This is a genomic window from Janthinobacterium kochi (assembly GCF_051380715.1).
In the GTDB taxonomy this organism is placed as follows: Bacteria; Pseudomonadota; Gammaproteobacteria; order Burkholderiales; family Burkholderiaceae_D; genus Janthinobacterium.
The window spans coordinates 1-175,099 of sequence record NZ_JBNYXO010000012.1; the positions used below are offsets into that span (position 1 = coordinate 1).

The window sequence follows — 175,099 nt, forward strand, 5'->3', positions numbered from 1 at the left end:
ATGACCATAGCAAGTTGGTCCCACCCCTTCCCATCCCGAACAGGACCGTGAAACAACTTTGCGCCGATGATAGTGCTGCAACCAGTGTGAAAGTAGGTTATCGTCAGGCTTGTTATTCGAAAAAACCCCTTCTGGTGATCCAGTTGGGGTTTTTTTACGTCTGGCGCTTTTAACGTTGGCGCCAGGCGAAGGCTGGGGTCAGACCCCCTCGCCCGTTATCAATGACCTTTGCGTTAGCGGCATTGAGGGTCTGACCCCGGCTGTTCAACAGGCGAAAAAAAGCAGCGCTACGCGCTGCCTTTGTCATTTGTCAAACGCATTAAAAGTGATAAGCGACTTTGACATTCAAGTAATTGACGCCACTGTTTGGCTTTTTGTAGCCGCCATTCGAGAAATGCTGGATTTTCGCAGCGACTTCCCATTTGTTATTGAAGATATAGCCGACGCCGATATGGTCGCCAAACTGGAAGTGGGTCGACAGGCGGTCATCGTCGTTGTTGTACAGTTTCGACAGCATGTGCACGCCGATGCCGGCTTCCGCATAAAAACCCAGCTTGTTCATATTTTCAAAACGGAACACGGGGGTAAAGCCCAAGTCCCACAGTTTTTGATGCTGGCCTGGGACATTCTGATAACTCTTGGCATCCCAGCCGCCGATGCTGGCATCCCAGTAACCGCTCAGCTGTGTGCCATTCGATACAAACCAGGCCTTATCCCAATTCGAGGTTACGCCAGCGCGTACCATTTGTACCTTCACGCCCTTGGCATATTCGCCGTAGACGGAGTCGATCAGTTTGTCGTCGGCGGCAAAGCCGGCGTTGGCGGCCATCAGCGCGGCAACGGCGGCGATGGATTTGAGGAGATTCTTCTTGAAGAACATAGAGGCTTTCATCGTAAAATTGGCCGATAGGCTATTGTTGTACAGGCACCTTGCTTTGCATGCCGCTCTCGCCACTTGTTGATCTCAGGGGTTCAATTGACATTCTCTACAAAAATCGCATTTCTCGGTATCGGTCTGATGGGGGATCCGATGGTCCGGTGCCTGCTACGCGCTGGATATTCTGTCACAATTTGGAATCGCACGCACAGCAAGGCTCAAGTCCTGCGTGCGGCAGGGGCACAGCCGGCTGTTTCCGTGGCTGAGGCGGTCAATGGCGCGGACGTGGTCATCTCGATGCTGGAAGCCGGTCCCATCGTGGTGCAGGTGCTGCAAGAGGCGCTGCCGGCCTTGCCAGCGGCTGCGATATGGATCGATATGAGTTCCACCAAGCAATCAGAGGCCCAACAATTTCATGCCACCTTGCAGGCGGCAGGCCATGCCTTCATCGATGCGCCCGTGTCGGGTGGCGTCGGCGGGGCGCAGGCGGGCACCTTGGCCATCATGGCCGGCGCCAGCACCAACGATTACGCACGGGTTGAGACGATTCTGGCGGCCATGGGCCGTCCGACCCTGGTGGGCCCGCCAGGCAGTGGACAGGTGGCCAAGCTGTGCAATCAACTGATCGTCGGTGCCACCTTGACCATCGTGGCTGAGGCATTGCTGCTGGCACAGGCGGCCGGCGCCGATGCGGCTGCCGTGCGGGCAGCCATCCGTGGCGGCTTTGCTGAGAGCAAGATTTTGGATGTGCATGGCCAGCGCATGCTGGAACGTAACTTTGTGGCCGGTGGGCAGGTGAAGAGCCAGATCAAGGACATGCACAACATCCTCGCGGCGGCCGAGGCCGCGCACGTCATCTTGCCAGTGACGCAACTGGTGACGCAGCGCTATGAAACCATTGCAGAAACGTACCCGACGGCAGACCATGCGGCGGCCTTGCTGGCCCTGGAAGCGTTGAATCCGGGCCAGCGCTTGGGCACTGCTCCGGACAAATTGAGCTGATTCAGGCGATGGGCAGGCTCGCTTCGGCCAGCTTGACCCAGAAACTGGCGCCGATGGGCAGCAGCTTGTCGTTGAAGTCGTAGCTGCCATTGTGCAAGACACACGGACCCAGGCCATGGCCGCCATCGCGGTGTTCTCCACCGCCATTGCCGATGAAGATGTAGCAGCCGGCTTTTTCTTGCAAGAAGAAGGCAAAGTCTTCCGCGCCCATGGTCGGTTCAACATTCGCGTTGACCTTGTCGGCGCCGACCACGCTTTGCATCACTTCGACGGCAAACGCCGTTTCTTTCGCGTGGTTGACCAGCGGCGGATAGTTGCGCTTGAAGTGGAAGTCGACTTCCGCGCCAAAGGCGGCGGCCGTGTGCACGGCGATCTCGCGCATGCGCTCTTCGATCAAGTCCAGCACGGGCGTGGTGAAGGTGCGCACGGTGCCAACCAGGCTGGCATCGTCGGGGATTACATTGGTGGCGCTGCCTGCGTGGATTTGCGTGATCGACAGCACGGCCGTATCTAGCGGACTCTTGTTGCGCGTGATGACGGTTTGCCAGCTTTGCGCGATTTGCACGGCCACCATGACGGGGTCGATGCCCTTGTGGGGCTGGGCCGCGTGGGCGCCCTTGCCTTTGACGGTGACGTGGAATTCATTGCTCGACGCCATCATCGGTCCTTCCACCACGCTCAGGGTGCCCGTTTCGGCGCCTGGCCAGTTGTGCATGCCGTAGATGGCATCCATGGGAAAGCGGGTAAACAAGCCGTCATCGATCATTTCGCGCGCGCCGGCGCCGCCTTCTTCGGCCGGCTGGAAGACCAGGTACACGGTGCCATCGAAATGGCGGTGCTGCGCCAGGTAATGAGCGGCGCCCAGCAGCATGGCCGTGTGGCCGTCATGTCCGCAGGCGTGCATCTTGCCCGGATGGCGCGAGGCATGCTCGAAGGTATTCATTTCCTGCATCGGCAAGGCATCCATGTCGGCGCGCAGGCCGATGGCGCGTGTCGAGGTGCCATTCTGGATGATCCCGACCACGCCGGTGCGGCCCAGACCGCGTACCACGGGAATGCCCCATTGCGTCAGTTTGGCGGCGATCACGTCCGAGGTGCGCTGTTCTTCGTAGCACAGCTCGGGATGCGCGTGCAGGTCGCGGCGGATACCTTGCAGCTCGGATTGAAATGCCAAAATCGGATCAACTAATTTCATCGGACTCTCCTGTGGATGCTGGCGCGCAGCCATGTAGGGCGCGCCGGGCCGCGGCTGTTTGATCAAAAACAGACGCGGCTAATAATGCATTGTAGCCCTTGTTTGCCGGGTAAATCCAGCGCACGGCCCAGCTTGCTCAACCGCCAACAGCAAGCACGCGGAATGGTTTACAGTATCGCCTTCCCCCAACGTTTTTGGATTGCCCCATGACCACCACCCAAGTGCGCGCCGCCTGCCCGCTCGATTGCCCTGATACTTGCGCCTTGCTGGTCACCGTGACCGATGGCGTGGCAACAGCCGTCAAGGGCGATCCTGACCACCCGACCACGGCTGGCGTGCTGTGCACGAAGGTGTCGCGCTTCACGGAACGTACCTACCATGCGGACCGGCTGCTGCATCCGCTGCGCCGCGTGGGCAAGAAGGGGGAGGGAAAGTTCGAGCGCATCAGCTGGGAAGAAGCGCTGCAGACCATCGCGGCCCGCTTGAAACTGATCGCCGCGCGCGATCCGCAGGCGATCTTGCCATACAGCTACTGCGGCACCATGGGTCTGGTGCAGGGTGAATCGATGTCCTCGCGTTTTTTCAACCAGCTCGGTGCTTCCTTGCTGGACCGCACCATTTGCGCCTCGGCTGGCGCCACCGGCTACCGCTACACGGTGGGCGCCAGCATCGGCACGGACCTGGAGCAATTCCAGAACGCGAAATTGATCATTATCTGGGGCGGCAATCCGATCGCCTCGAACCTGCACTTCTGGATGCGGGCGCAAGAGGCCAAGCGCAACGGCGCGACCTTGATCGCCATCGACCCGTATCGTTCGCTGACGGCCGAAAAATGCCACCAGCATGTCGCTTTACTGCCGGGTACCGATGCGGCCCTGGCGCTGGGCTTGATGCATGTGCTGATTACCGAAGACCTGGTCGACCAGGACTATATTGCGCAGTACACCATCGGCTATGCTGAACTGAAACAGCGGGTCCTGGAATGGCCGCCCGAGCGCGTGGCCGAGGTGTGCGGCATCACGACGACGGAAGTGGTGGACCTGGCGCGCCTGTACGGCCAGGCATGCCGTTCTGGCGAGGGCGCCGCCATCCGCACCAACTATGGCGTGCAGCGCGTGCATGGCGGTGGCATGGCCGTGCGCAACATCGCCTGCCTGCCAGCCCTGACGGGCGCCTGGCGCCATCCGGCCGGCGGCATGCAGCTGTCGAGCTCGGGTTCATTCCCCGTCAACCGCAAGGTCTTGCAGCGCCCTGATTTGCTGAAAGGCACGCCGCGCACCATCAACATGAGCACCATCGGCGACGATCTGCTGAAAACAACTTCACCCGAGTTCGGCCCGCAAGTCGAGGCCGTGATTGTCTACAACTCGAATCCCCTGGCGGTGGCGCCCGATTCATCGAAAGTGGCGCAGGGCTTTGCCCGCGAAGACTTGTTTACGGTCGTGCTCGAGCACTTCCAGACCGATACCGTCGATTACGCCGATATCGTGTTGCCCGCCACCACCCAGCTCGAGCATGTCGATGCACATTCCACCTACGGCCACCTGTACATGATGGCGAACAATGCGGCCGTGGCGCCGCTGGGCGAAGCGAAGGCGAACACGGAAATCTTCCGCCTGCTGGCCCAATACATGGGCTTTGATGATCCGTGCTTCCAGGAAAGCGACGATGCGCTGGCGGCCAAGGCATTTGATGCGACGGATGCGCGCGCCGTGCATTTTGACTGGGAATCGCTGAAACGCACGGGTTGGCAAAAGCTGGCCATGCCCGAGGCGCCATTTGCCGAAGGTGGTTTCCCCACGCCGTCGGGCAAGTGCGAGTTTTATTCCAGCGCCATGGCGCAGGCGGGACTCGATCCCCTGCCGACATATATTGCGCCGCACGAATCGCTGGCCAGCAATCCCGCGCTGGCTGCGCGCTATCCGCTGGCCATGATTTCTCCACCGGCGCGCAATTTCCTCAATTCCACGTTCGTCAACGTGAAAAGCCTGCGCGCGGCCGAGGGCGAGCCGCACCTCGACATCCATCCCGATGATGGCGCCGCGCGCGGCATCGCGGCCGGCGACATGGTGCGCATCTTCAATGACCGCGGTTCGTTTGTGGCCAAGGCCAGGTTGACGGACAAGGCGAGACCTGGCTTGGTGGTAGGCTTGTCCGTGTGGTGGAAGAAGCTGGCCAGCGATGGCAAGAACGCCAATGAAGTGACCAGCCAGCGCCTGACCGACATGGGCCGCGCGCCTACCTTCTACGATACGCTGGTCGAAGTGGAAAAGGTTGCCTGACATGCTGCGCTGGCCGGCCCGCTTGTTTGTCGGCACGGTGTGCATGCTGCTGGGCGGCTGCACGCAGCTGCGCTACTACACGCAAGCGGCGCAGGGACAATATGCCTTGTGGTCTGGCGCGCGCCCCATTGGTGACTGGCTCGATGACCCGGCCACCGAACCGCGCCTGAAAGTGCGCCTGGCAAAGGCGCAGCAGATCCGCCGCTTTGCCGTCAGTGAGCTGGACTTGCCAGACAATGGCAGCTACAAAAACTACACGGCCCTGCGGCGCCCGTTCGTGCTGTGGAACGTGGTGGCCACGCCGGAATTGTCGCTGCAGCCGCTGCAATGGTGTTTTCCCATCGCCGGCTGCATCAGCTATCGTGGCTATTACAGCAAGGAAGAGGCGCTCGCGTATGCCGAGGAGTTGCGCGCCCAGCATTACGACGTGCAGGTGGGCGGAGTGCCCGCGTATTCCACCCTGGGCTGGTTCGACGATCCCCTGCTGTCGACCTTTATCAACTACAACGATGCGGAACTGGCGCGCCTGATTTTTCATGAACTGGCGCACCAGGTGGTGTATGTGCCCGGCGATTCGGCCTTCAACGAGTCGTTTGCCGGTGCCGTGGAAGAGGCGGGCGTGCAGCGCTGGCTGGCACGCGAGGGCAATGACGCCATGCGCGCGGCCTACGCCCAGTATGCGGCGCGGCGCCAGGATTTTCTGACCTTGCTGCTGAAATATCGTGAGGAACTGGAGGCCGTGTATGCGAGCGACGCCAGTGATGCGGAGAAGCGCGCGCGCAAGGCGCAGGTGTTTGCGGCACTGCAAGACGCGTATCAGGTGCTGAAGCAAGAGTGGGGTGGCTTTGCCGGTTACGACCGCTGGTTCGAGCAGCCATTGAGCAATGCGCACCTGGCTTCCGTGTCTACCTACAATGAATTTTTGCCTGCCTTCAAAAAATTGCTGGAAGAAAAAAAGAACTTTCGTGCTTTTTATGCTGCAGTGCACACAATGGCCCAGATCAAGAAGCCTGAGCGCAGGCGTGCGCTGGAACAATTGTCCAGCCCCTGACCCGTAAAGATTGTCTCGCACGTCAGGTCAAACGATCCTGCAACAGCGTATTTATCATGTTGCATTGCAGCATAAAATACCCTTAGAGTTGCCGCTCGAATACTGTTGAAAGCGCTTGCATGGAAGCGCGGCGACCGATAGCATCGCATTAGTAGCATAGAGCAATTGCTCGTCAGAATGCTCAAACTGACTGCAGGACGACAGAATCCGCAGCAATGATCCGCGCTGGCATGGTGCGCCGGCTCCCCCACGATTATTCGAGACAAGAGGCACAGGATGGACAAAATTTGGCTGAAGTCGTACCCTCCCGGCGTTCCTGCCGACATCGATCCTGATCAATATCGTTCGCTGGTGCATTTGCTGGAAGAAGCGTTTCAAAAATATGCGGATCGCAATGCTTATGTCTGCATGGACAAATTTCTCACTTATGCCGAACTCGATACCTATTCGCGCCAGCTCGGTGCCTGGCTGCAAAGCCGTGGCCTGAAGAAGGGCGCCCGGGTTGCCCTGATGATGCCGAACGTGCTGCAGTATCCGGTGGCCATTGCCGCCGTCTTGCGCGCCGGCTACACGGTGGTCAACGTCAACCCGCTGTACACGCCACGCGAACTCGAGCATCAGCTCAACGATTCGGGCAGCGAAGCCATCATCGTGCTGGAAAACTTTGCCCATACACTGGAACAAGTGTTGAGCAAGACGGCCGTCAAGCACATCGTCGTCGCCAGCATGGGCGAGATGCTGGGCGGCTTGAAGGGCATGCTCGTCAATTTTGTCGTGCGCAACGTCAAGAAAATGGTGCCCGCGTATTCCTTGCCGAACGCCATGCGTTTCAAGCAGGCGCTGACGCTGGGCAGCCGCATGAAACTCACGCCCGTCGAGCTGAGCATCAACGACGCCGCCTTCCTGCAATATACGGGGGGCACCACGGGCGTGTCGAAAGGCGCGACCTTGAGCCACCGCAACGTGATCGCCAATGTGCTGCAGAGCGAAGCGTGGTCGGGCGCGGCACTCGATCCGAACAGCCGCGAGCAGTTGATCATCGTCTGCGCCTTGCCGCTGTACCATATCTTTGCTCTGACGGCGTGCGCGATGTGGGGCACGCGCGTGGGCGCCCTGAATATCCTGATCCCGAATCCGCGCGATATCCCGGGCCTGATCAAGGAGTTGGGCAAGTACAAATTCAACCTGCTGCCAGCGGTCAATACGCTGTATAACGCGCTGGTGAATCACCCCGATTTTGTCAAGCTCGACTTCTCAGGCTTGAAGATTGCCAATGGCGGAGGCATGGCGGTGCAGCAAGCCGTCAATGACAAATGGCTGCAAGCGACGGGCGTGTCCATCATCGAGGGTTATGGGCTGTCGGAAACGTCGCCTGTCGCCACGTGCAACCGCGCCGACAGCACGGTGTTTTCCGGCACCATCGGCTTGCCGATTCCGTCGACCGAGATCGCGATTCTCGACGATGACGGCAAGGAAGTGCCGCTGGGCCAGACGGGCGAGATCGCCATCCGTGGCCCGCAAGTGATGACGGGCTACTGGAACCGTCCCGATGAAACGGCCAAGGTCATGACACAAGACGGCTATTTCAAATCGGGCGACGTGGGCATCATGGATGAACGCGGCTACGTGAAGATCGTGGACCGCAAGAAAGACATGATTCTCGTCTCCGGTTTCAATGTGTATCCGAACGAAGTTGAAGCCGTCATCGCGGCCCATCCGGGCGTGCTCGAGTGCGCCTGCGTGGGCGTACCCGATGAGCATTCGGGCGAGGCCGTGAAAGTGTTTGTGGTACGCAAGGATCCGAACCTGACCCAGGCCGTGCTGGCTGCGTATTGCAAGGAACAGTTCACGGGCTACAAGAGGCCGAAATACATCGAGTTCCGCGATGAACTGCCGAAAACCAACGTCGGCAAGATTTTGCGTCGTGCCCTGCGTGACGAGAAAAAGATAGCAGCATAAACAATGTGGATGCGCCAGGAGGCGCATCCCTTTTACAGATAAAGATGAGGCGAGATGGACAAGATTTGGTTGAAGTCGTACCCGGACAGCGTTCCCGCAGAGATTGATTGCACGCAATACCGTTCCGTGACGCATTTGCTGGAAGAGTCGTTCCAGAAATATGCGGACCGTAACGCTTTCGTGTGCATGGATAAATTCATTACCTACCGCGAGCTCGACCAGCTGTCGCAGCAGATGGGTGCCTGGCTGCAAAGCAAGGGTTTGCCGCCAGGTGCGCGCGTGGCCATCATGCTGCCGAACGTGCTGCAATATCCGGTGGCCATGGCGGCGATTTTGCGCGCCGGCTACACCGTGGTGAACGTCAACCCGTTGTACACGCCGCGTGAATTGCAGCATCAGCTGATCGATTCGGGCTGTGTAGCGATCATCGTGCTGGAAAACTTTGCCACCACGGTGGAACAGGTGTTGCCGCATACCCAGGTCAAGCATGTGATCGTCGCCACCATGGGCGATTTGCTGGGCAGCTTGAAGGGCACCATCGTCAACTTCGTCGTGCGCAAGATCAAGAAAATGGTGCCTGCGTTTTCCTTGCCTGGCGCCATCAGTTTCAACAAGATGCTGGCCGAAGGCACGCACCTGACGCTCAAGCCCGTGCAGCAGGGGCATGACGATATCGTCTTCCTGCAATACACGGGGGGCACGACAGGCGTGTCGAAGGGCGCGATGTTGTTGCACCGTAATGTGATCGCCAACGTGCTGCAAAACGAGGCGTGGATGTCGCCCGTGATGACGCCTGAAATGCGCGCCACCTCGATGGGATTCATGTGCGCCTTGCCCCTGTATCACATCTATTCGCTAACGGTCAGCGCCCTGATGGGCATGCGTCTGGGCGGCATGAGCGTGCTGATTCCCAATCCGCGCGACATCCCCGGTTTCGTCAAGGAATTGTCCAAGCACAAGATCGTCGTCTTCCCGGCCGTCAATACCCTGTACAACGCGCTGCTGAACAATGCCGACTTTGCCAAGCTTGATTTTTCCAGTTACAAAGTGTGCAATGGCGGCGGCATGGCCTTGCAGCGCAATGTGGCCGAACGCTGGCTGAAACTGACGGGTTGCCCGCTGATCGAAGGCTATGGCATGTCGGAAACATCGCCCGTGGTGACGGGCAACCGCGTCGACATCACGGAATTTACGGGTACCATCGGCTTGCCATTCCCCTCGACGGAAGTGGCGATCTTGAACGACGACGGCGTGGAAGTGCCGCTGGGCGAGCCGGGCGAAATCGCCGTGCGCGGTCCGCAAGTGATGGCCGGCTACTGGCAGCGTCCGGACGAAACGGCCAAGTCGATGACGGCCGACGGCTACTTCAAGACGGGCGACGTGGGTGTCATGGATGAGCGCGGCTATGTGAAGATCGTGGACCGCAAGAAAGACATGATCATCGTTTCCGGCTTCAATGTGTATCCGAACGAGGTGGAGGACGTGGTCTCTTCGTGCCCGGGCGTGCTGGAATGCGCGTGCATCGGCGTGCCGGATGCCAATGCGGGCGAAGCCGTGAAAGTGTTTGTCGTGCGCAAGGATCCGAACCTGACGGTGGAACAGATCCGCGAGCATTGCAAGCATGAATTGACGGCCTACAAGAAACCGAAATACATCGAGTTCCGCGATGAATTGCCGAAGACCAATGTCGGCAAGATCTTGCGCCGTCAGTTACGCGACGAAAAGAAGGTTGCCTAATTCGCAGCCAGGGTTGTGTCCGCCGCCAGGTTCCTCCCTGGCCGGGCGGGCAAGCCGAAGCAGGGGCGCAGCCAGTTCACCTTGCTGATCAGCAGCGAGGTTCCCAGCCAGCAGGTCGCCACCGTGCCGGTGAGTACCAGCAGCGGCTCCAGCAAGGGGCCCAGCTTTAACGGCACCAGCCAGTAGGCCAGCAGCACGATCGCGCTCTGGTGCAATATGTACCAGGGAAAGACGGCTTGGCGGGCCCATGGCAGCCAGGCAAAGGGGCGGTTCAATAGCGTATGCGACCAGCCCAGGATGGTGCAGATGGCCAGCCACATGTACAGGTTGCGCATGGGCCAGGAGCCAGCCGAGGCCCAGGTCAGCAGGTTTTCCGAATATACCTGGTCGAACACCATGTATACGGCAAACGCGCCCAGGCCCAGCCACAGCGTGCGCCAGCGCAAGCGCGCCAGTTCCGCCCACAATCCCTTGTCATTGCCCAGCCACCAGCCATACACGAACAGCGTGAAATAGATGCTGTGCGCATACCAGTCGTGCACCACCGCATGGTTTTCCGGATAGCGCATCTTCAGGAACAGCGTGGCGGCCAAGGTGGGCAGCGCCGGCAAGACCAGCAAGCGCCAGCCGCGCAAGCGCTGAAACAGGGGGCGCAGCGCCGCCAGCAGCGGCTGCAGCGCGACCAGCACGATGATGTACAGCAGCAAGTACACCAGATACCACAAGTGATTCCACGTAAAACCATATTGCCAGCCTGCGAAGGCGCCGGCAGGCCAGGCATGGCCGCCAAAGTAATGCAGCAGGAACTGCCCATAGCCAGGCTCGACCAGGCCGTTGCTGACGCCTTCGCAATACGGCTGGAGGGGGATGATGACGGCCATGCCGAACAGCAGCGGCAACAGCAGGCGCTTGGTCCTGCGCCACAGGAAGGCGCCGCGCGAGGTCTGCGTCATCATGGCGCACGACACGCCGGAGATGAGGAAGACGATTTCCATGCGCCAGCGGTTAATGAAGACCAGCGGCATGTTCAAGGCATCCGTGGTGTAGCTGCTGCGCATATGAAAGCTCGACCCTTCCAGGTACATCAGGGCAGTGTGATAGACAATCAGCAGGCTGAAGACGAGAAAGCGCAAGGCGTCGATATCGTGGCGGCGGGTGTCATGGCGCATGATCGGTGGGCAAGTGGTGAAGGAAGGCCCAGCATAGGTAGCAACGGGGCTGGCAGCCAGCGCGAAGTGACCAGCGGACGGCTGCTTGTGACGAATGGATCGCCTGGGACGGGTGTGGGACGTTACAATCGTGCAACTAATTTACCTGCCGAAGCTATGCGCGCCTCTTCCACCGACCTGTTGCAACGTTATCAACGCTGGCGCCGCGTGGCCGAACCCGGATTCTGGATCGCGCTATATTTTCTGCAGGCCAGCGTCAACAGCTGGCTGGTCTGGCTCGACCTGCGGCGCGCCGGGGTCGCGACGCCATACTGGGAAGTGGCCGTGTGGGAATGGAGCAGCAATCTTGTGCTGCTGGCGCTGGTGCCCGTGGTCGTGCTGGCGGGACAGTACCGGCCGCTGCACCTGGTGTTCCAGCGCCAGAACCTGCGCTGGCACCTGGCTGCATCGCTTGTCTACAGCCTGGTGCATGTGGCGGCCATGGTGGCCTTGCGCAAGCTGGCGTACTGGAGCCAGGGCAGTCACTATGATTTTGGCGCCTGGTGGCGCGAGTTGCCGTATGAATACATGAAAGATGTGCGTGCTTACTTCCTCGTCTTGCTGGCCGTGGGTTTTTACCAGTTGCTGCTGATGCGCTGGCAAGGCGAGGCGACCCTGCTGGGCGAACCCGATGAAGGGCCGGCCATGGAGCCGGTGCAGCAACCGGAACGCTTCCTGGTGCGCAAGCTGGGCAAGGATTTTTTGTTGCCCGCCCTGGAGATCGAATGGTTACAGGCCTGGGGTAATTATGTCAATTTGCATGTGCGCGGCCACGATTATCCGCTGCGCTCGACCATGGCCGCCATCGAGCGCCGCCTCGACGGCAAGCGCTTCGTGCGCGTGCACCGCAGCTATATCGTCAACCTTGATTTCGTGCAGAGCATCGTGCCGCTGGAATCGGGTGATGCGCGGGCCGTGCTGTCCACGGGCGGCGAAGTACCCGTCAGCCGGCGCTACCGCGATGCCTTGAAAAGTACTTGCTAGCTTTCCTGCAAGCCAGCCTTGCCGTCGCGCACGACAAAGCTGGCCAGTGTTGCAATGGCGGAGGCGCTGTCGCGCACATTCTCCAAACCCTGGAACAGGGTCGTGGTTTTCTCCGGCGTGATCTCCATCAACATATAGCCGCGCTTGTCGCTGCGTCCGTAGCGGATGTGGGGGTTCATCGCCACGTACTGCTCGGTGCGCGCCTGCGGGCGGGAACCCGATGTGATGGAAGTGCCGCAAAACTCGGTGGCCAGCACGGGATTGTTCTTGCTGACCGGCCGCATGGCATTGCGGCTCAGTTCCGTGGCATAAAAGGTGTGCACGTCGCCCGACAGCACCAGCGGGTTGCGCGCGCCACTGCTGCGCAGGGCGTCAAGCAGGTGCTGGCGCGCCAGCGGATAGCCATCCCAGCCATCGGTCCAGATGCGTTCGTCGCCGGCCCGCAGGATGGGCACCTGGCTCGATTGCGCCATCAGCGTTTGCTGGGCCAGGATATTCCAGCGCGCGGGCGAGTTGTCGAGTCCCGCTTGCAGCCAGCGTTGCTGCTCCTCGCCCAGCATGCTGCGCTGCGGTTTCAGCAAGTCGGGGCAGTTGCGCGTGGTGACGGAATTGGAGCCGCCGCGGCCCGGCCTGGCGCACGCGTGATAGGCGCGGTATTGCCGGTCGTCCAGCACGTGGAAGCGCGCCAGCCGGCCCCAGTCATAGCGCTGGTAGATGCGCATGTCGACAAAACCTCTTCTCCCCAGCGGCAGCAGACGCAGCGGCATGTGTTCATAAAACGCCTGGTAGGCGGCTGCGCGGCGCTGCAGGAACGTAGGTGTCAGTAGTTCGTCGCGGTCATTGCCGTAATCGTTGGACACTTCATGGTCGTCCCAGGTGACGATCCACGGCGCAGCCAGGTGTGCGCCCTGCAAATCCTGGTCGCTCTTGTATTGCGCGTAGCGGGCGCGGTACTCGTCCAGGGTAAAACTTTCGTGCGTGCGCAGGGCCCGGTTCGGGTGCTGCAGCTGGTACGGTCCCCACTCATAAATGTAATCGCCGAGAAAGGCCACCAGGTCAGGCGCGGCCGCGGCGATATGCCGGTGCGCCGCATACGCGCCGAATTCCCAGTGCTGGCACGAGGCGACGGCCAGTTTCAGCGAGGCAGGCATGGAGCCGGGATCGGGCGCCGTGCGCGTGCGGCCCACGGGGCTGACGGCGTCGCCAAGCATAAAGCGGTACCAGTACCAGCGTCCGGGCGCCAGGCCCGCCACGTCCACATGCACGCTGTGCGCGAGGGCGGGCGTGGCCGTGGCCTGGCCCTTGGCGATGATGCGGCGAAAACCTTCATCGGCGGCCACTTCCCAGCGTACGTTCAGGGCGATGGCGGGCGTGGCGTTCGCGTGCAGCGGGTCGTAGCAGATGCGCGTCCACAGGACGACGGCGTCCGGCAGGGGCGAGCCGGAAGCGATGCCCAGCGCAAACGGATAGCCGGTGCTATTGCTGCGCGTGGCGGCGCGCACGCTTGAACCGGACAGCACGCTGCCAGCGGCGGCCAGTGCCGTTATACGCGCGGCGCTCTGCAAGAAGATGCGGCGCTGCTTATCCATAGTGTGGAATTATTGCGACAATCAAGACGACAATAAAGTCTCGATCGGCGGCACCTTGCGCGGCTTGCGTTCGGAGTCCGTCGCCACATAGATCAGGGTGGCTTCCGTGACTTTCACGATGCATGCCTGCAGGCGGTTGCGCTCGGCATACACCTCGACATTGACAGTGATCGAGGTATTGCCAACCTTGACGATTTCGGCGTAGAAGGATAGCAGATCGCCGACGAAGACTGGATTTTTGAAGACGAAGGAGTTGACGGCGATGGTGGCGACACGGCCGTTGGCGCGCCGCGTGGCTGGCAGGGAACCGGCAATGTCGACCTGCGCCATGATCCAGCCGCCGAAGACGTCGCCGTACACATTGGCGTCGGACGGCGCGGGCATCATGCGCAATTCCGGCATTTTTCCGGCGGGCAGGCCGGAAGCGAGGCAGTTGTCGGGGCGGTCGGGGGAGGTGCTCATCTTTTATTCTCATGAAAGGCTACAATTGCCCCGATTGAACCATAAAAAGCCGACCTTCGCCATGCGCCGTTCCCAGACTCCCCCTCCGCCCCGCTCGCCAGCCTCCGCCAGCCACAGCGATTTCGCCACCATCAAGACCTTGCTGCCCTACCTGTGGGTCTACAAATGGCGGGTGCTGCTGGCACTGCTATGCCTGGTGGGCGCCAAGCTGGCCAACGTGGGCGTGCCCCTGATCCTGAAAAAACTCGTCGACGCCATGACGATCACGGCGGCGCACCCGCAAGCGCTGCTGGTGTTGCCCGTGGGCTTGCTGGTGGCGTATGGCTTGCTGCGTCTGTCGACCACCTTGTTTACGGAATTGCGCGAATTCCTGTTCGCCAGGGTGACGCAGCGGGCCGTGCGCACCATCGCCCTGCAAGTGTTCCGCCACCTGCATGCCTTGTCGCTGCGTTTCCACCTGAACCGCCAGACGGGTGGCATGACGCGCGACATCGAACGGGGCACGCGCAGCGTCGGCTCGCTCATTTCCTATACCTTGTTCAACATCTTGCCGACCCTGGTGGAAATCACCCTCGTGCTCGGCTATCTGGTTTTGCATTACGACATCTGGTTCAGCGTGATCACGGCGGTGGCGCTGGTGTCCTACATCGCGTTTACCGTATTGGTGACGAACTGGCGCACGCATTTCCGCCGCACCATGAACGACCTCGACTCCAAGGCGAACACCAAGGCCATCGATTCGCTGATCAACTATGAAACCGTGAAATATTTCGGCAACGAGGATTACGAGGCGAAGCGCTACGACGAAGGCTTGCAGCGCTATGAATCGGCCGCCGTGAAATCGCAAACTTCCTTGTCCCTGCTCAATACGGGCCAGTCCTTGATCATCGCCACGGCCGTCACCTTGATCCTGTGGCGCGCCACGGTGGGCGTGATCAACGGCAGCATGACCCTGGGCGACCTGGTGCTGGTGAACGCCTTCATGATCCAGCTGTACATCCCCCTCAATTTCCTGGGTGTCATTTACCGCGAAATCAAGCAAAGCCTGGCCGACATGGAGCGCCTGTTTTCCTTGCTGAACGAAAACCGCGAAATCGCCGATACGCGAGAGGCAAAACCGCTCGTCACGCGGGGTGCTGCCGTGCGCTTTGCGCATGTGGATTTCAGCTATGAAGCCAAGCGGCAAATCCTGTTCGACGTGGATTTCCAGATTCCGGCCGGCACCACGACGGCCGTGGTGGGCCACAGCGGCTCGGGCAAGTCGACCCTGTCGCGTTTGCTGTTCCGCTTTTATGAAGTCGATGGCGGCAGCATCACCATCGATGGCCAGGACTTGCGGGCAATCACGCAGGATTCGCTGCGCGCCGCCATCGGCATCGTGCCGCAAGATACGGTGCTGTTCAACGACACCATCGAATACAACATCGCTTACGGCAAGCCGGGCGCCAGCAAGGCGGCCATCGTGGCGGCGGCCAAAGCGGCGTCGATCCATGATTTTATTGAAAGCTTGCCAGATGGCTACAACTCCATGGTGGGCGAACGGGGCTTGAAGCTGTCAGGCGGCGAAAAGCAGCGCGTGGCGATTGCCCGCACCTTGCTGAAAGACCCGGCCATCCTGATCTTCGACGAAGCGACGTCGGCGCTCGACTCCAAGGCCGAGCAGGCGATCCAGGCGCAACTGAAGGAAATCGCCAAAAACCGCACCACCCTGGTGATTGCGCACCGGCTGTCGACGGTGGCCGACGCCCAGCAAATCCTGGTGCTCGACCATGGCCGCATCGTCGAGCGGGGCACGCATCCGCAATTGCTGGCGTTGGATGGCATGTACGCGCAGATGTGGCAACGCCAGCAGGCGAATAGCGACGATGAGGCGGAAGAGGACGACGCGCTGGCGGGCCTGGCGCCGGCAAAATAAATCGGCGCGGGAAAATCAGTAGGAAAAATGCTACAGCCGCGCTGATTCAGGCGCGCGTATAGTCCCTATTTGAGGGCAATCGCAGAAAACGGCTAGCTCAGCGCTGAAAATGAAATAAAATTAATTCCATTGGTGGCGTCTGCACCACAGTTGCTTCGTTCGGAGTACATCCGGTTTGTCCGCCCAGGAGAATTTATGAAATTGACCAAAATCATCGCCACGCTGCTCAGCGTCGGTGTCATCAGCAGCATGTCGCCAGTCCAGGCTCAGGAATTGACCGGCACCTTGGCCAAGATCAAGAAAGCCGGTTCCGTCACCCTCGGCGTGCGCGACGGCTCCGTTCCCTTCTCCTATCTCGATGACAAGCAGCAATACCAAGGCTATTCGATCGACCTGTGCATGAAAGTCGTCACGGCCCTGCAAAAGCACCTGGGCTTGAGCGAATTGAAAGTGGTGATGAGTCCCGTCACGTCGGCCAACCGTATCCCGCTGATGGCCAACGGCACCATCGACCTCGAATGCGGCTCGACCACGAACAACCTGGAGCGCCAGCAGCAGGTGGCATTCGCGCCCACCATGTTCGTCATCGGCAACCGTATCCTGGCGAAAAAATCCTCGAACATCAAGACCCTGGAAGACTTGCGCGGCAAGACGCTGGTCGCCACGGCCGGCACGTCGACCATCAAGCAGATGACGATCCTGAACAAGGAAAAAAACCTGGGCATGAATATCGCCGTCGGCAAGGATCATCCTGAATCGTTCCTGATGCTGGAAACGGGCCGCGCAGTGGCCGAAGCCAACGACGATATCCTGCTGGCGTCGCAGGTGGCCAACTCGAAAAACCCGAACGACTACGAAATCACCAAGGAAGCGCTGTCGGTCGAGCCGTACGGCATCATGCTGCGCAAGAACGATCCAGCCTTCAAGAAAGTGGTCGACGACGCGCTGATCCGCTTGTACAAGAGCGACGACATCAACCGCATTTATGCGAAATGGTTTACCTCGCCGATCCCGCCGAAAAACATCAACCTGAAATTTCCCATGCCGCCGCAATTGAAGGCCGTGTTCATGAATCCGACCGATTCGGGCGATCCGGCTGCGTATGCGGCCGTGCCCGAAGCGCAGAAGACATCGGACAAACGGAAAAAGTAAAGATTGCGTAACAAATCGGGGGGCGCAAGCCTCCCGGTTTTATTTGCGGGGTAGGCGGCTGGCCGCTTTCCTTGAGCTGCATGGGAAGGATGATCATGAATTACAACTGGAATTGGCGCATCTTCTGGGAGATGTCCCCCGATGGCGTGGGCACGTATATGGATACCCTGTGGTCCGGCCTGGTGTGGACCCTGGCCACGGCCGGTGCGGCCTGGATCATGGCCTTGATCCTGGGCCTGGTGATCGGCACCGTCCGTACCCTGCCGAACAAATGGCTGGTGGGCGTGGCCAATGCCTACGTGGAATTGTTTCGCAATGTGCCACTGCTGGTGCAGATGTTCCTGTGGTATTTCGTCATGCCGGAACTGCTGCCGCCGGACCTGGGCGCCTGGGTCAAGTCGCTGCCGAACGCGCCATTCGTCACGGCCGTTTTATGCCTGGGATTCTTCACTTCCTCGCGCGTGGCCGTGCAGGTGACGACAGGCATCGAGGCGCTGCCGCGCGGGCAGAAACTGGCCGGCACGGCGCTGGGCCTGACCCTGCCGCAAACCTACCGTTTCATCTTGCTGCCGATGGCTGCGCGCGTCATCATGCCGCCGCTCACCAGTGAATTTTTGAACATCATCAAGAACAGTTCAGTGGCATTGACCATCGGCCTGATCGAACTGACGGCCAGCGCGCGCGCCATCCAGGAGTTTTCCTTCCAGGTATTCGAGGCGTTTTCGGCCGCCACCATCATTTACGTCGTCGTCAATCTGCTGGTGGTGGTGCTGATGCACCTGATCGAAAAAAAGGTCGCCATCCCGGGCTTCATCGTCGCCGGCGCCAAGACGGGAGGACACTGACATGTTCGGTAACTTCGACTTCGATGTCATCTCCCGCTCGTGGGTTTACCTGTTCCAGACCGGCATGGTCTTCACCCTGAAACTGACGGCGCTGGCCATGGTGGGCGGCATCGTGCTGGGCACACTGCTGGCGCTGATGCGCCTGTCCAGCAACCGCCTCATCTCGGGCGTGGCATCGAGCTACGTCAACCTGATACGCTCGATCCCGCTGGTGCTGGTGATCTTCTGGTTCTACTTCCTGGTGCCGTACATCGCCGCCTGGGTCATCGGCGCGGACGAGCCCGTGAAAGTGGGCGCGTTTTCTTCCGCGCTGATCACCTTCATCATGTTCGAGGCAGCCTACTATTGCGAGATCATGCGCAGTGGCATACAGTCGATTCCCCGCGGCCAGGTGTGGGCCGGCCAGGCGCTGGGCATGAACTACCGGCAAACCATGGGCAGCATCGTGCTGCCGCAAGCTTTTCGCAACATGATCCCCGTGCTGCTGACGCAAACCATCGTGCTGTTCCAGGACGTGTCGCTCGTGTACGTGCTGTCGATCCCCGATTTCGTCGGCGCCGCCTCGAAGATCGCCCAGCGCGACGGCCGCCTGGTGGAAATGTATGTGTTTGTCGCCGTCGTGTATTTCGTGCTGTGCTATGCCTTGTCGTTCCTGGTAAAACGCCTGCAGAAACGCGTCGCCATCATTCGCTAACCGAAAAAGAAAGAACAAGATGATCGAACTCAATAACGTCAGCAAATGGTATGGCCAGTTCCAGGTACTGACCGACTGCACCACCAAGGTCGCCAAGGGCGACGTGATGGTCATTTGCGGCCCGTCCGGCTCCGGCAAGTCGACCCTGATCAAGACCGTCAACGGCCTCGAACCGATACAGCAGGGGCAGATCATCGTCGACGGCATCACCGTCAACGACCCGAAGACGAACTTGTCGAAACTGCGTGCGCGCATCGGCATGGTGTTCCAGAATTTCGAGCTGTTTCCGCACCTGTCCATCCGCGAAAACCTGACCATCGGCCAGATCAAGGTGCTCGGTCGCAGCGCCGACGAAGCCAATGCCAAGGGCTTGAAATACCTGGACCGCGTGGGCCTGCTGTCGCAGCAAGATAAATTCCCGGGCCAGCTGTCGGGCGGCCAGCAGCAGCGCGTGGCGATCGCCCGCGCGCTATCGATGGACCCGATCGCCATGCTGTTCGACGAGCCCACTTCGGCGCTCGATCCGGAAATGATCAACGAAGTGCTCGACGTGATGGTGGGCCTGGCGCAGGAAGGCATGACGATGATGGTCGTCACCCACGAAATGGGTTTTGCAAAAAGAGTCGCCAACCGCATCGTCTTCATGGACCAGGGCAAGATCATCGAGGATTGCAGCAAGGATGACTTCTTCAACACCACGCGCTCAGACCGCGCGCGCGATTTCCTGGCGAAAATCATTCACTGATCCCAGGTTTTCTCGATTAAAGCGGCCGGTCTGCACCGGCCGTTTTTGCGTTGACGGCACGCTTGCGCCAGGTTTGCATCAGGACGCCTGGCCGCTAACGCAGCCCCGCGGCTGGTAAAATGGCGTTATTCGCAATGACCGCCTGAGAGCAGCCGCCATGTCCACACTCGATCACACCCCAGCCGCCGTCCCATCTTCCATCACCATCACCCGTCCTGACGACTGGCATCTGCATCTGCGTGACGGCGCCGTCATGGCCAGCGTGCTGCCGCACAGCGCGCGCCAGTTCGGCCGCGCCATCGTCATGCCGAACCTGAAACCGCCCGTCACCACCACGGCGGACGCCAGCGCCTACCGCGAGCGCATCCTGGCTGCCGTGCCCGAAGGCGTGAACTTCGATCCGCTGATGGTGCTGTACCTGACGAACAACACCTCGCCCGACGAAATCCGCCGCGCGCAGGACAGCGGCATCGTGCAGGCTGTGAAGCTGTATCCGGCCGGCGCGACGACGAATTCCGACCTGGGCGTGACGGATTTGAAGAATTGCTACGAGGTGCTCGAAGTGATGCAGGAAGTGGGCATGCCCTTCCTCGTGCACGGCGAAGTGACGGATCCGGAAATCGACATTTTCGACCGCGAAGCCGTCTTCATCGAACGCGTGATGCGCCCGCTGCGCAGCGCCTTCCCGGCCCTGTCCGTGGTGTTCGAACACATCACCACCAAGGATGCGGCGCAGTACGTGGCTGAAGCGGAAGGCCCGATCGCCGCCACCATCACGGCGCATCATTTGCTGTACAACCGCAACGAGATTTTCAAGGGCGGCATCCGTCCCCATTACTACTGCCTGCCCATCCTCAAGCGCGAAGAGCACCGCCTGGCGCTGATGACGGCCGCCGCCAGCGGCGACGAGCGCTTTTTCCTCGGCACCGACTCGGCGCCGCACGCGCAAGGCGCCAAGGAAATGGCTTGCGGCTGCGCCGGCTGCTACACGGCCCTGCACGCGATGGAAATGTATGCCGAAGCGTTCGAACGGGCTGGCGCTCTGGATAAACTGGAAGCGTTCGCCAGTTTCCACGGCCCGGCCTTCTACGGCGTGCCGCGCAACACGGACAGCATCACCTTGAAGCGCGAAAGCTGGACTTTGCCAGCCTCGCTGCCACTGGGCGACAGCCATGTCATTCCGCTCAACGCGGGTGAACAGATCAACTGGAAAATGGTCTGATCACTCCATGCTGCCATCGATAGACTGGAGCCGCCCCTGGTATGCCACGGTGCTGCCGGCACGACGGCAGCTGGACCTGCAGCGCGACACGGTGATTGCCGCGCTCAACGGGCAGGCGCGCGCGCTGGACTTGCGCAATCCATCCGGCTTGCCGGTGTGCTTCGTGCCGCAAGCCGACCTGCCTGAAGGCGTGGCCTACGAGGAGTTCATCGGCGCGACGGGCGGCGTGCCCACGCGCGACAATCTGCATGACTTTTTCAATGCGCTCGTGTGGCTCACCTTCCCCCGCATCAAGCGGCAGTTGAACGCGCTGCAGGCGGCGCAGATCGCCCTGTCCGGCGTCGGCAAATCGCGTGGTCCCGCACGCGATGGCGCGACGATTTTTGACGAAAATTCCGCCTTGCTGGTGCTGCGCGACAGTGACGCGGGGCGCGCGCTGGAGGCGGCCTTGCGCGGTCACGACTGGCGTAGCGCTTTTATCGCGCAGCGCGACAAGTTTGGCGCCGGTGGCGACGCCGAAGTCTGGCTGTTCGGCCACGCGCTGATGGAAAAACTGGTGGCGCCGCGCAAGGCCATCACGGCGCACACGCGCGTGATTTTTGCCGGCGACGCTTACTTTGCGCTCGATGATGCAGCACGGCGCGCCTGGCTCGACGAGCGGGTGGCGCTAGACCTGGCGCAGCACGGCCTCACCACGGCGGACTTCACGCCGCTGCCCGTGCTCGGTTTGCCCGGCTGGTGCGAAGGCCAGGACGACGATTTTTACAATGACGCGGCGGTGTTCCGCCCGAAGCGCAAGGCAGCGAAGTAGGGCGTAATAAATTATTGTGATTTCTGACTTCCATAACCGGCGCTCTGCGGTGTTGCCCGCTGCTAGCAGTGCTCGCACTGCGTCGCAGCGGGCGCCTTGCAGAGCATCCGGTTCTGTTTGTCATAACTTCACAATAATTTCCCACGACCTACTTAGTGCAGAAAGAGATCAATAGCATGGAAAACAACGTTCGCTGGGGTATCCTCGGCACCGGCAAGATCGCCCGAGCGATGGCCGATGGCTTGCGTGACGCGCCCGGTGCGCAACTGGTGGCGGTCGCTTCGCGCAGCGCCGCCGGCGCCCAGGCCTTCGGCGCCGAATTCGGCATCGAACGTTGCCACGGTTCCTACCAGGCGCTGGCCATGGACCCCGAAGTGGACGTGATCTATATCGCCACGCCGCATACCTTGCATGCGGAAAATGCCTTGCTGTGCCTGGCCGCCGGCAAGCATGTCGTGTGCGAAAAACCGTTCACCATGAATGCGCGCGAAGCACAGGCCGTGGTCGATATGGCACGCGAAAAAAAGCTGTTTTTGATGGAAGCCATGTGGAGCCGTTTCCTGCCGGCTATGCAGGAAGCGCAGCGCATCATCGCCAGCGGCGAGATCGGCGTGCTGCAGCAAGTGCAGGCCGATATCGGCTTTGTCGCCAATTTCCCGCCCGAGCACCGCATGTTCAATCCCGAACTGGGAGGCGGTGCGCTGCTCGACGTGGGCATTTATCCGCTGTCGATGGCGGCCTTCTTCCTCGGCCCCGTATCACAGGTGCAGGCGCTGGCCGAAATGGGCGCCACCGGCGTCGACGAGCAGGTCGTGTTTTCCCTGCTGCACGCGGGCGGTGGCACCTCGTCCTGCGCCTGCAGCCTGCGCGCGCAAACGCCGACGGAAATGAGCATTTCCGGCAGCCTGGGACGCATCCGCCTGCCCAACCGTTTTTATAAGCCCGATCACCTGATCGTCGAAACGATGGATGGCGAACGCCGCATCGTCGCCGCGCCGCACCTGGGCAATGGCTACGCGCACGAGGCCATCGAAGCGATGCGCTGCATCCGCGCCGGCCTGCTGGAAAGCCCCGTCATGCCGCACGCCGACAGCGTGGCACTGATGCGCAACCTTGACACCATGCGCGGCCAGATTGGTCTCGTGTACCGAGCCGACCAGGCGTGAACAGGAACCCCATGACATTGCCCTCATCCCGCCCCAGCCTGAAAACCGTCCTGATCGCCAGCGGCGTCGTCCTGACTCTGGCGATGGGCGTGCGCCACGGCCTGGGCTTCTGGATGCAGCCGATTTCGCAAGCCAATGGCTGGACGCGCGAAACCTATTCGCTGGCGCTGGCCATGCAAAACCTGATGTGGGGCGTCTTCGGCCCGTTCGCCGGCATGGCGGCCGACCGTTTCGGCACCATGCGCGTCGTCATCGTCGGCGCCATCAGCTACATGGCAGGCCTCGTGTGGATGGCGCTCGTGACGCAGCCCGTCCTGTTCATCATCGGCTCGGGCATCTTCATCGGCCTGGCGCTGGCCTGCACGGCCTTTGGTGCCATCAGCGGCATCATCGGCCGCAGCGCGCCGCCCGAGCAGCGTTCGTGGGCCTTCGGCATCTCGTCGGCAGCCGGTTCGTTCGGCCAGTTCCTGATGATGCCCGTGGAGCAGCAGCTCATCTCCGCCGTGGGCTGGCAAAACGCCTTCTATGTGCTGGCCGCGCTGGTGCTGCTGGCCATGATCCCGATGGCCTTTTATTTGCGCGAGCCACCCGTCTCGCACGCCAGCGGCCCGCAGCAAAGCGTGGGCGCGGCCTTCAGCGAAGCCATCGCCAGCCGCTCGTTCTGGCTGCTGCTGGCAGGGTATTTTGTCTGCGGCTTCCAGCTCGTCTTCATCGGCGTGCACTTGCCGGCCTACCTGAAGGATCAGGGCTTGATGAATCCGAACATCGCCGTCACGGCGCTGGCGCTGATCGGCCTGTTCAACATCGTCGGCTCCTACTACGCGGGCAAACTCGGTGGCAAGATCGCCAAGCGCTATCTGCTGTCGGCCATCTACGTGACGCGCGCCGTGGTCATCACCGTGTTCCTGCTGGCGCCCTTGTCGGCGTGGTCGGTGTACCTGTTTGCCGCCGGCATGGGCGTGCTGTGGCTGTCGACCGTGCCGCTGACGAACGGCATCATCGCCGGCATCTTCGGCGTGAAGCATCTGTCGATGCTGGCCGGTATGGTGTTCTTCTCGCACCAGGTGGGCAGTTTTCTCGGCGCGTGGCTGGGCGGCTATCTGTACGAGCACCAGGGCAGTTACCACATCGTATGGATGATCACCATCGGCTTGGGGCTCATGGCCGCGCTGATCAACCTGCCCATCGACGAGCGCGCCGTCAAGCGCGTGGCGGTGGCGGCATAATGGGCAGCTGGCGCACGTGGCTGTGGCGCCTGGCTGGCGCCGCGCTGCTGGCCATCGTCTTTATGGCGTACTTGCGGCCCGACTTCATGCTCGACCTGGCGAACCGCTTCTGGATGTGCATGTAGGCTGCGCGGGCGTAAGGTAGTTTGCGAAAAGTCGAATTACGCTGGAAGTCGGATTACGCTACGCTAATCCGACTACACCCAAAAGCAAGCAATACCAGATTTACACCTTTAAAAACTCTTCCTTGCCACCCAGCCAGCGCGCCAGGTGCGCTTCCACGGTAGCTGCGGCGGCGGCCGTGGTGGCGTGCAGCAGGTCGTGCGCCACGTCGCGCGCCTGATCTACCAGCCATTGATCCGTTTCCAGGTCGGCGAAGCGCAGCATGGCCTGGCCGGACTGGCGCGCGCCAAGAAACTCGCCGGGACCGCGGATTTCCAGGTCGCGGCGGGCAATTTCAAAACCATCCGTCGTTTCGCGCATGGTCATCAGGCGCTGGCGCGCCACGCCGCCCAAGGGGCCCTGGTACAGCAGCAGGCAGGCGCTGGCGGCCGTGCCACGGCCTACGCGTCCGCGCAACTGGTGCAGCTGCGACAAGCCGAAGCGCTCGGCATGCTCGATCACCATCAGCGACGCATTCGGCACGTCGACGCCCACCTCGATCACGGTGGTGGCCACCAGCACGTGGATATGGCCGGCGATGAAGGCATCCATCACTTCCTGCTTTTCCGCCGGCTTCAGGCGGCCGTGCACGAGGCCCACCTGCAGCGCGGGCAGGGCCTCGGCCAGCATCATGTAAGTGTCGGTGGCTGTTTGCAGCTGCAGCGCTTCCGATTCCTCGATCAGCGGACAGACCCAGTACACTTGCCGGCCTTCCAGCGCGGCCGCATACACGCGGGCGATGACTTCGTCGCGCCGGTTCTGGTCGATGGCGCGCGTGACGATGGGGCTGCGCCCGGGCGGCAGCTCGTCGATCACGGACACTTCCAGGTCGGCGTAATACGTCATGGCCAGGGTGCGCGGGATCGGCGTGGCCGACATCATCAGCTGATGCGGCACGGCCGCGCTGTCGCCCTTGTTGCGCAGGGTCAGGCGCTGGCCCACGCCGAAGCGGTGCTGCTCGTCGACGATTACCAGTCCCAGTTTGGCAAACAGCACATTGTCCTGGATCAGTGCATGCGTGCCGATCACCAACTGCGCTTCGCCCGATTCGATCAGGGCCAGCGCCGCCGTCTTTTCCTTTTTCTTCAGGCTGCCCGTCAGCCAGGCCACTTTCACGCCCAGCGGCTCCATCCAGGCGGCGATCTTGCGGAAGTGCTGCTCGGCCAGGATCTCGGTGGGCGCCATCAGCGCGGCCTGGTAGCCGCTGTCGATGGCCTGCGTGGCGGACAAGGCGGCGACGACCGTCTTGCCGCTGCCGACGTCGCCTTGCAGCAGGCGCTGCATCGGATACGGCTGGTGCAGGTCGGCGCGGATTTCCGCGAGCACGCGCGCCTGCGCGCCCGTCAGCTTGAAGGGCAGGGCGGCGGCAAAGGATGCCGAGAGTTTGCCGACGATGGGCAAGGACGCCGCGCCTTTCGAGCGGCGCGCGCGCTGGGCGCGTTTCAGCGACAGCTGCTGCGCCAGCAGCTCATCGAACTTCATGCGTACCCAGGCCGGGTGCGAGCGGTCCATCAGCGCGCTTTCATCGATGTCCTGCGGCGGATAGTGCAGCAGGTGCACGGCGGCGCGGAACGGCGACAGCTGCATCTGGCGTAACAAATCGTCAGGCAAGGTATCGTGCCAGTCGATGCGGCGCATGGCGTCGGCGATCTCGCGCCGCAGCACGTGCTGCGACAAGCCTTCGCCGGACGGATACACGGGCGTCAGCGCCGTGGGCAGGGGCGCGCCCTCGTTGACCACTTTATACGTCGGGTGCACCATCTCGGCGCCGAAAAAGCCGTGTTTGAGTTCGGCACGCGCACGTACCCGCGTGCCTTCGGCCAGCTGCTTGACCTGGCTGCCGTAGAAATTCATGAAACGCAGCAGCAAATTGCCCGTTTCGTCGGCGATCGTCACCAGCAATTGCTTGCGCGGCTTGAAATTGACTTCGCATTTGGTGACGACGCCTTCCACCTGCCACGACTCGCCGCCGCGCAGGCAGGCGTCGCGTATCGTGTAGACCTTCGTTTCGTCCTCGTAGCGCATCGGCAAGTGCAGCACCAGGTCCATATCCGTGCGCAAGCCCAGTTTGGCCAGCCGGCTTTCCGTGCTGACCACTTTTTTGGCGGCTTTCGGCTTGGCGGCAGGCTTGGCTGTGGGAGGAAGATCGGGCTTGGGTTCGGACATATGCAAGGTTTTGATGCCGCTAGCGTAAAATAGAGGGTTGTCCGGCACACCCTGTGCGTACCGCAGTCGGAAATTGTTGCGGCGGATTATTGTAATGCCTGTATAGGCGCACAGTATAGTGGCAGATGTTCCATTGCGCACTCCTAATCATTTTTGACGTACTTTTGAAGCAAAACGCATGTATTCGCTTTCCGATTTCGATTTTAATTTGCCGCAAGAAAACATTGCGCAAACTCCGTTGGCCGAGCGCAGCGCCTCGCGCCTGTTGCATCTGGACGGCGACGCCCTGGTCGACCGTCAATTCGCCGACATTGTCGGGCTGTTGCAGGCGGGCGACCTGCTGGTGATGAACGATACGCGCGTACTCAAGGCGCGCTTCTTTGGCGTGAAGGAAAGCGGCGGCAAGATCGAGGCACTGGTCGAGCGCGTGCTCGACGACCGCACCGTGCTGGCCCAGGTGCGCGCCTCGAAGTCGCCGCCGCCCGGCTGCCGCATCCGCCTGGCCGACGCCTTTGACGTGACGGTCGGCCGGCGCGCCGGCGAATTCTTTACCTTGCATTTCGAGGCCGACGTGTTCGAGCTGATCGAGGCGCATGGCCGCTTGCCGCTGCCGCCCTACATCGAGCATGATGCCGACGAGTTCGATGAAACGCGCTACCAGACCGTATTCAACAAGGTGCCGGGCGCTGTCGCCGCGCCGACGGCGGGCCTGCATTTCGACCAGGCCCTGCTCGACCAATTGAAGGCCAAGGGCGTCAACTTTGCCTATGTGACCCTGCACGTGGGCGCGGGCACCTTCCAGCCCGTGCGCACCGAGGTGCTGGCCGAACACAAGATGCATACCGAGTGGTACACCATGCCGCAGGACACCGTCGACGCCGTGCGCTCCGCCCAACTGGCCGGGCGCGACGTGGTCGCCGTCGGCACGACCAGCTTGCGCGCGCTGGAATCGGCTTCGCAAAGCGGCCAGCTGGTGGCGGGCAGCGCCGATACGGCCCTGTTCATCACGCCCGGCTATGCCTTCAAAACGGTGACGCGCCTGATCACCAACTTCCATTTGCCGAAGTCGACCCTGCTGATGCTGGTGTCGGCCTTTGCCGGCTATGAACCGATCCGCAGCGCCTACACGCATGCGATCGCGCAGAACTACCGTTTCTTCAGTTATGGCGATGCGATGCTGCTGACCACGCAATCGCGCGCTGCGCTGAACCTTGATACTCCCGTGAAAGACTGACCATGCTGGAATTTACATTACTCAAGACCGACACGAGCGGCCTGACCAAGGCACGCCGCGGCACCTTGAAACTCAACCATGGCGTCGTGCAGACGCCGATCTTCATGCCAGTGGGCACTTACGGCACCGTCAAGGCGATGTCGCCGCTGGAACTGAACGAGATCGATGCGCAGATCATCCTGGGCAACACGTTCCATTTGTGGTTGCGTCCTGGTAACACCGTCATGGAGAAATTCGGCGGTTTGCACGGTTTCATGGGCTGGAACAAGCCGATTTTGACCGATTCGGGCGGATTTCAGGTGTTTTCGCTGGGCGCCATGCGCAAGATCACGGAAGAGGGCGTGCATTTCAATTCGCCGATTAACGGCGATAAACTGTTCCTCTCGCCGGAAGTGTCGATGCAAGTGCAGCGCGTCTTGAATTCCGACATCGTCATGCAGTTCGACGAATGCACGCCGTACGAAATCGAAGGCCGCCCGGCCACCATCGAGGAAGCGGCCAAGTCCATGCGCATGTCCTTGCGCTGGGCGCAGCGCTCGAAGGACGAGTTCCACCGCGGTGAAAACCCGAACGCGCTGTTCGGCATCGTGCAGGGTGGCATGTTCGAAATGCTGCGCGACGAGTCGCTGGCCAAGCTCGAAGAGATCGATTTCCCCGGCATCGCCATCGGCGGCCTGTCCGTCGGCGAGCCGAAGGAAGACATGATGCGCATGCTGGCCCACGTAGGCCCGCGCCTGCCGGCCAACAAGCCGCATTACCTGATGGGCGTGGGCACGCCGGAAGACCTGGTGGCTGGTGTGTCGAACGGCATCGACATGTTCGATTGCGTCATGCCGACGCGCAACGCCCGCAATGGCTGGCTGTTTACCCGTTTCGGCGACATCAAGATCAAGAACGCCAAGTACAAGGAAGACCAGGCGCCACTCGACGAGACCTGCAGCTGCTACGCCTGCCGCAACTTCTCGCGTGCCTACCTGCACCATTTGCACCGTTCCAAGGAAATCCTCGGCGCGCGCCTGAACACCATCCACAACCTGCATTACTATCTGGATCTGATGCGCCAGATGCGCGAGGCGCTCGATGAGGATCGTTTCCACGCGTTTACCCTGCAATTCCACGCGGAACGCGCACGCGGAACTTAAGAAAAGCTTAGCTTGAGCCCTGGCGGCAGCATGGCTGGACGTTTTGTGTATTGGTGCTTGGACTGGGGCGATAAAGCATTGCATAATGCTTTTTTAGCCCCATTTAAAGTTGCCATGCCTGCAATTCGGGTTATGACGTATAGCCAATGCTAGAATACAGCGCTATTTTTTCAAACTGATTAGAACTGGAGTCACCGTGTTTTTCATTTCCAACGCTTATGCGCAAGCCCCAACCGACGCCCTGGGCTTCGGCGGCAACCTGACCAGCTTCTTGCCGCTGGTATTGATGTTCGTGGTCATGTATTTCCTGATGATCCGTCCACAGCAAAAACGCGCCAAAGAACAACGGGCGATGATGGACGCGCTGGCCAAGGGTGACGAAGTCGTCACCGCTGGCGGCATGCTGGGCCGTGTTGTCAAGGTAGTGGACGCTTACGTCACCATCGAAGTGGCGACCGGCACCGAAGTCACGGTGCAAAAGAGCTCCATTACCACCTTGCTGCCTAAAGGCACCCTGAAGGCGCTGTAATTCCTCGCTGTCATTGCCTCGGCAATGATGCCCCGGGGCGGCTACCCGCCGCCCCTCGCGACGCCTCCGACGCTCAACACTGAACGCTGAATCACTATGAATCGCTATCCTGCCTGGAAATACATCATCATCGTCGTCGCCTTATTGCTGGGCGCACTCTATACGGCGCCCAATTATTTCGGTGAGTCACCGGCGCTGCAAGTAACCAGCGGCAAGTCGACTGTCAAAGTGACGAGCGAGCTGATGACGCAAGTCGAGCAAATATTGACGAAAGAAAACGTCAAGTCGGAAGGTGTCACCATGGATGGCGCCGGCAACCTCGCCTCCGTGCGTGCGCGTTTCGCCGATCCCGATACCCAGTTCAAGGCAAAACTGGTGCTGGAAAAGGACTTGAACCCCGATTCCACCGATCCCGCGTACATCGTGACGGTCAATCTGCAAGCCAATACGCCGATGTGGATGCAGAAACTGCATGCCTTGCCCATGTTCCTGGGCCTGGACTTGCGCGGTGGCGTGCACTTCCTGATGCAGGTCGATGCGAAAGCAGTACTGAACAAGAAAGTCCAGGGCGTCCAGTCCGCCGCGCGTAGCGTGTTGCGCGACAAAAATATCCGTCACGCCGGCATCGAGCGCGTGGGCGACAGCGTGCAGATCAACTTCCGTGACGCCGATACGCGCCTGAAGGCAAAGAATGTGTTGTCCGACCAGATGACGGAGCTGGCGTTCGCCGATGCGGGCGAAGGCAGCGATTTGAAACTGAACATCACCCTGAAACCGGCCGCCCTGAAGGCGACCATCGACGAAGGCGTGAAACAGAATATCTCCACCCTGTCCAAGCGCGTCAACGAGCTGGGCGTAGCCGAGCCGCTGATCCAGCAGCAAGGTCCTGACCGCATCGTGGTGCAATTGCCTGGCGTGCAGGACGTGGCCCGCGCGAAAGCCATCATCGGCCGCACGGCGACCCTGGAAGTGCGCCTGGTCGATGAAAGCATCGTGCCTGGCACCGAATTGTCGAGCGCCATCCCGTTCAACTCGGAACTGTTCACCGTCGGCAAGGGCGTGCCTGTCGTGCTGGCGAAAGACGTGATCCTGACCGGCGACTATATCTCCAGCGCCACGGCCAGCTTCGACCAGAACCAGCAAGCGGCCGTGTCGATCGACCTGAACGGCGACGGCGGACGCAAGATGCGCGAAGCGACGCGCGAACGCGTAGGCAAGCGCATGGCCATCGTGCTGTTTGAAAAGGGCAAGCCGGAAGTGCTGTCGGTGGCGACCATCCAGCAGGAACTCGGCTCGCGCTTCCAGATCACCGGCATGGGCGGCGCGGAAAACGCGAATGAACTGGCCTTGCTGCTGCGCTCGGGCGCCCTGTCCGCACCGATGACCGTCATCGAAGAACGCACGATCGGACCACAGCTGGGCGCGGAAAACATCGCCAAGGGCTTCCATTCGACCTTGTATGGCTTCATCGCCATCGCCATCTTCATGATCGCCTACTACATGCTGTTCGGCGCCTTCAGCGTGCTGGCCCTGGCCACCAACCTGCTGTTGCTGGTCGGCTTGCTGTCGATGATCCAGGTGACCCTGACCTTGCCAGGTATCGCCGCGATCGCGCTGGCGCTGGGCATGGCGATTGACGCCAACGTGCTGATCAATGAACGTATCCGTGAAGAGCTGCGCGCCGGCAATACGCCGCAAGCGGCGATCGCTGCCGGCTTCGACCGTGCATGGGCCACGATTCTCGATTCGAACGTGACCACCCTGATCGTCGGCCTGGCGTTGCTGGCCTTCGGCAGCGGTCCCGTGCGCGGCTTTGCCGTCGTGCATTGCCTGGGCATCCTGACCTCGATGTTCTCCTCCGTCTTCGTCTCGCGCGGCGTGGTCAACCTCTGGTATGGCCGCAAGAAAAAGCTGACGACTTTGTCGATCGGCACGGTGTGGGTGCCGGGCACCAGCAAGTAAGCGACGGCCCCGACTCACCCCATAGCGACAACAGCGATCGCGTCCGGAGGCACAGCCGCCGGACGCACAGAATAGAACTCAGAGGATTTCATGGAATTTTTCCGGATCAAAAAAGATATTCCCTTCATGCGCCATGCGTTGATTTTCAACGTGATTTCGGCGGTGACCTTCCTTGCCGCCGTCTTCTTCCTGTTCCACAAGGGCTTGCACCTGTCCGTGGAATTCAAGGGCGGCACCCTGATGGAGGTGAAATACCCCAAGGCGGCCAATCTCGAAGGCATACGCGGCAGCCTCATCGCCATGGGCTATGAAGAGCCGGGCGTGACCAGCTTCGATACGGCGCGCGACGTGATGATCCGCCTGCCGGTGGAAAAGGGTGTCAGCGCCGCGAACACGTCGCAGCGCGTGTTTGACGCCCTGTGCAAGGCTGAGCAAGGCACGACCAAGGGCATCGACACCGTCACTGCAAAAGGCGAGCATGTGCTCAAGAGCGCTTGCCTGGACGCTGCCGGCAACGAGGCGGTCGTCTTGCAGAAAGTCGAATTCGTCGGCCCGCAAGTGGGCGAGGAACTGGCGCAGAATGGCTTGAACGCGCTGGTGGTGGTGATTATCGGCGTGATGATCTACCTGGCCATCCGCTTCGAATGGAAATACGCCGTCTCGGCCATTATCGCCAACTTGCATGACGTGGTGATCATCCTGGGCTTCTTCGCCTTCTTCCAGTGGGAATTCTCGCTGACGGTACTGGCGGCCATCCTGGCGGTGCTCGGCTACTCGGTTAACGAATCGGTGGTGATCTTTGACCGTATCCGCGAAAACTTCCGCAAGCAGCGCAAAGCTTCCGTGCATGAAGTGATCGACAGCGCGATTACCAGCACCATTTCGCGTACCATCATCACCCACGGTTCGACCCAGATGATGGTGCTGTCGATGCTGGTCTTCGGCGGCCAGACCCTGCACCACTTCGCACTGGCGCTGACCATCGGTATCTGCTTCGGTATTTACTCGTCCGTGTTCGTCGCGGCCTCGATCGCCATGTGGCTGGGCGTCAAGCGCGAAGACTTGATCAAGCCGGTCAAGGAAAAAGACGAAACCGACGGCGCCGTGGTGTAAGCGCAGTTTGATGCATGACGAATTCAAGAACGATCACCCGCGCGGTGGTCGTTTTTTTTTGTAACGGATGACGATGAAGCGTTTGATAATGATGGGCATCATGGCGGGCATCGGCACGCTGGCCAGTGCCGCAGAATTGCGCCGTGTGGCCAGCGATACCATCGCCCTGCGCGGCGCCATCGCCGAGGGCGACGTGGACCAGCTGCGCCTGCTGGCCACGCCAGGGACAACCGTGTTGCGCATCAATAGCAATGGCGGCGACCCGCAGGCGGCCATGCTGCTGGGGCGCTATCTGCGCCAGCAGCAATGGCGTCTCACCGTCGACACGGTGTGTGCCGGCAGCTGCGCCCTGTATGTCTTCCCGGCCGCGCGGCGCAAAAGCATCCCCGGCACCGCCGTTCTGGCGCTGCAGGACACTGCCGTCCTGCGCGCGCAGGCCGGCCCGGAGCACATGCGCCGCAGCCTGGTCGAGGCGGGCGTGCTGGCCGATGAGCTTGACCGTGAAACGGCGGCGCTGGCCGCACAACTGGCGCAGGTGGCGGCGCTGGAAGCGGCCTTTGCCGTGGAGCTGGGCATTGCCCCCGCCTTTTACCGTGATTTCCGGCAGGTGGCGGCGCAGGCCGATGGCGTGCGCCAGCGCTTTCCCGACCAGGAGGCGGCCATCTACTGGTGGCCGGCGGCCGCCCGCCTGCAGCGCTGCTACGGCATCGCCGGCGTGCAAGAGGGGCCGCGCGCGGCGCGCCTGGCGCCGGACGGCTATCTGTACGTGCCGGCCCTGTCGGCCCTGGTCATGGGCGACCAGGCCCTGCAGGCTTGCCCATGAGCCGCAGCGGCCGTTTGTTCCTGCTGATGGACGCCATGCGCGCCAAACGGGTGCCCGTCACGGCGGCCCAGCTGGCGCAGCAACTGGGCGTCTCCGAACGCACGATTTACCGCGACATCCAGACCCTGGCTGAACTGGGTGCGCCCCTGCAGGGCGAGGCGGGCATCGGCTATGTGCTGCGCCGTGGCGCCTTTTTGCCGCCCCTGATGTTTGGTCCCGATGAACTGGAAGCGCTGGTGCTGGGCGCGCGCTGGGTGCGCCGCCAGGGCGATGCGGGCCTGGCGCAGGCGGCCAGCAATGCCCTGGCGAAGATCGCCGCCGCCTCACCGCGCGACCTGCGCGACAGCATGGCCGAGACCAGCTTGTGGGTGCCGCTGGGGCGCCCTGCCGATGGCGCGCAGCCGGCCGACCGTTATGTGCAGCCGGTGCGCGAGGCGATCCGCTACGAACAGAAGCTCACCCTGGGCTATCAGGATGAGCATGGCAGCGCCACCTCGCGCACGGTGTGGCCGTTTGCCCTGGCCTTTTTTGAAGGCAAGCGCCTGCTGGCCGCCTGGTGCGAGCTGCGTGGCGATTACCGGCATTTCCGCATCGACCGTATCGACAGCGTGCAGCGGCACGAGGAGCGCTATCCCACGCGGCGCCATGTGCTGTTGGATACCTGGCGCAAGGCGCATGAGATTGATCCGGAATCCTGAGATGCGCTCCTGACAAAAACTGTCAGTGACTGGTTCTACGATGGTGGCTTCTTCATTCACCGGAGCCATCTACCATGCGCCTGTACCATCACCCCATGTCTTCGAATGCCCGCCGTGCCCTGATGACGGCGATCCACCTTGGCCTGCCTCTGGAACTTGCCGAAGTCGACTTGATGAATGCGGATGACCGCCGCCGCCTGGCCGAACTGAACCCGAACGGCAAGGTGCCCGTGCTGGCCGATGGCGCTTTCCTGCTGTGGGAATCGTGCGCCATCATGCAATACCTGGCCGAGCAGGTGCCGGGCCAGACGATTTATCCGCAGGCGCAGCAGGCCCGTGCCGACGTCAACCGCTGGCTGTTCTGGGCCGCGCAGCACTTCGCGCCGGCCATCAGCGTGCTGGCCTGGGAACGCGCCTGGAAGGGCATGACGGGCAATGGTCCGGCGGACCCGCTGGAAGAGGCGCGCGGCGAGCGCGACCTGCATGAGTGCGCCGTGGTGCTGGACGCGCATCTGGCGGGGCGCGACTGGCTTTGCGGCGATGCCTTGACCCTGGCCGATTTCGCCGTGGCCGCGCCGCTGATGTACAGCGACGCCGTGCGGCTACCGCTGGCGCAGTACCAGCACATCCAGGCCTGGTTTGCCCGCGTGCGGCAGCTGCGTGCCTGGCAGGAAACGGACGTGGCGCTGTTGCCGCGATAATGTGCGCGTTAAGTGTGCCAGCGCACGGAGCCGGCGCGGCGCACCACATATGATAGGGCTGTCTCTTTCAGGACATCCCTAGCTTTGGACTTTACCCGCTTTCGAGCGGGTTTTTTTTGTCTGGAGCTTGATAATTTGATCATCGCTGCACATATGGGGCGTCTCCCACTGCAAGCAGGTACGCCATGTTCATGCCACGCCATCCGAAGCCACTATTGAGTACCCGGGCGGTCGCCACGCAAGTCGCCCAGCAGAAGCTGGGAACGCAGGCCATGGACAAGCATGTGCTGATCGTCGACGTGCCGAAGCCGGCGCCAGGCGTGCCGATCATGCCGCCGGTGCCGGTAAAACAGGATTAGTGCACGAGCACCTTCAGCAGCGACTGCACTTCATCGTCCGATTCTTCCATGATGCTCGACAGGGTCGCATCGCCGATCACACAATCGATGCTGCCAGCGGCGCGGGCGGCCCGCACGGCGATGGCGGCCGGGCTTTCGTTGAGGGGCGAGGCCACCGGCGCCAGGTCATTCGCCAGCAGCAGCGTGTCGCCCAGCGATTCGGGCGGGATGGCGCGCAAGCCTTCCCACAGTGCATCGATGGCGCCCATCACGGCTTCCGGGACCTTCAATTTGGTCAATACGCCATGGCCGATGGCTTGTTCGCCATGTTCGACCCAGTCCTGCGGTTCGCCGTCGAGGATGCCGGGGAATTCGGCCGCGCGCGACAGCAGATAAAAGCCGCCCACTTCATGCATGATGCCGGCAAACAGGGCCGTATCGGGGTCCACCTTGGTGACGCGGCGGGCCAGTACCTGCGACAGGGCCGCCACGTGGGCCGTATGTTCCCACAGCTGGTTGGCCTTCGCTTGCAGCATGGGATCGGTAATGGTGCTGCCCAGCTGGCGCACGATCAGCGACGCTACCACCGACTGCAGGGTACGCACGCCGAGCCGTTGCACGGCGTTGCGCACGCTGGTGATTTCGTTGCCGGAACGGTTGAACGCCACCGAATTGGCGATGGCCACCGTGCGCGCGGCCAGCAGCGGGTCGGCTTGCACCAGCTTGGCAGCGGCCTCGATATGGCAGTCGGGATCGGCCAGCGCCTCTTGCAGCTTGAGCGAAGCGTTCACATTAGCAGGAAAGGTCAGCTCGCCACGAGCGGCTTGTGCGGCGATGCTTTTAAAGGCGTCGAGTCTGTTCATTGAAAAAATTATACTCGCAATATTTCCGTGCGGAACTTTTTAAGCGTGACCTTTTCGCAAACAAGCGAGTAAAAGGCAAGTAAACCCCCGTAAATGGAAAAAGGCATGCCCCTATATCGGTGGCATGCCTTTTTTAACGACAGCGATCGTCAAGCGTTACTACAGCGATTCGCTGAAGATCGCGACGCAGCCTTCGACCAGTTCATCGCTGTCTTCCAGCTCATCGGTCAGGCCCAGGTCGAAGAGTTCCTCGACGGCATTCATGAAGCTGTTGTGCTTGGTGGCGCCGATCAGGCGGTAGATTTCTCCATCTTCGTTGCGCACGCCGATGATCAGTTTTTCCTGGCGTACCAGTTCCGGCGTGCTGGCGTTGAGCAGCAGGTTGCCGATGATGTGTTTATCGAAATGAGCGGGCTTTTTGCCGTCGAGCAGTGAGGTTTTCAACTTGGTTTCCTTTGTCTTGTTTGAATGTCTGTGCTTGCTGAATGGTCAGCCGTGGCCGTTGGCGATGGCGTGTTTCAAGCGCGCCAGCGTGGTTTCCAACCGCATGAAATCGTCTTCGGTATAGCCGTCAAATAGTTGCTGGCCCTGCTTTGTCAGCCTGGGGAACACGTCATGGAACACCTGTTCTCCCTCGCAGCTCAAGCGCACGAAGTAGGAGCGCTTGTCTTTCGTGCAACGTTCGCGGACCACCAGCCCCTTTTGCTCCAGCCGGTCCACCACACCCGTCAAGGTACCCTTGGTAATCAGGGTTTTCTGGCCCAGTTCCTTGTAGGACATGCCGCAGGTGTTGCCGAGCGTGGCAATGATGTCGAATTGCGCATGCGTCAAGCCGTATTGGCGCACGAAGTCGCCTGAAAACCGCTCGAAGCCTTGCATGCATTCGGCCAGCAGCCGGATACTTTTTAAATATCGTTCACCCATGGGGGTGATTATATCCTTCCATCCCGCTTTTTTCCGCCGCGTCAGGCCCCGCTGTTGCATGCGGGTCTGGATGGGGCTGAACTCCGGTATCATGTGGGCAACTCAGCCCTTGTCCCTGGTCCGCCCCGCCGATGTCTTTCGCTAATCTTTCCCGTATCGGCCTCGACAAACCGCTGCGTTTGCTACTGGTCCATGCCGGCGATGCTGAGTCGATTACCTGGGCTGGCCTGGTGCAGCCGCTGCGTCTGTGTGCGCGGGCGCTGGGGCCGGAAGCCCTGCAATTGGACGTGCGCACGCCCGAGCAAGTCGCCCAGCAGGGCGGCAACTGGCATATCGCGCTGCTGGTGGCCGATGAAACGGAGGCGCCGCTGCGCGCCGAGCTGTGCCGGGCCGTGATTGAGCGCTGCCGTTCGGCGCCATTCTGGGGTGGCGTGGGCGCGGCTGTGCTGTGGCTGGCCGACGCGGGCGTCATGGATGGCGTGCGCATCGCCTTGCCGTGGGCACTGTACGCCGATGCGGAAGCGAAGGCCGAACGCGCCATCCTGACGCCGCACCTGTTCGATATTGACGGCCCGCACATTACCTGCTGCGGCGGCGCAGCCAGCATCGACTTTTCGCTGACCCTGATTGAGACCATCTTTGGCGCCGACGCGCAGGCGCTCGTCAAGGAAGCGCTGTGCGTGGACAAGGTGCGCGGCAAGGAAGAGCGCCAGCGCGTAGCCTTGCAGGCGCGTTTCGGCGTGTTGCAGCCGAAATTATCCGAAGCGGTCACCTTGATGGAGGCCAATATTGAGGAGCCGCTGTCTACCGATGACATCGCCAGCCTGGTGGGCCTGTCGCGGCGTCAGCTCGAGCGGCTCTTCAAGCAATACCTGGGCAGCTTGCCGTCGCGCTACTACCTGGAGCTGCGCCTGCAGCGCTCACGGCAACTATTGCTTGATACGCATTATTCCATCGTGCAAGTTGGCCTGATGTGCGGCTTTTCCTCCGGTTCGCACTTTTCCACGGCGTTTGGCACTCTGTTTGGCAATACGCCGCGCGAAGAGCGGCAGCGCAAGCTGATGCCGCCGGTTTAGCCAGCATCAAGGCAGCTGTGATGAATTGTGAAAATCCTTGTCGCAGATTCAAAAGAGTTTTAGCATCCCGCTTTTTATAATGCAGTACACACGTAGCTGTCGTAGCTGCGGAGTACCTAACATATTGATGGGGAAATGCTATGAATGCCAAGCTTGATTCGACCGTAACGGCTCGTCCAGTCACCCGGGAAACCTTTGACCAGGTTCTCGTTCCTACCTACGCCCCTGCCGCCATGGTGCCCGTGCGCGGTTCCGGACTGGATCTGTGGGACCAGTCAGGCAAGCATTACCTCGATTTCACCTCCGGCATCGCCGTCAACAGCCTGGGCCACTGCCATCCGGTCCTGGTCGACGTGCTGACCAAGCAAATCAATAATTTGTGGCATTTGGGCAACGGCTACACCAACGAGCCCGTCCTGCGCCTGGCACTGGCCCTGACGGAAGCGACCTTCGCCGACCGCGCCTTCTTCTGCAACTCGGGCGCGGAAGCCAATGAAGCGGCCCTGAAACTGGCGCGCAAGTACGCGCACACCAAGTTTGGCGCGCACAAGTCGCGCATCATCTCGTGCTTGAGCTCCTTCCACGGCCGCACCCTGTTTACGGTCTCCGTCGGCGGCCAGGCCAAGTACACGGAAGGTTTCGAGCCGCTGCCACCGTCGATCGACCATATCGCCTATAACGACATCGAAGCGGCGCGCGCCGCCATCGGCGATGACGTGTGCGCCGTGATCGTCGAGCCGGTACAAGGCGAAGGCGGCGTGGTGCCGGGCAATCCTGAATTCCTCAAGGAGCTGCGCGCCCTGTGCGACAAGACCGGCGCCCTGCTGATTTTCGACGAAGTCCAGTGCGGCATGGGCCGCACTGGCGCATTGTTTGCCTACATGGGCTATGGCGTCACGCCGGACATCCTGACGGCAGCCAAGGCGCTGGGTAATGGCTACCCGATCGGCGCCATGCTGACCACGAATGAACTGGCGCAAACCCTGTCCGTCGGTACCCACGGCACCACCTACGGCGGCAACCCGCTGGCCGCTACCGTGGCCTTGAGCGTGCTTGAAACCATCAACACGCCAGCGTTCCTGGCGCGTGTGAAGGAAGCGAGCGTCAGCACCATCGCCATGCTGCAAGGCTTGATCACGGACTACCCGCAAGTGTTCTCCATCGTGCGCGGCAGCGGTTTGCTGCTGGGCCTGGTAGTCAGCGATGCCTGGAAGGGCCGCGCGAAAGACATCCAGAAGGCGGCCGAAGCGCAAGGCTTGATGGTGTTGATCGCCGGCATGGACGTGGTGCGCCTGGCACCGGCCCTGATCGTCTCGGACGAGCAGATCGCCGAAGCGGGCCGTTTGCTGCGCGCCGCCATTGACGGGCTGCTGAAAGCCTGAGGCTAGTCCTACCCCCGCACTATCACCGGCCCGCCGCTTTGCTGCGGGCCGGCTTGGTTCTACCCGGGTTTCAGCCCATGTATCGTCAGCATTGAAGGAGTACCCATGTATGTTGTCCGTCCGGTAGAAATTGCGGATATTGCAGCCCTCGAAGCGCTGGCCGCAGTCACCATGCCGGGTGTCCATACCCTGCCGAAGACGCGCGAGAAAATCGCCGCCTCCGTCGAGCGCTCCATCGCCTCGTTTGCCGCCCATGTCGACATCCCCAGCGAAGAGTCGTATCTCTTCGTGCTTGAATCCCTGCTTGACAAGAGCATTGCCGGCACGGCCGCCATCTTCGCCTCGGCCGGCTCGAACGGCACCTATTTCTCCTTTCGCAACGACGTCATCCAGCAAGTCTCGCGCGACCTGAACATCAGCCACAGCGTGCATGCGCTGACCCTGTGTTCGGAGCTGACGGCGTATTCGCAGCTGTCCGGCTTCTACGTGCGCAACATGGAGCAGGCGGGCCTGGAAGCGGCCCTGCTGTCGCGCGCGCGGCTGCTGTTTGCCGTGCTGGCGCCGCACCGTTTCGGCGACCGTTTCTTCGTGCCGCTGGCCGGCATCACGGACGCCAACGGCCAGTCGCCATTCTGGGATGCGCTGGGCCGCAAGTTCTTCCAGATGGATTTCCTCGATGCCGAAAAAGTCATTGGCGGCGCGCGCAACCGCACCCTGATCGTCGAATTGATGCCGCATTACCCCGTGTACGTACCGCTGCTGCCGGGCGATGCGCAGGCGGCCATGGGCCAGATCCACCCGAGCGGCGAACTGGCGTTCAATTTGCTGACGGAAGAAGGCTTTGAAGCCGACGATTACATCGATATCTTCGATGGCGGTCCGATCCTGCAGGCGCACAAGCATGCGCTGCGCTCGTTTACGGGTTCGCTTACGCGTCGCGTCGTCGCAGGCGTCACGCCCAGCCGCACGGGCCTGAAAGTGCATTATGCGGTCGCTTCGGGCGCGGAGCGCAACTTCCGCGCCGTCACCTTTACCTGCGATGCGCTCGAAGCGCAGGACACCGTCGGCTTGCCGGCCGAGCTGCTTGAAGCGCTGGCCGTGGCCGAAGGCGACAGCGTCATTTGCGTGCGCATTTAACCGAGAGAACATTATGCTAGTAGTACGCGCCATCAACGCTTCTGACCTGGACGCCCTGTACGGCTTGGCCAGCCAGGTCGGCACCGGCATGACCACCCTCAAGCCGGACATGAAAATGCTGGGCGACCGCCTGGCCATCGCCTGCGCCTCGTTCGCCGAAACCATCGCGCCCGAGAAGCGTGATTACATGTTCGTCATGGAGGATACGGATACGGGCCGCCTGGCCGGCGTGTGCGCCATCAAGGGTGCCGTGGGCCTGGAAGAACCGTTCTATAACTACCGCATCGGCACCCTGGTCCATTCGAGCCGCGAGCTCGACGTGTTTACGCGTATGGAAACGCTGTACCTGTCGAACGACCTGACGGGCAGCACGGAACTGTGCTCGCTGTTTTTGCACCCCGACTACCGCAGCGGCAACAACGGCAAGCTGCTGTCGAAAAGCCGCTTCCTGTTCATCGCCCAGTTCCCGCACCTGTTCACGGAAAAGCTGATCGCCGAAATGCGCGGCTACCAGGCGCCGGATGGCAGCTCGCCGTTCTATGAAGGCCTGGGCCGCCACTTCTTCAAGATGGATTTCCACCACGTCGACGACCTGACGAGCCTGGGTAAAAAATCCTTTATCGCCGAACTCATGCCGCGCCAACCGATGTACGTGGCCTACCTGCCCGACGAGGCGCAGGAAGTCATCGGCAAGGTGCATCTGAGCACGGCGCCCGCGCGCCGCCTGCTGGAACAGGAAGGCTTGCACTTCGAAGGCTATGTCGACATTTTCGACGCCGGTCCCGTGCTGCAGGCGCGCGTGTCCGAGCTGCGCGCCATGCGCGACAGCATGCCGGCCGTGCTCGACGCCGAGGCTGCGCTTGAAGTGTGCGGCGACCTTGCCCAGGCCGAACCCTATCTGGTGTCGAACACCGACTTGAAAGATTTCCGCATGATCGTCACCAGCGCCAATCCGCACAGCGGCAAGATCGCGCTCGATGACGATGAACTGCATCTGCTGCGCTGCCATCACGGCGACACCGTGCGCACCTTGTCACTCAACCCGAGGAAGCATCCCCATGTCTAAATCGTCCAACCTTAATTCATCTAGCGCAGCATCGAACTTCATCAACGGCGCCTGGCTGCCAGGTACGGGCCGTGAAATGCTCACCATCGACCCATCGAACGGCAAGCAAACCTGGGCCAGCCTGGAAGCGACGGAGAACGAAGTCGAGCAAGCTTGCCAGGCCGCCCGCGCCGCCTTTGAAGCGTGGGCCGATACGCCCGTGGAAGAACGCATCGCCATCTGCGTGCGCTTTCGCGAACTGCTGAAGGAGCATGCGGAAGCGCTGGCGCTCTTGATCTCGGAAGAAGTGGGTAAACCTTTGTGGGAGTCGCGCACGGAAGTGGCCACCATGGCCAACAAGATCGATATCTCGGTGCAGTCGTACAACGCGCGCACCGGCATCACGCAAAGCAGGATCGCCGACGGCGACGCCGTGCTGCGCCACCGCCCGCATGGCGTGTTCGGCGTGTTCGGCCCGTACAATTTCCCTGGCCACCTGCCGAATGGCCACATCGTGCCAGCCCTGATCGCCGGTAACACCATCGTTTTCAAACCCAGCGAATACGCGCCCCGCACGGCCATCAAAACCGTGCAGCTATGGCAGCAGGCGGGCTTGCCGAATGGCGTCGTCAACCTCGTCAACGGCGGACGCGACACGGGCGTGGCGCTGGGCGCCAATCCACACCTCGACGGCGTACTGTTTACGGGTTCCTGCCAGACTGGCATCAGCCTGCACCGCCAGTTCGGCGGCCAGCCGGGCAAGATGCTGGCGCTGGAAATGGGCGGCAACAACGCCCTGGTCGTATGGGACGTGAAGGACGTGGACGCGGCCGTGCACCACGCGATCTTCTCCGCCTTTGTCTCGGCTGGCCAGCGCTGCACCTGCGCGCGCCGTCTGGTGGTACAAGATAATGCTGCCGGTGCTGCGTTTGTGGCGCGCCTGGTGGAAGTGGCGGCGAAACTGGGCATCGGCGCGTCCGACGCCCAGCCGCAGCCTTTCATGGGGCCTGTCGTCTCCGCCGCCGTGGCCGCGCGCCTGGTGCAGGCGCAAGCGGACATGGTCGCCAAGGGCGGCACCACCCTGCTGCAGATGCGCCAGTTGAACCCGCAGGCGGGATTCGTCACGGCCGGTATCGTCGACGTTACCGATGCCAAGGGCATCCCCGACGAAGAGTGGTTCGGTCCACTGTTGCAAGTGATCCGCGTGGCCGATTTCGACGCCGCGCTGAAGGTCGCCAATGCCACCGAATTCGGCCTCGCCGCAGCGCTGCTGTCGGACGATCCGGCGCTGTGGCAGCTGTTTCAAACGCGCGCGCGCGCCGGCATCATCAACTGGAACCGTCCCACCACGGGCGCGGCCAGCACGGCGCCGTTCGGCGGTATCGGCAAGTCGGGCAATCACCGTCCTAGCGCCTATTACGCGGCCGACTACTGCGCCTATCCGGTCGCTTCGATCGAGAACAGCGTATTGGAAATGCCGGCCAAGTTGTCGCCCGGCCTGACTTTTTAAGGAGTACCCATGCACAGCACGCGCGAATACAACTTTGACGGTCTGGTCGGCCCATCGCATAACTATGCCGGCCTGTCGTTCGGCAACGTGGCCTCGTTCAGCAATGTGAAAAGCGCCTCCAATCCGAAGCAGGCCGCCTTGCAGGGCCTGGCCAAGATGCGTGCGCTGGCCGCGCGCGGCTTTGCGCAAGCCTTGCTGCCGCCGCAGGACCGGCCCAATTTCCGCCTGCTGCGCAGTATCGGCTTCACCGGCACCGATGCCGAAGTGCTGGCGCGCGCCTACAAGGAGTCGCCCGTCATCCTGGCTTGCGCCTATTCCGCCTCGCCCATGTGGACGGCGAACGCCGCCACGGTCAGCCCGTCGGCCGACACGCAGGACGGCCGCGTGCATTTCACGGCCGCCAACCTGAATAACAAGCTGCATCGCGCCTTCGAGCACGCGCAGTCGGCGCGCAGCCTGCGCGCCATTTTCAGCGACGACCAGCACTTCGCCGTGCATGAGGCGCTGCCATCGACGCCGGCCTTTGGCGACGAGGGCGCGGCCAACCACACGCGTTTGGGTGCGAACCACGGCGCGCCATCGGTTGAATTGTTCGTGTATGGTCGGGTGGAGTTCGATCCTTCCGCGCCGTCGCCGAAGCGTTACCCGGCGCGCCAGACCCTGGAAGCGTCGCAAGCCGTGGCGCGATTGCATGGCCTGGACGCGAAGCGCACCGTGTACGTGCAGCAGAACCCCGACGTGATCGACCAGGGCGTGTTCCATAACGACGTCATCGCCGTCGGCAATGGCAATGTGCTGTTCTATCACGAGCAGGCGTTTGCCGATGAAGAGGAGAGCCTGTCGCAGCTGCACCGCACCGTCGCTGCCACGGGTGCCGACTTGCAGGCGCTGCGCGTGGACACGGGCCAGGTGCCGATCACAGATGCCGTCAGCAGCTATCTGTTCAACAGCCAGTTGCTGACGAAAGAGGGCGGCAAAATGGCGCTGGTGATTCCGCAGGAGTGCCAGGAAAACCGCGCCGTATCGCGCTACCTGGAAGGCCTGGTGGCCAGCGGTGGCCCCATCGATGAACTGATTCATTTCGATCTGCGCCAGAGCATGCGCAACGGTGGTGGGCCTGCCTGCCTGCGTTTGCGCGTGGCCCTGACGGAAATCGAGGCGCGCGCCATGCACCAGGGCGTGATCATGACGGAAGCGTTGTACCATCGGCTGGTGCAATGGGTGGAGAAGCACTACCGCGACCATCTGGAGCCGGGCGACCTGGCCGACCCGCAGCTGGCGCTGGAAGTGCATGCGGCGCTTGAAGAATTGACGATCATCCTCAGCTTACCTCGATTGTACGACTTGTAGGCGATAGAAAAAACACAGAAAAAATCCGAGACAGACTATCCGCAACACAGACAGAATTGGACGGGCGACCCCCGTCTCTTGACACCGCTGCCGCCCAGCCACAAGCCCGAACGACAGCGTTGGACATTCACATTACCGTAATGGAGATGCAAGATGAATCACACGCCACAAGATTTGCGCACACAAACGCTGGAGCTGATTAACGCGGCTGGCAGTGCGAACAAGGCGGCAACGCCTGTCGTACAACTGGTGCAGGCATGGCTGGACTCGCTCGACGCCGAAGACCTGGCCGATATCGCGCCCGACAGCCTGGCGCCCGTGCTGATCGACGGTTTCACGCAAGCGGCCAAGCGGACCGGCAGCGGCTGCCAAATCGCCACCCTGCGTTATGCGGATGGCCGTGGCGGCATGGCGAGCGCCTTGCTGATCCTGAACAAAGACATGCCTTACCTGGTCGACTCCATCGTCATGGCCATGCGCCGCCAGCACCTGGCCGTGCGCGGCGTGATGAACACCGTGCTGCCCGTGCGCCGCGCTGCTGACGGCAGCGTGGAAGCGGTGCGCCAGCCGGGCGACCCGCTCGAATCGTATGTGCTGGTGCTGCTCGACGAAGAGCTGGCGCCGGAAGCCCTGGCCGCGCTGGTCGCCGCCCTGGAGATGGTCGCGCGTGACGCCTTTGTCGTGCGCCGCGATGCCGCCGCCATGAGCGAGCGCCTGGCCGCCGTCGCCACGACCGCTTCCCGGCATGGCGAAGAAGGCGCGGAAGTCGCCGCCTTTTTGGAGTGGGCCCGCAGCGGCGGCTTTGAAGTGTTCGGCTACGCCTATTACCGCGTCAAGCCGGGCGTGCGCGAACTCGAACGCGATATTCCTAGCCGCGTCGGCGTGCTGCAGGATACGGCACACCTGGTCTACAGCACCTGCCTGGCGAATATTCCCGGCGACTTCGACACCCTGGCCAAGCGCGAATCGGCGCTGTCCATCGTCAAGGCCGACGTGGCAGGTACTTTGCACCGCGACCAGCAGCTCGACTTCATCGGCGTGCGCGACATGGATGCGCAAGGCGCGATCCTGGGCGAGCATTGCTTTGTCGGCCTGTTTACCCGTGCCGGCAACTCCACCCCACTGGCGGCGCTGCCGTTTGCGCGCGGCCGCGTGGCCAAGGTATTGAGCCTGGCCGGCGTGCGTCAGCAAGGCTTCCGCGCCGAGAAATTCCGTGAAATCCTTGAGTCCTTGCCGCGCACCGAAGCGCTGGAAGCAGACCTCGACTGGCTGGCGCAAGTATGCGGTGCCGTCGTCTCGCTGTACAAGCAGCCGCGCACCAAGGTCTTCGCGCGCCGCGACGTGTACGCGCGCCACCTGAACGTGCTGGTCTACCTGCCACGCGAGCGCTACAGCGCCAGCGTGGCGTCGAGCCTGGCAAAGGCCCTGCAAGCCAGTTCCGGCGCCACGCACGTCAGCACGCAAACCCTGGTGGCCGACGGCCCCCTGGCGCGCGTCTACCTGATCGCCCACGCCGCCCGTTACCCGCTGGACCTGGAAACGGATATCGAACAGCCGTTGCTGGGCGTGCTCGATGGCTGGCATAACGGCTTTGCCGCCGTGGCCGACGCCGTGCCCGACGTGGCCCTGCGCACCAGCCTGCGCAAACTCTGCGCTACTTTACCGCTCGATTACGTGGCTGCCACCGCGCCGGCCGTCGCCTTCCGCGACCTCGACACCATCCTGCGCAACACCGATCCATCGCACGTGGCCGTGCGCATCGAGACCGGTGCCGTCACCACCATCCGCCTGTATTCGGCCAACAAGGTGCCGCCGCTGTCGGCCATCCTGCCGGCGCTGCATAACGCGGGCGTGGCGATCGACCGCGAGCAAGCCTTCTCGATTTCGCCACCCGATGGCACGCGCTATTTCGTCACCAGCCTGACGGTCGATGCCGCCAGTGCGGCGAAACTGGCGCAGCCGGAAGTTGTCGCCGTGGCGCAGGAATTGTTTGCCGCGCTGTTCAACGATGAAGCAGAAGATGGCCGCCTGAATGGCCTGGTCATCGAAGGCGGTCTGTCGACGCGCGAAGTGCAACTGGTGCGCGCTTACACCAGCTACTGGCGCCAGACGGGCAGCCGCTTCTCGGTGCGCTACATTGCCGAAAGCCTGCGCAAGCAGCCGGCCCATGTGAAAGCCCTGGTCGACGCCTTCTTGCAGCGCTTCGATCCCGCGCTGTCCGACGCGCAGCACGCGGCCGCCCTGGAGGCGATCACCACCATCAAGGCCGGCCTGCCGTCCGTGAACCATGCCGACACCGAGGAAATCCTCGGCGCGCTGGCCGACCTGATGGCCGCCACCCTGCGTACCAGCTACTTCCAGAACAATCAAGCCGGCGACAAGATCATCTTCAAGTTCGACACCAGCAGCCTGGCGCTGGTGCCGGAACCGCGTCCTTACCGCGAGATTTTTGTCTTCTCGCGCCGCTTTGAAGGCGTGCACCTGCGCGGCGGCCCCGTCGCCCGCGGCGGCTTGCGCTGGTCCGACCGCATGGAAGACTACCGCACCGAAGTGCTGGGCCTCGTCAAAGCCCAGATGGTGAAAAATGCCGTCATCGTGCCGGCCGGCGCGAAGGGCGGTTTTGTCTGCAAGATGATGCCGAAGGACGCCGTGCGTGAAACCATCGCGGCCGAAGGCGAAGCCGTGTATCGCCTGTTCATTTCCAGCCTGCTGGAAGTGACGGACAACCGTTCGCTGGGCAATATCGTGCCGCCAGTCGACACCGTCTGCTTCGATGAAGCCGATCCTTACCTGGTGGTGGCTGCCGACAAGGGCACGGCCACTTTCTCCGACATTGCCAACGGCATCGCCGTGCAGCGCGGCTTCTGGCTCGGTGACGCGTTTGCCTCGGGCGGCTCGAACGGCTACGACCACAAGAAACTGGGCATTACCGCCAAGGGCGCATTCGAAGCCGTGAAGCGCCACTTCTATGAAATGGACCACGACCTCAATACCACGCCGATCACCATGGTCGGCGTGGGCGACATGTCGGGCGACGTGTTCGGCAACGGTGTATTGCTGTCGCGCCAGTTGAAACTGGTGGCCGCATTTGACCACCGCCACATCTTCCTCGACCCGACACCGGATGTCGCCGTCTCGTTCGACGAACGCGCGCGCCTGTTCGCCTTGCCGCGTTCCTCGTGGGACGACTATAACAAGGAGCTGATCTCGGCAGGCGGCGGCGTGTATCCGCGCTCCGCCCGTACGATCGAGCTGTCGCCGCAAATCCGCGCCGCGCTCGATATCGCAGAAACCTCGCTGGCGCCGGAAGAACTGATGCACCGCATCCTGAAATCCCCGGTGGACCTGTTCTACAACGGCGGCATCGGCACCTACATCAAGGCCTCGACCGAGACGCACGCACAGGTGAAGGATCGCGCGAATGACCATATCCGCGTCAGCGGCAATGAGCTGCGCGTGAAAGTGGTGGCCGAAGGCGGCAACCTGGGTGCGACGCAGGCTGGCCGCATCGAATTCGCGCTGGCGGGCGGGCGCATCTTCACCGATGCGATCGACAATTCGGCCGGCGTGGATTGCTCGGACCATGAAGTGAACGTGAAAATCTGGCTGGACGTGGAAGTCAATGCGGGCAAGCTGACGGAAGCCGAACGCAATCGCGAGCTGTATGCGATGACGGACGACGTCGAGCGCCTGGTCTTGCGCGACAATACGCAGCAGACGCATTTGCTGGTGCGCGAGCTGCAGGCGCAAAGCGAGAGTGCCGTGCAGGATGGCTATGCCGCCCTGATCGCCAGCCTGGAAGAAGAGGGCGCCCTGTCGCGCGAACTGGAGCAACTGCCATCGGTGGCCGAACTGGCGCGCCGCAAGCTCGATAACCGTGGCTTGACCACGCCGGAACTGGCGGTGGTGATCGCCAACGTCAAGAACCGCTTCAAGCGCATTCTGTCCGCCCTGCCTTTGATCGACGAAACGTGGGCCGAGCCGGTCCTGAAACCGTACTTCCCGTCGCTGCTGGTGGAAACCCGTTCGGCGCTCGACCACCCGCTGGCCAACGCCATCCTGGCGACCGTGCTGGCCAATGAAGTGATCAACCGCTGCGGCCCGCTGATGATCCGCAACCTGGCGGCGGAACATGGCGTGGACGAATCTGCCGTGATCCTGGCCTGGGGCCAGGCTTGGGTGGCGCTGAACCTGGCGCCCGTGTTTGACGCGCTCGATGCGGATGCCTTGACGATTCCACGCGAAGTGTCGATCAAGGTCGACGCGCAAACGCGCGTGCTGCAGCAGACCATGATCGCGGGCGTCTTGTCCGTGCCGGCCGAGCAATTGCGTGGCGCCGGCCTTGCCGAACTCACGCGTTTGTTTGGTGCGGAATCGAAGCGCGAGCTGCTGCAAGCGGTCGGCATCAAGTCCGAAGCGGCGCTGGTGCCTGGCCTGAAACCTGCCTTCGTGCAGGCGTGGGATGCGGTCGACGCGCTGGAAGTCGTCGCCGGCTTTCTGTTCCCGGCCCTGTCCGTGCCGCGTCCTGTCTCGATGGACCTGGCCGCCTTCCTGCAAGTGGGCCTTGCCCTGCGCAGCCAGGCGGGCATCGATACGCTGGAACGCGGCCTGAAGCTGGCCGCGCAAGGCAAGTCGCAAGAGCAGTTGCGCAACTACGCGCAGCAAGCGCTGCGCCGCACGCAACAGCGCTTGCTGACGCAGGTGCTGGCGCGTGCCGAGCAAGGCAATGCGGGCCAGGCGGTCGATGCGGTGACGGGCGCGCTGGGCCTGTCGGCCTATGTGGCGGCGACGGAACTGGAGCAAGCCATGCTGGACGTGTGGACGCTCTCCGAGGCTGTGAATAAAGTGACAGTGGAAGCGGCTGTGTAATGACGCAAGAAGTACGACAAGTTGGGCAGGGCGCTGGCGGCTTGCCTCCAGCCGTGCAGGCGCTGGCGCAGGCCGATTTCAGCGGCGTGGCGCAGTTGTTTGCCAACGCCGGTTTCACGGTGGCCTTGCCGGCGCCGGGCATGCTGCAAGTGGTCAAACCGCAGGCCGATGAGGGCCGCGCCAGCGTGGCCGTCTCGGTGGGCGTGCATGGCGACGAGACGGGGCCGATCGAAGTGCTGGCGCATCTGCTCGACGCGCTGTCGCGCGATGCGTCGGCGCTGGCCGTCGACTTGCTCGTCTGTGTGGGCAATGTCGATGCGATCCGGGCCGGCAAGCGTTTCATCGACGCCGACCTGAATCGCATGTTCCGCCCCGTGCGGGGGAGCCTGGCGCAAGCGGCGGAAAGCGCGCGCGCCGATGAAATGATCGCTGCGACAACAGCGTTCTTTGGCGCGGCGGGCCCCGTGCGCTGGCACCTGGATTTGCACACGGCCATCCGGCCTTCCGTGTACCCCACGTTTGCCATCGTGCCGGACCTGGTGGCCGACGACGCCAAGGCGCAGCTGATCGATTGGCTGGGCCAGGCGGCCATCGGCGCCATCATCATGAACCCGCAGTCGGCCGGCACGTATAGTTATTATTCGGCCGAGCATTTCGGCGCGGCCGCCAGCACGGTGGAACTGGGCCGCGTGGGCACCCTGGGGCAGAACGATTTGTCCCTGTTCGACGACGTGTCGCGGGCGCTCGACGGCTTGCTGCGCGGCCTGCCTGCGCAGCCCGTCAAGGCGCAACCGCACGTGTTCAAGGTGGCGCAGGAAATCATCAAGCACAGCGATGAATTCCGCATGGCGTTCGACCGCAGCACGCAAAATTTCACGTCCCTGCCGCAGCACGCCGTGATTGCCAGCGATGGCGACCATGTGTACACGGTGCAGCACGCGGAAGAACTGGTGGTGTTTCCGAACCCGGATGTGCGCGTGGGCTTGCGCGCGGGGCTGATGGTGGTGCGTACCTCCTGATCGTCCAGCCATCACGCAGTATCAGGCGCCAGCCGGGGAAACCCGCCTGGCGCTTTTTTGTGGAAAAAATGCCGCACGGAAATAATTATCCATTAAGCAATCAACTGGTTTAAAATATTTGCCCTTTTGCAATTTCTTGGACCGATCATGTTGAAACGCCTGCTGACAGCCCTGCTGTGCCTGACCCTCTCCGGCTTGACGTCTGCCGCCCCTGCCGATGAGAAGGCAGGCGCAGCGGAAATGACGTCCGAGCAATTCCTCGCCCAGTTGCACCTGCAGCGTGGCAAGATCACTTTGCCAGGCGGCATCGCCACCCTGGATTTACCCGCCAACTTCCGTTATTTGTCGCCGACGGACGCCGAGCGCGTGCTGGTCGATGCCTGGGGCAATCCACCGGGCATGGAATCGCTGGGCATGATCGTGCCCGCCAAGACCAGCGTGCTCGAGCGCGATAGCTGGGGTGTCATCGTCACGTATGAAAAGGAAGGTCATATCAAGGATGACGATGCGGACAGCATCAAGTACGACGAATTGCTCAAGGATATGCAGGCATCCGTACTGGAAAACAATGCGGAGCGCAAGAAGCACGGTTATCCCGGCATCCATCTGATGGGCTGGGCGGAAAAACCCAGCTATGCCAAGGATACGCACAAGCTGTACTGGGCCAAGGATCTGATGGTCGATGGCGGCGAGCATTCGTTGAATTACAACGTACGCGTGCTGGGCCGCGAAGGCGTGTTGAACCTGAATGCGATCGCCGGCATGCAGCAGATCGAGGCGATCAAGAAAGAAATGCAGCAAGTGACGGCGTTCACGGAATTTACCGACGGTAACCGCTACACGGATTTCGACAGCAAGACGGACAAGGTGGCCGAATACGGCCTGGCGGCGCTGGTGGCCGGTGGCGTGGCCAGCAAGCTGGGCCTGTTTGGCAAACTGCTGGCGCTGCTGCTGGCCTTCAAGAAAGTACTGCTTCTGGCGCTGGTGGGCGGCGGCGCGGCCATCGTCAAGTTCTTCGGCGGCAAGCGCAAGACCAAGCAGGCGCCGCAGGTCGAAGCGGCGGAACAGCCCAGCCATACGCCGGACGGCAAGGTGAATCTGGACAAGTAAGGGTATCTGTGCCGCTTGGTGCGCTGGCGCACAGGCGTGGCATTGCGCGCGCTGCCGGAAAACAGCGCCTCGGGTACACTGACTTATCGTTCACTATCAGGAGTTCGCCATGTCCGTGTCCATGTATCAGGCAACCATTCCCGTCTTCATCCGCGGCTTGCGGGTCGTTTCGGCCCTGCTGGAAAAAGCGCAAGCCCATGTCGAGGAAGGTGGCATCGTGCCCGAGATTTTACTGGGCGCGCAGTTGGCGCCCGACATGCTGGACTTGACGGCGCAGGTGCAGCGCGCCAGCGATACGTCGAAGATGTCGGTCGAGCGCCTGAGCGGCGTGCCGGCGCCGAAGTTCGAGGATAACGAAGCGTCGTTCGAGCAGTTGCAAGAACGCATCGCCAACACCATCGCCTACATCGACAGCGTCAACGCGGGCCAGATGGCCGGCAGCGCGCAGAAGGAAGTGGTGCTGAACTGGACTGACGAAGGCAAGACGTTCTCGGGCGACAATTACCTGCTCGGCTTTGCCTTGCCGAACTTCTATTTTCACGTTTCCATGGTCCACGCCATTTTGCGCAACAATGGCGTGGCCGTGGGCAAGCTCGACTATCTTGGCCCGTACGATTAACGCTGGGGCGGCTGCTGAACCTGATTCTGCACCGCATTGCCCAGCATGCCGCCGCCGATGACGCCGGCCACCGTCGCCAGCGCCTTGCCGCGGCCGCCACCGACCTGATTGCCGATCAAGCCGCCGATAACGGCGCCCGTGCCGATGCCCACGTAATTGGGCTGGGCCGGTGTCGGCGCAGGCACTGGCTGCGGCTGGCGCACGGGTTCGCGGTAGGCGGTGTCGCGGTAGCCATCGTTGTTATCGTTGTAGGCGGGGCGCGCCTGCGCCACTTGCGTGTGGTGCACGACGCGCTTGTGCACGACGGGCGCCGGGGCTGGTGCCGGGGCCGCCTGCGCGACGACGGGCGCTGCGACCGGTGCTGCCAGGGCCGCGGCATTCGCCGGCGTCATGGCGGCTACATCCGCCGGCACGGCCGGCACATTCGCCCGCGAATTGGGCAGGATGCCGGCGATGGACGCCGCGCCCACCAGGCACAGGACGGTCACGGAAATGGCGGCGCCGGCCATCAAGGGGTGGATGCGGCTGGCGGTGGTCGTCGTGTTCATGTGTTCTCCTGGGGTGGTATTGCCGGTGTTATTGATGTGTCCAGGTTAGCGGCCGCGCCTGTCCAAGGCTAGCCCTTGCGCTGTATCAAACGTAAGCAGGTGTAAGCCCTGCTGTCCAAAGCGCAGTAGAATCGGTGCTTCCCCCTTTCCGAAAGTCCGCCATGAGCCAGCTATTCACGCCGTATGCCCTGGGGCCGCTGCAGGTGGCCAACCGCATCGCCATCGCGCCCATGTGCCAGTACTCGGCCGACAATGGCAACGCCACTGATTGGCACATGATCCACCTGGGCCACCTGGCCCTGTCCGGCGCGGGCTTGCTGATGACGGAAGCGACGGCCGTCTCGCCCGAGGGACGCATCTCGGCCGATGACCTGGGCCTGTGGTCGGACGCGAACCAGACTGCGCTGGCCACGGTGGTGCAGGCGATCCGCCGCCACGCGCCGATTCCGCTGGTGGTGCAGCTGGGCCACGCGGGACGCAAGGCATCGAGCCGCGCGCCATGGGAAGGCGGCGCCTGTGTGCACCTGGCCGACGGCGGCTGGCAAACGGTGGCGCCGTCCGCCATCGCCCACGCACCGGGCGAAACGGTGCCGATCGCCCTCGACGAGATGGGCTTGCTGCAAATCAAGGGCGCCTTTGTGGCGGCCGCCCAGCGCGTGCATGCGCTCGGTATCGAGGGCATCGAACTGCACGCGGCGCACGGCTATCTGCTGCACCAGTTCCTGTCGCCCCTGTCGAATCAGCGCACCGACGCGTATGGCGGCAGCCTGGACAATCGCATGCGTTTTCCGCTGGAAATCTATGAAGCCGTGCGCGCCGCCGTGCCGGCCACGGTGGCCGTGGGTGTGCGCATCTCCGCCACCGACTGGGTCGAGGGCGGCTGGGAAATCGAGCAAAGCGTGCGCTTCGCGCAGGAACTCAAGCAACTGGGCGCCGATTTCATTCACGTCTCCAGCGGCGGCATTTCGCCGCAGCAGCAGATTCCCGTGGGACCGGGCTACCAGGTGGCGTTTGCCGAACGCATCAAGCGCGACAGCGGCTTGCCCACCATCAGCGTCGGCTTGATCACGGAGGCGCAGCAGGCGGAAGATATCATTGCGGGCGGCCAGTCCGACATGGTGGCGCTGGCGCGCGCCATCCTGTTCGACCCGCGCTGGCCCTGGCATGCGGCGGCCCAGCTGGGCGCGCAAGTGTCGGCGCCGCCGCAGTACTGGCGCTCGCAGCCGCGCGAGTACAAGCACCTGTTCGGCGACACGACCCTGGGCCAGCGCTGACAAGCCTGCTCTGCTACACTGACGCTACTTCCCCATTTCTCCAGGACGCTTCGACATGCGCCATTGATACTGCCGTGCTGTGCACGGCCTCGCCCTTCCCGCCAGCGCAGCATTGCGCCGCGCGGGTTCGCCAGCCTTGCTCAAGGAGTATCCATGCCCGCATTACTACAACTCGACCGTCTTTCCTTTGTGCTGCCCGATGGCCGCGCCCTGTTTTCCGATTTGCAATTTGCCTTTGCCCCGCAACGTATCGGCCTCGTCGGCGATAACGGCGTGGGCAAGAGCGTGCTGGCGCGTCTGCTGGCGGGCCAGGTGCAGCCGTCTTCTGGTGCCGTGCGTTGCGACGGCAGCGTGCATTACGTGACGCAGGAACTCGATCCGCAACACTATCCCAGCGTGGCGGCGCTCGCCGGTATGGAGGACTTGCTGGCGGCGCTGGCGCGCATTGCCGCCGGCAGCATTGACGAGGCCGACTACGCCTTGGTGGGCGAACGCTGGGATGCCCACGCCCGCCTGCGCCAGGCGCTCGATGCGCTCGATTTGCGCCATGTCGATGCCGATACCCGCTCGGCTAGCCTGAGCGGTGGCGAGCGCCAGCGCGTCGCCCTGCAGGGCGCCTGGCTGTCGCAGGCGGACTGGCTGGTGCTCGATGAACCGAGCAACCATCTCGATGTGCGGCAGCGCGCCCGCCTTGTGGCGCAGATGGCACGCTGGCCGGGCCGCTTGCTGCTGATCAGCCATGATCGCGCCCTGCTGGAGCACGTCGATGAAATCGTCGAGTTGTCGCCGCAGGGCTTGCGCAGCTATGGCGGTAATTACCCGGTGTATGCGCAGCAGCGCGCGCTGGAGCAGGCTGGCTACGCCGCTGCCCTGCAGGCGGAAAAGGCCGGTGTCAGGCGCGAACAGCGCGAGGCGCAGCAGCAAGTCGAGCGCCAGCAGCGGCGTGTCGGACGCGGTGAGCGCGAGGGACGCGAAGGCAATCAAAGCAAGCTTTTGCTCGATGCGAAAAAGGAGAAAAGCCAGGATAGCCAGGGCAAGCTGCGCCTGCGCGCACAAGAGGCGCAGCAGGCGCGCCAGCAAAGGGTGATGGATGCCAGCGCCCGCTGCGCGCCCGAGGCCGAACGGCTGCTGCTGGCGCCCGAGAGCCTGGTGCCCAACGGGAAACTGATCCTGGAACTGCGCGACGTGGTCTTGCCGCATGGCCAGGCGCAAGCGATCAACCTGGTACTGAGCGGCCCGCGCCGGCTGGCCGTGACGGGTGACAATGGCAGCGGCAAGTCGACCCTGCTGCGCGTGATCGCCGGGCAGCTGGCGCCCGCCAGCGGCGAACTGCGCTGCCATGCGCAGGTGGCCTGGCTGGACCAGCATGCAGGACTGCAAGACGGCGAGTGGAGCGCCGTGCAACGCTTGCAGGCTCGCAATAGCACTGTGGCGGAAGGGGCCTTGCGCACGCGGCTGGCGCTTTTGGGTATTGCCGGCGCGCGCGCCACCATGCCCAGCCGTTTGCTCAGCGGTGGCGAGCGCATGAAGGTGGCGCTGGCGGCCGAACTGTATGCGCAGGCGCCGCCGCAACTGCTATTGCTCGACGAGCCCGACAATCATCTGGACCTGGCCAGCCTGCAGGCGCTGGAGCAGATGCTGCTGCAATATCAGGGGGCGTTACTTGTGGTTTCGCACGACCAGGCATTTTTGCAGGCGATAAACCTTGACCCGGAGGGCTTGACATTGCAAAAGTGGTAATTTAATGAAAAAAGTCACGCTCGATGCCTGTAGAGCATGCTTCATGAACCGATGCTGAATTTTGTTTGATTGTCGGTATAATCCACTGAATAACCGGGCCTATTTGTGAACTAAAACTGCTGGTTCACCAATATGATGACGTTTAATCTGGCGCTGTTGTCGGTCACTGCCGCGCTGCCAGGGCGCCGTCATCCCGCCATCATCCTTTTTCTGCTGCTGATGAATTTCGGTTTCGTTTATATTGTTTTCTTGGAGAAATAGCATGTCGTTTTACGAAAAACTCAAGGCCCTCGACATCGAATTGCCAGTTGTTGCTGCGCCAGCTGCCGCTTACGTGATGCATGCCCGCACGGGCAACACCGTCTTCCTGTCCGGCCACCTGGCCAAGAAGGATGGCAAGGTCTGGGTCGGTCAACTGGGCAAGGACGTTACGACGGAAGAAGGCAAGATCGCTGCGCGCGGCATCGCCATCGAACTGATCGCCACCCTGCAAGACGCGTGTGGCGGCGACTTGAACAAGGTCAAACGCATCGTCAAGGTCATGAGCCTGGTCAATTCCACCTCCACATTCACGGAACAGCACCTGGTGACCAATGGCGCCTCGGAACTGTTCGTCGAAGTCTTCGGCGACAGCGGCAAGCATGCCCGCTCCGCCTTCGGCGTGGCGCAAATCCCGCTCGGCGCTTGCGTCGAGATCGAACTGATCGCCGAACTGGCCTGACGCAGTAGCCTGACCACATGAGCATGCCGGCGCTCAGCCGCCGGCCAGCCTTTTCCTCCTTTCCAGCAAGAGCGGAACCGCCATTGGGGTGGAGGGATTGGTGTATTCAAGAAAAAACGGAGACACGTAATGAAAACGAATGAACAAGGCTTGCACCGCGGCCTGGGCGAGCGGCAAATCCGCCTGATGGCGCTGGGCGCTGCGATTGGCGTGGGCCTGTTTCTGGGTTCCGGCAACGCTATCAAGATGGCCGGTCCCGGCATCATGCTGTCGTATATCATCGGTGGCGCGGTCATCTTCATGATCATGCGCGCGCTGGGCGAAATGGCCGTGCACAATCCCGTGGCCGGCTCCTTCAGCCGCTACGCCCAGGATTACCTGGGCCCCCTGCAAGGCTATCTGACGGGCTGGAACTACTGGTTCCTGTGGCTGGTCACGTGCGTAGCGGAAATCACCGCCGTCGCCATCTACATGGGCATCTGGTTCCCCGACACGCCGCGCTGGATCTGGGCCCTGGCGGCCCTCGGTTCCATGGGCGCCATCAACCTGCTGGCCGTGAAAGCCTACGGCGAGTTCGAGTTCTGGTTCGCCCTGATCAAGGTGGTCACCATCATCCTGATGATCATCGGCGGTACGGGCATGATCGTCTTCGGTCTGGGCAACGACGGCGTGGCCATCGGCATCTCGAACCTGTGGACGCATGGCGGCTTCTTCCCGAATGGCGCGCAGGGCGTGCTGATGTCGCTGCAGATGGTGATGTTTGCCTACCTGGGCGTGGAAATGATCGGCCTGACGGCCGGCGAGGCGGAAAACCCGAAGAAATCGATTCCCGACGCTATCAATTCGGTGTTCTGGCGCATCCTGATTTTCTATGTCGGCGCGCTGTTCGTCATCCTGTCGATTTACCCATGGAATGAAATCGGCACCACCGGCAGCCCCTTCGTGATGACGTTTGAACGCCTGGGCATCAAGACGGCCGCCGGCATCATCAACTTCGTCGTGCTGACAGCAGCCCTGTCGTCGTGCAATGGCGGTATCTTCAGCACGGGCCGCATGTTGTACAACCTGGCGCTGCAAGGCCAGGCGCCGAAGGCGTTTGCGGAAACCACGGCCAGCGGCGTGCCGCGCCGGGCCATCCTGGTGTCCGTGTTTGCCCTGCTGCTGGGCGTGCTGCTGAACTACCTGGTGCCGGAAAAAGTGTTTATCTGGGTCACCTCGATTTCCACCTTTGGCGCCGTCTGGACCTGGGGCGTGATCCTGGTCACGCAGATTCAGTTCCGCAAGACTTTGAGCCCGCAGGAAATCAAGAACCTGGCCTTCCGCATGCCGTTCGCGCCGTACGGTTCCTGGATTTCGCTGGCTTTCCTGGCGCTGGTGATCGGCTTGATGGCGTATTTCCCTGATACGCGCATCGCCCTGATGGTGGGACCAGCCTGGCTGATTCTGCTGACGGTGCTGTACTACGTGCTGGGCCTGGCGCCGAAAGACCGGCGCGACGACGTGCCGCAAGGCTACGAAGCAGGCTGGCCGACGGCCGATGCGCCCCACGTCAAGAAGTAATCCAGCGTAGTTGAGCTGAGCGAAAAGCGCGCCCCTGCCCCTGCAGCGGCGCGCTTTTTCTTTCATATTGGCAATTCCATGCTTCCCTGGCGCCAACACGCGTTTTGCGGCGCACGCCTGGCGTTGTTTCCTTACATCAAACTTCTGTTTAGCTGAGCCGATGAAAGCCCTATAATCGCTTAGTTTTGAAAATGGACGCGATCTTTCCGGTTTTTTCCCAGGTAAGTAATCGTCAGGAAATTATTGTGAATTTATAGCAAACAGAAGTGGATGTGATGCAAGGCGCCCGGCGCGACGCAGTGCGAGCACTGCTAGCGATGGGTAACGCAGCAGCGCGCCACTTATGGAAGCTAGAAAACACAAGAATTTATTGGGGGTTACTCAAGGCCGGAGCGCTATTTGTTTTTACCCGTCATGCGAAAATACGTGTGCCTCATAAAGGAAGTCGAGTGAGCCAAACCCTGGTCCAGAAACTTTGCCGCACCAAGCCGATCGATACCACGGTCGAATATGGTGAAGGCCTCAGCAGCAGTGGCTTGAGCCGGTCCATCGGCCTGTTTTCCCTCACCATGATCGGCGTCGGCGCCACCATCGGCACGGGTATTTTCTTTACCATGGTCGAAGCCGTCCCCAAGGCGGGCCCATCGGTCGTCCTGTCGTTCCTGATCGCCGCCATCACGGCCGGCCTGACAGCCTTGTGCTATGCGGAATTGTCGTTTCGCATACCCGCCTCTGGCTCCTCGTATTCGTTTGCCTACGCCACCGTGGGCGAGTTTCTTGCCTTCATCATGGCTGCCTGTCTGCTGCTAGAATACGGCTTGGCGGGCAGTGCCGTGGCCATCGGCTGGTCGTCCTACCTGAACAACTTCCTGGAAAATGCCTTCGGCTGGCATATTCCCGAGATGCTGCGCACGCCGATGATCGTTTCCGGTCCGCATGGCATGGAGTTTCATGCCGGCCACATCAACCTACCGCCGATCTTTCTGATCTGCATGTGCGGCTTCTTGCTGCTGCGCGGCGCCAAGGAATCGGCCCTGATGAACGCCATCATGGTCATCATCAAGCTGGCGATCCTGGTGTTTTTCATCATCATCGCGTTTTCCGGATTCAATGCCGACAATTTCTTTCCCTTCTTTAATACTGACAATAGCAAGGGTTTTGCCGGCATGACGGGCGTGACGGCCGCCGCCGGCACTGTGTTCTTCTCCTTCATCGGCCTCGATACGGTGGCCACCGCGGGCGATGAAGTGAAAAACCCGACGCGCAATGTGCCGCGCGGCATTCTCGGCGCCCTACTCATCGTCACCGTGTTTTATTTGCTGGTGGCCGTGGCGGCCCTCGGTGCGCAGCAGGCGAAATTGTTCGAAGGCCAGGAAGCGGGCCTGGCGGTGATCCTGCAAAACGTCACGGGCAAGACCTGGCCCGCGCTGGTGCTGTCGGCCGGCGCCGTCATTTCCGTCTTCAGCGTGACCCTGGTGACGATCTATGGCCAGACGCGCATCCTGTTTGCCGTCAGCCGCGACGGCCTGATCCCGAAGTCGTTCCAGAAGATCCACCCGCGCACCCTGGTACCGGTCAGCAATACCATCATCGTCTGCCTGGTGGTGGCCGTGGTGGCCGGCGCCATCGATGCAACTTATTTGTGGGATATGGTCAGCATCGGTACCCTGACTGCCTTCATGGTGGTCTCGGTTGCCGTGCCCGTGCTGCGCCACAAGCAGGGCGCCAACCGCATCGAAGGCTTCAGCGTGCCGTTCGGGCCCTACGTGATTCCAGGCCTGAGCATACTGGCTTGCCTGTACATCATGCGCGATTTGCCGCATACGACGTTTGTCGTGTTCAGCGTGTGGATGGCGGTAACGGTGGCCATTTATTTCCTGTACAGCATGCGGCATTCGCACTTGGGCAAGAAGGCCCGCTAATGCAATCTGCTCCATCCAAAACCGCCGCGCTTGCCGGCGGTTTTTTTTATTCTTAACCGGAATTTACATGATGAAAATAACTGATCTGGCCGCCTGCGGCTTGCTGGCAAGCAGCCTTCTGGGGAGCGTGGCGCAAGCCGCCCCTGCAACCGAGCTGGCATTGCACGATTACCGCGCCGTGGCCCTGTCGGCCAATGGCCAGCGCATCGCCGCCATCGAATCGAGCAAGGTGGGCGAACAGCCGCAGCGTCCGCATGCCGCCATCGTCGTGCGCGACGCCGCCAATGGCGCCATCGTGCAGCAATTCGACCCGTGTGCCGTGTGTTCTTATGACAAGCCCGGCTGGTCGCCCGATGGCAGGCAGCTGGCCTTCATCGGCTACGACGCCAAGGCTGGCATGGCGCATCTGTACCTGGCCACGATGGCACAGGCGCAAGCGCGGGTGTTGACCAGTATCAAAGGCGTGGCCAGCACGGCGCGCTGGTCGCCGGACGGCAAGCAGCTGGCCCTGCTCGCCACGGTGGGTGCGCGCAAGCTGGCCGGCGCCGTGGAGGCGGGTGCGCGCCAGGTGGGCGAAGTGGGCAGCGAAGACGATGCCCAGCGCATCGCCGTCGTGTCTGCCAGCGGCGGCGAAGCGCGTCTGCTGTCACCCAGCGACACCTATGTATATGAATACAGCTGGACGCCCGATGGCCGTGGCTTTGTTGCCACCAGCGCGCAAGGCAATGGCGACAGCAACTGGTGGGTTGCCAAGCTCAGCCATATTGAGGCGGCCACGGGCGCCCTGCGCGTGATCGCCTCACCGGCCATGCAGCTGAACCTGCCTTCCGTCTCGCCGGACGGCAAGACGGTGGTCTTCATCGGCGGCCTGATGAGCGACTTCGGCTCCATCGGCGGCGATATTTATACCGTACCGCTGGCCGGCGGCACGCCGCGCAATCTCACACCCGACTACCGCGGTACCTTCAATGGCGTCGTCTGGCGCGGCGCCGGCTTGCTGGCAACGGCCCTGATCGATTCGCAGCTGGCGCTGGTGCCTGTCGATGCGCAGACTGGTCCGGCCCAGCCGGTGCTGCTTGGTGAACTGAGCAGCAGCGGCAGCGATGGCCGTCTGTCGTTCAGCGCCGATGGCCGGCAAGCGGCTGCCACGCAGGAAGATTTTACGCACGCCAGCTATCTGGTGGCGGGACCGGTGGGCCAGCTGAAAAAGATCACGCGCGACAATGACGGCTTTGCGCCGCAGCTGACGGTGCAGAACGTGGGCTGGAACAACGAGCAATACAAGGTGCAAGGCTGGCTGCTGGGGCCGTTGTCGGTGGAGGCCGGCAAGCGCTACCCGATGATTGTCAACGTGCATGGCGGCCCAGGCGCTGCCGCCTCGCCCCGTTATGTGGCAGCGAGCACCGTGATCGAGGAATTGACGCAAAAAGGCTATTTCGTCTTCCTGCCCAATCCGCGCGGCAGCTTTGGCCAGGGCCAGGCATTTACGCGCGCCAACATGGCGGACTTTGGCGGCGGCGACTGGCGCGACATCCTGGCCGGCATCGATGCGGTGGAAAAAGTGGCCCCCGTCGACGGCCAGCGCCTGGGACTGATCGGCCATTCGTATGGCGGCTTCATGACCATGTGGGGCGTCACGCACAGCGACCGCTTCAAGGCGGCCGTGGCGGGTGCGGGCGTGTCGAACTGGATCAGTTATTACGGCCAGAACGGCATCAACCAGTGGATGATCCCGTTCTTTGGCGCTTCCGCGTATGACAATCCAGCCGTCTACCGCAAGGCTTCGCCCATCGAATCGATCAAGGCGGCCAAGACGCCCACCCTGATCTATGTAGGCGAGCGCGACGTGGAAACGCCGGCCGCCCAGTCGCTGGAATTCTGGCACGGCTTGCGCGCCATGGGCGTGCCGTCCAGCCTGTTCATTTATGACGGCGAAGGCCATTCCTTCCGCAAGCCCGAGCACCAGCGCGACTTGCAGCAGCGCACTATTGGCTGGTTTGAACGGTATCTGAAGTAGTGATCAGTGGCCTGCCACAGGCAGGCCAGCCTGGATAAAGCGGCTGACAAAATGTTCAGGGCTAGGCGCCGTGCCGAAGGCAGTACGAATGTACGACGAGGCGCGGCAACACCGCCATGGACTTTTTGTCAGGTACGCGGTGAGACGATGTGCACGATCGCCGCGCTATGTACCACGATCTTGTCGGCATCAGCCTGCAACAGACGGATACGTCGCTGCACCAGCGGCCAGCCCGACCAGGCCACTTCGCTGACGGGCGGTGCGCCAGGGGTAGCCAGCGGGGCGCTGATGGTGGCCTTGTCGTCGAGCTGCTCCAGCGCGCGCGACAGGGTCAGGCACACTTGCGTATGGCTGTGGCTGAGCAAGGCATTGACGGGCGCGACAGGCAGCTGGCTGGCGTGGCGCCCGAGGATGGAGCGCAGTGCCGCCACGTGGGCCACCAATAAGTAATTTTGCACGATGAACAGGTTGATGTCTTCCACGGCCCGCTGCTTGCTGGCCGGTTCATCGAGCATGCGTACCAGTGCCGAGCTGAGCGCGGCCAGGCTGTCCATCAGGCGCTTGCGCTCGATGCGGTAGGCGAAGTCATCGAAACATTTCCCCTGCAGCAGCTCAAAGCTGGCCTGCATATAGCTCAAGTTCACATTCAGTACCTGGCGCACCAGCCGTGGCAGGCTCTGGTATTCCCAGTTGGCCAGCACAAAGCTGAACACGGTGGCCACGGCGGCGCCGATCAGGGTATCGATCAGGCGTTCGCTGACCAGGTTCGGATTGCTGGGCGCCACCAGGTGCATTTGCAGCAAGATCATCAGGCTGACGGCGATGGCCGTGTAGCGGTAGCGCAGATAGATGAAGGTGGGCGTGGCCACGATGGAGAGGAACAGGATGGCCATCAGCACGATATTGCTGTGCACGAAGCGGATCACGATGGCCGTGACCACGCAGCCGATGATGGTGCCGATGATGCGGTCGGCACGGCGCTGGCGCGTCATGCTGAAGGTGGGACGCAGAATGATGACGATGGTGAGCACAATCCAGTAGCTGTGCGCCGCGTACGGCAGCCAGTGGCCAATCAGCAATCCCACCGAGATGGCCATCGATACGCGCAGGGCAAAGCGGAATATGGGCGAGTCCAGGCGCAAATTCGACAGCAGGGTTTTCAGCTCATATTTTTGCTGCGACAAAAACGGCGCCATGTCCGCGCCGCTCCAGAACGGCACGTCGGCATAGATTTTTTGCGTGGCCAGGTGCAGCTCGGCTATCATTTTTAAAATGGCACGGATCTTGTTGCGCTGCGCGCGCAGGGTCGCCAGCGCTTCCTGCGCACCGTCGCCTTTTGCGTGCAGGCGGGCAATTTCTGCTTCGATATCAAGCCATTCCTTGTCATAGCTGATCTGCGCATACGAGGCGCGCTTGCGCGTGACAGCATACGCCACGGCTTCGATGTCGCGCGCCGCCTTGTAGGCCAGGTCGTGCAGGGATTTGAGCACGTCAGAGTCGGCCAGGTGCTGGCGCAGCAGCGCGTAATCCGTGTGCGTCGAGAGTATCAGTTCGTATAAATCCAGCATGCACACGTGCACCTGCACGACGATGGCATCCTTGCTGTTCTTGTGGCTGCGCAAAATCAGGTCGCGCGACGCCTGCTGGCGGTCGGCCAGGATACTTTGATGGCGCACCAGCTTGTTGAATTGCTCCGTCAGATTGAAGCGCGTGTCGTAGAAATCGGCCTTGATGTCGATGTAGGCGGCCAGTTCGAACAGGGCTTCGGCCAGCACTTGCTGCTTGATGCGGTGGCGCAAGACCCAGGCGATGGCCATGGCGTAGGCCAGATAGATCAAGCCACCCAGCATGAACAGGCCCGCGTGGTGGAACGATTGCTGCCACGTCATCTGATGCTCCATCGACATGGTCATGATGAACAGGGCGGCCAGTTGCAAGGGCATGGATTTCTTGCCGTACACCACCATCATGCTGGCGAGAAAACTGACGAGGACGAGCACCGTCATCAAGAGCCACTGCACGGGGCCGCACAGGCTGATCAGCAAGGTGACGGCGCTGCACAGCAGCACCGAGGCCAGCATTTCGTTGAACTTGTGGCGCAGCGGGCTGGGCATGTCCATCAAGGTCGTGCACAGGGCGCCGATGCACACCGTCATGGCGGTGGCGCTGTCGCTGATTTCCTGGACCAGCAAGGCCAGGCCGACCAGCCCGATGGCCACGCGCAAGCCCAGGTAGAAATAATGGCTGTAAATAAAGGTGCGCAGGTTCAGTGCGTAGTGCATGGGATTACCTTGTGGGTAGGGCACAGAAAGAGGCGCCGCACCGGGGTCTCCGATGCGGCGCCAGGATGTTGCATTCGCTACAGCCCGGATTTACATCAGGGCAATGACGGGATATCTCCGCCACTCGGGCTCGGCAAAGCGCTGGCAGTGCTCAAAAATGAAATCGAGCACGGCTTCCTGATTGCTCAGCAAGGCCGGGTTGGCGGCTTTCCACTCGGCGAACTTGGTAGCCAGCGCCGGCTCATCGCGCAGCAATTCGGATGCCATGTCTTCGAACACATAATCGGAAAACGCTTCTTTCTTCTCCAGCATGCTGTTGAAGAAGCCCCAGCGGAAGAAGCTGTCGTGCGCCTGCGGTTCCAGCGTTTCCACGGCGTAGCGCGCGTTGTCCTGGTCCAGGCTGACGACATAATCGCCCGCCTGTACGGTGAATTCGCCCGTGCGCGCTTCCAGTTCCACGGTGTCGTGGAACATGTGGCCTTCGTAGGCGGTGGCGCGCGTGCCGACATTGGTGATGTGGTAATAGCGCGCCGTTAAGGTCTGTTCGGCGGTGATGCGGCTCATTTCGACACCGTTCCAGCGCAGGCGCTCGATGACTTCGCGCCAGGCTTGCGGCACCACATAGGCTTTCGGTGCGGCCACGGTGACGTCCGCATCGAAGCGGTTGTAGTAGGCGATATCGCGTTCCCACGGCTGCGAGCGGTCATACGACAGGCGCTGGTAGTCCCCCAGCACGCTCGGCGTGTACTGCGCCGCATAGCCCTTGAAGGGGAAGGTCGACGGCAGTGCTTCGTTCATGGCCCAGTGGATGGGCCATTCGGCTTGCGTGCGTCCGGCCGCCTTGGCTTGCGCGCGCAATTGCTGGATCTGTTCGCCATGCTCGATGGTAAACGCCATCGTGATGTCGAGCAGGGCGCGCATGGAAGCGTAGCGGTCGGCAAACGGCTTGAGCATGTGCGTTTCCGGCATGAAGCCGATGACGTGATGCAGGGCCGCAAAACCGGTGGAGAAACGGGGCACTTCGAGGAATTCGGCGATGCCGTGGTCGGGACTATCCTTGACGGGATTCACGTAAGGACAGGTAGGCCAGCCAGCGCTTTCCATCTGCGCAAAGATGTGCGGCAGCATGGTGTCTTGCAGGAAGGGGCCCAGGCCATTGCCCAGCTTATCCGTCTGTGTGTGGATCAGGGTCATCGTGTACGGGTAGTCGGCGCCGTTCGACGTGTGCGTGTCGACCATCACGTCCGGGTCCCAGCTGGCCAGCAAGCGGTTGAATACTTGCGCGTTCAGGCTGTCGCACTTGATGAAATCGCGGTTCAAGTCCAGGTGGCGGCTGTTGCCGCGGAAACCGAATTGCTCCGGGCCATCCTGGTTCACGCGCGAGGTGTTGGCGCGGTTCAGGCTGCCATCGACGTTGTAGATCGGAATGAACAGCAGCACGGTGCTGCCCAGCGCCGCCAGGCGTTCGGGCTGCGTGCAGAGGTCGCGCACGATAGCCATGCAGGCGTCGATGCCTTCCGGCTCGCCCGGGTGGATGCCGTTGTTGTTGAAGAACACGGTGCGCCCTGCGCGCTTGATCTGCTCGCGGTCAAACACGCCGTCGGCGCTGACGACGCCAGCGTGGATGGGCACGCCCGAATCGGACAGGCCGATCTGTTCGAAGTGCAGCACGTGCGGATAGCGTGCGGCGAGATCCTTGTAGAAGGTGATGCATTCCAGCCAGGTCGTGGTCTGGTTGTGGTTACCGAGTTCGTAGGTCGTGCGCAAGTCTGGTGGCATAGCGGTCTGAGTCTGGGAGGGGGAAGGCGCGCTGGGTAAGTACGCCCGCTAGGGGCCAATTGTAGCACCGGCGCTTCTGCCTTGAGGCGCCGCAGGGACTTGCGGCAGTACTTGTGTTATGAATACGTTTCACGCGCAAGGGGAGGCGGCATGGGCAAGGCAGTGATGGCAGCACTGGCGTGGTGGGCTTGCCTGGCGGCGCAGGCGGCGCCACTGCGCTTGCCAGCAGGCAAGGGGCCGGTGGCACAGGGCGGGTCCATCATGGCTGCTGCGCAGGGCGCGCTGATACGCTACCGGGGCTGGCTGCTGGCCATCGATGGTGCAGTGTCGGAAGAACGGTCGGACCTCTTGCTGACGTCGGCGCAGGCGGGCCAGGCGCCGCAACTGCAGATCGGCTCCACGCGGCGTACCTTGCCCCCGTGGTCAGCCTTCGAGCTTGTCAAGGGAAGCACGCGCTTGCGCATCACGGCGCTGCCGGGGCCGGATGAGCTTCCCGCGCTGCTGCTGGACTTTGGCGATAGCGACTACCGCATCGTGATTCCCGCCGCCGGTATCGCGCGGCAAGCCTATCGGCTGCTGGCGCAGCGCTTTCCCGGCGCCGACCTGGCCTTGCTGCTGCAGGATGGCCGGAGGGTCATGCTGCCGCTGGGAAGCGGTCGCGCGCAAGTGTTTGGCGCGGAGCAAGCCGTGCCTTACCGCTTTAGCAAAGTAAAACGCTAGGCGAAAAAAAGCCACTCCCGCAGGAGTGGCTCAGGCTAAAGCGCCCGTTGCCGGGTTATTGCTTCTTGTTATTCAGCGCCCATTTCTTTCAGCAGGTTGTCTGCGTGGTCGATGTGTTTCATGTTCCACAGCATGTAGCGCAGGTCAACCTGGATCGAACGGGTGTTGGCCTTGTTGTAGTCCCAATCGGAAATGATCGAGTCCAGCGTGCCGTCGAATGCCAGGCCGATGAATTCGCCTTTGGCGTTCAGGGCAGCCGAACCGGAATTGCCGCCGGTGATGTCCAGGGTGGCCAGGTAGTCGACCGGCACGGTTTTCAGCTTAGCATCGACAAATTTACCGAAGTCCTTGGCTTTGATCGCCGCCAGTTGATTGGCTGGTGCATTGAACTCGCCCTGGCCCGTGGCTTTGGCAACGACGCCATTGACGGTGGTGAAGGCGGTCCAGGTGGTGCCGTCGGCGCCATGGTCGCGGCCGGCTACTTTGCCGAACGTCACGCGCAGGGTGCTGTTGGCGTCAGGATAGACCGCTTGGCCTTTGCTCTTCATGAAGGCAATTTTTGCTTTCATGTAGTTGGCGTAGGCTTGCTGGATCTTGCCTGCCAGTTCTTCGTCTTCCGCTTCGTTTTTCAGCGAATCCGGATACATGGCGACGGCTGCCTGGATGAAGCTGTCCTTGCTGGCCTGGAATTCGGCTGGCGTGCGTTTCAGCCATGCTGCGCGTTCTTCCTTGTCGGCCAGCTTGCTGCCCGCATACAGTTTGTCCAGTGCGGCGGACAGGTCGGCTGGCGACATGCCGTCCTTGATGCCGATGGCGGCGTCAAAGCTGGCGCGGCGCTGTGCTGCCGGTTGCGCGGCGTACTTGGTCAGGCTGTTCAGTACCAGCGCCTTGTCGACTTTTTCATCGTAGGTACGCTCGACCGACGTGACGTTCGAGGTCAGGCGTGGCAAGTCCCGCGTCTGGTAGCCGGACTTGCGTTCCGTATCGGCTTTGGTGCTTTCGTTCGCAAGGCGGTACAGGCTGCGTGCCGTGTTCAGCAGGCGTGGCTGTGCATAGCTCAGGAAGAAATCGCGTTTGGTGTCGGCATCGCGCTCGGCGATCAGCTTTTCCACTTGCTCGATGTCGCCGGCAAATTCCGCCTTGCGTGCAGGATTGGCGTTGACCCAGGTTTTCAGGGCTTCGTGTTCCGTCGTCTTGCGCGCCAGGAAGTCGCTGCCGGCGTAGGAGTCCAGCATGCCTTGGCGGTTCTTGTAGTAATTGTTCACGCCAGCGACTTGACCCGCGTATTTCAGGGCAACATCCTTGTTGTCCTTGGTTTCGCGCGCGATGATGGCCAGGGTTTCGCCCGACGCTTTCACGAAGGCCGGGTAGTTCCAGTCAAACGTGTACGCCACTTCCGATGGCAAACGGTGACGGTTGGTGCGGCCAGGGTAGCCCAGGACCATCACGAAATCGCCTTCTTTCAAGCCATCCTTGGCCAGTTTCAGCACGTGTTTTGGCTGGTAAGGCACGTTGTCCTTGCTGAAGTCGGCAGCTTTACCGTCGCGGCTGACATAGGCGCGGTAGAAACCGTAGTCGCCCGTGTGGCGTGGCCACATCCAGTTGTCGGTGTCGCCGCCGAATTTACCCACGCCCGCTGGTGGCGCGTGCACCAGGCGCACGTCACGGATTTCCAGTTGCTTGATCAGGTAGAACTCCAGACCGCCGTAATAGGCCGACACGGTGCAGCGGAAACCGGCTTCTTTTTCGCATTCGGCGACCAGTTTTTTCTGGTTTTTCTCGATCGCGTCGATGCGAGCCTTGCCTTGCAGCTTGGCCACGTCGGCGGTGATGATCTTGTCGCTGACATTGGTCACGGCCGAGGTGACGAAGATGCGGCTGCCTGGGGCGGCCGGCAATTCTTCAGCGAAAGTCTTGGCCAGGAAGCCGTTGGCCAGCAAATCGCGCTCCTTGGTCGAATTGACCGCCACGCTGTTGTAGACGCAATGGTGGTTGGTGGCAACCAGGCCTTGTGGTGAGACAAACGAGGCCGAGCAACCGCCCAGGCTGACGATGGCGCCCATCGGGAACTCGGTCAGTTTGGTCAGGGTGGTCGGATCGAGTTTCAGTCCGGCCGCTTTCAGTTCCTTGGCTACTTGTGGCAGCTGTTGGGGCATCCACATGCCTTCGTCGGCGTGTGCGAAGTTGCTCAGGATGGCGAGCGCGATTAAAGATTTTTTCATTCGAGTTCTAGTCTTTTTACATGGTGGAAAGTCGGAACCAACGTGTACCCAGTGTTTTTCTCAGCGGGCGACCTAGAGTATCCGTATCGAACTCGCACTAGTCAATCACATTTTCCGGGTGGCATGTTCTTGCATGATTGCTTAAATGACATCATTCTTGATGCCGTAGGGGCAGGAACCGGCCGCCAGCGCGCATTTTTCCGTGCTGCGGTTGTGGTATTGTCCATACGTGGCATGGCGGCAATGAAAAATGGCCGGGCGCTTGCGCGGCCCGGCCACCTCGTGAGGCACGGCGTGTTGCCGCTCTAGCGTATTTTGCCGCGGCGCAAAAGATTCACGATGCCCAGCAGGATCACGGCGCCCAGGAACGAGACCAGCAGCGAAGACACGCTGAAATTGTCGCTATTGATGGTGCCCGTGCCGAACAGGGGCGCCAGCAGCCAGCCGCCCAGTAAGGCGCCCACGATGCCGACGACGATATTGAGGAAGATGCCTTGTTGCGCATCGGTTTTCATGACCATGCTGGCCAGCCAGCCGATGACGCCGCCAATAACGATCCAGATAATGAAATTCATGTAGTCCTCCGCGCGATGGGTGAGTGGTTTTCATGTTAGAAAAACATCATGCCAGGTGATACTGATGCCGCACGATAGAAAAGTCCAGCGGATTCGCGTCGCGCATGCAAAAGCCCGCCTGGCTGCGGGCAGCGAGGCGGGCTTGTCATGCGGCAAGGCCGTGTTTAATCGGCCTTGATCGCTTCGACCTGGATGGCCAGCTTGACTTCCGGCGAGAACGCCGGCATGCCGTAGTTCAGGCCAAAGTCGCTGCGCTTGAATTCCGCGCTGGCATCGGCGCCGCACACTTCGCGCTTGTAGCGCGGGTGCATGATGCACTTGAATTTGCTCACATTCAATTTGACAGGCTTGGTCACGCCCAGCAGGGTCAGTTCGCCATCGACTTCCACCAGCTGATCACCGTTGAACTTGAACGACTTGCTCTTGTAGGTGATTGCCGGGAATTTTTCCACATTGAACATGTCCGCTTTTTTCGCGTGCGTGTTCATGGCGTCGAGGCCGAAATCGATCGAATCGGCATCGATGACCAGGTCCAGGCTGCCCGTCTTGGCGGCACGGTCCAGGGTCACGGTTCCCTTGGTCTTGTTGAACTTGCCGCGCCAGACGGACATGCCCATGTGATCGGCTTCAAAGCTGGGGAAGGTGTGCGTCGGGTCGAGGTTGTAGGTGTCGGTAGCGGCCATGGCCGAACCCGCGCCGGCGGCTGCCAGTACGGCGATCATCAAGTGCTTGAATGTCATGAATATCCTAAGGTTGAACAAGGGGTATAGCGATTACTGAGCAGAAACATGGAATTTAATGGTGACTTCATCCGCGACCATGCTCGTGTCTTTCCACTCGCCTTCGCCGATGTTGTAGGTCAGGCGTTTGATCGGCAGGGCGCCGTCAAACGCATATTTGCCGCCGTCGGCTTTCACCGTCAGGGGGAAGGTCACGTCGGTGGTCTTGCCTTTGATGCTCAGCTTGCCGCTTACCGTCAGCTTGCCCGCGCCGGCGGCCTTGATGCTGCTCGAGACAAAGGTGGCTTTCGGGAACTGGGCAGAGTTGAACCATTCTTTCTTGGCCACTTCCTTGTTGTACTCGGGGTCGCCGATATCGATGCTGGCCGTCTCGATGTCCACCGACGCTTTCGAGGTGTCCGGCGTGGCCGGGTTGTAATCGATGGCGATATTGAATTTCTTGAACTTCGCTTCCACGGGCACGTTCATTTGCTTGAACACGGCCGACACGCTGGTCTTGGCGGGATCGACTTTCAGCAGGGTGGCGGCGGTGGCGGCCACGGACAGGCCCAGCAGGGAAGCGAGGACGATGCGTTGGGTGGTTTTCATCTTGTTTTTTTCCTGTGTTTCAGTGAGCAAAGCAGATTAAGACGGACTTGGAACGCCGGACAAAACCGTAGCGAGCGGAAGTGAGTTGCGGCCGAGAAGCGGAACTGTGCTTTTAGCACAGTGAGCATCGCAGGCCGCAAATCGCGACGCGCAGTAGGTTTGGTTCGACGTTCTTATGGCAGCATGCGTTTTAGCACCCCATCGCGGTCGATGAACTGGTGCTTCAGCGCCGCCAGCACATGGGCGGCCACGGCGGCGGCCATCGTCATGTTCAGAACATAATGAATCTCTTTTAAAAGTGGCTTAAGTTCCGGGTTCGGCGCCATGATGACCGGCAGCTGGAACAGTCCCAGATAGACAACCGGCACACCGGCGGCCAGGGTGTACAGGTAGCCGGAGATGGGCACGGCGAAGATCAGGATGTACAGCAGCACGTGCATGGCGTCGGCCGCCTTCTTTTGCCAGGCAACCATGCTGGCCGGGTGCGGCGGCGGCACGTTGGCCTTGCGCCACAGCAGGCGGATCGCGGCGATGGCCAGCACGGTCACGCCCAGCCACTTGTGCCAGGAGAAATATTTGAGCTTGGTGGGCGTCAGGCCGGGAATGTCCGTCATGACCAGGCCCATGACAAAGGCGCTGATGATCAGCAGGGCGGTCAGCCAGTGCAGGATGATGGCGGTGGTGGTGTAGCGTTGCATCGGCGGCTTTCTTGAAAGTAGTACGCATTAGGACTAATTCGGCCTAATATACCAAAGAAAAGCAAATTGCGCTGCGTGCTGCAGATTCTACAAGAAAGATTGCCAGAAAAAACGCGGGGCGGGCAGCATTTATGTGCTGGCCGCCCCGCGGGAGTGGATCTGCTTGATCCAGGTACAGATTGTGGCTTAGATTGCTTTGGCCAATTGCGCCGCGATACCGATGTAGTTGCCCGGCGTCATGGTCAGGAGCACGTCCTTGGCATCCTGCGGAATGGCTAGGCCATTGACGAAGGTTTGCAGCGCTTCTTTCGAGATGCCCTTGCCGCGCGTCAGCTCTTTCAGTTGCTCGTACGGATTTTCGATGCCATAGCGGCGCATCACGGTTTGCACGGGTTCGGCCAGCACTTCCCAGGTCGCGTCCAGGTCTTGCGCCAGGCGCGCGTGGTTTACTTCCAGCTTGTTCAGGCCGCGCAGGCAGCTGTCATAGGCCAGCAGGGTGTAGCCCAGGCCCACGCCGATATTGCGCAGCACGGTCGAATCGGTCAGGTCGCGCTGCATGCGCGAGACGGGCAGTTTTTCCGACAGGTGTTTCAGGATGGCGTTGGCCAGGCCCAGGTTGCCTTCCGAGTTTTCAAAGTCGATCGGATTGACCTTGTGTGGCATGGTCGACGAACCGATTTCGCCCGCTTTCAGCTTCTGCTTGAAGTAGCCCAGCGAGACATACGTCCAGATATCGCGGTTCAGGTCCAGCAAGATCGTGTTGGCGCGCGCGAAGGCATCGAACAGTTCGGCCATGTAGTCATGCGGCTCGATCTGAATCGTGTACGGGTTGAAGACCAGGCCCAGGCGCTGTTCGATGACGGCCTGCGAGAATGCCGGCCAGTCGAAGCCTGGGTAGGCCGACAGGTGGGCGTTGTAGTTGCCGACGGCGCCATTCATCTTGCCAAGGATTTCCACTTGTTCGATGCGCTTGACGGCGCGCTGCAAACGGGCCACGACGTTGGCCATTTCCTTGCCCAGGGTGGTCGGGCTGGCCGTCTGTCCGTGCGTGCGCGACAGCATCGGTACGTCGGCATTGTCGTGCGCAATCTGCGTCAGCTTGGCTACCAGGCCGTTCAATGCCGGCAGCATCACGCCATCGCGCGCGGCTTTCAGCATCATGCCGTGCGAGGTGTTGTTGATGTCTTCCGAGGTGCAGGCAAAATGGATGAATTCCGACGCCGCCACCAGTTCCGGCACATCCGCCACTTGTTCCTTCAGCCAGTACTCGACCGCCTTGACGTCATGGTTGGTGACCGCTTCGATGGCCTTGATGCGGGCCGCGTCGGCTTCCGAGAAATCGGCCGCCATCTTGTCGAGCAGGGCGCTCGCCTCTGCCGAGAACGGCTTGATTTCAGCGAAACCGGCTTGCGACAGCGCTTGCAGCCAGGAGATTTCCACTTTCACGCGGTGGTGCATGAAACCGGCTTCGGACAGGATCGGGCGCAGCAGATCGGTCTTGCTGGCGTAGCGGCCATCGAGCGGAGACAGGGCCGACAGCGTGGAATACGGAGGTGTAGAAGTCATGAGAGCGGACGCAAGTTAAAGAAACGGTTGGCGTGTGGCGCGCGGGGAGGGCAGGTCTATCGCAATACAGCAACACTGACGGCGCCACAGTAAAGGGTGATTTTACCACCGCTGGCCGCTGGCCAGCCGTCCGGCGGCAGTGGATGGCCCCCATTTTGGCCGAATCCGGCCCCGATGCGGCATGCGTGCCACACCCGAGGGAGCGCCAGGCGGGTGCTGCCAAACGCCGCTGCCGCCGATGCTATACTGATTGCTGCTCCTTCACCTTAAAGTACCTATGAAACTGATCGGCTCGCTCGCCAGCCCGTATGTCCGCAAAGCCCGTATCGTGCTGGCGGAAAAAAAGCTCGACTATGTCTTCGAGCTGGAAAACGTGTGGCTGCCGGAAACCCGCATCGCCCAAGCCAATCCGCTGGGCAAGGTGCCCTGCCTGGTGATGGAGGATGGCAGCACATTGATCGATTCGAAAGTCATCGTCGAATACCTCGACACGCTCACGCCCGTGTGCAAGCTGCTGCCGGCCGGCGGCAATGGCCGCGAGCGGGCCGATATCAAGAACTGGGAAGCGCTGGCCGACGGCATCCTCGACGCGGGCGTGCTGGTGCGCCTGGAGCGCACGCAGCGCCCGCCCGAGCAGCAAAGCGCGGCCTGGATCGCGCGCCAGCTCGACAAAATCACGCTGGGCCTGGCAGCGCTCGAGGCGCGCCTGGGCGAGAGCGCGTATTGCGCCGGCAAGAACTACACCCTGGCCGACGTGGCCGTGGGCTGCGCCCTGGGCTGGCTCAGCTTCCGTTTTCCGGAAATCGACTGGCGCGCGGACCATCCGGCGCTGGCGCGCCTGTTCGACAAACTGTCCGAGCGGCCATCGTTCAAGGACACCGTGCCGCAGTGAGCGTACGATGACCGGTACCGATTCAAAGGCGCAGCAACGCCTGCAGATGGCCGATATCGCGCGCCTGGCCGGCGTATCCACGTCCACCGTGTCGCGCGCCCTGAGCGGCAGTTCTCTGGTCAATGAAGAGACGCGCGCACGCGTCATCGCACTGGCCCGTTCGCTCAAGTATTCCATCAATATCGGCGCGCAAAACCTGCGCCTGAAACAGAACCGCACGGTCGGCGTGGTGGTGCCGTATGACGCGGCCACGCGCCAGCACCTGTCCGACCCCTTCTTCCTCAGCATGCTGGGCAGCCTGGCCGATGCGCTGACGGAGCAAGGTTTCGACATGCTCATTTCGCGCGTGGATGCCGAAACGCTCGATGCGGCCGCCCAGTCCTTCGATAGCGGCCGCGTGATCGGCATCATCCTGATCGGGCAGTGGCGCCACCATGAGCAACTGAACCAGCTGGCTGCGCGTCAGGTGCCCATCGTCGTGTGGGGCGCGCAATTGCCGCAGCAGCTGTATTGCACCGTTGGCGGCGATAACGTCGCCGGCGGCAGGCTGGCCACGGAACACTTGCTGGCGGCGGGGCGCACGCGCATCGCCTTCTTTGGCGACGCCAAGCTGCCCGAAGTGGCGCAGCGCCACCAGGGCTATGCGCAGGCGCTGGCCGCGCAGGGCCTGGCGCCCGACCCGCAACTGTACGTGGCCGGCTCCTTCCTGCCGCAGGGCGGCGCGACGGACGTGCAGGAACTGCTGGACCGCCACCTCCCGTTCGACGCCATCTTTGCCTGCAGCGACCTGCTGGCCATGAGCGCCATCAGCGCCCTGCGCGCGCGCGGCGTGGCCGTGCCGGAACAGGTGGCCGTGGTCGGCTACGACGATATCGAACTGGCCGCGTATTTCCATCCGCCTTTGACCACCGTGCGTCAGCCGATCCGCGCCGCCGGGCGCGCGCTGGTGGCCTCGCTGCTGGCGCTGGTCGATGGCGCGCCTGCGCCATCCCAGCAAATGCCAACCGAGCTGATCGTACGCGCCTCGGGCCGCTGAGGCGCGCATCCCTCATCGGTTGCAACCGATTGCAATAATTTCAAATTTCCCCGTTGTTTTTCATGCTGCATGGCAGCATGAAAAAACCTATGGTCGCGTCAAGCATCGCATTTTCCCGTCTATCTTGCCCGTAGTATTCTCTTAAAAACAACATAATTTTCATGTTGCAGTGCTCGATTGCAATCGATTGCAATAAATTCTTATTCGTTGAATAATGACGTACCGGCTCAGCCAGCGCGTCACGGCATGCAGCGGCCAGGACACATAACAAGCCGATACCTCGATGCATCGGCATACAACACTGGAGACAAGATGAAGACACGTACTGCTCAACGCGGCTGCATGGCCGCAGCCGTCACCCTGGCCCTGCTGCAATGGGGCGCCGCCCAAGCACAGTCCGCCCCCGACACCGCCAGCGCCGCCCCGGCCGATGGCCTGAATCTGGAACGCATCGTGGTCACGGGCACCACCGGCGGCACGTCCAAAATGAAATCGAGCAATTCCGTCAGCAGCATGGAACTCGACACCATCTTGCACAACGCGCCCACCAGCGCCGCCGAAGTCCTGCGCTCGGTGCCGGGCTTGCGGGCCGAATCCTCGGGCGGCGAAGGCAATGCCAACATCACCGTGCGCGGCTTGCCCATTTCCGCCGGCGGCGCACGCTATGTGCAGATCCAGGAAGACGGCTTGCCGGTGCTGCAGTTTGGCGACTTCAACTTCACCACGCCCGACAGCTTCGTCAAGATCGATTCCACCCTGGACCACCTGGAAGTGGTGCGCGGCGGTTCGGCCTCCACCCTGGCCACCAATTCGCCGGGCGGCATCATCAATTTCATCAGCAAGAACGGCAAGGAGAAGGGCGGCAGCGTGGCCATCAGCCGCGGCCTGGGCTACGACCAGACAAGGGTCGACTTCGATTATGGCGCGCCGATTTCGGAGCGCACGCGCTTCTTCATCGGCGGCTCCTGGCGCACGGGCGAAGGCATCCGCCACAGTGGCGTCAACAGCGAAAAGGGCGGCCAGATCCGCGGCAATGTCACGCATGAATTCGACAGCGGCTTCGTGCGCCTGTCGTTCAAGCACCTCGACGACCAGTCACCCACGGCCCTGCCGGTGCCGGTCAGCGTGCGCAATGGCCGCATCGGGGAAATCGCCGGCATCGACCCGCGCAAGGCCAGTTTCTATTCGCCGTACTGGGTGCCGGACATGGTGCTGAACAAGGATAACCAGCGCGTGGCCACCCGCGTCAACGACGGCTTGCACGTCAAAAGCGACACCGTGGGCCTGGAAGCGTCGTTCAAGCTGGGGCAGGGTTGGAGCGTGAGCGAAAACTTCCGCTACGCCGACAATTCGGGCCGCTTCACCGGCGTCTTCCCGTCGAATAACGGCAGCGATGGCAGCTATGTATTTGCCAGCGGCCCGAACCAGGGCAAGCCCTACACTGGCCGCGCGTTTTCCGCCGTGGTGTTCAATACCTCGATCGACGACGCCAGCAATACATTGAGCGACACCAAGCTGGCCAAGACTTTTGTGATGGGCAGCGGCAAGCTGACCACCACGGCCGGTCTGTACCTGTCGCAGCAAAAGCTGGGCCTGACCTGGAACTTCAATGAATACCTGATGCAGGCCACGGGCGAGCAGCCGGCGCTGCTGCAAACGGCCAGCAGCACGCCAGGCTACATCGGCCCCGCCTTCGGCGCCTGCTGCTCGCGCGCCGTCGACATGCAATACCGCACGACGTCTCCGTACCTGAACCTGGCCTGGGAAAGCGGCGCGCTGAACCTCGACGGCGGCTTGCGGCGCGACCGCCAGCATGCCAGCGGCACGGCCAATATCGCCACCGGCGCGCAAGTGTATCTGCCGTCGACGGTGCAGCGGGTCGACTACACCCTGGGCCACACCTCGTACTCGCTGGGCGCGAACTACAAGCTGCAAGCCAACCTGGCCGTGTTTGCCCGCGTCAGCGAAGGCGTGGCCTTCAATGCCGACCGCATCCTGTTCGGCACGCCGTTGGATGGCAGCGTGCCGGTGGCGATGAACACCGTGCGCCAGCTTGAAGGGGGCGTGAAATGGCGGCGAGGTCCCCTGAGCACCTTCGTCACCGTGTTCCAGGCCAAGACGAAGGAAAGCAATTACGAAGCGACTACCCAGCTGCGCACGGCCAACAGCTATGAAGCCAAGGGCGTGGAGCTGGAAGCGGCTTACAGCGCCGGCGACTTCCGCATCAATGGCGGATTGACGTTCACGGATGCCGAGATCACGGGCACGGCGGCGGCCGACGTGGCGCTGATCGGCAATACGCCGCGGCGCCAGGCGCGTGTCGTCTACCAGCTCGCGCCCACCTATGAATGGGGCCCCGCCACCTTGGGCGCCAGCCTGGTCGGCACGGGCAAGTCGTGGGGCGACGATGCGCACACGATCACCTTGCCCGCCTACCAGGTGCTCAATGCCTTCGTCAATTACCAGCTCACGCCGCAAATGCAGGTGGCGCTGACGGCGAACAATCTGCTCAACAAGATCGGTTATACGGAAGTCGAGGGCGATGGGCATGCGGCCCGCTCGATCACGGGGCGCGCCGTCAAGGTCAGCCTGAAATACGCATTTTAAGCAAGGATAGGATTCATGATGTCGATACGCAGCCCCCTGGCGCGCCTGCTGGCGCCGCTCCCCACGCACTTGCGCGACGATGCGGCGCGCCGCTATGCGCGCCAGGAGGCGGTCTTGCTCGACCGCCTGGGCAGCCTGTATGGCCAGCGGCCGGACTTCCTGCCCTGGCTGGGCGACCTGATGGAAAGCGTGGGCCGGCTGTACGCGGCGCGCGCGCCGGCGCTGCTGCGGCAAGATGCGCAGCGCGAAGCGCAGCCGGACTGGTTTGCCAGCCAGTCCATGCTGGGCTACAGCGCGTATGTGCAACGCTTCGGCGCCAATTTGCAAGGCGTGGCCGAACGCATTGGCCACTTGCGTGAACTGGGCGTGACGTATCTGCACCTGCTGCCGTTTTTGCGTGCGCGCGCAGGCGAAAGCGATGGCGGCTTTGCCGTCGCCAGCTTCGAGGAAGTCGATCCCGCGCTGGGCAGCAATGCCGACTTGCTGGCGTTGACGGCGCAGCTGCGCGCGGCCGGCATCAGCCTGTGCTCGGACCTGATCCTCAACCACGTGGCCGACGACCATGCATGGGCGCTGGGCGCCAAGGCAGGCGATCCGCTGCTGCGCGAATTTTTCCACACCTATCCCGACCGCATGCAGCCGGACCGCTATGAGCGCACCGTGGGTCAGGTCTTCCCGCAGGCGGCGCCGGGCAATTTCACCTTCGTGCCGGCGCTCCAGCGCTGGGTCTGGACCACGTTTTATCCGTATCAGTGGGACTTGAACTACGCCAATCCGGCCGTCTTCGCGGCCATGACCGGCGCCATGCTGGGCCTGGCCAACAAGGGCATCGAAGTATTCCGTCTCGATTCGACGGCCTTCCTGTGGAAGCGCGAAGGCACCGACTGCATGAACCAGCCCGAAGCCCACAGCCTGCTGCAAGCCTTGCGGGCGATTGCCGCCATCGTCGCGCCGGGCGTATTGCTCAAGGCCGAAGCCATCGTGCCGACGCCCAAGCTGCCCGCCTACTTTGGCAGCGATGCCGCGCCCGAATGCCATATCGCCTATCACAGCAGCCTGATGGCTGCCGGCTGGGGCGCGCTGGCGGAGGAAAGCACGGACTTGCTGCAGCAGGTGATCGCCGCCACGCCACCGCTGCCACCGGCCGCAAGCTGGCTCAGTTATGTGCGCTGCCACGACGACATCGGCTGGAACGTGCTGCTCAATGAAGCGGGCGCGGACGGGCCGGCGCGCCTGGCGCGCATCGCCCGCTTCTTTGCCGGCACGCCCGGCAGCGGCAGCTATGCGCGCGGCGCGGCCTTCCAGAGCAGCAGCGCCGACAAGGCGCATGGCAGCAACGGCATGGCCGCCTCGCTGGCCGGCCTGCAAAGCGCCACCACGGTGCAGGAGCAGGAATACGCGTTGCGCCGCCTGCTGCTGCTGCATGGCCTGGCCTTGAGCTTTGGCGCCTTGCCGGTGCTGTACATGGGCGATGAACTGGGCATGACCAACGATCACAGCTACACGCAGCGCCCCGACCGGGCGATGGACAGTCGCTGGCTGCAGCGCCCCGCATTTGACGACAGCCTGCTGGCATGGCGCCACGATGGCGTGAGCGCCAGCGGCCGGCTGTACCTGGCACTGCGCCAGCTGATCGACATGCGCAGGCGCTTGCCGGCCCTGGCCGCCGCTGCGCCGCGCAGCGTGCTGCCCGCCGACACGCCGGCCGTGCTGGCGCTGCTGCGCGGCGACGCGTTTCTCAACCTGAGCAATTTCAGCGGCGCCAGCCAGCGTTTCACTTTGCCCGCAGGCGAGTGGCGCAACAGCCTCGATGGCAGCGTGCTGGCCGGCACGGTAGGCTTGCAGCCATGGCATATGCTGTGGCTGGAGCGGGAGCAAGAGCAAAAACGGGAACCAGCATGAGCGACGCCAGCACGCACCGTCCGCATCTGTCGTTCTGGCAGATCGTCAACATGAATGTCGGTTTTTTCGGCATCCAGTTCAGCTTTGGGCTGCAGCAAAGCAGCATGAGCCCCATCTACAAATACCTGGGCGCCGATGAAGCGAGCCTGCCGTACCTGTGGCTGGCCGGTCCCATGACGGGGCTGCTCGTGCAACCGCTGATCGGCGCCATGAGCGACCGCACGGTGACGCGCTGGGGCCGCCGCACGCCCTACTTCCTGATCGGCGCCATCCTGTGCAGCCTGGGCTTGCTGGCCATGCCCTTCAGTCCCACCCTGTGGATGGCCGCCAGCCTGCTGTGGATACTCGACGCAGCCAACAACGTGACGATGGAGCCGTACCGCGCCTTCGTCAGCGATAAGCTCGACAAGAAGCAGCACTCGCTGGGTTTTCTTACGCAGAGCGCCTTTACGGGGCTGGGGCAAACGCTGGCCTATCTGACGCCATCGCTGCTGGTCATGCTGGGCATGAACAAGGATGCCGTCAATGGCAGCCATATCCCGCACATCGTCATCGCCGCCTTCCTGATCGGCGCCGTGTTCTCGCTCGCCTCGGTGCTGTGGACCCTGAAGACGACGCCGGAAAACCCGCTCACGGCCAGCGAGCTGGCGGCCATCCGCAGCCGCCCGCCGGGCTGGCGCCACACGCTGGCCGATATCGGCGCGGCCCTGCGCGACATGCCGCCGACGATGAAGCAGCTGGCCTTCGTCAACCTGTTCCAGTGGTACGCCCTTTTCTGCTACTGGCAGTACATTGCGCTATCGCTGGCGGCGACCCTGTTCCACACGACAGACCCGGCGTCGCAAGGCTTTCGCGACGCGGGCCTGCTGAACGGGCAGGTAGGCGCCTTCTACAATTTCGTCGCCTTTGTCGCCGCCTTTGCGCTGGTGCCGTTCACGCGCCGCTTCGGCCCCAAGCGCATGCACAGCCTGTGCCTGTGCGCGGCCGGCGTGGGCATGCTGAGCATCCCGCTGATCCACAGTCCGGTGCTGCTGTTGCTGCCCATGCTGGGCGTGGGCCTGGCCTGGGCCAGCATCATGGGCAATCCCTACATCATGCTGGCCGGCTGCATTCCGCCCGAGCGCACGGGCGTCTACATGGGCATCTTCAACATGTTCATCGTCATCCCGATGATCATCCAGATCTTCACCCTGCCCCTGTATTACCGCAGCTGGCTGGGCGGCAATCCGGAAAACGTCATCCGGCTGGCCGGCGCCCTGTTGCTGTGCGCGGCGGTGGCGGTTTTATTCGTGAAATTGAACGGGCGCCAGGGCGCTGGCCGCCCCTGATGACAGGCGTAAAAAAACCGGCAGGCTGCCGGTTTTTCTTGTTCCACCAATGATGTTACGACACCTGACAAAACCGTAGCGAGCGGAAGGAAGAGGTGGCCGAGAAGCGCAACCGTACTCTAGTACGGTGAGCATCGCAGGCCGCCTATGCCGACGCGCAGTAGGTTTTGGCAGGTGTCCTCATTACTCTTCGACGGCCATCTGACTTTGCAGGTAGTTCTGAATGCCGACCTTGGCGATCAGGTCGATCTGCGTTTCGAGCCAGTCGATATGCTCTTCCGTGTCTTCCAGGATCATCAGGAACAGGTCGCGCGAGACGTAGTCGCCCGCTTTTTCGCTGATGGCGATGCCTTCCTTGACGGTGGCGTGCGCGGCGCGTTCCAGCTTCAAGTCGCATTCCAGCATTTCCGGCGTGTTCTCGCCGATCAGCAGCTTGTGCAGCGCTTGCAGGTTAGGCAGGCCGTCGAGCATCAGGATGCGGTCGATCAGCTTGTCGGCGTGTTTCATTTCGCCGATCGATTCTTCGTATTCTTTCTTGCCCAGCTTTTCCAGGCCCCAGTGCTTGTACATGCGCGCATGCAGGAAGTACTGGTTGATGGCCGACAGTTCGTTGGTGAGCTGTGCGTTGAGCATGCGGATGACTTCTTTATCGCCCTTCATGGGAATTCCTTTGTTCTGTGTCGCGTTCGATGATGAAACCGCAGGCTGCTGGCGTTCACTGCCGGGTGGCGCAAGGCTGCCTGGTGGCGCGCAGGTTGCCGGTTTCGCTATGCCCGCATGATAGCGCAAAATATGGGCGTTTTTTGCTGCGTAACGGTGTTTTCCCGTCCTTTTAACGTAAATATCGTGCGAATAAAACCCATTCTCAAATGGATTGCCACATTTTTCCGTTTTTTATTTGCCAAGGAAAATGCAGGCCATTCTCATTCGCGTTCCCGGTGCTATTTTGTTGCCGCTGGCGCGCGCGCGTGGCCGCGCTGAAAAGGCGGGAAATGTTGCTCCGTTCTTGCTTTTGTGTCTTCTTGGCCGCTGCCGGCGATGCGATAATCAGGCAGCGATTTTACTGAAAAAGGATAGCAAGATGATGCTGCATATACCCGGCGTGCTGACGCCGGAACAGGTGACGCAGTTTCGCCAGCGCCTGGCGCAAACGGACTGGGTCGACGGGCGCGCCAGCGTCGGGGCGCAAGGGGCGCAGGTCAAGCGCAACCGCCAGCTGGCCGAAGGTTCGCCGCTGGCGCTGGAGCTAGGCGAGATCGTCAGCCGCGCGCTGATGGCCAATCCGTTGTTCTTCGCCGCCGTGCTGCCGCTGCGCATCCTGCCGCCGTTCTTCAACAGCTATGCGGGCGGCGAGCACTATGGCTTGCATATCGACGGCGCCATCCGCACGCCGAAAAACGGCATGCAGTCGATGCGCGCCGACGTTTCCTCGACCGTGTTCCTGAGCGAGCCGGACGAGTACGAAGGCGGCGAGCTGGTGGTGGTCGATGCCTACGGCACGCATGAGGTAAAACTGCCGGCCGGCGACGTGATCGTGTATCCGTCGAGCAGCGTGCATCAGGTGCTGCCCGTCACCAGCGGTGAGCGCATCTGCTCCTTCCTGTGGACGCAAAGCATGGTGCGCGAGGACTGGAAACGCAGCATGCTGTTCGAGCTCGATCAGAACATCCAGAGCGTGCGCGCAGAGCACGGCGATTCGCCCGCGACGGTGGGTCTGACGGGGCATTATCACAACCTGCTGCGGATGTGGGCGGAGATGTAAGGCTGGGGTCAGACCCCCGGCGACGTTGGCGCTGAACTTTGCGTTGGCGGTGTTGAGGGTCTGACCCCATAGCGCGCTGCGCATCTGGCAAAAAAAAGTCTGCCTGGCCCGGGGATGTAGGCTGGCAGACTGAAACAAGCAGTTGCTTGACTGGTGCAGAAAACAGGGCGCAAAAAAGCAAGCAGGGCATTGGTGCGCTGCTTGCGGGCTGGCAGCGGCGCCGTGGCCGCCGGAAGGCTAGCTCAGTTGGAAGGTCAGCGGTACTAAAACGTAGACGGGGACAGGCTTGCCGTTTTCGATCATGGGCTTGAACAGCGCGCGCTGCGCCGCCTGGCGGCCCGCTTCATCAAGGTTGCCGTAGCCGGTCGATTTGTGAATCAGGATTTGCTCGGGCAAGCCTTTTTCATTGATCAGGATGCGCAGCACCACCGTGCCACTTTCACCCAAGCGGCGCGACAGATTCGGGTAAATCAGTTGCGGTGCCTTGATGTATTCGACGCTGCTGACGGTGCGCGGCGCCGACGGTGCCGGTGGCGTCGGCGACGGTGTCGATGGCGCTGTCGGCGCGGCGGTGGCAACGGGTGCCGCTTCGGCGCGCGTCGGCTGCGGCGGCGTGATCGTCGGCTCGCTCGGCGCCACGGCGATCAGCGGCAGCGGCGGGATCACGGCGCGCGGCACGGGAGCGCTCAGTTCCACGGTTTTCGGTACCGACGGTGCCGGTGGCTTGGGCGGCGCCGGCGGGGCGATGATGCTGATGGTGGTGATGGTCGGCATGGCCGCCGTGACGACGCGGCTCAGCAAGCCGCTCTGGATGGCGTAAAAGCCGGCGATATGCAGGACGACGATGGCCATCAGCGGCGCGAACTTGTTGCGCTTCTTGTCGAAGTCGGCAAATTGCTGCACGGCCTGCACCGTTACGGGCGGGGGCATCATCGTCATGGCGTTCATCGCTTTCTTTAGTTTGTCAGTACAGCTCGCATCAATACGGTTTCCTGCAGCACTACGGTGGCGTTCAGGTGATCGTTCAGTACTTCCCGCGCGCAGGTATGACATTTGCCGCAGCAGGTGGCCACGCCCAGGTCGCGGCGCAGTTCGGCCATGCTGGACAGGCCAAGATCGACGGCTTGACGGATTTCACGATCAGATATGTTGTTGCAGACACATACAATCATTGATGCACCTTCTGGCTGGAGGATGAACAGACACTAGTGCTCTGAAGCATTGTTGCTAGTGTTTTAATGAGAATCATTATCATTACGTTTCATTGTCGCGCAAAGTGCAGGACAATGCAAGCGATTTTGATCAAGTGTGCAGCGCCTGGCGGCCTGGCGCTGCGGGTTGATATGTGATTCGCGCGCATGATGCAGCCCTTGATGGGGGCGGCTCTCCTGGCTAAATAAAAACTATTCGCATTCAGGTTTATAATGCTGGTATTGTCTCGGACGGTCGCCGTCTGGACAGCTTGAATGGCCGCTTGTCGGTAATGCGCAACAGTGGCGTTTTACCTCACAAACCTGGGAGCAGTGCAAGGCGCCCCGCGCCGCAGCCTGTATCAGGTGTTCTTAATTTGAACGGAATTTGCTCATGACTCTAGTTCCACCCTTGATGACGCTCGATGCGCTGGCAGTCGGCCAGAGCGGCACGGTGTTGCATATCACGCCCCACACGGCAGGACAGACGGAGGACGGCGTCGACCTGGCCCGCCGCTTGATGGAGCTGGGATTCGTTCCCGGCGAACGACTCCGCATGCTCAAGCGCGGCATGCCCGGCGGCGACCCGCTGGCCATCAAGGTCGGCAATGCCACGTTCGCACTGCGCCGCTTCGAAGCGGCGCTGATCACGATTCAACCGCTGCTTCAACCGGAATAACCATGGGTGCTGTCGAAACGATCGTCGATGCGGGCGTGCACAAGCCGCCACATCAGCCACAAATTGCCTTGCTGGGCAATCCGAATTGCGGCAAGACCGCCCTGTTCAACCGTTTGACGGGCGCGCGCCAGAAAGTGGCGAACTACGCCGGCGTGACCATCGAGCGCAAGGAAGGCCATTTCACGTCGCCCGCCGGCAAGCCCGTGCGCCTGCTCGATCTGCCGGGCGCCTACAGCCTGTCGGCCACCACGCCAGATGAAGCCATCACGCGCGACGTGGTGGGCGGCCTGCGCCAGGGTGACCCGCGTCCGGACGCCATCATCTGCGTGGTCGACGCCACCAATCTGCGCCTGAATCTGCGCCTGGTACTGGAAGTCAAGCGCCTGGGCCTGCCCATGCTGCTGGCGCTGAACATGACGGACGTGGCGCGCAAGCGCGGCATGCTGATCGACACGGCCAAACTGGCGCAGGAACTGGGCATGCCCGTGGTGGAAACCGTCGCGGTGCAGCACGATGGCGAAAAAGCTTTGTTGGGCGCCATCGACGCCATGCTGCCGCTGCCGGTAGTGGAAGCGAAACCGCTGGCGGCCATCGATGCCGTCAGCGTCGAAGAAACCCAGCGCGAAGTGCGCCGCATCCTGGCCGCCGTCAGCAATGACGCGGGCGACAGCGGCAACCTGACGGAAAGGATCGACGACGTGGTGCTGCACCCCGTGTTCGGCCCCCTCATCCTGGCCGTGCTGATGTTCCTGATTTTCCAGGCCGTGTTTGCCTGGGCCGCCACGCCGATGGAAATGATCACCGATGGCGTGGGCCACCTGGGCGCCCTGCTGACGGCGAACATGCCCGATGGCCACCTGAAGAGCTTGCTGGTGGAAGGCATCATCGGCGGCGTCGGCAGCGTGCTGGTATTCCTGCCGCAGATCCTGATTCTGTTCTTCTTTATCCTGAGCCTGGAAGACTGCGGCTACCTGCCGCGCGCGGCTTTCTTGCTGGACCGCCTGATGGGCGGCGTAGGCCTGTCAGGCCGCGCCTTCATCCCGCTGCTGTCGAGCTTTGCCTGCGCCATTCCCGGCGTGATGGCGGCGCGCACCATCCAGAACCCGCGCGACCGCCTCGTCACCATCATGATCGCGCCGCTGATGACATGCTCGGCGCGCCTGCCCGTGTATGCGCTGATCATCGCTGCCTTCATCCCGGAACGCCAGGTATGGGGCTATCTGAGCCTGCAAGGCCTGGTACTGTTTGTCCTGTACTTCGCCGGCATCATCTCGGCCATGGCCGTGGCCTGGGTCATGAAGCGCGGCATGGGCGTGCGCGGCAACCAGCCGCTGATGCTGGAACTGCCGGCCTATCACTGGCCGCACCTGCGCAACCTGGCCGTCAGCCTGTGGGAGCGCGCGAAGATCTTCCTCACGCGCGTCGGTACCATTATCCTGAGCCTGATGATCATCCTGTGGTTCCTCAGCACCTTCCCCGGCCCGCCGGACAACGCGATCCATCCGCCAATCTACTACAGCCTGGCCGGCATCCTGGGCCGCGGCCTGGAAGTGATCTTCGCGCCCATCGGTTTCAACTGGCAGATCTGCATCGCGCTGGTGCCGGGCATGGCCGCGCGTGAAGTGGCCGTCGGCGCGCTGGGCACCGTGTATGCGCTGTCGCAAACGGGCGACGCGCTGGCTTCGACCCTGGAGCCGCTGATTGCCCATTCGTGGTCGATGGCCACCGCGCTGTCCTTGCTGGCCTGGTATGTGTTCGCGCCGCAGTGCCTGTCGACCCTCTCCGTGGTGAAACGCGAAACGGGCGGCTGGCGCTATCCGCTGCTGATGGCCGGCTATATGTTCGCCCTGGCTTACGCCGCTTCGTTCATCACCTATCGCGTCGCCCTGATGCTGGGCGCTTAGGAGCACACCATGTGGCAAACCATTATCGTCGCCCTGATCGTCGCAGCCGCGCTGCTGCATTTTTCGACCAAGTACCTGCCGGCGGGCGTGCGCCGCGCCATCGTGCGTGGCCTGGTGCGCTGCGGCCTCGATGAGGCGAAGATGTCGACTTTCTTCAAGGTGGCGCCGGGCTGCGGCAGCGGCTGCGGTTCCTGCGGCTCATGCGACAGCCCGCCGCCGCCCGCCACGCCGCCGGCCGACGGCAGCAGCAAGCGCGTGATCCTGATGCAGGTGCAGCGCCAGGACTGATGTAGGTCTAGGCACGGGCGCACCCGTGGGCTACACTGGGCTTTCCGCATGGCAAGGAGTGGCAATGGCGATACTGTTGATCTTCATGTTTTTGTTTGCGGTCGCCACCTGGCTGCTGGCCAGCCGGCGCGGCCGCCACGGGGGACTCTGGTTCGGTATCGGCCTGTTCCTCGGACCGTTTGCCTTGCTGGCGGTGGCGGCTCTGCCGCCTGTGCCGCCGATTTCGCGGCCCTGAACGAAAAAACCCGCAGTTGCGGGTTTTTTTACGCCGGTACTGTGCCTAGGTCTTGCCCGCCAGTTTTTCCACGACCGGCACCAGCGCGGCCGGGCGGCAGCCGAAGGCGGCCAGGCGGCCTTGCGCCTCGGGCGCCAGATCCAGGTCGTAGGGCAAACGGCCCGCCACCAGCCACAGTTTGTCGTGCGGCAGGGCGTCCACCAGGCGGCGCTGGCCGTCGACGAACATGGCGTTGTACGTTTGCAGCACGATCTGCGGCGCGCCTTGCGCAAAGGCGATGGCGGCATTGACCTCTTCGTCCAGCGCCTCGGCCGACAAGGCGTACTCGCGCACGTCCAGGCCCGCTTCGAGCAGCGCCGGCAGCATGGAGCTGCGCGCTTCCTTGTTGCGGCCCAGCGCCACTTCATCGATTTCGCTGCGCGAACGTACTTCCACCGTCAGGAGGGTCACGGGCAGGCTCGCATCGAGCGCGCGGTATGCGCCTTGCACGCGCAAGGCGGCTTTTTGCAGCAGCTGCGACAGGGCCATGGCGGCAGGCTGCATCAGTGCCGGCGGTGTGACCGGGCGCGTGCGCCAGTCGCGCACGGCGCGGTTGCGCTTGAGTTTAGCCACGCGCGCACAAGCCGCGTCGATGCGCGCCATGGCGATGTCACCGCGTTCCACAGCGGCGATGACGGCCTCGATGGCAGCTGTCTGCTGCGCTTCGCGGTGCGAGATGAGGACGATGTCGGCGCCCGCCTGCAAGGTGGCGATGGCGCCCTGGGCGATGCCGATGCCGTCGGCGATAGCCGCCATTTCCAGGCAATCGGTAATGACCACGCCCTCGTATTTCAACTCGCCGCGCAGCAGGTCCGTCAGCACGCCTTTCGACAGGGTGGCCGGCACGCTGGTATCGGCCTCGAAGGCGGGGAAGACCACGTGCGCCGTCATGATGGCGTCCACGCCGCCGGCGATCGCCGCGCGGAACGGCGCCAGTTCCACGGCGCGCAGGCGTTCCTTGTCGTGCGGTACCAGGGCCATCGCGTAATGCGTGTCGATGGCCGTGTCGCCGTGGCCGGGGAAGTGCTTGGCGGTCACGGCCATGCCGCTGGCGCGCTGGCCGCGCATGGCGGCCATGCCGTAGGCTATGACGGTGGCGGCATCCTCGCCATACGCGCGCACGCCGATGACGGGGTTGTTGCGGTTGTTGTTCACGTCCAGTACGGGCGCGAGCAGCAGGTTGATGCCCACCTGGCGCATTTCATCGCCGCTGATCTGGTTCATGCGTTCGCAGTCGTCGATGGAGCCGGCCGCCTGGAAAGCCATCGCGGCCGGGATCGGCGTGACGCCCTGCTCGATGCGCATCACCATGCCGCCCTCCTGATCGATGGAGATCAGCAGCGGAATGTCGGACACTTCCGCATTGATTTCCTGCAGTTCGCGGCACAGGGCTGACACTTGCGCAGGCGTGTGCACGTTGCGGCGGAACAGGATCACGCCGCCCACCTTCTTTTCGCGTATCAAGGTCTTGATATGCTCGTCCGCCTGCAGGGCGTCGAAGCCCACCATGAACAATTGTCCTACTTTCTCGCGCAAACCCTGCTCCATGCTGCAACTCCTCCGGTATTGATTGTGACGACGACATACGTATTCTGGCACCGTGGTGGCGCATCGTGGCGGTCACCGGAAAGCTGCCCTGGTTTTGTACTTGTTTTGGTATTGTATTGGATTTGTGTTTTTGTGCAAGTGGCTATTAAGTGGTATTGATCCGCTTGCGCAAACGCCGTATCAATCGAGGCGCTGGAACGATACCGCCTGGGCCTTGGGCCAGTACAGGCCGAACACGGGCGGCAGTTGCGGCAGCTGGCTCGGGTCGAGCAACTGGCCCGCGTCCAGGAAGGGCAGCAGGGCCGACGCCAGTTTCACCTGGTTCGGCGAGATGCGCCGCACCAGGTGGTGCGGGCGCAGTTCCTGCGGGTGCGCCAGGCCGGCGGCGGCGATCAGTTCGGCCAGCGCCTTCATGGTGTTCTGGTGGAAGTGCGCCACGCGGGCGATTTTGTCGGATACCACCAGCGCGCGCTGGCGCTGCGGGTCTTGCGTGGCCACGCCCGTCGGGCAGCGGTCCGTGTGGCAGCTTTGCGACTGGATGCAGCCCAGCGCGAACATGAAGCCGCGCGCTGAATTGCACCAGTCGGCGCCCAGCGCCAGCAATCGGGCGATGTCGAAGGCCGTGATGATCTTGCCCGAGCAGCCGATCTTGATCTGCGCGCGCAGGTTGGCGCCCACCAAAGTGTTATGCACCAGTACCAGCGCTTCCTGCAGCGGCGTGCCTACGTGATCCGTGAATTCCAGGGGGGCGGCGCCGGTACCCCCTTCGCTGCCGTCGACGACGATGAAGTCGGGCGTGATGCCCGTGGCCAGCATGGCCTTGACGATGGCGAAAAACTCCCACGGATGGCCGATGGCCAGCTTGAAGCCCGTCGGCTTGCCGCCCGACAGGGTGCGCAGGCGGTCGATAAAGTGCAGCATTTCCAGTGGCGTGGAAAAGGCGCTGTGCGCCGCCGGCGAGACGCAATCCTCGCCCACCATCACGCCGCGCGTGGTGGCGATTTCGATCGTCACCTTCGGGCCGGGCAGCACGCCGCCGTGGCCCGGCTTGGCGCCCTGCGACATTTTCAGCTCGATCATTTTCACCTGCTCCGAGCTGGCGTTGGCGATGAAGCGTTCTTCCGAAAACGTGCCGTCCTGGTTGCGGCAGCCGAAGTAGCCGGAGCCGATTTCCCATACCAGGTCGCCGCCGTTTTCGCGGTGGTAGGGGCTGATGCTGCCTTCGCCCGTGTCGTGCATGAAGCCGCCGCTGCGCGCGCCGCCGTTCAGGGCCAGGATGGCGTTGGCCGACAGGGCGCCAAAGCTCATCGCCGAGATATTGAAGACGCTGGCCGAATACGGTTTGTCACGCGGGCAGTCAGGGTGGTTGCCGATCTCGATGCGGAAATCGTGGCCCGTGACCTTGGTGGGGGCGATGGAGTGGTTGATCCATTCATAGCCCGCTGCATACACGTCGAGCTGGGTGCCGAATGGGCGCTTGTCCGTCTGCTCCTTGGCGCGCTGGTAGACGATGCTGCGCTGGCTGCGCGAGAACGGCGTCGCTTCGCTGTCGCTTTCCAGGAAATACTGGCGGATTTCGGGACGGATGCTCTCGAAGAAAAAGCGGAAATGCGCGAGGATGGGGTAGTTGCGGCGCAGCGCGCGCTTGGTTTGCAGCAGGTCGCTGATGCCGACCAGGGTCAGCGCACCGGCCAGCAGGGGCAGCCAGTAGTGATCGTAGTAAAACAGGGACAGGACAAAAATGGCTGCCGTCGCAATGAAGGTCAGGTAGCGAAATGATACTAGGTGCATGGGCACTCCGGTGAAGTCAGACTGATAAAGCGAGTCTACCTTCGATTCACGGAACGTGCTGGCGGGAAATAACGCGGCGCCCGGTGGGCGCCGCGCATGATTACCGCTGCGCGGCGCGGATACGCTCGATGCGTTCAGTGCTGGCCGGATGGCTCGACAAATACGGCGTGCCCTGGTCCAGTTTGCCCAGGGCGACAAACACTTGCGCCAGGTGTTCCAGCGCAATGCCGTTCTGGCGCAGCATGGCAATCGCGTAGTCGTCCGCGTCGCGTTCGACATCGCGCGAATACTTCAAGTCCAGCAGCAGCGGCGGCAGGGTCGCTACTACCGTCGAGACGTCACCGAACAGCAGCGCCGCGCCGGCGCCCACGGCCGAGGTCTGGATGATGCGCCGCGTCAGGTGGCGCTGCTGCAAATGTCCCAGCTCATGCGCCAGCACGCCCATGATGGCCTGGTCGTCCGGCAGCAGTTCGATCATTTCGTCCGTCAGCACGATGTCGCCGGACGGCAGGGCAAACGCGTTCGGGCCGATTTTGCTCTTGCGGAAAACGATGCGGTGCGCGGGCGTGCTGTCACCGGGCGTGGCCAGGCGCGCGAACTGGTTGCGCAAGGCTTGCTGGCGCGCGCCAGCGAGCTGGCTAGGCGCGAATACATGGCGGTCCAGCATATCGAGCACGCCCTGGCCCAGTTGCCGTTCGACCGACTGCGGCAAGGCATACGCGATGCCCTTGGCTGCCAGCGGCAGCAGGTATTGATAGCTGAGCCACAGGGCCACGATGGTGGCCACGGTGGCCAGCAGGGCGCCGCGCCAGCTTTGCTGCAGCCGCACCACCCAACCGTCGCGGTGTCCCGTAGCGTGCAGCATGTCGTTGAAGGCCGCCTGGTCGGCGATCTCCAGGTAGGCGCCGTCGGGAAAGCTGACCTTGCGCACGGCGTGGCTGCTGCGCTCGGACACGTGCAGCTCGCCCAGCGGGCAGCTGCGCTCGATGTCGCCCGCCAGCACGGCCACGCCATCGCGCACGGACAGTGTCACGTGGTACAGGCGCGAACTCTGGCCGTCGAAATAGCGGCCAGCCAGGGGGGCGTGGCTGGCTTGCGTGTTGGCGTCCATGCTTACAGCGACAGGTCGAAGTCCAGCAGGTCGACCATGCCTTCACCCGTGGCCGACACTTGCTGGCCCGTGGCGGCGACAAACTCGTCCAGGCTGCCATGCACCAGCATCGAGGTCGCTTCCAGGCGGTACTTCAGCCAGCGCACATGGGCGAATGGCGTAAACAGGCCCAGGGTGACGACGATGCCCAGCAGATTGCTCAGCATGACGAAGGTGGTGCGGCCCCATGTCAGCTGCGACTGGAACTGGTGCTGCTGCAAGCGCGTATGGTTCCAGATCAGGTTCTGGATCATGGTCAGGAACAGCGGCAGCACGGTGAACGCCCACAGGTACAAGGCGCCGATGGCAAACAGCAGGCTGCCAACCTTGGTGCTGTCATTCGCATTCGCCGCAAACGAGGCGAACACGCTGCCGAAGACGACGAAAATCAGGACCAGCAAGCCGCCCAGCAGCAGCGCGAAGAACAGCAAATAGGTTTTGTAGAAGCTGCCGACCGTGGCGTCAAAGCTGAAATGGGTGGCGCCGAAACGGCTTTGCGTGTGCTGGAAGCGCTTCAGGCGCTGGTGCAGGAAAGGCGTCATCAGGCCCCCCGTGAAGGTATTCAGGATGGGCAGCCACAGGAAGTACTTGTAGGCTTCCTTGGCGCTGCCGCCAAAGCCGAAGCGGATGCCGCGGTAGCTGGTGTTGTACAGCTTGAATTGCAGGCTTTTCCAGACCAGCCAGGGCAGGATGGCGGCCATCAGCACCAGCATGATCAGGCCGACGACGGGCGAGACCTGGAAAGCGATGTTATAGCCGGCGATCAGCACCACGGCGGCGATGCGGCCCTTCAGGATGGCCACGGCGTTGCCATGGTATTCGAAGCTGCTGCCCGCCAGGTGGGTGCTGGAATAGAAATAGCGGTTGCGGCGCACTTTGGCCCAGGCGGAATAAATGCCCAGGGTGACGATGCTCAGCAGCAGGTTGACGATCCAGATACGGAAGTATTCGCTGCCGGTGGCGCTGAAGGTGATGGCTTCTTGCCTGGGAGTAGTGTTGTTTGCGTCGAAATCCACAGGGGTTTCCTTACTTATTGGAAACAAAACAAGATAAGTGAATATTGAGAAGTTATCAATTGAAAATACTGTTTTTCGCAATTTTTTTAACCGATCCGCTTGTGCTGACCCGATCCGGCCGTCCCGGCTATACTGGAACCCAACCATCGCCTAACGGGAAATACCATGCTCGTCGTCCACCATCTGAACAATTCGCGCTCGCAGCGCGTGCTCTGGCTGCTCGAGGAACTGGGCCTCGACTACGAGGTCAAGCGCTACCAGCGCGACCCGAAAACCATGCTGGCACCCGCTTCCTTGAAAGCCGTCCATCCCCTGGGCAAGTCGCCCGTGATCACGGATGGCGCCCACACCATCGCCGAATCGGGCGCCATCATCGATTACCTGGTCGAGCGCTACGGCAATGGCCGATTGATACCGGCGGCGGGCACGCCGGAGAAGCTGCGCTGGACCTACTGGCTGCATTTCGCGGAAGGCTCGGCCATGCCGCCGCTGCTGATGAAGCTGGTGTTCGACAAGGTCGAATCGTCGCCGATGCCGTTTTTCGTCAAACCGATCGCGCGCGGCATCGCCAGCAAGGTCAAGAGCAGCTTCATCATGCCCAATATCAACAGCCAGTTGGCCTACATGGAAGCGGAGCTGGAGAATACCAAATGGTTTGCCGGCAATGAATTCACGGCGGCCGACATCCAGATGAGCTTTCCGCTGGAAGCGGCCGCCATGCGTGGCGGACTCGACGAGCGCCTGCCGAAGCTGACGGCGTTCCTGCAGCGTATCCACGCGCGGCCTGCCTACCAGCGGGCGCTGGAACGGGGTGGCCCCTACGATTTCGCCAAATGAGAGCACCAAACCAAACCTACTGCGCGTCGGTATATATGGCCTGCGATGCTCACCGGCTCGGCGCCCCCGTACTGAGTATGGTTGCGCTTCTCGGCCACATCTCCCTTCCGCTCGCTACGGTTTTGTTCGGTGCTGTGAGGCCGCGTGAATCCTGCCAAGGGGAATATGCTGGGAATATCCCCGGCGCCATACGGTAAAATGCCCGATTCAACCAGTACCTACTCATCGCATGGCCAGACTCCTCGCTATCGACGGCTTGAATATCGTACGCCGCGTCTACGAAGCCAGTCCTGAACCCGATTCCGACCTGAAGGCGGAGATCGCGCTGCGCCACGCGCTGTCGTCGTTCCGCACCCTCATCAACGACCACGAGCCGACGCACATCCTGCCAGCCTTCGACTTTGGCGGCCCGACCTGGCGCCACGCCCTGTATGCCGGTTACCGCGAAGGGCGCCAACCCATGCCGCAGGTGCTGCGCGACGCCTTGCCCGGTTTCTATGCCACCCTGGCCAGCTTCGGCATGCATGTCGTGAGCATTCCCGAGGTCGAGGCCGACGACGTGATCGGCACGGCCGTCATGCGCTGGCTGCACGAGGGGCGCGGCGCGGCCGTCATTGCTACCACCGACAAGGATTTACATGGCCTGATCGCCCACGGCGCGCTGGTGTGGGACCATTTCAAGGGCATCTGGCACGACCGCGCCTGGGTCGAGAAAAAGTTCGGCGTGCCGCCGGAACTGCTGCCCGACCTGCTGGCGCTGATGGGCGACGTCACCGACAGCATCCCCGGCGTGTCGAAGATCGGCTTGAAAACGGGCGCGAAACTGTTGCGCGGCTACGGCAATATCGACGCCGTGATGGCCGGCGCGGGGATTTTACCCGGTGCGCTGGGCGAAAGCCTGCGAAAAGAGCGGGAAATACTGTATCTTTCAAGAAAGCTCGTCGAACTCAAAACCGACGTCAGGCTTGGGGTCACCTGGAATATGCTGGCCTGGGAAAAGTAGAAACGCTTCAGGCAGTTACTCGTAATAATCAAGCAAGGAATGTGAATCATGATGTTAAAGGCAGTCCTGATCGATAGCAGCGCCGTGGCGCGCGGCCTGCTGAACACGGTCCTGTTGGATGGCGGCTACGATGTCTGCGGGCAGACGCATACCAGCGCGCTGGGACTGGCGCTGCTGGTCAAGCACCACCCGCACTTCGTCTGCATCGCGCGCGAACAGGTGGAAGACGGGACGAATGTGGTGCAAACCATCCGCGCCCAGTATCCGAAGACGCTCATTTTCATGGTCTCGGGCGGCATCGACGCCGCTTCGCTGCAAGCGGCCCATGCGATGGGCGTGTCGGGCTTCATCGTGAAACCCTTCATGGCCGACACGGTGCTGAAAACCGTGCGCAACACGGTCATTGCCATGGTGCGCAAGCAGCAGCAGGCGCTGGCCGCCGCTGCGCAAGGCAATTCCTAGAACATCAGGCCAGGCCCGTCGCGCTGGCGATGATGCCGCCACCGAGGCACACGTCGCCGTCATACAGCACGGCCGACTGGCCCGGCGTGACGGCCCATTGCGCCTGGTCAAACGCCAGGCTGAACAGTTCATTTCCATCCGGCAGCAGTTGGCAAGCCACGTCGGCCTGGCGGTAGCGCGTCTTGGCGGACAGGGCGCCCGCTTGCGGCGCCGTGCCGGCGACCCAGCTGGTCTGGTCGGCCGTCAAGGCGGGCGAGAGCAGCCACGGGTGGTCATGGCCCTGTACCACCCACAGGGTGTTGTTGGCGATATCCTTGCGCGCCACATACCAGGCGTCGCTGCTGCCATCCGCATTCTGGTACGACTTCACGCCGCCGATGCCGATGCCTTTGCGCTGGCCCAGCGTATAAAAACTCAGTCCCACGTGTTCGCCCACCGTCTTGCCGTCGGCCGTTTTCATCGGGCCAGGCTGGTAGGACAGGTAGCGGTTCAAAAATTCGCGGAACGGGCGCTCGCCGATAAAACAGATGCCCGTCGAATCCTTCTTTTGCGCGTTCGGCAGGGCCAGCTGCTCGGCGATCTTGCGCACTTGCGTCTTCGGGATTTCACCGAGCGGAAATAAAGTTTTAGACAGTTGCGCCTGGTTCAGGCGGTGCAGGAAGTAGCTTTGATCCTTGCTGGCGTCAACGGCTTTCAGCAGTTCATAACGGCCAAGGTCGGTGGGCGCCTGGCGCACACGCGCGTAGTGGCCGGTGGCGATCAGGTCGGCGCCCAGGGTCATGGCGTGGTCAAGAAACGCCTTGAACTTGATTTCGGCGTTGCACAGCACGTCCGGGTTCGGCGTGCGGCCGGCCTGGTATTCGCGCAAAAAATCGGCGAACACGCGGTCCTTGTATTCGGAGGCGAAATTGACGGCTTCGATATCGACGCCGATGACGTCGGCCACGCTGGCCGCGTCGATCCAGTCCTGGCGCGTGGAGCAGTATTCCGAATCGTCGTCATCTTCCCAGTTTTTCATGAACAGGCCGATGACTTCATAGCCTTGTTCCTTCAGCATCCATGCCGCGACCGAGGAATCGACCCCGCCGGACATGCCGATAACGACTTTCTTCTTGCTCATCTTGCCTTCCAGTGTACTTTAGATAATGTTGCTATGCGCTGTTAAAAACGGACGCATGCGTGTGCAGCAGGGCCAGCGGCGCGCGCCGGCCAGCCAGGTATTCGTCCACGCACTGCAGCACCAGCGGGCTGCGGTGGCGTTCCTGGCATGCCGCCAGCTCGTCGCGCGTCATCCACAGGGTGCGGATGATGCCTTCGTCCAGCGGGCGGTCATGCTCGGTACCGGCCGTGCCGCAAAAGGTGAAGCGCAAATAGGTCACGTCCTCGCCCGTGCGCAGTGACTGGTAGCGCGACATGTACATGCCGACCAGTGCCGTGGGGATGAAATCGTAGGCCGCTTCTTCCAGGGTTTCGCGGATCACCGCCTGTTCCAGCGACTCGAACGGGTCGAGATGACCGGCCGGCTGATTCAGCTTGATGCCTTCACTGGTCTCTTCTTCAATCAGTAAAAACAGGCCGTCTCGCTCGACAATGGCGGCAACGGTGACAGAGGGTTTCCAGATTCTCGGCATGATTCCATCCTTGAAAGAGCCGACATTTTATCTTGTTCTGCGCGCGCGGTTTGAACCCGGCCTTCTGTTGCGCGGACATATTGATAAATGACAACGTTTTAGCAAATAGCGGTGGGAGGTACTTACGTCTTTCCCGGGGAGCGCACTAGCATGGGGGCTTAGGCGGCAAGATGGCAGGAAACGCCCGCTAATATAGGCTTTCCCTGTGGTCAAAACAAGCGCGCATGCAGACTCGACTGTGGTGAGATTGACACACCTTTCCCACAATATGGTCGCCGCGCCGCATGGTGAAACGAATCGGGGGATGCTGGTGAAATTAGTGTCGTACAACTAAAAGTTGCTGGTTCACAAATGTTTAACGCGCTGCTTTCCGTGTTAGATTCTAGTCAGTTTATCAATTAGCGGAGGCATCATGAGGATAGGCATACCGGCCGAAACACGGCCTGGTGAAACGCGGGTGGCAGCCACGCCCGAGACAGTCAAGAAGCTGGCAGCCAAGCATCAGATCGTCGTGCAGGCGGGAGCTGGCTTGCAAGCTTCGATTCCCGACGAGGCGTATGCCGCTGCCGGCGCGCAGATCGGCAGCGCCCAGGAAGCCTATGGCTGCGCCATCGTGCTCAAGGTGCGCGCCCCCGATGCCGGTGAACGGGCCATGATGGCCAGCGGCACGGTGCTGATCGGCATGCTCAACCCGTTTGACGCGGACAATATCGCCGCCATGGCCACGACCGGCCTGTCCGCCTTCGCGCTCGAAGCCGTGCCGCGCATTACGCGCGCGCAGTCGATGGACGTGCTGTCGTCGCAGGCGAATATCGCCGGCTACAAGGCGGTGCTGGTGGCGGCCAATACGTATCAGCGCTTCATGCCCATGCTGATGACGGCGGCCGGCACCGTCAAGGCCGCCCGCGTGCTGATCATGGGCGTGGGCGTGGCCGGCTTGCAGGCGATTGCCACGGCCAAGCGCCTGGGCGCCGTGATCGAGGCATCCGACGTGCGCCCGCCCGTCAAGGAGCAGGTGGAATCCTTGGGCGCCAAGTTTCTCGACGTGCCCTTCCTCACCGATGAAGAAAAGGAAATCGCCAAGGGCTCGGGCGGCTATGCGCGCGCCATGCCGGCCGACTGGATGCGCCGCCAGGCCGAATTGGTGCATGAACGGGCCAAACTGGCCGACATCATCATCACCACCGCCCTGATCCCCGGCCGTGCCGCGCCCGTGCTGATCTCCGAAGAAACGGTGAAAGCCATGAAGCCCGGCTCCGTCATCGTCGACCTGGCCGTCGAGCAGGGCGGCAACTGCCCCCTGTCCGAGCTGGGCAAGACGGTCGTCAAGCACGGCGTGTACATCGTGGGCGAGCCGAACCTGGCAACCCTGGTGGCGGCCGATGCTTCGGCCCTGTATGCGCGCAATGTGCTGGACTTCTTAAAGCTCATCATCGACAAGGACGACCAATTGCTGATCGACCGCGAGGATGAAATCATCAAGGCCAGCCTGGTGTGTGCAGGCAGTGAAATCTTACGTAAATAAGTTACGAAACAACGCGGCACAGGGAGAGAATAACATCATGGAAATCAGTCACACCATCACCAACCTGATCATCTTCGTGCTGGCCATTTATGTCGGCTACCACGTTGTCTGGACCGTCACGCCGGCGCTGCACACGCCGCTGATGGCCGTCACCAATGCCATTTCCGCCATCATCATCGTCGGTGCCATGCTGGCGGCCGGCCTGACGCAAGGCCCGCTGGCGCAGGCGGCCGGCACCCTGGCCGTGGCGCTGGCCGCCGTCAACGTGTTTGGCGGCTTCCTCGTCACGCAGCGCATGCTCGAGATGTTCCGCAAAAAAGAACCGAAGGCCAAGCAAGGAGCCAAAGAATGAGTCACGCCATGAGCTTCGTCACCATGAACCTGGTGACGATGATGTACCTGATCGCCTCGGTGTGCTTCATCCAGGCCTTGAAAGGCCTGTCGTCGCCCTCGACGGCGCGCCGCGGCAATGCTTTCGGCATGAGCGGCATGGCCATTGCCGCCGTCACCACCGTGGCGCTGATCTTGAAACTGAAGGAGCAGCAAACGGGCGGCATGGGCCTGACCCTCGTCATCATTGGCATCGTCACGGGCGGCGCCATCGGTGCCTATCTGGCAAAAACCGTGGAAATGACGAAGATGCCGGAACTGGTGGCGGCCATGCATTCGCTGATCGGCCTGGCGGCCGTGTGCATTGCCGTGGCGGCCGTGTCCGAGCCATGGGCCTTCAATATCGCCCAGCAGGGCCAGGCGCTGCCCATCGGCAACCGCTTCGAGCTGTTCATCGGCACCTTTGTCGGCGCCATCACGTTCTCCGGTTCGGTGATCGCCTTCGGCAAGCTGTCGGGCAAATACAAGTTCCGCCTGTTCCAGGGCGCACCCGTCAGCTTCAAGGGCCAGCACATGCTCAACCTGGTGCTGGCGCTGCTGATGGTTGGCCTGGGCCTGGCGTTCTGTTTCGCCGACGCGGTGGAGCCGGCCTGGACGCCGTTCATCGTCATGACCGTCATCGCCTTTGCGCTGGGCGTGCTGATCATCATTCCCATCGGTGGCGCCGATATGCCTGTGGTGGTGTCGATGCTCAACAGTTACTCTGGCTGGGCCGCGGCCGGCATCGGTTTTTCGCTGAATAACTCGATGCTGATCATCGCCGGCTCGCTCGTGGGCTCGTCGGGTGCGATCCTGTCGTACATCATGTGCAAGGCCATGAACCGCTCCTTCTTCAACGTCATCCTCGGTGGCTTCGGCGGCGCTGCGCCGGCGGCAGGCGTGGCCGGCGCGCAGGAACAGCGTCCCGTGAAATCGGGTTCGGCCGATGATGCTGCCTTCATCATGAGCAATGCGGAAACCGTCATCATCGTGCCCGGCTACGGCCTGGCCGTGGCGCGCGCGCAGCATTCGCTCAAGGAACTGGTGGAAAAGCTCACGCACAAGGGCGTCACCGTCAAGTATGCGATCCACCCGGTGGCAGGGCGCATGCCAGGCCACATGAACGTGCTGCTGGCCGAGGCGGAAGTGCCATACGACCAGGTCTTCGAGATGGAAGACATCAACGGCGAATTCGGCCAGACCGATGTGGTGCTGGTGCTGGGCGCGAACGACGTGGTCAACCCGGCGGCGAAGGACCCGACATCGCCGATCGCCGGCATGCCGATTCTGGAAGCCTACAAGGCCAAGAGCATCATCGTCAACAAGCGCTCGATGGCTTCCGGCTATGCGGGCCTGGACAATGAACTGTTCTACCAGCCGAACACGATGATGGTGTTTGGCGACGCCAAGAAGGTGATCGAGGATATGCTTAAAGCTGTCGAGTAAAGTCTCTCGCTGCTGGTGGAGCGGCCCGCCTTGCGCGGGCCGTTTTTATTGGTCGGCTGTTGCCGCGACGACCTGGTTGCGTCCCTGGTGCTTGGCGATATACAAGGCCTTGTCGGCATCCGATATGGCCGCGTCCAGGCTGGCGCCTTGCACCAGCGGCGCCACGCCGATGCTGATGGTGACGTGCAACGGGCTGCCGTCGGGCAGCACGGTGACCGCCGCTGCCACGGCTGCGCGGATGCGTTCGGCCACCTGGTATGCCTGCTGCAGGCTGGCGTCGGGGAACAGCAGGCCGAATTCCTCGCCACCGAGGCGCGCCGCCACATCGGTGATGCGTCCCGTGTCGCGCAGCGCCTGCGCCACCGTGCGCAGCACGGCATCGCCCACAGCATGGCCATAGCGGTCGTTGATCTTCTTGAAGTGGTCGAGGTCGGCCACGCCCACGCTCAGGGCGGCGCCGCTGCGCGCCGCGCGCGCCATCGCCTGCCCGGCCTGGGCTTCATAGGCGCGCCGGTTGGGCAGCGACGTCAGCGCATCGTGCAGCGCCTGCTGTTCCAGCTGCGCCAGCAGGCTGGCGTTTTTTGCCGCCAGTTCGCGCCGTTCGCGCACGTCGAGCAAGAAGGCGCCGAAATAGCGCATGCCATCGACCACGCCCAGGTCCAGCGCCTTCATTTCGATGGGGATCATTTGCGTGTCGCGGTGGCGGATGGCGAATTCGCGGATCTTGCCCAGCACGCTGGAGGTGCGCGAGCTGCGGATGTAGTTGATCACGTGGTTGTCGTGCTGTGCGCCGACGGCGTCGGGCAACAGGCCGTTCAGGGTCTGGCCCAGCAATTCCCCGCTGGCATAGCCCGACAGCGCCTGCATGGCGCCATTGATATAGCAGATGCGGCAATGTTCATCGATGATGATGACGGCGTCGAGGGCGTCTTCCAGGAGGCGGGAAAAGAGTACTTCGGGAAGAGCGGCAGGCGGTGCTGCGGGCAAAGCATCTGTCATGGAACGGTCGCCGAAAGCCAGGTGACAGACATTGTCGCATCCGCAGGCTGTTTACTCCATGCCGGATATCTTGCCTGTTTCTTTTTCGCCCGTGCCTTGATCACCGAGGCTCAGCGGCGGCCGTACATCATCAGTTCCGCCAGCCCCTTGCGCGCGGGCGCGAATGCATCCAGCAAACCCAGCGACAGGCCCAGCAAGCCTTGCGTGGGAGCACTGCCCGTGAAAATGCGCGCCATGGTGTCGGTGACGCGCACGGTCAGCCCCCGGTCTGCCTGGCGCAGGCTGGCGTAGCGTTCCAGCGCTGCGGGGCTGCTGTCCTGCGCCAGCACGCGGGCCAGCACGGCGGCGTCGCGCAAGCCCAGGTTCAGGCCTTGCCCTGCCACCGGGTGCAGGGTTTGCGCTGCATTGCCGATAGCGACCGTGCGCGCCGTGCCGTCCGCCTGTGCGTTCAGGCCCAGCGGATAGGCCAGGCGCGCCGTCGTGTGGGTAAAGCGTCCCAGGCGGCTGCCGAAGGCGGCGCCCAGGCGCACCAGGAAGGCTGCGTCGTCCAGGGCCAGCAACTGTTCGGCGCGCGTGGGCGGCACGCACCACACCAGCGCGTAGCCGTCATCCTGCGGCAGCAGGGCCAGCGGGCCTTCGTCGGTGAAGCGCTCGTAGGCGCGGTGGGCGATGGGGTCGCTGGTGCGCACATGGGCGATGATGGCGCATTGTCCATAATCGCGGCTGACTGCGCGTTCCGGCTGCTGGCCGAACAGGCCGCCCTCGGCCTGCACCAGCAGGCTGGCGCGCAAACTGGACGCGGCACCCGCCTGGTCGATCTGTACGTCTACGCCATCGCCATCCTCCACGCTGCCCGTGACCAGCGCCGGGCGCAGGCTGGCCACGCCCAGGCGCTCGCACACGTCGGCCAGCGCGCTGACGACGGCGCCGTAACGGGCCACATAGCCGAGCGCCTCGACGCCATGCTCGCTGCGGTCCATCAGGCTGCGCCCGAAGTGGCCGCGCCGCGAGACGTGGATTTCATGGATGGCGGTCGCTGCCACGGGCCAGGCACCCGCTTCTTCGAGAATCTGGCGGCTGCCGTGCGACAGGGCGATGGTGCGCGGGTCGCGCCTGGCTTGCTCGATGGCTTTGGCGTCGAGCAGGGCGATGCCGGCGGCGCGGCTGCCGCGCTGCACCAGCAGGGCGGCCAGCGCCATGCCGACGGGGCCGGCGCCACAGATGGCGAGATCGAAATTGGGCGGTGTATGCATGCGGCGGCGTTAATCCTGTGACATCAGTTGTTCGATTTCAGCGGCGCTTTTGGGCGCCGTGCTGAAGACTTCATGGCCTTGCGGCGTGACCAGCACATCGTCTTCGATGCGGATGCCGGTATGCCAGAACTGCTCCGGCACGCCCGCGCCGGGGCGCACATAGATGCCCGGTTCCACCGTCAGCACCATGCCCGGTGCCAAAGCGCGCCACGGCTTGCCGGGCGCGTCCGTGTCGCGGTAGGCGCCCACGTCGTGCACGTCCATGCCCAGCCAGTGGCTGGTGCCATGCATGTAGAAGGGCATATAGGCCTTGTCGGCGATGACGTCCTGCGCGCTGCCGCTTTTTTGCCGGTCCAGCAAGTTCAAATCCAGCATGCCCTGCGCCAGCACCTGCACGGCCGCCTCGTGGATGGCGCTGTGCGGCAAGCCGGGGCGCACCATGTCCAGCGCTGCCTGCTGCGCGGCCAGCACCAGCTCATACAGCGCCCGCTGCGGGCCGCTGAAGCGGCCGTTGACAGGATACGTGCGCGTGATGTCGGAGGCGTAGCCATCGAGTTCGCAGCCGGCGTCGATCAGCACCAGTTCGCCATCGCGCAAGGGCGCGTTGTTGGCGCTGTAATGCAGGATGCAGGCGTTGTCGCCGCCTGCCACGATGGAGCAATACGCGGGAAACTGCGCGCCGCTGCGCCGGAATTCGTACAGCAGCTCCGCTTCCAGCGCGTATTCGTGCATGCCGGGCCGCGTGGCGCGCATGGCGCGCACGTGGGCGGCGCTGGAAATGGCCGCGGCGCGGCGCATCAGGTCTTGTTCCTGCGTATCTTTCAGCAGGCGCATGGCGTCGAGCATGCCATTGATGTCATGCGCGATGGCAGGCGCCGTGACGCCGCTGCGGGCCTTTTGCCGCACGTTGTGCCGCCAGACCTTGACTTGCGCATCGAGGCTGCCGCCCAGCGCATAGTAAATGGCGGGGGCGTCGGTCAGCAGGCGCGTCATTTCCACGTCGAGTTCCTCGATGGGGAAGGCGCTGTCAAAACCGAAGCTGGCGCGCGCCGCCTCGGGGCCGTGGCGAAAACCATCCCAGATTTCGCGCTCCGTGTTCTTGGCGCGGCAAAACAGGATGGCGTGCGCGGGCGCCGTGGCGCTGGCGGCCACCAGCGCCACTGCGCTGTCGGGTTCCGTGAAACCGCTCAGGTAATAGAAATAGCTGTCGTGGCGATACGGATAATCGCTATCGCTGTTGCGCGGCACTTCGGGCGCCGTGGCGAGGATGGCCACGCTGCCCGGCAGCATTTGCGCCAGCAGCGCCGCGCGCCGGGCCGCGTAATTGGCCATCATGTTGCGCTGGCCTTGGCCGTGACGCCATTGAGCGCATTGAGTACATTGAGCTGCTGTGGCGTGCCCACATTCGTCCATTCGCCCGGATAGACTTCGCCGCCCACGCGGCCCTGATCCGCATAGCTGCGCAGCAGGTCGCCCAGTTTGGCATGGCTGCCCGGCGTGATGCCGTCGAACATTTCAGGACGGTACACGCCGATATTGGCGAAGGTCCACTTGGTGTCGTCCGTATTGTTGATCGCGAACAAGGTCAAGCCGAAGTCGCCCTTGGGATGGAAGTCAGGATTGGGCACCAGGTAGGTCCAGGCGATGTCGCGCTGGTCGGCCGGATACGGCGTGCCCAGCACATCCTTGTCGGCCAGCACGTCGAGTACCTGCTTGAAGTCAAAGTAGGGGCAATAGATGTCACCGGAGATGGCCAGGAACGGTTCCTCGCCCAGCAAGTGGCGTGCCTGGGCGATGCCGCCCGCCGTTTCCAGCGGGGTGGTCTCGGGCGAATACGCGATGCGCGCGCCATACGCACTGCCATCGCCCAGGGTTTCCTCGATCAAATGGCCCAGGTGGGAATGGTTGATGACGATGTCCGTGATACCGGCACGCACCAGGTTCAGCACATGCCAGACGATCAGCGGACGGCCGCGCACTTTCAGCAGCGGTTTGGGACAGGTATCGGTAAGCGGACGCATCCGTTCACCGCGGCCTGCGGCAAAGATCATGGCTTTCATGGGTAGTCGTTTTCAGTATCGGTAGGTCGGCTGCGCGGGCAGGCCGCGCAGCGGGAAAGTGCCTAGAATGTATAACCAACCTGCGGCGTCTTATTTTCCAATGCGTCCAGCAAACGCACCAGCGGCTTGAGTTCCGTGTAGCGGTTGGCCGTCTTGCGCACGTAGTCGAGGACGGTTGGCAAGTCGCCCATGTACAGATCCTTGCCGTCGCGGTAATTCAGGCGCGCGAACAGGCCGAGGATTTTCAGGTGGCGCTGCAGGGCCGTGAATTCGAAATCGCGGTAGAAGGCGTCGATGTCGGGATTCACTGGCAAGCCCAGCTGCTTGGCGCGTTGCCAGTAGCGGATCACCCAGTCGAGCACCAGTTCTTCATCCCATTGAATATACGCGTCGCGCAGCAGCGAGGCGATGTCATAGGTGACGGGACCGAAGACGGCGTCCTGGAAGTCGAGGATGCCGGGATTCGGAATCGAACCATCGTTGATGTGCATCAAATTGCGCGAATGGTAGTCGCGGTGCATGAATACTTGTTGTTGCGACAGGATATTCGCCGTGATGGCCTCGAATACCTTGTCCAGCTGGGTTTGTTGCACATCCGTCAAGGTGGCGCCCAGGTGCTTGCCGATAAACCATTCCGGGAACAGATGCATTTCGCGCAAGATGAAGGCGCGGTCGAATTCGGGCAAGACGTCCGGTTGGCTGGCCAGCTGAATCTTCATCAGCGACTCGAGCGCTTCGGCGTACAGCACGCTGGCGTTGTCGTGGTTCAGTGCATCCAGATACGTGGTCGTGCCCAGGTCGGAGAGCAGCAGGAAGCCATTGTCCAGGTCTTGCGCGATGATCTCGGGCACGGACACGCCAGCGCCTTTCAGCAAGCCAGCCACCTTGACAAAGGCCGGCACGTTTTCGCGCTCGGGCGGCGCATCCATGGCGATCAGTGTACTTCCTGGCAATGTTGTATTGCCAGGCAGCACATTGAGACGGTAGTAGCGGCGGAAGCTGGCATCGCTGGAAGCGGGGCGGGCGGATTCGGGCGCGACGAGGTTAAGCGAGGTCAACCAGGCTTTCAACAGGGTCAGGCGAGCGTCGGCCTGGGCCGGCGCGGTGGAGGAATTGGAAGAGAATGACATTAAGCGGCCTGTGGAATCGGGTTGATGGTGCAGATTCCCATATAATAAGGGATTCAAATCAAAAAATCGCCTGTCATGGTGCTTGCCCCTTCCAATTCATGAGCTGGTTTTCGGCCTCCCCCCCTTCGCAGCGCTGGGCTTTCGCCATCAGCGCGCTCGTCGCCGCCACGACGGTGCCTGTCCACGCCCAGAAAGCACCGCGTCCGGTTCATGTGGAAGATCCCGACGCGCCCACCGTTATGACGGCGAACAGCATGAATGGACGGCCGGAAAGGGAGATCAATCTCGATCAAAATGTCGTGATTGAGCGCGGAAAAACCACAAAAATGACGGCCGATACAGCTTGTTACAAACAAGTTGAAGATCAGTTCGACGCCGAGGGCCATATCAAGATGTGGCGTTTCGGCGATTACTACACGGGTGATGTCTTGAAGTTGAACATGGAGACCGGCAAGGGTTTCCTGCTCAACCCGACGTATCGCTTCGAAGTGGGCGGCGGCCGGGGCAAGGCCGAGCGCGTCGACTTCATCAATCCCGACGAAGCCAATGTCATCGACGGTACGTACAGTACCTGCGAAGGGCCGAATCCGGACTGGTACCTGAAATCGAGTACCTTGAACCTTGATACGGGCCGCGACGTGGGCACGGGCAGCAAGACCATCATCTATTTCAAGGACGTGCCGATTCTGGGCACGCCGGGCATCTCGTTTTCTCTGTCGGGCGCGCGCCGCTCAGGCTGGCTGGCGCCCACGCCGGGCTTTGCCTCGAAGAACGGTTTCGAGCTGCTGATGCCGTATTACGTCAACATCGCGCCGAACCGCGACCTGACGCTGTTCCCGCGCTACATTCAGCGGCGCGGCATCCAGCTCGGTGCGACGGGTCGCTACATGGGCGAGACGGATGCCGGCTTGTACAGCGGCGAAACGTCGTTTGAGTTCTTGCCTAACGACAAGCAAACCAAGACCAACCGCTACATGATCAAGTCCAAGCACGAGCAGGCGCTGGCCAAGGGCTGGACTTACAGCTGGGACTTGCGCGACGCATCGGACAATAATTACCCGAACGATTTTTCGAAAACCGTCGCCACCGCCACCGAGCGGCAGTTGCTGCGCGAATTGCGCACCGATTACCGCACCGAGGACTGGAGCCTGACGGCGCGCGTGCAGAATTACCAGGTGCTGCAGGATCCCGATCCTTCGGTGACCGTGCCGCGTCCGTATGACCGCTTGCCGGCGGTTAACTTTCACGCTGGCAAATACGACGTCTTGGGCGGTTTCGACTGGACCTTCGACGCGGAAGCGACGCGCTTCGCGCACCCGACCCAGGTGCAAGGGTCGCGCCTTGTGGCCGTGCCGCAAGTGAGTTTCCCCATCGTGCGCCCTGGTTACTTCGTCACGCCCAAGCTGATGCTCAATGCCAGCGCGTATCAGCTTGATAACGATGCCAGGACCAAGGCGCTGCTGTTCAAGACGACCTCGTTTACGCGCGCCGTGCCCACCTTCTCGGTTGACAGCGGCCTGGTGTTTGAACGCGACACGAATCTGTTTGGCGCCAAGGGTGGCACGCAAACCCTGGAGCCGCGTCTGTTCTATGTCTACACGCCGTACCGCGATCAGTCGCAGTTACCGAAATTCGATACGGCAGACGGCACCTTCAACCTGACGCAGATCTTCACGGAAAACCGTTTTGTTGGCAGCGACCGCATCGGCGATGCCAACCAGGTCACGGCGGCCGTCGTCTCGCGCTTCCTGCAGTCGGACGGAACGGAGCGCTTGCGCCTGACCTTCGGCCAGCGTTTCTACTTTGCCGACCAGCGCGTGCAGCTCAATTCGACCACGCCGGTCAACCAGTCTCGTTCGGATATCCTGCTGGCAGCAACGGGCCGGGTGTCGGAGACTTGGACCGTCGACAGCCTGGTGCAGTACAATCCCAGCGATCGCCAATTGATGAACTACAACTACACCTTGCAATACCAGCCTGGCGCCAAGAAAGTATTGAATTTCAGCAACCGTTTCCAGCGTGGAGATGCTGGTTGGCGCAATGCGGAAGTATCGACCCAATGGCCGTTGACGGACCGCCTGTATGGCGTGGGCCGCATCAGTTACTCCTTGAAGAATCGCAGCATGCTGGAAAGCCTGGTCGGCCTGGAATACAAGGGCGACTGCTGGGTGTTTCGCATGGGAGCGCAGCGTTTCGTGACGACGTCAAATACTGTTTCGACGCCGATCTTCTTCCAGCTGGAATTGACGGGCTTGTCGAATGGCCTGGGTCTGGGCGCGAATGGGCTGGAAACATTTACCAAAACCATCCCTGGCTACCAGGCACTGAGCCAGCCACTCCGTTAAGATAGGCACCGTTGCCGCCGCCGGTGTTCCCGGCGCTGGCACAAACCGGTTTTTTTATTCACCTGAACTCATGAGCGCTCTACACATTATGCGTAATGCCAGTATGCACCAACTCAAAATTGCAACGGTTTTGTTGTGCGCCATTTCCGGCGCCACGGCCAGTAGTGTCTGGGCGCAACAGGCTGCGCCAGCGCCTGCGGCCAAGCCCGCTGCCGTTGCACCCGCACCGGTCAAGGGCTTCACGCCGCCGGCCTCGAGCAGTGGCCAGACCATCGACTCCATCGCCGTCGTCGTCAATGACGACGTGATTACGCGCAATGAAGTGGCGGCCCGTATCAAGAGCGTGGAGCAGCGCATGAAGGCGCAGAACGTGCCTTTGCCCGATCCTGCCGACCTGCGTCGTCAATTGCTGGAGCGTATGATTGTTGAACGCGCACAAATGCAGCTGGCCAAGGAAATGGGCGTGCGCGTGGATGACCTGACCCTGGACCGCGCGATTGGCCGTATTGCTGAACAGCAAAAGATGACGGTGCAAGAGCTGCGTAACCAGATGGAAAAAGAAGGCACGCCGTTTGCGACCTTCCGCGAAGAAATTCGCGATGAAATCATCATGCAGCGCTTGCGCGAGCATGAAGTCGACGCCAAGATCCAGATTTCCGATTCCGAAGTGGATAACTTCCTGGAAGCGGAAAAAGCGGCGGCCAGCGAACAGGTCGAGCTGAACCTGGCGCAGATTCTCGTGCGCATTCCGGAAAACTCCAGCCCTGAACAGATCGCCGCACGCCGCGCGCGCGCTGAAGAAGTCAGCCGCCAGCTGCGCACGGGCGCCGATTTCGCCAAGATGGCCGCCACCTATTCCGACGCCAGCGATGCGCTGAGCGGCGGAGATATCGGCTGGCGCCATAGCGACCGTTTGCCGCCCCTGTTCACGGAACAGTTGGTGAAATTGAAGCCTGGCCAGATCACGCCCATCATCAAGAGCAACACCGGTTTCCATATCCTGAAGCTGGTGGACCGCCGTAGCGCGGCCGAAGCGCAAGCCGTTGCTGCCGTGCAGCAAACGCATGCCCGCCATATCTTGCTGAAAATTACGCCGACCTTGTCGGCGGCCGAAGCCAAGCGCAAATTATCGGAATTGAAAGAGCGTCTCGATAACAAGGCTGCCAAGTTCGAAGACCTGGCCCGTTTGTTCTCGAATGACGGTTCGGCGGCCAAGGGCGGCGACCTGGGCTGGCTGTATCCGGGCGATACCGTACCGGAATTTGAAACGGCGATGAATGCGCTGAAACCGGGTGAAGTGAGCGAGCCGATCGAATCGAGCTTTGGCTTCCACCTGATCGAAGTGCTGGAACGCAAGAGCGATGATGTCTCGAAAGAGAAACAGCGCAGCGCCGCCCGCAACGCCTTGCGCGAACGCAAGCTGGAAGAAGCGACGGAAAACTGGGCGCGCGAAGTACGCGACCGTGCCTACGTCGAATTCCGCGCGGACGACCAGTAATGCTGCCGACTATTTGCGCATGAGTAACTTGCCTGTATCACGCCGCCCGGCCATCGCCATTACCTGTGGCGAACCGGCCGGTGTCGGCCCTGAAATTTCGATCCGCGCCGCCTGGGCCATGCGGCATGAAGTCACAGTCATCCTGCTGGGCGACGCCGCCTTCCTGGCGCTGACGGCCAGCCTGATCGACCCGGAGATTCGCCTGGCGGCGCTGTCGCTGGAAGCGGTGCGCAACAACGGCCTGCCCCAGTTCGGCCCCGGCCGCCTTGCCGTGATCGATATTCCCACTGTCAATAATGTCATCCCTGGCGTGCTGGACAAGGAAAACGGGCGCTCCGTGCTCGCTACCCTGGACGCGGCCGTGGAAGGCATCCAGGCAGGCTGGTTTGGCGCCATGGTCACGGCGCCCTTGCAAAAGAGCACGATCAACGACGCCGGCGTGGCCTTTTCCGGCCATACGGAGTACCTGGCAGAAAAAACCGGTACGCCGCGGGTAGTGATGATGCTGGCCGGCGAACCGGGACATGGCGAACCGACCCTGCGCGTGGCGCTGGCCACCACGCACCTGCCCTTGAAGGATGTGTCCGCTGCCATCACCATCGATAGCCTGGCCGTCACCCTGGATATCCTCCAGGCAGACCTGCAACAGAAATTCGGCATCGCCGCGCCGCGCATCCTGGTGACCGGCCTGAACCCGCACGCGGGCGAGGGCGGCTACCTGGGGCGCGAGGAAATCGATGTCATCACCCCGGCGATTGCCGCAGCGCAAGCGCGCGGCATTGATGCGCGCGGACCGTTCCCGGCCGATACCTTGTTCCAGCACAAATATCTGGCCGACGCCGACTGCGTGCTGGCCATGTACCACGACCAGGGCTTGCCCGTGCTGAAGTATGCGACCTTCGGGCGCGGCATCAATATCACCCTGGGCTTGCCACTGATCCGCACCTCGGTCGACCATGGCACGGCGCTGGATCTGGCCGCGCAAGGGTTGGGGCTGGCCGATTGCCACAGCATGGAGCAGGCCCTGCAAACGGCGCTCGACATGCTGCGCGCCAGCACCCGCGCCTGATACCCACCGGTTTTACCCCGCTACACCGCCTCTAGAATAGAAAAACAGAATATGAAACACGTTGCCCGTAAACGCTTTGGCCAGAACTTCCTGCATGACCGCTTCGTCCTCGACGACATCACGGCCGCCATCGCGCCGCAGGCGGACGATGCCATGGTCGAGATTGGCCCCGGCCTGGGCGCCATGACGGAGCAATTGTTGCGTCACCTGAAGCACATGCATGTGGTGGAACTGGACCGCGACCTGATCGTGCGCCTGGAAAAAACCTTCAATCCGGCCAAGCTGACGATCCACTCGGGCGACGCGCTGAAATTCGATTTTGCGCAAATCCCCGTGCCGGCCGGCGAAAAGCTGCGCATCGTGGGCAACTTGCCGTACAACATCTCCAGCCCCCTGCTGTTCCACCTGGCGGACTTCGCGCCGCTGGTGAAAGACCAGCATTTCATGCTGCAAAAGGAGGTCGTCGAGCGCATGGTGGCCGAGCCGGGCAGCAAGGCGTATGGCCGCCTGTCCGTGATGCTGCAATGGCGCTACGACATGACCTTGATGTTCATCGTGCCGCCGACGGCCTTCGATCCGCCGCCGAAGGTGGAATCGGCCATCGTGCGCATGATCCCCGTGGCCGAGCGCCTGGCCTGCGACCAGGCGACTCTGGAAGCGGTCGTCATGAAGGCTTTCTCGCAGCGCCGCAAGGTGATCCGCAACTGCCTGGCCGGCATGTTTACGGAAGAGCAGATCAAGGCGGCCGGCATCGACCCGACCAAGCGTCCGGAGACCGTGGGGCTGGAGCAGTATGTTGCTTTGGCGAATTTGCTCAAAGCACCGCAGTAATCGCAAGGGCTGGGGTCAGACCCTCTCCACCACCAGCGCCTGAGCAGGCGTCGACGCGAACGGGGGTCTGACCCCGGCAGTGCTGGTTTAACTTAAAACCACTGGTCGACCTGTTGCAGATCCTGCCGCAACGCTGAAAAGCAGTCGTCCACATGGTGGTTGCGGCTGATTTCATTGCGCCGCATCAAGGCGATCTTGCGCTTGCACGTGGGGTGGCGCAAGGGCGCCACGTGCAGTTCCTCGTCATTGAGGAAAGTCGTGTACAGGCTGGGCATGATGCCCACGGCGATGCCGGCACGCACCACGCCATACAGCGACTCGCTGTGTATCATCTGGTACAGGCTCGATGGACTCAAGCCATGCTGGCGCAGCGCGCTCGAGGCAAACTCCCAGATGCTGCCCTTGGTAAACACGACGATTTCCTGCCCCGCCAGCTGCTCCCAGCGCACTTCCTTCAGCGGCGCCAGCGCATGGCGTCCCGCCGTCACCAGCACCAGCTCGTCTTCGAACAGGCCCACGCTTTCCAGCGAGACGGAGCCGGGCACCTCGATGCCCACGCAAAAGTCCAGCTGGCCTGAATGCAGGGCGTGCAGCAAGCCGTCATTGGGCATGTCGGACAGGACGATTTCCACTTCATCGCCATGCTGCTCGCTGTAGCGCGCCACCACCACGGCCGTCATCGCCATGGCGGACGGGATCGCGCCGATGCGGATGCGGTGCCGGCCGCTGCCGATGGCGCGCTGGATATCGGCAAAGGTGTTGCTCGCCGTATTCAATAAATGCGTGGCGTAATCGAGCGCCAGCTTGCCTTCGCGCGTCAATTCCAGCTGGTGGGTTGTGCGGTTAAACAACTTTTTTCCCAGCTGATTTTCCAGCAGCTTGATTGACGCGCTGAGCGCCGGCTGGGTCACGCACAATTCCTGTGCGGCCTTGCTGAAGCTGTTTACCCGGGCTAAGGTGGAAAACGCTTGTAAATGTCGTAAGGAAATCTTCTTGCTCAGTTCATGCATGGGCATTGCTTATTAGAAAAAATAATGGATTTATAAAAATAAACAAATTTTCTTATCCCGCAATTTACCATATTCTGGACTGGTCTTTACTTGTCTTGAAAGCAACAATATTCAGGAGAAGCGCCTGGAATGCGGCACCGGCACGTGCGGCGGCGCGTCAGGCATGGGACGCATCAATACAATAATTCCAAAAAAACTCAGGGTTTATTCTTTTTAGGGTGGCGGCGATGAACAAATGGATGACGGGAACGATGGTGGTGGGTGGCTTGCTGGCGGCGCAGGGCGCCGCGCAGGCGCAAAGCAGCGTGCAAGTGTATGGCTTGCTGTCGGCCGGTATCGGCTATGTGTCGGACGAAGGCAAGGGCAGCCGCACGCATGCGCTGAGCGGCACGAATCAGAATCCCCGCATCGGTTTCCGCGGCCAGGAAGACCTGGGCAACGGCACCAAGGCCATCTTCGTGCTGGAAAACGGTTTTAACGTGATGACAGGCACGGCTGCGCAAAGTGGCCGTTTGTTCGGCCGCCAGTCGTATGTGGGCTTGTCCAGCAATGACAAGGGCACCCTGACCCTGGGGCGCCAGTACGAAGCCGTCAAAGATTTGCTGGGCCCGGTGGTCATCGCCAGTAACGGCGTGCATATCGGCGACAATGACAATGGCTACAACAATTTGCGCGTGCAAAATGCCGTCAAGTATGTCAGCCCGAACATCAGCAACCTGTCGTTCACGGGCTTGTACGGTTTCAGCGAAAACCCGCAAGATTCCAACCGCAACCGCGTCTACAGCATGGGTGCCGGCTACAAAGTTGATGCCTTCAGCTGGGCCGTCGCCTACACCAAGATGGACCACCCGAACAGCCCGGATGCGCCGAATGGCGCCATCGGCAATGACTACGGCAGTTCCCTGTTGATTTTCAACAAGAGCGCCGTCAGCGGCGCCGGCGTGAACAGCCAGGCCATCGCCGGCACGGGAGGCTTTTATAATGTGGGCAAGACCAAGTTTGGTGCGCTGTACACCAATGTGCGCTACCACTACCTGGATCAAAGCAATCTGACCTTGCAAAACGTGGATCTGAACGTGAACCACAAGCTGACGGAAGCGCTGAACCTGGGCGCGTCGTATTTCTTTACTACCGGAAAATATGACGTGATCAATAAGACGCCGAAATGGCATCAGGTCAACTTCCAGGCCGATTACTTCCTGTCCAAGCGTACCGATGTCGCCGTCACCTGGAGTTACCAGAAAGCGGCCGGCGATGCGACGTTCGCTCGCGTGTTCGGTTTCGGTGCCTCTGGCGGCAAGACGCAAAGTGTCCTGATCGTCGGCATGCGACATTATTTCTGAGTCTGATTCATCTTTACAGGCGCTGTCCCGCAGCGCCTTCCCCTGAAAGGAAGCATCTTGAAAAAGCACCTCATGTTGGCGTTGAGCCTAGGCTTGCTGGCTAACGCCGCCCACGCGGAAAAACGCGCGCTGGTCATTTCGGCCTACCCGATTGCCCAACCCTTGTTCATGAAGTATGTGTACGAGCCGTTCAAGGCCAAATGCGGTTGCGATATCAAGGTGGAAACGGGGAATAACGCGGACCGCATCGCCAAGCTGGTGGTGCATGCCAAGAACCCGGTGATCGACCTGGTGCTGCTGTCCGATTCCGGCATGCTGGAAGCGGCGCAAAAGGGCGTCATCCAGCCCATGGATTACGCCAAGTTGAGCAATTACAAAGCTCTGTATGACGTGGCGAAAAACCCCATCGGCGGCAACTACGCCGTCGGCTACACCCTGTACTCGGTGGGCCTGGTGTACCGCAGCGACAAGATCGCCCCGCTGACGTCCTGGAAGGACCTGTGGCGCCCCGAACTGAAGGGCCGCGTGGCCTTCCCCGACGTGAGCACCACGCAGGGCCCGCTGATGCTGCGCATGGCCGATGCGGCCTGGGGCGGCAAGACGGATGACTACGCCACCGGCTTTGCCAAGATTGTCGGCATGAAGGGCAACGTCGTCACGTTCTCGAAAAACAGCGCGCAGCTGGCCGCCCTGTTCGCCCAGGATGAAATCTGGGCCGCGCCCGTGGCGCGCTTCACCTGGTCGCAGATGCTCAAGACGGGCCTGCCCCTGAAATGGAGCATCCCGGCCGAAGGCCAGGCGGCCGGCATGAACGTGATGGGCATCGTTGCCGGTTCGAAGAATGCGGACCTGGCTTACCAGCTGATGGATTTCTGGCTGTCCAAGGAAGTGCAGACGCAGCTGGCGACCAACCTGATCGATTCGCCCGTCAACAAGGACGTGCGCCTGTCGGTGGCCGCCGCGCAATTCAATACCTATGGCGCCGATCAAATCAGTTCGCTGAAATTCGTCAAGCCGGAAACCATCATCAAACAGCGCAGCAACTGGATGACGCAGTGGAACAAGGCCATGAGCAAATAGTGGTGACGAGGAGAAAACACCATGTTTGCTGATCCAAAAAAGCGCCTGGGACTGCTGCTGGTCCTGCCGGCGCTGATCTTTATCGTCGTCTGCTTCCTGCTGCCCGTGCTGGCCTTGCTGGTCGACGCCTTCCGCGTCGGCGACGGCATGCAGTGGGGTTTTGAGCGCTTCATTGAATTTTTTTCGCAGGAATTTAACCGCACCATCTTTTGGCGCACCCTGCGCATCGCCGCGCTGGTGACGCTGGCGGCCATCATCCTCGGCTATCCGGCCGCGCAAGCCGTGGCGCGCGTGTCGCCGAAGTGGCGTGGGCTGGTGGTGGGCATGATGATCTTGCCGCTGATGGTCTCGCCGATCGCGCGTACCTATGCCTGGATCGTGCTGCTGGGCCGCAATGGTGCCCTCAACGCGGCGCTGGTCAACATGGGTTTCACGGACGAGCCCTTGCGTTTGCTGTTCAGCGAGTTCGCCGTGTTTGTCGGCCTGCTGCAATTGCTGCTGCCGCTGATGCTGATGTCGCTGGCGGGCGCGCTGGAAAACCTGCCGCGCGACGTGGAACCGGCTGCCGCCACCCTGGGCGCCAATCCATGGCAAGTATTCTGCAAGGTCACCCTGCCGCTGACGCAGGAAGGCCTGGTGGTCGGCGGCACGCTCGTGTTTACGGGCTGCGTGACGGCCTACGTGACGCCGGCCCTGTTGGGCGGCACCAAGGTGCTGATGCTGGAAACCCTGCTGTACCAGAAGGTCAGCGTGGAGAGCGATTTTGGCGCCGCGAATGTCATCGCCGTCATCCTCGTCTGCATGACCCTGCTGGTGAATGCCGGCCTTAAACGTATTTCCTCGAGCCGGAGTTCCGTATGAAAGAAAGCTTGTTCTCACGCGCCGTCCTGTGGCTGGTGTTTTTGTTCCTGCTGGGGCCTTTCGCCATCGTCGTGCTGGCGGGCTTTTCCGGCGGCGAAACGCTGGCCTTCCCGCCCGAGTCGTACTCGCTGCGCTGGATTCTCGAAGTGTGGTCGGCGCCCGAGTTCCGCCGCGCCTTCCAGACCAGCCTGGAAATCGGCCTGATCGCCACCGTCATCGCGCTGTTGCTGGGCATTCCCGTCGCGTACGCGTTTTCGCGCATGCCGCCGCCCGGCATCGGCGCCATCCGCCAGGTGCTGACGTCGCCGCTGATCATCCCCGCCATCCTCGTTGGCCTGGGCTTGCTGCATCACCTGGTGCTGACCATCAACGCGCCCGTCTACGTGGGCCTGCTGATCGGCCATATCGCGCTGCTGATTCCGTACTCGGTGCGCGTGGTGTACGCCAGCCTGGTGAATTTGCGCGTGGATATCGAGGATGCCGCCATCACGCTGGGCGCGTCGCGCCTGCGCGCCTTCTTCATGATCGTGCTGCCGAATATCCGCAATGCCGTGATCGCCGCCTTCTTCCTCGCTTTCGTCACCTCGTTCAACCAGGTGCCCGTCTCGCTGTTCCTGACGGGACCGGGCATCAGCACCCTGCCGATCGAGATGCTGGGGCATATGGAAAACAGTTTCGATCCATCGATTGCTGCCCTGTCGACCTTGCTGGTCTTGTTCACCATGGCCTTCGTGATGGTGACCGAGAAGGTGCTGGGAATTTCTAAATACATGTAAGAGGCAACACACCATGAGTTATCTGGAACTGCACAAGCTGAACCTCGGCTACGCCAAGAACACGACGTCCGTGAAAGACCTGGATTTGCACGTCGAGCAGGGCGAATTGATTTCCCTGCTGGGCCCCAGCGGCTGCGGCAAGACCACCACCATGCGCGCCATCGCCGGCCTGATGCCGCTGCAGTCGGGCCGCATCGTGCTCGATGGCCGCGAAATCGGCAAGCTGGCGCCGAACAAGCGCAATATCGGCATGGTGTTCCAGTCGTATGCGCTGTTCCCGCACCTGAACGTGTACGACAACATCGCTTTCGGCCTGCGTCTGCGCAAGGTGGCGCCGGCCCTGCTGAAAACGAAAGTGGAAGCCGTGATCGCCGCCGTGGGACTGACGGGGTTCGAGACGCGCTTGCCGGCCCAGATGTCCGGTGGCCAGCAACAGCGCGTGGCGCTGGCGCGCGCCATCGTCGTCGAACCTGCCCTGCTGCTGCTGGACGAACCGCTGTCGAACCTGGATGCCAAACTGCGCGTGCAGATGCGCGCCGAGCTGCGCCGCATCCAGCGCGAGCTGGGCATCACCATGCTGTACGTGACGCATGACCAGGAAGAAGCGCTGGCGCTATCCGACCGCATCGTCGTCATGAACGGCGGGCGCATCGAGCAGCTGGCCGCGCCGGAAGCCGTCTTCAATACGCCGTCCACGCGTTTCGTCGCCAACTTCATGGGTTTTGAAAACCTGTTCGACTACCGCGACGGCGCGCTGCACCACGGGGGCGCCAGCCTGCCGTACACGTCTCCCGTCGCTGCCGGCACCACGGTGCTGGGCTGGCGTCCGGACAAGGTGCGCGTCTGCGCCGCCGATGACGCGGCAGGTAACTACCCAGGTACCGTGCTGGCACGGGGCTTTCTGGGCGACACCGTCGAATACCTGCTGCAAACCCCGCTGGGCCAGGTCAAGGGCATTTGCGCGGCCGGTGGCGCCGCCTGGCGCGAAGGCACGGCCGTGTCCTTCGTGCTGCCATCCGATAGCGCCCTGTGGCTGGCCGCCTGACTTTCTAGTGAGAGCATCATGGACAAATCCTTGAAGAAGATCTGGCTCGATACCGATCCCGGTTTCGACGACTGGCTGACGATGCTGCTCCTGGGCAGCAATCCCGACATCGAGTGGCTGGGCGTAAGCGTGGTGGCGGGCAATGCGCCTGTCGATATCACCTACGACAATGCCTTGCGCATCAAGGCCCATGATGGCTTGACGGTGCCCATTTATCGAGGCTGCGAAGAACCGCTGGCGGGCGTCATCGAGACGGCGCAGCGCATCCTCGGCGACAGCGGCATGCCCACCACTGGCGACATCCTGCCGCCCGGCGCCGCCACGGATGCGGCCGGCCACGCCGTCGACGCGCTGATCGCCGCCGTGCGCGCTCACCCTGGCCAGATCACCCTCATGGCGATTGCGCCGATGACCAATATCGCAACCGCGCTGGCCAAGGCGCCTGATATCGCCGGCAAGATCGTCGAAATCATCCTGATGGGCGGCTCCACCGACCAGGGCAACCACACGGCGGCGGCCGAGTTCAATATCTATGCGGACCCGGAAGCGGCTGCTCAGGTCTTCAAGTCCGGCATTGCGCTGCGCATGTTCGGCTTGAACCTGTGCCGCCAGCTGCTGGTGACGAATAAAGAAGTGGAACGTCTGCGCGCCATCGACACGCCGCGCGCGCGGCGGCTGGCCGGCTACCTGGAAGCGTATGTGCGCATCCGCAGCACGGACGGTTCCGTGCCCATGCCGATGTACGACCCGGTGGTGGCCCTGTACCTGGAAGCGCCGCAGCTGTTCCAGTTCCAGAGCGCCAACGTGGCCATCGAATTGACGGGCGAACTGACGCGCGGCATGACGGTGTGCGAATTGCGCGTGCCGCGCCGCGCCGCCATCAACACGCAGGTGGCGATGCTGGCCGATGGCCCGGCCGCCATCGAGCGCTTGATGCGCCGCCTGGCCGCCATTCTCGTCTGACCCACTTCACTACGAAACGAGCTTCATGTCTAATTCACCCCTGAGCATCGAACAGTTTTTTCGCGCCATGCCGAAGGTGGAGCTGCACTGCCACCTGTTTGGCACGGTGCGCCAGGCGACTTTCCGTGCCCTGGCGGCCAAAACGGGCAATGTCGTCAGCCCCGAGGAAATCGACGCGTTCTATACGCGCGGCGACAAGCCCGTCGGCGTGCTGCGCGTGCTGCGCGCGCTCGACGCGCACCTGATCGTCTCGCCCACCGACCTGTATTGCCTCGCCTACGAATACCTGGAAGACGTGCATGGCCACGGCGTGCGCTATGCGGAGTTTTTCTGGAATCCGACCGGCACCGTGCGCGTCTCGGGCATTCGCTATGACGCGGCGCAAGACGCCATCGTGGCCGCCATCCGCGACGCGCAGCGCGATTTTGGCGTGATCGGCCGTTTGATCCCCAGCATCGACCGCGAAGCCGCTCCCGCGGAAGCGGTGCAGATGGTGGAATGGATGAAGGCGCACCGCGCGCCGGAAGTGATCGGCATTGGCATCGACTACCGCGAAAACGACCGCCCGCCGGAGCTCTTCATCGAAGCCTACCGCGTCGCGCGCGAGGCAGGTTTCAAGTGCACGGCGCATGCGGGTGAATTCGGCATGCCGTGGATGAATGTGGCGACGGCGATTGAAGCCTTGCAGGTGGACCGCGTCGACCATGGCTACACGATTGTCGACAATCCGGAATTGGCGCAGCGCTGCGTGGAACGTGGCCTGGTATTTACCGTGGTGCCAACCAATTCGTATTATCTGCGCACGCTGGCGCCCGAGCGCTGGGCGCTCGATCACCCGATCCGCGCCATGGCCAAGCTGGGCTTGAAACTGCATCCGAACACGGACGACCCGACCCTGCACCACGTGACGCCGACTGGCGCCTGGATGATGATGCGCGAATTCGGTTTCGGCCTGGATGACATGCGCGGCTTCATGTTGAATGGCCTCGATGCGGCCTGGATAGCCGAGTCCACGCGGCGCGACTGGCGCGCGCAATTTACGCGCGAGTTCGACGCGCTGCGTGCGCGCGTCGCCGAAGAGTCTTAAGCCGAGACGGGCGGCGGTGCCAGCAGCGACGGAAACGCCCGCTGCGGGCACGCCTGCCGCTCGCACACCTTGCAGCCCGTGCCGATGGGCGTGGCACTGGAAGGGTCGTGCAAATCGAGTCCCTTCGAGTAAATCAGCCGGTGCGCCTGCGAGATGTCGCAGCCCAGGGCCACGGCAAAGGTTTTGCCGGGCGCGCGAAAGCCCGGCGAGGCCGTGCTGACCTGGCGCGCGATCCACAGATAGGTGCAGCCGTCGGGCATGCTGGCCACTTGCGTGAGCACCTGGCCCGGATGGCTGAAGGCGTCGTACACGATCCATAGCGGACACGTGCCGCCCACCCGCGAAAAGTGAAAGTCCGTGGCCGACTGGCGCTTAGAGACATTGCCCGCGCGGTCGACGCGCACGAAAAAGAAGGGCAATCCCGCCGCCTCGGGGCGCTGCATGGTGCTCAAACGGTGGCACACGGCTTCGAAACCCACGCCGAACTGGTGCGCCAGACGCTCGATATCGTAGGCGCGCGTTTCCGCCGCCTGCAAGAAGCGTTGATACGGCATCAAGAGGGCGCCCGCAAAATAGTTGGAAAACGCCAGACGCGCGCTCGTTTGCGCGGCGGCGCCGGAAAATCCCGCCGCCAGCACCAGGGAGTCGATCAGCTCGCTGTGCTCGAGCAGGCTGATTTGCGCCGCCATCTGGAAGGCGCGCTGGCCGCCCGTCAAGGTGTCGGGCAACCACAGGATGTGTTGTTGGGCATCAAAACGGTGCTTGCGCACCATGCCCGCATCGCCATCGGACAGTTGCACCTGGATGCCGTGGCGCTCCAGTAGCCGGCTTTGCAGCGCGTCGAGCGTGCGCAGCTGCGGATCGAGTTCGCCGGCCACCAGCTCCGCCGCCCGGTCCAGTTCATCGATGTAGTTTTGTCGCCGGTTCAGGTATTCGCGCACTTCCTCGTCCGTGGAGGGCGCCGCCGAGCTGGCGCCGCGGCTGCCGTCGTCGAGGCGCGCGGCCAGCGTGTCAGCCCGCTCCGCCATCATGCGGTAGCGCCGCTGCAGCAGCAAGATCGAGCGCGCCAGTTCCGGCATGTTTTCCACCAGCATTTTGAGCTCGGCCATCGAGGTTGGCGGCGCGTCGGGCAATTCGCCGAACACGTCGCGCACGTCGGCTACAAGGCTGGCGCTGTCGTGTTCGGAGAAAATTTGCGGATCGACTCCCAGTACTGTGCCGATGCGCAACAGAATCGGTACCGTCAGCGGGCGCTGGTTGCGTTCCATCTGGTTCAGGTAGCTGGGCGAAATGCCCAGGGACTTGGCCAGCGCCACCTGCGTCATGCGCCGTTCCTCGCGCAGCCGCTGCAGGCGCACGCCCATGAAAACCTTTGCCATCGCGCTTCCTCTTCCCCGGTTTGTGGAATCTGCAAATTTACAATATTTGCAGATTAACAGATTCAGCTTTGCATTATCTCGCATTTTCACGCCTTGTTTGCGGCGGCGATTGTGCGAATAATGCAAACAGACCCATACCCACACCAGGAGACACCGAGTGACCACGCAAAACGCTGCTGCAATGAATATTCCGACAGTTCCCCTCTTGATCAACGGCGAGTGGGTTGAATCCCAGACCACCGTCTGGCGCGACGTCGTCAACCCGGCCACGCAGGAAGTATTGGCGCGTGTACCGTTCGCCACGCCGGACGAAGTCAATGCGGCCATCGCCTCGGCCCAGCGCGCTTTTAAAACCTGGCGCAAGACGCCGATCGGCGCACGCGCGCGCATTTTCCTCAAACTCCAGCAGTTGATCCGCGAAAACATGGCCGACCTGGCCGCCACCTTGACGATGGAACAGGGCAAGACCCTGCTCGACGCGGAAGGCGACGTGTTCCGCGGCCTGGAAGTGGTCGAGCATGCCGCCAATATCGGCACCCTGCAGATGGGCGAATACGCGCAAAACGTGGCCGGTGGCGTCGATACCTACAGCGTGATGCAGCCGCTGGGCGTGTGCGCTGGCATTACCCCGTTCAACTTCCCCGCCATGATCCCGCTGTGGATGTTCCCGATGGCAATTGCCTGCGGCAATACCTTTGTGCTGAAGCCATCGGAGCAAGATCCGTTGGTGACGGAAAAACTCGTGCGCCTGGCCTTGCAGGCGGGCATTCCGGCCGGCGTGCTGAACGTGATCCATGGCGGCGAAGACGTGGTCAATGCCCTGTGCGACCATCCGGACATCAAGGCGATTTCGTTCGTGGGATCGAGCAAGGTGGGCACGCATGTGTACCAGCGCGCCAGCCTGAACGGCAAGCGCGCGCAATGCATGATGGGCGCCAAGAACCACGCCGTCGTCTTGCCGGACGCCAATAAAGAACAGACGCTGAACCAGTTACTGGGTGCCGGCTTCGGCGCCGCCGGCCAGCGCTGCATGGCCGCGTCCGTCGCCGTGCTGGTGGGCGCAGCACGCGAATGGTTGCCGGAACTGTCCGCCAAGGCGCAAACCCTGACGGTCGGTGCGGGCAAGGACAATCCGGACCTGGGCCCCGTGATTTCCTGCGCGGCAAAAGAGCGCGTATTCAGCCTGGTCGCCAAGGGCATCGAACAGGGTGCCGTGCTGACCCTGGACGGCCGCGACGTCAAGGTCGATGGCTATCCGAACGGTAACTTCGTCGGGCCGACGATCTTGTCCGGCGTGAAACCTGGCATGGTCGTGTATGACCAGGAAATCTTTGGCCCGGTATTGATCGTCGTCGAAGTCGACACCCTGGACGAAGCGATCGCCCTGGTGAATGCGAATCCGAACGGCAACGGCACGGCGCTGTTTACGCAAAGCGGCGCGGCGGCACGCTACTTCCAGGAGGAAATCGACGTGGGCCAGGTCGGCATCAACGTGCCCATCCCCGTGCCCGTTCCCCTGTTCAGCTTTACGGGTTCGCGCGGCTCGAAACTGGGCGACCTGGGTCCGTTCGGCAAGCAAGTCGTGTTGTTCTACACGCAGACGCAAACCATCACCCAGCGCTGGTTCACGGATGCGGCGTCGGTGGGCAAGGTCAACACCACCATCAGCCTCAAGTAAGGAGCCGCCATGGACTTTGAATTGAGCGACGAGCAGCGCGAATTCCAGCAGGCGGCGCGCGCGTTTGCCGAAGGCGAACTGGCGCCGCACGCGGCGCATTGGGATGCGGAATCGATCTTTCCCGTGGACACGATCGCCAAGGCGGGCGAGATGGGCTTTTGCGGCCTGTACACGCCGCAGCGCTGGGGCGGCCTGGGCCTGTCGCGCCAGGATGCGGCCATCGTTTTCGAGGAGCTGGCAGGCGGCTGCACCTCGACCACGGCCTACATCACCATCCACAACATGGCCACCTGGATGCTGTCGCGCTGGGGGCAGGAAACCCTGTGCGACGAGTGGGTGCCGGCCTTGGCAGCCGGCCAGAAGCTGGCCAGCTATTGCCTGACGGAACCGCAATCGGGTTCCGACGCGGCGTCCCTGCGCACCAAGGCCGTGAAAGAGGGCGACTTTTATGTGCTGGACGGCACGAAAGCGTTTATCTCCGGCGCAGGCCAGACGGATATGCTGATCGTCATGGCGAGAACCGGCGGCGAGGGCGCGGCGGGCATTTCCGCGTTTGCCGTGCCGGCGAATTTGCCCGGCATCGTGTATGGCAAGAAAGAAGAAAAGATGGGCTGGAACAGCCAGCCCACGCGCATCATCAGCTTCGACCAGGTGAAAGTGCCTGTTGGCAATTTGCTGGGCGCGGAAGGCGAAGGCTTTGCGATTGCCATGAAGGGCATCGATGGCGGGCGCATTAATATCGCCGTGTGCTCGGTGGGCACGGCGCAGGCGGCCCTCACGCGCGCGCAAGCGTACATGAAGGAGCGCACGCAATTCGGCCGCGAGCTGGCGCAATTCCAGGCCTTGCAATTCAAGCTGGCCGACATGCTGACGGAACTGGTGGCGGCGCGCCAGATGGTGCGCCTGGCGGCCTGGAAACTGGACCAGGAAAGCCCGGACGCCACCGCGTATTGCGCCATGGCCAAACGTTTCGCCACGGATGCGGGCTTCAATGTGGCCAACGATGCGCTGCAGCTGCACGGCGGCTACGGCTACATCCGCGAGTACCCGCTTGAGCGCCACGTGCGCGACACGCGAGTGCACCAGATCCTGGAAGGGACGAATGAAATCATGCGCCTGATCGTCGCGCGAGCGATTTTGAAAGATGGCGCCACGGAGACCTTACGATGACTAAAGTGTATACCAATCTGCTGCTGGAACGCCGCGGCCACACGGCCCTGGTGACCCTCGACAACCCGCCCGCCCACACGTGGACCCAGGCCAGCCTGAATGCGCTGACGCAGCTGGTGGCCGACCTGAATGCAGACCCGGACGTGTATGCGCTGGTGATCACGGGCGGCGGCGCCAAGTTCTTCTCGGCGGGAGCCGATCTGAAAGTGTTTGCCGATGGCAACAAGGACACGGCGTTTGCCATGGCCGCCGCCTTTGGCGAGGCGTTTGAGGCGCTCTCGGCGTTTCGCGGCGTCAGCATCGCCGCCATCAATGGCTATGCCATGGGCGGCGGGCTCGAATGCGCGCTCGCTTGCGACATCCGTATTGCCGAAGAACATGCGCAGATGGCCTTGCCGGAAGCATCGGTCGGCTTGCTGCCGTGCGCGGGCGGCACGCAGCACTTGCCGTGGCTGGTAGGCGAAGGCTGGGCCAAGCGCATGATTTTATGTGGCGAGCGGGTCGATGCGGCCAAGGCCCTGGCCATCGGCCTGGTCGAGGAAGTTGTGCCGACGGGCAAGGCTGCCGCCACGGCGCTGGCCCTGGCCGCCAAGGTGGCGCGCCAGAGCCCCAGCAGCGTGACGGCATGCAAGACCCTGATCCAGGGCGCGCGCAGCCATCCGCTGGTCAATTCCCTGCCCGATGAACGCACCCTGTTCCTGGGCCTGTTCGATACGCAAGACCAGAAAGAAGGCGTGCAAGCATTCCTGGAGAAACGTGCGGCGGAGTGGAAGAATGGTTGAGACCGTCAAGATAGAAGAACGTGACTGCCCCGGCGGCATGAAGCTGGGCGTCATCACCCTCGACGCACCGAAGTCCTTGCACGCATTGACCCTGGAAATGATCCGCGCCATCGATGGCGCCCTCGTGCGCTGGGCCAGTGATGCGGCCATCGCCTGCGTGGTGCTGCAATCGTCGACCGACAAGGCCTTTTGCGCGGGCGGCGACGTGCGCAGCTTGCGCTCGGCAGTTGCCGAGCAGCCAGGTATCGTGCCGAACCCGCAGGCGCTGGCTTTCTTTGCCGAGGAATACCGGCTCGACCACCGCATCCATACGTATGCAAAACCGCTGCTGGTGTGGGGCGGCGGCATCGTCATGGGTGGCGGCCTGGGCCTGATGGCGGGAGCCAGCCACCGCGTCGTGACGGAAAGCACGCGCATCGCCATGCCGGAAATCACGATCGGCCTGTTCCCCGACGTGGGCGGCAGCTGGTTCCTGGGCCGCATGCCGGGACGCAGCGGCCTGTTCCTGGGCTTGACGGGTGCGCCGATGAACGCGGCCGACGCCCTGTTTGCGGGCCTCGGCGACTATTTCCTGCGCCAGGAAGAGCGCGCCATGGTGCTCGACGCTCTGGCGCTGGCGCAATGGCAAGCCAGCCCGCAGGAAAACAGCGAGCAGCTGGATCGCTTGCTGCGCGGCTTTTCGGCCCCGGCATCCATGCTGCCCGTCTCCGAAGTGCGCGCCAACTTCGACGCCATCGCCGCGCTGACGCAAGCGCCCACCTTGCCCGAAGTGGTGGCGGCCATCGCCGCCTATGACGGGGACTCGGCCTGGCTGCAGAAGGCGGCGCACTCTCTGGACAAGGGCGCGCCCAGCTCGGCCGCTTTGGTCTGGGCCATGCGCGAACGCACGCGGCATCTGAGCCTGGCGCAAGTGTTCCAGCTGGAACTGATCGTTGCTGTGCAATGTTGCGCCCATGCGGACTTCAGCGAAGGCGTACGCGCCTTGCTGATCGACAAGGACAACGCGCCGCAATGGCAGCCGGCCAGCCTGGCCGACGTCAGCGCAACGTATCTCAATGAATATTTCACGGCGCCATGGGATAGCCATCCTTTGTGCGACCTGCATTAAAAGAACAACAGGAGACTCTAAAAATGCAACATATCGCTTTCATCGGCCTTGGCAACATGGGTGCCCCGATGGCCCGCAACCTGGTGGCCGCCGGCTTCCACGTCTCCGTCTTCGACTTGGCGCCGGCGGCCGTGGCGTCCCTGGTCGAGGCGGGCGCTACGGCGGCCGCATCCGCCAGCGCGGCCGTGCAGACGGCTGATGCCGTCATTACCATGCTGCCAGCCAACAAGCATGTGCAGGAACTGTACCTGGCGGCCGGCGGGGTGCTCGATTCGGCCAAGCCGGGCGCCCTGTTCATCGATTGCAGCACCATCGCCGCCGACGTGGCGCGCCAAGTGGCGCAGGCGGCCAGCGAACGGGGCTTTGCCATGATCGATGCGCCCGTCTCGGGCGGCACGGCGGGCGCGGCGGCCGGCACCCTGACGTTCATCGTCGGCGGTAGTGTAGCGGCCTTGCAGCAGGCGCGTCCATTGCTGGAAAAGATGGGCAAGAACATCTTTCATGCGGGCGAGGCGGGTGCGGGCCAGGTGGCGAAGATTTGCAACAACATGCTGCTGGGTATCTTGATGGCCGGTACGGCCGAGGCGCTGAACCTGGGCGTGGCGCATGGCCTGGACCCGAAAGTGTTGTCCGACATCATGGCCAAGAGTTCGGGCCGCAACTGGACCCTGGAAGTGTACAACCCGTGGCCCGGCGTCATGGAGGGCACGCCCGCGTCGCGCAATTACACTGGCGGCTTCGGCACGGCGCTGATGCTGAAAGACCTGGGTCTGGCGCAGCAGTCGGCCCTGTCGGCAAACGCGCCCACGCCCTTGGGCGGCCTGGTGCGCCAACTGTACCAGATGCATGCGCAAGCCGGTTATGCGCAGCTGGATTTCTCCAGCATCGTGCACATGCTGCAGCCAGGGTTGAACAAGCCCGTTTGAGAAATTTTGGGCAAAAAAAAGCCCGCTGGTAAAAGCGGGCTAAATCCAATTCTTGGAAGAGTTGGAGGAGACAGATGCATTATGTTGCATCGCCACATATAACTCCAATTTATCTTTGGAATATCAACTATATATTTCAGTGATATCTCTTCCCGGTAGCCGCGCAGCGGCTACCGTTCCCGCAACTCAGACCGGATTACAGGCGATCTTCACCGTCGTCACATTCGCTTCGCCCATGGTGCCGACGCCTGTGCCCGGCTGTACCTCGCACTTCAGACCCTTAGGCTGGGCGGTGACGGTGACGTTGTAGGTGGTGCCATCGGCAACAGGGCTAGCCATGGTAAAGGTCGTGGCATCCTTGGCCACTGTGGTGGTTGCATTGCCGTTAATCAGCTCCAAGCCTTCGACCGTCAGGCCGGAAATCGTGCCGCCCACGCTATACGCGTTTTGTGAACAAGAAACAGCGGCGCTGATGTTGATGTAATGGCCAGCCGAACCGGAGCCACCACTGATGCCGCAAGTCATATGGGCCGGTTGTTGCTTGACGGTGATGTTGTAGTCGGTGCCATAGTCGATGCGCTTTTTAAAGGTAAACCTGGTCTGGCCGGCTTCAACCGGGAGGTCCTCCCCGCCGTTGGCCAGGATCAGGCCGTTGGTGTTCAAGTTGCCGATGGAACCACTGACATCATACGAGGCCTTGCCGCCGCAAGCGGCCAGTCCGAGGGTCAGCAGCAGCGCGGCGAGTGGGCGCAAGCAAGATAACTTCATGTATTTCTCCAAAAATTAGGTGACGGATCGCAAGGATTACTGCGGCGTGCAGTCGAGTGTGGCCGCGGTCGTGTCGGCAGAGCCCATCTTGCCGGCCGTATCGCTGCCGTTGATGGAGCCCTGGAAGCGGCACGTCAGGCCCGTTGGCTGAGTCAGTACGGTAATGCCGTATTTGGCGCCGTCATCAACGTCTTTGAATTCGTAGGCGGTGGTGCCAGCCCGTGGGCTGGTGCCGGTGGGACCCATCACCAGGCGCAAGCCGCCAGCGGTCAGGCCCGTGATCGTACCGCGCAGCGCGTAGGTATTGGTCTTGCAGTTCACCACGGCCGTGGTCACGGAATAGCTCGATGCCTTGCCGCTGCCATTGGTAATGCTGCAAACGGCGCCGTTCGGCTGTTGCGCGATGGTGATATCGTAGCGGTCATCGGTCTTGACCAGCTTGGTGAAAACAACGGTGCCCTGGCCCAGGGGAACCGGCAAGCGTTCCCCGTCATTCAAGAGAATCAGGCCATCCTTGGCGAGGCCGCCGACGTTGACTTGCAGATACAGGTTGCCGCCGCTGCCGCCGCAAGCTGCCAGTGTGACGGCGCAAGCCGCCGCCAGCATCGAGCGCAGGTACAAATTTTTCATACATTCTCCAAAACGAATTAGGTTGGGTAGCGCAACGCGGACGCTGGCGCCGCATTGGAATGGCGCCTATTTTAGTCTATCTGGCAAGCTGAATGATCTTGCCTTGTATCACCCTGTAACAATTTTTCGCCGGGAAGCGCTGGCCCGGCCCCATTTCACGGGGCACCGCCATGCCGGCGGCGGCGATCAGTGCGACAATAGATGCAGGCTGCGCACTGTGGCGCGGCATCCATCGTGAATCCCATGTCTCTTGCCCCTGTCAAACCCGCCGTGCCGCCCAAGGCCATCCTGTTCGATCTCGACGATACCTTGTGGCCCATCGCGCCCGTGATTGCCGCCGCCGAAACCCTGCTGCACGACTGGCTGGCTACGCATGCGCCCAGGGTGGCGCAGCAGTTTTCCATCGAGGTGCTGCGCCAGCACCGTCTGGCCATGCTCGAGGAACAACCGCATTTCCATGGCAACCTGATCGAGTTGCGCCGCGCCGGCCTGCTGGCGGCCTTTGAGACCGCTGGCGAGGATGCCTCCCTGGTCGAGCAGGCCATCGTGCACTTCCTGGCCGCGCGCAACCGCGTCCAGCCGTATGACGACGTCTTGCCTGGCCTGGCCTGGATGGGACAGCGCATGCTGGTCGGCTCCATCTCGAATGGCAATGCGGACCTTGAAATTATCGGCCTGGCGCAGCATTTCAAGGTATCGATTGCCGCCAGCGAGTTTGGCGTGGCCAAGCCCGATGCCAGCATCTTCCTGGCCGCTTGCGCCGCGCTGGAGGTGGCCCCGCATGAAGCCGTGTATGTGGGGGACGACCTGCATTTCGACGTGACGGGAGCGCAAGGGGCGGGCATGCGTGCCGTCTGGATGAACCGCAAGGGCAGCGACGCCCACCTGGCCGCCGGCGTGCAGCCCGACGCCATCTGCGCCAACTTTGACGAGTTGCTGCTGTGGCTGCAGGGGCAACTGGAAGATTGATCACCGCCGGACGGGCGAACGTGCATAATAGGTGCTGTTGATGCACGTTCGGCCGCTTTCGTTGCCGCTTGCCTAAAGAATACTTGCTTAAAGAATATTTGCTTACCTAAGACACCATGCAACTCGATACACGTGCCCAAACACTGCTGAAAGCCCTGGTCGAGCGATATATCGCCGACGGCCTGCCGGTCGGTTCGCGCGCCTTGTCGAAAATCTCCGGCCTTGACCTGTCTCCGGCCACGATCCGCAACATCATGGCCGATCTGGAAGAACTCGGCTATGTGTCCAGTCCGCATACCTCGGCCGGTCGCATACCCACGCCGCGCGGCTACCGTATCTTTGTCGACACCTTGCTGACCGTCCGGCATCTGGATGAGCATCTGGTGGAGTCGCGCATGCGCCTGCAGACGCCGCAGCCGCAGAAAACCATCGCCAACGCGGCGCAGATGCTCTCGTCGCTGTCGCAGTTTGCCGGCGTCGTGCTCAGTCCGCGCCGCGAATCCGTGTTCCAGCAAATTGAATTCCTGCGCCTGTCCGAAAAGCGCATCTTGCTCGTCATCGTTGCCCCGGGCGGCGACGTGCAGAACCGCCTGCTGCTGACGGAGGCTGACTACACGCCGGCGCAACTGGTGCAATCGGCCAATTACATCAACCAGAATTATGGCGGCTTGTCGTTCGATGCCGTGCGCGTGCGCCTGCAGGGTGAATTGCGCCAGTTGCGCGACGACATGGGCAGCCTGATGCAGGCGGCGGTGGAAGCGGGCAGCGAAGCGATGGCCGACCATAGCGATGACATGGTGATTTCCGGCGAGCGCAACTTGCTCAGCGTGAGCGATCTGTCATCGAACATGCATTCGCTGCGCCAGATGTTCGACATGTTCGAGCAAAAAACGGGCTTGATGCAGCTGCTCGACGTGTCGAGCAAGGCAACGGGCGTGCAGATCTTCATCGGCGGCGAATCGAACCTGGTGCCGATGGATGAGATGAGCGTGGTGACGGCGCCGTATGAAGTCAACGGCAAGATCGTGGGAACGTTGGGGGTGATCGGACCGACGCGCATGGCGTACGAGCGCGTCATTCCGATCGTCGATATCACGGCTAAATTACTGTCGAGCGCACTCAGCCATCATTGATGCTGCTCACTGCTGCGCCAGCCGCCCCGTGGGAGCGGCCGGCAAGCGTCAGGCGGTTTTGTGCGGGCAGGCTGTCTTGATGCAGTTGCCGTAGATGGCCAAGGCGTGTTCGGCAATTTTGAAGCCGCGCTCTTCAGCCACTTTTTGCTGGCGGATTTCGATCTCTTCGTCGAAGAATTCTTCGACCCGGCCACAGTCGAGGCACACCAGGTGATCGTGGTGGGAACCTTCGTTGAGCTCGAAAATTGCCTTGCCGGTTTCAAAATGGTTGCGGTTGAGCAAGCCTGCTTGTTCAAATTGCGTCAGGACACGGTAGACGGTTGCCAAACCGACATCCATATTGTCGGCCAACAGAATTTTATAGACGTCTTCTGCTGTCAGGTGACGTACCGGGCTACTCTGGAAGATATCGAGTATCTTCAGGCGTGGCAGGGTCGCTTTCAGGCCGCTTGCCTTGAGATCACTAGGATTGTTACTCATGTTTGTTGCTCGTATGTGGGTCAGGTGCTTTATCATATAGCGTTTTGTCGGGGAGTGCCAAAATATGCATTTTTTGGCAGGCCGGTCACTCCTGGCGTTTTGTTCATCCAATTGAGGTCATTTATGCGCGTAACACCGGCTGTATTGCCATCTCTCTGGCACCGTATTTCATTTCGAGCACCAGTCGTGGCAGGCATGGTCTGTGTCGCGCTGGCCATGTCCGGCTGCGCCAGCCGCGGCATCCTTGGCGAAAAGCCGGCAGCCAGCCAAAAAGAAGGCAAGGAAGTGGTCCCCGAACAGGGCGCACAAACGAACACCATTACGCCGCTGCAAAAATTCATGTGGTTTTTCTCGCCGTATCGTCCTGACATTCAACAAGGCAACTTTGTCTCCGAAGAGATGCTGGCCCAGTTGAAAGTAGGCATGACGCGCGACCAGGTGCGTTTCGTCCTTGGCACCTCCCTGCTGACCGATATCTTCCATGCCGACCGCTGGGATTATCCATTCCGCCTGGCACGGGGCAGTGGCGAAACCACCAGCAGCCGTGTGGTTGTGTACTTTGGCAAGGATGGCAAAGTTGAACGTTTCGAAGGCGGCAACTTGCCGACGGAGAAAGAATACATCAACCGTATCGCCGGTCCGTCGCCGTTCGCCAAGGTCGCCAAGGCCGATGTGCCTGCCGCTGCCGTACCATCGCCCGTGGCGCCAAGCGCCGTGCCCGTGCCAGCCGATGCCGCGCCAGCCATTCCTGTGAGCAAGCCTGGCGTTGCCCCCGCACCTGCCCCTGCCGCCGAACCTGCACCGACTGCCGAGCCCACGAAATAAGTTGCCGTAAGAGAATAAAATGACTGAACTGAAAATTGCCATCGCTGGCGCCAGTGGCCGCATGGGCCATATCCTGATCGAAGCGGTCAGCAACGCGCCCGACGCCGTGCTCGCTGGCGCGCTCGACCGCGCTGGCTCGCCGTCCGTCGGCCAGGACGCCGCCGCCTTTCTCGGTAAACCTGCCGGCGTGTTGATCGAGTCAAGCCTGGCTACCGGCCTGGCCGGCGCCGATTACCTGATCGACTTTACGCGTCCCGAAGGCACCTTGCAGCACCTGGCGTACTGCGCCGAGCATGGTATCAAGATGATCATCGGCACCACCGGTTTTGATGACGCGGGCAAGGCCGCCATTGCCGCCGCCGCCGAAAAGACGGCCATCATGTTCGCGCCGAACATGAGCGTGGGCGTGAACGTCACCATGAAGCTGCTGGAACTGGCCGCGAAAAGCCTGTCCGAAGGCTACGACATCGAGATCATCGAAGCGCATCACCGCCACAAGGTCGACGCGCCATCGGGCACCGCCCTGCAAATGGGTGAAGTGGTGGCCAGCGCTCTGGGCCGCGACCTGAAGGAATGCGCCGTGTACGGCCGCGAAGGCGTGACCGGCGAACGCGATCCGTCGACCATCGGCTTTGCCACCATCCGCGGCGGCGATATCGTCGGCGACCATACGGTGCTGTTTGCCGGCATCGGCGAGCGTATCGAGATCAGCCACAAGTCGAGCAGCCGCGTCACCTATGCGCACGGCGCCCTGCGTGCTGCGCGTTTCCTGGCGGACAAGCCGACCGGCCTGTTCGACATGCAGGACGTGTTGTCGCTGAAGAACTGAGGAAGACCATGGCCACTGCCATCCTGAATGGAAAAGACATCACCGACGAAGCGAGCTTCCACGCGCAATGCGTGCCAGCCTTCGGTTTCCCCGCGTTTTACGGCAACAGCATGGATGCCTGGGTCGATTGCCTCAGCTATCTGCGTGACGACGAAAACATGACGCAGTTCCGCCTGAAGCCGAACGAAGTGCTGGAAATTGTCGTGCAGGACGCGGAAAGCATGAAGGCGCAGGCGCCGGACTTGCTGGAAGAAATCACGTTCTGTATCGCGGGCATCAATGAACGCTATGAGGATTATGGCGAAAAGCCGGCGTTGAAGCTGGTACTCAAGTGAATAGAATCGTAGGTCGGATTAGGCCCTGCGGGCCGTAATCCGACAACATTGTTGGCTGTGCAAGTCGGATTACGCGCAAGCGCTAATCCGACCTACGTCCAGACGACCAACATTTACACCACCTTGCGCTCGCGCAAGCCGTCAATCTCCGCACTGTCCAATCCCAGCCACTGCTGCAGCACCTCCTGCGTATGCTGCCCCAGCAAGGGCGGCGGCAAGCGGTATTGCACCGGCGAGGCGGACAGGCGCACGGGATTGGCCACCAGCGCCACCGTGCCCGCCGTCGGATGCGGCATCTCCACTTTCAAGCCACGCGCCACCACTTGCGGGTCGGCAAAGACCTGGTCGATGCGGTTGACGGGGCCGCATGGCACGGCTTGCGCCTCGAAGGCGCTGATCCACTCGGCCGTCGTGCGCATGACCGTGGTCTGGCGCATCAAGGGGATCAGGATCGCCCGGTGCGCCACGCGCTGCGGATTGGTCGCGAAGCGTTCATCCTGCGCCCATTCCGGATGGCCGGCGACGGCGCAAAAGCGCGAAAACTGTCCATCGTTGCCGATCGCCAGAATCATGTCGCCATCGGCCGTGGGAAAGTCTTGATATGGAACAATGTTTGGATGCGCATTGCCCATGCGCTGCGGCACTTTTCCGCCACACAAGTAATTGGCGGCCTGGTTGCCCAGCGCCGCCACTTGCACGTCGAGCAAGGCCAGGTCGATATGCTGGCCCAGGCCCGAACGTTCCCGTTCGGCCAGCGCTGCCTGCACGGCGATGGTGGCGTACAGGCCCGTCAGGATGTCTGTTTGCGCCACGCCCACTTTTTGCGGCCCGGCGCCCGGCTGGCCATCGGGCACGCCGGTGATGCTCATCAAGCCGCCCATGCCCTGGATCAAAAAGTCATAGCCGGCGCGCGCCGCATACGGCCCATCCTGGCCAAAGCCCGTGATGGAGCAATACACGAGGCGCGGGTTGAGTGCCAGCAAGCTGGCCGCGTCCAAACCGTATTGCTGCAAGCCGTTCACCTTGAAATTTTCCAGCAAGACATCCGCTTCGGCCGCCAGCTTGCGCACCAGCGCTTGCCCTTCCGGGGCGGCCAGGTCGATGCACAGGGAGCGCTTGTTGCGGTTGGCGCACTGGAAATAGGCCGCCTCGGCCGTATCGCGGCCGTCTTCATCTTTCAGATACGGCGGGCCCCAGGAGCGCGTATCGTCGCCGCGGCCCGGCTGTTCAACCTTGACCACGTCGGCGCCGAGGTCGGCCAGCATTTGCCCGGCCCACGGGCCGGCCAGCACGCGCGACAGGTCCAGCACGCGCAAACCGGTCAACGGTGCGGGCCGCAAGGTGGAAGCCAAGGCGTCCATCAGTTGCTGAAGGCGGCGATGCCGGTGATGGCGCGGCCGATGATCAGCGCGTGCACATCGTGCGTGCCTTCATAGGTGTTGACCACTTCCAGGTTGACCAGGTGGCGGATCACGCCGAACTCGTCGGAAATGCCGTTGCCGCCCATCATGTCGCGCGCCATGCGGGCAATATCGAGCGCCTTGCCGCAGCTGTTGCGTTTCATGATAGACGTGATTTCCACTGCGGCCGAACCCTCATCCTTCATGCGGCCCAGGCGCAAGCAGCCTTGCAAGCCCATGGTGATTTCCGTCAGCATGTCGGCCAGTTTCTTTTGCACCAACTGGTTCGCGGCCAACGGACGGCCGAATTGCTGGCGGTCCATCGTGTACTGGCGTGCCTTCAGGTAGCAGTCTTCGGCCGCGCCCAGCGCGCCCCAGGCGATGCCGTAGCGGGCGCTGTTCAGGCAAGTAAATGGACCTTTCAAGCCGCGCACGTCGGGGAAGGCGTTTTCTTCCGGGCAAAATACTTCATCCATGACGATTTCACCGGTGATGCTGGTGCGCAAGCCGACCTTGCCGTGGATTTCCGGCGCCGACAAACCCTTCCAGCCTTTTTCCAGCACGAAGCCGCGGATCGCGCCTTCATCGTCCTTGGCCCAGACAACGAACACATCGGCAATCGGGCTGTTGGTGATCCACATCTTGGCGCCGGACAGGCTGTAGCCGCCCGGTACCTTGCGTGCGCGCGTGACCATGCTGCCCGGGTCGGAGCCATGGTTCGGTTCCGTCAGGCCGAAGCAGCCGATGAATTCGCCCGTCGCCAGTTTCGGCAGGTATTTCTGTTTGGTTTCCTCGTTGCCGAAGGCGTTGATCGGCACCATCACCAGCGACGATTGCACGCTCATCATCGAGCGGTAGCCGGAATCGACACGCTCGACTTCGCGCGCGGCCAGGCCGTAACAGACGTAGTTCAGGCCGGCGCCGCCGTACTCTTCGGGAATGGTCGTGCCCAGCAAGCCCAGCTCTCCCATTTCGCGGAAGATGGCGGCGTCCGTGCGGCCATGGCGGAACGATTCAAGCACGCGCGGCACCAGGCTGCCCTGGCAATAGTCGCGGGCCGCTTCCAGGACGGCGCGTTCGTCGCCCGTCAGTTGTTCTTCCAGCAGCAGGGGGGAATTCCAGTCGAATACGGTTTTGCTCATCACAGGCCTCGCAGGTGAGCGCCGGTGATCGGCGCAAGATTGAATATGGCTCATGGTAGGTTTTTGCCTAGCCTTGCGCAAACGATTTTTTCGCACCCAGACATGCGTGTTGAGCATATCTTGCGGCATACTAGGGTTCTTTTACCGGACGGACACCCCATGTCACGCAAAATCCCGATGCTGCAGGCGCTCAATTGTTTCGAGGCGGCTGCGCGCCACCAGAGCTACACGCATGCGGCGCGCGAACTGTCGCTGACGCAAAGCGCCGTGTCGCGGCAGATATCCTCCCTGGAAAGCTTTCTTGGCGTGCAATTGTTCCAGCGCACGCGCCATGGCGTACTGCTGACCAGCGCCGGCGCCGCCTATGCGCGCCAGATCGCGGCCCGCCTCGATGGCCTAGAGCGCGACACGCTCGACACCATGGCGCGCCAGGGCGGGGGCGGCGCCTTGCAGCTCGCGTCCGTGCCCACCTTTGCCACGCGCTGGTTGATGCCACGGCTGGCCAGTTTTGCCAGCGAACAGCCCGACATCGTCGTGCATATCGATGCGTATACAAAGCCGTTCATGTTTGCCGATACGGAATATGACGGCGCCCTGTACGCGGGCACACCCGAGCAGCTGGCGCGCTGGCCCGGCACGCGCGCCACCTTGCTCATGCATGAAGAAATCGTGCCCGTCGCCAGCCCGCGCCTGCTGGCGGCGCGCAGCGACTGGCAGCCGCAGGATGTATTGGAACTGACCTTGCTGCAGCAAAGTACGCGTCCGGGCGCGTGGCGCCAATGGTTTGACGCCATGCAGGTCGAGGGAGAAGGGCGCGATGGAGCGCGTTACGGTGCCCGCTATGAACTGTTTTCCATGCTGGCCATGGCGGCCGTGCAAGGGCAAGGCGCGGTCTTGCTGCCGCGCATGCTGGTCGAAGCGGAACTGGCGCGTGGCGAACTGCGCATCGTATGTGAACGCCCACTGCGTGGGCAGCGTGCGTATTACCTGATTACGCCCGAAACGGCGCATGAAAAGACGGCCTTGCAGCAATTCCGGCTGTGGCTGCAAGGCGAAGCCGCTTAAACGACTTTGCTGGTATCGAAGTGGGGATTGTCGATGAAGCCGATCTGGTTGCCAAACGGGTCGAGCAATTCCACCGTGCGGATGCCGTCGCCCACGTCCGTGATCGGGTGGTGCAGGCTGCCGCCCAGTGCAACGATGCGTTCGACTTCCTGTTCGATGCCGTCCACGCCCCAGTACGTCACGCTGCCCTGCGTGCCCGGTTCACCGCCCGGCATCAGCCCAAGCTCGAAGCCGCCGATGGCAAAACCCACATAAAACGGCTGGTCGAAATATGGGGCCGTGTTGAATACCTGGCTGTACCAGGCCTTGGCCTTGTCCAGGTCGGGGACGGGATAGGTGACGGTGCGCAAGCCCTTGATCATGTTCTGCTCCTGTTGGTTGAAATGCGTGACGCCATCATGCCACCGGCGCGCGCCGCGTGATTGTAAAAATGGAAGGTGACGTTAGCTGTGGCGTTCCGCCAGCCACGCCTCGGGCGAACTGCGGGCGAAATCCTGGAAGTCGTGGATCAGGTGCGACTGGTCGAAATAGCCAAATTGCACGGCGACTTGCGCCCAGTCTGGCTGTCCCGCCAGGCTTGTCAGCCCCTTGCTGGCGGCGCGAAAACGGCAGATACGGGCAAACAGCTTCGGGCTGATGCCCACTTGCTGGCGAAATTGCAGCGCCAGGTGCTGGCGCGACACGCCCAGTTGCCGCGCCAGCCCATCCACGCGCACCTGGCCGCATGCGCGCTCGATGGCTGCGATCGCATGTTCGGCTGCGCCGGCCTGGCGCAGTGGCGGCGCGGCGCGCAGGCGCAGCAGCAGATAATCTTGCAAAATGGCAATGCGTTGTGCATTGGATAGGGGCTCGCTCCACAGGGCGTCGCCCAGGCGTGCCGCCAGTTCGCGGCCCCACAGTTGCGGCAATCCCGTGCGGCCATCGCTGAGCTCGCACAAGGGCAGCTGGAAGAAGCGCGCCGCCGCACCCGGCTTGAAGCGGGCCGCCACCGTCTGCACCAGTCCCTGGCTGACGACGGCAACCGGCGCCGTCATCATGCCCACGGCAAAGCTGGCATCCTGCTGGTCCTGGCACAGGATGTCGATGCAATTGTCTGGCAAGACCTGATGCGTCAGGGGCGTGGCACCCGTCTGCACGCGGCACGTCCAGACGCAGTCCAGCCACGGCCGCAGGGCGGGAATGGGCATATATTCCTGGTAGACTATCATGGCTGGCTTTGATGCAAAGGACAAGATTGCATATATATTACACAGCATAATTGTGCGCCGGCCAAAATATGCCAGCCCGGGCCGCCAGCGCGCCGCGCTATCGGGTGGCGACAACCAGTATAATGCTCGGTTCATATCCACTATTGGCCGCACATCATGCAAGATAAATATAGTCCCGCCGACGTCGAACAAGCCGCCCAATCGCACTGGAAGGCGATCGACGCCTACAAAGCCGTCGAACACGACCCGCGTTTCCCAAAAGGCAAGTATTTTGCCTGTTCGATGCTGCCTTACCCTTCGGGCAAGCTGCACATGGGTCACGTGCGCAACTATACGATCAATGACGTGATGTACCGCTACCTGCGCATGAATGGCTACAACGTGCTCATGCCGATGGGCTGGGATGCGTTCGGCATGCCGGCGGAAAACGCGGCGATGGCCAACAACGTGCCGCCCGCACAATGGACGTACTCGAACATCGCCCACATGAAGCAGCAGATGGAATCGATGGGCCTGGCCATCGACTGGTCGCGCGAAATGACCGCCTGCAAGCCTGAATACTACAAGTGGAACCAGTGGATGTTCCTGAAGATGCTGGAAAAAGGCATCATCTACAAGAAGACCGGTACCGTGAACTGGGACCCGATCGACCAGACCGTGCTGGCCAACGAGCAAGTCGTCGATGGCCGCGGCTGGCGTTCCGGCGCGCTGATCGAAAAGCGCGAAATCCCCATGTACTACGCGCGCATCACCGATTACGCGGAAGAATTGCTGGCCTATGTGGACGACAAGCTGCCCGGCTGGCCCGAGCGCGTGCGCACCATGCAGACCAACTGGATCGGCAAGTCGACGGGCGTGCGCTTCGCCTTCCCGCATGCCATCAAGGATGCCGAAGGCGCCCTGATCGGCGACGGCAAGCTGTATGTGTTTACCACCCGCCCTGACACCGTCATGGGCGTGACCTTCTGCGCCGTGGCCGCAGAGCACCCGCTGGCACTCCACGCTGCGCAAAGCAATCCCGCGCTGGCCGCCTTCAATGCCGAATGCAAACTCGGCTCCGTCATCGAAGCGGATATGGCAACGATGGAGAAGAAGGGCATGCCGACCGGCCTGTTCGTCACGCATCCGTTGACGGGCGCGCAAGTGGAAGTGTGGGTCGGCAACTACGTCCTGATCACCTACGGCGATGGCGCCGTGATGGGCGTGCCGGCGCATGACGAACGCGATTTCGGCTTTGCCAAGAAATACAATCTGCCGGTCAAGCAAGTGATCGAAGTCAAGGGCCAGGAATTCTCGACCGACGCCTGGCAGGAATCGTATGGCAGCAAGGATGGCGTCTGTGTCGCCTCCGGCAAATATGACGGCCTGCATTTCGCTTCCGCCGTCGATGCGGTGGCCGCCGATCTGGCTGAGCTGGGCCTGGGCGAGAAGAAAACCACGTTCCGCCTGCGCGACTGGGGCATTTCGCGCCAGCGCTACTGGGGCACGCCGATCCCGATGATCCATTGCGCCGATTGCGGCGTGGTGCCGGTGCCGGAAAAAGATTTGCCGGTGGTACTGCCGGAAGACTGCGTGCCGGATGGCACGGGCAACCCGCTGAACAAATACGAAGCGTTCCTGCAGTGCGACTGCCCGCAGTGCGGCAAGCCGGCGCGCCGCGAGACGGACACCATGGATACCTTCGTCGATTCGTCGTGGTATTACATGCGCTATACCTCGCCAGGCTCGAACGATGCCATGGTCGACGCGCGCAACGATTACTGGATGCCGATGGACCAGTACATCGGCGGCATCGAACACGCCGTCATGCACTTGCTGTACGCGCGCTTCTGGACCAAGATCATGCGCGACTTCGGCCTGGTCAAGTTCGACGAGCCGTTTGTCAACCTGCTGACGCAAGGCATGGTGCTCAACGAAACCTACTTCCGCAAGGATGCCGTGGGCAAGACCACCTGGTTCAACCCGGACGACGTGCGCCTGTCGCTCGATGACAAGGGCCGTCCGCAAAGCGCCGTCCTGGTGGCCGACGGCCAGCCGGTGGAAATCGGTGGCACGGAAAAAATGTCGAAGTCGAAGAACAACGGCATCGACCCGCAAGCGCAGATCGAGCAGTACGGTGCCGACACGGCCCGTCTGTTTACCATGTTCGCTTCGCCGCCGGAACAGACGCTGGAATGGTCGGGCAGCGGCGTCGAAGGCGCGAACCGCTTCCTGCGCCGCGTGTGGAACTTCGGCTACGCCCAGTCGGCCACGATTCAAGCCGCACTGGCTGGCGGCGCCGCACCGGCCACGGGCGACGCGCAGAAAAACCTGCGCCGCGAATTGCACAAGCTGTTGCAGCAAGCCGATTACGACTTGAAGCGCATCCAGTACAACACCGTGGTGTCGGCCTGCATGAAGATGCTCAACACCCTGGAATCGGCCAAGCTCGATGACAGCGCGCAGTCGAAGGCGCTGATCGCCGAAGGCTTCTCCATCTTCCTGCGCCTGCTCAATCCTGTCGCGCCGCACATCACCCACGTGCTGTGGCAGGAACTGGGCTACGCCGGCGTGCACGGCGACCTGCTCAACGTCGCCTGGCCGCAGGTCGACCCGCAAGCGCTGGAGCAGTCCGAGATCGAGATGATGATCCAGGTGAACGGCAAGCTGCGCGGCTCGATCACGGTGTCCAAGGATGCGGACAAGGCCAGCATCGAAGCGGCCGCGCTGGCGTGCGAAAGTGTGCAAAAGTACGTCGAGACCACGCCGAAGAAGATCATCGTCGTGCCAGGCAAGTTAATCAGCATCGTGGTGTAATCATGACGACTTCCTCTCAAGTATCGCTGTTGGGCCGCCGTGCCGTGCTGGCGTTGGGCCTGACCGTCCTGCTGTCAGCCTGCGGCTTTCATTTGCGCGGTTCGAACGGCAGTTTCATGCTGCCGTTCGCGACGATGTACATCGGCTTGCCCGAGACATCGCCGCTGGCGATCGGCCTGAAGCGCTATATCCGCGCCATTGGCAGCACGGAGGTGGTGGGCACCAGGGATGGCGCCGACGCCGTGCTTGAGGTGCTCAACGACCCGGAGAGGAATCGTACCAAGACCATTTTGTCGCTGAACAAAAATGGCCGCGTACAAGAGTACCAGCTCGGCTATTCGATTAATTTCCGCGTGCTGGACAAGGCCGGCAATCAGTTGCTGGCGCCGACCACCATCAGCCTGGTGCGTCCGATCACCTTCGATGAATCGCAGGTGCTGGCCAAGGAAACCGAGGAAGCGGCGCTGTACCGCGACATGCGTAACGACCTGGTGCAGCAGATCATGCGCCGCCTGGCCGCCATCAAGCCGGTGCTGCCAGCCATGTCGGTGGCGCCAGTGGCGCCCGTGACACCGGTCGCGCCGGCAGCCCCGCAGCAGTAACGGGGACGCCATGCAATTGCGGATAGACGCGCTCGATGGGCATGTGGCCAAGCCGCTGGCGCAGCTGTATGTGATCACCAGCGACGAACACTTGCTGGCGCTGGAAGCGGCCGACAAGATCCGCCGCGCCGCGCGCGCGCAGGGTTACTCCGAGCGCGACGTGCTGACGGTGGAGCGCAGCTTCAAGTGGGGCGAACTGCTGGCGGCGAACCAGGAGCTGTCGCTGTTCGGCGATAAAAAACTGATCGAGCTGCGCATCCCCACCGGCAAGCCGGGCAAGGATGGCGGCGCGGCGCTGCAAAGCTACGCGAAAAACCTCAGCCCCGACAACCTGACCCTGATCACCTTGCCCAAGCTGGACTGGGCCACGCAGAAGGCGGCCTGGGTCGCCAGTCTGCAGCAGGCGGCCGTGTATATCGAGATTCCGAATGTGGAACGGGCGCAGTTGCCGGCCTGGATATCCCAGCGCTTGTCGGCGCAGGGGCAAAGCGCCGAACGGGCCAGCATCGACTTCATCGCCGAACGGGTGGAAGGCAACTTGCTGGCGGCGCACCAGGAAATCCAGAAACTGGGCTTGCTGCATGCCGCGGGCAAATTGACGTACGAACAAGTGCAGGACGCGGTGCTGAACGTGGCCCGCTACGATGTCTTCAAGCTGTCCGAAGCCATGCTGGCCGGCGATCCGGCGCGCCTGGTGCGCATGCTCGAAGGCTTGAAAGGCGAGGGCGAGGCGCTGCCGCTGGTTTTGTGGGCCGTCTCCGAAGAAATCCGCACGCTGTTAAAATTGAAGGCCGGCATGGCGCAAGGGCGTCCATTGGGCGCGCTGCTGAAGGAATACCGCATCTGGGGACCGCGCGAGCGGATGATGGAACCGGCCCTGCGGCGCATTTCGCTGCCCGTGCTGGAAGCGGCGCTGCAGCAGGCGGCGCAGGTGGACAAGATGATCAAGGGCTTGCGCGCCAAGGGCTACGCGGGCGATGCCTGGGATGCCATGCTGCAGCTGGGCCTGAAGATCGCCCGAGGCTAGTTTTTTACTATATGGATACGAGCATGGACATCACAGAATATATGCAGGACGTGGGCACGCGCGCGCGCGCCGCTTCGCGCGCCATGGCACGTGCCGACAGCGCCACGCGCAACCGCGCCTTGACCTTGATCGCCGCCGCCATCGTGCGCGATGCCGATCTGCTGCGCGCGGCCAACCAGCGCGACCTCGATGCGGCGGCTGCCGCCGGCCTGGCGCCGGCCATGCTCGACCGCCTGACCCTGTCCGACTCTGCCATTGCCACGATGGTCGAAGGCTTGACGCAGATCGTCTCGCTGGCCGACCCGATCGGTGAAATCTCGAACATGAAATTCCGCCCGACGGGCATCCAGGTGGGGCAGATGCGCGTGCCGCTGGGTGTCATCGGCATCATCTATGAAGCGCGTCCGAACGTGACGGTGGACGCGGCCGGCCTGTGCATCAAGAGCGGCAACGCGACGATTCTGCGCGGCGGCTCGGAAGCGATACACTGCAACCGCGCGCTGGCCAAGCTGGTGGCCGAGGGCTTGCTGGGAGCGGGTCTGCCGGCCGATGCCGTGCAAGTGATCGACACCACCGACCGCGCCGCCGTCGGCGCCCTCATCACCATGCCGCTATTCGTCGACGTCATCGTGCCGCGCGGCGGCAAGGGCCTGATCGCGCGCCTGATGGCCGAGGCCACCGTGCCGATGATCAAACACCTCGATGGCATCTGCCACGTCTACATCGACGCCAAGGCGGATCTGAAAAAGGCGATCGATATCGGCTTCAACGCGAAGTGCCACCGCTACGGCACCTGCAACACCATGGAAACCCTGCTGGTGTCGCGCGCCATCGCCGCTACCGTGCTGCCGCAGCTGGCCGAACTGTATTTGACCAAGCAGGTCGAACTGCGTGCCGATCCGGAAAGCCATGCGATCCTGGCCGCCGCCGCTTATCCGCACCTGGTGCCCGCCACCGAGGAAGACTGGTCCACCGAATACCTGGCGGCGATCCTGTCGGTGAAGGTGGTCGACGGCATCGACGAAGCGATGGACCACATCAACCAGTATTCGTCCAAGCACACGGAAGCTATCATCACGGAAGACTACAGCGATGCGCTGCGCTTCCTGCGCGAAGTTGATTCCGCCTCGGTGATGGTGAATGCATCGACGCGTTTTGCCGATGGCTTCGAGTATGGCCTGGGCGCCGAGATTGGCATCTCGAACGACAAGCTGCACGCGCGTGGCCCGGTGGGACTGGAAGGCCTGACATCGCTCAAGTACGTGGTCTTTGGCCACGGCGAAGTACGTAAATAGTCTCTTTCGCGGGCGGCCCACAAGGCGGCCCGTGCTCTCATTTTTCTCCACCTCTGACACTGGGAACCCCATGCTCTTTCTCTGGACCAAAGCCTTTCACATCCTCTTCGTCATGTCCTGGTTTGCCGGCCTGTTTTATTTGCCGCGTATTTTCGTGAACCTGGCGATGGAGACGGAAACGGTGGCCACCGAGCGACTGTTGCTGATGGCGCGCAAGCTGTACCGTTTCATGTCCCTGCTGGCGCTGCCGGCGATGGTGCTGGGGCTGGCGTTGATGTGGATGCTGTACGGTGGGGGCGAAGGCCGCGTGAAGATACCGGGCTGGATGCACGCCAAGCTGACGTTCGTGGTGCTGCTGCTCGGCTACCACCACGCCTGCGGTTCCATCCTGCGCAAGTTTGAAAAAGGCGTCAACCAGCGTAGCCACACCTGGTTCCGCTGGTTTAATGAAGTGCCGGTGGTAATGCTGCTGGCCGTCGTCGTGCTGGTCGTGGTCAAGCCTTTCTAAGGGAATCGAGATGAGTGCAAGCCAGAGCAAAGTCGTGCAGTATTTCTTCGCGCCCCACTCGCCATGGACCTACCTGGGGCACGCGCGCCTGATGGCCATCGCCGCGAAGACGGGCGCACAGATCGACGTGCGTCCCTTCGACCTGGGCAAGGTCTTCAGTGTGTCGGGCGGCCTGCCGCTGGCCAAGCGCGCACCGCAGCGCCAGGCGTATCGCCTGGCCGAACTGGCGCGCTGGTCGGCCTTTTTGCAAGTGCCATTGACCTTGCAGCCAAAGTTCTTCCCCGTGTCGCCGGAAGCGTCGGCCAAGCTGATCATCGCCACGCGCCTGGCGCACGGCGTGGAAGCGTCGCTGAACCTGGCGCACGCCATCATGCGCGGCCTGTGGGCCGAAGAGCGCAATATCGGCGACGAGGAAACCCTGGTGCAGATCGCGCTGGATGCCGGTTTCGATGGCCGCCAGTTGCTGAAGACGTCGGAAACGGCCAGCGTGCAGGCCGAATATGATGCCAACACGGAGGCGGCCACCGCCGCCAGCGTCTTCGGCTCGCCGTGGTACATCGTCGATGGCGAAGGATACTGGGGCCAGGACCGCCTCGATTTTGTCGAGCGCGCGCTGGAGAGGTAATAGCGAGCGGTAGGTCGGATTAGCGTGGCAAAGCCGCGCGTAATCCGACAAGCGCAGTCGGCGGCGGTGCATGTCGGCTTACGCCCTGGCGGGCTAAGCCGACCTACGTAATATTTTAGATTTTTAGTTAATTGTTTTTCAACGGATAAAAGGTACACCATGGCTTCATATTTTTGCCCATGCCCGCGTGGCATGGAAGCGGCACTGGCCGAGGAACTGGGCGAGATTGCTCAGGATAGTTCTACCATGAAGGTCCACAACCAGGTGCCGGGCGGCGTACACTGCTCGGGCGACCTGCTCGATTCCTACCGCATCAACCTGCATTCGCGCATCGCTTCGCGCGTGCTGATGCGCATGGCCCATTCCGGCTACAAGACGGAAAACGATATTTATGACCTGACCCTGGCGCAAGCCTGGGAAGACTGGTTCGGCGTGCACCACACGATCCGCGTTGACGTCACGGCCGTCAAATCGCCGCTGCGCAGCCTGGAATTCACGACATTGAAAATCAAGGATGCGATCTGCGACCGCTTCCGCGACCAGTTCAACGAGCGTCCATCGGTCAACACCAAGACGCCGGACATGCGCATCGTCGGCTTCCTCGACGCGAACACGTTTACCGTGTATCTCGACACCTCGGGCGAAGCCCTGTTCAAGCGCGGCTGGCGCGAAGAGACGGGCGACGCGCCGCTGCGCGAAAACCTGGCCGCCGGCCTGCTGCGCGTGTCGGGCTGGAAGCCTGGCATGGTGCTGTTCGACCCGATGTGCGGTTCCGGCACCATCCTGGCCGAAGCGGCGCAGATGCTGCAAGGCATTCCGCCGGGTGCTACGCGCCAGTTCGCCTTTGAAAACTTCCACGATTTCGATCCGGCGCCGTGGAATGCCATGAAAAACGCCATCAAGGTCAATCCGCTGCCAGCCGAACCGACCATTTTTGGCAGCGACATTTCGGGCGACATGGTCGCCATGACGCGCCATAACCTGCGTTGCGCCGGTGTGCGTTTCGACGTGCCCTTGAAACAGATCGAGGCGCAGGAAGTCAAGCCGCCAAGCGACGTGCCGGGCATCATGCTGACCAACCCGCCGTACGGCGAGCGTATCGGCGTGCGCGGCGACAGCACCATCCCGGAAGATGAGTTGTCGACGTCCTTCTATTCGGCCATGGGCACGACCCTGAAGCAGCGCTTCGCCGGCTGGACCGTGTTCCTGTTTACGGCAGACCTGGGCTTGCCCAAGCTGCTGCGCCTGAAGGAAGCGCGCAAGACGCCATTCTTCAATGGTGCGCTGGAATGCCGTTTGTTCCGTTTCGATATGGTGGCCGGTTACAACCGCCGCGAAGAAGCAAAACCTAAAAATATCTGATTAAACCTACTGCGCGTCGTGACTTGCGGCCTGCGGTGCTCACCGTACTAAAGTACGGTTGCGCACTCGGCCACAATTCACTTCCGCTCGCTACGGTTTTCTCAGATATTTTGGCAGCTGAGAAAGCCGGATGTGTCACCCTGGATCCGCCATGTTTCCCATCCCTCCGGCGAGTGTGCCGCCCGACCCGGTCACGCCCGTTCCGCCTCCCACCCCGAGCCACATGGCGCCGCTGAGCCGCGGTGCGCTGGCCATGCTGCTGGCCGGGCTGTCGATGCTGGGACCTTTGTCGATCGACACCTATCTGCCCGCCTTTGGCGCGATCCAGGGTTCGCTGCAGGCCTCGCCGCTGGAAGTGCAGCAGTCGCTGACGTTCTACATGCTGGCCTTTGCCGGCATGGTGCTGTGGCATGGCGCGATCTCGGATACCTTTGGCCGGCGCAACGTCATTCTCGTCTCCTTGCTGATGTTTGCCATCGGCTCGCTCGGCTGCGCTTCGGCGCACACGGTGCACTATTTGTGGTTCTTCCGCATCATGCAGGGCGTCTCGGCCGGCGCCGGCGTGGTGATCAGCCGCGCCATCATCCGCGACCTGTATGCCGATGCGGCAGCGGCGCGGCTGCTGTCGCTGGTGACGATGATCTTTTCCATCGCCCCGGCCGTGGCGCCGATTCTCGGCGGCTGGATCGTCATCTGGTTCGACTGGCGCTCGATCTTCCTGTTCCTCGCCTTCTACACGGTGGTGCTACTGGCGTTCTGCTACTGGCGCTTGCCCGAAACCCTGCCGATGGAAAAGCGCCAGCCCTTCAATCCCCGCTTCCTGGCCTCGAGCTATGGCCAGATCCTGCGCTCGCCCCTGTTCCACATCAAGGCCGGCATCGTTGCCCTCAATTTCGCGGGCCTGTTCCTGTTCATCACGGCCGCACCGGAAATGCTGCCCAAGCAGCTGGGGCTGGGGCCATCGCAATTCGCCTGGCTGTTCATTCCCTGCGTGAGCGGCATCTTCATGGGCGCCGCGGCGGCCAACCGCATCGCCGGCAAGGTCACGTTCGCGCGCCAGATCGGCATCGGCTTCGCCTTTCTGCTGTGCGCCGCCAGCGTCAATGTCGTGTATCACCTGTTCCTGCCGCCATCGTTGCCCTGGTCGGTGCTGCCTCTGTTCTTCTACACCTTCGGTATGTCGCTGGTGGGGCCGGGCGCGACCCTGCTGGCGCTCGATCTGTTCCCGCATATCCGCGGCACTGTCGCCTCGTGCCAGTCGTTTGCCAGCACCTTGCTGGGCGCCGTGGTGGCCGGCGTGATCTCGCCGCTGCTGTCGGGCTCCGTGCTGTGGCTGGCCTCGGGCCAACTGGCGTTTACGGCCCTGGCGCTGGCGCTGTGGCTGATCTCGCGGCGCTTCCGCCACCGTTTGCTGGGTTCCTTCAAGGCATAAGTTTCCATGGCAGAACGCTGGATTTATTTCAACTTAATTTTCTATATTGCAAGTAAGATCCGGCGCTTATGATAAGATGACTTCTTTCCCGGCATCCTCTCAGGCAGTTTGTTTTTGGGTTACAGGAGTGGAGGATTCCTCTGAACGTGGCCGCGCTTCGCTGCTGAGCGCTCATCCTTTTCGAACCGGCAATGCCTGATACGATGCATCAATCTGATCAAGATATTCGCAATCGCCTGCTGATTGCCCGCCTGCCGGCCATGCCGCAGATTCTCATCAAGCTGATCGCCCACCTGCAGGCCGACGATGCCGGCATGCCGGAGCTGGCCGCCCTGATCGCCAAGGATGCCGGCATGACCAGCAAGATCCTCGGCGTGGCCAATAGCTCGGCCTACCATCGCCAGAGCAAGGTCGTCAGCCTGGAACAGTCGCTCGTGTCGCTGGGCACGGACATGATCAAGACCCTGGTCATCAGCGAATCCGTCTTCCAGACCTTCAACAGCTTTCCCCATTCCGGCAGCACGGATTTGCGCGCCTTCTGGAAAAGCTCGCTGTCGGCCGCCGTCATGGCGCGTGCGCTGGCCAAGGCCATGGCCTATCCGCACGTCGAGGAAGCGTACCTGGCGGGATTGCTGCACAACGTGGGCCGCCTGGCTTTGCTGGCTACGGCGCCGAAGGAATACGCGTTCAATTTCACGGCGCGCGACGATGCCGCCCTGTGCGCGGTGGAGCAGCGCACCTTGCAGATCACGCATGCCGAAGCTGGCGCCTGGCTGATCGAACGCTGGCAGCTCGATTCCTTCCTGGCCGATAGCGTGCTGTATCACCACGAACCGCTGGCGCGCCTGGAGGCCGGCCATCCTTTGATCCGCATCGTGCGCCTGGCGCACCTGCTGTGCTGCCATGCCGAGGATACGGAATCGATCATGCAGGCGGCAAGCCTGTGCGCGCTGGATGTCGAGGTGCTGGAAGACCTGGCCGGCAGCGTCGCGCGCCAGGTGGAGCAGGCCGCACAGCACCTGGGCATTGACCTGGCCGGCGCGGACGATATCGTCACCCCGCCCGCGTATGCTCCGCCATCCGGCGATCCAGTGCAGCAGCGCCTGTCCGACGAAGTGCGCAACATGGTGCTGGTGTCCGAAGTGGGGCAGACCTTCGCCCGGCAGCAGGGCGAGAGCAGCCTGCTTGAAGCCATCACGCGCTCGGCGCGCATCCTGTTCGATTTCGATACCGCCGTGATCCTGCTGCAAAACCCCACCGGCCATGCGCTGATGGGCGTGGCGGCGGGCGAACATCAGCAACGCCTGGCCGGCTTCTCGATCCCGCTGGCCAAGGGTGGTCCGCTGGCCGCTTCGGCGCTGGAGTGCAAGCAGGCGTTCTTAAAGCGCGACATGCCGGCGCTGGGCATCGTCGAGGAGCAGTTGTTCCGCATTCTCGGCACCGACAGCCTGGTCTGCCTGCCTTTGGCGGCGGGCCAGCGCAGCCTTGGGGTACTGATCGGCGGCGTGGCGGCGTGGCAGATTGCCGCTTGCCAGAAGCGCGAGGGTTTTTTGCGCGCCTATGCCAACCAGGCCGCTACGGCGCTGGAAACGGCCATCAGTGCGCGCGGCCTGGCGCGGCGCCAGCTCGATCACGTGGCCGAGGAATACCGCGCCGCGTCGCGCCGCGTCGTGCATGAAGTGAATAATCCGCTGTCCATCATCAAGAACTACCTGAGCGTACTCGATCACAAGCTGGAGAAACAGGAGCCGGTCATGGGCGAGATGGCTATCCTGAACGAGGAAATCGACCGTGTCGGGCAGTTGATCGGCAGCTTGGCCGATTTGCAGCCCGTGGACGCGGGCGGCGTCACCGATTGCGCGCGCGTGGTCGACGATGTGCTGCGATTGTTCCGCGCCACCGACTTCTTGCCGCCGAAGATCGAGGTGGTCACGCGCATGCAGGACGCGCCATGCGAGGTGGAGGCCGATGCCGACATGCTCAAGCAAATCCTGCTCAACCTGCTGAAAAACGCCGTCGAAGCGCTGCCCGATGGCGGGCGCATCGAAGTGGCGAACCGGGGCCACGTCAACCGAGACCGTCGCCTGTATCTGGAATTGTGCGTCAGCGATAATGGCGCCGGCCTGGCGCCGGAGGTGCTGGCCAACCTGTTTTCTCCCGTGCGCAGCAACAAGGAAGGGGCGCATCACGGCCTGGGCTTGTCCATCGTGCATGACCTGGTTACCCGCCTGCATGGCGTGATTGGCTGCCGCAGCAGCAAGTCCGGCACGTCGTTTGAAATTTTACTGCCCATTCCCGTGCCGACGAGTGCTGCAGCCGCGCTGCCCGCACCCGGCAATACCGCCTTGTCTGCGTAACGTCCATGAACTCCTCCGCCATTCCATTTGACCTGGAAAACAGCCCGCGCATCCTGCTCGTCGATGACGAGCCCCGCCTGCTCGCCTCCCTCCACGAATTGCTGAAGGACCGCGGCTACCAGCTGTACACGGCCACCTGCGGCAGCGAGGCGCTGGCGCAATTGTCGAAACTGCGCTTCGACCTGATCCTGCTCGATTTGCGCCTGCCCGACATGAGCGGTCATGAAATCATGGACCACATCAACCGGCGCGGCATCGAGGGCGACGTGATCGTCATGAGCGGCGATGTCGGCATCGAGGCGGCCATCGGCGCCCTGAAACGTGGCGCCTACGATTATCTGCGCAAGCCCTACAGCCGCGAGGAGTTGCTCAAGACGGTGGAGAACGCGCTGCAAAAGCGCAAGCTGGCGCTGGATAACGAGCGCATCGCGCTGCAGCTGGAAAACTCGGAAAAGATGTACCGCTACCTGGTCGACAGCTCGCCCGATATCATCTACACCTTGAACCACGAAGGCCGCATCACCTTCATCAACGACAGGGTGCACCAGTTGCTGGGCTTTGACCGTGAAGAGCTGATCGGCAGCCATTATTCGATCCTCGTGCACGATGAAGACCAGGAGCGGGCGCGCTATGCCTTCAATGAGCGCCGCCTCGACGAGCGCGCCTCGCGCAATGTGGAACTGCGTCTGAAGTGCCATAGCGGTAGCGGCAGCGACCGCACCTTCAACAACACGCTGATGACGATTCCGCTCAATTCGATCGGCATGCACGGCCACCATCACGAAGCGAAAAAGCAGGAATACTTCGGCACCTACGGCGTGGCGCGCGACATCACTGACCGCAAGCGCGCCGAGGAAGTCATCTCTTACCAGGCGTACCACGACATCCTGACGGACCTGCCGAACCGCATGCTGTTCAAGGACCGCCTGGGCCTGGCCGTAATCCAGGCGCGGCGCAAGCTGACGGAACTGGCCGTGATGTTCATCGACCTGGACCGCTTCAAGCTGGTCAACGATACCCTGGGCCACGTGAAGGGCGACGAGTTACTGCAGCAGGTGGCGCTGCGCCTGAAGGATTGTTTGCGCCGCGGCGATACCCTGGCGCGCCAGGGCGGCGATGAATTCACCATCGTGCTGCCGGAGTTGCGCGACCGCCAGGATGCGCGCCTCATCGCCGACAAGTTCCTCGAATGCCTGCACCAGCCCTTCGACCTCGATGGCAACCAGGTGCATATTTCGGCCTCGATCGGCATCGCCATCTATCCGGGCGATGGCGAAACCATCGACGAGCTGCTGCGCCATGCCGACATCGCCATGTACCAGGTCAAGGCCCTGGGCAAGAACGGCCATAGTTTTTATCACGAGTCCATGCTCGATGTGTCGCACCAGAAGATCGCGCTCGAGCAGAGCCTGCGCAAGGCGCTGGAGCTGAATCAGCTGGAGATGTATTACCAGCCGCAGGTGGACGTGATGACGGGCCGCATCGTCGGCGCCGAAGGCCTGATGCGCTGGAACCACCCGCAAAGGGGCTTGCTGACGGCCGGCGAATTCCTGCCGTTTGCCGAGGAAAACGGCTTGATGCTGCCGATCTCGGACTGGATGCTGGGCGCCCTGTGCCGCGACCTGGTGCAGTGGGACGAGGCCGGCGGCGACGCCGTGCGCCTGTCGCTGAATCTGTCGCCGCAATACCTGGACCGGGGCGACTTTTTCGAGAAGATGCGCGGTGCGCTGACGCGCTATGGCATCGCGCCGGAAAAGATCGAAGTGGAAATCACGGAAAACATCTGCATCCGTAATCCGCAATATGCGATCGAGCAGTTGAACAAGCTGTGCCAGCTGGGCGTATCGGTCGCCATTGACGATTTTGGTACCGGCTATTCCTCGCTGTCGTATCTGCACCGCTTCCCCATCCACACCATCAAGATCGACCAGTCGTTCGTCAAGGAAATCCACGACGAACATGGACACTATCCCGTCATCCTGGCCATCATCTCGATCGCGCGCGGACTGGGCCTGCACCTGATTGCCGAGGGTGTGGAAACGGAAGGCCAGGCGCGCTATCTGCAGGACAAGGGCTGCACCACGATGCAGGGCTATCTGTATCACCGGCCCATTTCGCTGGGCAGCTTCATTGGCGTGCTGCAGCAGCAGAATCGCCTGCTCGCCGATGCCGTACCGGGCGCACCGCAGCCGCTGGCCATCGAGGCTTGACCGTGCCGCTTGCCGCTCCCCGCCACACGGCCGCTCATTACACGGCTGATTACCTGCGCCTGAAAGGACTGGCCGAGAAGGGTAATGCGAATGCCCAGCACAGCCTGGGCTTCATGTATTTCAATGGCCAGGGTATCGGGCAAAGCTATGCGCTGGCATTGCACTGGTATGGCCTGGCTGCTGCGCAGGGACTCGAGCACGCGCAATACAACCTGGGTGTCATGTGCCAGAAGGGGCAGGGCGTGGCGCAGGATTTTGTGCAGGCCGCGCATTGGTACCAGCAGGCGGCCGAGCAGGGTTACGCGGCGGCGCAGTACAACCTGGGCTGGCTGTATGCCAAGGGCCAGGGACTCGCGCAAGATAGCGGGCAAGCCATGCTGTGGTTCAGCCGCGCGGCCGAGCAGGGCGACGCGGGGGCGCAAAACAATCTGGGCATGATGTATGACAATGGCAAGGGCGTGCCGCAGGACTTCGTGCAAGCCATCGCCTGGTACCGCAAGGCGGCCGAACAGGGCTACGCGCGCGCCCAGTTCAACCTGGGCCTGCGCTACGACCATGGCCAGGGCGTGCGGCAGGACCGCCAGCAGGCGACCGCCTGGATGCGCAAGGCGGCTGAGCAGGGCTATGCGCCGGCCCAGTTCAATCTGGCATTGCGCTATGAAAACGGCGACGTGCTGCCGCAGGACAGCGGGCAGGCGATCATCTGGTACCGGCGTGCTGCTGAGCAGGGCCATGCCAGTTCGCAGTTCAATCTGGGTTTGATCTATGACAATGGCCAGGGCGTGCCCTGCGATAAACAGGCGGCACTCGACTGGTATGTCAGGGCGGCAGGGCAGGGGCACGCGGCGGCCCAGCACAACCTGGGCCTGCACCATGAACATGGCGCGCAGGACTATACCCAGGCGCAGGTGTTCTATCGCCAGGCGGCCGGGCAGGGCTTTCCCGCCGCGCAGTATCAGTTGGGACTGCTGCATGAGCATGGACAGGGCACGCCAGTCGATGCGCAGGAAGCCATCTTCTGGTACCGCAAGGCGGCCGACCAGGGACATGTGCGGGCGCAGTTCGACCTGGGCCTGCGCTACGAACATGGCCAGGGTGTGCCGCAGGATCTGTCGCTGGCGCTGGAGTGGTACCGCCGCGCCGCCGAGCAGGATTACGCGCCGGCGCAATACATGCAGGGCGTTTTGCACGACCGCGATGATGGCCCGGCGCCAGATAGCCAGCAGGCCTGTACCTGTTATTGCCGTGCTGCCGCGCAGGGCCACAGCCTGGCCCAGTTTGCGCTGGGCCTGCGGCATGACAACGGCCAGGATGTGCCGCAGGATTATGCTGCCGCCTGGGACTGGTATGCGCTGGCTGCGCGCCAGGGTCATGCACGGGCACAAATGAATCTGGGCTTGATGGCGGCCAGCGGCCAGGGTGGCCCGCTCGATTTGCAGCAGGCGTATATCTGGCTGTCGATGGCCGTGGCGGCCGGCGTGGCCGGTGCGGAAAAATCCTTGCGCCAGACAGCGGCGCGCATGCGCGAGACAGATCTGGCGCGGGTGCGCGAACATCTGGCGGCGATAGCCGGCTAAACCATGCCGCCGGCGTTAGCGTGCGCGGATACAACAGCAGGTGCTGTATAGTCCTTTCCCTTCGCCATCTGTGGCGCCCTTTTTTCCTGCGGACGCAAAAAAATGCTGCAGTATTTGCAGTTTTGATGTGCTAAGGTTCCGGAAGAAGGTGGTCTGTCTATTCGTTAGAAAAGGAAAACCATGCGCCTGAACCCTTTCCCTGGTCGTCCGGCCGCCGTCCTGTGTGTGCTGGCATTGCTGTCGTCCGGCGCAGGCGCCGCCAGTCCCCTCGATGCCCTCAGCAACCAGGATGCCAGCAATGGCTTGAAAGCGGCGCTGGAAGCCGGTTCCGCTGCCGCCGTATCGAAATTGGGGGTTGAAAATGGCTTCCTGAACAACGACAAGGTCAAAATCAAGTTGCCAGGCATCCTGGAGCAAGCCCAGCCTTTGTTGAAAATGACGGGGCGCGGCCAGCAATTGGACGATCTGGTGGTGGCGATGAACCGTGCCGCCGAGTCTGCCGTGCCCATGGCCAAGCCTTTGCTGCTCGATGCGGTGAAGTTGATGAGCGTGACCGATGCGAAAAATATCCTGTCCGGTGGCGACACGTCGGTGACGGACTTTTTCCGCCAGAAAACATCAGCGCCGCTGGCCGTCAAATTCCTGCCCATCGTGAAATCCGTGACCGACCGTTCCGGCCTGGCCAGCAAATACAACAGCACCATGAGCCAGATCGGCAAGACGGGACTGGTGCCGCAGCAGCAATCGACGGTGGAAGCTTACGTTACCGACCGGGCGATTGACGGCCTGTACCTGATGATAGGCGAGGAAGAGAAAGCCATCCGCAGTCATCCGCTCGCTTACGGCAGCAAGATTATCGGCAAAGTGTTTGGCAGTTTGAAGTGACTGTTGCAGCGTGCTGCGGGGCCGCAGGCGGCGTTTGCGCGGTACTGACAGGTGTGGCGCAAGGGAAACAAGTTAAGCATTTGCTACAAGAAAACAATGTTAAAATTCCGTGACATACATTCCTGAGGCATGGTTAAACAACGCTCAATTGCCCGGAAGTGCCGAGTTTTAGTGGCGAACTGATGCGCGGCATTGCGAGATGCCCGTCGGTTGGCCTTTTTTCGTTTTATTCACGTTTCCCCAAGCTCATTGATTTTCTGAAGACATCGTCAGGAATTCCAGGTGCAGGATATTTTAGGTAGCCGGATTTGTTAAGCGTACTCAGAAAATCAATTAAATATACCTGGTGTGGCTGCTTGGTGCTTGGCGCGCCTTCGGCGATTGCCGCGACGCCGAATCATGGCGGTCAATCCGGGTATATCAATATGCCCAGTGCCGTGGTGGAAACAGATGGTACCTTCAGCGTCGGCTATAGCTACGACAATCCCTATGGCCAATTGTGGGCCACGGCGAATATCCTGCCTTTCCTGCAAATGACGGGACGTTATGTGTCGATAGCGGGCATTGCCGGTTTTACCAACGTGCCCGGTGAATATGGCAGTGGCTATGGCCGCTACAAGGATAAAGTTGTCGACGGCAAATTGCGCCTGTGGACGGAAACGCAGTGGGTGCCATCGGTCGCCGTCGGTATGACGGACCTGTTCGGTACCGAGCTGTTCAAGGGGCAATATGTGGTTGCCACCAAGACTTTTGGCGCCAGCAAGAATATCGAAGCGAGTCTGGGCTATGCGCACAAGCGTCCGGACGGCGTGTTTGCCGGCGCGCGCTGGACCCCGACCGCACTGCCGCGCTGGTCGGTGGTGGCGGAGTATGATGCGACCAATTATCTGCGCGACTTCCGTGCCAGCGAAACGGCTGCCGGCAAGCGCCGCAAGGGCGCCTCCGTGGGCCTGGAATACCGCTGGGGCTGGCTTGCCCTGCAAGCGGCACGCAGCCGCGACCAGTTTAGCGTGAATGCTTTTGTCAGCATTCCGTTTGGCGAGCGCGAGTTCGTTCCCAAGGTGTATGAACCAGCGTATTTCGTGGACGACAAGAACCCGCCGCCGTTGCCGAGCAAGGAAGAATGGCACCGCGACGCCGTGTATGGCGCCGACCTGGTCAATGCGCTGGTGAAGCAGGACTACAAGAATATCCGTGTCGAGCAAGAGGGCAATGTTCTCAGCCTGAGCCTGACCAACAGCCGTATTTCAAACATGGGCCGCGCCGTTGGCCGTGCCGCGCGCACCGCCGTCGCCTTCACGCCGAAGGGCGTGACGACCCTGCGCATCACGTACACCAAGCTGGACCAGCCAATCGCCACCTACGAATTCTTTGATTTGCCAAAACTGAATGACTATTTGGCAGGCAAGATCGACCGCAAGGCTTTCCTCGACGTCGTGCTGCTGCGTTATCCGGAAAAAAGCGATGTCATCCGGGACGATCAGCAAGGCTGGCTGCAGGAGTTTCTCGACAAGCCGGCGCCCGTCGTGGCTGCAGCGCCTGCTCCCTCCGTTGCACCTGCTGGCGTTGCGCCGGCGGCCGCCGTTTCCGTACCGGCTCCCGCCAAAGCCGCCAACGTCATCAAGGACGATGGCAAGCTGGCTGTCGGCGTCGGTGTCGATGGCGACGTGGTGCAAATCAAATCGCTGGACCGGGAAGCGAACCGTTTCAAGGTCGCTCCCAAGGTGGGCTTCTTCTTCAATGACCCGAGCGGCGCCTTCCGTTACTCGATCTCGGCGGTAGCGAATTACGACCGCCGCCTGGGCGACGGCCTGTACCTGAATGGCGCTGCCAGCCTGCAGTTGCTGGAAACGGTATCGGGCGTCAAGCAGCCATCGAACAGCAACTTGCCGCACGTGCGTACGGATATCGCGGAATACTTGCGCGGCGGGCGTTTCTCGCTGAGCCGAGTCTTGCTGAACAAATACAACAATCCTGCCGAGCGCGTGTATACCCGCATGTCGGCCGGCCTGTATGAAGACATGTTCCGCGGTGTAGGCGGCCAGGTGCTGTACCTGCCGAAGGATAGCCGCTGGGCGGCCGACGTGGCCGTCGATGCCTTGCAGCAGCGTGGCTACAAGGGCTTGCTCGATTCGCGCGACTACAAGACGGTGACGGCGATCGGCTCCCTGCATTACCGCTTGCCGCACGACATGACCGTGACGGCCCGCGCCGGCCGCTTCCTGGCCAAAGACACGGGCGTGCGCATGGAATTCAAGCGCCGTTTCCAGTCCGGTATCGAAGTCGGCGCCTGGTACACGCATACGAATGGTAACGACATCACCAGCCCTGGTACGCCGTCGAAGCCATATCAGGACCGTGGCATCTTCCTGTCCGTGCCGCTGAACAGCATGTTGCCGATGGATACGCAGTCGACGGCCGGCTTTGCCATTGCGCCATGGACGCGCGACGTGGGGCAGATGGTGGCTTCGCCTGGCGACCTGTACGATATGTTCGAGCGCCCGCGCGCCGACATGCACAGCTATGATGGCTTGGGTAACTTTGCCGAGCGCCCGGACGAACAGCACCTGCCTGCCGTCAATCCGCCGGACCGGCCGTTTGTCAGCCCATGGCCCGCCATGCGCGCGCGCCTGGAGCAATCCGCATCGGCTACGCCTAGCGCCCCTGAATGGCTCAAGGCGACGGCGGTGGTCGGGGGCGTGGTGCTGGCATCCGCCCTCAGCGACAAGCCCGTCGACCGTTTCGTCAAGAAGCACGAGGATTCCAAGGTCTACCGCAATTGGGACAAGCTGGGCAAGGCCATGCCATATGCGGCAGTGGGAGCGGCGGCGGCCGCCTTCGCCCTGGGCGATGAGCGCATGCAAAATACGGGACTCATCTCCCTGCAATCGGTTGCCGCGGCGACGGGCGTGGCGGTAGCTGGCAAATATGCGTTTGGCCGCGCCCGTCCAGAGGAAGACCTCGGAGCGTGGAGCCGTGTCGGCAGCGGCAGTTCCCGTTCGAATTCATCCTTCCCTTCCGCGCATGCCGCCATCGGCTTTGCCGCCGTGACGCCGTTTGCCAAGGAATACGATGCGCCATGGTTGTATAGCGTGGCCGCCGTGGGTTCCGCCGGCCGCGTATTCGGCCGCAAGCACTGGGTGTCCGACACGGTCGCCGGCGGCATCGTCGGCTACGCCATAGGCAGCTGGCTGTGGCACGCGCAGCGCGACCAGAGCAAATCGGGTTTGTCGATCAATCCCGGCCCGAAAGAAATCAGCGTGACCTGGCAGGGCAAGTATTAAGCGCGCATGGCGCCCCCTTTACTCATACAACATCATTCATCCAGACAAAGACCAGCATGAAAAAGCAACTTCGTACTCCCCCGCCTTTCGTGAAACACGTGATTTTCTCTGCTCTCCTGCTGGGCGCAAGTTCGGCCCATGCCGTCGAGCAGGAACTTGGCGCGACTGACATGCCTCGCACGGATATTTCCCGTGCACAGGCGAATGAAATGGGCGGCAGCAGCTTGCCCAGCATTCGCAGTGGTCGAGGTGAGCAGCGCCAAGCAAAAACCGTCCCCGTCAACAGTAACGGCAAACGCAGCGTTGCTGGTACTGATGCTGACGTGCCAGTTGGCGCCTTTGAGGAATATGTCGATGGCGTGACGGGCAAAAAACTGAGTATCTTCGGCAAGGATTTGTTCAGCGATGTGCCGTCCACCTTTGCGCCGCTCGATGGCGTACAGGTAAACCAGGAATACGTGATCGGCACGGGCGACGAGCTGCAGGTACGCGGCTGGGGCATGGTCGATATCGACGTCAGCGCCACGGTTGACCGCAGCGGTGCGATTTTCATTCCGCGCGTCGGTTCCATCAAGGTCAGCGGCGTGCAGTACAAGGACTTGCAGGGCTATTTGAAGAAGGCGATCGGCAAGATTTACACCAACTTTGACCTGACAGCGAGCATCGCCCAAACGCGTGCCGTGCAGGTGTACGTGGTCGGCCATGCCGTACGTCCTGGCACGTACACTTTGAATTCCATGAGCACCTTGCTCAATGCCCTGTTTACCTCGGGCGGTCCGGACGCGAACGGCAGCATGCGCAATATCCAGCTCAAGCGCGGCAAGGACACCGTCACGACGTTCGACTTGTATGACATGCTGGTCAAGGGTGACAAGAGCCACGATGTCACCTTGCGTGACGGCGACGTGATCTATATCCCTGAAGTGGGTCCGCTGGTGGCCTTGACCGGGAACGTAAAACAGCCCGCTATTTTCGAATTGAAAGGCAATGCCAGTCTGGCGGATGTACTGAGCTGGGCCGGCGGCTTTGATTCGGCTGCGGAAACGAAGCAAGTGATCGTCGAGAAAAATGTTGATAACCAATACAAGACCGTGGTGGAGTTGACCGCCGATAAAGCCATCAGCAATACGCAGCTGGCCAGTATCGCGGTCAAGCCTACCGATATCCTGCGCGTGTTCGCACCAGGTGCCGTACCCGTCCAGGCACAAATCCAGAATGAATACGTGCGTGTGGCCGGCGAAGCAAAGCAGAGCGGTATTTTCCTGCTGAAAAAAGGTGAAACCTTGCGCGAGCTGATCGCCCGTGTCGGTGGCGCCAATGAAAACGGCTACCTGTACGCGACTCAATTGAACCGCGAGTCCGTGCGCCGCGCGCAGCAAATCAAACTGAACCAAGTGGCTGACCGCTTCGAGCGCGACCTGGAATCGAATGCGACCCAGCGCATGTCTGCCTCGGGCGACAAGGAAAATGCAGCGAAGACCGCGGCCGAAGTGGAGCAGCAGCGCCGCATCGTGCAAAAACTGCGCACCGTCAAGGCAGAAGGCCGCATTGTGCTCGATTTGCCGGGTGTCGATACGCAAGTGAAAAACCTGCCCGACTTGCCGCTGCAGGATGGCGATACCATCTTGATTCCGCGCCGTCCGGGTACAGTGGATGTGCTGGGCTCTGTCTTTCAGCAAAACGCCTTCGTCTACCGTTCACAGCGCACGGTCAACGACTATGTGCAGCAAGCCGGCGGCATCACTGCGAATGCGGATAAATCCGAAATGTACGTGATTCGTGCCGATGGCACGGCGCAAAGCGGCCAAGGCACTGGCTGGTTCGGTGGCCTCGGCGGCACGGCGTTGAATCCTGGTGATACCGTGGTGGTGCCGGAAAAAATCGAGCGCAGCACGTTCATGCAGAGCTTGAAGGATTGGACGGCTATCTTTTATCAGTTTGGCTTGGGTGCGGCTGGTTTGAAAGTACTGAAGAATTAAAGGTGTTTTTATTTTATTGACTAGATTGAGTATTTGATAGTATATAGAAATATTAATTTAACGCCAAAATATGAGTAAATAAAAATGCAAGAAAAAATGAGTCTTAATTCGAAAATTCCTATTAATAATAGCGTTTCATTGGGTAATGATGATGAGCCAATTAATTTATTTTATCCATTAATTGTCTTGGCGAAAAATAAGAGGCGCATAATTTTTATGCCGATTGTTGCCGCATTATTGGCGGTCGGATTTACTTTGTTGATGCCAAATAAATATACGGCTACGGTCCAGATTTTGCCTCCGCAATCGCAGTCGGGCGCTAGTGCTATGCTCGGACAATTAGGTGCATTGGGCGGGGTAGCAGGCGGCGCATTGGGACTGAAGAATTCGGCTGATGTTTATCTAGGCATGTTATCCAGTCGCACGCTGCAAGACCGTCTGATCGAACGCTTTAAGTTGCGGGAAATATATGAAACCAAGACTGCAACGGATACCAGAAAGGCATTGACTGCGGCCAGCAAAATCGCGATGTCGAAGACAGGCTTGATTGTTCTTGAATATGAGGATAAAAATCCGAAGTTCGCAGCTGACTTGACGAATGCATATGTCGAGGAATTGCAAAAAATGACGCAGATTTTTGCAGTGACTGAAGCTTCTCAGCGGCGCTTGTTTTTTGAAAAACAGCTACAGCAGGCAAAGCAGTCGCTGGCGGACGCGGAGATCGCATTAAAACAGGTTCAGGAAAAAACAGGATTGATTCAGCTAGATGGTCAGGCGGAAGCTATTATTCGTTCCGCTGCCGATTTCAAGGCTCAAATTGCTGCTAAGGAAGTTCAATTGGGCGCGATGAGAACATTCGCGACGTCAAACAATCCAAATTATCAAAAATTGGAAAAAGAGTTATCTGGTTTGCATGCTCAGCTGGCAAAAATTGAAACTGGCATGAATCGTGGTAAAGGTGATATTTCGGTCTCCACCAGCAATGTTCCAGAGGTCGGTCTCGAATATGTCAGGCGGGTGCGCGATGTAAAATACTCTGAGGCGATATTTGAGATGTTGGCGAAGCAGTTTGAATTGGCGAAAATTGATGAAGCCAAGGAAGGATCTATTCTTCAGGTGATGGATTATGCCGTCGTGCCAGATAAAAAATCTTCTCCAGGACGTATGGCTATTGTTTTGAGTGTGTTTTTCCTTTTCGCCTTTTTTATGGTTGTCTTGGCATTTGTACGTGAAATTTTTATTTCAATCGACGTGGATCCAGAAAATAATATCCAAATTAAGGCGTTGCGTGATGCATTAAAATGGAAATCTTGAAAATAATCCATTATTGATTAATATATTTGAAATGGAATAAAATGAAGGCAGTAATTTTAGCTGGTGGTCTGGGCACAAGAATAAGTGAGGAAACTTCCACCAAACCCAAACCCATGGTAGAAATCGGTGGGAAGCCCATCCTATGGCATATAATGAAGACATATTCGGCCCATGGAGTGAATGAATTCATCATTTGCTGCGGCTATAAAGGTTACGTAATCAAGGAATACTTTGCAAATTATTTTCTGCATACCTCTGACGTGACCTTCGACATGCAGAATAATAAAATGGAGGTACATGCCCGCAATGCCGAGCCTTGGAAAGTCACCTTGGTCGATACAGGTGACGAGACACTGACCGGCGGTCGCTTGAAGCGCGTCAAGCAATACTTGGAAGGTGAAGAAGCGTTCTGTTTCACCTACGGCGACGGCGTCAGCGACGTCAATATCACCGAATCGATCGCCTTCCATAAAGCGCACGGTAAGTTGGCCACGCTGACCGCGACTCAGCCCCCGGGCCGTTTTGGCGCGTTGATCCTGGACGGCCAGAAAATCAATAGCTTCCAGGAAAAGCCGCAAGGCGATGGCGCCTGGATCAACGGCGGCTATTTTGTCTTGTCGCCAAAGGTTATCGATTACATCGCGGACGACAGCACCACCTGGGAAAAGCAGCCGCTGGAACGCCTGGCCGCCGAAGGTCAGCTGGACGCCTTTTTCCATCGCGGTTTCTGGCAACCGATGGACACCCTGCGCGACAAGGTGCACCTGGAAGAGCTGTGGCAGTCAGGTAAAGCTCCCTGGAAGGCTTGCTGATGAACGCAGCATTCTGGCAAGGCAAGCGGATTTTCCTGACCGGCCATACGGGCTTCAAGGGCGGCTGGCTGAGCCTTTGGCTGCAGCAACTGGGCGCCGAAGTGACCGGCTATGCACTGGAAGCACCCACCACCCCCAGCTTGTTCGAAGTGGCGGACGTGGCGCGCGGCATGGTTTCCATCATCGGCGACGTGCGCGATGGTGAAGCGCTCAAGCACGCCATGGCACAAGCGCGGCCTGAAATCGTGATCCATATGGCGGCCCAGCCGCTGGTGCGTTATTCGTACGTGAATCCGGTGGAAACTTATGCTACTAACGTAATGGGCGTGGTCAATCTGCTCGAAGCCGTGCGCGCCACGCCTGGCGTGCGTTCTGTGGTCAATGTTACCAGCGACAAGTGCTATGAAAATCGTGAATGGCCGTGGGGCTACCGCGAAAACGAAGCGATGGGCGGTTACGACCCTTACAGCAACAGCAAGGGCTGCGCCGAACTGGTGACGGCCGGCTACCGCAGTTCATTTTTTAATGCCGAGAAGTATGCGGAACATGGCATTGCACTAGGCAGCGGCCGCGCCGGCAATGTGATCGGTGGTGGCGATTGGGCCATGGATAGACTGATTCCCGACATGCTGCGCGCCATTGGTGCCGGCCAGCCGGTGATGATACGTAATCCGCACTCGATCCGGCCATGGCAGCATGTGCTCGAACCTCTGAGCGGCTATTTGACACTGGCGGAAAAGCTGTACACCGAAGGTCCAGTGCATGCCGAAGGCTGGAATTTTGGCCCCCATGACACCGATGCCAAACCCGTCGAATGGATCATCGAACGCATGACGCAAGAGTGGGGCGCCGGTGCGTCCTGGTCGCTTGACGGACAGAACCATCCGCATGAGGCGACTTATCTGAAGCTTGATTGCTCCAAGGCGCGTGGCCAGCTGGGCTGGCATCCGCGCTGGGACATCGGCCAGACGATCGCCAAAATTGTCGAGTGGCATAAAGCCTGTGACCAGGGTACCGACATGCGTGCATTCACGTTGGCGCAAATCGCCACCTATCAAAATACCTAATAAATTACCTAACAAATTGAAGGCTGTATCATGAGCGAACAACTGACCCAACAACAAATCCGCGACCAGATCGCCGCCCTAGTGGCGCAATACGGCGCACTGGCCAGCGTACCGAAGCCATTCGAACCTGGCCTGACCGTGATTCCACCGGCCGGCAAAGTCGTTGGTGCGCCTGAAATGGGCCTGATGGTCGAAGCGTCGCTGGATGCCTGGCTGACGACGGGTCGTTTTAATGACGAGTTTGAAAAACGCCTGGCCAAGTTCATTGGCGTCGAGTTCTTGATTACGGTGAACTCCGGTTCGTCCGCCAACCTGGTCGCCTTTTCGGCCTTGACGTCGCCGAAACTGGGTGCGCGCGCGATTCAACCTGGCGACGAAGTCATCGGCGTGGCTGCGGGTTTCCCGACCACCGTCAATCCGATATTGCAATATGGCGCAGTGCCTGTGTTCGTCGATGTCGAACTGGGAACGTACAATATTGACGCCAGCAAGATCGAAGCGGCCATTACCGATAAAACGAAGGCCATCATGCTGGCCCATACCCTGGGCAACCCGTTCAATCTGGAAGTCATCGTCGCACTGTGCAAAAAATACAATCTGTGGCTCGTGGAAGATTGCTGCGATGCGCTGGGTGCCACCTATAATGGCCAGATGTGCGGTACCTTCGGCGATATCGGCACCATGAGTTTCTACCCTGCGCATCACATCACCATGGGCGAGGGCGGCGCAGTGTTTACCAACAATCCGGAATTGAAAGCCATCGCCGAATCATTCCGCGACTGGGGCCGTGACTGCTATTGCGCACCGGGCAAGGACAATACTTGCGGTCAGCGTTTCTGCTGCAAGCTGGGCACGCTGCCAGAAGGCTACGATCACAAATACACCTACAGCCACTTGGGCTACAACCTGAAGATTACCGACATGCAAGCGGCATGCGGTTTGGCGCAGATGGACCGCGCGGCTGGCTTTGTGCAGGCACGCAAGGATAACTTCGCCTACATGAAGGACGGCCTGCAACGCTGTGCGGAGTTCCTGATCCTGCCGGAAGCGACGCCGAACTCGGATCCGTCCTGGTTCGGCTTCCCGATCACCATCCGTCCGGAAGCAAACGTGGACCGTGTCAGCCTGCTGACGTTCCTTGATCAAAACAAGATTGGCACCCGCCTGCTGTTTGCCGGTAACTTGACGCGCCAGCCTTATATGATCGGCCGCAACTATCGCGTATCGGGCGAACTGACCAATACGGATCGCATCATGCATGACACTTTGTGGATTGGCGTTTTCCCTGGTCTGACCAAGGAAATGATGGACTTCTCGATCAGCAAGATCGAAGAATTTTTTGGTGTAAATTTTTAAAATAAGAAAATGCGCATAGATCAAACACATATTCCTGGCTGTTATCAAATATTTCCAGATATCAAGAAGGATGCCCGTGGGACTTTTGTTAAAACTGTCCATAAGGAAATTTTTCTTGAGCATGGCTTAGCTATTGAGTTCGCGGAAGAGTACTATTCTATTTCGCATAAAGGTGTTCTAAGGGGGATGCATTTTCAAACGCCCCCCCATGATCATTTTAAGCTTGTCTATTGCTTGGCTGGGAAGGTGTTTGATGCAATCATTGATTTACGAGCGGGGTCGCCAACATATAATCAATCTGCCACTTTTGAATTAAGCGCAGAAACCGGAAATTTGCTGTACATTGCGCCAGGCATTGCACATGGTTTTTATGCTATGACCGATAATTCCATAATGCAATACAAAGTTACTACGGTATATGACCCACAGCATGATGGGGGAATTAAGTGGAATACCACCGATGTCAATTGGCCAGATAATGTACCAATCATATCGCCACGGGACGATGCTTTCGCTTCATTGAGTGATTTTGAAACACCATTTAAATTCTAATTTTACGAAACTCCTACTATGGCTAACAAACGCATTGCCTTATTAACAGGCGGTACAGGTTTTATTGGTTCGAATTTGATCAGGCGACTTTTAAAGGATGGCTGGGAAACACACATTATAACCCGACCTAACTCCGATTTAAGTATCTTGGGAGCGTCCGTATCGGGCGTAAAGGCGCATCTTCATGATGGGACCACTGAAGGTATGGCTGACATTGTCAAGTCCAGCAATCCGACGGTCGTATTTCATCTGGCATCGCTGTTTCTTTCTCAGCATACGTCGAAAGATGTAGTTTCTTTGATTAACAGTAATGTATTATTTTCAAGCCAGTTACTCGAGGCAATGAGTCTAAATAAGGTACGTTACTTAATTAACACAGGTACGGCTTGGCAAAATTTCGAAAATGCAGAATACAATCCAGTTTGTCTGTATGCTGCAACTAAACAGGCATTCGAGGCAATTATCGAATTTTATACTCAAGTATTCGGCTTGTCGGCAATAACGTTGAAATTGCACGATTCATACGGACCGGATGATGCCCGCCCCAAATTGTTCACTTTGTTGCGTCGAGTTTCCATGTCCGGAGAGGCGTTGCTAATGTCGCCAGGAGAGCAGTTGCTAGATCTGGTCTATATCGATGACATACTTGATGCCTATATGCTTGCTGTTGATATGTTACTGCTCGATAAAATCGAGAGGCATACGGCATATGTTGTTAGCGCCGATGAGCCGATAAAATTAAAAGATTTGGTTGCAGTATATGGGAAAGCAGTGAGTAGGAGTTTGAATATTGAATGGGGTGCACGACCCTATCGCCTCCGTGAAGTGATGGTGCCATGGAACTCGGGTACACGTATGCCTGAATGGCAACCTAAAGTTTCTTTATTGGATGGAATTGCCAAAATGGAATTAATTAATAATTAAATTTTCTTAAAATAATTCTCAACTTTTTTTGAAAAAACGGTTTAATTAATATTAAGCTGTTTGTAAATTCTATCGTATCGTTGGTGGAATTGAAATTTAAAATTTTAATGCTGTAAAAGAAGTAATGCGATAAATATTCAACTATATGTTCATGTTGATGAAAAACGGAAAAATTAGGGTTGCAACCGCGTGAAATCTGATAAAAAAAATGTAGTAAAGACGTTGTCCAATAACGCCATGTTCATGACCGCGTTTGAAATGATAGTAAGGTATGGATTGGCTATTATTGTTCTGCCGATAGCATTAGTTAAATTTGAAAGTGCAGAACTGGCTTACTATTTGTTTATCAGCACTTTGGTAGCGCTTGCCTTTCTTGCAGATAGTGGTTTTTCCCAAACTATAATACGCGCCGCATCATATTTTCGAGCTGGCGCCAAAAAAATACCTAACAGAATTACCAGTCTAGACAGTCAGTCGAGTGAGGCGGGTGTAAATTGGCATGCCCTGGGCCGTCTAGTTGCAACTAGCAGTCGTATCTATAATGCGGTGAGCATTGCTGCAACTATATTACTGCTCACTCTCGGTATTTTCGCTGCGACTAATGTAATTAGTCAGCAAAGCAACAAGATCACTGCTTGGATTACCTATTTTTTGATTGTATTTTTATCAATATTTCTTCTTCAGGTTTCTCGTTGGACAGCTTTGATGCAGGGGTTGAATCAGGTCGCCACAGCGAAGCGGATTGAGTTTATATCGGGCATTGCTAGATTGTTTGGTATAGCCACTGCGATCTTTGTAGGATCAGGGGTGTTGGGTGTAGTGAGTGTTATGCTAATTGCGGCCATGGTGACGACTTATATTATGAGATCGTTCGTTCTTCAAACGATGCAAGACAACGGTTTGGAAAAAAAGGATCTATATGTTTATGATAAAGAGATGTTTATGGAATTGTGGCCATCAACCTGGCGTATGGCTGGAATTTGTTGGGGCGGTTACTTAATATATTACGGGACATCTCTGATCATCTCGCAGATACCAGATGCCAAACTGATTGCATCTTATTTGCTGACGTTTCAAGTAGTAACGTTGTTGTACAGGTTTTCCACATCACCGGCGATGGCTTTTCAGCCACAACTTGCGGCAGCCATGTCCAGCGGCGATTTGAAAAAGGTGCAATATTTTTCTCTGAAAATAATTAAGTTGGCTTTCTTATTGTATATCAGTGGAGGCATCATAACGTATTTCTTTGCTGAGGATATGTTGTTTCTTATAAAGTCTAAAACGCACTTGATCAGCAGCGATATATTTTTGTTGATGCTGGTGATGTATTTTTTTGAATTGCAGCACTCGATACATGCTGGAATCTACCTAAATAGTAATCATGTTCCATTTTTAATCCCTTCTATTATCTCTGGTTTTTCGATTATGATATTCGGATTTCTTTTCATGAAATCTTATGGCATATATGCTGTGGTATGGTCACAACTTTTAGTTCAGGCATGTTTTAATAATTGGTATCCTGTAGTTCTGTCTCTTAGACTACAAAAAATGCCTTTTAAAATTTATGTGAAGAATATTTTTCATTTCCGATTTGGAACTAATTTATGAAAAAAAATCCAAAAGTAAGTATTTGCATTCCAACATTTAATCGCATGCAATATTTGACTCAGACGGTACAGAGTGCATTAGACCAGGACTATGAGAACATCGAAGTATTAGTATCGGATAATTTTTCTTCTGATAACACTGAAGAGTTGATGAAGCAATTTTCTTCAGATCCTAGAGTAATATATAACAAAAATAATTCCAATATTGGCATGGTTTTGAATTGGAGAAAATTATTGTATGAGATGGTTAGCGGTGACTGGTTCATCCTGCTTTCTGACGATGATTATTTCATAGATCACGCTTATATTTCAAAAGCAGTAAAGCTACTTGAATCAAATATTGACATGAACGCCGTATATGCCAGTGGGTATATCAGTAATACCAACGGCGATGTCATGAAAGAAATGACGATACCTTATGATGAGGTGGAGAGCGGGAAAAATATATTTCTTAAAAAATATACTGTGGTACCGCAAGAATTCACGCTGTGCAATATAATTTTTAACGTCGAGAAGTCCAAAGATTTAAAGGCATTTTCGGATTTAAATAATCTTTATTGTGATTCACAGTTATTTTCTGAAATGTGTCTCTCTGGCAAAGTAGGCGTTATTAAAGATTATGTTTCTGTCTATAGGTATCACCCTGGCAACTTGGTCACGAAAAAACGCACCTTTGAAGAATTGGTCGCAATTTGTCAAGTATATTTTTCTCCTTATCGCATCGCGTCCGCTAGTTCAGTCATAACATCTATCGAACTTGCCAAATGGGATGTGAAGCATTTGCGCCCGGCAATTAAGTCTGTCATTCTCCACATCTCGGCTGATCATGCCGACCAATTTGAGGACGGCTATAAGAGGATAAAAGAATCAGCACCATATAGTCTGACCGTATATTTCACGGACCCTAAATTTTTGCTGAAATATCTTATCACAAAAAATAGATTTTTATATTCGTTGATTTTGAAACTAAAAAAGAAATTTAGTGGAAGTGAGAAATAATTTTGAAAACAATTTGCTTTTATCTACCTCAATATCATCCTACCGAAGAAAATAATAAATGGTGGGGGCAGGGCTTTACTGAATGGACGAACGTAACAAAAGCGACACCGCGCTTCCGCGGGCATTATCAGCCCCAGTTGCCATCGGAACTAGGTTTTTATGATTTGCGCTTAGAGGAAACAAGGGTTGCACAAGCTGCTCTCGCCGCAGAGTATGGCATTGGTGGGTTTTGCTATTACCATTATTGGTTTTCTGGAAAATTAATGCTGGAACGTCCATTGCTTGAAATGCTCGAGTCTGGAAAACCGGATTTTCCTTTCTGCTTGTGTTGGGCAAACGAAAAATGGATACGTAGTTGGGATAACGAAACACAGGAAGTGTTATTGGATCAGACCTATAATGACCAAGAACACTTGGCTCATATTCAGTGGTTGATGCCTTTTTTCAAGGATAGTCGTTATATTAAGGTTAATGGAAAACCTGTATTGTTAGTTTATCGAGTTGACGAAATTCCTAATATTGTCGAAAAACTTAATATATGGAGAAAATATGCGGTCAACCGAGGCTTACCTGGGCTTTATCTATGCGTAGTAAACAATTATAAAAACACGCTGCCGCCTGAAAAACTCATTGGATATGGTTTTGATGCTGTGGTTGATTTTCAGCCGAATGCACGAGACTTTCCAAGTCGTAAAAAAACAAATTTTGTAAAATATATCTTGCCAAGAATATTAAATAAAGCCGGCGAGGCATTGCGGATTAAAAATTTCCGGAAATTTTCTGTTACTGACGAATATTCATATGGTGGAATAATTAATAAAATTTCGCAAAAAGAAGCTACGGGTTATCGGGTTTTCCCAACCGCATTTCCATCTTGGGATAATAGCCCACGAAAAAAAGTAAATGCCACCGTATTACAAAATGAAGATGCGGAACTTTTCAAAAAATTTCTTGAAATTTCTAAGAAAAAGGTTAGTTTGTACCCAAAGCAAGAGCAAATTGTCTTCATTAATGCCTGGAATGAGTGGGCCGAAGGGTGTCACCTCGAACCTGATTTCAAGCATGGGCGAAAATTTCTTGAAGTTGTCAATGCAGTATTTACTGATAAATAATGAATTCAATTTCAGAAAAAAATATTTCTCCCCTCGTTTATATCATTATTCTTAATTGGAATGGTTGGGCTGATACAATAGAATGTCTGGAAAGTGTTTTTAAAAGCAATTATACCAACTTTAAAGTAATTGTTTGTGATAACTACTCCTCAGATTTTTCGGTGCAGAATATCGTCAAGTGGGCTCAAGGGAATCTATATCCAAATATTTCTGATACTAATAAGGTAGCCGAGCTTTCAAAACCATTTCAGAATAAACCTATCTCCCACGTAGTATATGATAGAGCACAGGCTGAAGATGGTGGATTTTTCGGGCAAGATGTTGATCTTGTTATTATTGAAACTGGTGGTAATCTTGGTTTTGCTGGCGGTAATAATGTAGGCATCCGTTATGCACTGGCAAGGGATAATTTTTCACATATTTGGTTGCTAAACAATGATACTGTTGTAAAGCCCGATGCACTTTCCGCTTTGGTGTCGCGTATGCTTGATGTTCCTGCGGCTGGCATATGCGGATCTACTCTTTTATATTATGATCGGCCCGATGTGGTGCAGGCATTGGGCGGTGCGACATATAATCCTTTGTTGGCCACGGCTAATGCCATCGGTGCTATGCGCCAATTTGATCCAAATGTGGCTGAAGAGGACATAGATAAAAAGATCGATTATGTTATTGGGGCCTCTATGCTTGTCACAAGGAAATTTATAAAAAAAGTCGGATTAATGTGCGAAGATTACTTTTTATATTATGAAGAAATAGACTGGGCATATCGGGGACGTCGATATTTTTCAGAAATTTATGCTAAAAAATCTATTGTTTATCATAAAGAAGGAGCAAGTATTGGCTCTAATAGCAATGGGGCAAAAAGAAGTAAGATTTCTGACTATTATGGAATTATTAATCGGTTAGAGTTCACGAAAAATAATTGTCCTATATATTATCCTTTTGTCTATTTTACTTTAATTGGAGTATTGTTCAACCGACTTAGAAGAAAACAGTTTGATCGGGTGAAAATGATATGGCATATAATTTTGCTTAGAAAAAATATAGATGTATGAGGAAGTGAAAAACTAGACAGGCGGGAGGAATTTCGAGCTGCGAAGAATGGAAGATAAGACGGAGAACAGCCATTGTTTGAAGAATACAAGTTGTCACCATCATATATTAATAATTCACAATATGCTTTGATAATGAAGCGTTGGCAAGTGCTGCAACACAATTTGGTGCCGGAATTGAGTCCGTAATGTACAGCAATGCGGCGCGCTCACGCCGAAATTGGAAAAGCTCGTGCACATGATTGGTTTGCATCGAAAATTATCGATGCAGGCGCGACTGAGAATCAGTTGCAAGCCGTAGAGCGAAGGCGTTCCTTGTGAGAGCGGTGCTCGAGCTATTCACGACTAAGGCATTGATAGCATGACGCACGATGGCTCGTGGATTCAATTGGTTATATGGAATCTCGACGTGAAAGCAGGCGCTAACGAAACAGCCTTCTCGCGTGCATTTCGCGAATTTGCGTAAGCTAAATTGGCGGAACACTTGCATGAGGTGTTGGTCGATGATTACCTGGGTGATACGCTAACTATTGACCATATTAGCCGTGATTGGAGCGCGAAAGAAACGGACGGGAAAATTGCCGCCTGCAATAGAAGACAATAGCAAGAAAGCGTGCTGGGGCCGTCCCCAAAAAGGTGAGGAGCGTCCGGCAGTGCAGCAGCGGACGCAAACGCTGCCAGCGATGTTGAACGATTTGTCTAGAGTCAGCGACCGAGCATGAAGTGTAATGCACAGAATTACAAAAGATAGTTAGAACGGTTACAAGTTGCATATTGATATCGCGGACTGTGGTATGCACGCTGAGCTTGCTGTTAACTAGTGCCTTGGTGTGCAAGAATCAAATGTCGACGCCGACTGCAGCACTGGCGACGTGATGGGTGCGGCAGGTATTGCATCTGATCTGGTGCATGAATATAGCCGCAGTCTGGGCTATGGACCGTTGATCGACCATAATCCGCGCGGCGAAGAAAGGCTTGAAGTTGAACCGACTGACGTCGTCCGCTACAAGGAATCCACCCCGGGTTGGGCTGATCAACGGTCTGCTGAAAGATGAGTTCGGAGGGCACAACGTCGTTTTGCACGGTCCCGACAGATTGATGTGACACTCGATGTTCGGCATGCTGGCATTAGGGCAGAATAGTTTACGCGCCTGTTTTATATGCAATGCAATGGTATGTCAAGCAGGTTGAAAAGCAATGGTTGTAAGGGGCAACCGGCGCAACCACAGATGCAATCGTTTGAAAGTGGTATAAAGGGACGACATAGGTCACTTCAATATGAGAATTTAGCAGCATCAATCACAAAAAATGCCTAAAGCGGCGATTGGCTATGGTGGCGATCTGGCATACTGAGAGTTTTACAAGAGGCTGATTTCAAAAAAATTATAAAATATTGGCGCAGCGGTTTTTTCATTATAAATTATCGCCGTTTTATATGTATTAAATTATTGAATTTTATATAAAAGCGAGCTATATATTATTGCTATATCAGTATGTAATTTTTTTTGGGTAAATATGAAAAAATTTTTATCAAAATTTAACAATGAATTAGGAAGTATTTGGAGTTCTGGTGGATATTAATAACTTTATCATATTTTTCAGTTCCTTTGCAATGTTTTCGGGGACATATTTTATATGGTTTAGTCGATATAATGTCCTTGCACATTTAAATTTGGGTGTGTTATTTGTCGCCTATTTTGTTCCATTAATGTTAACAAGTACATTGGAGACATTTCCCGAAAAATTGGTAAGTATGTATACCATTATTATGGCATTGGGTGCTATTTTTTATGTCTGTGGACTTATAGTTGGTGCTAGATCAAATATTTTTGAGAAAATACTTAAGAAGCCAATTTTTGCAAAAGATGAATTTTATGACCTTTCTAATTTTAAGCATAATGTAATTTTTCTCATGGTATTCATAGCTCTATTTGTGACGGCATTAAGTTGGGCGTATGTGGGAATGATACCAATGTTTGCCTCGGATCCGATTTCCGCAAAATTTTTCAAGGGGGAGTATTATGAGGCATACTCAAAAATAGCACTTCCATACCGATTAGCACAAACAGTTTTAATTACTCTCTTCCCTATCGTTGTTACTTTATGGGTTTTAACTAAAAAAAATGCATTTTTATTTTGCATCATTTTAATTGTCTTATTTTTCTCATTTGCACTAACTCGTGGATTAGTTTTATCAGGAATTATTACTTTAGTGGCAATACTTTCGACAAGGAAAAGATTTAATACAGTTATTTTTATAATTATATATATTATTATATTTAGTTTTGGTAGTGCTATTTATTATATTTATAGTGCAATGACGGGAGTGGCGATATTTTTTTATTCGCAAGACTCTACTGTTTGGTCGATTATTGCATCAGGAGCACCGGATATATCCGATCAATTGCAACTTTTGAATGCATTTGAGGATCACGGTCAATTTACATTAGGTCGAACATTTTTCGGCGGATTGATACCGAGTCAATTTTATTGGAATCCATCGGCCTGGTCTCTATATATCTTAAATAATACTGATAATATAAATGATATTGCATCGGGCGGACTTAGAGTACCTGTTGCATTGTGGGGATATTTTTCTTTTGGCTGGGTTGGAATCGCAATTATTCCTTTTTTATCCGGGCTAATTTTTGGGGCATCAACAAAGTATATTAAAAAATTTATTACTTCCGAAAATTCATTGAAATCAATTTTGGCATTGTCTTTTTATAGTATAGTACTAAGTTTTTTTGGGACTTTTTACACAATGAGTATGTATAATATTCCAGCATTCTTTATATTAATTCTATTGATATATCGATTTTCATTTCTAAAATAAATATAAATTTCTAAAAAATATAATTTTAATAATTTTATGTAAATAAATATATAAATAAAAATTATAAATTTTCATTTATTTTTTATAAATAAGAACTGCTCTTCGTTATCTTAGGCTTTTGAAACTTCCTACACCGCCCGCCTTTTGCGGTGTACAGTTACATATTTTAGCTAGAATATGTATTCGCTTATGGCGATTTTTTCAGGCGTTTTAGGTTAAAAGCCTATTAATAATTTTTTGAAATGGTTAGTGTAAATGGTTTTTGTTAACGCGCGATTTCTTACTCAATCTATCACGGGCGTACAACGGTATGCTTTGGAGATTTGTCGTATTCTAAAGAAAATAGATTCATCCATTCGATTCGTGGCACCAAATAATATTATTCATCCTGCGTTAGCCGAAGAACTTGGTGTAGAAGTTATTGGACGGTTTACCGGCCACTTGTGGGAGCAATTAGAGTTACCTATATTTTTAAAGCGCAATGGATCACCATTATTATTTTCATTAGCCACAACCGCGCCTATATTCTATAAGCGAAAAATTGTAACAATACACGATTTGGCATTTCTACATTTCCCGGATGCTCATTCTTGGAAATTTCGCTGCTTCTATCGATTCTTGATTCCAAGAGTATTGCGCTCATCTTTGCATATTACCACTGTAAGTGAGTTTAGTAAAAATGATATTTCTATTAAATATAATATTCGAAGAGATAATATATCAGTAATTTATAATGCATCGTCTTTTGACCAGAATCCGAATGAGAATTTTGCTGTTAAGAATAATGTGATTCTTGCTGTTGGTTCAGTTCAGGCTTATAAAAATATTGAGACCCTTGTAGCTGCGTTTAATATATTTAAGACGCAGGTTGAACCAGGGTATGTGCTAAAACTAGTCGGAGGATTGAATAAAAATGTCTTTAAAGACGTTACTTTTGGGGAGATAATTAAGAAACAGGGCGATGATGTTAAGTTAACAGGTTATTTAACCGATACGGAATTGCATGAATTATATCGTTCATCGAAATGTTTTGTTTTTCCATCTCTATTTGAAGGCTTTGGTATACCACCCTTGGAAGCCATGGCTTGTGGATGCCCTGTTATTGCCTCTAATGCAACTAGTATTCCTGAGGTCTGTAAGGATGGAGCCTTATATTTCGATCCATACAATATTAAAGATCTTTCTGAAAAAATGATCAGTCTGGTGAATAATGATATATTGCAGAAGAAATTGATAGAGCGTGGTCTGGAAAATATTCAACGTTTTAGTTGGAATAAATCTGCTAATGTTGTTTATAAGTTGCTTAAAAAATTTGAATGACAAGAAGTTTATAAAAGTAAAAATTTATTTTTTGTATTTAAATATATTAGTTTTTATTAATAATATATATTTTTAAAGTAAATTTTTTTTATGATATTTGCAATATTGGATTAATTATGAGTATGACGGTCGGTTTAATCGTTCCAACTTTAAATGCAGGTGTTTCGTGGGGTGATTGGCTTAGGAAGGTTCAATCTCAAACTCATCGTCCTAATCGAATCTTAATCATTGACTCGTCATCAGATGATGAAACTGCAGTTTTGGCTAAAGCGATGGGGTGCGAAGTTTTAATTATTCCACGAAAAGAATTTAATCATGGGACTACCCGTCAGTTGGGGGCCAGTATTTTTGCAGATATGGATATTCTTGTTTATATGACTCAAGATGCTATGCCGGCTGAGAACTGCTCTTTTGAACGTCTACTTATTCCATTTTCTGATCCGGACGTTGCTGCGAGCTATGGACGACAATTGCCGAATATTGATGCAGGAAATATTGGTGCACATTCAAGATTATTTAATTATCCAGAGATATCGGCTGTACGCTCTCTTTCCGATGCCAAGAGCTTAGGTTTAAAAGTTGCATTCATGTCAAATTCTTTTTCTGCGTATCGACGAGTAATGCTAAACAGTATAGGTGGATTCCCAGACAATAATATATTCGGGGAGGATACTTATGTTGCTGCCAAATTATTGTCAGTGAAAAAAAATATTGCTTATTGTGCGGATGCTTTAGTATATCATTCTCACGATTATACTTATGCTCAAGATTTTCGACGTTGTTTCGATATTGGTGTTTTTCATTCGCGTGAACCATGGATGCTTCAGAAGTTTGGACGCGCTGAGGGAGAAGGAAAGAAATTTGTTATATCGGAAGTTAAGTTCCTTTTAAAAAAATCTCCATGGCTTTTACCTGATGCTCTTATCCGTACTTTATTAAAGTATGCAGGATATAAATTAGGTTTGTGCGAGAAAAATATACCGTTAAAAACCAAAATGAGGTTGAGTATGCATAAAGAATATTGGTTGAAATAATGTCAGGTGTTTATTATTTTCGTGCAATCATATTTTTTTGTGGTTGGTCAATTTTCCGACGGCGGGAACCTCGAATAACTCGAAATTTTAGCGCTGACAGCGAGCGCGGCTTTATACCGTTTTGTATGGAACTTGACGCCCGCTGCGATATTGGGTAACGCCGCCGGTGCATAATACGGCGGCACGCCAGGGATTCTGCGGCAGGTGCTGAAGTTTGGACATGCGCGGGTAGGTGCCCAGTCCCGTTTGATCATAAACGCGCTTTACAAATAGGTCCGGCTTCTTTTGCTGTCATTCTTTGAGCGCTTGGATGGGCGTTTTTTCCCCGATGGCCCGTTGCGGAATGTGGGGTAATCCCCCCATTTTTAGATTGCGCTAGAAGTAGAGGTTAAGTGTCAAGACCCGCCTGGTTATAAACACGTTTAACGAATAATTGTGGCTTTTTTGCCTGCCATTTCTTCATTGCCTGAATCGGCGTTTCGTTGTTGAGAGCACGCTGTGGGATGTTG

The 175,099-nt window shown here is 60.1% G+C and carries 150 protein-coding genes, 1 rRNA gene and 1 pseudogene; 108 read left to right on the forward strand and 44 right to left on the reverse strand.

Annotated elements, in window-relative coordinates:
* Positions 1 to 109, forward strand: a 5S ribosomal RNA gene (gene rrf / locus ACQ4WL_RS21695); the annotation flags it as partial.
* A gap of 210 nt (positions 110 to 319) precedes the next feature.
* On the opposite strand, the gene ACQ4WL_RS21700 is transcribed toward rrf, so the two are convergent.
* The gene (locus tag ACQ4WL_RS21700) at positions 320 to 892 is read right to left on the reverse strand and encodes an acyloxyacyl hydrolase (protein ID WP_436511604.1); all 573 of its coding nucleotides are present in this window, start codon (positions 890 to 892) and stop codon (positions 320 to 322) included.
* 84 nt (positions 893 to 976) lie between these two features.
* Between ACQ4WL_RS21700 and ACQ4WL_RS21705 the strand changes: the two genes are divergently transcribed.
* Positions 977 to 1,879, forward strand: coding sequence for an NAD(P)-dependent oxidoreductase (locus ACQ4WL_RS21705; RefSeq protein WP_436511605.1), 903 nt, complete (start codon positions 977 to 979; stop codon positions 1,877 to 1,879).
* 1 nt (position 1,880) lies between these two features.
* Here ACQ4WL_RS21705 and ACQ4WL_RS21710 read toward each other — a convergent pair whose 3' ends face one another.
* Entirely contained in the window at positions 1,881 to 3,074 is a 1,194-nt protein-coding gene (locus tag ACQ4WL_RS21710) for a M20 aminoacylase family protein (protein ID WP_436511606.1), read from the reverse strand.
* Positions 3,075 to 3,280: 206 nt separating this feature from the next.
* Between ACQ4WL_RS21710 and ACQ4WL_RS21715 the strand changes: the two genes are divergently transcribed.
* The 4 genes from ACQ4WL_RS21715 to ACQ4WL_RS21730 all read left to right on the forward strand — a co-directional run bounded on the left by ACQ4WL_RS21715 (position 3,281) and on the right by ACQ4WL_RS21730 (position 10,103).
* Positions 3,281 to 5,356 carry a molybdopterin-containing oxidoreductase family protein gene (locus tag ACQ4WL_RS21715; RefSeq protein WP_436511607.1) on the forward strand — a complete coding sequence of 692 codons (2,076 nt, stop codon included), beginning with the start codon at positions 3,281 to 3,283 and terminating at the stop codon, positions 5,354 to 5,356.
* Between the two features lies 1 nt (position 5,357).
* A complete protein-coding gene (locus ACQ4WL_RS21720) occupies positions 5,358 to 6,407 on the forward strand; it encodes an aminopeptidase (protein ID WP_436511608.1) in 1,050 nt (349 codons plus the stop codon).
* 276 nt (positions 6,408 to 6,683) lie between these two features.
* Complete coding sequence (locus tag ACQ4WL_RS21725; RefSeq protein WP_436511609.1) at positions 6,684 to 8,366, forward strand: long-chain fatty acid--CoA ligase; 1,683 nt, start codon at positions 6,684 to 6,686, stop codon at positions 8,364 to 8,366.
* Positions 8,367 to 8,420: 54 nt separating this feature from the next.
* On the forward strand, positions 8,421 to 10,103 hold the full coding sequence (locus ACQ4WL_RS21730) for a long-chain-fatty-acid--CoA ligase (RefSeq protein WP_436511610.1): 1,683 nt from the start codon (positions 8,421 to 8,423) through the stop codon (positions 10,101 to 10,103).
* On the opposite strand, the gene ACQ4WL_RS21735 is transcribed toward ACQ4WL_RS21730, so the two are convergent.
* A complete protein-coding gene (locus ACQ4WL_RS21735; protein ID WP_436511611.1) occupies positions 10,100 to 11,272 on the reverse strand; it encodes an acyltransferase family protein in 1,173 nt (390 codons plus the stop codon). The two genes, ACQ4WL_RS21730 and ACQ4WL_RS21735, sit on opposite strands and share 4 nt — an antisense overlap.
* A gap of 156 nt (positions 11,273 to 11,428) precedes the next feature.
* On the opposite strand from ACQ4WL_RS21735, the gene ACQ4WL_RS21740 reads away from it, so the two are divergent.
* Positions 11,429 to 12,295, forward strand: a complete 867-nt coding sequence (locus tag ACQ4WL_RS21740; RefSeq protein ID WP_436511612.1) for a LytTR family DNA-binding domain-containing protein — start codon at positions 11,429 to 11,431, stop codon at positions 12,293 to 12,295.
* On the opposite strand, the gene ACQ4WL_RS21745 is transcribed toward ACQ4WL_RS21740, so the two are convergent.
* Entirely contained in the window at positions 12,292 to 13,884 is a 1,593-nt protein-coding gene (locus ACQ4WL_RS21745) for an alkaline phosphatase D family protein (RefSeq protein ID WP_436511613.1), read from the reverse strand. The genes ACQ4WL_RS21740 and ACQ4WL_RS21745 overlap by 4 nt on opposite strands.
* A 21-nt stretch (positions 13,885 to 13,905) precedes the next feature.
* Positions 13,906 to 14,346 carry an acyl-CoA thioesterase gene (locus ACQ4WL_RS21750; protein ID WP_436511614.1) on the reverse strand — a complete coding sequence of 147 codons (441 nt, stop codon included), beginning with the start codon at positions 14,344 to 14,346 and terminating at the stop codon, positions 13,906 to 13,908.
* Between the two features lie 61 nt (positions 14,347 to 14,407).
* Here ACQ4WL_RS21750 and ACQ4WL_RS21755 point away from each other — a divergent pair, with 61 nt between their 5' ends.
* The 10 genes from ACQ4WL_RS21755 to ACQ4WL_RS21800 all read left to right on the forward strand — a co-directional run bounded on the left by ACQ4WL_RS21755 (position 14,408) and on the right by ACQ4WL_RS21800 (position 24,247).
* Positions 14,408 to 16,261: an ABCB family ABC transporter ATP-binding protein/permease gene (locus tag ACQ4WL_RS21755; RefSeq protein ID WP_436511615.1), complete on the forward strand. Its 1,854-nt coding sequence runs from the start codon at positions 14,408 to 14,410 to the stop codon at positions 16,259 to 16,261.
* Between the two features lie 195 nt (positions 16,262 to 16,456).
* On the forward strand, positions 16,457 to 17,413 hold the full coding sequence (locus tag ACQ4WL_RS21760; protein WP_436511616.1) for an amino acid ABC transporter substrate-binding protein: 957 nt from the start codon (positions 16,457 to 16,459) through the stop codon (positions 17,411 to 17,413).
* Between the two features lie 95 nt (positions 17,414 to 17,508).
* Positions 17,509 to 18,258, forward strand: a complete 750-nt coding sequence (locus ACQ4WL_RS21765; RefSeq protein ID WP_436511617.1) for an amino acid ABC transporter permease — start codon at positions 17,509 to 17,511, stop codon at positions 18,256 to 18,258.
* Between the two features lies 1 nt (position 18,259).
* Positions 18,260 to 18,952, forward strand: coding sequence for an amino acid ABC transporter permease (locus ACQ4WL_RS21770; RefSeq protein WP_436511618.1), 693 nt, complete (start codon positions 18,260 to 18,262; stop codon positions 18,950 to 18,952).
* A gap of 19 nt (positions 18,953 to 18,971) precedes the next feature.
* Positions 18,972 to 19,697 carry an amino acid ABC transporter ATP-binding protein gene (locus ACQ4WL_RS21775; protein WP_102121361.1) on the forward strand — a complete coding sequence of 242 codons (726 nt, stop codon included), beginning with the start codon at positions 18,972 to 18,974 and terminating at the stop codon, positions 19,695 to 19,697.
* A 157-nt stretch (positions 19,698 to 19,854) separates the two neighbouring features.
* A complete protein-coding gene (pyrC, locus tag ACQ4WL_RS21780; RefSeq protein ID WP_436511619.1) occupies positions 19,855 to 20,919 on the forward strand; it encodes a dihydroorotase in 1,065 nt (354 codons plus the stop codon).
* 7 nt (positions 20,920 to 20,926) lie between these two features.
* Positions 20,927 to 21,730 carry a DUF3025 domain-containing protein gene (locus ACQ4WL_RS21785; RefSeq protein WP_436511620.1) on the forward strand — a complete coding sequence of 268 codons (804 nt, stop codon included), beginning with the start codon at positions 20,927 to 20,929 and terminating at the stop codon, positions 21,728 to 21,730.
* A gap of 176 nt (positions 21,731 to 21,906) precedes the next feature.
* Positions 21,907 to 22,896 carry a Gfo/Idh/MocA family protein gene (locus tag ACQ4WL_RS21790; protein ID WP_436511621.1) on the forward strand — a complete coding sequence of 330 codons (990 nt, stop codon included), beginning with the start codon at positions 21,907 to 21,909 and terminating at the stop codon, positions 22,894 to 22,896.
* An 11-nt stretch (positions 22,897 to 22,907) separates the two neighbouring features.
* Positions 22,908 to 24,122 (forward strand): MFS transporter, encoded by a 1,215-nt coding sequence (locus ACQ4WL_RS21795; protein WP_436511622.1) that lies wholly within the window; start codon positions 22,908 to 22,910, stop codon positions 24,120 to 24,122.
* Positions 24,122 to 24,247 (forward strand): hypothetical protein, encoded by a 126-nt coding sequence (locus ACQ4WL_RS21800; RefSeq protein ID WP_436511623.1) that lies wholly within the window; start codon positions 24,122 to 24,124, stop codon positions 24,245 to 24,247. The genes ACQ4WL_RS21795 and ACQ4WL_RS21800 overlap by 1 nt, the downstream gene beginning before the upstream one ends.
* A gap of 100 nt (positions 24,248 to 24,347) precedes the next feature.
* Here ACQ4WL_RS21800 and recG read toward each other — a convergent pair whose 3' ends face one another.
* Entirely contained in the window at positions 24,348 to 26,450 is a 2,103-nt protein-coding gene (gene recG / locus ACQ4WL_RS21805; RefSeq protein ID WP_436511624.1) for an ATP-dependent DNA helicase RecG, read from the reverse strand.
* A 178-nt stretch (positions 26,451 to 26,628) separates the two neighbouring features.
* On the opposite strand from recG, the gene queA reads away from it, so the two are divergent.
* From queA to ACQ4WL_RS21850, 9 genes are all read left to right on the forward strand, one after another.
* Positions 26,629 to 27,684, forward strand: a complete 1,056-nt coding sequence (gene queA, locus ACQ4WL_RS21810; RefSeq protein WP_436511625.1) for a tRNA preQ1(34) S-adenosylmethionine ribosyltransferase-isomerase QueA — start codon at positions 26,629 to 26,631, stop codon at positions 27,682 to 27,684.
* A 2-nt stretch (positions 27,685 to 27,686) separates the two neighbouring features.
* On the forward strand, positions 27,687 to 28,826 hold the full coding sequence (tgt, locus tag ACQ4WL_RS21815; RefSeq protein WP_071075171.1) for a tRNA guanosine(34) transglycosylase Tgt: 1,140 nt from the start codon (positions 27,687 to 27,689) through the stop codon (positions 28,824 to 28,826).
* A gap of 196 nt (positions 28,827 to 29,022) precedes the next feature.
* Positions 29,023 to 29,355, forward strand: coding sequence for a preprotein translocase subunit YajC (gene yajC, locus ACQ4WL_RS21820; RefSeq protein ID WP_096238151.1), 333 nt, complete (start codon positions 29,023 to 29,025; stop codon positions 29,353 to 29,355).
* Between the two features lie 96 nt (positions 29,356 to 29,451).
* On the forward strand, positions 29,452 to 31,317 hold the full coding sequence (gene secD / locus ACQ4WL_RS21825; protein WP_436511626.1) for a protein translocase subunit SecD: 1,866 nt from the start codon (positions 29,452 to 29,454) through the stop codon (positions 31,315 to 31,317).
* 90 nt (positions 31,318 to 31,407) lie between these two features.
* Positions 31,408 to 32,430 carry a protein translocase subunit SecF gene (gene secF / locus ACQ4WL_RS21830; protein ID WP_436511627.1) on the forward strand — a complete coding sequence of 341 codons (1,023 nt, stop codon included), beginning with the start codon at positions 31,408 to 31,410 and terminating at the stop codon, positions 32,428 to 32,430.
* Positions 32,431 to 32,503: 73 nt separating this feature from the next.
* A complete protein-coding gene (locus ACQ4WL_RS21835; RefSeq protein ID WP_436511628.1) occupies positions 32,504 to 33,253 on the forward strand; it encodes a hypothetical protein in 750 nt (249 codons plus the stop codon).
* Positions 33,250 to 33,951, forward strand: coding sequence for a helix-turn-helix transcriptional regulator (locus ACQ4WL_RS21840; protein WP_436511629.1), 702 nt, complete (start codon positions 33,250 to 33,252; stop codon positions 33,949 to 33,951). The genes ACQ4WL_RS21835 and ACQ4WL_RS21840 overlap by 4 nt, the downstream gene beginning before the upstream one ends.
* 74 nt (positions 33,952 to 34,025) lie before the next feature.
* Positions 34,026 to 34,652 carry a glutathione S-transferase family protein gene (locus ACQ4WL_RS21845; RefSeq protein WP_436511630.1) on the forward strand — a complete coding sequence of 209 codons (627 nt, stop codon included), beginning with the start codon at positions 34,026 to 34,028 and terminating at the stop codon, positions 34,650 to 34,652.
* Positions 34,653 to 34,837: 185 nt separating this feature from the next.
* A complete protein-coding gene (locus ACQ4WL_RS21850) occupies positions 34,838 to 35,011 on the forward strand; it encodes a hypothetical protein (RefSeq protein WP_436511631.1) in 174 nt (57 codons plus the stop codon).
* Here the strand turns inward: ACQ4WL_RS21850 and ACQ4WL_RS21855 are convergent.
* From ACQ4WL_RS21855 to ACQ4WL_RS21865, 3 genes are all read right to left on the reverse strand, one after another.
* Positions 35,008 to 35,853 (reverse strand): HDOD domain-containing protein, encoded by an 846-nt coding sequence (locus ACQ4WL_RS21855; RefSeq protein ID WP_436511632.1) that lies wholly within the window; start codon positions 35,851 to 35,853, stop codon positions 35,008 to 35,010. The two genes, ACQ4WL_RS21850 and ACQ4WL_RS21855, sit on opposite strands and share 4 nt — an antisense overlap.
* Positions 35,854 to 36,012: 159 nt before the next feature.
* A complete protein-coding gene (locus ACQ4WL_RS21860; RefSeq protein WP_436511633.1) occupies positions 36,013 to 36,297 on the reverse strand; it encodes a hypothetical protein in 285 nt (94 codons plus the stop codon).
* Positions 36,298 to 36,342: 45 nt separating this feature from the next.
* A complete protein-coding gene (locus ACQ4WL_RS21865; RefSeq protein WP_436511634.1) occupies positions 36,343 to 36,777 on the reverse strand; it encodes a MarR family winged helix-turn-helix transcriptional regulator in 435 nt (144 codons plus the stop codon).
* A 131-nt stretch (positions 36,778 to 36,908) separates the two neighbouring features.
* Between ACQ4WL_RS21865 and ACQ4WL_RS21870 the strand changes: the two genes are divergently transcribed.
* From ACQ4WL_RS21870 to ACQ4WL_RS21915, 10 genes are all read left to right on the forward strand, one after another.
* Positions 36,909 to 37,853: a GlxA family transcriptional regulator gene (locus ACQ4WL_RS21870; RefSeq protein WP_436511635.1), complete on the forward strand. Its 945-nt coding sequence runs from the start codon at positions 36,909 to 36,911 to the stop codon at positions 37,851 to 37,853.
* Between the two features lie 140 nt (positions 37,854 to 37,993).
* Complete coding sequence (astC, locus tag ACQ4WL_RS21875; protein ID WP_436511636.1) at positions 37,994 to 39,235, forward strand: acetylornithine/succinylornithine family transaminase; 1,242 nt, start codon at positions 37,994 to 37,996, stop codon at positions 39,233 to 39,235.
* A 105-nt stretch (positions 39,236 to 39,340) separates the two neighbouring features.
* Positions 39,341 to 40,372 carry an arginine N-succinyltransferase gene (locus ACQ4WL_RS21880; RefSeq protein ID WP_436511637.1) on the forward strand — a complete coding sequence of 344 codons (1,032 nt, stop codon included), beginning with the start codon at positions 39,341 to 39,343 and terminating at the stop codon, positions 40,370 to 40,372.
* Positions 40,373 to 40,385: 13 nt separating this feature from the next.
* A complete protein-coding gene (astA, locus tag ACQ4WL_RS21885; RefSeq protein ID WP_436511638.1) occupies positions 40,386 to 41,438 on the forward strand; it encodes an arginine N-succinyltransferase in 1,053 nt (350 codons plus the stop codon).
* Entirely contained in the window at positions 41,431 to 42,927 is a 1,497-nt protein-coding gene (gene astD / locus ACQ4WL_RS21890) for a succinylglutamate-semialdehyde dehydrogenase (protein WP_436511639.1), read from the forward strand. The genes astA and astD overlap by 8 nt, the downstream gene beginning before the upstream one ends.
* A 9-nt stretch (positions 42,928 to 42,936) precedes the next feature.
* Positions 42,937 to 44,277 carry an N-succinylarginine dihydrolase gene (astB, locus tag ACQ4WL_RS21895; protein ID WP_436511640.1) on the forward strand — a complete coding sequence of 447 codons (1,341 nt, stop codon included), beginning with the start codon at positions 42,937 to 42,939 and terminating at the stop codon, positions 44,275 to 44,277.
* A gap of 153 nt (positions 44,278 to 44,430) precedes the next feature.
* On the forward strand, positions 44,431 to 49,146 hold the full coding sequence (locus ACQ4WL_RS21900) for an NAD-glutamate dehydrogenase domain-containing protein (protein WP_436511641.1): 4,716 nt from the start codon (positions 44,431 to 44,433) through the stop codon (positions 49,144 to 49,146).
* Positions 49,146 to 50,165 (forward strand): succinylglutamate desuccinylase, encoded by a 1,020-nt coding sequence (locus tag ACQ4WL_RS21905; RefSeq protein WP_436511642.1) that lies wholly within the window; start codon positions 49,146 to 49,148, stop codon positions 50,163 to 50,165. Before ACQ4WL_RS21900 ends, ACQ4WL_RS21905 begins: the two co-directional genes overlap by 1 nt.
* A gap of 147 nt (positions 50,166 to 50,312) precedes the next feature.
* Positions 50,313 to 51,275: a DUF2167 domain-containing protein gene (locus ACQ4WL_RS21910; protein WP_436511643.1), complete on the forward strand. Its 963-nt coding sequence runs from the start codon at positions 50,313 to 50,315 to the stop codon at positions 51,273 to 51,275.
* Between the two features lie 109 nt (positions 51,276 to 51,384).
* Entirely contained in the window at positions 51,385 to 51,894 is a 510-nt protein-coding gene (locus ACQ4WL_RS21915) for a DUF1993 domain-containing protein (RefSeq protein WP_436511644.1), read from the forward strand.
* On the opposite strand, the gene ACQ4WL_RS21920 is transcribed toward ACQ4WL_RS21915, so the two are convergent.
* Positions 51,891 to 52,442: a glycine zipper 2TM domain-containing protein gene (locus ACQ4WL_RS21920; protein ID WP_436511645.1), complete on the reverse strand. Its 552-nt coding sequence runs from the start codon at positions 52,440 to 52,442 to the stop codon at positions 51,891 to 51,893. The two genes, ACQ4WL_RS21915 and ACQ4WL_RS21920, sit on opposite strands and share 4 nt — an antisense overlap.
* A 161-nt stretch (positions 52,443 to 52,603) precedes the next feature.
* Between ACQ4WL_RS21920 and ACQ4WL_RS21925 the strand changes: the two genes are divergently transcribed.
* Entirely contained in the window at positions 52,604 to 53,716 is a 1,113-nt protein-coding gene (locus tag ACQ4WL_RS21925) for an NADH:flavin oxidoreductase/NADH oxidase (protein ID WP_436511646.1), read from the forward strand.
* A gap of 153 nt (positions 53,717 to 53,869) precedes the next feature.
* On the forward strand, positions 53,870 to 55,456 hold the full coding sequence (locus ACQ4WL_RS21930; RefSeq protein WP_436511647.1) for an ATP-binding cassette domain-containing protein: 1,587 nt from the start codon (positions 53,870 to 53,872) through the stop codon (positions 55,454 to 55,456).
* Between the two features lie 99 nt (positions 55,457 to 55,555).
* Here ACQ4WL_RS21930 and ACQ4WL_RS21935 read toward each other — a convergent pair whose 3' ends face one another.
* Complete coding sequence (locus ACQ4WL_RS21935) at positions 55,556 to 55,720, reverse strand: hypothetical protein (protein ID WP_436511648.1); 165 nt, start codon at positions 55,718 to 55,720, stop codon at positions 55,556 to 55,558.
* Between ACQ4WL_RS21935 and ACQ4WL_RS21940 the strand changes: the two genes are divergently transcribed.
* The 4 genes from ACQ4WL_RS21940 to ACQ4WL_RS21955 all read left to right on the forward strand — a co-directional run bounded on the left by ACQ4WL_RS21940 (position 55,719) and on the right by ACQ4WL_RS21955 (position 61,676).
* Complete coding sequence (locus tag ACQ4WL_RS21940; RefSeq protein ID WP_096238138.1) at positions 55,719 to 56,177, forward strand: RidA family protein; 459 nt, start codon at positions 55,719 to 55,721, stop codon at positions 56,175 to 56,177. The two genes, ACQ4WL_RS21935 and ACQ4WL_RS21940, sit on opposite strands and share 2 nt — an antisense overlap.
* 129 nt (positions 56,178 to 56,306) lie before the next feature.
* Complete coding sequence (locus tag ACQ4WL_RS21945; RefSeq protein WP_436511649.1) at positions 56,307 to 57,737, forward strand: amino acid permease; 1,431 nt, start codon at positions 56,307 to 56,309, stop codon at positions 57,735 to 57,737.
* Positions 57,738 to 58,186: 449 nt separating this feature from the next.
* Complete coding sequence (locus tag ACQ4WL_RS21950; RefSeq protein WP_436511650.1) at positions 58,187 to 59,659, forward strand: amino acid permease; 1,473 nt, start codon at positions 58,187 to 58,189, stop codon at positions 59,657 to 59,659.
* A gap of 67 nt (positions 59,660 to 59,726) precedes the next feature.
* On the forward strand, positions 59,727 to 61,676 hold the full coding sequence (locus ACQ4WL_RS21955; protein ID WP_436511651.1) for a S9 family peptidase: 1,950 nt from the start codon (positions 59,727 to 59,729) through the stop codon (positions 61,674 to 61,676).
* A 128-nt stretch (positions 61,677 to 61,804) separates the two neighbouring features.
* Here the strand turns inward: ACQ4WL_RS21955 and ACQ4WL_RS21960 are convergent, their stop codons facing one another.
* Together ACQ4WL_RS21960 and ACQ4WL_RS21965 are read right to left on the reverse strand one after the other, a co-directional pair.
* Positions 61,805 to 63,958, reverse strand: a complete 2,154-nt coding sequence (locus ACQ4WL_RS21960; RefSeq protein WP_436511652.1) for an FUSC family protein — start codon at positions 63,956 to 63,958, stop codon at positions 61,805 to 61,807.
* 90 nt (positions 63,959 to 64,048) lie between these two features.
* Positions 64,049 to 65,737: a M14 family zinc carboxypeptidase gene (locus ACQ4WL_RS21965; protein ID WP_436511653.1), complete on the reverse strand. Its 1,689-nt coding sequence runs from the start codon at positions 65,735 to 65,737 to the stop codon at positions 64,049 to 64,051.
* 150 nt (positions 65,738 to 65,887) lie between these two features.
* On the opposite strand from ACQ4WL_RS21965, the gene ACQ4WL_RS21970 reads away from it, so the two are divergent.
* The gene (locus tag ACQ4WL_RS21970) at positions 65,888 to 66,457 is read left to right on the forward strand and encodes a hypothetical protein (RefSeq protein ID WP_436511654.1); all 570 of its coding nucleotides are present in this window, start codon (positions 65,888 to 65,890) and stop codon (positions 66,455 to 66,457) included.
* Positions 66,458 to 66,525: 68 nt separating this feature from the next.
* On the opposite strand, the gene ACQ4WL_RS21975 is transcribed toward ACQ4WL_RS21970, so the two are convergent.
* The 6 genes from ACQ4WL_RS21975 to purB form a co-directional block, all read right to left on the reverse strand.
* Entirely contained in the window at positions 66,526 to 68,679 is a 2,154-nt protein-coding gene (locus ACQ4WL_RS21975) for a S46 family peptidase (protein ID WP_436511655.1), read from the reverse strand.
* 305 nt (positions 68,680 to 68,984) lie between these two features.
* A complete protein-coding gene (locus ACQ4WL_RS21980) occupies positions 68,985 to 69,254 on the reverse strand; it encodes a GlsB/YeaQ/YmgE family stress response membrane protein (RefSeq protein WP_436511656.1) in 270 nt (89 codons plus the stop codon).
* Between the two features lie 164 nt (positions 69,255 to 69,418).
* Positions 69,419 to 69,994 carry a YceI family protein gene (locus ACQ4WL_RS21985; protein WP_096238130.1) on the reverse strand — a complete coding sequence of 192 codons (576 nt, stop codon included), beginning with the start codon at positions 69,992 to 69,994 and terminating at the stop codon, positions 69,419 to 69,421.
* A gap of 33 nt (positions 69,995 to 70,027) precedes the next feature.
* Positions 70,028 to 70,582 carry a YceI family protein gene (locus tag ACQ4WL_RS21990; RefSeq protein WP_436511657.1) on the reverse strand — a complete coding sequence of 185 codons (555 nt, stop codon included), beginning with the start codon at positions 70,580 to 70,582 and terminating at the stop codon, positions 70,028 to 70,030.
* Positions 70,583 to 70,755: 173 nt separating this feature from the next.
* Positions 70,756 to 71,280, reverse strand: a complete 525-nt coding sequence (locus ACQ4WL_RS21995; protein ID WP_070311507.1) for a cytochrome b — start codon at positions 71,278 to 71,280, stop codon at positions 70,756 to 70,758.
* Between the two features lie 186 nt (positions 71,281 to 71,466).
* Positions 71,467 to 72,846: an adenylosuccinate lyase gene (purB, locus tag ACQ4WL_RS22000; RefSeq protein ID WP_436511658.1), complete on the reverse strand. Its 1,380-nt coding sequence runs from the start codon at positions 72,844 to 72,846 to the stop codon at positions 71,467 to 71,469.
* Between the two features lie 277 nt (positions 72,847 to 73,123).
* Between purB and ACQ4WL_RS22005 the strand changes: the two genes are divergently transcribed.
* Both ACQ4WL_RS22005 and ACQ4WL_RS22010 read left to right on the forward strand, forming a co-directional pair.
* A complete protein-coding gene (locus ACQ4WL_RS22005) occupies positions 73,124 to 73,738 on the forward strand; it encodes a glutathione S-transferase N-terminal domain-containing protein (protein WP_436511659.1) in 615 nt (204 codons plus the stop codon).
* Between the two features lie 7 nt (positions 73,739 to 73,745).
* A complete protein-coding gene (locus ACQ4WL_RS22010) occupies positions 73,746 to 74,774 on the forward strand; it encodes a LacI family DNA-binding transcriptional regulator (RefSeq protein WP_436511660.1) in 1,029 nt (342 codons plus the stop codon).
* Between the two features lie 40 nt (positions 74,775 to 74,814).
* On the opposite strand, the gene ACQ4WL_RS22015 is transcribed toward ACQ4WL_RS22010, so the two are convergent.
* Positions 74,815 to 75,069 (reverse strand): hypothetical protein, encoded by a 255-nt coding sequence (locus ACQ4WL_RS22015; RefSeq protein WP_436511661.1) that lies wholly within the window; start codon positions 75,067 to 75,069, stop codon positions 74,815 to 74,817.
* Positions 75,070 to 75,086: 17 nt separating this feature from the next.
* Here ACQ4WL_RS22015 and ACQ4WL_RS22020 point away from each other — a divergent pair, with 17 nt between their 5' ends.
* The 3 genes from ACQ4WL_RS22020 to ACQ4WL_RS22030 are packed head-to-tail and all read left to right on the forward strand — an operon-like array spanning position 75,087 to position 80,611.
* Entirely contained in the window at positions 75,087 to 77,381 is a 2,295-nt protein-coding gene (locus ACQ4WL_RS22020) for a TonB-dependent receptor (protein WP_436511662.1), read from the forward strand.
* Between the two features lie 15 nt (positions 77,382 to 77,396).
* Complete coding sequence (locus tag ACQ4WL_RS22025; protein ID WP_436511663.1) at positions 77,397 to 79,283, forward strand: alpha-amylase family glycosyl hydrolase; 1,887 nt, start codon at positions 77,397 to 77,399, stop codon at positions 79,281 to 79,283.
* A complete protein-coding gene (locus tag ACQ4WL_RS22030; RefSeq protein WP_436511664.1) occupies positions 79,280 to 80,611 on the forward strand; it encodes an MFS transporter in 1,332 nt (443 codons plus the stop codon). The genes ACQ4WL_RS22025 and ACQ4WL_RS22030 overlap by 4 nt, the downstream gene beginning before the upstream one ends.
* Positions 80,612 to 80,794: 183 nt before the next feature.
* Here ACQ4WL_RS22030 and bfr read toward each other — a convergent pair whose 3' ends face one another.
* A complete protein-coding gene (gene bfr, locus ACQ4WL_RS22035) occupies positions 80,795 to 81,271 on the reverse strand; it encodes a bacterioferritin (RefSeq protein WP_010401839.1) in 477 nt (158 codons plus the stop codon).
* A gap of 421 nt (positions 81,272 to 81,692) precedes the next feature.
* Here bfr and ACQ4WL_RS22040 point away from each other — a divergent pair, with 421 nt between their 5' ends.
* Positions 81,693 to 82,373: a Fe2+-dependent dioxygenase gene (locus ACQ4WL_RS22040; RefSeq protein WP_035822772.1), complete on the forward strand. Its 681-nt coding sequence runs from the start codon at positions 81,693 to 81,695 to the stop codon at positions 82,371 to 82,373.
* A gap of 237 nt (positions 82,374 to 82,610) precedes the next feature.
* Here ACQ4WL_RS22040 and ACQ4WL_RS22045 read toward each other — a convergent pair whose 3' ends face one another.
* Positions 82,611 to 83,312: an energy transducer TonB gene (locus ACQ4WL_RS22045; protein ID WP_436511665.1), complete on the reverse strand. Its 702-nt coding sequence runs from the start codon at positions 83,310 to 83,312 to the stop codon at positions 82,611 to 82,613.
* Between the two features lie 17 nt (positions 83,313 to 83,329).
* Positions 83,330 to 83,545, reverse strand: a complete 216-nt coding sequence (locus ACQ4WL_RS22050) for a (2Fe-2S)-binding protein (RefSeq protein WP_131387646.1) — start codon at positions 83,543 to 83,545, stop codon at positions 83,330 to 83,332.
* A 412-nt stretch (positions 83,546 to 83,957) separates the two neighbouring features.
* Here ACQ4WL_RS22050 and ACQ4WL_RS22055 point away from each other — a divergent pair, with 412 nt between their 5' ends.
* The 4 genes from ACQ4WL_RS22055 (at position 83,958) to ACQ4WL_RS22070 (ending at position 86,669) form a co-directional block, all read left to right on the forward strand.
* Positions 83,958 to 84,242 carry a FeoA family protein gene (locus tag ACQ4WL_RS22055; RefSeq protein ID WP_436475176.1) on the forward strand — a complete coding sequence of 95 codons (285 nt, stop codon included), beginning with the start codon at positions 83,958 to 83,960 and terminating at the stop codon, positions 84,240 to 84,242.
* Positions 84,243 to 84,244: 2 nt separating this feature from the next.
* On the forward strand, positions 84,245 to 86,146 hold the full coding sequence (gene feoB / locus ACQ4WL_RS22060) for a ferrous iron transporter B (protein WP_436511666.1): 1,902 nt from the start codon (positions 84,245 to 84,247) through the stop codon (positions 86,144 to 86,146).
* A gap of 9 nt (positions 86,147 to 86,155) precedes the next feature.
* Positions 86,156 to 86,434: a DUF6587 family protein gene (locus tag ACQ4WL_RS22065; RefSeq protein WP_436511667.1), complete on the forward strand. Its 279-nt coding sequence runs from the start codon at positions 86,156 to 86,158 to the stop codon at positions 86,432 to 86,434.
* A 64-nt stretch (positions 86,435 to 86,498) separates the two neighbouring features.
* Complete coding sequence (locus tag ACQ4WL_RS22070) at positions 86,499 to 86,669, forward strand: hypothetical protein (RefSeq protein WP_436511668.1); 171 nt, start codon at positions 86,499 to 86,501, stop codon at positions 86,667 to 86,669.
* Between the two features lie 45 nt (positions 86,670 to 86,714).
* On the opposite strand, the gene nagZ is transcribed toward ACQ4WL_RS22070, so the two are convergent.
* The 4 genes from nagZ to ACQ4WL_RS22090 all read right to left on the reverse strand — a co-directional run bounded on the left by nagZ (position 86,715) and on the right by ACQ4WL_RS22090 (position 92,213).
* Positions 86,715 to 88,256: a beta-N-acetylhexosaminidase gene (nagZ, locus tag ACQ4WL_RS22075; RefSeq protein ID WP_436511669.1), complete on the reverse strand. Its 1,542-nt coding sequence runs from the start codon at positions 88,254 to 88,256 to the stop codon at positions 86,715 to 86,717.
* A gap of 180 nt (positions 88,257 to 88,436) precedes the next feature.
* Positions 88,437 to 90,047, reverse strand: coding sequence for an FMN-binding glutamate synthase family protein (locus ACQ4WL_RS22080; RefSeq protein ID WP_436511670.1), 1,611 nt, complete (start codon positions 90,045 to 90,047; stop codon positions 88,437 to 88,439).
* Positions 90,048 to 90,147: 100 nt separating this feature from the next.
* Positions 90,148 to 91,158, reverse strand: a complete 1,011-nt coding sequence (locus tag ACQ4WL_RS22085; protein ID WP_436511671.1) for a M48 family metallopeptidase — start codon at positions 91,156 to 91,158, stop codon at positions 90,148 to 90,150.
* A gap of 2 nt (positions 91,159 to 91,160) precedes the next feature.
* The gene (locus tag ACQ4WL_RS22090) at positions 91,161 to 92,213 is read right to left on the reverse strand and encodes a YjgN family protein (RefSeq protein ID WP_436511672.1); all 1,053 of its coding nucleotides are present in this window, start codon (positions 92,211 to 92,213) and stop codon (positions 91,161 to 91,163) included.
* A 165-nt stretch (positions 92,214 to 92,378) separates the two neighbouring features.
* Between ACQ4WL_RS22090 and ACQ4WL_RS22095 the strand changes: the two genes are divergently transcribed.
* The 3 genes from ACQ4WL_RS22095 to ACQ4WL_RS22105 all read left to right on the forward strand — a co-directional run bounded on the left by ACQ4WL_RS22095 (position 92,379) and on the right by ACQ4WL_RS22105 (position 94,515).
* Positions 92,379 to 93,050 (forward strand): glutathione S-transferase, encoded by a 672-nt coding sequence (locus tag ACQ4WL_RS22095; RefSeq protein WP_436511673.1) that lies wholly within the window; start codon positions 92,379 to 92,381, stop codon positions 93,048 to 93,050.
* A 229-nt stretch (positions 93,051 to 93,279) separates the two neighbouring features.
* Entirely contained in the window at positions 93,280 to 94,053 is a 774-nt protein-coding gene (locus ACQ4WL_RS22100; protein WP_436511674.1) for a 5'-3' exonuclease, read from the forward strand.
* Between the two features lie 51 nt (positions 94,054 to 94,104).
* Complete coding sequence (locus ACQ4WL_RS22105; RefSeq protein ID WP_436511733.1) at positions 94,105 to 94,515, forward strand: response regulator; 411 nt, start codon at positions 94,105 to 94,107, stop codon at positions 94,513 to 94,515.
* Positions 94,516 to 94,519: 4 nt separating this feature from the next.
* Here the strand turns inward: ACQ4WL_RS22105 and mnmA are convergent, their stop codons facing one another.
* Complete coding sequence (gene mnmA / locus ACQ4WL_RS22110) at positions 94,520 to 95,635, reverse strand: tRNA 2-thiouridine(34) synthase MnmA (RefSeq protein ID WP_436511675.1); 1,116 nt, start codon at positions 95,633 to 95,635, stop codon at positions 94,520 to 94,522.
* Between the two features lie 31 nt (positions 95,636 to 95,666).
* The gene (locus tag ACQ4WL_RS22115) at positions 95,667 to 96,146 is read right to left on the reverse strand and encodes an NUDIX hydrolase (RefSeq protein WP_436511676.1); all 480 of its coding nucleotides are present in this window, start codon (positions 96,144 to 96,146) and stop codon (positions 95,667 to 95,669) included.
* A gap of 412 nt (positions 96,147 to 96,558) precedes the next feature.
* Here ACQ4WL_RS22115 and ACQ4WL_RS22120 point away from each other — a divergent pair, with 412 nt between their 5' ends.
* The 3 genes from ACQ4WL_RS22120 to ACQ4WL_RS22130 are packed head-to-tail and all read left to right on the forward strand — an operon-like array spanning position 96,559 to position 99,486.
* On the forward strand, positions 96,559 to 97,671 hold the full coding sequence (locus ACQ4WL_RS22120; protein WP_436511677.1) for a Re/Si-specific NAD(P)(+) transhydrogenase subunit alpha: 1,113 nt from the start codon (positions 96,559 to 96,561) through the stop codon (positions 97,669 to 97,671).
* Positions 97,672 to 97,708: 37 nt separating this feature from the next.
* Complete coding sequence (locus tag ACQ4WL_RS22125) at positions 97,709 to 98,023, forward strand: NAD(P) transhydrogenase subunit alpha part 2 (protein WP_035822749.1); 315 nt, start codon at positions 97,709 to 97,711, stop codon at positions 98,021 to 98,023.
* A gap of 8 nt (positions 98,024 to 98,031) precedes the next feature.
* The gene (locus tag ACQ4WL_RS22130) at positions 98,032 to 99,486 is read left to right on the forward strand and encodes an NAD(P)(+) transhydrogenase (Re/Si-specific) subunit beta (RefSeq protein ID WP_436511734.1); all 1,455 of its coding nucleotides are present in this window, start codon (positions 98,032 to 98,034) and stop codon (positions 99,484 to 99,486) included.
* A 45-nt stretch (positions 99,487 to 99,531) separates the two neighbouring features.
* Here the strand turns inward: ACQ4WL_RS22130 and ACQ4WL_RS22135 are convergent, their stop codons facing one another.
* The 5 genes from ACQ4WL_RS22135 to ACQ4WL_RS22155 form a co-directional block, all read right to left on the reverse strand.
* Entirely contained in the window at positions 99,532 to 100,485 is a 954-nt protein-coding gene (locus tag ACQ4WL_RS22135) for a GGDEF domain-containing protein (protein ID WP_436511678.1), read from the reverse strand.
* A gap of 110 nt (positions 100,486 to 100,595) precedes the next feature.
* Entirely contained in the window at positions 100,596 to 101,738 is a 1,143-nt protein-coding gene (locus ACQ4WL_RS22140) for a UbiH/UbiF/VisC/COQ6 family ubiquinone biosynthesis hydroxylase (protein WP_436511679.1), read from the reverse strand.
* Between the two features lie 9 nt (positions 101,739 to 101,747).
* Entirely contained in the window at positions 101,748 to 103,070 is a 1,323-nt protein-coding gene (gene pepP, locus ACQ4WL_RS22145; RefSeq protein ID WP_436511735.1) for a Xaa-Pro aminopeptidase, read from the reverse strand.
* A complete protein-coding gene (murU, locus tag ACQ4WL_RS22150) occupies positions 103,070 to 103,798 on the reverse strand; it encodes an N-acetylmuramate alpha-1-phosphate uridylyltransferase MurU (protein WP_436511680.1) in 729 nt (242 codons plus the stop codon). Before murU ends, pepP begins: the two co-directional genes overlap by 1 nt.
* A gap of 62 nt (positions 103,799 to 103,860) precedes the next feature.
* Entirely contained in the window at positions 103,861 to 104,928 is a 1,068-nt protein-coding gene (locus tag ACQ4WL_RS22155) for an aminoglycoside phosphotransferase family protein (protein ID WP_436511681.1), read from the reverse strand.
* Between the two features lie 98 nt (positions 104,929 to 105,026).
* Here ACQ4WL_RS22155 and ACQ4WL_RS22160 point away from each other — a divergent pair, with 98 nt between their 5' ends.
* From ACQ4WL_RS22160 to rsmA, 4 genes are all read left to right on the forward strand, one after another.
* The gene (locus ACQ4WL_RS22160; RefSeq protein ID WP_436511682.1) at positions 105,027 to 107,273 is read left to right on the forward strand and encodes an LPS-assembly protein LptD; all 2,247 of its coding nucleotides are present in this window, start codon (positions 105,027 to 105,029) and stop codon (positions 107,271 to 107,273) included.
* Between the two features lie 103 nt (positions 107,274 to 107,376).
* On the forward strand, positions 107,377 to 108,771 hold the full coding sequence (locus ACQ4WL_RS22165) for a peptidylprolyl isomerase (RefSeq protein ID WP_436511683.1): 1,395 nt from the start codon (positions 107,377 to 107,379) through the stop codon (positions 108,769 to 108,771).
* Positions 108,772 to 108,790: 19 nt separating this feature from the next.
* Positions 108,791 to 109,840 (forward strand): 4-hydroxythreonine-4-phosphate dehydrogenase PdxA, encoded by a 1,050-nt coding sequence (gene pdxA, locus ACQ4WL_RS22170; RefSeq protein ID WP_436511684.1) that lies wholly within the window; start codon positions 108,791 to 108,793, stop codon positions 109,838 to 109,840.
* A gap of 51 nt (positions 109,841 to 109,891) precedes the next feature.
* Positions 109,892 to 110,671 (forward strand): 16S rRNA (adenine(1518)-N(6)/adenine(1519)-N(6))-dimethyltransferase RsmA, encoded by a 780-nt coding sequence (rsmA, locus tag ACQ4WL_RS22175; protein WP_436511685.1) that lies wholly within the window; start codon positions 109,892 to 109,894, stop codon positions 110,669 to 110,671.
* A gap of 92 nt (positions 110,672 to 110,763) precedes the next feature.
* Here rsmA and ACQ4WL_RS22180 read toward each other — a convergent pair whose 3' ends face one another.
* On the reverse strand, positions 110,764 to 111,681 hold the full coding sequence (locus ACQ4WL_RS22180) for a LysR family transcriptional regulator (RefSeq protein WP_436511686.1): 918 nt from the start codon (positions 111,679 to 111,681) through the stop codon (positions 110,764 to 110,766).
* 227 nt (positions 111,682 to 111,908) lie between these two features.
* Here ACQ4WL_RS22180 and ACQ4WL_RS22185 point away from each other — a divergent pair, with 227 nt between their 5' ends.
* From ACQ4WL_RS22185 to ACQ4WL_RS22215, 7 genes are read left to right on the forward strand one after another with little or no spacing between them, the layout of a single operon-like run.
* Positions 111,909 to 113,024 carry a porin gene (locus tag ACQ4WL_RS22185; protein WP_436511687.1) on the forward strand — a complete coding sequence of 372 codons (1,116 nt, stop codon included), beginning with the start codon at positions 111,909 to 111,911 and terminating at the stop codon, positions 113,022 to 113,024.
* 57 nt (positions 113,025 to 113,081) lie between these two features.
* Positions 113,082 to 114,104: an ABC transporter substrate-binding protein gene (locus tag ACQ4WL_RS22190; protein ID WP_436511688.1), complete on the forward strand. Its 1,023-nt coding sequence runs from the start codon at positions 113,082 to 113,084 to the stop codon at positions 114,102 to 114,104.
* A 21-nt stretch (positions 114,105 to 114,125) separates the two neighbouring features.
* On the forward strand, positions 114,126 to 114,965 hold the full coding sequence (locus ACQ4WL_RS22195; protein WP_436511689.1) for an ABC transporter permease: 840 nt from the start codon (positions 114,126 to 114,128) through the stop codon (positions 114,963 to 114,965).
* On the forward strand, positions 114,962 to 115,741 hold the full coding sequence (locus ACQ4WL_RS22200; RefSeq protein ID WP_278317216.1) for an ABC transporter permease: 780 nt from the start codon (positions 114,962 to 114,964) through the stop codon (positions 115,739 to 115,741). Before ACQ4WL_RS22195 ends, ACQ4WL_RS22200 begins: the two co-directional genes overlap by 4 nt.
* Before the next feature lie 13 nt (positions 115,742 to 115,754).
* Positions 115,755 to 116,786: an ABC transporter ATP-binding protein gene (locus ACQ4WL_RS22205; RefSeq protein ID WP_436511690.1), complete on the forward strand. Its 1,032-nt coding sequence runs from the start codon at positions 115,755 to 115,757 to the stop codon at positions 116,784 to 116,786.
* Positions 116,787 to 116,804: 18 nt separating this feature from the next.
* Positions 116,805 to 117,749 (forward strand): nucleoside hydrolase, encoded by a 945-nt coding sequence (locus tag ACQ4WL_RS22210; RefSeq protein ID WP_436511691.1) that lies wholly within the window; start codon positions 116,805 to 116,807, stop codon positions 117,747 to 117,749.
* Positions 117,750 to 117,774: 25 nt separating this feature from the next.
* Positions 117,775 to 118,836 (forward strand): adenosine deaminase family protein, encoded by a 1,062-nt coding sequence (locus ACQ4WL_RS22215; RefSeq protein ID WP_436511692.1) that lies wholly within the window; start codon positions 117,775 to 117,777, stop codon positions 118,834 to 118,836.
* Here ACQ4WL_RS22215 and ACQ4WL_RS22220 read toward each other — a convergent pair.
* Positions 118,833 to 120,215: a short-chain fatty acyl-CoA regulator family protein gene (locus ACQ4WL_RS22220; RefSeq protein WP_436511693.1), complete on the reverse strand. Its 1,383-nt coding sequence runs from the start codon at positions 120,213 to 120,215 to the stop codon at positions 118,833 to 118,835. The two genes, ACQ4WL_RS22215 and ACQ4WL_RS22220, sit on opposite strands and share 4 nt — an antisense overlap.
* A gap of 181 nt (positions 120,216 to 120,396) precedes the next feature.
* Here ACQ4WL_RS22220 and ACQ4WL_RS22225 point away from each other — a divergent pair, with 181 nt between their 5' ends.
* Genes ACQ4WL_RS22225 through mmsB form a run of 5 tightly spaced genes read left to right on the forward strand, consistent with a single transcriptional unit; the run spans position 120,397 to position 125,879 of the window.
* Positions 120,397 to 121,893, forward strand: a complete 1,497-nt coding sequence (locus tag ACQ4WL_RS22225; protein ID WP_436511736.1) for a CoA-acylating methylmalonate-semialdehyde dehydrogenase — start codon at positions 120,397 to 120,399, stop codon at positions 121,891 to 121,893.
* Positions 121,894 to 121,902: 9 nt separating this feature from the next.
* Positions 121,903 to 123,063 carry an acyl-CoA dehydrogenase family protein gene (locus ACQ4WL_RS22230; RefSeq protein ID WP_436511694.1) on the forward strand — a complete coding sequence of 387 codons (1,161 nt, stop codon included), beginning with the start codon at positions 121,903 to 121,905 and terminating at the stop codon, positions 123,061 to 123,063.
* Positions 123,060 to 123,845 carry an enoyl-CoA hydratase gene (locus tag ACQ4WL_RS22235; protein ID WP_436511695.1) on the forward strand — a complete coding sequence of 262 codons (786 nt, stop codon included), beginning with the start codon at positions 123,060 to 123,062 and terminating at the stop codon, positions 123,843 to 123,845. Before ACQ4WL_RS22230 ends, ACQ4WL_RS22235 begins: the two co-directional genes overlap by 4 nt.
* Positions 123,838 to 124,953 carry an enoyl-CoA hydratase/isomerase family protein gene (locus tag ACQ4WL_RS22240; protein WP_436511696.1) on the forward strand — a complete coding sequence of 372 codons (1,116 nt, stop codon included), beginning with the start codon at positions 123,838 to 123,840 and terminating at the stop codon, positions 124,951 to 124,953. The genes ACQ4WL_RS22235 and ACQ4WL_RS22240 overlap by 8 nt, the downstream gene beginning before the upstream one ends.
* On the forward strand, positions 124,938 to 125,879 hold the full coding sequence (gene mmsB, locus ACQ4WL_RS22245; RefSeq protein WP_436511697.1) for a 3-hydroxyisobutyrate dehydrogenase: 942 nt from the start codon (positions 124,938 to 124,940) through the stop codon (positions 125,877 to 125,879). The genes ACQ4WL_RS22240 and mmsB overlap by 16 nt, the downstream gene beginning before the upstream one ends.
* Before the next feature lie 186 nt (positions 125,880 to 126,065).
* Here mmsB and ACQ4WL_RS22250 read toward each other — a convergent pair whose 3' ends face one another.
* Positions 126,066 to 126,647, reverse strand: coding sequence for a hypothetical protein (locus ACQ4WL_RS22250; protein WP_436511698.1), 582 nt, complete (start codon positions 126,645 to 126,647; stop codon positions 126,066 to 126,068).
* 36 nt (positions 126,648 to 126,683) lie between these two features.
* Positions 126,684 to 127,277: a hypothetical protein gene (locus ACQ4WL_RS22255; RefSeq protein WP_436511699.1), complete on the reverse strand. Its 594-nt coding sequence runs from the start codon at positions 127,275 to 127,277 to the stop codon at positions 126,684 to 126,686.
* A gap of 243 nt (positions 127,278 to 127,520) precedes the next feature.
* On the opposite strand from ACQ4WL_RS22255, the gene ACQ4WL_RS22260 reads away from it, so the two are divergent.
* Together ACQ4WL_RS22260 and hrcA are read left to right on the forward strand one after the other, a co-directional pair.
* Positions 127,521 to 128,246 carry an HAD family hydrolase gene (locus ACQ4WL_RS22260; RefSeq protein ID WP_436511700.1) on the forward strand — a complete coding sequence of 242 codons (726 nt, stop codon included), beginning with the start codon at positions 127,521 to 127,523 and terminating at the stop codon, positions 128,244 to 128,246.
* 116 nt (positions 128,247 to 128,362) lie between these two features.
* Positions 128,363 to 129,379: a heat-inducible transcriptional repressor HrcA gene (gene hrcA / locus ACQ4WL_RS22265; protein WP_034745713.1), complete on the forward strand. Its 1,017-nt coding sequence runs from the start codon at positions 128,363 to 128,365 to the stop codon at positions 129,377 to 129,379.
* A gap of 48 nt (positions 129,380 to 129,427) precedes the next feature.
* Here the strand turns inward: hrcA and fur are convergent, their stop codons facing one another.
* Entirely contained in the window at positions 129,428 to 129,859 is a 432-nt protein-coding gene (gene fur, locus ACQ4WL_RS22270) for a ferric iron uptake transcriptional regulator (protein WP_099761922.1), read from the reverse strand.
* A gap of 195 nt (positions 129,860 to 130,054) precedes the next feature.
* On the opposite strand from fur, the gene ACQ4WL_RS22275 reads away from it, so the two are divergent.
* Genes ACQ4WL_RS22275 through ACQ4WL_RS22285 form a run of 3 tightly spaced genes read left to right on the forward strand, consistent with a single transcriptional unit; the run spans position 130,055 to position 131,848 of the window.
* The gene (locus ACQ4WL_RS22275; RefSeq protein WP_436511737.1) at positions 130,055 to 130,684 is read left to right on the forward strand and encodes an outer membrane protein assembly factor BamE; all 630 of its coding nucleotides are present in this window, start codon (positions 130,055 to 130,057) and stop codon (positions 130,682 to 130,684) included.
* A 19-nt stretch (positions 130,685 to 130,703) separates the two neighbouring features.
* On the forward strand, positions 130,704 to 131,513 hold the full coding sequence (dapB, locus tag ACQ4WL_RS22280; protein WP_436511701.1) for a 4-hydroxy-tetrahydrodipicolinate reductase: 810 nt from the start codon (positions 130,704 to 130,706) through the stop codon (positions 131,511 to 131,513).
* Between the two features lie 8 nt (positions 131,514 to 131,521).
* The gene (locus ACQ4WL_RS22285; protein WP_436511702.1) at positions 131,522 to 131,848 is read left to right on the forward strand and encodes a barstar family protein; all 327 of its coding nucleotides are present in this window, start codon (positions 131,522 to 131,524) and stop codon (positions 131,846 to 131,848) included.
* Positions 131,849 to 131,961: 113 nt separating this feature from the next.
* On the opposite strand, the gene ACQ4WL_RS22290 is transcribed toward ACQ4WL_RS22285, so the two are convergent.
* Positions 131,962 to 133,209 (reverse strand): CaiB/BaiF CoA transferase family protein, encoded by a 1,248-nt coding sequence (locus ACQ4WL_RS22290; RefSeq protein WP_436511703.1) that lies wholly within the window; start codon positions 133,207 to 133,209, stop codon positions 131,962 to 131,964.
* Complete coding sequence (locus ACQ4WL_RS22295) at positions 133,209 to 134,390, reverse strand: acyl-CoA dehydrogenase (protein ID WP_436511704.1); 1,182 nt, start codon at positions 134,388 to 134,390, stop codon at positions 133,209 to 133,211. The genes ACQ4WL_RS22290 and ACQ4WL_RS22295 overlap by 1 nt, the downstream gene beginning before the upstream one ends.
* Before the next feature lie 159 nt (positions 134,391 to 134,549).
* Here ACQ4WL_RS22295 and ACQ4WL_RS22300 point away from each other — a divergent pair, with 159 nt between their 5' ends.
* Positions 134,550 to 135,455: a LysR substrate-binding domain-containing protein gene (locus ACQ4WL_RS22300; RefSeq protein ID WP_436511705.1), complete on the forward strand. Its 906-nt coding sequence runs from the start codon at positions 134,550 to 134,552 to the stop codon at positions 135,453 to 135,455.
* Here ACQ4WL_RS22300 and ACQ4WL_RS22305 read toward each other — a convergent pair.
* On the reverse strand, positions 135,452 to 135,817 hold the full coding sequence (locus tag ACQ4WL_RS22305) for a VOC family protein (RefSeq protein WP_436511706.1): 366 nt from the start codon (positions 135,815 to 135,817) through the stop codon (positions 135,452 to 135,454). The genes ACQ4WL_RS22300 and ACQ4WL_RS22305 overlap by 4 nt on opposite strands.
* Positions 135,818 to 135,898: 81 nt before the next feature.
* The gene (locus ACQ4WL_RS22310) at positions 135,899 to 136,642 is read right to left on the reverse strand and encodes a DUF6597 domain-containing transcriptional factor (RefSeq protein WP_436511707.1); all 744 of its coding nucleotides are present in this window, start codon (positions 136,640 to 136,642) and stop codon (positions 135,899 to 135,901) included.
* A 177-nt stretch (positions 136,643 to 136,819) separates the two neighbouring features.
* Here ACQ4WL_RS22310 and leuS point away from each other — a divergent pair, with 177 nt between their 5' ends.
* The 27 genes from leuS (at position 136,820) to ACQ4WL_RS22445 (ending at position 174,590) form a co-directional block, all read left to right on the forward strand.
* The gene (leuS, locus tag ACQ4WL_RS22315) at positions 136,820 to 139,459 is read left to right on the forward strand and encodes a leucine--tRNA ligase (RefSeq protein WP_436511708.1); all 2,640 of its coding nucleotides are present in this window, start codon (positions 136,820 to 136,822) and stop codon (positions 139,457 to 139,459) included.
* A gap of 2 nt (positions 139,460 to 139,461) precedes the next feature.
* A complete protein-coding gene (locus ACQ4WL_RS22320) occupies positions 139,462 to 140,061 on the forward strand; it encodes an LPS-assembly lipoprotein LptE (RefSeq protein ID WP_436511709.1) in 600 nt (199 codons plus the stop codon).
* Positions 140,062 to 140,071: 10 nt separating this feature from the next.
* Positions 140,072 to 141,088, forward strand: a complete 1,017-nt coding sequence (gene holA / locus ACQ4WL_RS22325; protein ID WP_436511710.1) for a DNA polymerase III subunit delta — start codon at positions 140,072 to 140,074, stop codon at positions 141,086 to 141,088.
* 23 nt (positions 141,089 to 141,111) lie between these two features.
* Positions 141,112 to 142,383 (forward strand): glutamate-5-semialdehyde dehydrogenase, encoded by a 1,272-nt coding sequence (locus tag ACQ4WL_RS22330; protein WP_436511711.1) that lies wholly within the window; start codon positions 141,112 to 141,114, stop codon positions 142,381 to 142,383.
* Positions 142,384 to 142,453: 70 nt separating this feature from the next.
* Complete coding sequence (locus ACQ4WL_RS22335) at positions 142,454 to 142,891, forward strand: CopD family protein (protein ID WP_436511712.1); 438 nt, start codon at positions 142,454 to 142,456, stop codon at positions 142,889 to 142,891.
* A gap of 10 nt (positions 142,892 to 142,901) precedes the next feature.
* On the forward strand, positions 142,902 to 143,516 hold the full coding sequence (locus ACQ4WL_RS22340) for a 2-hydroxychromene-2-carboxylate isomerase (protein ID WP_096238078.1): 615 nt from the start codon (positions 142,902 to 142,904) through the stop codon (positions 143,514 to 143,516).
* Positions 143,517 to 143,675: 159 nt separating this feature from the next.
* Positions 143,676 to 144,878 (forward strand): THUMP domain-containing class I SAM-dependent RNA methyltransferase, encoded by a 1,203-nt coding sequence (locus tag ACQ4WL_RS22345; RefSeq protein WP_436511713.1) that lies wholly within the window; start codon positions 143,676 to 143,678, stop codon positions 144,876 to 144,878.
* 151 nt (positions 144,879 to 145,029) lie between these two features.
* Positions 145,030 to 146,310, forward strand: a complete 1,281-nt coding sequence (locus ACQ4WL_RS22350; RefSeq protein WP_436511714.1) for a multidrug effflux MFS transporter — start codon at positions 145,030 to 145,032, stop codon at positions 146,308 to 146,310.
* Positions 146,311 to 146,513: 203 nt separating this feature from the next.
* A complete protein-coding gene (locus tag ACQ4WL_RS22355) occupies positions 146,514 to 148,667 on the forward strand; it encodes an HDOD domain-containing protein (RefSeq protein WP_436511715.1) in 2,154 nt (717 codons plus the stop codon).
* A 5-nt stretch (positions 148,668 to 148,672) separates the two neighbouring features.
* Positions 148,673 to 150,877: an EAL domain-containing response regulator gene (locus ACQ4WL_RS22360; RefSeq protein ID WP_436511716.1), complete on the forward strand. Its 2,205-nt coding sequence runs from the start codon at positions 148,673 to 148,675 to the stop codon at positions 150,875 to 150,877.
* A gap of 2 nt (positions 150,878 to 150,879) precedes the next feature.
* Positions 150,880 to 152,454, forward strand: coding sequence for an SEL1-like repeat protein (locus ACQ4WL_RS22365; protein ID WP_436511738.1), 1,575 nt, complete (start codon positions 150,880 to 150,882; stop codon positions 152,452 to 152,454).
* Positions 152,455 to 152,634: 180 nt separating this feature from the next.
* A complete protein-coding gene (locus ACQ4WL_RS22370; RefSeq protein WP_436511717.1) occupies positions 152,635 to 153,339 on the forward strand; it encodes a DUF4197 domain-containing protein in 705 nt (234 codons plus the stop codon).
* Between the two features lie 359 nt (positions 153,340 to 153,698).
* Complete coding sequence (locus ACQ4WL_RS22375; protein ID WP_436511718.1) at positions 153,699 to 156,623, forward strand: YjbH domain-containing protein; 2,925 nt, start codon at positions 153,699 to 153,701, stop codon at positions 156,621 to 156,623.
* 56 nt (positions 156,624 to 156,679) lie between these two features.
* Entirely contained in the window at positions 156,680 to 158,602 is a 1,923-nt protein-coding gene (locus ACQ4WL_RS22380) for an SLBB domain-containing protein (RefSeq protein ID WP_436511719.1), read from the forward strand.
* A gap of 84 nt (positions 158,603 to 158,686) precedes the next feature.
* Complete coding sequence (locus ACQ4WL_RS22385; RefSeq protein WP_436511720.1) at positions 158,687 to 159,916, forward strand: GumC family protein; 1,230 nt, start codon at positions 158,687 to 158,689, stop codon at positions 159,914 to 159,916.
* A gap of 41 nt (positions 159,917 to 159,957) precedes the next feature.
* Positions 159,958 to 160,728 (forward strand): glucose-1-phosphate cytidylyltransferase, encoded by a 771-nt coding sequence (gene rfbF / locus ACQ4WL_RS22390; protein WP_436511721.1) that lies wholly within the window; start codon positions 159,958 to 159,960, stop codon positions 160,726 to 160,728.
* Positions 160,728 to 161,795 (forward strand): CDP-glucose 4,6-dehydratase, encoded by a 1,068-nt coding sequence (gene rfbG, locus ACQ4WL_RS22395; RefSeq protein WP_436511722.1) that lies wholly within the window; start codon positions 160,728 to 160,730, stop codon positions 161,793 to 161,795. Before rfbF ends, rfbG begins: the two co-directional genes overlap by 1 nt.
* Positions 161,796 to 161,825: 30 nt before the next feature.
* Entirely contained in the window at positions 161,826 to 163,151 is a 1,326-nt protein-coding gene (gene rfbH / locus ACQ4WL_RS22400) for a lipopolysaccharide biosynthesis protein RfbH (RefSeq protein ID WP_436511723.1), read from the forward strand.
* A gap of 9 nt (positions 163,152 to 163,160) precedes the next feature.
* Positions 163,161 to 163,703: a dTDP-4-dehydrorhamnose 3,5-epimerase family protein gene (locus ACQ4WL_RS22405; RefSeq protein ID WP_436511724.1), complete on the forward strand. Its 543-nt coding sequence runs from the start codon at positions 163,161 to 163,163 to the stop codon at positions 163,701 to 163,703.
* 18 nt (positions 163,704 to 163,721) lie between these two features.
* A complete protein-coding gene (locus ACQ4WL_RS22410) occupies positions 163,722 to 164,627 on the forward strand; it encodes an NAD-dependent epimerase/dehydratase family protein (RefSeq protein WP_436511725.1) in 906 nt (301 codons plus the stop codon).
* 189 nt (positions 164,628 to 164,816) lie between these two features.
* Positions 164,817 to 166,235, forward strand: a complete 1,419-nt coding sequence (locus tag ACQ4WL_RS22415) for a hypothetical protein (RefSeq protein ID WP_436511726.1) — start codon at positions 164,817 to 164,819, stop codon at positions 166,233 to 166,235.
* Entirely contained in the window at positions 166,232 to 167,233 is a 1,002-nt protein-coding gene (locus ACQ4WL_RS22420; RefSeq protein ID WP_436511727.1) for a glycosyltransferase family 2 protein, read from the forward strand. The genes ACQ4WL_RS22415 and ACQ4WL_RS22420 overlap by 4 nt, the downstream gene beginning before the upstream one ends.
* Positions 167,234 to 167,235: 2 nt before the next feature.
* Positions 167,236 to 168,345, forward strand: a complete 1,110-nt coding sequence (locus tag ACQ4WL_RS22425) for a glycosyltransferase WbsX family protein (RefSeq protein WP_436511728.1) — start codon at positions 167,236 to 167,238, stop codon at positions 168,343 to 168,345.
* On the forward strand, positions 168,345 to 169,403 hold the full coding sequence (locus ACQ4WL_RS22430) for a glycosyltransferase family 2 protein (RefSeq protein WP_436511729.1): 1,059 nt from the start codon (positions 168,345 to 168,347) through the stop codon (positions 169,401 to 169,403). The genes ACQ4WL_RS22425 and ACQ4WL_RS22430 overlap by 1 nt, the downstream gene beginning before the upstream one ends.
* Positions 169,404 to 170,970: 1,567 nt before the next feature.
* Positions 170,971 to 172,236, forward strand: a complete 1,266-nt coding sequence (locus ACQ4WL_RS22435) for an O-antigen polymerase (protein WP_436511730.1) — start codon at positions 170,971 to 170,973, stop codon at positions 172,234 to 172,236.
* A gap of 255 nt (positions 172,237 to 172,491) precedes the next feature.
* Positions 172,492 to 173,556, forward strand: coding sequence for a glycosyltransferase family 4 protein (locus ACQ4WL_RS22440; RefSeq protein ID WP_436511731.1), 1,065 nt, complete (start codon positions 172,492 to 172,494; stop codon positions 173,554 to 173,556).
* Positions 173,557 to 173,672: 116 nt separating this feature from the next.
* Entirely contained in the window at positions 173,673 to 174,590 is a 918-nt protein-coding gene (locus tag ACQ4WL_RS22445) for a glycosyltransferase family 2 protein (protein ID WP_436511732.1), read from the forward strand.
* Positions 174,591 to 174,978: 388 nt separating this feature from the next.
* Here ACQ4WL_RS22445 and ACQ4WL_RS22450 read toward each other — a convergent pair.
* Positions 174,979 to 175,099, reverse strand: a pseudogene (locus ACQ4WL_RS22450) (IS481 family transposase); the annotation flags it as partial.

Coding starts and splice junctions, on each gene's coding strand:
- ACQ4WL_RS22020 (WP_436511662.1), top strand. CDS start 75,087: ATGAAGACACGTACTGCTCAACGCGGCTGCATGGCCGCAGCCGTCACC.
- ACQ4WL_RS21995 (WP_070311507.1), bottom strand. CDS start 71,280: ATGCAACGCTACACCACCACCGCCATCATCCTGCACTGGCTGACCGCC.
- ACQ4WL_RS22095 (WP_436511673.1), top strand. CDS start 92,379: ATGCTCGTCGTCCACCATCTGAACAATTCGCGCTCGCAGCGCGTGCTC.
- ACQ4WL_RS21750 (WP_436511614.1), bottom strand. CDS start 14,346: ATGAGCACCTCCCCCGACCGCCCCGACAACTGCCTCGCTTCCGGCCTG.
- ACQ4WL_RS22065 (WP_436511667.1), top strand. CDS start 86,156: ATGTGGCAAACCATTATCGTCGCCCTGATCGTCGCAGCCGCGCTGCTG.
- astD (WP_436511639.1), top strand. CDS start 41,431: ATGTCTAAATCGTCCAACCTTAATTCATCTAGCGCAGCATCGAACTTC.
- nagZ (WP_436511669.1), bottom strand. CDS start 88,256: ATGGAGCAGGGTTTGCGCGAGAAAGTAGGACAATTGTTCATGGTGGGC.
- ACQ4WL_RS21985 (WP_096238130.1), bottom strand. CDS start 69,994: ATGACATTCAAGCACTTGATGATCGCCGTACTGGCAGCCGCCGGCGCG.
- ACQ4WL_RS22215 (WP_436511692.1), top strand. CDS start 117,775: ATGTCTAATTCACCCCTGAGCATCGAACAGTTTTTTCGCGCCATGCCG.
- pepP (WP_436511735.1), bottom strand. CDS start 103,070: ATGGCCAATTACGCGGCCCGGCGCGCGGCGCTGCTGGCGCAAATGCTG.
- ACQ4WL_RS22015 (WP_436511661.1), bottom strand. CDS start 75,069: ATGCCGATGCATCGAGGTATCGGCTTGTTATGTGTCCTGGCCGCTGCA.
- ACQ4WL_RS22155 (WP_436511681.1), bottom strand. CDS start 104,928: ATGTCATTCTCTTCCAATTCCTCCACCGCGCCGGCCCAGGCCGACGCT.
- ACQ4WL_RS22210 (WP_436511691.1), top strand. CDS start 116,805: ATGGACAAATCCTTGAAGAAGATCTGGCTCGATACCGATCCCGGTTTC.
- astA (WP_436511638.1), top strand. CDS start 40,386: ATGCTAGTAGTACGCGCCATCAACGCTTCTGACCTGGACGCCCTGTAC.
- ACQ4WL_RS22235 (WP_436511695.1), top strand. CDS start 123,060: ATGACTAAAGTGTATACCAATCTGCTGCTGGAACGCCGCGGCCACACG.
- ACQ4WL_RS22055 (WP_436475176.1), top strand. CDS start 83,958: ATGACTCTAGTTCCACCCTTGATGACGCTCGATGCGCTGGCAGTCGGC.
- ACQ4WL_RS22350 (WP_436511714.1), top strand. CDS start 145,030: ATGTTTCCCATCCCTCCGGCGAGTGTGCCGCCCGACCCGGTCACGCCC.
- ACQ4WL_RS21865 (WP_436511634.1), bottom strand. CDS start 36,777: ATGGGTGAACGATATTTAAAAAGTATCCGGCTGCTGGCCGAATGCATG.
- ACQ4WL_RS21970 (WP_436511654.1), top strand. CDS start 65,888: ATGGGCAAGGCAGTGATGGCAGCACTGGCGTGGTGGGCTTGCCTGGCG.
- ACQ4WL_RS21870 (WP_436511635.1), top strand. CDS start 36,909: ATGTCTTTCGCTAATCTTTCCCGTATCGGCCTCGACAAACCGCTGCGT.
- fur (WP_099761922.1), bottom strand. CDS start 129,859: ATGAGTAACAATCCTAGTGATCTCAAGGCAAGCGGCCTGAAAGCGACC.
- ACQ4WL_RS22275 (WP_436511737.1), top strand. CDS start 130,055: ATGGTCTGTGTCGCGCTGGCCATGTCCGGCTGCGCCAGCCGCGGCATC.
- ACQ4WL_RS21965 (WP_436511653.1), bottom strand. CDS start 65,737: ATGCCACCAGACTTGCGCACGACCTACGAACTCGGTAACCACAACCAG.
- ACQ4WL_RS22135 (WP_436511678.1), bottom strand. CDS start 100,485: ATGACAGATGCTTTGCCCGCAGCACCGCCTGCCGCTCTTCCCGAAGTA.
- rfbG (WP_436511722.1), top strand. CDS start 160,728: ATGAACGCAGCATTCTGGCAAGGCAAGCGGATTTTCCTGACCGGCCAT.
- ACQ4WL_RS21765 (WP_436511617.1), top strand. CDS start 17,509: ATGAATTACAACTGGAATTGGCGCATCTTCTGGGAGATGTCCCCCGAT.
- ACQ4WL_RS22080 (WP_436511670.1), bottom strand. CDS start 90,047: ATGCACCTAGTATCATTTCGCTACCTGACCTTCATTGCGACGGCAGCC.
- ACQ4WL_RS21740 (WP_436511612.1), top strand. CDS start 11,429: ATGCGCGCCTCTTCCACCGACCTGTTGCAACGTTATCAACGCTGGCGC.
- ACQ4WL_RS21715 (WP_436511607.1), top strand. CDS start 3,281: ATGACCACCACCCAAGTGCGCGCCGCCTGCCCGCTCGATTGCCCTGAT.
- ACQ4WL_RS22220 (WP_436511693.1), bottom strand. CDS start 120,215: ATGGCAAAGGTTTTCATGGGCGTGCGCCTGCAGCGGCTGCGCGAGGAA.
- ACQ4WL_RS21775 (WP_102121361.1), top strand. CDS start 18,972: ATGATCGAACTCAATAACGTCAGCAAATGGTATGGCCAGTTCCAGGTA.
- ACQ4WL_RS21725 (WP_436511609.1), top strand. CDS start 6,684: ATGGACAAAATTTGGCTGAAGTCGTACCCTCCCGGCGTTCCTGCCGAC.
- ACQ4WL_RS22200 (WP_278317216.1), top strand. CDS start 114,962: ATGAAAGAAAGCTTGTTCTCACGCGCCGTCCTGTGGCTGGTGTTTTTG.
- ACQ4WL_RS21905 (WP_436511642.1), top strand. CDS start 49,146: ATGACGCAAGAAGTACGACAAGTTGGGCAGGGCGCTGGCGGCTTGCCT.
- bfr (WP_010401839.1), bottom strand. CDS start 81,271: ATGAAGGGCGATAAAGAAGTCATCCGCATGCTCAACGCACAGCTCACC.
- ACQ4WL_RS22195 (WP_436511689.1), top strand. CDS start 114,126: ATGTTTGCTGATCCAAAAAAGCGCCTGGGACTGCTGCTGGTCCTGCCG.
- ACQ4WL_RS22335 (WP_436511712.1), top strand. CDS start 142,454: ATGCTCTTTCTCTGGACCAAAGCCTTTCACATCCTCTTCGTCATGTCC.
- ACQ4WL_RS22260 (WP_436511700.1), top strand. CDS start 127,521: ATGTCTCTTGCCCCTGTCAAACCCGCCGTGCCGCCCAAGGCCATCCTG.
- ACQ4WL_RS22355 (WP_436511715.1), top strand. CDS start 146,514: ATGCATCAATCTGATCAAGATATTCGCAATCGCCTGCTGATTGCCCGC.
- ACQ4WL_RS22330 (WP_436511711.1), top strand. CDS start 141,112: ATGGACATCACAGAATATATGCAGGACGTGGGCACGCGCGCGCGCGCC.
- ACQ4WL_RS21760 (WP_436511616.1), top strand. CDS start 16,457: ATGAAATTGACCAAAATCATCGCCACGCTGCTCAGCGTCGGTGTCATC.
- ACQ4WL_RS22420 (WP_436511727.1), top strand. CDS start 166,232: ATGAAAAAAAATCCAAAAGTAAGTATTTGCATTCCAACATTTAATCGC.
- pyrC (WP_436511619.1), top strand. CDS start 19,855: ATGTCCACACTCGATCACACCCCAGCCGCCGTCCCATCTTCCATCACC.
- queA (WP_436511625.1), top strand. CDS start 26,629: ATGTATTCGCTTTCCGATTTCGATTTTAATTTGCCGCAAGAAAACATT.
- ACQ4WL_RS22345 (WP_436511713.1), top strand. CDS start 143,676: ATGGCTTCATATTTTTGCCCATGCCCGCGTGGCATGGAAGCGGCACTG.
- ACQ4WL_RS22410 (WP_436511725.1), top strand. CDS start 163,722: ATGGCTAACAAACGCATTGCCTTATTAACAGGCGGTACAGGTTTTATT.
- murU (WP_436511680.1), bottom strand. CDS start 103,798: ATGAAAGCCATGATCTTTGCCGCAGGCCGCGGTGAACGGATGCGTCCG.
- ACQ4WL_RS21910 (WP_436511643.1), top strand. CDS start 50,313: ATGTTGAAACGCCTGCTGACAGCCCTGCTGTGCCTGACCCTCTCCGGC.
- ACQ4WL_RS21730 (WP_436511610.1), top strand. CDS start 8,421: ATGGACAAGATTTGGTTGAAGTCGTACCCGGACAGCGTTCCCGCAGAG.
- ACQ4WL_RS21785 (WP_436511620.1), top strand. CDS start 20,927: ATGCTGCCATCGATAGACTGGAGCCGCCCCTGGTATGCCACGGTGCTG.
- ACQ4WL_RS21840 (WP_436511629.1), top strand. CDS start 33,250: ATGAGCCGCAGCGGCCGTTTGTTCCTGCTGATGGACGCCATGCGCGCC.
- dapB (WP_436511701.1), top strand. CDS start 130,704: ATGACTGAACTGAAAATTGCCATCGCTGGCGCCAGTGGCCGCATGGGC.
- astB (WP_436511640.1), top strand. CDS start 42,937: ATGCACAGCACGCGCGAATACAACTTTGACGGTCTGGTCGGCCCATCG.
- ACQ4WL_RS22050 (WP_131387646.1), bottom strand. CDS start 83,545: ATGATTGTATGTGTCTGCAACAACATATCTGATCGTGAAATCCGTCAA.
- recG (WP_436511624.1), bottom strand. CDS start 26,450: ATGTCCGAACCCAAGCCCGATCTTCCTCCCACAGCCAAGCCTGCCGCC.
- ACQ4WL_RS21900 (WP_436511641.1), top strand. CDS start 44,431: ATGAATCACACGCCACAAGATTTGCGCACACAAACGCTGGAGCTGATT.
- ACQ4WL_RS21770 (WP_436511618.1), top strand. CDS start 18,260: ATGTTCGGTAACTTCGACTTCGATGTCATCTCCCGCTCGTGGGTTTAC.
- ACQ4WL_RS22290 (WP_436511703.1), bottom strand. CDS start 133,209: ATGGACGCCTTGGCTTCCACCTTGCGGCCCGCACCGTTGACCGGTTTG.
- ACQ4WL_RS22125 (WP_035822749.1), top strand. CDS start 97,709: ATGGAAATCAGTCACACCATCACCAACCTGATCATCTTCGTGCTGGCC.
- ACQ4WL_RS21710 (WP_436511606.1), bottom strand. CDS start 3,074: ATGAAATTAGTTGATCCGATTTTGGCATTTCAATCCGAGCTGCAAGGT.
- ACQ4WL_RS22320 (WP_436511709.1), top strand. CDS start 139,462: ATGACGACTTCCTCTCAAGTATCGCTGTTGGGCCGCCGTGCCGTGCTG.
- hrcA (WP_034745713.1), top strand. CDS start 128,363: ATGCAACTCGATACACGTGCCCAAACACTGCTGAAAGCCCTGGTCGAG.
- ACQ4WL_RS22040 (WP_035822772.1), top strand. CDS start 81,693: ATGATGCTGCATATACCCGGCGTGCTGACGCCGGAACAGGTGACGCAG.
- ACQ4WL_RS22285 (WP_436511702.1), top strand. CDS start 131,522: ATGGCCACTGCCATCCTGAATGGAAAAGACATCACCGACGAAGCGAGC.
- secF (WP_436511627.1), top strand. CDS start 31,408: ATGGAATTTTTCCGGATCAAAAAAGATATTCCCTTCATGCGCCATGCG.
- ACQ4WL_RS22440 (WP_436511731.1), top strand. CDS start 172,492: ATGGTTTTTGTTAACGCGCGATTTCTTACTCAATCTATCACGGGCGTA.
- ACQ4WL_RS21855 (WP_436511632.1), bottom strand. CDS start 35,853: ATGAACAGACTCGACGCCTTTAAAAGCATCGCCGCACAAGCCGCTCGT.
- feoB (WP_436511666.1), top strand. CDS start 84,245: ATGGGTGCTGTCGAAACGATCGTCGATGCGGGCGTGCACAAGCCGCCA.
- ACQ4WL_RS21930 (WP_436511647.1), top strand. CDS start 53,870: ATGCCCGCATTACTACAACTCGACCGTCTTTCCTTTGTGCTGCCCGAT.
- secD (WP_436511626.1), top strand. CDS start 29,452: ATGAATCGCTATCCTGCCTGGAAATACATCATCATCGTCGTCGCCTTA.
- ACQ4WL_RS21755 (WP_436511615.1), top strand. CDS start 14,408: ATGCGCCGTTCCCAGACTCCCCCTCCGCCCCGCTCGCCAGCCTCCGCC.
- ACQ4WL_RS22010 (WP_436511660.1), top strand. CDS start 73,746: ATGACCGGTACCGATTCAAAGGCGCAGCAACGCCTGCAGATGGCCGAT.
- ACQ4WL_RS21990 (WP_436511657.1), bottom strand. CDS start 70,582: ATGAAAACCACCCAACGCATCGTCCTCGCTTCCCTGCTGGGCCTGTCC.
- ACQ4WL_RS21915 (WP_436511644.1), top strand. CDS start 51,385: ATGTCCGTGTCCATGTATCAGGCAACCATTCCCGTCTTCATCCGCGGC.
- astC (WP_436511636.1), top strand. CDS start 37,994: ATGAATGCCAAGCTTGATTCGACCGTAACGGCTCGTCCAGTCACCCGG.
- ACQ4WL_RS22405 (WP_436511724.1), top strand. CDS start 163,161: ATGCGCATAGATCAAACACATATTCCTGGCTGTTATCAAATATTTCCA.
- ACQ4WL_RS22105 (WP_436511733.1), top strand. CDS start 94,105: ATGTTAAAGGCAGTCCTGATCGATAGCAGCGCCGTGGCGCGCGGCCTG.
- ACQ4WL_RS21935 (WP_436511648.1), bottom strand. CDS start 55,720: ATGCTATTTCTCCAAGAAAACAATATAAACGAAACCGAAATTCATCAG.
- ACQ4WL_RS21735 (WP_436511611.1), bottom strand. CDS start 11,272: ATGCGCCATGACACCCGCCGCCACGATATCGACGCCTTGCGCTTTCTC.
- ACQ4WL_RS22310 (WP_436511707.1), bottom strand. CDS start 136,642: ATGCCCATTCCCGCCCTGCGGCCGTGGCTGGACTGCGTCTGGACGTGC.
- ACQ4WL_RS22305 (WP_436511706.1), bottom strand. CDS start 135,817: ATGATCAAGGGCTTGCGCACCGTCACCTATCCCGTCCCCGACCTGGAC.
- ACQ4WL_RS21835 (WP_436511628.1), top strand. CDS start 32,504: ATGAAGCGTTTGATAATGATGGGCATCATGGCGGGCATCGGCACGCTG.
- ACQ4WL_RS22130 (WP_436511734.1), top strand. CDS start 98,032: ATGAGCTTCGTCACCATGAACCTGGTGACGATGATGTACCTGATCGCC.
- ACQ4WL_RS22205 (WP_436511690.1), top strand. CDS start 115,755: ATGAGTTATCTGGAACTGCACAAGCTGAACCTCGGCTACGCCAAGAAC.
- ACQ4WL_RS22255 (WP_436511699.1), bottom strand. CDS start 127,277: ATGAAAAATTTGTACCTGCGCTCGATGCTGGCGGCGGCTTGCGCCGTC.
- ACQ4WL_RS22340 (WP_096238078.1), top strand. CDS start 142,902: ATGAGTGCAAGCCAGAGCAAAGTCGTGCAGTATTTCTTCGCGCCCCAC.
- ACQ4WL_RS22370 (WP_436511717.1), top strand. CDS start 152,635: ATGCGCCTGAACCCTTTCCCTGGTCGTCCGGCCGCCGTCCTGTGTGTG.
- ACQ4WL_RS22115 (WP_436511676.1), bottom strand. CDS start 96,146: ATGCCGAGAATCTGGAAACCCTCTGTCACCGTTGCCGCCATTGTCGAG.
- ACQ4WL_RS21795 (WP_436511622.1), top strand. CDS start 22,908: ATGACATTGCCCTCATCCCGCCCCAGCCTGAAAACCGTCCTGATCGCC.
- ACQ4WL_RS22445 (WP_436511732.1), top strand. CDS start 173,673: ATGAGTATGACGGTCGGTTTAATCGTTCCAACTTTAAATGCAGGTGTT.
- ACQ4WL_RS22120 (WP_436511677.1), top strand. CDS start 96,559: ATGAGGATAGGCATACCGGCCGAAACACGGCCTGGTGAAACGCGGGTG.
- ACQ4WL_RS22380 (WP_436511719.1), top strand. CDS start 156,680: ATGAAAAAGCAACTTCGTACTCCCCCGCCTTTCGTGAAACACGTGATT.
- ACQ4WL_RS22385 (WP_436511720.1), top strand. CDS start 158,687: ATGCAAGAAAAAATGAGTCTTAATTCGAAAATTCCTATTAATAATAGC.
- ACQ4WL_RS21845 (WP_436511630.1), top strand. CDS start 34,026: ATGCGCCTGTACCATCACCCCATGTCTTCGAATGCCCGCCGTGCCCTG.
- pdxA (WP_436511684.1), top strand. CDS start 108,791: ATGAGTAACTTGCCTGTATCACGCCGCCCGGCCATCGCCATTACCTGT.
- holA (WP_436511710.1), top strand. CDS start 140,072: ATGCAATTGCGGATAGACGCGCTCGATGGGCATGTGGCCAAGCCGCTG.
- rfbF (WP_436511721.1), top strand. CDS start 159,958: ATGAAGGCAGTAATTTTAGCTGGTGGTCTGGGCACAAGAATAAGTGAG.
- ACQ4WL_RS22085 (WP_436511671.1), bottom strand. CDS start 91,158: ATGGACGCCAACACGCAAGCCAGCCACGCCCCCCTGGCTGGCCGCTAT.
- ACQ4WL_RS22045 (WP_436511665.1), bottom strand. CDS start 83,312: ATGACGATGATGCCCCCGCCCGTAACGGTGCAGGCCGTGCAGCAATTT.
- ACQ4WL_RS22100 (WP_436511674.1), top strand. CDS start 93,280: ATGGCCAGACTCCTCGCTATCGACGGCTTGAATATCGTACGCCGCGTC.
- ACQ4WL_RS21700 (WP_436511604.1), bottom strand. CDS start 892: ATGAAAGCCTCTATGTTCTTCAAGAAGAATCTCCTCAAATCCATCGCC.
- ACQ4WL_RS22030 (WP_436511664.1), top strand. CDS start 79,280: ATGAGCGACGCCAGCACGCACCGTCCGCATCTGTCGTTCTGGCAGATC.
- ACQ4WL_RS21945 (WP_436511649.1), top strand. CDS start 56,307: ATGAAAACGAATGAACAAGGCTTGCACCGCGGCCTGGGCGAGCGGCAA.
- rfbH (WP_436511723.1), top strand. CDS start 161,826: ATGAGCGAACAACTGACCCAACAACAAATCCGCGACCAGATCGCCGCC.
- ACQ4WL_RS21940 (WP_096238138.1), top strand. CDS start 55,719: ATGTCGTTTTACGAAAAACTCAAGGCCCTCGACATCGAATTGCCAGTT.
- ACQ4WL_RS21745 (WP_436511613.1), bottom strand. CDS start 13,884: ATGGATAAGCAGCGCCGCATCTTCTTGCAGAGCGCCGCGCGTATAACG.
- ACQ4WL_RS22360 (WP_436511716.1), top strand. CDS start 148,673: ATGAACTCCTCCGCCATTCCATTTGACCTGGAAAACAGCCCGCGCATC.
- ACQ4WL_RS21955 (WP_436511651.1), top strand. CDS start 59,727: ATGATGAAAATAACTGATCTGGCCGCCTGCGGCTTGCTGGCAAGCAGC.
- tgt (WP_071075171.1), top strand. CDS start 27,687: ATGCTGGAATTTACATTACTCAAGACCGACACGAGCGGCCTGACCAAG.
- ACQ4WL_RS22140 (WP_436511679.1), bottom strand. CDS start 101,738: ATGCATACACCGCCCAATTTCGATCTCGCCATCTGTGGCGCCGGCCCC.
- ACQ4WL_RS21720 (WP_436511608.1), top strand. CDS start 5,358: ATGCTGCGCTGGCCGGCCCGCTTGTTTGTCGGCACGGTGTGCATGCTG.
- purB (WP_436511658.1), bottom strand. CDS start 72,846: ATGACTTCTACACCTCCGTATTCCACGCTGTCGGCCCTGTCTCCGCTC.
- ACQ4WL_RS22230 (WP_436511694.1), top strand. CDS start 121,903: ATGGACTTTGAATTGAGCGACGAGCAGCGCGAATTCCAGCAGGCGGCG.
- ACQ4WL_RS21790 (WP_436511621.1), top strand. CDS start 21,907: ATGGAAAACAACGTTCGCTGGGGTATCCTCGGCACCGGCAAGATCGCC.
- ACQ4WL_RS22250 (WP_436511698.1), bottom strand. CDS start 126,647: ATGAAGTTATCTTGCTTGCGCCCACTCGCCGCGCTGCTGCTGACCCTC.
- ACQ4WL_RS21850 (WP_436511631.1), top strand. CDS start 34,838: ATGTTCATGCCACGCCATCCGAAGCCACTATTGAGTACCCGGGCGGTC.
- ACQ4WL_RS21880 (WP_436511637.1), top strand. CDS start 39,341: ATGTATGTTGTCCGTCCGGTAGAAATTGCGGATATTGCAGCCCTCGAA.
- ACQ4WL_RS21960 (WP_436511652.1), bottom strand. CDS start 63,958: ATGCACTACGCACTGAACCTGCGCACCTTTATTTACAGCCATTATTTC.
- ACQ4WL_RS21925 (WP_436511646.1), top strand. CDS start 52,604: ATGAGCCAGCTATTCACGCCGTATGCCCTGGGGCCGCTGCAGGTGGCC.
- mnmA (WP_436511675.1), bottom strand. CDS start 95,635: ATGAGCAAGAAGAAAGTCGTTATCGGCATGTCCGGCGGGGTCGATTCC.
- ACQ4WL_RS22005 (WP_436511659.1), top strand. CDS start 73,124: ATGAAACTGATCGGCTCGCTCGCCAGCCCGTATGTCCGCAAAGCCCGT.
- rsmA (WP_436511685.1), top strand. CDS start 109,892: ATGAAACACGTTGCCCGTAAACGCTTTGGCCAGAACTTCCTGCATGAC.
- ACQ4WL_RS21980 (WP_436511656.1), bottom strand. CDS start 69,254: ATGAATTTCATTATCTGGATCGTTATTGGCGGCGTCATCGGCTGGCTG.
- ACQ4WL_RS22430 (WP_436511729.1), top strand. CDS start 168,345: ATGAATTCAATTTCAGAAAAAAATATTTCTCCCCTCGTTTATATCATT.
- ACQ4WL_RS22295 (WP_436511704.1), bottom strand. CDS start 134,390: ATGAGCAAAACCGTATTCGACTGGAATTCCCCCCTGCTGCTGGAAGAA.
- ACQ4WL_RS22160 (WP_436511682.1), top strand. CDS start 105,027: ATGAGCTGGTTTTCGGCCTCCCCCCCTTCGCAGCGCTGGGCTTTCGCC.
- ACQ4WL_RS22165 (WP_436511683.1), top strand. CDS start 107,377: ATGCACCAACTCAAAATTGCAACGGTTTTGTTGTGCGCCATTTCCGGC.
- leuS (WP_436511708.1), top strand. CDS start 136,820: ATGCAAGATAAATATAGTCCCGCCGACGTCGAACAAGCCGCCCAATCG.
- ACQ4WL_RS21920 (WP_436511645.1), bottom strand. CDS start 52,442: ATGAACACGACGACCACCGCCAGCCGCATCCACCCCTTGATGGCCGGC.
- ACQ4WL_RS22025 (WP_436511663.1), top strand. CDS start 77,397: ATGATGTCGATACGCAGCCCCCTGGCGCGCCTGCTGGCGCCGCTCCCC.
- ACQ4WL_RS22225 (WP_436511736.1), top strand. CDS start 120,397: ATGAATATTCCGACAGTTCCCCTCTTGATCAACGGCGAGTGGGTTGAA.
- ACQ4WL_RS21975 (WP_436511655.1), bottom strand. CDS start 68,679: ATGAAAAAATCTTTAATCGCGCTCGCCATCCTGAGCAACTTCGCACAC.
- ACQ4WL_RS22180 (WP_436511686.1), bottom strand. CDS start 111,681: ATGCATGAACTGAGCAAGAAGATTTCCTTACGACATTTACAAGCGTTT.
- ACQ4WL_RS21800 (WP_436511623.1), top strand. CDS start 24,122: ATGGGCAGCTGGCGCACGTGGCTGTGGCGCCTGGCTGGCGCCGCGCTG.
- ACQ4WL_RS22300 (WP_436511705.1), top strand. CDS start 134,550: ATGTCACGCAAAATCCCGATGCTGCAGGCGCTCAATTGTTTCGAGGCG.
- ACQ4WL_RS22240 (WP_436511696.1), top strand. CDS start 123,838: ATGGTTGAGACCGTCAAGATAGAAGAACGTGACTGCCCCGGCGGCATG.
- ACQ4WL_RS22185 (WP_436511687.1), top strand. CDS start 111,909: ATGAACAAATGGATGACGGGAACGATGGTGGTGGGTGGCTTGCTGGCG.
- ACQ4WL_RS22070 (WP_436511668.1), top strand. CDS start 86,499: ATGGCGATACTGTTGATCTTCATGTTTTTGTTTGCGGTCGCCACCTGG.